Source organism: Arthrospira sp. PCC 9901, from assembly GCF_059013425.1.
In genome coordinates this window covers 576,714-807,399 of sequence record NZ_CP102296.1, presented here as the reverse complement: position 1 = coordinate 807,399, position 230,686 = coordinate 576,714, and the positions used below count along the sequence as shown (strand labels likewise).

General features: G+C 45.5%; 185 protein-coding genes, 2 tRNA genes, 1 rRNA gene, 6 pseudogenes and 2 CRISPR repeat arrays. Of the genes and pseudogenes, 108 read left to right on the top strand and 86 right to left on the bottom strand.

Annotation, left to right across the window (positions count from 1 at the left end):
- Nucleotides 1–179: 179 nt before the first annotated feature.
- Together NLZ44_RS03645 and NLZ44_RS03640 are read right to left on the bottom strand one after the other, a co-directional pair.
- Nucleotides 180–353, bottom strand: coding sequence for a hypothetical protein (locus tag NLZ44_RS03645; RefSeq protein ID WP_493751878.1), 174 nt, complete (start codon nt 351–353; stop codon nt 180–182).
- A gap of 433 nt (nt 354–786) precedes the next feature.
- Nucleotides 787–860 (bottom strand) — tRNA-Pro (locus NLZ44_RS03640).
- A gap of 334 nt (nt 861–1,194) precedes the next feature.
- Here NLZ44_RS03640 and NLZ44_RS03635 point away from each other — a divergent pair.
- Both NLZ44_RS03635 and NLZ44_RS03630 read left to right on the top strand, forming a co-directional pair.
- A pseudogene (locus NLZ44_RS03635) lies at nt 1,195–2,060 on the top strand (IS630 family transposase).
- A 42-nt stretch (nt 2,061–2,102) separates the two neighbouring features.
- Nucleotides 2,103–3,173, top strand: a complete 1,071-nt coding sequence (locus NLZ44_RS03630) for an IS4 family transposase (protein WP_493751877.1) — start codon at nt 2,103–2,105, stop codon at nt 3,171–3,173.
- Between the two features lie 303 nt (nt 3,174–3,476).
- Here the strand turns inward: NLZ44_RS03630 and NLZ44_RS03625 are convergent, their stop codons facing one another.
- The gene (locus tag NLZ44_RS03625) at nt 3,477–4,025 is read right to left on the bottom strand and encodes a GNAT family N-acetyltransferase (protein WP_493751876.1); all 549 of its coding nucleotides are present in this window, start codon (nt 4,023–4,025) and stop codon (nt 3,477–3,479) included.
- A gap of 69 nt (nt 4,026–4,094) precedes the next feature.
- On the opposite strand from NLZ44_RS03625, the gene NLZ44_RS03620 reads away from it, so the two are divergent.
- A complete protein-coding gene (locus NLZ44_RS03620; protein ID WP_006616009.1) occupies nt 4,095–4,820 on the top strand; it encodes a hypothetical protein in 726 nt (241 codons plus the stop codon).
- A gap of 1,272 nt (nt 4,821–6,092) precedes the next feature.
- On the opposite strand, the gene NLZ44_RS03615 is transcribed toward NLZ44_RS03620, so the two are convergent.
- The gene (locus NLZ44_RS03615; RefSeq protein WP_006623292.1) at nt 6,093–6,491 is read right to left on the bottom strand and encodes a hypothetical protein; all 399 of its coding nucleotides are present in this window, start codon (nt 6,489–6,491) and stop codon (nt 6,093–6,095) included.
- Nucleotides 6,492–7,071: 580 nt separating this feature from the next.
- Here NLZ44_RS03615 and NLZ44_RS03610 point away from each other — a divergent pair.
- Nucleotides 7,072–8,085: an RNA-guided endonuclease InsQ/TnpB family protein gene (locus tag NLZ44_RS03610; RefSeq protein WP_493751875.1), complete on the top strand. Its 1,014-nt coding sequence runs from the start codon at nt 7,072–7,074 to the stop codon at nt 8,083–8,085.
- Nucleotides 8,086–11,975: 3,890 nt separating this feature from the next.
- On the opposite strand, the pseudogene NLZ44_RS03605 reads toward NLZ44_RS03610, so the two are convergent.
- Nucleotides 11,976–12,157: pseudogene (locus NLZ44_RS03605) on the bottom strand (hypothetical protein).
- Nucleotides 12,158–12,684: 527 nt separating this feature from the next.
- On the opposite strand from NLZ44_RS03605, the pseudogene iscB (NLZ44_RS03600) reads away from it, so the two are divergent.
- A pseudogene (iscB, locus tag NLZ44_RS03600) lies at nt 12,685–13,960 on the top strand (RNA-guided endonuclease IscB).
- A 76-nt stretch (nt 13,961–14,036) separates the two neighbouring features.
- Complete coding sequence (locus tag NLZ44_RS03595; RefSeq protein ID WP_493751874.1) at nt 14,037–14,924, top strand: alpha/beta fold hydrolase; 888 nt, start codon at nt 14,037–14,039, stop codon at nt 14,922–14,924.
- Here the strand turns inward: NLZ44_RS03595 and NLZ44_RS03590 are convergent.
- From NLZ44_RS03590 to glmM, 4 genes are all read right to left on the bottom strand, one after another.
- Nucleotides 14,895–15,398: a GNAT family N-acetyltransferase gene (locus NLZ44_RS03590; protein ID WP_111892815.1), complete on the bottom strand. Its 504-nt coding sequence runs from the start codon at nt 15,396–15,398 to the stop codon at nt 14,895–14,897. The two genes, NLZ44_RS03595 and NLZ44_RS03590, sit on opposite strands and share 30 nt — an antisense overlap.
- A 312-nt stretch (nt 15,399–15,710) precedes the next feature.
- Complete coding sequence (gene hpsO, locus NLZ44_RS03585) at nt 15,711–16,874, bottom strand: hormogonium polysaccharide biosynthesis glycosyltransferase HpsO (protein WP_493751873.1); 1,164 nt, start codon at nt 16,872–16,874, stop codon at nt 15,711–15,713.
- 284 nt (nt 16,875–17,158) lie between these two features.
- Nucleotides 17,159–18,787 (bottom strand): hormogonium polysaccharide biosynthesis protein HpsL, encoded by a 1,629-nt coding sequence (gene hpsL, locus NLZ44_RS03580; RefSeq protein ID WP_493751872.1) that lies wholly within the window; start codon nt 18,785–18,787, stop codon nt 17,159–17,161.
- 156 nt (nt 18,788–18,943) lie between these two features.
- On the bottom strand, nt 18,944–20,407 hold the full coding sequence (gene glmM, locus NLZ44_RS03575) for a phosphoglucosamine mutase (RefSeq protein ID WP_493751871.1): 1,464 nt from the start codon (nt 20,405–20,407) through the stop codon (nt 18,944–18,946).
- A 332-nt stretch (nt 20,408–20,739) separates the two neighbouring features.
- Here glmM and NLZ44_RS03570 point away from each other — a divergent pair, with 332 nt between their 5' ends.
- Complete coding sequence (locus NLZ44_RS03570; RefSeq protein ID WP_493751870.1) at nt 20,740–22,425, top strand: glycosyltransferase family protein; 1,686 nt, start codon at nt 20,740–20,742, stop codon at nt 22,423–22,425.
- Between the two features lie 136 nt (nt 22,426–22,561).
- On the opposite strand, the gene ilvB is transcribed toward NLZ44_RS03570, so the two are convergent.
- Entirely contained in the window at nt 22,562–24,400 is a 1,839-nt protein-coding gene (gene ilvB / locus NLZ44_RS03565; protein WP_008053882.1) for a biosynthetic-type acetolactate synthase large subunit, read from the bottom strand.
- Between the two features lie 425 nt (nt 24,401–24,825).
- On the opposite strand from ilvB, the gene NLZ44_RS03560 reads away from it, so the two are divergent.
- Nucleotides 24,826–25,164 carry a P-II family nitrogen regulator gene (locus tag NLZ44_RS03560; RefSeq protein WP_006616905.1) on the top strand — a complete coding sequence of 113 codons (339 nt, stop codon included), beginning with the start codon at nt 24,826–24,828 and terminating at the stop codon, nt 25,162–25,164.
- A gap of 114 nt (nt 25,165–25,278) precedes the next feature.
- Here the strand turns inward: NLZ44_RS03560 and rdgB are convergent, their stop codons facing one another.
- A complete protein-coding gene (gene rdgB, locus NLZ44_RS03555) occupies nt 25,279–25,860 on the bottom strand; it encodes an RdgB/HAM1 family non-canonical purine NTP pyrophosphatase (RefSeq protein ID WP_006668525.1) in 582 nt (193 codons plus the stop codon).
- A 97-nt stretch (nt 25,861–25,957) separates the two neighbouring features.
- Here rdgB and NLZ44_RS03550 point away from each other — a divergent pair, with 97 nt between their 5' ends.
- A complete protein-coding gene (locus NLZ44_RS03550; protein WP_493751869.1) occupies nt 25,958–26,545 on the top strand; it encodes a hypothetical protein in 588 nt (195 codons plus the stop codon).
- Nucleotides 26,546–26,552: 7 nt separating this feature from the next.
- Nucleotides 26,553–27,425 (top strand): alpha/beta fold hydrolase, encoded by an 873-nt coding sequence (locus tag NLZ44_RS03545; protein WP_493751868.1) that lies wholly within the window; start codon nt 26,553–26,555, stop codon nt 27,423–27,425.
- 89 nt (nt 27,426–27,514) lie between these two features.
- Here the strand turns inward: NLZ44_RS03545 and NLZ44_RS03540 are convergent, their stop codons facing one another.
- The 4 genes from NLZ44_RS03540 to sbcD all read right to left on the bottom strand — a co-directional run bounded on the left by NLZ44_RS03540 (nt 27,515) and on the right by sbcD (nt 33,681).
- The gene (locus tag NLZ44_RS03540; protein ID WP_493751867.1) at nt 27,515–27,733 is read right to left on the bottom strand and encodes a hypothetical protein; all 219 of its coding nucleotides are present in this window, start codon (nt 27,731–27,733) and stop codon (nt 27,515–27,517) included.
- A 207-nt stretch (nt 27,734–27,940) separates the two neighbouring features.
- On the bottom strand, nt 27,941–29,860 hold the full coding sequence (locus NLZ44_RS03535) for a GTPase family protein (protein ID WP_493751866.1): 1,920 nt from the start codon (nt 29,858–29,860) through the stop codon (nt 27,941–27,943).
- Between the two features lie 463 nt (nt 29,861–30,323).
- A complete protein-coding gene (locus NLZ44_RS03530) occupies nt 30,324–32,384 on the bottom strand; it encodes a thioredoxin domain-containing protein (protein WP_493751865.1) in 2,061 nt (686 codons plus the stop codon).
- A 67-nt stretch (nt 32,385–32,451) separates the two neighbouring features.
- Nucleotides 32,452–33,681 (bottom strand): exonuclease subunit SbcD, encoded by a 1,230-nt coding sequence (gene sbcD / locus NLZ44_RS03525; protein ID WP_493751864.1) that lies wholly within the window; start codon nt 33,679–33,681, stop codon nt 32,452–32,454.
- Between the two features lie 148 nt (nt 33,682–33,829).
- On the opposite strand from sbcD, the gene moeB reads away from it, so the two are divergent.
- On the top strand, nt 33,830–35,002 hold the full coding sequence (moeB, locus tag NLZ44_RS03520) for a molybdopterin-synthase adenylyltransferase MoeB (protein ID WP_315686350.1): 1,173 nt from the start codon (nt 33,830–33,832) through the stop codon (nt 35,000–35,002).
- A gap of 74 nt (nt 35,003–35,076) precedes the next feature.
- Here the strand turns inward: moeB and NLZ44_RS03515 are convergent, their stop codons facing one another.
- From NLZ44_RS03515 to NLZ44_RS03485, 7 genes are all read right to left on the bottom strand, one after another.
- Nucleotides 35,077–37,734, bottom strand: a complete 2,658-nt coding sequence (locus tag NLZ44_RS03515; RefSeq protein ID WP_111890837.1) for a PAS domain S-box protein — start codon at nt 37,732–37,734, stop codon at nt 35,077–35,079.
- Complete coding sequence (locus tag NLZ44_RS03510) at nt 37,673–38,860, bottom strand: sensor histidine kinase (RefSeq protein ID WP_493751863.1); 1,188 nt, start codon at nt 38,858–38,860, stop codon at nt 37,673–37,675. Before NLZ44_RS03510 ends, NLZ44_RS03515 begins: the two co-directional genes overlap by 62 nt.
- Nucleotides 38,861–39,023: 163 nt before the next feature.
- Nucleotides 39,024–39,875, bottom strand: a complete 852-nt coding sequence (locus NLZ44_RS03505) for a M48 family metallopeptidase (protein ID WP_008053895.1) — start codon at nt 39,873–39,875, stop codon at nt 39,024–39,026.
- A 195-nt stretch (nt 39,876–40,070) separates the two neighbouring features.
- The gene (locus tag NLZ44_RS03500; RefSeq protein WP_315686341.1) at nt 40,071–40,196 is read right to left on the bottom strand and encodes a hypothetical protein; all 126 of its coding nucleotides are present in this window, start codon (nt 40,194–40,196) and stop codon (nt 40,071–40,073) included.
- 9 nt (nt 40,197–40,205) lie between these two features.
- Nucleotides 40,206–41,051 (bottom strand): EAL domain-containing protein, encoded by an 846-nt coding sequence (locus NLZ44_RS03495; protein ID WP_315686339.1) that lies wholly within the window; start codon nt 41,049–41,051, stop codon nt 40,206–40,208.
- 179 nt (nt 41,052–41,230) lie between these two features.
- Nucleotides 41,231–41,389, bottom strand: coding sequence for a QAALIT motif small membrane protein (locus tag NLZ44_RS03490; protein ID WP_008051997.1), 159 nt, complete (start codon nt 41,387–41,389; stop codon nt 41,231–41,233).
- Between the two features lie 306 nt (nt 41,390–41,695).
- Nucleotides 41,696–41,857, bottom strand: coding sequence for a hypothetical protein (locus NLZ44_RS03485; protein WP_493751862.1), 162 nt, complete (start codon nt 41,855–41,857; stop codon nt 41,696–41,698).
- 72 nt (nt 41,858–41,929) lie between these two features.
- On the opposite strand from NLZ44_RS03485, the gene NLZ44_RS03480 reads away from it, so the two are divergent.
- The 5 genes from NLZ44_RS03480 (at nt 41,930) to NLZ44_RS03460 (ending at nt 45,212) form a co-directional block, all read left to right on the top strand.
- Nucleotides 41,930–43,564, top strand: coding sequence for a Ycf66 family protein (locus tag NLZ44_RS03480; RefSeq protein WP_493751861.1), 1,635 nt, complete (start codon nt 41,930–41,932; stop codon nt 43,562–43,564).
- Nucleotides 43,565–43,606: 42 nt separating this feature from the next.
- Nucleotides 43,607–43,963, top strand: a complete 357-nt coding sequence (locus tag NLZ44_RS03475; protein ID WP_315686332.1) for a YkgJ family cysteine cluster protein — start codon at nt 43,607–43,609, stop codon at nt 43,961–43,963.
- Nucleotides 43,964–44,023: 60 nt separating this feature from the next.
- Nucleotides 44,024–44,473, top strand: a complete 450-nt coding sequence (locus NLZ44_RS03470; RefSeq protein ID WP_315686329.1) for a TMEM165/GDT1 family protein — start codon at nt 44,024–44,026, stop codon at nt 44,471–44,473.
- A gap of 34 nt (nt 44,474–44,507) precedes the next feature.
- Nucleotides 44,508–44,795 (top strand): TMEM165/GDT1 family protein, encoded by a 288-nt coding sequence (locus NLZ44_RS03465; protein ID WP_006623729.1) that lies wholly within the window; start codon nt 44,508–44,510, stop codon nt 44,793–44,795.
- 111 nt (nt 44,796–44,906) lie between these two features.
- The gene (locus tag NLZ44_RS03460; protein ID WP_006668540.1) at nt 44,907–45,212 is read left to right on the top strand and encodes a type II toxin-antitoxin system Phd/YefM family antitoxin; all 306 of its coding nucleotides are present in this window, start codon (nt 44,907–44,909) and stop codon (nt 45,210–45,212) included.
- Nucleotides 45,213–45,304: 92 nt separating this feature from the next.
- Here NLZ44_RS03460 and NLZ44_RS03455 read toward each other — a convergent pair whose 3' ends face one another.
- From NLZ44_RS03455 to NLZ44_RS03425, 7 genes are all read right to left on the bottom strand, one after another.
- Entirely contained in the window at nt 45,305–46,711 is a 1,407-nt protein-coding gene (locus NLZ44_RS03455; RefSeq protein ID WP_493751860.1) for a hypothetical protein, read from the bottom strand.
- A gap of 193 nt (nt 46,712–46,904) precedes the next feature.
- Entirely contained in the window at nt 46,905–47,276 is a 372-nt protein-coding gene (locus tag NLZ44_RS03450) for a hypothetical protein (protein ID WP_228116394.1), read from the bottom strand.
- Nucleotides 47,277–47,290: 14 nt separating this feature from the next.
- Nucleotides 47,291–47,635, bottom strand: coding sequence for a hypothetical protein (locus NLZ44_RS03445; protein WP_493751859.1), 345 nt, complete (start codon nt 47,633–47,635; stop codon nt 47,291–47,293).
- Between the two features lie 33 nt (nt 47,636–47,668).
- A complete protein-coding gene (locus tag NLZ44_RS03440) occupies nt 47,669–53,122 on the bottom strand; it encodes a CHAT domain-containing protein (protein WP_493752942.1) in 5,454 nt (1,817 codons plus the stop codon).
- Nucleotides 53,123–53,269: 147 nt separating this feature from the next.
- A complete protein-coding gene (locus NLZ44_RS03435; protein ID WP_006623716.1) occupies nt 53,270–53,461 on the bottom strand; it encodes a hypothetical protein in 192 nt (63 codons plus the stop codon).
- Nucleotides 53,462–53,474: 13 nt separating this feature from the next.
- A complete protein-coding gene (locus tag NLZ44_RS03430; RefSeq protein ID WP_493751858.1) occupies nt 53,475–53,927 on the bottom strand; it encodes a PIN domain-containing protein in 453 nt (150 codons plus the stop codon).
- A complete protein-coding gene (locus NLZ44_RS03425; RefSeq protein ID WP_493751857.1) occupies nt 53,927–54,118 on the bottom strand; it encodes a hypothetical protein in 192 nt (63 codons plus the stop codon). Before NLZ44_RS03425 ends, NLZ44_RS03430 begins: the two co-directional genes overlap by 1 nt.
- A 177-nt stretch (nt 54,119–54,295) precedes the next feature.
- On the opposite strand from NLZ44_RS03425, the gene NLZ44_RS03420 reads away from it, so the two are divergent.
- From NLZ44_RS03420 to NLZ44_RS03390, 7 genes are all read left to right on the top strand, one after another.
- Nucleotides 54,296–54,508, top strand: a complete 213-nt coding sequence (locus NLZ44_RS03420) for a hypothetical protein (protein ID WP_111891423.1) — start codon at nt 54,296–54,298, stop codon at nt 54,506–54,508.
- Nucleotides 54,509–54,523: 15 nt separating this feature from the next.
- Entirely contained in the window at nt 54,524–54,970 is a 447-nt protein-coding gene (locus tag NLZ44_RS03415; protein WP_111891421.1) for a type II toxin-antitoxin system VapC family toxin, read from the top strand.
- Between the two features lie 375 nt (nt 54,971–55,345).
- Complete coding sequence (locus NLZ44_RS03410) at nt 55,346–55,591, top strand: hypothetical protein (protein WP_006668555.1); 246 nt, start codon at nt 55,346–55,348, stop codon at nt 55,589–55,591.
- A complete protein-coding gene (locus NLZ44_RS03405) occupies nt 55,584–55,718 on the top strand; it encodes a hypothetical protein (RefSeq protein ID WP_321201129.1) in 135 nt (44 codons plus the stop codon). The genes NLZ44_RS03410 and NLZ44_RS03405 overlap by 8 nt, the downstream gene beginning before the upstream one ends.
- Nucleotides 55,719–55,739: 21 nt before the next feature.
- On the top strand, nt 55,740–56,006 hold the full coding sequence (locus tag NLZ44_RS03400) for a type II toxin-antitoxin system VapC family toxin (protein WP_233497596.1): 267 nt from the start codon (nt 55,740–55,742) through the stop codon (nt 56,004–56,006).
- Nucleotides 56,007–56,234: 228 nt separating this feature from the next.
- Complete coding sequence (locus tag NLZ44_RS03395; RefSeq protein WP_493751856.1) at nt 56,235–56,492, top strand: AbrB/MazE/SpoVT family DNA-binding domain-containing protein; 258 nt, start codon at nt 56,235–56,237, stop codon at nt 56,490–56,492.
- The gene (locus NLZ44_RS03390) at nt 56,489–56,890 is read left to right on the top strand and encodes a type II toxin-antitoxin system VapC family toxin (RefSeq protein ID WP_006668559.1); all 402 of its coding nucleotides are present in this window, start codon (nt 56,489–56,491) and stop codon (nt 56,888–56,890) included. The genes NLZ44_RS03395 and NLZ44_RS03390 overlap by 4 nt, the downstream gene beginning before the upstream one ends.
- A gap of 97 nt (nt 56,891–56,987) precedes the next feature.
- On the opposite strand, the gene NLZ44_RS03385 is transcribed toward NLZ44_RS03390, so the two are convergent.
- Nucleotides 56,988–57,182 carry a hypothetical protein gene (locus NLZ44_RS03385; protein ID WP_006623700.1) on the bottom strand — a complete coding sequence of 65 codons (195 nt, stop codon included), beginning with the start codon at nt 57,180–57,182 and terminating at the stop codon, nt 56,988–56,990.
- A 146-nt stretch (nt 57,183–57,328) separates the two neighbouring features.
- The gene (locus NLZ44_RS03380; protein ID WP_231296320.1) at nt 57,329–57,487 is read right to left on the bottom strand and encodes a hypothetical protein; all 159 of its coding nucleotides are present in this window, start codon (nt 57,485–57,487) and stop codon (nt 57,329–57,331) included.
- 181 nt (nt 57,488–57,668) lie between these two features.
- Between NLZ44_RS03380 and NLZ44_RS03375 the strand changes: the two genes are divergently transcribed.
- The 3 genes from NLZ44_RS03375 to NLZ44_RS03365 all read left to right on the top strand — a co-directional run bounded on the left by NLZ44_RS03375 (nt 57,669) and on the right by NLZ44_RS03365 (nt 60,254).
- Nucleotides 57,669–57,914, top strand: coding sequence for a hypothetical protein (locus NLZ44_RS03375; RefSeq protein WP_315640369.1), 246 nt, complete (start codon nt 57,669–57,671; stop codon nt 57,912–57,914).
- Nucleotides 57,915–57,917: 3 nt separating this feature from the next.
- On the top strand, nt 57,918–58,133 hold the full coding sequence (locus tag NLZ44_RS03370; RefSeq protein WP_233497593.1) for a PIN domain-containing protein: 216 nt from the start codon (nt 57,918–57,920) through the stop codon (nt 58,131–58,133).
- A 411-nt stretch (nt 58,134–58,544) separates the two neighbouring features.
- Nucleotides 58,545–60,254, top strand: coding sequence for an FAD-dependent oxidoreductase (locus tag NLZ44_RS03365; protein WP_493751855.1), 1,710 nt, complete (start codon nt 58,545–58,547; stop codon nt 60,252–60,254).
- Here NLZ44_RS03365 and NLZ44_RS03360 read toward each other — a convergent pair.
- The 5 genes and pseudogenes from NLZ44_RS03360 to NLZ44_RS03340 form a co-directional block, all read right to left on the bottom strand.
- On the bottom strand, nt 60,212–60,649 hold the full coding sequence (locus tag NLZ44_RS03360) for a DUF6691 family protein (RefSeq protein ID WP_493751854.1): 438 nt from the start codon (nt 60,647–60,649) through the stop codon (nt 60,212–60,214). The two genes, NLZ44_RS03365 and NLZ44_RS03360, sit on opposite strands and share 43 nt — an antisense overlap.
- A 4-nt stretch (nt 60,650–60,653) precedes the next feature.
- A complete protein-coding gene (locus NLZ44_RS03355) occupies nt 60,654–61,076 on the bottom strand; it encodes a YeeE/YedE family protein (protein WP_493752941.1) in 423 nt (140 codons plus the stop codon).
- Nucleotides 61,077–61,126: 50 nt separating this feature from the next.
- Complete coding sequence (gene prmA, locus NLZ44_RS03350; RefSeq protein WP_493751853.1) at nt 61,127–62,020, bottom strand: 50S ribosomal protein L11 methyltransferase; 894 nt, start codon at nt 62,018–62,020, stop codon at nt 61,127–61,129.
- Between the two features lie 163 nt (nt 62,021–62,183).
- A complete protein-coding gene (gene serA, locus NLZ44_RS03345; protein WP_006668563.1) occupies nt 62,184–63,767 on the bottom strand; it encodes a phosphoglycerate dehydrogenase in 1,584 nt (527 codons plus the stop codon).
- Between the two features lie 478 nt (nt 63,768–64,245).
- Nucleotides 64,246–64,430: pseudogene (locus NLZ44_RS03340) on the bottom strand (hypothetical protein).
- A gap of 56 nt (nt 64,431–64,486) precedes the next feature.
- Between NLZ44_RS03340 and NLZ44_RS03335 the strand changes: the two are divergent.
- Nucleotides 64,487–64,990, top strand: coding sequence for a hypothetical protein (locus tag NLZ44_RS03335; protein WP_006623687.1), 504 nt, complete (start codon nt 64,487–64,489; stop codon nt 64,988–64,990).
- A 77-nt stretch (nt 64,991–65,067) separates the two neighbouring features.
- Here the strand turns inward: NLZ44_RS03335 and NLZ44_RS03330 are convergent, their stop codons facing one another.
- On the bottom strand, nt 65,068–66,534 hold the full coding sequence (locus tag NLZ44_RS03330) for a haloacid dehalogenase-like hydrolase (RefSeq protein WP_493751852.1): 1,467 nt from the start codon (nt 66,532–66,534) through the stop codon (nt 65,068–65,070).
- Nucleotides 66,535–66,820: 286 nt separating this feature from the next.
- The gene (locus tag NLZ44_RS03325) at nt 66,821–67,489 is read right to left on the bottom strand and encodes a DUF2301 domain-containing membrane protein (protein WP_493751851.1); all 669 of its coding nucleotides are present in this window, start codon (nt 67,487–67,489) and stop codon (nt 66,821–66,823) included.
- 79 nt (nt 67,490–67,568) lie between these two features.
- Between NLZ44_RS03325 and NLZ44_RS03320 the strand changes: the two genes are divergently transcribed.
- Nucleotides 67,569–68,231: a calcium-binding protein gene (locus NLZ44_RS03320; RefSeq protein ID WP_493751850.1), complete on the top strand. Its 663-nt coding sequence runs from the start codon at nt 67,569–67,571 to the stop codon at nt 68,229–68,231.
- 85 nt (nt 68,232–68,316) lie between these two features.
- Here NLZ44_RS03320 and NLZ44_RS03315 read toward each other — a convergent pair whose 3' ends face one another.
- Nucleotides 68,317–69,072, bottom strand: coding sequence for a DUF561 domain-containing protein (locus NLZ44_RS03315; protein WP_046319167.1), 756 nt, complete (start codon nt 69,070–69,072; stop codon nt 68,317–68,319).
- A 27-nt stretch (nt 69,073–69,099) separates the two neighbouring features.
- Nucleotides 69,100–69,918 carry a creatininase family protein gene (locus NLZ44_RS03310; RefSeq protein WP_493751849.1) on the bottom strand — a complete coding sequence of 273 codons (819 nt, stop codon included), beginning with the start codon at nt 69,916–69,918 and terminating at the stop codon, nt 69,100–69,102.
- A gap of 423 nt (nt 69,919–70,341) precedes the next feature.
- Here NLZ44_RS03310 and NLZ44_RS03305 point away from each other — a divergent pair, with 423 nt between their 5' ends.
- From NLZ44_RS03305 to NLZ44_RS03295, 3 genes are all read left to right on the top strand, one after another.
- A complete protein-coding gene (locus NLZ44_RS03305; RefSeq protein ID WP_493751848.1) occupies nt 70,342–72,606 on the top strand; it encodes a tetratricopeptide repeat protein in 2,265 nt (754 codons plus the stop codon).
- Nucleotides 72,607–72,696: 90 nt separating this feature from the next.
- A complete protein-coding gene (locus NLZ44_RS03300) occupies nt 72,697–73,527 on the top strand; it encodes a hypothetical protein (protein WP_493751847.1) in 831 nt (276 codons plus the stop codon).
- Between the two features lie 233 nt (nt 73,528–73,760).
- Entirely contained in the window at nt 73,761–74,594 is an 834-nt protein-coding gene (locus NLZ44_RS03295; RefSeq protein ID WP_493751846.1) for a hypothetical protein, read from the top strand.
- Here the strand turns inward: NLZ44_RS03295 and NLZ44_RS03290 are convergent.
- Entirely contained in the window at nt 74,591–75,019 is a 429-nt protein-coding gene (locus tag NLZ44_RS03290) for a hypothetical protein (protein WP_008053968.1), read from the bottom strand. The two genes, NLZ44_RS03295 and NLZ44_RS03290, sit on opposite strands and share 4 nt — an antisense overlap.
- A 67-nt stretch (nt 75,020–75,086) precedes the next feature.
- Here NLZ44_RS03290 and NLZ44_RS03285 point away from each other — a divergent pair, with 67 nt between their 5' ends.
- The 8 genes from NLZ44_RS03285 to NLZ44_RS03250 all read left to right on the top strand — a co-directional run bounded on the left by NLZ44_RS03285 (nt 75,087) and on the right by NLZ44_RS03250 (nt 85,274).
- On the top strand, nt 75,087–75,407 hold the full coding sequence (locus tag NLZ44_RS03285) for a hypothetical protein (protein WP_006623674.1): 321 nt from the start codon (nt 75,087–75,089) through the stop codon (nt 75,405–75,407).
- 51 nt (nt 75,408–75,458) lie between these two features.
- Nucleotides 75,459–77,591, top strand: coding sequence for a pentapeptide repeat-containing protein (locus NLZ44_RS03280; RefSeq protein ID WP_493751845.1), 2,133 nt, complete (start codon nt 75,459–75,461; stop codon nt 77,589–77,591).
- Nucleotides 77,592–77,741: 150 nt separating this feature from the next.
- Nucleotides 77,742–78,893: a DegT/DnrJ/EryC1/StrS family aminotransferase gene (locus tag NLZ44_RS03275; RefSeq protein WP_493751844.1), complete on the top strand. Its 1,152-nt coding sequence runs from the start codon at nt 77,742–77,744 to the stop codon at nt 78,891–78,893.
- A 76-nt stretch (nt 78,894–78,969) separates the two neighbouring features.
- Complete coding sequence (gene crtB, locus NLZ44_RS03270) at nt 78,970–79,875, top strand: cyanoexosortase B (RefSeq protein ID WP_493751843.1); 906 nt, start codon at nt 78,970–78,972, stop codon at nt 79,873–79,875.
- The gene (locus tag NLZ44_RS03265; RefSeq protein ID WP_493751842.1) at nt 79,850–80,569 is read left to right on the top strand and encodes a cyanoexosortase B system-associated protein; all 720 of its coding nucleotides are present in this window, start codon (nt 79,850–79,852) and stop codon (nt 80,567–80,569) included. The genes crtB and NLZ44_RS03265 overlap by 26 nt, the downstream gene beginning before the upstream one ends.
- A 21-nt stretch (nt 80,570–80,590) precedes the next feature.
- Complete coding sequence (locus NLZ44_RS03260; RefSeq protein WP_493751841.1) at nt 80,591–82,198, top strand: polysaccharide biosynthesis/export family protein; 1,608 nt, start codon at nt 80,591–80,593, stop codon at nt 82,196–82,198.
- A 151-nt stretch (nt 82,199–82,349) separates the two neighbouring features.
- Nucleotides 82,350–84,575 (top strand): GumC family protein, encoded by a 2,226-nt coding sequence (locus NLZ44_RS03255; protein WP_493751840.1) that lies wholly within the window; start codon nt 82,350–82,352, stop codon nt 84,573–84,575.
- Nucleotides 84,576–85,274, top strand: coding sequence for a 4'-phosphopantetheinyl transferase family protein (locus NLZ44_RS03250; RefSeq protein ID WP_493751839.1), 699 nt, complete (start codon nt 84,576–84,578; stop codon nt 85,272–85,274).
- Nucleotides 85,275–85,307: 33 nt separating this feature from the next.
- On the opposite strand, the gene fcmC is transcribed toward NLZ44_RS03250, so the two are convergent.
- Complete coding sequence (fcmC, locus tag NLZ44_RS03245) at nt 85,308–85,901, bottom strand: filament morphology membrane protein FcmC (RefSeq protein WP_493751838.1); 594 nt, start codon at nt 85,899–85,901, stop codon at nt 85,308–85,310.
- Nucleotides 85,902–86,031: 130 nt separating this feature from the next.
- Nucleotides 86,032–87,156: a filament morphology actin-like protein FcmB gene (fcmB, locus tag NLZ44_RS03240; RefSeq protein ID WP_493751837.1), complete on the bottom strand. Its 1,125-nt coding sequence runs from the start codon at nt 87,154–87,156 to the stop codon at nt 86,032–86,034.
- A gap of 126 nt (nt 87,157–87,282) precedes the next feature.
- Here fcmB and NLZ44_RS03235 point away from each other — a divergent pair.
- From NLZ44_RS03235 to NLZ44_RS03220, 4 genes and pseudogenes are all read left to right on the top strand, one after another.
- Nucleotides 87,283–87,464 (top strand): annotated as a pseudogene (locus NLZ44_RS03235) (hypothetical protein).
- Between the two features lie 606 nt (nt 87,465–88,070).
- Entirely contained in the window at nt 88,071–89,960 is a 1,890-nt protein-coding gene (gene ftsH2, locus NLZ44_RS03230) for an ATP-dependent zinc metalloprotease FtsH2 (protein WP_006668579.1), read from the top strand.
- A 275-nt stretch (nt 89,961–90,235) separates the two neighbouring features.
- Nucleotides 90,236–91,546: an aminopeptidase P N-terminal domain-containing protein gene (locus NLZ44_RS03225; protein WP_493751836.1), complete on the top strand. Its 1,311-nt coding sequence runs from the start codon at nt 90,236–90,238 to the stop codon at nt 91,544–91,546.
- A gap of 153 nt (nt 91,547–91,699) precedes the next feature.
- Nucleotides 91,700–92,044: an SH3 domain-containing protein gene (locus tag NLZ44_RS03220; RefSeq protein WP_006623662.1), complete on the top strand. Its 345-nt coding sequence runs from the start codon at nt 91,700–91,702 to the stop codon at nt 92,042–92,044.
- 51 nt (nt 92,045–92,095) lie between these two features.
- Here the strand turns inward: NLZ44_RS03220 and NLZ44_RS03215 are convergent, their stop codons facing one another.
- From NLZ44_RS03215 to rcbX, 4 genes are all read right to left on the bottom strand, one after another.
- The gene (locus NLZ44_RS03215; protein ID WP_493751835.1) at nt 92,096–93,649 is read right to left on the bottom strand and encodes a hypothetical protein; all 1,554 of its coding nucleotides are present in this window, start codon (nt 93,647–93,649) and stop codon (nt 92,096–92,098) included.
- A gap of 210 nt (nt 93,650–93,859) precedes the next feature.
- Nucleotides 93,860–95,458 (bottom strand): glycosyltransferase family 39 protein, encoded by a 1,599-nt coding sequence (locus NLZ44_RS03210; RefSeq protein WP_493751834.1) that lies wholly within the window; start codon nt 95,456–95,458, stop codon nt 93,860–93,862.
- A 120-nt stretch (nt 95,459–95,578) separates the two neighbouring features.
- On the bottom strand, nt 95,579–95,914 hold the full coding sequence (locus tag NLZ44_RS03205; RefSeq protein WP_006623659.1) for a ribulose bisphosphate carboxylase small subunit: 336 nt from the start codon (nt 95,912–95,914) through the stop codon (nt 95,579–95,581).
- 48 nt (nt 95,915–95,962) lie between these two features.
- The gene (gene rcbX, locus NLZ44_RS03200) at nt 95,963–96,328 is read right to left on the bottom strand and encodes a RuBisCO chaperone RbcX (protein ID WP_006623658.1); all 366 of its coding nucleotides are present in this window, start codon (nt 96,326–96,328) and stop codon (nt 95,963–95,965) included.
- A gap of 73 nt (nt 96,329–96,401) precedes the next feature.
- Between rcbX and NLZ44_RS03195 the strand changes: the two genes are divergently transcribed.
- Nucleotides 96,402–96,593 (top strand): hypothetical protein, encoded by a 192-nt coding sequence (locus NLZ44_RS03195; protein ID WP_493752940.1) that lies wholly within the window; start codon nt 96,402–96,404, stop codon nt 96,591–96,593.
- Between the two features lie 237 nt (nt 96,594–96,830).
- Here the strand turns inward: NLZ44_RS03195 and NLZ44_RS03190 are convergent, their stop codons facing one another.
- Nucleotides 96,831–98,261 carry a form I ribulose bisphosphate carboxylase large subunit gene (locus NLZ44_RS03190; protein ID WP_493751833.1) on the bottom strand — a complete coding sequence of 477 codons (1,431 nt, stop codon included), beginning with the start codon at nt 98,259–98,261 and terminating at the stop codon, nt 96,831–96,833.
- A gap of 512 nt (nt 98,262–98,773) precedes the next feature.
- Here NLZ44_RS03190 and NLZ44_RS03185 point away from each other — a divergent pair.
- From NLZ44_RS03185 to NLZ44_RS03175, 3 genes are read left to right on the top strand one after another with little or no spacing between them, the layout of a single operon-like run.
- A complete protein-coding gene (locus tag NLZ44_RS03185) occupies nt 98,774–99,670 on the top strand; it encodes a LysR family transcriptional regulator (protein WP_369299793.1) in 897 nt (298 codons plus the stop codon).
- Between the two features lie 24 nt (nt 99,671–99,694).
- The gene (locus NLZ44_RS03180; protein ID WP_493751832.1) at nt 99,695–101,923 is read left to right on the top strand and encodes an APC family permease; all 2,229 of its coding nucleotides are present in this window, start codon (nt 99,695–99,697) and stop codon (nt 101,921–101,923) included.
- A 35-nt stretch (nt 101,924–101,958) separates the two neighbouring features.
- Nucleotides 101,959–103,602, top strand: coding sequence for an alpha/beta hydrolase (locus NLZ44_RS03175; RefSeq protein WP_493751831.1), 1,644 nt, complete (start codon nt 101,959–101,961; stop codon nt 103,600–103,602).
- A gap of 60 nt (nt 103,603–103,662) precedes the next feature.
- Here the strand turns inward: NLZ44_RS03175 and NLZ44_RS03170 are convergent, their stop codons facing one another.
- Complete coding sequence (locus NLZ44_RS03170) at nt 103,663–104,013, bottom strand: hypothetical protein (RefSeq protein WP_493751830.1); 351 nt, start codon at nt 104,011–104,013, stop codon at nt 103,663–103,665.
- Between the two features lie 225 nt (nt 104,014–104,238).
- On the opposite strand from NLZ44_RS03170, the gene NLZ44_RS03165 reads away from it, so the two are divergent.
- The gene (locus NLZ44_RS03165; protein WP_006623317.1) at nt 104,239–104,472 is read left to right on the top strand and encodes a hypothetical protein; all 234 of its coding nucleotides are present in this window, start codon (nt 104,239–104,241) and stop codon (nt 104,470–104,472) included.
- A gap of 52 nt (nt 104,473–104,524) precedes the next feature.
- Here the strand turns inward: NLZ44_RS03165 and ilvC are convergent, their stop codons facing one another.
- Nucleotides 104,525–105,523, bottom strand: coding sequence for a ketol-acid reductoisomerase (gene ilvC / locus NLZ44_RS03160; RefSeq protein WP_006623318.1), 999 nt, complete (start codon nt 105,521–105,523; stop codon nt 104,525–104,527).
- Between the two features lie 1,591 nt (nt 105,524–107,114).
- Here ilvC and NLZ44_RS03155 point away from each other — a divergent pair.
- Nucleotides 107,115–107,399: a hypothetical protein gene (locus NLZ44_RS03155; RefSeq protein ID WP_006623321.1), complete on the top strand. Its 285-nt coding sequence runs from the start codon at nt 107,115–107,117 to the stop codon at nt 107,397–107,399.
- Nucleotides 107,400–107,665: 266 nt separating this feature from the next.
- Here the strand turns inward: NLZ44_RS03155 and NLZ44_RS03150 are convergent, their stop codons facing one another.
- The 3 genes from NLZ44_RS03150 to NLZ44_RS03140 form a co-directional block, all read right to left on the bottom strand.
- Nucleotides 107,666–109,561 (bottom strand): tetratricopeptide repeat protein, encoded by a 1,896-nt coding sequence (locus NLZ44_RS03150; protein ID WP_008054622.1) that lies wholly within the window; start codon nt 109,559–109,561, stop codon nt 107,666–107,668.
- 355 nt (nt 109,562–109,916) lie between these two features.
- On the bottom strand, nt 109,917–110,789 hold the full coding sequence (locus NLZ44_RS03145) for a 6-carboxytetrahydropterin synthase (protein WP_006623327.1): 873 nt from the start codon (nt 110,787–110,789) through the stop codon (nt 109,917–109,919).
- Between the two features lie 136 nt (nt 110,790–110,925).
- Nucleotides 110,926–111,576, bottom strand: a complete 651-nt coding sequence (locus tag NLZ44_RS03140; RefSeq protein ID WP_493752939.1) for a DnaJ domain-containing protein — start codon at nt 111,574–111,576, stop codon at nt 110,926–110,928.
- Between the two features lie 531 nt (nt 111,577–112,107).
- Between NLZ44_RS03140 and NLZ44_RS03135 the strand changes: the two genes are divergently transcribed.
- On the top strand, nt 112,108–112,629 hold the full coding sequence (locus NLZ44_RS03135; protein WP_006623329.1) for a hypothetical protein: 522 nt from the start codon (nt 112,108–112,110) through the stop codon (nt 112,627–112,629).
- A gap of 1 nt (nt 112,630) precedes the next feature.
- Here the strand turns inward: NLZ44_RS03135 and NLZ44_RS03130 are convergent, their stop codons facing one another.
- Nucleotides 112,631–113,101: a type IV pilin-like G/H family protein gene (locus tag NLZ44_RS03130; RefSeq protein WP_493751829.1), complete on the bottom strand. Its 471-nt coding sequence runs from the start codon at nt 113,099–113,101 to the stop codon at nt 112,631–112,633.
- Between the two features lie 159 nt (nt 113,102–113,260).
- On the bottom strand, nt 113,261–113,386 hold the full coding sequence (locus NLZ44_RS03125; protein ID WP_369299833.1) for a hypothetical protein: 126 nt from the start codon (nt 113,384–113,386) through the stop codon (nt 113,261–113,263).
- Nucleotides 113,387–113,936: 550 nt separating this feature from the next.
- Between NLZ44_RS03125 and NLZ44_RS03120 the strand changes: the two genes are divergently transcribed.
- The 3 genes from NLZ44_RS03120 (at nt 113,937) to NLZ44_RS03110 (ending at nt 116,898) form a co-directional block, all read left to right on the top strand.
- Complete coding sequence (locus NLZ44_RS03120) at nt 113,937–115,535, top strand: hypothetical protein (RefSeq protein ID WP_493751828.1); 1,599 nt, start codon at nt 113,937–113,939, stop codon at nt 115,533–115,535.
- Nucleotides 115,536–115,586: 51 nt separating this feature from the next.
- Nucleotides 115,587–116,582 carry a pentapeptide repeat-containing protein gene (locus tag NLZ44_RS03115; RefSeq protein WP_493751827.1) on the top strand — a complete coding sequence of 332 codons (996 nt, stop codon included), beginning with the start codon at nt 115,587–115,589 and terminating at the stop codon, nt 116,580–116,582.
- A gap of 139 nt (nt 116,583–116,721) precedes the next feature.
- Nucleotides 116,722–116,898: a hypothetical protein gene (locus NLZ44_RS03110; RefSeq protein WP_493751826.1), complete on the top strand. Its 177-nt coding sequence runs from the start codon at nt 116,722–116,724 to the stop codon at nt 116,896–116,898.
- A gap of 150 nt (nt 116,899–117,048) precedes the next feature.
- Here the strand turns inward: NLZ44_RS03110 and psbA are convergent, their stop codons facing one another.
- The gene (psbA, locus tag NLZ44_RS03105) at nt 117,049–118,128 is read right to left on the bottom strand and encodes a photosystem II q(b) protein (RefSeq protein WP_048894885.1); all 1,080 of its coding nucleotides are present in this window, start codon (nt 118,126–118,128) and stop codon (nt 117,049–117,051) included.
- A gap of 143 nt (nt 118,129–118,271) precedes the next feature.
- Between psbA and cofG the strand changes: the two genes are divergently transcribed.
- Both cofG and NLZ44_RS03095 read left to right on the top strand, forming a co-directional pair.
- Entirely contained in the window at nt 118,272–119,252 is a 981-nt protein-coding gene (gene cofG / locus NLZ44_RS03100; RefSeq protein WP_493751825.1) for a 7,8-didemethyl-8-hydroxy-5-deazariboflavin synthase subunit CofG, read from the top strand.
- Between the two features lie 22 nt (nt 119,253–119,274).
- Nucleotides 119,275–119,345 (top strand) — tRNA-Cys (locus NLZ44_RS03095).
- A 2,612-nt stretch (nt 119,346–121,957) separates the two neighbouring features.
- On the opposite strand, the gene NLZ44_RS03090 is transcribed toward NLZ44_RS03095, so the two are convergent.
- Entirely contained in the window at nt 121,958–123,361 is a 1,404-nt protein-coding gene (locus NLZ44_RS03090; protein WP_493751824.1) for a site-specific integrase, read from the bottom strand.
- Nucleotides 123,362–123,594: 233 nt separating this feature from the next.
- The gene (locus tag NLZ44_RS03085) at nt 123,595–125,409 is read right to left on the bottom strand and encodes a peptidoglycan DD-metalloendopeptidase family protein (protein WP_493751823.1); all 1,815 of its coding nucleotides are present in this window, start codon (nt 125,407–125,409) and stop codon (nt 123,595–123,597) included.
- A gap of 237 nt (nt 125,410–125,646) precedes the next feature.
- Between NLZ44_RS03085 and NLZ44_RS03080 the strand changes: the two genes are divergently transcribed.
- The 8 genes from NLZ44_RS03080 to NLZ44_RS03045 all read left to right on the top strand — a co-directional run bounded on the left by NLZ44_RS03080 (nt 125,647) and on the right by NLZ44_RS03045 (nt 137,866).
- Nucleotides 125,647–129,867: an NACHT and WD40 repeat domain-containing protein gene (locus NLZ44_RS03080; protein ID WP_493751822.1), complete on the top strand. Its 4,221-nt coding sequence runs from the start codon at nt 125,647–125,649 to the stop codon at nt 129,865–129,867.
- A 252-nt stretch (nt 129,868–130,119) separates the two neighbouring features.
- Nucleotides 130,120–131,139: a (S)-8-amino-7-oxononanoate synthase BioU gene (gene bioU, locus NLZ44_RS03075; protein WP_111892088.1), complete on the top strand. Its 1,020-nt coding sequence runs from the start codon at nt 130,120–130,122 to the stop codon at nt 131,137–131,139.
- 768 nt (nt 131,140–131,907) lie between these two features.
- A complete protein-coding gene (locus NLZ44_RS03070; protein WP_006623339.1) occupies nt 131,908–133,416 on the top strand; it encodes a reverse transcriptase N-terminal domain-containing protein in 1,509 nt (502 codons plus the stop codon).
- Between the two features lie 239 nt (nt 133,417–133,655).
- Nucleotides 133,656–133,931 (top strand): single-stranded DNA-binding protein, encoded by a 276-nt coding sequence (ssb, locus tag NLZ44_RS03065; RefSeq protein WP_108614684.1) that lies wholly within the window; start codon nt 133,656–133,658, stop codon nt 133,929–133,931.
- A gap of 97 nt (nt 133,932–134,028) precedes the next feature.
- The gene (locus NLZ44_RS03060; RefSeq protein WP_315766065.1) at nt 134,029–134,565 is read left to right on the top strand and encodes a hypothetical protein; all 537 of its coding nucleotides are present in this window, start codon (nt 134,029–134,031) and stop codon (nt 134,563–134,565) included.
- 295 nt (nt 134,566–134,860) lie between these two features.
- Nucleotides 134,861–135,808 carry a response regulator gene (locus tag NLZ44_RS03055; protein WP_493751821.1) on the top strand — a complete coding sequence of 316 codons (948 nt, stop codon included), beginning with the start codon at nt 134,861–134,863 and terminating at the stop codon, nt 135,806–135,808.
- 3 nt (nt 135,809–135,811) lie between these two features.
- Entirely contained in the window at nt 135,812–136,522 is a 711-nt protein-coding gene (gene ubiE / locus NLZ44_RS03050; protein WP_493751820.1) for a bifunctional demethylmenaquinone methyltransferase/2-methoxy-6-polyprenyl-1,4-benzoquinol methylase UbiE, read from the top strand.
- Nucleotides 136,523–136,633: 111 nt separating this feature from the next.
- Entirely contained in the window at nt 136,634–137,866 is a 1,233-nt protein-coding gene (locus NLZ44_RS03045) for a DUF445 domain-containing protein (protein WP_493751819.1), read from the top strand.
- Here NLZ44_RS03045 and NLZ44_RS03040 read toward each other — a convergent pair.
- Entirely contained in the window at nt 137,863–139,095 is a 1,233-nt protein-coding gene (locus tag NLZ44_RS03040) for a NupC/NupG family nucleoside CNT transporter (RefSeq protein WP_493751818.1), read from the bottom strand. The genes NLZ44_RS03045 and NLZ44_RS03040 overlap by 4 nt on opposite strands.
- A gap of 136 nt (nt 139,096–139,231) precedes the next feature.
- On the opposite strand from NLZ44_RS03040, the gene der reads away from it, so the two are divergent.
- From der to proC, 6 genes are all read left to right on the top strand, one after another.
- Nucleotides 139,232–140,593 carry a ribosome biogenesis GTPase Der gene (gene der, locus NLZ44_RS03035; RefSeq protein ID WP_008054740.1) on the top strand — a complete coding sequence of 454 codons (1,362 nt, stop codon included), beginning with the start codon at nt 139,232–139,234 and terminating at the stop codon, nt 140,591–140,593.
- Between the two features lie 61 nt (nt 140,594–140,654).
- Nucleotides 140,655–141,617, top strand: a complete 963-nt coding sequence (locus NLZ44_RS03030) for an energy-coupling factor transporter transmembrane component T family protein (RefSeq protein ID WP_008054738.1) — start codon at nt 140,655–140,657, stop codon at nt 141,615–141,617.
- Between the two features lie 188 nt (nt 141,618–141,805).
- A complete protein-coding gene (gene pipX / locus NLZ44_RS03025) occupies nt 141,806–142,075 on the top strand; it encodes a transcriptional coactivator PipX (protein WP_493751817.1) in 270 nt (89 codons plus the stop codon).
- A 15-nt stretch (nt 142,076–142,090) separates the two neighbouring features.
- Entirely contained in the window at nt 142,091–142,762 is a 672-nt protein-coding gene (locus tag NLZ44_RS03020; protein ID WP_493751816.1) for a YggS family pyridoxal phosphate-dependent enzyme, read from the top strand.
- Nucleotides 142,763–143,114: 352 nt separating this feature from the next.
- Complete coding sequence (locus NLZ44_RS03015) at nt 143,115–143,729, top strand: cell division protein SepF (protein WP_493751815.1); 615 nt, start codon at nt 143,115–143,117, stop codon at nt 143,727–143,729.
- Between the two features lie 101 nt (nt 143,730–143,830).
- Entirely contained in the window at nt 143,831–144,637 is an 807-nt protein-coding gene (gene proC, locus NLZ44_RS03010; protein WP_493751814.1) for a pyrroline-5-carboxylate reductase, read from the top strand.
- On the opposite strand, the gene plsY is transcribed toward proC, so the two are convergent.
- From plsY to hpsJ-B, 6 genes are all read right to left on the bottom strand, one after another.
- Nucleotides 144,634–145,314, bottom strand: a complete 681-nt coding sequence (gene plsY, locus NLZ44_RS03005) for a glycerol-3-phosphate 1-O-acyltransferase PlsY (protein ID WP_493751813.1) — start codon at nt 145,312–145,314, stop codon at nt 144,634–144,636. The genes proC and plsY overlap by 4 nt on opposite strands.
- A gap of 69 nt (nt 145,315–145,383) precedes the next feature.
- The gene (locus NLZ44_RS03000; RefSeq protein WP_493751812.1) at nt 145,384–146,433 is read right to left on the bottom strand and encodes a DUF3086 domain-containing protein; all 1,050 of its coding nucleotides are present in this window, start codon (nt 146,431–146,433) and stop codon (nt 145,384–145,386) included.
- Nucleotides 146,434–146,493: 60 nt separating this feature from the next.
- On the bottom strand, nt 146,494–147,564 hold the full coding sequence (locus NLZ44_RS02995) for an RNA-guided endonuclease InsQ/TnpB family protein (RefSeq protein WP_493751811.1): 1,071 nt from the start codon (nt 147,562–147,564) through the stop codon (nt 146,494–146,496).
- A 1,511-nt stretch (nt 147,565–149,075) separates the two neighbouring features.
- Nucleotides 149,076–150,992, bottom strand: coding sequence for a 1-deoxy-D-xylulose-5-phosphate synthase (gene dxs, locus NLZ44_RS02990; protein ID WP_493751810.1), 1,917 nt, complete (start codon nt 150,990–150,992; stop codon nt 149,076–149,078).
- A 127-nt stretch (nt 150,993–151,119) separates the two neighbouring features.
- Nucleotides 151,120–152,016 carry a glycosyltransferase family 2 protein gene (locus tag NLZ44_RS02985; RefSeq protein WP_493751809.1) on the bottom strand — a complete coding sequence of 299 codons (897 nt, stop codon included), beginning with the start codon at nt 152,014–152,016 and terminating at the stop codon, nt 151,120–151,122.
- 164 nt (nt 152,017–152,180) lie between these two features.
- On the bottom strand, nt 152,181–153,017 hold the full coding sequence (gene hpsJ-B / locus NLZ44_RS02980) for a hormogonium polysaccharide biosynthesis protein HpsJ (RefSeq protein ID WP_493751808.1): 837 nt from the start codon (nt 153,015–153,017) through the stop codon (nt 152,181–152,183).
- 154 nt (nt 153,018–153,171) lie between these two features.
- Here hpsJ-B and NLZ44_RS02975 point away from each other — a divergent pair, with 154 nt between their 5' ends.
- The 13 genes from NLZ44_RS02975 to NLZ44_RS02915 all read left to right on the top strand — a co-directional run bounded on the left by NLZ44_RS02975 (nt 153,172) and on the right by NLZ44_RS02915 (nt 171,273).
- Nucleotides 153,172–153,672 (top strand): adenylyltransferase/cytidyltransferase family protein, encoded by a 501-nt coding sequence (locus NLZ44_RS02975; RefSeq protein ID WP_006623364.1) that lies wholly within the window; start codon nt 153,172–153,174, stop codon nt 153,670–153,672.
- 120 nt (nt 153,673–153,792) lie between these two features.
- Nucleotides 153,793–155,610: direct repeats of the CRISPR family, unit length 37 nt; unit sequence GTTTCCGTCCCCTGACGGGGAATTGGTAGGGTTGGAC.
- A gap of 926 nt (nt 155,611–156,536) precedes the next feature.
- Complete coding sequence (locus NLZ44_RS02970; protein WP_008054798.1) at nt 156,537–157,259, top strand: GUN4 domain-containing protein; 723 nt, start codon at nt 156,537–156,539, stop codon at nt 157,257–157,259.
- A 167-nt stretch (nt 157,260–157,426) separates the two neighbouring features.
- Nucleotides 157,427–158,521 (top strand): type IV pilus assembly protein PilM, encoded by a 1,095-nt coding sequence (pilM, locus tag NLZ44_RS02965; protein ID WP_111892225.1) that lies wholly within the window; start codon nt 157,427–157,429, stop codon nt 158,519–158,521.
- Between the two features lie 69 nt (nt 158,522–158,590).
- Complete coding sequence (locus NLZ44_RS02960) at nt 158,591–159,394, top strand: PilN domain-containing protein (RefSeq protein ID WP_111892223.1); 804 nt, start codon at nt 158,591–158,593, stop codon at nt 159,392–159,394.
- 50 nt (nt 159,395–159,444) lie between these two features.
- Nucleotides 159,445–160,224 carry a pilus assembly protein PilO gene (locus NLZ44_RS02955; protein ID WP_493751807.1) on the top strand — a complete coding sequence of 260 codons (780 nt, stop codon included), beginning with the start codon at nt 159,445–159,447 and terminating at the stop codon, nt 160,222–160,224.
- 248 nt (nt 160,225–160,472) lie between these two features.
- Nucleotides 160,473–162,824, top strand: coding sequence for a secretin GspD/PilQ domain-containing protein (locus NLZ44_RS02950; RefSeq protein WP_493751806.1), 2,352 nt, complete (start codon nt 160,473–160,475; stop codon nt 162,822–162,824).
- Between the two features lie 218 nt (nt 162,825–163,042).
- On the top strand, nt 163,043–163,321 hold the full coding sequence (locus NLZ44_RS02945; protein ID WP_006623382.1) for an HU family DNA-binding protein: 279 nt from the start codon (nt 163,043–163,045) through the stop codon (nt 163,319–163,321).
- 63 nt (nt 163,322–163,384) lie between these two features.
- Nucleotides 163,385–164,455: a threonine-phosphate decarboxylase CobD gene (gene cobD, locus NLZ44_RS02940; protein WP_006623383.1), complete on the top strand. Its 1,071-nt coding sequence runs from the start codon at nt 163,385–163,387 to the stop codon at nt 164,453–164,455.
- A gap of 254 nt (nt 164,456–164,709) precedes the next feature.
- Nucleotides 164,710–166,584 (top strand): excinuclease ABC subunit UvrC, encoded by a 1,875-nt coding sequence (gene uvrC / locus NLZ44_RS02935; RefSeq protein WP_493751805.1) that lies wholly within the window; start codon nt 164,710–164,712, stop codon nt 166,582–166,584.
- Between the two features lie 97 nt (nt 166,585–166,681).
- On the top strand, nt 166,682–168,082 hold the full coding sequence (locus tag NLZ44_RS02930) for a cytochrome P450 (protein ID WP_493751804.1): 1,401 nt from the start codon (nt 166,682–166,684) through the stop codon (nt 168,080–168,082).
- A gap of 163 nt (nt 168,083–168,245) precedes the next feature.
- Entirely contained in the window at nt 168,246–168,803 is a 558-nt protein-coding gene (locus tag NLZ44_RS02925; RefSeq protein WP_315639456.1) for a hypothetical protein, read from the top strand.
- Between the two features lie 285 nt (nt 168,804–169,088).
- Entirely contained in the window at nt 169,089–169,799 is a 711-nt protein-coding gene (locus tag NLZ44_RS02920; RefSeq protein ID WP_111892454.1) for an FkbM family methyltransferase, read from the top strand.
- Between the two features lie 121 nt (nt 169,800–169,920).
- Nucleotides 169,921–171,273, top strand: coding sequence for a glycosyltransferase (locus NLZ44_RS02915; RefSeq protein ID WP_493751803.1), 1,353 nt, complete (start codon nt 169,921–169,923; stop codon nt 171,271–171,273).
- On the opposite strand, the gene NLZ44_RS02910 is transcribed toward NLZ44_RS02915, so the two are convergent.
- The 6 genes from NLZ44_RS02910 to lhgO all read right to left on the bottom strand — a co-directional run bounded on the left by NLZ44_RS02910 (nt 171,252) and on the right by lhgO (nt 179,489).
- Nucleotides 171,252–172,319 carry a hypothetical protein gene (locus NLZ44_RS02910; protein ID WP_493751802.1) on the bottom strand — a complete coding sequence of 356 codons (1,068 nt, stop codon included), beginning with the start codon at nt 172,317–172,319 and terminating at the stop codon, nt 171,252–171,254. The genes NLZ44_RS02915 and NLZ44_RS02910 overlap by 22 nt on opposite strands.
- Before the next feature lie 40 nt (nt 172,320–172,359).
- Complete coding sequence (locus tag NLZ44_RS02905) at nt 172,360–173,892, bottom strand: hypothetical protein (protein ID WP_493751801.1); 1,533 nt, start codon at nt 173,890–173,892, stop codon at nt 172,360–172,362.
- 120 nt (nt 173,893–174,012) lie between these two features.
- Nucleotides 174,013–175,524 carry a polyprenyl synthetase family protein gene (locus NLZ44_RS02900; protein WP_493751800.1) on the bottom strand — a complete coding sequence of 504 codons (1,512 nt, stop codon included), beginning with the start codon at nt 175,522–175,524 and terminating at the stop codon, nt 174,013–174,015.
- Between the two features lie 433 nt (nt 175,525–175,957).
- On the bottom strand, nt 175,958–177,100 hold the full coding sequence (locus NLZ44_RS02895) for a pentapeptide repeat-containing protein (RefSeq protein WP_006623395.1): 1,143 nt from the start codon (nt 177,098–177,100) through the stop codon (nt 175,958–175,960).
- Nucleotides 177,101–177,378: 278 nt separating this feature from the next.
- Nucleotides 177,379–177,507, bottom strand: a complete 129-nt coding sequence (locus NLZ44_RS02890) for a hypothetical protein (protein WP_493751799.1) — start codon at nt 177,505–177,507, stop codon at nt 177,379–177,381.
- 791 nt (nt 177,508–178,298) lie between these two features.
- A complete protein-coding gene (gene lhgO / locus NLZ44_RS02885) occupies nt 178,299–179,489 on the bottom strand; it encodes an L-2-hydroxyglutarate oxidase (RefSeq protein WP_111891665.1) in 1,191 nt (396 codons plus the stop codon).
- 78 nt (nt 179,490–179,567) lie between these two features.
- On the opposite strand from lhgO, the gene amt reads away from it, so the two are divergent.
- The 4 genes from amt to NLZ44_RS02865 all read left to right on the top strand — a co-directional run bounded on the left by amt (nt 179,568) and on the right by NLZ44_RS02865 (nt 184,406).
- Nucleotides 179,568–182,063: an ammonium transporter gene (amt, locus tag NLZ44_RS02880; protein ID WP_493751798.1), complete on the top strand. Its 2,496-nt coding sequence runs from the start codon at nt 179,568–179,570 to the stop codon at nt 182,061–182,063.
- A gap of 206 nt (nt 182,064–182,269) precedes the next feature.
- Entirely contained in the window at nt 182,270–182,830 is a 561-nt protein-coding gene (locus tag NLZ44_RS02875) for a Tll0287-like domain-containing protein (protein WP_493751797.1), read from the top strand.
- The gene (locus tag NLZ44_RS02870) at nt 182,830–183,336 is read left to right on the top strand and encodes a DUF3122 domain-containing protein (RefSeq protein ID WP_493751796.1); all 507 of its coding nucleotides are present in this window, start codon (nt 182,830–182,832) and stop codon (nt 183,334–183,336) included. Before NLZ44_RS02875 ends, NLZ44_RS02870 begins: the two co-directional genes overlap by 1 nt.
- Before the next feature lie 191 nt (nt 183,337–183,527).
- A complete protein-coding gene (locus NLZ44_RS02865; protein WP_493751795.1) occupies nt 183,528–184,406 on the top strand; it encodes an alpha/beta hydrolase family protein in 879 nt (292 codons plus the stop codon).
- A gap of 317 nt (nt 184,407–184,723) precedes the next feature.
- Here NLZ44_RS02865 and NLZ44_RS02860 read toward each other — a convergent pair whose 3' ends face one another.
- Complete coding sequence (locus tag NLZ44_RS02860) at nt 184,724–186,658, bottom strand: M48 family metallopeptidase (protein ID WP_493751794.1); 1,935 nt, start codon at nt 186,656–186,658, stop codon at nt 184,724–184,726.
- Between the two features lie 2 nt (nt 186,659–186,660).
- Entirely contained in the window at nt 186,661–187,272 is a 612-nt protein-coding gene (locus NLZ44_RS02855; RefSeq protein ID WP_493751793.1) for a LemA family protein, read from the bottom strand.
- A 291-nt stretch (nt 187,273–187,563) separates the two neighbouring features.
- On the opposite strand from NLZ44_RS02855, the gene NLZ44_RS02850 reads away from it, so the two are divergent.
- From NLZ44_RS02850 to NLZ44_RS02840, 3 genes and pseudogenes are all read left to right on the top strand, one after another.
- Nucleotides 187,564–188,847 (top strand): valine--pyruvate transaminase, encoded by a 1,284-nt coding sequence (locus NLZ44_RS02850; protein WP_493751792.1) that lies wholly within the window; start codon nt 187,564–187,566, stop codon nt 188,845–188,847.
- 46 nt (nt 188,848–188,893) lie between these two features.
- Nucleotides 188,894–189,025, top strand: a complete 132-nt coding sequence (locus NLZ44_RS02845) for a hypothetical protein (protein ID WP_493751791.1) — start codon at nt 188,894–188,896, stop codon at nt 189,023–189,025.
- A 53-nt stretch (nt 189,026–189,078) separates the two neighbouring features.
- Nucleotides 189,079–189,505 (top strand): annotated as a pseudogene (locus NLZ44_RS02840) (hypothetical protein).
- Here the strand turns inward: NLZ44_RS02840 and NLZ44_RS02835 are convergent.
- The 3 genes from NLZ44_RS02835 to radA all read right to left on the bottom strand — a co-directional run bounded on the left by NLZ44_RS02835 (nt 189,450) and on the right by radA (nt 192,297).
- Complete coding sequence (locus NLZ44_RS02835; RefSeq protein WP_006623407.1) at nt 189,450–190,196, bottom strand: SH3 domain-containing protein; 747 nt, start codon at nt 190,194–190,196, stop codon at nt 189,450–189,452. The pseudogene NLZ44_RS02840 and the gene NLZ44_RS02835 sit on opposite strands and share 56 nt — an antisense overlap.
- Nucleotides 190,197–190,282: 86 nt before the next feature.
- Entirely contained in the window at nt 190,283–190,510 is a 228-nt protein-coding gene (locus NLZ44_RS02830; protein WP_006623408.1) for a ferredoxin family protein, read from the bottom strand.
- A 65-nt stretch (nt 190,511–190,575) separates the two neighbouring features.
- Complete coding sequence (gene radA / locus NLZ44_RS02825; protein ID WP_315639469.1) at nt 190,576–192,297, bottom strand: DNA repair protein RadA; 1,722 nt, start codon at nt 192,295–192,297, stop codon at nt 190,576–190,578.
- A gap of 151 nt (nt 192,298–192,448) precedes the next feature.
- On the opposite strand from radA, the gene rpaB reads away from it, so the two are divergent.
- Genes rpaB through NLZ44_RS02800 form a run of 5 tightly spaced genes read left to right on the top strand, consistent with a single transcriptional unit; the run spans nt 192,449 to nt 195,180 of the window.
- On the top strand, nt 192,449–193,180 hold the full coding sequence (rpaB, locus tag NLZ44_RS02820) for a response regulator transcription factor RpaB (protein ID WP_006623410.1): 732 nt from the start codon (nt 192,449–192,451) through the stop codon (nt 193,178–193,180).
- A gap of 34 nt (nt 193,181–193,214) precedes the next feature.
- Complete coding sequence (locus tag NLZ44_RS02815) at nt 193,215–193,886, top strand: cofactor assembly of complex C subunit B (protein WP_493751790.1); 672 nt, start codon at nt 193,215–193,217, stop codon at nt 193,884–193,886.
- A gap of 13 nt (nt 193,887–193,899) precedes the next feature.
- Nucleotides 193,900–194,421, top strand: a complete 522-nt coding sequence (locus tag NLZ44_RS02810) for a DUF456 domain-containing protein (protein ID WP_006623412.1) — start codon at nt 193,900–193,902, stop codon at nt 194,419–194,421.
- Between the two features lie 52 nt (nt 194,422–194,473).
- Entirely contained in the window at nt 194,474–194,845 is a 372-nt protein-coding gene (locus NLZ44_RS02805; RefSeq protein ID WP_493751789.1) for a hypothetical protein, read from the top strand.
- Nucleotides 194,845–195,180 carry a hypothetical protein gene (locus NLZ44_RS02800; protein WP_493751788.1) on the top strand — a complete coding sequence of 112 codons (336 nt, stop codon included), beginning with the start codon at nt 194,845–194,847 and terminating at the stop codon, nt 195,178–195,180. Before NLZ44_RS02805 ends, NLZ44_RS02800 begins: the two co-directional genes overlap by 1 nt.
- Nucleotides 195,181–195,241: 61 nt before the next feature.
- On the opposite strand, the gene NLZ44_RS02795 is transcribed toward NLZ44_RS02800, so the two are convergent.
- Entirely contained in the window at nt 195,242–195,841 is a 600-nt protein-coding gene (locus NLZ44_RS02795; RefSeq protein WP_493751787.1) for a gamma-glutamylcyclotransferase family protein, read from the bottom strand.
- 159 nt (nt 195,842–196,000) lie between these two features.
- Between NLZ44_RS02795 and mgtE the strand changes: the two genes are divergently transcribed.
- Nucleotides 196,001–197,380, top strand: a complete 1,380-nt coding sequence (gene mgtE, locus NLZ44_RS02790; RefSeq protein WP_493751786.1) for a magnesium transporter — start codon at nt 196,001–196,003, stop codon at nt 197,378–197,380.
- Here mgtE and obgE read toward each other — a convergent pair.
- The 3 genes from obgE to NLZ44_RS02775 all read right to left on the bottom strand — a co-directional run bounded on the left by obgE (nt 197,363) and on the right by NLZ44_RS02775 (nt 200,653).
- Nucleotides 197,363–198,373 (bottom strand): GTPase ObgE, encoded by a 1,011-nt coding sequence (gene obgE, locus NLZ44_RS02785; protein WP_493751785.1) that lies wholly within the window; start codon nt 198,371–198,373, stop codon nt 197,363–197,365. The two genes, mgtE and obgE, sit on opposite strands and share 18 nt — an antisense overlap.
- Before the next feature lie 20 nt (nt 198,374–198,393).
- Nucleotides 198,394–199,101, bottom strand: a complete 708-nt coding sequence (psb32, locus tag NLZ44_RS02780) for a photosystem II repair protein Psb32 (protein ID WP_111891361.1) — start codon at nt 199,099–199,101, stop codon at nt 198,394–198,396.
- 142 nt (nt 199,102–199,243) lie between these two features.
- Nucleotides 199,244–200,653, bottom strand: coding sequence for a helix-turn-helix domain-containing protein (locus NLZ44_RS02775; protein ID WP_493751784.1), 1,410 nt, complete (start codon nt 200,651–200,653; stop codon nt 199,244–199,246).
- A 235-nt stretch (nt 200,654–200,888) separates the two neighbouring features.
- Here NLZ44_RS02775 and NLZ44_RS02770 point away from each other — a divergent pair, with 235 nt between their 5' ends.
- The 3 genes from NLZ44_RS02770 to NLZ44_RS02760 all read left to right on the top strand — a co-directional run bounded on the left by NLZ44_RS02770 (nt 200,889) and on the right by NLZ44_RS02760 (nt 202,872).
- Nucleotides 200,889–201,332, top strand: coding sequence for a hypothetical protein (locus tag NLZ44_RS02770; protein WP_315664055.1), 444 nt, complete (start codon nt 200,889–200,891; stop codon nt 201,330–201,332).
- A gap of 395 nt (nt 201,333–201,727) precedes the next feature.
- A complete protein-coding gene (locus NLZ44_RS02765) occupies nt 201,728–202,336 on the top strand; it encodes a MiaE family protein (protein WP_111891357.1) in 609 nt (202 codons plus the stop codon).
- A 53-nt stretch (nt 202,337–202,389) separates the two neighbouring features.
- Nucleotides 202,390–202,872 (top strand): GNAT family N-acetyltransferase, encoded by a 483-nt coding sequence (locus NLZ44_RS02760; protein WP_493751783.1) that lies wholly within the window; start codon nt 202,390–202,392, stop codon nt 202,870–202,872.
- A gap of 102 nt (nt 202,873–202,974) precedes the next feature.
- On the opposite strand, the gene NLZ44_RS02755 is transcribed toward NLZ44_RS02760, so the two are convergent.
- Nucleotides 202,975–203,967: a ribose-phosphate pyrophosphokinase gene (locus NLZ44_RS02755; RefSeq protein ID WP_493751782.1), complete on the bottom strand. Its 993-nt coding sequence runs from the start codon at nt 203,965–203,967 to the stop codon at nt 202,975–202,977.
- Between the two features lie 336 nt (nt 203,968–204,303).
- On the opposite strand from NLZ44_RS02755, the gene NLZ44_RS02750 reads away from it, so the two are divergent.
- The 4 genes from NLZ44_RS02750 (at nt 204,304) to rrf (ending at nt 208,874) form a co-directional block, all read left to right on the top strand.
- Entirely contained in the window at nt 204,304–206,295 is a 1,992-nt protein-coding gene (locus NLZ44_RS02750) for a protein kinase domain-containing protein (RefSeq protein ID WP_493751781.1), read from the top strand.
- Between the two features lie 257 nt (nt 206,296–206,552).
- On the top strand, nt 206,553–207,824 hold the full coding sequence (gene iscB / locus NLZ44_RS02745; protein ID WP_493751780.1) for an RNA-guided endonuclease IscB: 1,272 nt from the start codon (nt 206,553–206,555) through the stop codon (nt 207,822–207,824).
- An 84-nt stretch (nt 207,825–207,908) separates the two neighbouring features.
- The gene (bioD, locus tag NLZ44_RS02740; RefSeq protein ID WP_493751779.1) at nt 207,909–208,625 is read left to right on the top strand and encodes a dethiobiotin synthase; all 717 of its coding nucleotides are present in this window, start codon (nt 207,909–207,911) and stop codon (nt 208,623–208,625) included.
- 132 nt (nt 208,626–208,757) lie between these two features.
- Nucleotides 208,758–208,874, top strand: a 5S ribosomal RNA gene (rrf, locus tag NLZ44_RS02735).
- A gap of 135 nt (nt 208,875–209,009) precedes the next feature.
- Here rrf and argZ read toward each other — a convergent pair.
- Nucleotides 209,010–211,124, bottom strand: coding sequence for a bifunctional arginine dihydrolase/ornithine cyclodeaminase (argZ, locus tag NLZ44_RS02730; RefSeq protein WP_493751778.1), 2,115 nt, complete (start codon nt 211,122–211,124; stop codon nt 209,010–209,012).
- A gap of 366 nt (nt 211,125–211,490) precedes the next feature.
- Between argZ and NLZ44_RS02725 the strand changes: the two genes are divergently transcribed.
- Nucleotides 211,491–214,646, top strand: a complete 3,156-nt coding sequence (locus tag NLZ44_RS02725) for an efflux RND transporter permease subunit (protein WP_493751777.1) — start codon at nt 211,491–211,493, stop codon at nt 214,644–214,646.
- Nucleotides 214,647–214,829: 183 nt separating this feature from the next.
- Here the strand turns inward: NLZ44_RS02725 and NLZ44_RS02720 are convergent, their stop codons facing one another.
- On the bottom strand, nt 214,830–217,019 hold the full coding sequence (locus NLZ44_RS02720) for a WD40 repeat domain-containing protein (RefSeq protein ID WP_493751776.1): 2,190 nt from the start codon (nt 217,017–217,019) through the stop codon (nt 214,830–214,832).
- A complete protein-coding gene (locus tag NLZ44_RS02715) occupies nt 217,016–218,938 on the bottom strand; it encodes an ATP-binding protein (RefSeq protein WP_493751775.1) in 1,923 nt (640 codons plus the stop codon). Before NLZ44_RS02715 ends, NLZ44_RS02720 begins: the two co-directional genes overlap by 4 nt.
- Nucleotides 218,939–219,445: 507 nt before the next feature.
- Between NLZ44_RS02715 and speA the strand changes: the two genes are divergently transcribed.
- Both speA and NLZ44_RS02705 read left to right on the top strand, forming a co-directional pair.
- Nucleotides 219,446–221,407 (top strand): biosynthetic arginine decarboxylase, encoded by a 1,962-nt coding sequence (gene speA / locus NLZ44_RS02710; protein WP_493752938.1) that lies wholly within the window; start codon nt 219,446–219,448, stop codon nt 221,405–221,407.
- Nucleotides 221,408–221,492: 85 nt separating this feature from the next.
- Entirely contained in the window at nt 221,493–222,404 is a 912-nt protein-coding gene (locus NLZ44_RS02705) for a sugar phosphate nucleotidyltransferase (RefSeq protein ID WP_493751774.1), read from the top strand.
- Between the two features lie 77 nt (nt 222,405–222,481).
- Here the strand turns inward: NLZ44_RS02705 and malQ are convergent, their stop codons facing one another.
- Nucleotides 222,482–223,993 carry a 4-alpha-glucanotransferase gene (gene malQ / locus NLZ44_RS02700; protein ID WP_493751773.1) on the bottom strand — a complete coding sequence of 504 codons (1,512 nt, stop codon included), beginning with the start codon at nt 223,991–223,993 and terminating at the stop codon, nt 222,482–222,484.
- Between the two features lie 302 nt (nt 223,994–224,295).
- Here malQ and NLZ44_RS02695 point away from each other — a divergent pair, with 302 nt between their 5' ends.
- The 3 genes from NLZ44_RS02695 to NLZ44_RS02685 all read left to right on the top strand — a co-directional run bounded on the left by NLZ44_RS02695 (nt 224,296) and on the right by NLZ44_RS02685 (nt 229,258).
- Nucleotides 224,296–224,484, top strand: coding sequence for a hypothetical protein (locus NLZ44_RS02695; protein ID WP_046318462.1), 189 nt, complete (start codon nt 224,296–224,298; stop codon nt 224,482–224,484).
- A gap of 17 nt (nt 224,485–224,501) precedes the next feature.
- Nucleotides 224,502–225,248: a sirohydrochlorin chelatase gene (locus NLZ44_RS02690; protein ID WP_111893490.1), complete on the top strand. Its 747-nt coding sequence runs from the start codon at nt 224,502–224,504 to the stop codon at nt 225,246–225,248.
- A 375-nt stretch (nt 225,249–225,623) separates the two neighbouring features.
- Nucleotides 225,624–228,366: a CRISPR direct-repeat array (repeat unit 37 nt; unit sequence GTCCAACCCTACCAATTCCCCGTCAGGGGACGGAAAC).
- Between the two features lie 145 nt (nt 228,367–228,511).
- Nucleotides 228,512–229,258 (top strand): WecB/TagA/CpsF family glycosyltransferase, encoded by a 747-nt coding sequence (locus NLZ44_RS02685; RefSeq protein ID WP_008054881.1) that lies wholly within the window; start codon nt 228,512–228,514, stop codon nt 229,256–229,258.
- Here NLZ44_RS02685 and NLZ44_RS02680 read toward each other — a convergent pair whose 3' ends face one another.
- On the bottom strand, nt 229,259–230,629 hold the full coding sequence (locus NLZ44_RS02680) for a protein kinase domain-containing protein (RefSeq protein ID WP_368663951.1): 1,371 nt from the start codon (nt 230,627–230,629) through the stop codon (nt 229,259–229,261).
- Nucleotides 230,630–230,686 lie beyond the last annotated feature (57 nt).

Below are 230,686 nucleotides of genomic sequence, written 5' to 3'. Positions count from 1 at the left end.
TACCCTATCCCGTATCAGGCCTGATAGAAGTTTATATGAATGCCTACCCTATCATGTCCACATAATACCCATAACTAAATTACCTACAACAGACGGCTAAGATTTTTGGGTAAGGTGATTATGTGGGTATCGGTTACGCACCTGATGATTGCCAACATAGAATGGAGACTTACTGAGGATTATGCTGGTATCGGTTCAACATCTCGATAGTCTCCGCCAGTAGTAAAGATGTTTAGGGATATCGGGTTGGTTCCGGTAGGAGATGATTTAGATTTTGCGATCGCACTCCCAAGAATCTCCCCAGTAACAATCATGGCTTGACCCCATAGACAATCACTACGGCGATCGCTCATAGGTTTACCTATTGTAATGAATGGACTTAGCCAGATCGAATCAATTCGGAGACCTGGAGGAAATTTTGGCTACGGTTATCGTCTTGATTTTGAGAGCCATACCCTCCCCCCTAACCGGAACAGACATCTTGGGGAAACGACCGATACGATAGCAGTCAAGGGTGAGGTACGAACCGATAGGGATACCCTTGACGGGTATCGTAAGGGAGTTAACCTATCGCTTGTTTGGTTAGGGGGGTGATATAGATATTTGACAGATTGGTTAAGTTGTGCTTATTGATTAACCCGTCAATAATTAAGTTTTGTTGCTAAAGGATATGCACTAATTGTCCCGTATGCTAAGACTGAATGGAGTGCATTAAGAGTGCAGTGATATGATTATCGGGTTAAGTACATTCCCATAATCGCCGTTAGGGTAGGGGTTTAGATAAAATCGGGATGACAGGATTTGAACCTGCGACATCCTGCTCCCAAAGCAGGCGCGCTACCAAGCTGCGCTACATCCCGTTGTACTCAAACCTCTCCATTATAGATCAGCTGACACCTATATGTCAATAGGCATTGGATGATATTGGCTTGATAGTCCCCTGGCTGAAGGCGACGGGATTCAATTGGGGAGGTTTGGTGTATAGGGGAAACCTCAGTACAGGACAAAAAAGCTGAAAGTCTTAGCCAAAAGGGAATCTAGCCGAAAATCATGAAGGGAGCGCTCCGGGCTGAGGTGAAAGTCGAGGGGTGGGGGCGTAGCGCCAAGTTGGGGTGAGAGGGTTAGATCGGAATTATAGCACAAGACAGGCAAGTTAGGACGTATAATGGAAAGGATATCTACAGAAGACCCAAAATGCCAGCCCCCTATAGTTACGACCTCAGACAAAAAGTTATTGATGCAATTGAACTAGACGGTATGCCCAAAACCTAAGCCAGTCAAGTTTTCCATGTCAGCCGGAACACCATCAATCTCTGGCTGCAAAGAAAAGAACACACCGGCGACTTCCTCCCTAAACCTAATCGCCCACCTGGTCATAGCCACAAAATTACCGACTGGAAAAAATTCAAGGCTTTTGCCCAAGAGCATGGCCACAAAACCTCCGCTCAAATGGCTCAACTTTGGGATGACGACATCTCTCCTCGCACCATATCCAGAGCCTTGAAGAAAATTGGCTTCACCAGAAAAAAAACTTACGGCTACCAAGAACGTGATGAGCAACAGCGAGAGGAGTTTATTGCTCAGATTGAACAGATGGAGCCGGAAGGGTTGGTTTACCTCGATGAAGCTGGCATGAATAGTCAAGACTCGGATTATCCTTATGGTTACTGCGAGGAAGGACAACGCTTCCATGCCCTCCAATCAGGGAAGAGGCAGGGCCGGGTGAGCATGATGGCCCCATGGTGTTATCAACAACTCTTAGCTCCGAGGGTTGTTGTAATCGGACAGTGTTTGAGTTGTGGTTGGAGTTCATCTTAATTCCAGCACTGAAGCCAGGTCAGACTCTAGTATTGGACAATGCAACGTTTCATAAAGGGGGGCGGATTGCTGAACTGGTGGAGGCAGCTCAATGCCGTTTACTCTATCTTCCACCTTATTCGCCAGACCTCAACAAGATAGAGAAATGTTGGTCGTGGTTGAAAGCCCGCATTCGCCATTGTATTGAGCAGTTTGATTCTCTCCATGATGCCATGGATTCCGTTCTAAAGCCTGCGTCCTAACCGTATTGACTAGTGCTATACCACAAACCAAACTTCCCTCTCATGAACGAGCTTAACCGATTACGAGACACTTTGCGCCCTCACTTGCCCTGGCACGGGGCGAGATTAAACTTTGTCTGCCTGTTCCTGATGGCGCTATTCCAAACAAAGACGGTTAATCTGACGGAATTGGCGACGGTCTTCGCAACTCCTGTGCAAATTTCCTCAAATTACAAGCGATTACAACGTTTTTTCCGGCAATTCAAATTTGACCGGGCAGAGATGGCCCGTTTCGTCGTTAGCCTCATTGACATTCCCCAACCTTGGACTCTTAGTGTCGACCGCACCTGTTGGTCTTTCGGTCAAACCCATTTCAACATCTTGATGTTGGCAGTCGTCCACGAGGGGATTGCCTTTCCCCTGCTGTGGACGATGCTTGACAAAAAGGGCAATAGCAACAGTGGCGAACGCATGGACTTATTCGACCGCTTCGAGGCACTATTTCCTGACGTGGAGGTGGCTTGTCTGACCGCTGACCGGGAATTTGTGGGGCGAGATTGGCTCTCGTATCTTCTGATGGACCCCGAGGTTCCTTTCCGCTTACGCATCCGCCACAGCGAGCTGATTAGTCCTAAGTTGGGAGGAACTCGGCGTAGCGGCGAACGAATGTTTGATTCTCTGCGACCCGGAGAATTTCGCCAGCTTTCGGGTCGCCGTTGGGTTTGGGGACGGCAGGTTTACGTCATTGGCTCCCGTTTGGCTGATTCGGGGGAGTTGTTGATTCTCATCACTAACGCTTGCCCTGAAACGGCCCTGAGCGATTATGCTCGGCGTTGGGGTATTGAAAACCTCTTCGGAGCCTTGAAGACTCGGGGCTTTTGTCTCGAATCGACTCACTTTAACGACCCTGAGCGCTTGAGCCGTTTATTGGCTTTGCTCAGTTTGGCTTTTACTTGGGCTATGAAGGTGGGTTTGTGGATTCACCAAGGTTCACCCATTCCTTTGAAGGCTCACGGACGACGCTCGAAGAGTCTTTTCCGCACTGGCTTCGATTTTCTACGCCGCATTTTCTCTAATCTGCCTTTGTTTTCAGGGCGGTTTCACCAGGCTCTACAACTTTTGTCCTGTACTTAGAGGGGAAACAAAGCTTCCCATAAGGGTTGCATCAGCAGTCAATCGAGCAATTGATCTAGCTTGTCTGACCTACCCTTTTGAATGGGGTTCAGATTCATGGTAAAATTTCCCATACCCGACGGGATTTTACCCACCAAAGGGGGGAAAACTTTCCGCCCCTCCTGATTCTCTTAAGGCGCTTATCTCCTCAAGGACAAAATCTGGGGTTAGGTTCCGTCTGACCATGGGAGTCGGTGTAGGATTCTCTCAATACTCGCCCTAAAAGGGCGAGGCTTGAAGCCCATTTTGGGGGTCAAAAATGGGCTAGTCTGGATACCAGAACATCCCCTTGATCCCTTCGGGATCTGAGATAAACCCTAGGTTTCGATAAAATTCAACCACATGGGGGTCTGCAAACAACGTGATATTGCTAATATCATCGCTGCGAAGCTTTTTGATGATAAAACGCATCAAAGCCTTGCCTAAACCTTTGTTTTGGAAGTCTGGGTGAACCACGACATCCCAAAGGGTAGCATTAAAGGCATGATCGGAAGTAGCGCGAGCAAAACCGATTAGCCGTCGTTGGTTGCCCCGCATTTGCCACATGGAAACGACCAAAAAGCTATGCTGAATAGCCTTTTTGACCTTCCTGAGAGGGCGACGGGACCAACCGACAGCATTACAGAGTTCTTCTAGCTCATATAGATCAATGTCCCGATCCGTGCTGAAAAAAATCCGAGAATTCCGAGAGTTTGGTTGCCGAGTTACCTGGGACCAAGAGGATTGGCCCTCGATAGAGCATTCCTCTTGTTCCGCCGTTTTGGACATTGAGGTAGAATCAGAACCGCTAAAGAAATTTTTCCAAAAACCCATGCAGGCGTGGTTAAGGTAATAGATGATGTCTTTACTAGATAGTATATCTCCCGTACCTTATCCTCAATTATGGCTCCGGGTTTAAAATCATCAACGTTAGAACTTCTAAAGCGCTTCAATCGGGCGTTTCCGCAGTTTTATGAGCAATTTGTTAGCAGTGAGATTCAATTGCAAAATCTCAAATTGGCCTACAATGTTTATAAAACTACACAAGCGGTGATTGAGATTAAGCCAGAAGGGAGCAGAAGCGCCCTACACTTCGCCTATCGCAATCAATCATTTTTGTTGAGCGATATTTTTGGAGTTCTGGCTGCCTATGGGTTAACCATCCATAATCTTAGTTTGTATGGACAAATCTACCCGCCGATGCTGGTATTCATTAAGCTGGTGGTATCGAGGGGTGGTAAGGCTCTCACAGAAAAAACGTCAGATAACGTTTGTCGTGCGATTAGAGAAGCATTGGCGGGGCATTTTGAGGTAGAAGAAATGCTGGCCGTCGAGTTTAACCTGGATGCGGGTTTAGAGGATGTAGCTACGGAGTTTTATGTTGACCCGGTGTTCCACCTACCAGCTTTGTTAATTGAAGCAGATAACCAGCCAGGATTATTCTATAAGGTGATGTATGCCATCTGGCAGGAAGACCTGTTGGTGGTCAATGCTAACTTGCTGGTCTGGCGGGGTCGCACTCGTCTGATTCTGTATCTTCTTGGCCCCAATGAGAGCTTGATCCCAGAATATTTGGGTCAGAAAATTGCTGAGGGTATCCGACAAAGGTTGATGGGTCAGCGTTTTTGAACAAAAAGAGCGACGCACTCGGTTCACGTCGCCACAGGCAGGTGGGGGTCAAGGAGCGGTGGGGTCTTAGTGATCCTTTTGGCTCGACAGGACACAGCGTCACGATGTTACAATAACCCCTTCCGTGTCAAGAAGCCCACCTCCATCATCAGAACGGATAAGTGGAGACTGAAGCCAACCGCCGAAAGCGCGCGTTCTGTTTGGTGAAACGGTGAAGGTCTACCGTCGGCTATGTTGATACTTGGTGGGCATCGTCTTCACCCATTGGTCAGAATTGGGGAGCAAGAATTTAATCCAAGATTTGCTTTACATCTTAGGACAATAAGGTACAATACCCCAAAAGATTCGCAACTCAATAATGAATATACGGTCAAACCCCAGACCATGCCAAATTTCCCTGACGACATACTCATCAAGTCGGATTCATGGTAAAATCAAATCATGGTGCGAGACGTTTAGGAGTCAAATAAGGCTGCAATGCCTGAAATAACCTCCTAGTGGGACTTTCACCCCTTGGTGAAATATAAGGGACTCGTACCCTGACCATCCCATAACTGTTTATATGTCCCAACGTTTGGTATAGAAATATACAAAACAAGGCAGGGAACTCAAGGTCAAAACGCCCAACTGGAAATATTAATGATTCCTTAACAATTGCGTTGAGAGTAACGGCGATAGCCACCCCCAGTTTTGGGAATCATAACCCCAGGATTGAAGCGGGGAACGGAAGGCGTGAAGTAGAACCTACTACCAAATGCGACCACTGCCAACCATCCATGATTAGGGAAACCGAATGTCCGGCTTGAACCATCGTAATGATTTAGCAGCGAAACAGGTTGATACGCTGCGTTCAAAAGAGCAAGGGGAAAAGTAGGGTAATCATGACATCACCTACACAGACTTTTAAAAGTACCCCGGTGGAGAGGACAAATCTAAAGATGGAATGCCCGTATAAACGGAACGTTTAAACCCCTTTTAGGCTCTCAAGTGGCAGGATGTACCTGCGGAGTAGTGAAAGTGTAAGCGTATACCTTTAAGGGGAAAGGATGTGACTGAAAGCCAATGCCTAACTGTAATGGTTAGGATATGCCCACTAGTCACGGTGTGGATATAGAGACTGCGACAATTAGGAGTGTTTACGACGAAAGCGAGTTTAAACACTACGATGTTGTATTTAGCTCCAAAAGTTGAAATCACAAAAGCAGGGAGTCGTTACCCTGTTCCCGATGTCAAAAGGGGTATCCACATCAGGAGCCGTGTGATGTGAAAGTATCAAGCACGGTTTTGAATTGGAGTTGGGGAAGGCGACTTCCCTTTCGACCATAACCGTGCGAGACGTTTAGGAGTGAAATAGGGATGCAATGCCCGAAATAGCCTCCTAGTGGGACTTCCACCCCTTGGTGGAATATAAGGGACTCGTATCCTGACCATCCCATAACTGTTTATATGTCCCGACGCTTGGAGAAATCTGAGCAAGGCAGGGGACTCAAGGTCATAAACAAACTGAGAAATCAGGGAGTAGAGAGTAAAGGCGATAGCCACCCCCAATTTCAGGATACACGATTCTGGGATTGAAGCGGGGAACGGAAGGCGTGAGGTAGAACCTACTACCAAATGCGACCACTGCCAACCATCCATGACTAGGGAAACCGAATGTCTGGCTTGAACCATCGTAATGATTTAGCAGCGTAATAGGTTGCCACGCTGCGCTCAAAAGAGCAAGGGGAAAAGTAGGGTTTTGCATAAAACACCTACACAGACCTTTTTAAGTACCCCGGTGGAGAGGACAAGTCTAAAGATGGAATGCCCATATAAACGGAACGTTTAAACTCCTCATTGGTTCTCCTTATAAAAAAGTGAACAATATTACTCACAAGGAGTAGTGAAAAGTGTAAGCGTATACCATTGAGGGGAAAGGACGTGACTGAAAGCCAATGCCTAATTGTAATGATTAGGATATGCCCACTAGTCACGGTGTAGATATAGAGACTGCGACAAGTAGGAGTAATATGACGAGAGCGAGTTTAAAGACTACGAGTTGTATGCCAAGCTCCCAAAGTTGGAATCATAAAGCGGGGGTTCGTAACCCTGTTCCTAGTGACAAAAAGGGTATCTACATTAGGAGCCGTATGAGGTGAAAGTCTCAAGTACGGTTTTGAAGTGGAGTTGGGGAAGGTGACTTCCCTTTCGATCATAACCTTACAAAGCTTTCCGGACAAAACTAAAACTCAATGACCGTCATCGCACCTTGATGGCCAAACACGCGGGTTATGCTCGGTTCGTGTTTAATTGGGGATTACACTTATGGAGGTCAGCTTATGAAGAGGGACTCAAGCCTAATATCAACTCCATTAAAAAGGTTTTTACGAATTATGTGAAACCTCAATATCCTTGGATGTCTGAATTGTCTTCTAAAGTTTATCAATATGCCTTCATTAATCTAGGGGATGCCTTTAAGCGCTTCTTCAAGGGAATAAGCAGTTATCCTAAATTTAAGAAGAAAGGCCACCATGATAGTTTTACGCTGGACAATTCCGGAAAGCCATTCAAGTTGTCAGGAACTCGCCATAAGCTGCCTTTTGTGGGCTGGGTTTCTACATTTGAGGCTCTACCCGAAAGTTGGGTTAAGAAAGTCACTATAACGCGCCAAGCAGGTGACTGGTATATGAGCTTTTTCGTAGAAATCACACCAGAAATTACACCGAAATTCCGAGAGAGAATCGGGGTTGACCTAGGAATTAACAATTTGGCGACTTGCTCCGATGGGACCCAATTCTCTAATCCCAAGGCTTATAAAGCAGCGACCAAAAAACTAGCTCGATTACAACGTCATTTAAGTCGCAAAGTCAAAGGCTCGAAAAATCGGGCCAAATGTCTCTTAAAAGTTCAAAAGCTACATCAAAGAGTAGCAAACATTCGGCGGGACACCATTCATAAAATAACTACTTTCTTGGCTAAGAACCACAGCCAAGTAGTCATTGAAGATTTGAATGTGTCAGGTATGCTGAAAAATCATGGTTTGGCGGGTTCTATCGCTGATGCTTCATTTTATGAGTTCCGTCGGCAACTAGGTTACAAGGCAGAACGCTATGGTTCAAAGTTAATGATTGCGGATAGATTTTATCCATCCAGTCAACTTTGTTCTAACTGTGGCCATCGTCAACAAATGCCCCTAGTCCGTCGGACTTTTGAATGTCAGAACTGTGGGCTGAAGATTGATAGAGATTTGAACGCCAGTATAAATTTAGAAGTGCGAGACGTTTAGGAGTCAAATAAGGCTGCAATGCCTGAAATAACCTCCTAGTGGGACTTTCACCCCTTGGTGAAATATAAGGGACTCGTACCCTGACCATCCCATAACTGTTTATATGTCCCAACGTTTGGTATAGAAATATACAAAACAAGGCAGGGAACTCAAGGTCAAAACGCCCAACTGGAAATATTAATGATTCCTTAACAATTGCGTTGAGAGTAACGGCGATAGCCACCCCCAGTTTTGGGAATCATAACCCCAGGATTGAAGCGGGGAACGGAAGGCGTGATGTAGAACCTACTACTAGATGCGACCACTGCCAACCATCCATGATTAGGGAAACCGAATGTCTGGCCTGAACCATCGTCATTATAAAGTAGCGAAATAGGTTGACACGCTGCGCTCAAAAGAGTAAGGGGAAAAGTAGGAGTCTTTCTATACTACCTACACAGACCTTTAAATATACCCCGGTGGATAGGACAAATCTAAAGATGGAATGCCCATATATACGGAACGTTTAAACCCCTATTGGGCTCTCTGCGAGTACATCTCGTAGAGTAGTGAAAAGTGTAAGCGCATGGTGCGAGACGTTCGGGTATGAAATAGGGCTGAAATGCCCGAAATAACTACCCGGTGAGGATTCCAGCTCCGAATCTGGATATAAGGAGACCTCTCCTGACCATCCTCATAACTGGTTATATGTCCCGACGCTTAGGGCACTAAGCAAGGCAGGGAACTCAAGGTCATAAACGAACTGAGAAATCAGGGAGTAGAGAGTAACGGCGATAGCCACCCCCAGTTTTGGAAATCATAACTCCAGGATTGAAGCGGGGAACGGAAGGCGTGAGGTAGAACCTACTACCAAGACGCGACCACTGCCAACCATCTATGATTAGGAAGACCGAATGTCCGACTTGAACCATCGTAATACACTAGCAGCGAAATAGGTTGACACGCTGCGCTCAAAAGGGCAAGGGGAAAAGTAGGGGGTTCGTGCGACTACCTACACAGACCTTTAAAAGTACCCCGGCGGAGAGGACAAATCTAACGATGGAATGCCCATATAATCGGAACGTTGTAACCCCTCTAATGCTCTGCCTATAAACAAGTGAGTAATGCTATTCACAAGGCAGTAGTGAAAAATGTAAGCGCATGGTGCGAGACGTTCGGGTATGAAATAGGGCTGAAATGCCCGAAATAACTACCCGGTGAGGATTCCAGCTCCGAATCTGGATATAAGGAGACCTCTCCTGACCATCCTCATAACTGGTTATATGTCCCGACGCTTAGGGCACTAAGCAAGGCAGGGAACTCAAGGTCATAAACGAACTGAGAAATCAGGGAGTAGAGAGTAACGGCGATAGCCACCCCCAGTTTTGGAAATCATAACTCCAGGATTGAAGCGGGGAACGGAAGGCGTGAGGTAGAACCTACTACCAAGACGCGACCACTGCCAACCATCTATGATTAGGAAGACCGAATGTCCGACTTGAACCATCGTAATACACTAGCAGCGAAATAGGTTGACACGCTGCGCTCAAAAGGGCAAGGGGAAAAGTAGGGGGTTCGTGCGACTACCTACACAGACCTTTAAAAGTACCCCGGCGGAGAGGACAAATCTAACGATGGAATGCCCATATAATCGGAACGTTGTAACCCCTCTAATGCTCTGCCTATAAACAAGTGAGTAATGCTATTCACAAGGCAGTAGTGAAAAATGTAAGCGCATGGTGCGAGACGTTCGGGTATGAAATAGGGCTGAAATGCCCGAAATAACTACCCGGTGAGGATTCCAGCTCCGAATCTGGATATAAGGAGACCTCTCCTGACCATCCTCATAACTGGTTATATGTCCCGACGCTTAGGGCACTAAGCAAGGCAGGGAACTCAAGGTCATAAACGAACTGAGAAATCAGGGAGTAGAGAGTAACGGCGATAGCCACCCCCAGTTTTGGAAATCATAACTCCAGGATTGAAGCGGGGAACGGAAGGCGTGAGGTAGAACCTACTACCAAGACGCGACCACTGCCAACCATCTATGATTAGGAAGACCGAATGTCCGACTTGAACCATCGTAATACACTAGCAGCGAAATAGGTTGACACGCTGCGCTCAAAAGGGCAAGGGGAAAAGTAGGGGGTTCGTGCGACTACCTACACAGACCTTTAAAAGTACCCCGGCGGAGAGGACAAATCTAACGATGGAATGCCCATATAATCGGAACGTTGTAACCCCTCTAATGCTCTGCCTATAAACAAGTGAGTAATGCTATTCACAAGGCAGTAGTGAAAAATGTAAGCGCATGCTTAGAGGGTGAAGGATGTGACCAGAAGCTAAAGCCCAATTGTAATGGTTGGGATATGCCCACAGGTCACGGTGGGGATATAGATACTGCGGTCAGTAAGAGTATAATGGCGAGGACGAGTTTAAAGACTACGTGGTGCATATAGCTCTGAACATCGAAGTAGAAAGCAGGTCTCTTGATTCTGCTCCTTTGACAAATAGGGTATCCACACCAGGAGCCGTGTGATGGGAAACTATCAAGCACGGTTCTGAATGGTCGAGGGTGAAGGTGACTTCACTCTCGACCCCTAACCTTAGAGGGTGAAGGATGTGACCAGAAGCTAAAGCCCAATTGTAATGGTTGGGATATGCCCACAGGTCACGGTGGGGATATAGATACTGCGGTCAGTAAGAGTATAATGGCGAGGACGAGTTTAAAGACTACGTGGTGCATATAGCTCTGAACATCGAAGTAGAAAGCAGGTCTCTTGATTCTGCTCCTTTGACAAATAGGGTATCCACACCAGGAGCCGTGTGATGGGAAACTATCAAGCACGGTTCTGAATGGTCGAGGGTGAAGGTGACTTCACTCTCGACCCCTAACCTTAGAGGGTGAAGGATGTGACCAGAAGCTAAAGCCCAATTGTAATGGTTGGGATATGCCCACAGGTCACGGTGGGGATATAGATACTGCGGTCAGTAAGAGTATAATGGCGAGGACGAGTTTAAAGACTACGTGGTGCATATAGCTCTGAACATCGAAGTAGAAAGCAGGTCTCTTGATTCTGCTCCTTTGACAAATAGGGTATCCACACCAGGAGCCGTGTGATGGGAAACTATCAAGCACGGTTCTGAATGGGAGAGGGTGAAGGTGACTTCACTCTCGACCCCTAACCCCATAAGGGGAAAGGATGTGACTGAAAGCCAATGCCTAACTGTAATGGTTGGGATATGCCCACTAGTCACGGTGTGGATATAGAGACTGCGACAAGTAAGAGTGCTTATGACGTGAGCGAGTTTAAAGACTACGTGGTGTATATAGCTCCCAAAGTTGAGGTCATAAAGCAGGGGGTAGTAACCCTGTTCCTACTGATAATAGGGTGTTCACATCAGGAGCCGTGTGCTGGGAAACTCGCATGCACGGTTTTGAATTGGAGTTGGAGGGGGCGACCTCTCTTTCGACCATACCAAATCGCCTGGTTCCGACGATTACACTTGTGGACGGGGTGCTGCCGACAGTCCCGGATGAAGCAAGAAATAAACATCAATATCGGGCTATGTCCGGTTTTGTTTAAGTTTTATAGAGCAATTTATCCTCAGAGCAACAAATCCCTGCCCTAGAGCGTTTAATCCACGCAACCGCTAAACGTCCTGTTGTCAGCACCCCCGGCTGAAGCACGGGGGCTTCGTGCCCCCCTTTCAGGTAGCTGACCAGCCTAAGCCTTAACTGGCTCCGTTCAGAGCAAGAGTTAAAGTTCCTACCCTGGAATGCGTGCTAGTTCCAGGCTCATGAACCGAATCGTTAAACATCTCTAAGGGGTTAAGGACGTGCGATTTGGATAGTACCGACTCTGAACATTGGCGTTCGCGCAGCGTGCGCGTTAGCGCAAGCGCAAACATTACCCCGCAAGGGAGTCGGAGCCAACCATAGCTCCATGGAGGGGCAACCATACCCCTCCACCCCGCAAAGGGGTGCTGGCGGCTAAAGCCGCTTGAGTCGGTTTTCCTCTCCGTGATAAATCACGGAGCTTCCAACCCTCCCAGGAGTTTTACGTGAAATACCCGTCCATTGATAGGGTATTTTACAAATTTCCCAGCGACTATCGCCGAGCGGCCATCAGCTTTGCTATTGGGCAGGTCAGGAGCTTCATCTTACCAAAAAATGCGAAAAGAAGGCTTCCGCCAGACCGCAGTTGGCGGCGAGATGAATTTTCGCCAAGAAACAACTTATCGGAGCTTGTCCGTGGTAAGATGATGCCATGAAAATCGTAGAAGCCAAGCTCAAAGACGGTTCGCCGTCTCAATATCGAGGGCTGGATGAGGCAATCCGCACGGGTCAATTCATCCGCAATAAGGGGCTCTTGCATAAAATCCGGTAATTTCTGGCTCCTGCCGGAAATTACTCCTCACAGAGTCTGCAAGATGCAGGTCCAGGATTAGACCTACGTTAAGGGGGTGATGACACCATCGGGTGAACGCCAGCCTGTTGCTCTGTCGTCTATCTTTAAGAAACGAGATGAGTGGATTTGTAAGCTCCAGTGAGCTAGACGTAAAAAGCCCCTTTAACATGACCGAAGCCAACATTACCCCATCTGGGAGATGGCTTAAATGCCAAATTACCAAAATTACGTTTTTGTGGTTGACACATTGGGGCAACCGTTAAGTCCCACTCATCGGGCCAGAGCCAGAAAGCTGTTGAAGCAGGGTTTAGCCGCAGTGTTTAGGACTTATCCATTTACAATTATACTCAAGAAAACTGTTGAGAACCCGGGCAATGAACCATTACGGCTCAAGTTAGACCCAGGGGCATCAGTGACGGGTATTGCCTTAGTTAATCAGAGTCGGGACACAGTTATCTGGGCGGCTGAATTGACTCATAGAGGAGATAGAATCCGAGCCAAGTTAACTGCACGTCGCGTGGTTCGTAGCCACCGTCGTTGCCGAAAAACTCGTTACCGTCAAGCCCGATTCAATAACAGAAAGCGCGCAGATGGATGGTTGGCTCCCAGCCTCAAACATCGAGTTGAAACCACCTTGACCTCGGTCAATCGACTGATTTATTCTAGCCCGATAACCGACATATCAATGGAGTTAGTACGATTTGACACCCAAAAACTGCTAAACCCGGAAATATCTGGAGTTGAATACCAGCAAGGGGTTTTGTTCGGATACGAGTTGAGAGAATATCTCTTGACGAAATGGCAACACCAGTGTGCCTACTGTGGTGGCCAAAATATCCCTTTAGAAATCGAACACATTCAGCCAAAAAGCCAGGGTGGTTCCGACCGAGTTAGCAATCTGGCTATTGCTTGCCATAAATGCCATCAGAAAAAAGGTTCTCAGCCGGCCCGTGAGTTTCTTTTCCAGAAACCGGAAATCTTGAAGCGGTGTAGCGTGCAGGCCAAAGCCCCCCTGAAAAATGCGGCAGCCGTCAACTCTACACGATGGGCATTGTTTAGCCGTCTAAAGGAAACAGGATTACCTATTGAAATGGGCGACCGGAGGTTTAACAAAATATAATCGGACGGTTCAAGGATTACGGAAAACCCATTGGCTAGATGCGGCTTGTGTGGGGAAAAGCACCCCGACCCGGTTGAAAATTAAAACTCACCAGCCACTACTAATTACTTGTTTTGGGCGCGGTGGTCGTCAAAAAGCGGCTCCTAACAAGAGGCTTCCGATTCGCCATAACCCATTAAAACCAATTAAGGGATGGCTTACCGGGGATATAGCCAAGCATAAGACACATGGAATTGGTAGAATAACCCCTAGGAGTGGCGGCAGTTTGGTTTTAACCAAACCTGACCAAACTCAGTTTTCAGTCAAACCAATAGATTTGAAACCGGTTTTGAGAAGAGATGGCTATTTGTATAAATTTTCCTGAGTTTTCCGGTCATTACCAGGTTATAGATATACTGCTTAGGAAGCAAGTTTTTAGCTGGTGACGGATTCAGAGTAGGATGTTATTTATGGCAACTATTAAAATCCACAGCGTTGGACACGCCTATGATCTGACGGCTCCAATAGATGGGTCCGATGTTGTTGTATTTATTCATGGCTGGCTGCTGAGTCGTCGGTATTGGCAACCTGTAATCGATCGCCTAAAACCTCAGTATCAGTGCTTATGCTATGACTTGCGAGGGTTTGGCGATTCTCAGTTAGCCAGTCGCCATCCATATTCTTGTGACTATGCTCCGGCTTCTTATGCTCAGGATTTAGGGATATTACTCGAGGAGTTAAATATCTCTAAGGCTTGGCTGGTGGGACATTCTTTAGGGGGGACGATCGCACTATTAGCGGCACAGCAATTGAGCGATCGCATTGCGGGGGTGGTTTGCGTGAATGCTGGTGGTGGTATTTACCTAAAAGAGGAATTTGAGCGTTTCCGAGTCGCAGGGGAACAAATTGTCAAGTTTCGTCCGCGATGGCTTTGTTACCTACCTCTAATTGATTTGCTGTTTACCAGGGCGCAAGTCGCTAGTCCGGTTTCTAGGGAATGGGGCCGCCAGCGATTAATTGATTTTGTGATGGCGGACCCAGAGGCGGCTTTAGGTGCTTTATTGGATTCGACTACGGAGACAGAAGTGCATCGCCTCCCCCAAGTAGTGGCTCAATTACAGCAGCCTGTGTATTTTTTGGCAGGAATGTGCGATCAGATCATGGAACCTCAATATGTTCGGCACCTGGCTAGTTTTCATCATCTGTTTCGCAGTGGCTATCAAAATGTGATTGAACTTGCTAATTGTGGACATTTAGCCATGATCGAACAGCCTGAGCAAGTGGTTGGTCACTTACGGGATATTCTGGCTCAACATGGCTCAACACAAGTGCAGCCCCATAATCACTAAATCCCGTTTGACTCCATCAATCACAGCTATCTGTGGGAGATAACCCCATTGCTCAAATCCAAAACTGTCAAAGAGTTTCAGGCTGGGTTGGTTATGGGCAAAAATTAGAGCCAGTAGAGTTTCACAGCCAAACTTTGGCCCTTGTTCTATGGCTTGATAGAGCAGTTTTTTGCCAATTCCCTGTCCCTGATAGTCGGTGTGGATGTAGATACTCAGTTCGGCACTGGCATCATAGGCGGCTCGCTTCTTGAAAGCTTGAAAGCTCAACCATCCAATTATGCGATCGCCAATTTCCACGACCCATAGGGGGCGTTGGGCTGACTGACATTCCCGATACCAGCCTAACCGACTCTCAACGGAAATTGGCTCTAGGTCAGCCGTAGCGATTTTTTGGGGAACGGCTAAATTGTAAATTTCGATAATTTGGGGTAAATCGTTTTCGAGTGCATCACGAATTTTCAAGTTATTCTCCATAAACTCCCGTACACAGTTTATTGGCAGTTGCTCACTCAGGCTTTGACCACATATTCTGAGTGTGAATATTTGATTCACAGCCTAAATATAAACTTGAAACAATCATCAGATATGCCTTTGGCTAGTTTATGGTGTGGTTAGTGCTTTGGTCAGTAATCTTGAGAGCGCGGAAAGGATTTGGGGCTGCCAGTGGTGGTTTGATAATGCGATCGCTTTCTAATATTAGGGGTAACTGTAGAGAAATCGGTATTTTAGACTACCAATTTCTATGGCGGAACCTGTTTCCTTGGGAAATACTGCATTTTCCTGGAGTTAAAGTTGTTTATAGAATTCTAGCTGTTGCTTGGCTAGGGCGTGGTTAGTGTAGCAGGACTGGGCGCGCTCATATCCCCGTTGACCTAGCTCTTGGGTAAGGTCTGGGTTACTGATTAACTTTTCGAGGCAGTCAGCTAGGGCTTCGGGGTTCCCTTCGGGGAAGACTAACCCAGCTTGGTCAATTACATAGGGAATTTCCCCAGAGTCTGAACCAATTAGGGGAACTTGGCAAGCCATAGCTTCGATGAGAACGTGGCCAAATTGTTCTTTCCAACCCACGGAAGTTAGGGTTTTAAATTTGTAGGTAGTTTCTGAGGGTAAAACTAGGGTATTCATGACGTTTATATATTGCCAAACCCGTTCATGGGCAACACTTTCAACGATAATTAGCCTATCTTGAATGCCTAATTCTTGGGCTAGGTCTAAAAGTGGCGATCGCAACTCTCCCCGCCCTAGTAGTAACCATTTCCAAGGGTGATGTTTAACCTGAGCTAATGCTTTAGCTAGGGTGATTAGTCCTTTTTCTTCCACAAACCGACCAACAAACCCTACCACAAACGTATCGGGTTCGATGCCTAGTTCCGCCCTTAATTCCGGTTGTGGTTCCGGTTTAAATAGGGTTTCATCGACTCCTAATTGGGGCATCACCTCCATCGGTCCTTGATATCCATGGTCGCGCAAAATTTCCGCCCCATCCTGGTTTCCTACAATAATACCATCAGTGTTACCTAGGTTATATTGTTCCAGTAGCGATACAGGAAATTTGAGAGTATATGGTAAATTCCACCAGGTAAAAAACACATTTTTTGCGCCTATTCCTAGCAGTTTATTCAGGGTAATAAATTCAGCAAATGTTAAGGCTTTTGCCCCTTGTTCTACTTGGATAATATCAGGCTTAAACGATTGTAACAGAGGAATTAGATCCAGACCAAAAGTGAGCAAACCTTGGTTATTTTGACTGAGGTTAGATATAGGAACCACCTTAAAATTCCCCTCATCCACAGGTTCAGATTTAACCCGCTCACTTTGGACACCGCCAGGGTTCCAAAGACGAGGTACAACCACGATCACCTCAATACCAGGTTCAAGGTTAGCTAAAACCCGCAGTTTCTCCCGGTTGAGGTCAACAATATAAGTGTGACTAGCGACAATAATTTTCATGGCTATCAATTGCCTGTTGTTTGCTAATTAGGTCGAGGGTAAAGGTTAATGATTGATATTGCATATTCCCACGGCTTAAATAAGCCGTAGTTAATCAACAGCTCACCCGTGCTATACCATAAATATAGTTTATCCTAACTGTAGCAAAAAAGCTAATTGAGAGACCAGGAGACACCCAACTAGACCACCAGGTGTTTGGGGAATAATTGTGGCTGTGTTCCCAGGCATTTATTAATCATGCTTGCCAGTTTTTGATAAGTTTTTCATAAAAAGATTGTTATATATTAGATTTCATCTTCATCTAATTCTCCTTCTTCTATGAGTCGTTTAATTTCTTGCTTATCAATTTCTGGTAATTTATAGATAACCCCAGCAAAGTACCAATAATAAACCGCTACCGGGTCAACATCGAGGGGATAATAATAGGTGTTGTAACTAATCACCAAAACAAACACCCAGAAAGAAGCCCCAAAACTGCGGATACTTTTGTCTTTAACGGAACGGTAAGTTTTAAAAGCTGTGAAAGTAATCACAGTTACAAAAAATAGAAAGGCGATAGTCCCTAGAGGTCCAATTTCATAAATCAGCTTAGGATAGTAAGTTTCAATCAATCGAGTTCTGCCAAAAACACGAGTGGAGTTAGTCGCCCGTCCCAGACCATTACCAAAGATTCCCCGTTGTGCACCACTGCTTTGATCAAACTGCTCAGAAATAAAGTCAGTGGGAGGGGAAGCATTCCACCGACTGACAAAACTATCAACTCGTTCCTGAACCATTTCTGGGTTAGCAATCATGACTATACCCAAAAGTAATCCGAGACCCCCAGCAATAGGAATAAAGCGCTTGAGATTAGCAATTTGTCCAGTGAGAACCAGTAGAATAATTGTCACTACTGGCACTAATGCTAAGGCAATACGCTGTCCAGAAATCACAGCATTAATAAATACTAATGCCATGCCAATTAATCCGGCTATACGCCATTTTCCTGAAGGGTCACTAAAGGCGGTAGCAAAGGTAAAAAAAGCGTTAGCAATTAAAAACCAAGCCCACTGCCAAGGAGCGACAAAGGTTCCCGGAAGTCGGATCATATTTTGGGAGGGGCTAAAAACTAAAGAACCGCCTACGAAACACTTATACTCAATGGTTGCTTGAAACAGATCGTCCCCTGTCAGATGGTCAGTTCCTTGACAGCGACCACTGGCGAGAAATTGATATTGTACCATCCCCAAAAGGCAACAGATAATTGCCAGTATTAGGGTCATGCGAGTTAGAAACAGCAAATCTTTTTTGTCTCTAATGTGGTAGTAGGCACAGGTAATTAGGGGAACATAGCCCATAAATACCTTTAAACCCAAAATTCCCATAGCTAAGGGTTTCTCGCCGGGCCGGGGGTCAAGTTGTTGCAAGCCATTCACGCAAATGATGGTGAGAAGACAAAAACCCAAAAGAATTAGCAGAGGTTGTTTAATTGCTTTGGGAATAATGATGGGGAGTCCTTTGCTTTTCCAGTCTTTATACATAGAAGCTAAGGCTGGAAAATAAAAGCCATCTTTGGCAAGCTGAAATATGACATTTCCGCCCCCAATCCAGTAAGTAATAGTTCCCGAAAATGGCATATAGGCTAGGAAACCCCAGAGACCATAACGTGGGTATTTATAACACAGAACCAAGACTAATATGCCGCCACCACCAGCAATGGCGAGTTTTTCATCTTTGACGAAAAACAGAGCCACCCCGACGATCGCCCCAACAATTAGAGTAGGAATTGCCGTCCCCATTAGTGTTTTAACGTCTTTAGCAAACTGGCGCTGTTTGGCTTTAAGTTGGGCTTTAGTTAGGGTCGGCTTTTTCTGCTGTTGTTTGGAGTTTTTTTTCCGGGACTTCTTTTTTTTAGATTTAGTCTTAGATGCCATTTTGGGTTCAATTCTAAGTTGGGCAGTAACTAGGCATTTGTAACTTGCTCCCCGACTAAAAACCGCCTTGGTTGGTCACGCTAATCCAAATTATATACCAACAACTAGGGGACTGCCCAATCTGATCCGCCCTGTTATCCCCATCATGAGGAGAGATTAGGCAATTAAGTATTGTTGCACCACTCCCACTAAGCGATCGCACCAATATTGCACCAGGTTAGGGTTAGCCGCTTCTACCATAACTCTGATCAGCGGTTCAGTACCAGAAGCGCGCACCAGTATGCGACCTTGATCCCCCATATCAGCTTCAGCATTAGCGATCGCATTTTGTAGAGGTTCGCAGTTTTTCCAATTACGGCGGCTGTCCGGGTTTTCCACTCTGACATTTCGTAACAGTTGAGGATAGGTGAGGAAACTATCATCCACCAGTTGGTTGAGCGATTTTGGCGATCGCCTCACTAAAGCTGCTAGGTGTAATGCTGTCAGTAGACCATCTCCTGTGATGCTGTAGTGATGACAAAGGATATGGCCCGACTGTTCACCCCCCAACATAGATCCCGTGCGCTTCATTTCGCTGTGGACGTGCTGATCTCCCACCGGGGTGCGGATCATTTTTCCTCCCAGTTTTTCCCAGGCTCTCTCAAATCCCAAGTTTGCCATAACCGTAGAAATAATCAAATCCTGGGGCAGTTGCTCCGCGTTTCTGAGGGTCTGACCCCAGAAGTATAGGATATAGTCCCCGTCAACGGTACGACCCTGGCTATCGACCGCTAACACCCGATCTGCGTCCCCATCAAAAGCAAATCCTAAATCCGCTTGATGTTCTACAACCGCTTGGCGGAGTAGGTCCAGGTGCGTAGACCCACAGTTAACATTAATTTTGTGACCGTCGGGAGACTCATGTAAACAAATTACTTCCGCCCCCATTTCTCTAAATACTTGGGGGGCAATATTTACCGCCGCACCCCAAGCCAGATCCAACACAACCCGCATTCCCTGTAGGTTAGTAGTTGGTAGCAGGGGACCATATAGCGAATCAGCATAATTCTGGATTAATTCCGGTCTGTAGTAATGTTGTCCACACGACTCAGAATAAACCGGGAACGCTTCCGCCCCGCGTAGGGCTGCTTCTATTTGCTTCTGGAGGTCGCTGGAGAGTTTTGTGCCGTCTGCGCCAAAAAATTTGATTCCGTTATCTTCTGGGGGGTTGTGGCTGGCGGATATCATCACCCCGCCCATAGCTTTACAGGTTTGGGTGAGGTAGGCTACTCCCGGAGTAGGACAAACTCCTAAATTCCATACTTCTAGTCCGGCTGCCGTTAACCCCGATGATAAGGCCATCGCTAACATATTACCCGAAATCCGGGTATCTTGTGCCAGGATGACTGGCCCTAGATTTTCCTGTTGCTGGCGGAGAATTTGTCCGGCCCAAAAGCCTACCTGTAGCGCCAGTGGCGCGTTGAGAAGTTCTCCGACTCGCCCGCGAATGCCGTCTGTACCAAATAGGGGACTGCTAGGAAGTTCCCCCCCAAATGCGGGACGGGTTTTGGCGGGGTTGACTGCATTTGCTACTGGGCGGGATAGTTTGATGTTCTGGGAAGGGACTGGTGTTGATACCATGTTATTCACTCCTCTCGATGTTCACACACTCACAGAGGAGGATAGCACGTCCGGAACTGAGGAACCTTGATCTACAATTCAAGTCTTGAGTTGATGTCTGGGAGGGTATGAGGGTATTTTAAGTTTTGCGATCGCCTTTCATTAGCACTCAGCTAATCATTATGGCCATGACCTAGCTAGACGTAGTTAGGGGTTATTTGGTTCCTAGATTTAAGGGTCAACTGATAGGATTGATAGGATTTTATGTTATTCTCAATCCCTTGACAGCCTCTGGGGTCGAGACTGATACTGAGAGCATATTCAATTCATCATTCGGGGAAAAGTTAAGTTTAATGTTCAAAATTAATCAAGGGCGATCGCTGATTATTTATCCGGCTATATTAGTTGTGATTATCGCTCTAGCCGGAATAGTTTGTTATTATCCTATTATTAACTCATTTTTTCTGTCAGATGATTTAGTTTTAATTGCCATCTTTCAACAGGTCGGACCTTGGGGATTGTGGGTCAATCAACAACATGGTCAATCCTTGTTTTTTCGTCCGGTTCTGAGTTTAATCAGTTTCCTAGATTATCAAATTTGGGGGAATTCTCCCCTCGGTTATCATTTAACTAATTTGGGATTCCATCTCAGCAATGCTTTAGCAGTAGGTTGGATTGCTAGTTTATTAGTTCGGAATTTTCCCATTCGTCGCCACTATAAAATAGTTTTACCCTATATTTCCGGGTTTGTATTTTTACTACTTCCTAGTCACACCGAAGCAGTTTCCTGGATTTCCGCGCGCACAGATGTCATCTCTAGCTTTTTTGGGTTTGTCGCTTTTATCGCTTATTTAATCGGCAGAAATTCCCGATATAAATATCCTTATATATTATCCCTGCTGCTATTTTTTATGGCAGTGTTATCCAAGGAATCTCTCGTCACCTTTCCTGGGTTGATTATTTTGTTTGAAATTTACCATTATTTTACCCATAAACAAGATGGTAAATTGTGGAAAAAAAGACTAGGCTTAATTATTCCATATTTGGCAGTTTTGGCGGTTTATTTTATCTGGAGAGTTATCAAAATTGGTACACTGGTAGGGGGATACGGCGAGGATATTCATTTAAGGTTTGATTTCGGTCATATTGCCCAAAATTTGATTATCTACCCAACGAGAACTTTTCTTCCCCCTATTTTTAACTCTAGTTTTAGTCTGTGGTTATCGATTTTTTGGCTAATTGTTCTCCTGTCCTTGGCTTGTACTTCTTTACTGTTTAAAAGCCGCACTCCCGACCCAAGTATCCCGCCTTTACTGCTGTTTTTAGCAGGTAGTTTTTTTGTCGCGGTTTTACCTGCTATTAATGTGTTTGTGTCAATTACAGATACCCAAGGGGAAAGATACCTCTATTTCGGTTCTGGGTTTGCGTCAATTTATCTAGCCGTAGTCCTAGCGTGTTTGTGTATGAATATCCGGCTGATTTTGGTGGTTTCCTCAATTTTACTGTTGATTTTTGGGTTAACTGTTCAATCTTTGAACCAAAATTGGCGGGTGGCTGGTTCCATTTCTCAAAATATTCTTTTGGGAATGTTACAAGATCACCCTAATCTCCCCGCTATTATTACTGCTATTCCTGATAATTATCGGGGTGCTTATATTTATCGGACCGGTTTAATACAGGGTTTGTATCTATTTGGGGGAGGTGAAAAATATGCGATCGCATTTAATCGTGAACTTGGTGACGGACCCTTTGAAAGGGTACAATTTACCACCAATAGCATTCAGACAGTCATGCACCATAATTTACGGGAATTGGACGATACAATTTTAATTAGACAAGATACCCCAGAGATTTATCAATTCAACTTGTCTAACCCGGAAACTTCCTTTTTACCCTGGCCGAAAAATTCCTTAAAAACTCTTGATTACGAAGTGATTAAGTTTGCACCCACCCAATATCAGCTACTCTTAAAAAATCCAGATTTGGCTGACCATCTAATTTTCTATTCCGACGGGAGGTTAACCGCTTCTCCCTATTAACTTGACTGCTAGGTGTCAGCACAACCCCTCATCGAGAATTGACACAGTAGAGACAAGACCAACCCTGTCTCTACTTATCGACTAATCAAAGCACCACCGAATCATTGCTGATGTCTGACAGGTGATAGAGGAGTGTTTATAGTTTAGTGCCACACTCAGGACAGAAATTGTTACTCGCGACATTTTTCGCGCCACAATTACTGCAATAGATTAACTCAACCGCTTTTTCTAACTGGCGGCGTTCCGGTAATCCTATCATCTGAGCATTACTCCTTCCTGGTGCTACCATAGGATAACAATTTTCATCCTTGGTAACATGAACATCCATCAGCACAGGACCCTCATAAGCCAACATTTCCGCTAGTGCTTGGTGTAATTCGTCACGACTCTTAACGACCATGCCTTTTACGCCATAAGAACGTGCTAACATTTCAAAATCTGGCATTCCGATTTCCATGTTAGAAGCCGAATAACGCTCACCATAAAAGGCTTGTTGCCACTGGCGGACCATACCCTGCCAACCGTTATTAATAATTACGGTCTTGACATTTATGCCATATTGTGCTACTGTTCCGAGTTCTTGGATGTTCATTTGCACACTGGCATCCCCAGCAATACAAATCACCTCGCGATCACTCAAAGCCACTTTAGCTCCCATAGCCGACGGGATACCATAGCCCATAGTTCCTAACCCAGCGCTAGATATCCACTGACGGGGGCCATTTTTCAAAAATTGAGCCGCCCACATTTGGTGCTGACCCACATCCGTGGTATAGTAGGCATCCGGTGCCATTTTTCCTAATTCTGCGATCACCTCTTGGGGAGAGAGGCTATCAGAATAAGAGGGAACCACCAGAGGATAATCTTCCCGCCAACGGTTAATCCTCTCTAACCACGATTGAGTTTGATTATCGTTCCCGACATCTCCAATTTCCCGGCAGCGGCGCAACAGGTCTATCAACACCTGGCGAACATCTCCGACAATTGGCACTTCCGGGGTCCGGTTTTTACCAACTTCCGCCGGGTCAATGTCAATATGAATCACCTTCGCCCTAGATGCAAATTCATCAAGTTTCCCGGTAACGCGATCGTCAAACCTAGCCCCGACAGCTATGAGCAAATCACATTCACTAACAGCAAAGTTAGCATAGGCTGTTCCGTGCATCCCCAACATTCCCACAGATAGGGGATGCTTTTCATCAAAAGATCCTTTCCCCATTAATGTGGTAGTTACCGGAATCTGAAAAAGCTCTGCCAATTCCGCAATTTCTGCATGGGCTCCGGCCGAAATCGCCCCACCACCGACATACATCAGGGGACGTTCTGCTTCTTCTATAAGTTTAATGGCTTGGTTGATTTGGCGAACATTGCCTTTAACCGTGGGACGATAGCCAGGTAGAGAAACCTCTCCTGGATTAACGGGAATATAGTCAAATTCTTCCAAACCTACGTCTTTGGGAACGTCTATGAGTACCGGACCGGGACGGCCTGTGCTGGCAATATGGAAGGCTTCTGCGACAATGCGAGCCATGTCACCCGGTTCACGAACCACATAGGAATGTTTGACTATCGGTAGGGTAATGCCGAAAATATCTGTTTCCTGGAAGGCATCCGTACCAATGGCGGGGCGCGCTACCTGTCCGGTAATGATTACCATTGGTATAGAGTCCATGTGGGCGGTGGCAATGCCAGTCACTAGGTTAGTGGCTCCTGGTCCTGATGTACCAAAGCACACTCCCACTCGTCCGGTAGCTCTGGCATACCCATCCGCCGCGTGGGATGCCCCCTGTTCATGGCGAACTAGGATATGCTGTATATCGCCCTCGGCTTCGGCTCGATACAGTTCATCATAAATGGGGAGAATGGCTCCACCAGGATAGCCAAAAATGTGCTGTACGCCATGACGTTTAAGACTATCAATGAGCGCAAACGCACCTGTTGCACGCTTGGCAGCAATTTTAGTTTGAAGTTGCACGATCGCTCCTCTAATTTAACTATATTGTTGAGTTAAAACCTCTATTTTAGATAAGGATTTTGTTTAAGGGGACTGGACGGTTAGGGTTTTAACAAGATTTTACATTGTTCAGCCACCACTATTAAGCCTAACGGTTGGCTCCGATAGGGTTAGGGGGTCGAGGCTTTCCTGCAATTGTATCACGATTTACCAATTGCGGGGCTTTGATAGTGATATCAAATGGTTTGGGCTATGTATGGCTGAATAAATCGGGGTCGAATGTCTACTCCCTGGGGAGATTTGCATCGAACTGGTAGTATCTTAGATAGCTGGTGAGCTGATCTCAAACAAAGTTCGACCGATTGCCTGGAAGACCTGATCAGCAGGCAGTAAACCCAACTGCCAAGTGTAGGATTGTCAAACAGTAAGCGTTAGGAGTGAAAGCCTTGAAAAAGATAGAAGCCATTATTCGGCCATTTAAACTTGATGAAGTCAAGATTGCCCTGGTCAATGCTGGCATTGTTGGAATGACGGTTTCGGAAGTTCGCGGGTTTGGCCGCCAGAAGGGTCAGACTGAGCGTTATCGGGGTTCGGAATATACAGTTGAGTTCCTACAAAAACTCAAGGTGGAAATTGTGGTCGAAGATGAGCACGTTGATATGGTTGTAGAGAAAATTGTCTCGGCCTCTCGTACTGGTGAAATTGGAGACGGTAAAATATTTGTCTCTCCAGTTGAGCAAATTATTCGTATCCGCACAGGAGAAAAGAACCTAGAAGCAATTTAAACGCTTTCCGCGATTATTCCCCGCCATGAAGCCTCTCCCACCTGGGGAAGTAGTGGTGGGAGTTTCTTATCCACGCCTTGAGACGATCGCTATGTCGATCAGTGGCTGGGTTGACTATCCCTTGAGAAGGGCACTCAGTTGGGGAAGTAATAGGTCAAAGGCTTTTCCTCGGTGGGAGATTTTTCGCTTGAGTTCTGGAGACATTTCGGCAAAGGTCATTTGCTGCTCAGGAACATAAAAAATGGGGTCGTAGCCAAAGCCTCCTTGACCTTGGGGGGTTTGGGCAATCACTCCTGGACATATTCCTTGGACTTGTTGGACAATAGAACCATCAGGACGAGATATGGCGATCGCACAAATAAATTGAGCGCTACGGTCGGCCGCGGTTTCCAGTTCTTTGAGTAATTTACTAATGCGATCGCTATCGGTGGACGCATACCGGGCTGAATATACTCCTGGCATTCCCCCTAGGGCATCTACGGCTAGTCCTGAATCATCTGCGATCGCCCATTCTCCCGTCGCCTTTGCCACTTCACTGGCTTTTAGGCAGGCATTCTCCAAAAATGTCTTTCCGGTCTCTTCAACCTCCAAATTATCCGGCTTAAGCTGCAATTTGACATCGATACCACCTAGATAAGCCTGCATTTCATTTAACTTACCAGGGTTTCCGGTTGCCACTACTAATAGTTTGGTCATATCATGTACCTGAAATCTGCTTGATTAGCATAAATCACCCCAGACGGTTAATATATATTGATAATTAATTTCCGAGGTGCTGAGGGGTTTAATTGTTTTGTCTACGGAAATTGACAATTCAACAACTATAACTACTGTTATCTGTCCAGGATTTCACCCGCCCCATTTTACGGCTCAGTTTTTGGATAGACTGGGAGTAGACTGGGGGGATAATGGGCTGTTGGTGTTTCCGGCTGCTCTATCTTCCCCTCTCTCACTGCCAGCCCTGGGGGAGTTTTTACAGGCTAATCTTGGCGATCGCCATAGCACACCATTGATATTTATTGGTTTTAGTGCGGGTGTGGTGGCTGCTATGGTAGGCGCTTACAGATGGCAACAATCAGGGGGTCAGGTGAGGGGATTAATTGCGATCGATGGTTGGGGTGTTGGTCGGGTCGGGAATTTTCCCTTTTACCGTATCAGTCACGATCGCTTTACTCACTGGAGTTCTGGGCTATTAGGTGCGGGTGATGGTGGTTTCTATGCTGACCCGCCTGTAGAACATTTGGACTTGTGGCGATTTCCTCACCAGACCTGGGGCTGGTGGCTGGAAACTGGGTTAGTTGGCTTAAAAACAGCTTCTCCTATGATGGCATCTGAGGCAATATTTGCTATATTAAAAAAACTTGGCAAATTACCAAATTGATAGCTTGATGATTAATTTAACTCAGCAGACCGAGAGTTCTTATATTACTATTAATGGCGTAGAACACTATTATCAATGGGTGGGAACTCCCTACCATGGGGAAACTTATAAGCCGGTTATGGTGTTTATTCATGGTTGGGGTGGGTCGGGTCGCTATTGGGAAAGTACCGCTATGGCTTTGGGCGATCGCTTTCATTGTTTACTTTATGATATGCGCGGTTTTGGTCGGTCTAATCGCCCGGCTGTAAATGATAGCGATCGAGGTTATGAATTAACCGAATATGCTCAGGATTTAGCCGCGCTTTTACAGGCTTTAAATATTCCCAAAGTCTATATTAACGCTCACTCTATGGGGGCTTCCGTCGCTGCCATTTTTATGAATCTTTATCCGTCCATGGTAGTTCGGGCTATCTTAACCTGTAGTGGTATTTTTGAATATGATGAAAAATCTTTTACTACTTTCCATAAATTCAGTCGCTATGTAGTCATGTTTCGCCCTAAATGGATGGCACAACTACCTGTAATTCATCAAATATTTATGGCGAGATTTCTGCATCGTCCCCTACCTAGTCAGGTCAGCCGAGAATTTTTAGAGGATTTCTTATTAGCAGATTTTGCCGCCGCCTATGGTACTGTTTTAACATCCGTGAGCAAAGAAGCTACCCAATGGTTTCCCGAAGAATTTAAAAAGTTAACAGTTCCTACCCTCTTGGTAGCTGGGGAATATGACCAAATTATCCCTATGGAAATGGCTAAACAAGCGGCTACTCTCAATCCTAACGTTCAGCTTAATATTTTGCCAAATACTGCTCATTTCCCCATGTTAGAAGACTCTATAAATTACATGAAAATAATTCAAGAATTTTTAATTGATAATTAACAATTGTAGGGGCGGGTTCTGCTGTCAATTACATTTCCCCACCAGAATATCAATAAACCCGCCCCCACCCGGTCATTAATTATTAATTATTAATTATTAATTACATTTGAGGAGAGGTTGGCACGATATGCACATAATGGCGTTTTTGTCAATAGGCGGAAAAAAGACGATCGCTTTTCGGGGCAAAACTCGTGCATCGCCAGCTTAAACTTTTGGTGAGAGAATAATTGTAATCGCGATAGCATGGGGGTTGTAGCCTCTATTTTTGCGGATAGACATAGTAACCCCTTGAGAGCGATTGATTTCATGGTATCACAACCCCCATTGTCTCGTCAACTTTTTGCGAGCAATTTTCAATAAATTTGTAACAATTATTAACAATATTTTGGATGTCAAATTTATTCCCCCGTATAAATTAGCAAAACTTATGTAATTTGGTAAATTTGCTGGTGGGTTAGGTGGAAGGGGGGAGAGGGTAGGGTAGGGTAGGGTAGGGTAGGGTAGGCTGGTGTGTCTTAGGTTTTTTCGGATTGGAAATAGTAATCAAATCGCTTTTCGAGTTGTTGAACGGTGAGATTTTGGGTCCAGTATTCAACTAAAGCGTGTCCGAAAGCCCAAGCATTATGGTCAGGTGGATCGGGGTTATTTAAAAGTAGCGGCCAGAGGGCGAGAAGGTCAAAATTAGGGGATTTAGTGCGATCGCTAGTGAGGAGACAAAACAGATCATAACCCATCTGCAATTTACCGATCGCCACCGGAAGCTGCTCTATGGGTATTTGTTCAGCCAACAGATAGGCGAGGGTAGGGTTTCCGGTGGTGAGGGTAGAGATAAATTTGAGGACAGGACTTTTTAATAAGGCTGTTAACCCTTGGGTAGTTGCCATTTGGCGGGTATAGCGGTCAATAATTTTAGCGGCGGCGAGAGTGCGGGATTTTTGATCTCGTAAAAATCGGGCTAATCTTAATTGTTTGGTCGGTCCGACTGCTTCCACTAAATGGTTGGATAAAACCTCAGCATTCCAAGGATTTCTCTGAGTTGGGGAATCACTGGTAACTAGGGGTAAAACCAGATCGCAAAATTCTCCTAACTGTTGGTGACGATATTCTGTCGCCTCCCGAATAGCTTTTTCTTTCGGTCTATTTCCGGTTTCCCAATTATAGGGAGGTTCCCATTCTCTGACCGGACGCAGACGGTCAACTTGGGTGACAATAGCGATCGCTTTCAGGTCAGGAACTTCCACACGCATATCCTGCAAAAAATCCCGATCCATTTGTAAGGCTGGATCAAGGGCGGGTGTGACTAATAATAGCAAATCTGCTGTTTGGGCTTCACTAACCACCAACTCCCGCAGGTCTTCTCGGTTGACTTGTTCATAACCGGGAGTATCCCACAAATTTAGGGATTCTCCTGTCGGTGTACTCCAGTGATAATTTTTAATGCGATCGGTGCTGGGAAGAACATCAACTTCCGCGAGGTTAGCTTGAAACAGGGTATTAATTAAGCTGCTTTTTCCTGACCCAGTGCGTCCTACTAACAGAATGCTAACCGGTTTTTGTTCCACCTTTTCGGGAGGGTCAGCCTGGGAGATAATCTCCTGTAAAGTTTGGGTTTGCGCCTGGGGTAAATTTTCCTCGGTAACAGTTAACGCCGTCAGGGGAATTTGTTCGCCGCCATAAAGGGCGATCGCTTGTCGGGAGAGGTTTTGTAGGGCTACCTCTCGCATCATTTGACCTAAATTAACTAATAGTTCTTGAGTCGCTTTATTGCTCGGTTTCTGACTCGCTAACCTCGCCGCCGCCGATACCGGATTAAGTATCCATGAAGCCCAACTCCAGACCTGCCATAATTTCCGGGCTGAGGGTTCTAATTTCTGGTAAACTTCATAGGCTTGATAGGCTTGTCCTACCGTTACTTTATTTAGCACTGGGGATAGTTCTTGCATCCACCGATCTAAATCATCTACTGTTCCCCGAATTAATCCATAAGCCTGGGGTACATAAATATCAAGTAGGGGATATTTTACCTCGGGATGATATATATTAGCAATCACAATTACTAGCTGTTTACAGCGTTCCCAAAATTGCCCCCAGTCTAACCAAAATGGCGGATCATTTCGCGATTGTATCAGGATGTCTTGTACCGCTTTTTCTACCTGGGCGATCGCTTCACTCCCTCCCGTGGCTGCTGCCATTTCTTCCGTTAATTCAAACTTGGCAGCCGCTTCGTCTATAGCCGCTTCTACCTGGGCAAGATCTGGCTTTGTCCACCTTACTAATAACCATCGCCACCCCAATAATAGCAGCGGGAAAATTCCCCAGATCCAGTTAATACCCCAGCTATGAATTTGCCACCCCGCTGAGATTAATAAAAATCCAACTATGATCGCGATCGGACTGACTATAATTGCCCATTGCCAAGGCTTTAAGTTTACCATTTCTCCATTTTCCTAGTCTTGATCAGCTCATATTTCTGCCTATTGTCTGGAACTGGTGGGCGATGGTATTCACAAAATGTCTCTTTTGTCAAGATGCCTATTGGGGGCTGTCCATTTTTTCGGGAAAATTCGTGCATCGCCAGAGGCAAGTTTGAGACGGCGAATTATGCTAAATCCTTATATGACAAGGGTTATAGACCCTGTTTTTGGCATTGAGGCACAATAAACCCTTGGGTAACATTAATTACAGTCTACCAGAACCCCTATAAACTCGTCAATAATTTGAGAATAATTGGCAATAAATTCTTATTAATTCTTAATGTCGTTGAAAATAACAAAACTCTCTAGCCGTATGTATTAGCAAAACTTAACTATTTGGGGACGATAGCGCCAACTGTTGGGTGAGGGTATGGGTGAGGGTGTATGTAGGCTTGGGAATTAATCCCAAGCCTATTTTGAGGTATTATGTACGGGTAAGACTTTCGTGCAATTGAGTTAGCATTTCCGCCTCATCTTGGGCGGGTTTTTTGCATTTGAGACCCTGACAAACGAGGGCGATCGCACCGGGAGGCAAATTTTGATCAAGTTTAAAAACAGCAGTAGGTAGATACTGCTTGTTTAACTTAGCGATTTGCTCATAATTAGTGCGAACCAAAGTATTATTACAATACCAATCAAAAGCCACAAACAGACTCGGACAGGCTTGTGGAGACTGGCGCATAACACTAGCAAAGGCTTCCAAAGCCTGGAGGGCGCGATCCAAGTAGTTGAGGTCTTCTGTTAACAGAAATAGGCGCACCAAATTAGCGATCGCCACCCCATTCGCCGCCGGAGTAGCATTATCCATATAACTACGTTCACGAATTAGCAAAGTTTCAGCATCATCAAGGGCTGTATTAAAGTAGCCCCCCAATTCCACACTCCAGAGATACTGGTCAAACTCATTCTGAACTTGGACAGCATTTGTCAGCCAAAAATCTGCCAATTCCGGCTGTTGCAAACTAGCTTGATGTAGATCAATTAGCGCTTTGATCAATAAAGCATAATCTTCCGACTGCGATAATACCGCCACCTTGCCGTCATAATTAACCCGGTGAAAACGGTCATCAACCCACTGATGTTCTAGGACAAATTTTGCCGCCTTAGTCGCCAATTCCAAATATTCGGAATTATCCAAAACCCGCGCCGCTTTCGCCAACCCCGAAATCATCAGAGCATTCCATGCTACAATCATCTTAGTATCAGTAACCGCCGGAATACGACCCGGCCAGTCCCTTTCTTTAGCCGCCTGATTATTCTCAGCCACCGGGAAAGTTGTAACCTCCGCTGGTGGCGCACCATAACGGACTGCGAATAGTTTAGCCAAAGCAGTTTCTATCAAAGGATCTAACTCATCACAATTCCAGCGCTGCAATACCGTTTTACCTTCAAAATTACCAGATTTTGTCACCGTAAATTGTGCTTGTAACTCGCCAAATTCTGCCGGACTCAGGAAAGTTTCTAACTCTTGGTTAGTCCATACATAAAACGCACCTTCTTCCGGTTCTTTATCCTGGGAGGTGACAAAACTATCAGCATCTTGTGCCGCGTAGAAATAGCCCTCCGGTGCAGTCATTTCCCGTTTCAGCCATTCCACTGTACCATTAATCGCCCTTTGATAAGCAGGTTGTTTCTCGCCATCAGACCATAGGTCTGCCAAAAACTCAAGAATTTGACCGTTATCATAAAGCATTTTCTCGAAGTGAGGAACTGTCCAGGTCGGGTCAACCGTGTAACGATGAAAGCCTCCCGCCACATGGTCATAAATTCCTCCAGTCACTAAGTCTTTTCCCCGTTGCAAACAGGCTGCTTTACCATCTACTTTAGGTGAAGAAATTAAGCGAGTTCCCCGCCAAGCCATATCCGCATAAGGAATCATCGGAAACCGAGGACCGCCGTAGTTATTACGACCAACTACTCCCGTGTTAGTTTCTAGTCCTTGTTTCAGTAAATCTTCGGTTAATTCCGAGGGTGGTAAAATCATAGACTGTCGCAGTTGGGTCAGAATTTCCTCGGTGACAGTTTCGAGTTTATTTTTGTCAGTCTGGTAAAAGTTGTGAATGGCTTTCAATAAATCCAAAAACCCCGGCCTTCCGTAGCGAGGTTCAATGGGAAAATAAGTCCCACCATAAAAGGGGATCCGATCGCCTGGGGTGAGAAATACATTTAACGGCCAGCCTCCTTGACCAGTCATCATTTGTAGGGCTTGCATATAAATGCTATCGATTTCTGGACGTTCTTCGCGATCGACTTTGATGGGGATAAAATTAGCGTTCATATATTCAGCGATCGCCGCATCAGAAAACGCTTCCCCCTCCATAACTGTACACCAGTGACAACTTGAGTAGCCAATAGACAGAAATATGGGCTTATCTTCAGTTCGAGATTTTTCTAAGGCTTCATCGCACCAAGGCCACCAGTCAATGGGATTATCTGCGTGTTTGCGGAGATAAAGGCTTGATGATTGGGCTAGACGATTGCTCATAATATTAGATAAGTTCTAGTGCTATTGACTATGTTGGGATAATTAGTTTTCAGTATAGCGTTTAAATTTACTCGGCGGTATTCTCAGCTAATAAAGTCCTAGCCGCCTCGATCATATCCTGCTGTAAACCCTTTAAATGGTCGTGGTTATCCAAATAGGTTTTTAGGGCTTCTAGGGGGTCGATCGCACTTCCCGCCGCCAATTGAGGGACACGAGGGCGGGCTAGTTGACTAATTAATTCCGGTTGGATAGTATAACTATGGGCTGCACTGAGGGCGGCGTGCAGTTTGGGCATATCGATCGCATCTAATTGATCTGGTCGCAACTGATACAGTAGTCGCACCACAGCCTGATCAATGTTTTTCTTAGCGATCGCCCCCAGCAATGCGGTTAGGGGGTCATCTTGCTGGGAAATATCCACCCTAATTGTACAAAATGAGCGCACTGGTAAAGGGCAAAATTCCCAAGTTGTTTGATTCTTCGCCAAATTCACCAACACAAACCCCTTGTCTTCTTTTTCCTCCGAAAAATCCACCCTTTCAATACTCCCCGGATACACCACCGGAGGGTTATTAGTAGGATTAAGATTTTGGTGTTTGTGAACGTGACCCAAAGCCACATAATCAAACTGAGGACGAGTCAACAACCCCAAAGGAAGATTAAAACCTTTCCCCACCGCCAGAAACCTCTCAGCCCCGAAACTAGCGCGATCGACCATTAAATGTCCTAACAATACCGTGGGAATATCCGGATCAAGCCGTCGAATTTCTCCCTCTAGGGCTACCGTTAGGCGATCGATGAGTAATTTATTAACCGCCTCCAAAGACAGCCCCTCAGTGTCCGGTCGAGTCAGTAGGGTTGAACGGGTCAACCAGGGGATAGTAATCACCTGAACTAAACCGTGGCGAGTTGGAATGGGATGGGTTTCTAAGCGATCGCCCACCACAAACCCCGGCACTCCCAGAGTCCGATAAATCCCCAAACTCGCCCCCCCCTGTCCTTGGGAATGTTGGTCATGATTCCCCACCAGTAACACCGTGGGAATTTCCGCATCTACCAGGCGGCGAAATTCCTGAGCGAAAGCCTGCTTAACAAATGGTGGCGGCGTAGAATCAGGGAAAGCATCCCCCCCAAACAAAACCAAATCCACAGGTTCTGCGATCGCCCGATCTATACATCGCCCCAAAGTTCTGGTAAAATCTTCCAGACGAGTATTTAAGCCAGTTTCCGGGTTGATCCGTCCTTGGGAAAAACCACTACCCAAATGGATATCCGAAAGATGCAGGACTTTAATCATCAAATTCTCGCCCAATGTATCAATGGCAGGTTACTGTTAGCTAAGTAGTTTACCAAAGATTGGGGTTGAAAGCATTGTCGTTTTCCAGACACTTTGTGGTATTGTAGGTTTTTGAGAACGGTTGCATATTCCCTTGCCAGACCTTGCCATGTTAAATCCGAATTTGGATGAAATCCAGTTACAGCCAGACGAATACGAACGCTACTCCCGTCACCTGATTTTACCAGAAGTCGGGTTAGACGGTCAAAAGCGTCTGAAAGCGGCCAGCGTCCTCTGTATTGGCACAGGTGGACTCGGTTCACCTCTGCTATTATACCTAACTGCAGCAGGGATTGGTCGCATTGGGATTGTCGATTTTGATATTGTAGACAATTCCAATCTCCAACGCCAAATCATTCACGGGACCTCCTGGGTGGGAAAACCTAAAATAGAATCTGCCAAAAATCGGATTCTCGAAATTAATCCTAACTGCCAGGTAGAGTTATACAATATCCGCCTCAGTTCCGAAAATGCCCTGGATATTATTAGATCCTATGATGTCGTCGTAGATGGCACCGATAACTTCCCCACCCGTTATCTGGTCAATGATGCTTGTGTTTTGTTAAATAAACCCAACGTCTACGGGTCTATTTTCCGATTTGAGGGTCAGGCTACCGTTTTCAATTATGAAGGCGGACCCAACTATCGCGACCTATATCCCGAACCCCCACCCCCTGGGATGGTTCCTTCCTGCGCTGAAGGTGGAGTTTTAGGGATTCTACCAGGCATGATTGGCGTTATTCAAGCCACTGAAACCATTAAAATTATTTTGGGACAGGGACGGACTCTTAGCGGTCGCTTACTGCTTTACAATTCCCTAGATATGAGTTTCCGGGAATTGAGATTACGGCCTAATCCTGAACGTCCGGTGATTGAAAAACTCATCGACTACGAACAATTCTGCGGCATTCCCCAAGCTAAACAGCAGGAAGCAGAAGCAGCCGGATCTCTCGCGGAAATGACGGTGACGGAATTAAAATCTCTGATTGACAGTGGTGCGGATGATTTTGTGTTGATTGATGTTCGCAACCCTAATGAGTACGAAATCGCCAAAATCCCCGGTTCTGTTTTAATTCCTCTACCCGACATTGAACAGGGTAAAGGGGTTGAACAGGTTAAAGAAATTGTCAATGGTAATCGTCTAATTGCACATTGTAAAATGGGAGGGCGATCGGCTAAGGCTTTAGGAATTCTCAAGGAAGCTGGTATTGAGGGGATTAATGTTAAAGGCGGAATTACTGCCTGGAGTCAAGAGGTTGATCCTTCGGTTCCACAATACTAACAGGGTGTGAAATGGTGCGTCAGTCAGTGGGATGATTCTCTATTATTCATGATGATTAATCCGTCGGACGCACCCTACTTTGGCTTGGTTAAATCAATTAAAATATCATAGCGGAAATCATTAGCTAATTTGCTAAGATAATCAGCTAGGGGTTTATATTGACCAGGAATTTTCGCAATAGTATCAGCAATTAAGCGACCGTTTAGTTTAGTGGCAGCTTGATGTAATTCTTTTAGCCACGGTTCCGGCATTACGGAAAGATTGATTTCCGTTGTATCAACAGATGTGTTATAATTGGAATTGGCTGAGTTTTGGGATTCAGAAATAGCCAGATTTTCTGCTAATTGGGATTGATTTTGTTCATAGATAAAACGGACTCCGAGATGTTTAACGATAGTTTGTAATAGCTGGTCTACCCGGAAAGGTTTGCGGACAAAATCATCACACCCAGCCGATAAAACAATAGATTTTTCTTGTTGGAGGGCGCTGGCGGTTAGGGCAATAATTACAGTAGCTTGACCCTTGAGGTGGCGTTTAATTAGCTGAGTGGCTTCATAGCCATCCATAACTGGCATTCGCATATCCATAAAAATGAGATGGGGCTTCCATTCCTCCCAAATAGCGATCGCCTCCTGACCATTTTCCGCCTCTCGGACATGGAAACCCAAGGGGTTCAATAATTTGACCACTAATTTGCGGTTAGTCCAGTTATCATCAACCACCAAAATCCGATATTCCGGCTGATTTTCTGCTAAAGCGATCGCCCTCCCTGGAGATTTTTCGGAGTTTCTAGTCGCCGCCTCAGCCATAGTCACTTGAATATCAAACCGAAAAATTGTGCCTTTTCCTCTCTCGCTGCTAACTTGAATTTCCCCACCCATTAAACCAATAAACTTTTGAGTTATCGAGAGTCCCAAACCCGTCCCCTGTTGAGAATTACGACCAGTTTCTGTTTGCGAAAACGGTTCAAAGAGTAAATCCATTTCCGAGGGGTCAATACCGGGTCCGGTATCCTCAACTTCAAACCATAGTTGCCCAAAATCATGGTTAAATTTACCCAATTTTACCCGCAAAATTACCCCACCTTTCACAGTAAATTTAATGGCATTTCCCAGCAAATTAATTAAGCATTGACGCAGTTTTTGTTCATCGGCATAAATATAAGTCGGGATATGATCATCAATGGCAAAATCCAGAGTTAATTTTTTCGATGAGGCTGGCAATTCTAGCATTTCTCGCAGGGAATTAAGTAAGGAGATTAAATTAAAATTTGTGGGATTCAGAGAAACTCTACCCGCCTCAATTTTCGACATCTCCAAAACATCATTAATCAACTCTAAGAGATGTTCACCACTGCGACCGATAATTTCTAAATGTTCTTTATGGTCAAATAGAGGAATATTAGGATTATGATATAATTCCCTTTCCATTAATTGAGTAAATCCCAGAATAGCATTAAGTGGTGTGCGTAATTCATGACTCATGCGGGCGAGAAATTCACTTTTAGCCCGACTAGCGGTTTCGGCGGCTTCCTTGGCTTGTTGAAGGGCTATTTCAGTTTGTTTGCGATCGCGAATATCTCGGACTACAGCGCAGCCATATTCCCGGTGATTATATTCTAAATGACTCAGGGTAATTTCCACAGCGATCGCCTGACCAGTTTTAGTATAATGAGTTGATTCAAAAGTAAATGAACCTTGGTCTCGCAAATCATCCCAAGAAATTGACCAACCACCAGGGGAAGCGAGGGGATCTATATCTCCCACTTCCATGGTCAGTAATTCCCCCTGAGAATATCCCAGAATTTGACAAGCCGCTTCATTCACATAAAAAAACCTGCCATTAATATCACTAAATAAGACATAATCCCTAGATTTATCAATCGAAAATTGAGTTAAACGCAGCTTTTCGTCGATTTCCTTACTTTCGGTAATATCTTCTAAAACCCCCAAAATTCCCAACACATTACCCTGGGAATCTAACATAGGAATTCTGCTAACATCTAGCCAAATTCGCCGCCCTCCCGGTCCCAGCTTTTGTTTAGGGGCTACCACATTCATTTCCGGGGTGCGAGACTCCAAAACCTGTGTATCTTTTTCCCGGTAAAACTCGGCAATATTAGCATCTGCAAATAAATCAAAATCTGTCTTTCCGACTACTGATTCTGAACTATCGAGTCCGGCGGCGATCGCCCAATTTCGGTTACAACCTCGAAATACTAAATTAGTATCTTTCCAAAATACTTGTTGGGGGATATTATCCAGAAGTAGACGTAAATACTCCTCTTTTTCGCGAATTTCTTGTTCGGAACGTTTGCGTTGGGTAATATCAATAATTTGAGCGATCGCACAGAGAGGATTTCCCTTGACATCCAAACGCAGATAACAAGTAACAATCCCATAAACCCAATGTCCGTCTCGATGACGGTAGCGTTTTTCCAGGGTATATTCATCAATTTCTCTGGCTATTAATTTCCTAAATTTTTGCCCGCAAATATCCCGGTCTTCTGGGTGTGTAATTCCATTAAAATCTAAGTTAATTAAATCCGCTTGGGAGTAGCCCACCAACCGACAAAAAGCCGTATTTACCTCTAAAAAATAGCCCTCCGTTGAGATTTCCGCAATCCCAATGGGGGCTAAATGAAATAAATCTCGCAGGCGATTTTGACTCTCAGCTAGGGCGGTTTCTAGCTGTTGTAATTTCTGGTGTAATTGACGGTGATTGTGATTCATATATCGGTAAAGTAAAGTAGAAACTGGTGGCTAAACCCAGATCAGACTCTACCCAAATATCCCCTCGATGGCGATCAATAATTTTCCGACAAATCGCTAAACCGATACCATTTCCTGGGTATTCCTGCTGGGTATGTAGTCGTTGGAAAATCTGAAAAATTCTCTGGGTTTTATCCGCCGGAATACCAATCCCATTATCATGGATACCAAATTGCCAATTTTGATTTTTCGGCATCACAGAAACCGTGATTTTGGGGGGTATACCAGGACGGTGATATTTAACTGCATTAGCAATCAAATTTTGAAATAGCTGTCCTAACTGAAGGCGATCGCCAAATACCATTGGGAGTTTCTCTGAGGTAATAATCGCCCCACTTTCCTGAATCGCTAAACTTAGGTTACTCAGAGTTTCCTCTAATATAATATTACAGTCGATCGCCTCAAAAGCAGCTTGTTTCGTTCCCACCCGGCTATAGTGTAGCAGATTTTTAATTAATTGCTGTAGTCGCATTCCCTCATCTAAAATCGGCAGCACATATTCTTCTGCTTCCTCCTCCAGGTTAATTTGCGATTTCAGGGTCAGCATCAATTCCGCAAACCCGGTAATGGTCTGTAGTGGTTGTTGTAGGTCGTGGGAAACAATATAAGCAAATTGTTCAAGTTCTTGGTTAGAACGTTTCAGATCTTCGTTCAACTGCTGTAAACGAAAGTTTTGATTTTGTAATTGTTTCTGTAGTCTTCTAATGGTCAGTTGATGTTCAACCCGCGCCAACACTTCCTCAACTTGAAAAGGTTTGGTGATATAGTCCACTCCCCCCACCGCAAAGGCTTTCACCTTATCGATAACATCATCCAAAGCACTCAGAAAAATTACAGGTATATCAGCCGTTTTCTGTTGAGATTTTAAGGCTTCACAGACCTGATAACCGTCCATTTCCGGCATTTTAATATCTAGCAACACGAGATCCGGCGGTTGGTTGGCAACTGCCATTAGTGCTAATTTGCCGTTAATCGCACATTGTACATCATAATCGCGATCGCCAAGAGTTGCCGACAATACCCGCAAATTATCAGGTGTATCGTCAACTATTAAAATGCTACCTTTTTCCGGCTCTAAGCTGTTCACAAAATCTAATTAAAACAATAGGGAATTTTCCAGAAATCATCTGGTAACTGTTGCTGGTCAGTTGGGGACTACCGCCCATAATCATACCACATATAATAATAAACCCTCCCCTCACCAAAGGGAAGAGTTTAACCGGGAGCCAAATTCTCCCACCGCCTCTCAACTAAGATAGCAGTTGTGTGACTATTTGTCTGTATCTTTGATCATTCATCCCTCCGCTTTGTCCTGCTAGTTGTGGATCAATATGCCGTCTCATGGCTTCAATGCGATCGCGGGTGGCGGGGTGAGTGCTTAAAAACGTGGGAGGAGAACTGCTATTTAGAAGTTTTGCCATAAAGTCTATAGCTGCTTCTTGAGAATATCCAGCCCTACCCAAATTAATGATTCCCAGTTGATCTGCTTCATATTCAGCACTGCGACTATTCGGCCGTCTTAGGGCTAATTCTACCCCAATTTGTACCGCCCTATTAGTATCAACTCCAGCCGCCGAAGCCACACCTTGAGCGATCGCCATTTCTCGCATTTGTTGAATAGAATGACGACCGACAATATGCCCAATTTCATGAGCAATTACACTAGCCAGTTGTGCTTCATTATCGGCGGCGTTAATTAAACCTGTATGGATATAAACAAATCCCCCCATAGTAGCAAAAGCATTAATCCGAGAATCATCAACTACTTGGAAAGTATAGGGAATATTAGGGCGATCGCTAGTTTGTGCCAGTCGCTGACCAATTTGGTTAACATACATAGTTAAATCGCGGTTACGATGCAAACGAAACTCGCGACCTACCATCTGATCATTGATCTGTTTACCAATATTGACTTCTTGGCGATCGGAAATAGTAGAAAGCTGGATAACTTGAATTCCTCTAAAAATCAACTCCGGGATAGAAATCGCTTGGGTAGCGGGTATAGAACTTAATAAAATCCCACAGACCACCGTTACTGATAGCAGTGGATACAGCAAGCGACGGGTATTTTTTCGGAGTTGTGGCAGGTAATTTTTAAACATAATTAAACATTTGTTAGGGTGGAAAAAGCCAGGCTAGAACATTACGAGGAATCCCAAAGGCTGAAAGGGTATGGTTGCACTATTTAATAGTTCGGGTGAACGTCTACAATTCAGGAAAAAAATGTTTGTTCCTCCTTAATGTTACTGTCCGCATTTTTAATCCTGGGCTTTCTCCCTGGTTTGGTGGTCAATCATCTAATTGACGCGCTTAGGTGCAGAGATGCTGTGGAAAACAGCGATCGCCCCTACTACACAGGGTGTGATACCATAACTATATTCTACCCGTATTTGAGACTCACAATCACTTAAAAAAGTTGCCATTCCCAAAGTTCACCCCAAAAATTTGGCGGCTAGGGGGTGAGGTTGAGTCAGATAATATCCCTGAGCATAATCTATTTCCAGGTCTCGGAGGGTTTCAAAGGCTTGGGAAGTTTCTACCCCGTTGGCTATGGTCTGAATAGCTAAAGACTGCGCCACCAACTGAATTATTTGGACAATAGAGCGATCGCCTAAGTCCTGCGCGATATCTTTCACCAAATCATCGGCTATTTTCAGATAGTCAACGCAGACATAGTTAAGATAGTCCAATGAGGAATGCCGACTACCGACCTGATCTACTGTAACATAATAGCCCTGAATTTGCAGGTTAGCGATCGCATCCGCCGCCTTTTGAGGGTTAGCCAGAATAATTGATTCCGCAATTTCCCAGCAGAATAGATCCGGTGTCAGGTCTCGTTTAAGTATTTCTCGCTCTAATTTTCGCCACTGTCGGTAATTATATAGAGTCCGACTCGATAGGTTAATAGCGAAACGATATTTTTCTCGATTTTCGGGGGTAGTTTCCGACAACAAATCTAATACTGTTTCAATTACCCAGCGGTCGATTTTTTCAGCCAATCCATAGCGTTCGGCTATCGGTAAAAACCAGGAAGCTGGAAGCACTTTATCTGACTCATCAATGAAGCGGATTAAAATTTCACAGTATCGCTTCGACCCCCCACTGTTTAGGGGGATTGCTTCTTGAGTATACAGACCCAATTGCTGTTCTGACAAAGCCTTTTTGAGGCGGTTAATCTGGTGAAGGCGATCGCCACAGCCGTCCGGATCGCCACCAGGTAAACAAATAACTTTAGACCGATTACTTAAATCAGTTTTTAATGCCGCAGACCTTCTCATAAAACTTGACCCCCAACTTAGCTCAAACAGGTGAGCAGATATTATTGCCTACTTGTACGATAACTAGCCTAGGTAAAATAACCATGAAGATTTGATGAGACTTTTCTTAGGTTAGTTATGGCGAGCCAAGTCTGATGGTCTTTGGAGACCATGAAACCTTACCGGAAAATCCACAGTTGTCAATCTAAATTTACGAACTGAGACGTGAAAAGTTGCACTGTCTCTGTATTAGGGGTGATACTCAATAACCCGAATCGGTTATCAAAAGTCCATTTCCACCCCAAATGCAGGTGTAGTGATAAAGTGATAAGTGCAGCCAGGATTAATTTTTCCAGCATAGCCGATCGCTCCTTTTCAGATAAACATTAACCGCACCCTTTGTGAACTTAGGATCGATTATAAACAATTAGTTAGATAACGACCATGATTTGATGCAGTTATCATCATGATCTTCTACACTCAATTGTTGTGATTTCCGTCACATTAGCAAAATCCCTAGAGAGCTTCTGTATTTTTAATTACGCTTATCATTTCGCAATATATTCCCCTAGCCTCAGAACCAGCTACCCCATTCATCACCCGAAAATCGAATGGTAGAATGGTAAGGTGCGTCACAACCAGCCACCCCATTAATTACCGGAAAATCAAATGGTAGAATGGTAGGGTGGGTCAGAAGCAGCTACCCCATTCATCACCGGAAAATCGAAAACTGACCCACCAGAGCCGCGAATATGGTAGGGTGGGTCAGAAGCAGCCACCCCATTCATCACCGGAAAATCGAAAACTGACCCACCAGGATAGGTCATTATTAATTATCGATTACTTTTAGGTCGCGCTGAGATGTACAATGTCGGCAGTAGAGATTTGTGGAGCTAAAGATGCTGGCATACATCCTAGCGATCGCAGTTGGCTTAGGGAGCTTTACCCTATACATGGCTGCCTTCTTCTTTCCAGAGGTTCATCGCAAAAGTGACTTTATCTGGAGTGGTGTGGGTTTCTTCTACGCCCTAATTCTATGGGTGTGTGCAGCACGCTTCACCGGGGCAATTCTTTTGGGTCAAACTGCTAGTGTCGCCTTGTTGGGTTGGTTAGGTTGGCAGACCCTGTTATTGCGCCGGGAAGTCACGCCACCTCATTTACAAACCCCCCTCCCAGACCCCGTAAAACAGAAGGTCTCAGGCTTATTTAGCAGCCGTAGCGTTAAAAAATCTACCACCCCTAAACCATCATCTAAAAAGGCTAAAAAGGCTTCTCAACCCCCAACCCCCGCCGCCACTCCGGTGACACCAGAAGAAGTAAAACCTGTGGCGGAACCTGTAGCGGAACCTGTAGCGGAACCTGTGGCGGAACCTGTAGCGGAACCTGTGGCGGAACCTGTAGCTACTACAGAAGAAGCAGAAGCGCCAGCAGAACCATCCCCTGTGGTGGCGGACAGTGAAGCCGTTGCGCCAGTAGTTGAACCAGAAACTATCACCGAGGAACCAGAATTAGCGGTTTCTCAGCCAGAAGTTGTGGAAGTTGTACCCGAAGCCGCGACAACAGCGCCAGCGGAAACCCCCACGACTGAGGAAGTATCGGAGACAGCATCCGAGACAGTATCCGAGACAGTATCCGAGACAGTATCCGAGGAAGTATCGAAGGCGGAGGAAACCCCCACGGAGGAGGTGAAAGAAACTCCAGAGGTAAGCAAACCTGATCGGGTAGAATCTGCTAAAGTGCCAGAAGATAAACCTAGTGAAGCGAAGAAATCCAAAGGATTAGGTAGCTTGTTGGGTCGTTTAAAAGGTATATTTGGCGATCGCAAAAAGAAAGAACCCGCCAAAACTGAAGCGCCGGATACTTCTCTGGACAACCCGAAAGCTCCAGAAACACAAGCGGATGCTTCTGATTGGGATGATAATGATGATAGTTGGGAAACCGAGGCTGATAATGCTTCCCCCTCTGAGGCGGAAAAAACTAACTCCCCCGATACAGCAGAAGCTGGTCAAGTTTCAACCCCAGATATAGACTCTGAGCATAGTGGTGCTGCTGCTGACCCAGTTTCAACGGGAGAACCGGGAGATGAGGAGGCTACAGATAGTAATATCAAAGCTGATGCTACTGATGTGGAGACTGTCCCCACCCCAGAACCTACAGATGAGGAGCATCAAGATAATAATATCAAAGCTGAGGCGGAACCTAGCGCTATAGAGACATCAGAAACGGGGGAACAGAAAGACACCAAAGAAGCTGAAACGGCTGTTTCTGAAGTAGCGGACTCTGAGGAGGTAAAAACAGATTCTGCGGAAAAGGCGGACTCCGAGACAATCATGGCGACTCCAGAACCTGAAACCTCAGATAAGATAGAATCTGAGAAGTCGTCAACAGAGACAGAGGAGGAGAAGGGAAGTTCATCTGAATCTCAATCTGATTCTGGTGTTGCGGAAGAGGAGGACGAGGAGGAGGACGAGGAGGAGGACGACAAAACCCCCCGCGCCTTGAAACGTCCCAGAAAGCCTAAACGCAAGAGATAATTAAGGTTACATATCGATCCGATTCATTATTTGGGGGAAAAAGTGGCAACCTGGCTTTGTGTTAAACAGTGTGGCGCTTGCTGTCATCTTGACCCGACAGAACGCCCGGAATTAGACCAATATCTGGGAACGGAGGAACTCAAACTTTATCTCAGCTTGGTGGGTTCTGATGGTTGGTGCATCCATTTTAATCATGATACCCGTGAATGTAATATCTACAGCGATCGCCCTCGGTTTTGTCGAGTCCAGGCTGATGTATTTCAAGACCTCTATGGTATTGAACCAGACCAGTTAAATGATTTTGCGATCGATTGCTGTCAGCAACAGATTATCGGGGTTTATGGGGAGGACTCCCCAGAAATGGAGCGGTTTAACCAGGCTGTTGGTTGGGATGAATAACCTTGCATCTTCCGGCAGATTAGGTTAAATTGGATTTCATAATTGCTTCATAAAATATCCGTGACACTAATTTCCGAGCCTGTGGATTCTTCCCCAAATCAGTCTAATAGCCTTCCTGTGAGTCCTAACTTTCAGGAACAACCGTTAAATGAAACTACCATAATTGACCCCGATAGCCTCCAAGTTGACTCTTCCACACAGCCAGATATGGTTTCGGGTGCGGCTGAATCTATCAAAGTTTGGGCGATTTTTACTTCGACATTTTTCACCATATTTCTGGCGGAAATGGGGGATAAAACCCAGATTACTACCTTATTAATTACGGCGGAATCTCATAATCCTTTAGTGGTGTTTTTGGGCGCGGGAAGCGCTTTAATTACCACCAGTTTATTGGGGGTTTTGCTAGGTCAATGGTTGGCGCGTCATATTCAACCCCAAACTTTAGAACGGGCGGCGGGATTGACTTTGTTAGTGATTTCTGCTATCATATTCTGGGAGGTTTTCCACTAAGTGATTGGCTGGTAAAATTAAATACTGAATATCAATGGATTTACAACTGTTAGGACTGAGTTTTATTACGGTATTTTTATCGGAGTTGGGAGATAAAAGCCAAGTAGCAGCGATCGCCCTAAGTGGTACGACCAAATCCCCTAAAGCCATCTTTTTTGGGACAGCATCAGCCCTAGTCCTGGCTAGTCTGATCGGCGTGTTGGTAGGTCAGGGTGTGGCGGAAATTTTACCGACTCAATGGGTGAAAATGGCGGCGGCGATCGGCTTTGCAATTATGGGAACTCGCCTATTATGGAATAGTAGCAAACCCACGGAAGATTAACCTACTTTAACCCTCTACCTTGGCTTTCATGGACTCGTCAAAGTGCCATCAGATTCCGATGACCTGTGTTAAGATGAAATTCCATGCCAATTATTTACTGTTTGTCTAGCTATGATTAACCTAAGTGGTGATATTCATTCCCTTTCCGACTTCCAGCGCCATACATCTGAATTTATAGCACAGATGAAAGAAACTGGGAAACCTATTGTCTTGACTGTAAACGGGAAAGCTGAATTAGTCGTCCAAGATGCTGTATCCTACCAAAAATTGTTAGACATGATGGAATATTTGGAAACACTTGCGGCGATTAAACAAGGATTAGCTGATGTCAACGCCGATCGCACTTCTTCTCTAGCAGAATTTCAACAGAAAATGCAGGAAAAATTAAGTTACTTCCAAACAAGCTGTAACTGCTGAAGATGGCGATAACCAAGTATAATCTCTCCCCAAGCCACCAATTAAGGCGGTTAAATTGTATTCCTCATCACAACCTCATGGGGGGTTACATTTCATTTCACCCTTTTAATCAATTTCTCCGCGACCCACCACGCACCCCATGAACACAATATGCTCCCCAACAATGCTATAATAAACGGGTGGATATACGGTAGCCAAAAGCGATCGCTATCAGGACGCTCCCAAGGTTCAGTGATTAACCCGGAAGTTGAAGCGACGATCGCACCCGCCGCAATTCCCACACCCACCGCTTGGATATGGTTTTGTAAGTCCCCGTTAGCCTTTTGTTGTTTTCTGTAGTAGTCCGCTTCGGCTTGTTGGGTTTGGCGATCGCATTGTGCTTGGTCAATTTCCACAATGGCGCGAATAGAGGCGATCGCCTGGGAAATTAACCCCGTCCCCTGTTCAAAATAACTTAAATCCGCCGCAATTTGACCCCGGAATTGGGGCGCTGTTTGTTCCCCGAAGTGTCGCCAAAACGATAGTTCTTCCTTATCGGTTCCTAGTGTAGCACAAATCCGCTCGATTGTCTCATTATAATTGTTAAGATTTATGTTAATTGTATTCAATAAATCCTTAATTTTGCGGAGGAGGCGATCGTAAATCAAAGAATCAGCGGCTAGTTGTTTTAACTGAGTTTTAAAATGTTGGAGATAGGCATTATTTTCCGGGTCAGGTGTTGCCGCATCAATTTGGGATTGAATTGCGTATAAAGTCGGGTCTAGGCTGAGATAATATTGTTTAAGTTGTTGATAAATTTCCCGGCTATCTTGAAAGGCTTTGCTGATTTTATGGCGATAGAAAAACAAATCAAAAGTTGGCTGAAAGCATTTCCCTAGAGTTTTATCGGCTATTTTATCTCGGAATAGCCAGATGAGAATATGGGGGGATTTATCGGGTTCGCGGGGGTTGCCATATTCAAAAATAGGACTCCCAAATAATTCCCCCAGACGGGATGGGGAAGTCTTTTGATGGAATAAAGCCTGATAGGATTGATTGGCTAATTCCGTCAATTCCGAACCTTGCAAATCTTGATTTTCCGGGGTCAAATGGAGGGTTAACAGGAGAGTTTGTCCGAGAAAATAAGGAGTTTGGGGAAAGGGTAAAATCTGGTGAGGGTTGAACTGTTCCACCGCCGGAATTTCCACAATGTTGGTGGTGTCGCTATCATCATAGCCAATATTCAGAAAAACCCCATAACTGTCTTGAATTTGGACGGGTTGGATAAAGCCTTCGATATCGGGAGAGTCGGTGAAGGTGAAGGAAATCTGCTTTTTAGGTGGGGTGAGAAGGATACGATTTGGGGTGATGTGAAGATGGGGGTTTAGCCGGGTGTCGGTGAGGTGAGACAAAAGGCGATCGCAATTTGACCATAGAGGATGAGTCTCTCCCTCTGTGTCATCTTCCCGGAGATGATAAGCGCATAAATAGAGATTAGGGGCGAAAATGCGATCGGTCATTATTTTTCCTCAAGGCGTGTAGGTTGGGTGGAATGCAATGTAACCCAACATTTTACCCAGATTTGTTGGGTTGCGCTGTCGCTTCACCCAACCTACGATTTTAAGGGCTTTGTAGGTTGGGTGGAATGGAATATAACCCAACATTTTACCCGGATTTGTTGGGTTGCGCTGTCGCTTCACCCAACCTACGATTTTAAGATGGAACTTTAATAAATTCCGAGTTCAGGTCAACTTGCCAATTTTCATCAACAAATTCTAGGTTTTCATCATAGACTAACATCAGTTCCGCGATAGAAATGGGAGGGTTAGTGGTTTCGAGATTGAGGGTAAATTTCAGTTGAATGCGGCGTTTATCTCCGTTGAAAATCACGCCGCTGCTGATTAATTCGGGGGATAGAGGACGAGGGAGGATGATGTTTTCATAAAAGCGATCGCATTCATCCCAATAGCCGGATATTTGATAATCACATAATGCCAAATGCTCCCAAACCAGAGCATTAGCATCAATACCCTTAACAACCTCTGATAAATTTTCCCAAACCGGATGTTTATTGAAAGTTGCCATAAAAACCATCAAGATTAACCCTCTTTTTTGCCCATTTTCGGGGCGCGGGTTAGCAGAATTTCCGTAATTTTCGGATAGAGATTTATATAAGCCGTGTCCTCTGTATTGGGGGAATCGTTATCAGAACCTTTTAGCTTCCTTTCCCCCAACTTATCCATCACTTTTTGAGTCAACTTAGGATAAGGGCGACACCAATTTTTAATTTCCGCCGCCACTTCAGCATCCGACTTATCTTGAAAAGCCACTAAAATCCCTTGGAGGGTCGGTAATCCTTGAATGGCTCCTGATGTTTCCCAAATATTATCCGGGTTAGTTTCCCAAATTTCCCAGAAAGCAGCAATGCGTTGTTCGGGGGTCATGGCTCATCACTCCTGTTATAAACTTCTTAGATGTTACTCTCCAATGGCACAAAATGCCGCCCAATAGTAGGGAGATTCAAAGGGCTTATAGTCGAGAGGAAAGGCATCTATCATATCTTCCATTTCCTCCCGTCGTTCTGGGCTAATCACGGCACAGCTATCTACCCAGTCTAACAAATCTTGCACCGTCGCTTCCCGCAACCAAGTCTGAGTCTGCCGCAACGCCAGAACTACCGACAGTTCAGGTTGCTGCTGGAGAGTTTGATAAAACTGAATCATTAAAATCGCCGTCGAGATATCCGCCACCGCCCAGAGGGTACTCACCACATTGGGAGAACCCGCCAAAATGAAGCCACTGGGTAAACCGATATATTCATCACTGGTGGAGGTGAAGTCGGTGATACCGGTTTCGCAGGCGGAGAGGGTGACGAGGCGGCAGTTGCTCAGGTCAAGGCGTAAGATATCCTCTAAGGTCAGACATTTTTGCAGGTCCAGCAGTTTGTTGTCTTTCAGGGGCAGATAGCGGCTAGGGTCATCCGTTGGGGGAGGGGGCGTAAATTCACTTTTAGCCAGGATGAGGGCGGATTTGAGGGCATCTTCAAAGTTGAAGTAGCCGTGACAGGAGAAGTGGGTACAGTGGGCATTTTTCAGGGTTTCCCCATCAATGGCGGCTTTTTGGGCTTGGTCATGTTTGAGGACTTGGTGGGGGTTAAACAGGGATTGGATAGCTTCCACTTCCATATCCGTGAATTGGAGGTCTTGGGTGGGGTTTTGGATGGCGAAGAGGCGGTTAAAGTGGGGGCGTTGGTCGATGCGTTTTTTGGATTGTTGGAGGACTTGGCAGTTGGGGGCGTAGGCGACACCTTTGGGAAACAGGTCTTGTAGGTAGGCTTCACCGTCTTCTGTGGTAACGGGTAAGGCGTGGAGGGGGAACAGGTGCAGGAACCCGTGAGGGATGAGGATGAGTTTCTGGCAGTTGGGGAATTGTTGCCGCAGGTTATGCAGGATTTCGTCCAGATGCAGGATTTTGTGGAGTTGTTCGAGGTGTTGGGGGAGAATGTCTCGCCATTGACTGCTGTTGTCCATATAGTCGTCAATATAGGCAACTGTCCAGTCGATGAGTTTGTCTAGGTCTTCCTCCGAAGATGTCCAGAGGTTAAGAGTTTGGTTGGTGAGGGTGAAGGTGAGGAACTTGTCATCCAGGACATACCATTCTAGGATGACGGTTTCATCATCCAGGAGAGATTGAATATCCGAGAATTTCAAGGGTTTATAGGGATAGTTTGTCTGGAATTCTTCCCGCAGTTGACTGATATGGGTATAGTCGGGATTGGGGTCTTGTTTGAGGCGGCGGTCTTCTTCAGAAATCTTTTGACGGAGTTCTTGCAACCGTTGGCGGCGTTCGGCGGGAATTTCTCCGCTTGGGTACATATCACGGGTGGCGATGAGTTCCGTCAGGTTGCGGGCTTTACTGCGGTCTACATATTCAATGGCTTCGGTGTATCTGCCCAACTCTAGGCACACTTCCACCATGCCGAGATAGAGTCTAGCCCATTCTTCGTTCAATTTCCGTTTGGCTTCATCCCCAGAGATAATCTCCCCTCGCAGGTATTCAACGGTGTCAAGTGCTTGTTCAAAAACCGTGTAGGCATTTTGGAGAGCGGTTTGTTTCTTCCCGGTGTCGTGAGTGTAGTGTTGAGATTGGGCTTGGTAGGCAAGTCCTAAGTTACTTAAAGTTTGAGTATAGTTTCTGGGAAAAGAAGCACGAGTATGTACCTGCAAAGTAAGCTTAAAACATTCTATTGCACGTTCAAGACAATCGGATTTTTGCTCATCACTATATTGCTGATATTGCTGACAAGCCACGCTTAATTGACCATAAGCAATACCCAGATTATTTTTAATATTAGCCCATTCATCCGGAAAGGCTTCGCGAGTATAAATTCTTAATGCTTCATCAAAGTAATCGATAGCTTGTTCAATATTCTGAACCCTGTCGCCTATCACTCGATCTGAATATGCGTTACCTAGAGCCATGCAAGCCAAAGCATAATCTGGGGGAGAACTTTCTAAAGTAATAAAGGTCAAGCCTGCTTTGATTAAACTTATGGAGTATTCGATATTTTGACTTTCTTCGCCTCTAATTTTCTTACGGTAAACTTCCCCTAGGTTACATTGAATTTTTGCCCATTCATAGGGAAAATTATCCCGCTTAAACACTTGTAATGCTAGTTCAAGAAAAGTAATTGCTTGTTCAAGATTTTCTGTTTTATGCCCTAAGATACGGTTTGCATAAGCACTTCCTAAGCTCATGTGAGCCATTCCCCACTCATAGGGAAAACTTTCTAGATTAATGACTTGCAATCCTCTGTGGCAAGAGACTATAGCCTGTTCAAGATTCTCAGAATGGTCTCCTCGAATACGATGGCAATAAACATCTCCTAAATTAATCTGAATTATTGCCCAGCCATAAGAAAAATTAGTCGGACTAAGAACTTGTAAAGCATTTTCATAAAAGGCGATCGCGTTTTCTTCATTTTCTGCCTTATCATTTTGAATACGGTGTTGAAAACTAAACCCTAGAGAAGTTTGTGCCATAGCCCATTCGTAGGGGAAGTTGGTAGAGTCATAAACTGTCAAGGCTGATTTTAAATAAGTAATAGCTTTTTCTACATTATCTGCTTTATTTCCTTGGATTTGGACAGAATAAACTGCTCCTAAACTCATTTGGATTTCAGCCCATTGGTATGGAAAATCAGCCAAATTATAAAATTTTAATGCAGAGGTTAAATGAGCAATAGCTTTTTCTATATTTTCTGTTTTCTTTCCTTTAATTCGCTCGGCGTAGGTCATGCCTAGTATTGATTGTATTTCAGACCACTCATTGATGTAATCTTTGTGGGTATAGACTTGCAAAGCCCTTTCGCAGCAAATAATAGATTTTTCTATATTTTCTGCCTTATTTCCTTTAGTACGTTGTCTATAGATATTTCCCAGAAGCGCTTGAATTGAGATCCACTCATAAAGAAACTCTTTACGGGTATAGACTTGTAATGCGGCTTCGCATGAGGTTAAAGCTTTTTCCAGATTTTCTGCCCTATTTCCTTGAATACGACGAGAGTAGGCAGTTCCCAAACTCACTTGTGTTGCTGCCCATTGATAGGGATAAGTCTCCCGAGTATAAACTTGTAATGCAAGGTCACAAAAATTAATAGCCTTTTCTAGATTCTCTGCTTTATTTCCTCGAATACGAATCGAGTAGGCATTTCCTAGAATCGTTTGAATTACTGACCAATCGTTAAGAAATTCTTCACGAGTATGGACTTGTAATGCCGCTTCGCAGAAAGCAATAGCCTTTTCCAGATTATCTTCCTTATTTCCTCGAATCCGATGCACATAAACAGTTCCCAGCCCCCTTTGTGCATCTGCCCACTCATCATAAAAGTTTGGTTGCACATAAACTTGTAATGCAGCTTCAAAATAAGCAATAGCTTGCTCCAGATTTTCTGCTAAATCACCTCGAATGAGCGCAGAGTAAACCCACCCCAAGCTCATCTGTGTATCAGCCCATTCTTCAGGAAAATTTTCATAGGTATAGACTTGTAATGCGGAGTTATAATAACTGATTGCCCTTTCTTGATTTGCCGATGTATCTCCTTGTATTCGATTACTATAGGCATTGCCCAAATTTTTCTGAAGCATTCCCCAATCATAGGGAAAATTTTTCAAAGTATTTACTGTTAAAGATTCTTCATAACAAGCAATAGCTTGTTCTAAGTTTTCAGATTTATTTCCTCGAATACACTGAGAGTGAGAGTAAGCAGACCCTAAAGCCGCTTGTACTTTAGCCCATTTTTCTGGGAATTGCGTAACAGTGTAAACTGTTAGCGCTGCTTTAAAGTAATTAATCGCTATTTCTAAGTTTGCAGATTTGTCTCCTTGTAAACGACTAGCATAAACCAACCCCAAACGCATTTGTGTTTCAGCCCATTCTTCAGGAAAAAGTTCATAGGTATAAACTTGCAAGGCTGCTTGATAGCCAACAATAGCTTTTTCTACATTTGTGCCAGCTTCTCCTTGAACTCGATTAGAATATGCGTGAGCTAAATCTTGATGAATCAATGCCCATTCTTTCGGGAAACGCTCATAGTTGTAAACTTGCAAAGCTGCTTCGTAATAAATTATTCTTTGCTCTGTGTTTTCTGCTTTATTTCCTCGGATACGTTGCCCATAAACAAGAGCTAACATCATTAAAGTCCTTGCCCATTCTTCAGGGTATTTATCACGAGTGTTAATTTCTAAAGCTGCTTTCAAATGAGTGATAGCATATTCAATATTTTCCTCCCGATCTCCTATCGTAGTACGACTAAGGTATGCCACCCCTAACTTCATTTTTGTCTGCGCCAACTCTTCAGGTAAAGTTTGGCGATTCAGGACTGTCAATGCTACTTTATACGCAGCAATAACAATTTCTAAGTTATCTGCTCGATTGCCTAACGGAAAATTTTGAATCAAATCGGCCAATTCGCTAATCACTAATGCGATTACAGATGCTTTATTGGACTCAACTTCATTGAAAATTTGAACTGCCCATTTTTGCAGTGTCTCAGCAAAGTTCAAATCTAGTTTGTCTAGGTTTTGTTGTAGTAAAGGATAAATCACCGAGGGATTACTGTCACTCTCTACGATCGTCCCTAACACCTGCATCAAAAAATTGAGATATTCTTGCTCTGTCTCGTTACTGTTAGCTTGACCCTCACCCATCGATCCCCCCGATGTCTGACGGTTGAGATATTCCCCTATACCCTGCGCCACATTATGCAAAAACTGTGCCTGATTCTCTCGCCCCTCTTTCTGTAGTCGTGCCGCTTCCTCCGCGCACACCTGCACAAACCCCTCATCGACCAAATACTGACGACGAGTTAGGACATCATTCTCCTCACCCTTTGGACAGGCGAGAAGTTCTTGAATCAGCCATAAATAAGCTTGCACTCGTTGTTCATCTCTTTGCTGATTCTCCTCGGTTCCCTCTCGACGCAAAAACGTCTCCACCTCCTGCACCTGTGCTTGACTTTGTAACCACATTGAATGCAAAATATCCACCAACTCCGCTTGTTTCTCCGGTGTAGCGGTTTTTATCCACTCATACCACTCCTGTTTTTCCATCTCAGAAAGCCCTTCACTCAGCCGCACAGCCTCTTGGGGATTCTTCGGAAAGCCATCGGAATAGGTTTCACCGTAGAGTTGAGTTTTGCTTTCTTTGTTTTTCAAAAACGCCGTCACCTGCTGCGCCACATTCCGCACAAACTCTGCATTATTCTCCCGTCCTTCCCCCTGCAACTGCGCCGCCACCAACTCGCACACCTGCATAAACCCCTCATCCACCAACTCCAGATGAGCTTCGAGGATTTGCAGTTCCTCCCCACTGGGACATTCCAGGAGTTCTTGAATCAGGGATAAATAAGCCTGCACTCGTTGTTCATCCATAGCCGCGCACCGGGTAGGGGATAGCACCCCGATTTTACCCCATTCCCAGACCTCAGAAACCGGGTTTCTTTGTTAAATCTTTGTGAAGCAACAGAGAGACTGCCCGAAACCCGGTTTCTTTTGCCCGACTACCCAGAAACTGGATAGCTAAAGATTTCTGATTTTGCGTAACTCCTCCAAAAACTCCTCCCGCGTCACCGACCCTAAAACCTCGCGCCTTTCCTGGGTATAATCTCCTTCCAACCTAATTTGTTGCAAAAAGCGAATGGCATCAGACTGTCCCAAATGATTGACTAAAATCTGATAGCCCTTTTCTCTTAACTCTAGTGCGTTCATCATCAACGACTCCTGTTTACTGCTCCTGTAAAACCTCAATCAGCCACACCACCGGATTACGAATAGCTACCTTTAATTGTAGTTCATGTCTGCGAGCCGTCTTGAGCAAGCGATCATCCGTAGAAAGAAAAATATCCGCCCCAGACGCTTCTGCACAAGCCAGATGAAAAGAATCAAAAAGCCCAAACCCCAGACCTTCTAGTTGTCGTGAACGTTCCTCAACTGCCTGATTGATTTCCTGCATTCGTGTTGCTAATGCCAAGAGATTAAAGATGCTGGCTTTTTTCTCCAGATTCCGCATTTTTTCCAGTTCTACGAGAATGGCTTCACTGGAAATCAGTTGCCATTCTCCCGTGCGAACCCGTTCCAAAATACTTAAAACTGAGTCTCCCTCTAGCCGAACCCGCTCCTGCACCCAGTCATCAAAGGGGCGATTGAGACAACACACATCTAAATATACCGCAACCATCACACCCCCTGCAACTGCGCCGCCACCAACTCGCACACCGGCACAAACCCCTCATCCACCAACTCCAGATGACCGTTGATGATTTGCAGTGCTTCCCCCGGACAGTTGAGGAGTTCTGGAATCAGGGATAAATAAGCCTGCGATCGTTGTTCATCCATAGCGGCGCACCGGGTAGGGAATAGCACTCCCATTTTACCCCATTCCAGAGACTCGGAAACGGGGTTAATTTATTAAATTTTGGTGAAGGAATCGAGATGCTGCCAGAAACCCGATTTCTTTTCCGGTGGCTAAAAGCCCGGTTTCTTCCCTGAAAAGATGAGTTATAATCATCAAACAGACTCTAATCACCTGAAAACTCAACCCTGACTATGACGCGGCAACCTACTCAAAACCAACCCCAACCCATCGAAACACGAGTTACCAACCTGGAACTTGAACTCACTCAAATTAAACAAGTCTTAGCCACCGTCACCTCCCCACAACAACCCTGGTGGGAACGCATTGCTGGGAGTCACGCCAACGATCCGACCTTTGAAACGGTGATTCAACTCGGACAAGAATGGCGCAAAACGGCTCAATAAAGTGAGGCAAATCGGATGTATATTTTGGATACGGATCATCTGAGTCTGATTCAACGCAATGGCGAACCCGGTAAACGGATATTGGCAAAAATAGCAACCGTTGAGAATATTCAAATTGCCGTCACCGTCATCACCTATGAAGAACAAATCAGAGGAAGACTCAATTTTCTGTCCCAAGCGAAAACAGTTCAGCAACAAATCATCGCTTATGAAGGACTGCAAAAAACGGCAAAGGACTATTGTCTTATCCCCATTTTACCCTTCGATTATCCTGCCGCAGTCGAGCATCAACGCCTCCGCAAAACCTACCCCCGTTTAGGCAATATGGACTTGAAAATTGCTGCCATTTCTCTGGTTCAAAATGCCACCCTCCTAACGTGCAACCAGTCTGATTTTGGCATTATCCAAGAACTCTCCATCGAAAACTGGTCAATCAACGGTTCTGGAATCAGGGATAAATAAGCCTGCGATCGCTCTTCATCCATAGCCGCGCACCGGGTAAGGAATAGCACTCCCATTTTACCCCATTCCAGACACTCAGAAACGGGGTTTATTTCTTAAATCTTGGTGAAGGAATCGAGATGCGGCTAGAAATCAGGTTTCTTTTCCAGCGGCTCAAAACTCAGTTTTCTCTGACAAGATGGGTTATAATCATCCTGATGCTCCAATTATTTGAAAACTCAACCCTGACCATGACTCGGCAACCTACTGTAAATCAACCCCTGGCGATCGCCGCACGAGTCACCAGCTTGAAAAATGAATCGCACTGTTGGTTTAATTGTATCAGCAATTTAAGTTAAGATCAAGCCCTTAATTACTCATATCATCCTGATTAAAATGACTCGAAAAATCAATCTTGAACTTCCCGACGATCTGAGCCAACGTTTAGAATCCAAAGCTCAAATCATCAACCTCTCTTTAGAAGCAATGATCTTAAAATCATTAGAGGACTTAGCTACCCAACCTGATGATCCAATTGCCGCACTGATTGGCACATTAAGCGCTGAAAATAACGATATTGCATCTCGCCACGACGACTATATTGGCGAAGCCATTTATTCACGGGAGTTGCCCAGTGAATAATAGTGTATTTGTTGATACTTCTGGCTGGGCCAACTTATTTATCAAAACTGAACCGGATCATCAGTATGCAGTAGAATGGTTTACTCAAGCTAGACAACAAAAATACTTAATGGTGACAAGTAACTAGATTGTCCTTGAACTTGTAGCATTGCTCAATAGTCCACTTAGAGTTCCTCGCCCCCAAATTTTTCAATATATTGATGCGATTCAATCTGCTCCTTATTTGCAACTCGTTCGCGTCAATCAGCAGATTGAAAATGCCGCATGGGAGCTTTTAAAAAAGCGGTTAGATAAAAATTGGTCACTGGTTGATGCCACATCATTTATAATCATGCAACAATTAGAAATTACCAACGCTCTAACTAGCGATCATCATTTCGATCAAGCGGGTTTTGTTCGTCTTCTTAAATCGTAGATCGCTCTTCATCCATAGCCGCGCACCGGGTAGGGTATAGCACTCCCATTTTACCCCATTCCAGACACTCAGAAACGGGGTTTATTTCTTAAATCTTGGTGAAGGAACACCAGATGCTGCCAGAAACCCGATTTCTTTTGCCCAAACCCGCTATTTTAGAGATTTGATGCACAAGTCGGCTACAGTCGGTTAAAATAGATGGCATCCAACCCATTAAATCAGCCCCTTATGGCACTGACCCGAATCACCCCAGAGGGAACCGCAACGATTCCCCCAGAAATTATCGACTGGCTGCAATTAAAACCGGGAGACCCCATTAATATCGCCATTTCCCCTGATGGCAAAGTCTATTTAGAACCCGTCCCCAAAGCCGCTAAAATTGATGTCCGTACCTTATCGGGTTGTCTCTACGATCCAGACAGAAAACCCGTTTCTCTAGCGGAAATGGAACAAGCCATTGCTGAAGGGGCAGGAGAATCGATGTGAAAGGTTTGGATACCAATGTCATCGTCCGCTTTCTAGTCCGAGACGATGAATCACAATGGCAGCAAGCGGATCGATACATCAATCAAGCCCTAGAAAATCATCAAACCTGCTTGATTAATAATATTGTCCTTTGTGAAGTTGCTTGGGTATTACGCAGTCGGTATAAAATTAAGCGAGACCAACTCATTACTATCCTAGAAACTCTCTTAAATACCAATATTTTTGTATTTGAAAATTCCGATGATATCGCTTGGGCAATTAATCAAATGAAGTCGGGAAATGCTGATTTTTCTGATTATTTGATTGTTCGCATCAATCAACAGGCTGGCTGTGATGAAACCGCATCGTTTGATGTCAAGCTAGGGCAATTATCCCAGGTTTACCGGCTGGGTTCATAAACTCTCAGAAACCGGGTTTCCTTCTTGATTTTTTGTGAATAAACACCAGATGCTGCTAGAAACCGGGTTTCTTTTGCCCAACCCCCCAAAAACCCGACTACTCAAGATTTCTGATTTTGCGTAACTCCTCCAAAAACTCCTCCCGCGTCACCGACCCTAAAACCTCGCGCCTTTCCTGGGTATAATCTCCTTCCAACCCCATTTGTTGCAAAAAGCGAATCGCATCAGACTGTCCCAAATGACTGACTAAAATCTGATAGCCCTTTTCTCTTAACTCTAATGCGTTCATCATGAAAAATTCCTGTTTACTGCTCCTGTAAAACCTCAATCAGCCACACCACCGGATTACGAATAGCTACCTTTAATTGGTGTTCATGTCTGCGAGCCGTCTTGAGCAGGGGCGATTGAGACAACACACATCTAAATATACCGCAACCATCACACCCCCTGCAACTGCGCCGCCACCCACTCGCACACCTGCACAAACCCCTCATCCACCAACTCCAGATGACTGTTGAGGATTTGCAGTGCTTCCCCCGGACAGTTGAGGAGTTCTTGAATCAGGGAGAGATAAGCCTGCACTCTTTGTTCATCCATAGCCGCGCACCGGGTAGGGAATAGCACTCCCATTTTACCCCATTCCAGAGACTCAGAAACCGGGTTAATTTCTTAAATCTTGGTGATGCGATCGCTATCCTACCAGAAACCGGGTTTCTTGTCTTTCAAGAATCTATGTGCTAAACTGAAATAGCGCTGAAGAAAAATGAGAGCCAGATTTATGCAAATACGAGGCATTAAACGCGGTAAAACTATTGAGCTAACCGAAAATATTGCGGTCCCTGACGGCTCTGAAATGATCCTGGAAATTAGCCCACCCATCCCCCCGACAGCAGAAGAACATTGGCAGCAATTATGTCAACTATTTGGTGCTTGGTCAAACCAACCCGATTTAGATGCTACCTTGACAGCGATCGCTCAACAACGCCATCAAAACCACGGTCGAGAATTATTGAATCTTGATTGATTTATGTATTTGCTAGATACTAACGTATGTATCGCTTTACTTAAAAATCATCCCAATGCTGTAGCCAAATTAGCCCAGCATTTTCAATCGTCTTGTCTGAGTTCTATTGTGGTTTCTGAACTCTACAAAGGGGTTTATTGCTCACAAAAAATAGAACAAAACTTGGCTAAATTACAACAGTTACAGTTTATGAGTTTATTTTATCACAAAAAGAGATAGCACCCCTATTGTCCCCCGAAACCGGGTTAATTTCTTAAATCTTGGTGATGCGATCGCTATCCTACCAGAAACCCGCTTTCTTTGAGAAACCCGGTTTCTTGACACCCCACCGAGAAACCCGCTTTCTTTGAGAAATGTTGGCTAATTTAGGATGAGTCACAATCAATTACCTCGGATATTTGGGATAGGGTGAATCGGCTGTAAAAAGGTTTCTGGAAGCCTCCCTAATTATTCAACAGAGAAGGGGTGAGGAAATAGATAAACTTATAGCAAACCCCCTTGGTTAACTTGCGCCTAACAGCAGAGTCCCTGGGTGGCGTGAGAGGCTGGGGTTGAACTAAGCTACTGGAAGGCAAAAATGGCGGGAATTTGTTAACATCAGAAAAATGTTAGTTGAGCAACCCGAGTCCCATGGCGTTAAAGAGCGATCGCATTGTCATTGTGGGCGCTGGATTTGGTGGTTTAACAGCAACCCGCCTCCTAGCTAAGGCGGGCGCGAATGTGTTGCTAATCGATCGCAACTGCTACCATACTTTTATACCCCTACTGTATCAAGTCGCCACCGGGTTACTATATCCCCACCAAATCGTTTATCCCCTCCAGTCAGCATTCAAAAAATATCCCAATGTCGAATTTATCCAGACTAACGTTGACCGGATTAATTATGAATATCAATGGGTAGATACAGATCACGGACAAATCAGATATGATATTCTCGTCATCGCTACCGGAAGCCGTCCCCAATTAGATCACATCCCTGGGGCTGCTAAATATAGCTTAACTTTAAATACCCTAGAAGATGCGGCGGTTGTGCGCCATCATATCGTCGATCGCATTCGCCGGGCTATTTTAGAACCTGAACCCATTGATCGCGCGCGGTTATTGACATTTGTGATTGTTGGTGGCGGTCCGACCGGGGTAGAATTGGCGGGAGGTTTAATCGACCAACTCCGCGCTTTGTTAGGTTGGCGGCGGTTATTCCCCCTGGCGAAGGTGATTTTAGTACATTCCGGCGATCGCCTACTTCCCAACTTTTCCCAGGGGTTTAGCGCCTATTGTGAACGTCATTTACGCCAATTGGGGGTATCTGTCTGGTTAAATCGTCGGGTTTTGCGGGTCAACTCCCAGGGGGTAGAATTAGACACCGGAGAAGCGATCGCCGCCCCAACTATTATCTGGACAGCAGGGGTACAAGCCGATCATCCCAGCCAGCTTGACCAAATCTCTACCGCCGCCAAGGGTAAAATCATTGTGGAACCCATTTTACAAGTTCCCGATCATCCTAAAGTATATGCGATCGGAGATGTGGCTTTTCTCTGGCCTGATCATGGTCTTAGCGGTATCGCCCCGGAAGCTATCCAACAGGGGGAAGCGGTGGCGACCAATATTTTGCATCAGTTACGGGGAACATCTCCGCAACCTTTTCGTTATATTGATAAAGGCAAGGCTGCTATTATTAGTCGCTATGCTGGGATTTTGTCATGCGATCGCCTCAATAACACCGGATTTTTGGGTTGGCTAACTTGGTTAGTGATTCATCTGTGTTATCTACCGGGATGGCGCAATCGCTTAACAGTGGGCTATAACTGGTTCTGGGATTGTGTTTTAGGACTGAGACTGCTAAAACCGATTATCCGCCCTTACCGGGAAATTGCCTTTTTAAATAGTCCTGATCCGGCTATCGAGTTTTTTAAGGATAAATCCCAAAGAAAGCGATCGCATTTGTTGTCTTACGATAATTGGATTATGAATTATATTCCCCTAATTGGACGAGCATTTTTAGCCACCATTTTTATCAATTCATCCGTTAGCAAAATCTTGGATTTCGCCGCCACCGAGGAAATGATAGCATTGCGGGGATTGCCACATCCCAATTTAATGCTATTAGGAAATATTGTGTTTCAATTAGTGGGGGCTTTTTCTTTAATTCTAGGTTATAAAACCCGTTGGGGGGCGATTATTTTGATATTATTTTTAATCCCCACCACCCTAGTTTTCCACAATTTCCTAGATGATCCTGGTCAGAAAACGGCATTTTTAAAGAACTTAGCCCTAATTGGTTCTTTAATGATGGTTTCCTACTTTGGCCCAGGACCTGTGAGCTTAGATGAGAGGGTATAAGCCAAGGACCCAGCAATCATCGCGATTATAAACAATACCGGGTTAAGAATACCTAAAACTAGGGCGGTAATGGCGGGACCAGGACAGTAGCCAGCAATACCCCAGCCAATGCCAAAAATAGCGGCTCCCATGATTAAAGTGGGGTCGATATCTTGGCGAGTAGGTAGATAAAATTTGTTTGAAAATAGGGGGTGAGGAAGACGGAGGACAAACCGAAAAGCGATCGCTGTCACCCCCACAGCGCCGCCGAGGACAAAGATTAAAGTAGGGTCCCAAACTCCCACAACATCTAAAAATCCCAAGACGCGATCGCGATCCATCATTTGGGATAAACCCAGCCCGAAACCAAATAAAATCCCAGAAACCAAGACAATTAAATTTTCTTTGAGGTTCATAAAATTACACCCCTAAAACATGACGCATGATAAATACAGTAATAAAAGCAGTGGTCATAAATGAGAGAACTGCTATCAGCGATCGCATGGAAAAGCGACCCAAGCCACAAACCCCATGACCGCTGGTGCAACCGTTACCCATACGAGTACCAAACCCCACCAGAAAACCACCAATAATCATTAATAAAGGTACGGAATTTGACAGGGGAGTTGGTGGGGATGGAAATCCATATTCATAAATAGCAGCCCCAGCTATTAAACCCAGAAGAAATAGCCATCGCCAAGCCTCCTGGGATTTAAAAGTAATCGCCCCATTAACCATGCCGCTAATGCCAGCAATCCGACCATTAAAAGCCAATAATATGGTAGCACTCAGACCAATTAAAATCCCGCCCATTAAGGCAGTTACCCAGTTAAAATCAGCCATATTACCTCTAAAATCATCAGTATAGTGAGAGTTGGTCAGATGTTGAACCATCAAGAACGTCTAATATTGAAACAGCACCAGTCCTGTCGCTTCCAGAGAGTGGCGACGATCCAGCCATGTTGTTCTAACAAATCAGCGATCGGTTTAGCCTGTTCTAGCAAAATACCACTGAGAACCCCCCAACTATTAGGTTTAGTCAGACAGTCCAACTGAGGAATTATATCCATAATCACCTCAGCCAAAATATTGCATAAAATCCCATCAACAGGTCCTTTAGCACGCTTAATCAACTCCTCAACACTTCCCACCTCACTAATCATTTGTTCTGGGGATATATGGTTAAGGTCGCGGTTTTCATTAGCCGATCGCACCGCTAAGGGGTCAGTATCGACACCATAAACCTGAGTCGCCCCCAATAGGATCGCACCAATACCCAAAATTCCCGAGCCACAACCGATATCAACAATAGTGATCGGATTTTCCCCTAATATTCCCAAACGCATTTCTAGGGACTCCAAGCAAAGCTGAGTAGTAGCATGGGCTCCGGTACCAAAAGCCACCCCAGGGTCAAGACGTAAAATAAGGCGATCGCTATTTTCGGGGGGAGTTAGCCAAGCCGGATAAATCAAAAAGCGATCGCCAATTTCCGTTGGTTCCCAATGCTGCTTCCAACTACTAGACCAGTCCTCCTCATCAATGAGATCCCATTGCATAATAGGGATAGACATTTCCATACACAAAGCATCCTGGCGCAGCAAAATAGATAAAGCCGCCAGGTCCAAAAGATGAGCTTGTTCTTCTGGTAAATAGGCACAAATCAAACAAGACTGATGTTTAGTTTGACTGGCTGTTCCCCGAAAGCCAAAATTGTCGAGTCGCCAGAAGACAGTTTCTTCTAGGTTCAAATCACAGACTACTCGAATTTCCCACCAGCTATGTGCCATATCAGTTACTTTTGGGGCCAGACAATATGCGAGCATTTAGCTCACTAGAAGTATGGGGAGAATTTATCCCACTAGAGGTAGTGTGAGCATCTGATTCTCTACTTCCTACTCCCAGTCTAGTCTGCCAGGAGCCATTAAGTCCAGCACCCCAATTTCCTTGAGTTTAGAGAGTGACCGTATAGGCATCCCGGATACCTGCTACTTTCATGATCTCACTCAACAGTCCGTCCGGCAATGGGTCATCTAAACTTAAAACCATCACCGCCTCTCCCCGTACAATTTTACGACCGACCTGCATACTAGCAATATTGACATTAAAGCTACCCAGCAGCGACCCGATTTTACCGATAATTCCCGGCATATCTCGGTGGAGAGTAAATAACATATAACGAGTCGGCGGTACGTTAATGGGGAAATCATCAATATTTGTCACCCGAATTTCGCGATCGCCCAATAGAGCCCCCGTCACCGAATGAGTACCTAAAGAGCCCTTAGCTTCCAAATGCAGAGAGCCGGTATAGTCACAGACCGAAGCATCCCTAGTTTCAATGACCCGAATACCGCGTTCTTTGGCTTCAATGGTAGCATTAACATAATTAACCCGCTCCCGCAGAGCCTGAGATAACAAACCTTTCAGAGCCGCTACCACCACCGGTTTACTATCGCGATTGGCTAAATCCCCTTGTAAACGGATATCCAAGAAATCTACCCTACCTCCTACCAATTGGCTGACCAAATTTCCCAAGGTTTCCGCCAGTTGTAGATAGGGCTTGAGTTGTTCGAGAGCATCGGGATACAACCCAGGAATATTGACCGCTGAACGAGCTGGTAAGCCCAACAATACATCTCTAATTTGTTCAGCTACATCAATGGCTACATTAACTTGAGCTTCTTCTGTGGATGCTCCTAAGTGGGGAGTGAGGATCACCTTTTGACCCAACTCCCGCAGGGGGGAATTTTCCTCTAGGGGTTCGTTTTCATAAACATCTACCGCCGCCCCAGCAATTTGATCATTTTTCAGAGCTTCTGCTAAAGCTACTTCATCCACAATACCCCCACGAGCGCAGTTAATGATACGAGCTGTGGGTTTCATTTGAGCCAGAGCCTGTGCATTAATTAAATGATAGGTCTCCTCAGTTTTCGGCATATGTAGACTGATATAGTCTGACTCGCGGATCAGTAAATCTAAATCTACTAACCGACAGCCTAACTGTTCGGCGCGATCTTGGGAAATAAATGGATCATAGGCTAGTAATTTCATCCCCATGGCTTTGGCCGCGGAGGCTACATGGGAACCGATTTTACCCAGTCCCACAATCCCCAGGGTTTTTTTGTAAACTTCTACCCCAATAAACTGTTTGCGATTCCACTGGCCGCTTTTTACGGATACATTGGCTTCGGGAATATGGCGCGATAGGGCTAACATCATGGCTATAGCGTGTTCGGCAGCGGCGATCGTGTTACCTTGGGGGGAGTTAACTACGACAATTCCTTGGCGGGTGGCCGCGGGAACATCCACGTTGTCCACCCCCACACCAGCCCGACCAATAATTTTAAGCTGAGTACCCGCTTCTATTATTTCTTTGGTGACACGAGTACCAGAACGGATCATCAGGGCATCATATTCGGGAATAATCTTTACCAGTTCCTCAGCAGGTAGTCCGGTTTTGACATCCACCTGAGCCACCTGAGAGATAATGTCAAGTCCAACTTGATCAATCGGATCAGATACAAGAACCTTAGGCATGGTTGGGCCAATAAATTGCAACTGTAGGGGATTAACCACAACTTCCTTGATTTGAGGATTCGTGGTAAATTGAGAGAGTCTGTTGATGCAGATCTCGATCGCGGTAAAAATACCGCAGTGAACTATTCTAGCGTTAAGGGGGACGACCTACCACAAATTGTTCACAAAAATTTAGTAAATTTAGTTTTGATTGTCCCCCACATCAGGCCCATTGATAATTAACCACAGAATTATGGTCAGCACCCCCGGCTGAAGCACAGGGGCTTCGTGCCCCCCTTTCAGGTAGCTGACCAGCCTAAGCCTTAACTGGCTACGTTCAGAGCAAGAGTTAAAGTTCCTACCCTGGAATGCGTGCTAGTTCCAGGCTCATGAACCGAATCGTTAAACATCTCTAAGGGGTTAAGGACGTGCGATTTGGATAGTACCGACTCTGAACATTGGCGTTCGCGCAGCGTGCGCGTTAGCGCAAGCGCAAACATTACCCCGCAAGGGAGTCGGAGCCAACCATAGCTCCATGGAGGGGCAACCATACCCCTCCACCCCGCAAGGGGGTGCTGGCGGCTAAAGCTGCTTGAGTCGGTTTTCCTCTCCGCGATCAATCACGGAGCTTCCAACCCTCCCAGGAGTTTTACGTGAATTTCCCAACCTTAACAGGGGGATCATGAAACCTAGTGACTAACAGAATTGCAGCCGTATATCCAATAATCTAATCATCATATATGAACTACCTAATTGCTGTTTTACCCGATCGCATTCAAGCTGAGGCTGCCTATTTGGCTTTAGAAAAAGACGAAATCCCAATCACTCAAGTGAGTATTTTAGGCAGAGGATACAAAAGCGCTGATGAGTTTGGCTTGATTGACCCCTATGATCCGGCCCGCAAACAGGTTAAACTTATGGCTAGTTGGTTGATTCCTTTTGGCTTTGTGGCTGGCTACACCTTTAGCTTAATCACGGGACTTAATACCTTTGCTTGGGCGGGGGAAATTGGCGATCATTTCATCGGTGGCATTCTGGGGGGCATTTCTGGGGGACTCGGTAGCATTCTCGCTGGCGGCGGGGTAGGCTTGATTATTGGCGGGGGAGATGCTGTACCCTATCGAAATCGCCTCAATGCTGGTAAATATCTAGTTGTGGTTCAAGGTTCGGAAACTTTAGTCCGTCAAGCTACCCGCACCCTCAAACAATTTAACCCGGAAAATATCCAGGGTTATAGTATCTGAAAAAGGCAGCAGGATCCGATAGCTTACCTAGCAGCTTGCACAATTACGGTTAGCTGTGCAAGCTGTTGGCTTGGCAATTAGACCAGAGTTTTATCCTTATATATTGGGTATGCTTGACGGCAAATATTGACAAATTGCCTACGTCCTCGGTAAGCACACCAGGCAAAAATCACGAGAGTTTGCCAACTCAGTAAAATGGATAATTCCCCGGTTCCTAGTGCGACAGAAATAATCAGAAATGTAAACAAAAAGCACCGGAAAAACTCTCCCGGAAATTCCATCCATTCGGTGTGTTTACCGACTCGATACACAATATAGGCGATCCAGCGAGCTAAAACTTGAGAAGCAAATAACATAATACCTATGCTATTTGTGGTAGTTACTATCAAAAACCCAAAACATTTACTTGCTTGTAAGCAGAAATATAGCCAAATTCGAGTTTGTTTGTCAAGGCGGTTATAACTCCAAAAATACCCAAATACAACGCTCAAAAAAGTGAGCCACAGGACACCATCTAAACCCATAGAACTGAGTAGGGATAAATTGATAGTTTTTGGGGTTAATTGAAGTTTTATCACCTCTAACAAGAAAAGTCCGGGTATTGCCAAAATTATCGCCCATAACCAAACCTGCCAGAGTTTGACACGATTTTTGTAGTTTTGATAGGTGGCGGTGAGAGTAGGTTTTTGCTCAAAAGTTTCGGCGATGATATCATTATCTACACAGCCATACTCGTAGATACACCAAAAAGATAAAAGCAAAAACAGCATCATGATTGATTGTAAAGCTGGATAAGGACTTATCCAAGCGATCGCCAAAATCAAGACTAACCAATCATCTGCGATAATGTTCTTGATGAAATATTTTTGGCCGGGGCGCTTACCGCGTTCCAGATACAAAAATGGAATATAAGCATCAGCCATAGCCGGGACATATTGAGCATCAGGCCACTGCACGAGATAGGGTGATGCTACAGCATCCAATAATACCTGATCATCTGTGGAATCTGTAATCACGGCGGCATTGGCGATTTCTTCGTCAGTTAATACTGCTTTAACTAACTCATACTTTCCCCGTTGACGATCAACCCCTCCCTGCCAAAACCGACAACTAATCACAGCATCAGGACAAAATTGTAAATTCTTAATAATGGGATTGATAATTAGATCAAAGCCGAGGGTAGCAATAACTATTTTTGAGGGGAATTGTTCAAGGAATTTTAGTATCAGTTCCTGGTTGATATAATTATGGGCAAGTTTCTTGGCTTGCTGTTGCCAAAAAATTAAAGTCCAGGGAAAAATTAGGGTGGAGATAATTACACGACACCAATCCCTTGATTGGTCTCCTTTGAGGGGTTGGGGTAACCAGTTCCAAGGCTTGAGAATATCTAGGGCAATTAATAAAACAGCCCCCAAGGTTTTAGGCTGTAAAGAATTTAGATATTCTTCTGTGGAGTTTCGCAGAAAAAGCGTTTCGTCCAAATCTACAATTACAAGTTTTCCTTGTAGTTCCATGGACATTGATTCGGGCTCTATTGTTGCCATAGGTTTTGAGAATTGATCAAGAAAATTTGATTTAGGGTGGAGTAAGCATTTAACGTATTCGGATTGTCTTGAGTGAAATTACGGATGTTACCATAATCAAATATATGCGATCATGGACTTAGTGGCTATAGCAGTCAAGAATAATCTGCGATCGCCTTGATATGGAGATATCCTGCCCCTGGCTAAGGAAAAGGGCAGAAGTTGCTAATATTGACCGGTTATCTTTGACAACAGCTTCTAGGGGCTGCTAGTCAGATTGATGACTGGGTAGTGGGGTCAATTATACTTAATTGTGCGATTGGGCCGATCGCTGTTGGTGAAGGTAATCAAATACACTTTTATCACCAATATCAGAAGGAATGGCTTGGAAACACTTGCGGAGGGCAAAAATCCCGAATTGAATAGCCCAGAAAAACAACAAAAATTTCTGATTGATGACTGTCCACACTCCCGCCATATATCCCAACAGTAAGAGGGGGACTAGGGGAGTTAGCAGTTTGGTTTCCATGCGATTAAAACAAAAAGCCTCCTTAAAATAAATGCCTGTTAGAGCCACAAATGTAAAGCCGACACCGAATAAGCTATATGGCTGATTATAAACGGTGACGGCTAAGGGTTCAGGATCTGCGATCGCCACCACCAGGGTAGCAATACCCCCAATGAGCCAACAAAACTGAAGGAATCTGTGTAAAATAATTAGATAGATATGAATTGTGAACAGGCTAACTCCCAAAGCTAACCAGAACACAAGATAAATAGGGGTCAGCAGTTGCCGGAATATGGGGTTGTGTGAGTCCCATAAGACTAAAGCGGTCCCTAAACCAAAGCAGACGGCGGCGATCGCCAAACTAACTCTATATACTAGGACTCCCTGGCGATCGTCATCAGTGATGGTATACTCGCCAAACTGTCCTTGGTAGATCTGTGGCTGAGAGGTTGGTACTGTTTGGGTCACAATTTTGGTCTCCTGTTGATTATTCGGATCTATCCAGAACAAATTAAAGTAACTTCTGTTGTTCACTAACCTAAATATTATGACAAAATTTCAGAAAAACTTAAAATCCGCCTCGACTCATCCCGAACCGTCTGACCTCAAGGGGATTCAAATTGATGAGACGATTACTTTTAATATCCGTAGTGGTAACAGTATAGACCGATTAGACCTCCCAGAAGATCCTCGTTTGTTGATGTTGGATGTCATCAAAAACTTGACTATAAGTGATATCGAAAATATCCCAGGTATTGATGACTTATACCTTGATTATTTGACCGATGCTGACCTGGAAATGGCGGTAGCTAAGACTGAAAAAAACTTGGGTTTTAAGCCTTCTTATAGTTTCCGAAAAAAACTTAAACTCTATCTGCAATATCTGAAAAAACAAATCAAGTTACCTTGTTATGTAACCGCAAGTGATGAATTTGCTTGGGAAGAAGAATATCTATTGTCTTCCGGTCGCAAAAAGGAATACGAGAAACAAAAAATCAACAATCCTTCCTATCAAGATACTTTTGAAATTCTGGGCTTTGCTGATAAATTTGATGAAGAATATGGCTTACAAGTGCAAGTCCGACGGGTTAGCGATGAGAAATTATTTACCCTAGACCTAGCGGATTTAGAATGCACAGATGAGGAGTCTGATAATTATCAATTAATTGAAGATTATTCGATCTGGTTTTTAACTTGCGCGGGACATTGAGATGAGAATACAGCCCCAAGTGTCATGTAATCGGCGGATAATTAATAACTGCCAAAGAGATGAACGCTGGGGCTGTAGAGATTTTCTAAGACTGATAAATCCGGGCAGTATTGACGGTGGCTAATGCTTCCACGAGACTACGAACCGCTGCAATCATTGCTAATTCATTATCGAGGCGGTTGATAGCTGAACCGACACCGACACCGGCGGCACCGGCAGCGATCGCCAAAGGTGCTGTTACACTAGAAATTCCAGAAGCGCATAATACTGGAACCGATACGGCGCGGGAAATTTCCCGGGCGGCGGCTAGGGTAGGCGCAGCCTTTTCAATCAATCCTAAAGTTCCGGGATGCACAGGGTTAGCGCTAGTTCCCCCTTCTGTTTGGATAATATCCGCCCCAGCTTCCACTAAGTCTATGGCTAATTGGACTTGTTGATCCAGTTCCAAAATATGGGGAACTGTTACGGATAGGGTAATCTCAGGAAGTAGCGATCGAGTTTGACGGGTCAACTGCAACACTTCGGGGGCTTCAAAGCGCCGTCCTTGGGCGTAGAAAGCATCAAAATTCCCAATTTCAATCAGATCAGCGCCAGCTTCCACACAGGGAAGGAACTTTTCTGGTTCTACGGCTGACACACAGATAGGTAGATGGGTCAAATCCCGCGCGATCGCCACTAATTCCGGGTCGGCGGCAATATCTACAAAGGTCGCGCCGCCTTGAGTTGCTGCTTTCACCACCGCCACCACATTGGGGCGATTGAAATTCATTAAACCGCTAATTACTTTCAGCCCTTGGCCTCGGTTAAAGGCTTGCTGTAGAGTAGAGTTGATCATTGTCATTACTTAGGCTCTATTTCCGATATGGATTTATTTTGACACAGAGCGGAAACACTGGGGCTGCTGAAATTTATAAATATCTGCGATCGCTTTTACCCAACTGTCTACCACCGACTCCAGTAGGCGACTCCCCTTCTCTTCTGTAGCCGCCGTTGCGTCTCCCAAAACACCACTAGCGCTTAGATCCCGCGTTACCCAAGCAAAGGGCAATTTTCCTTCCATACTCAGTAAACTGTCGGAGGGTAAGCCGTGGGGAAACTCTCGCACCGCCTTATCCCGGCGTACCACATCAGGCAAAATTGATAACATCACACTGGTTTCTATGTCTCCGGCGTGAATCCCTAATTCCAATTCTTCCGGGGAAAATAGTTCTTTGGCTATGTGGGGAACCCGCCACACAAACAGGGGAAATACCATGAAATCTTCATGCTGTTGATGCAAGTCTCGCGCTACCATGTCTAAAATCTGGGGTTGTCCACCGTGAGCGTTCAGAAATACTAATTTGCGGAACCCCGCCCTATATATACTTTCCCCTACTTCCATTAATACTGATATTAAGGTTTCAGAGGTTAAGGTGATGGTTCCCGGAAAGTGCCAATGTTCGTTAGATTTGCCGTAATATAAGGTAGACAGGGCATAGGCGGGAATAGTGCGATCGAGTTTTTCTAGGGCTTTCCCCGTCACGGCGGTAGCAATGGCAGCATCCACAATTAACGGTAAATGGGGGCCGTGTTGTTCTATAGCCCCAATGGGTTGGATAATTACGGTATTTTCTTGATCGGGCATTTCCGCAATTTCTGTCCAAGTTAGGTAAGGGAAAAATCGATGAGGGGGGATAAAATTGTGCATGGTTTTCCAGGTAATTTTCACCAAAAATTTAGAATATTTTGTAATCTCAGGAAACTAGATCTTGATCATGGTCTGCATACCTACCTCAAGACTAAGGGCATGGTACAATCAGACCGGGTTCACTTGCCAATATGGTAGGGGCGGGTTCTGTCATCATCTCTATGGAAGTCCAGACTATTTAGAACCCGCTCCGTATAAGACGATCGCTCGTCAGCAGCTTAGGCGGAATGAGAGCCGCCGTCTTTTTAGATCGGGGTGCTGACACTTGTTATGGTTGATATAGACTATACCCAAAATTTTATGCCAAAATTGACATAAGAAACTCAATGGTGAGTTCTCAATCCTGATGAAAATCAGTTAATCGATAGGAAAACCGATTCCATTTGCTCTCTCCAGCCATTTTATATCAAACTGTAACATATTATGAACTTAGGCGATCGTTCCAAACCCCATTCCTCGAACTCCCATAGAAGTTTCAAACCTCAACGCCAGATGGAAATCATTGGTCAACTCTTAGATGGAAGGTATCGAATTGTACAAATTTTGAGTTCAGGAGCATTTGGCCAGACCTATCTAGCCGCAGATACCCGCCGTCCTGGTCATCCTCAATGTGTGGTTAAACAACTGCGTCCCCCTAGTAATAATTCCAAAATCCTGAAAACAGCCTTACGCCTATTTCGACAGGAAGCAGAAATCTTAGAAAAGCTAGGACGCAACGATCGCATTCCCCTATTATTAGCCTATTTTGAGGACAATAATCACTTCTATCTAGTCGAAGAATTTATCGAAGGACATCCCCTTCATAAAGAACTAATTCCCGGTCATCCTTGGAAAGAAGATCTAGTTATCGAACTCTTAGAAGAAATCCTCAATATTTTAGTATTTGTTCACCAAAATGGCGTAATTCATCGAGATGTTAACCCCTCTAATTTAATTCGCCGTAAATCAGACCAAGCCCTAGTCTTAATCGATTTCGGTTCAGTCAAAGCCGTGACTAGCCAACTGGCTGAGGAAAATAATCAACCCATGCGAACGATCGCCACGGGTACACCCTCCTATATGCCGATCGAACAATTCCAGGGAAACCCCCAATTTAATAGCGATCTCTATGCTGTGGGAATGATTGCTATTCAGGCTTTAACGGGTTTAGAAGCCTCAGATTTGCCCAAACTACAAGATCCTAGCCTATCTACATCTGGAGAAATTGCCTGGCGACAGCGGGCGCGAGTTAGTAACCAATTAGCCAGTATTATAGATAAAATGGTGCATCATTACTATGGGAAACGATATAAATCCGCTATTGATGCGATCGCTGAATTAAATCAACTCACCGGAAAAACCGGGTTAGTTAACCCAACTTCCCCAAATCATCCCCCCTATAAAACACACAAACCGCGACGGGAAATCTCCTTAAATAGCCTCTGGACTGTAGTGGGAATAGCGGCAACCGGATTAGTCGGTTTAATCGTGATATTTGGCTTATTTCAAGTGTTAAGCCGCCCCGATCCTGTCAAATCAGAAGCCGCCCTAAAAAGAGGGGTAGAACGTCTGGAAGCGGGAGACCCAGAGGCGGCAATTAAGGCTTTTACTCGGTCAATCCAGCTATTTCCTGATAATAGTGAAGCCTTCCGTAAACGGGCTAATGCTTACTATGATCTCCAGAAATATGAGCAGGCGATCGCTGACTATACCCAAGCCATTCAACTTGATCCTACTAATCCTGACATCTATTTTAACCGCAGTTTAGCATACCATCAAATGGGAGATTTTGGTAATGCTATTAATGACCTAAATCAAGTAATCCGTCTGAACCCAGAAGATACAGACGCTTTTTATCAAAGGGGACTCGCCCATTATAGCCAAGAAAACTACCAAGCCGCCATATTAGATTATACCGAAGTAATTAGACGACAACCCAACAATAGCGAAGCCTTTCGCGCTAGGGGAAGCGCTCACGTTAAATCTGGCAACTTACAAGCAGGAATGGCTGATTATACAGAAGCAATTAGACTCAATCCTGAGTCGGCTGCTGCTTATTATAATCGGGGTCGCGCTCGGTTTCATTTAGGAGATTATCAAGGGGCTTTAGCAGACTATAATCAAGTGATTAGTTTGGAACCAGATAATGCCGAAGCCTACGGGAATCGTTGCAGTACCTACATCAATTTAGGGAATTATGAGGCGGCGATTGAAAGTTGTAGTAGAGCCATTCAATTAAACCCCACAGCTACGGATTATAATAATCGCTGTATTGCTCATATGAATGTGCAAAATTATGATGCAGCTATTGGAGATTGTACTAAGGCGATTGAGTTAGAACCTAATAATTCTAAGGCTCACAGTAATCGGGGATTAGTTCACTCTTCGGCTGAGAATTATGAGGCGGCGATCGCTGACTATAGCCAAGCTATTAGTCTGAATCCTAATGATGCTGAATCATACAGTAACCGGGCTCAGGCTCATGCTCAACTTGGTAATTACTCTGAGGCGATCGCAGACTACGCCCAAGCTATTCGCATCAGACCTAATTTAGCTGGTGCTTTTTATGGTCGCGGAATGGTCCGAGCATCTTTAGGCGATCGCCGAGGTGCCATCAGTGATTTTGAACAGGCTGGAAAACTGTTTTTAGAGCAAGGTTTGACCGGGGGATTTCGGGATTCTCAATATCAAATTCAGCGATTACAGTAACCTGGTTTTTATCTAAAATTTATCCCAGATATTGGTTGGTAATTTTGTGGGACATTAGCCAAATCCTCTAACTCTATCTATAACCTAGTCATGACTAATCAATACCCTCAAAACTCTCTAAGTATCAGTGATGTGATCATTGCCGGGTTTCGGATATATCGAGACCATTTTAAACAATACTTTACTATGGCTTTGGTCGGCTGTTTATGGCTGATTGTTCCCGTTTATGGTTGGGCTAAATGTCTCGCCACTTTAGGAGCGATCGCTCGTTTAGCTTTTTTTGAAGTTAGCGAACGCCCCGAACCTCCATCAGACGCTAAACGCTACACTAACAAACGCCAATGGAGTTTTTTAGGACAATTACTGCTCGTCGGATTAATTCTCCTAGGCATTTTAATAGGTTTTAGTATGGTTCTTGGTACGGCAATCTTCATATTTATGAAACTGAATATTGAGACTTTTTGGTTATCATGGTTGATATTTTTATTGGCAGTATTTGGATTTATCATCTTATACCTGGGGTTTGTGTGGATATCAGCCCGTCTGTATATATGTGACGTGATTCTCGCATTAGAAGACCAGACCAACGCCAAAAAGTCGATCAAGAATAGTTGGGAAATCACCGAAGAATCAGAGTTTCAAATTATGGGTATTTTTATAGTCGCAGTTTTAGCAACCTTACCCTTCCCCATAGCTACTAGGTTCATTTTATTACTCAGCCGATTACTTATCAATTCCCTAGTTACGGCTGAGGTAGCAGTTTGGCTGAATTTATTAGTTTTATCAACTGTTTTAATTGCTATGGGGGCGCTGACTATCCCCTTCTTCAAATCCATTAAAGCCGTGATTTACTACGACCTCATCAACCATCAGGATGAACAGGATTTAGTCACAGATAACCCCAAAATCTTGGAAATCTGAAGGTATTTATAAAATTTTGTTTAAGAAAATCGCCCTAATTGGTCGATTCCTGTATAATCCCCACCATAGGAATTGTCTGGCTGGTGAATTAAAAGCAGATTCCTGGATCCCCCCCTAAACCCCCCCTAGGTGAAGACGATCAGCATTTCTGGCTTTGGTGAAATCAAGGATACCAAGAATCTGTAATTTTGGAGACAGTCAAAAATCCTATAGCTGCATCTATAAATTTAGTCATGACTAATAAATATGCTCATAAATCCCTCAACTTGGGTGATGTGATTAGTGCCGGATTTCGTATCTATCGAGACCATTTTAAACAATACTTTACTATGGCGTTTTTCGGCTTTTTATGGCTGATTGTTCCCATTTATGGTTGGGCGAAATTTGCGGCGATTTCAGGAGCGATCGCTCGTTTAGCTTTTTTTGAGGTGAGCGAACGCCCCGAACCAGGAGCAGACGCTAAACGCTATACAGACAAGCGCAAATGGAGTTTTTTAGGGCAATCACTTCTGCTACTATTGATTATGATTGGGGCTTTTATAGGTTTAGCCATAGCTGTGGGAATAGCCGGATTCTTGGTATCTATCCTACTGAGTCCCGAAAGTTTTGTATCATTATTACTAGGATTTTTATTAGGAGTAGTCGCATTTGTCATGTTTTATGTGGGGTTGATGTGGATATCAGCCCGCCTGTATATATGTGACGTGATTCTAGCCGTAGAAAACCCGATGACTGCCACCGGAGCAATTAGCAAGAGTTGGCAAATAACCAAAGAATCAGCCTTTAAAATTATCTTGATTACGATAGTTGCAGGTCTAGCCACGTTCCCCGTCAGCATTGGGGGTCAGTTGATTATGACAATCAGCCGATTAGTTATCAGTGTAATTTTGCCGTATGACTTAGCAGCTTTGGTGAATTTCTTAATTATCTTGGCTGTGTTAATTGCAATGATTCTGCTGACTTGGCCGTTTTTCCAATCCATTACAGCAGTGATTTACTATGACATAATCAGCCGTAATGGGAAACAGAATCGAGTCACCGATCGCCCCAAAAAGCCAGAAATCTAGGGCTTACGGTCAGAAATAGAAAGGCTATAAGGATGTTGAGACTGTTGGCGATCGCCAATAAAAATCCGATAAGTCCCGCGAGTACCATAACCGGAAAACTGTAAAATAGACCCAGAGGGACTCTCCGGGAGTACACAATAGCGACCAGCCGGACCATCAATCAGTAAAGTGGGAGCCCCAGCCGTCTGTACAGTAATACTCCAATATGGTAGATCCTGAGTCACATCCAGAATATGATTAGGACTCTCAGCGATCCAACCACAGTCTCGGCTATTAGAACTTCCCCCCGAAGTTCCCGATAAAGTGATAGCCACCCCAGGAGAAACCGATCGCCTGTCAGCCAAAGCCGACTCCGCCGCAGCCAGAAACAGGGAAACCCCCAGCAGTCCAGCCGTGAAAACTTGACCCAAGTTAATATTAGTCATAACCCACCCTCTTAATCTCCTTGTACAATGGTAAAGCGTTGTTTTAGATCCCCGGAGGAGAAATCCCTTGAACTACCAAGACGACCCGAAAATCAATCGTCGCCTCGAGGAACTCGAAGCCGAAGTCAACCCCAATGCGCCCATAAATCCCACCCCCTCCAACTTAAACAGCAGCCTAAAAACCCTATATGGTCAGTTGATGGCGCGGTTCAAGAGATTACCCAAAGCCGGACAGATAGCCGTAGCCAGTGTGGGAGTCATCGCCGGGTTAGCCCTATTAAAAACCCTTGTCGAATTAATTTCCTTAGCCATAAGTCTTGCGGTAGTCGGGGTGATAGTGTACATAGGTTATCAAGTATTCAAATCATCCCAAAAACCCAAGATTTAAAGAAATTCTGTAACCCATCATCAAAGATTCAGACAAAGGCAATTATTAATTATGGCTAGTCCGACTGCAAACCGACCCAGCATCGACCAACCAACCCCTACCTGGCAAAAACAAGCCAAACAACTCCCCTTTTGGGTGCGTCGCTGCAGTGCTTGGGCGGTCGAGATCTCCCTAGTAATCGTGGGGGGATTAGCCCCATTGACCATCGGTGCAATTTCCAATCGTGGTCCCGTGTCAGTCCCCCTCAACCCAGTAGTAAGAGGAACAGCCGAAACTGTGGCCGCTACCTTGGGACTACCAATGCGCGATCGCCAGCCCAGTGTATCTCCATTGACGAATTTATTTTGGTCTGGTGCCTTAATTTTGCCAATAGCGATCGCCTCCTGGCAACTTTATCTATTGTCCACCACCGGACAAACCCTTCCCAAACGCTGGTTTGGGGTTCGTGTAGTCAACTCCAGACAACTCCCCCCCGGATTTTCACGGATTATCGCCAGGGAAACCATCGGGCGTTGGGGCATTCCCGTCGGTATCGCCTATCTAGTTTGGCAAGCCACAGGCGCATTCCCCAATCTCCTGGTATTTATGGGGTTATCGGGAATTATGATCGTCGCTGACGGACTAATGGGGCGGCGCTTCCACAGTCGCACCGGACACGATTTGCTGGCTGGTACTTATGTACAACCCGCGGCGACTTCCTTCTTTACCAATCCATTTACCTCCTACGACTGGGAAGAAGAAAACCAATCGGTCAAAGCGATCGTCTTGACCTCTAAGCCAAAACTCCCAGAGTGGAATTTATGGCAATGGATGCGACAATATCCTGGCTTAACCCTAATTATCGTCGGTAGCGCCAGCATGGCAGCGGTTTTGGGAACCTTTATTGGTACTCAAGTTTATATTCAAAATCAAGCCAACCTTCGCGCCTCCCAAAATCAAGATAACGAAATATTCCTGGCGCTGGTGGGTCGCCTTTCTCCCACCGCTAACACCGACCCCGCACAACGGCGGGGAGCAATTTTAGCTTTAGGAACCCTACAAGACCCCCGCGCTGTTCCCCTATTGGTGGATTTACTCGGTCAAGAAGATGACCCCATATTGCTAGAGGTGATTCAACAGGCTTTGGTGAGTACAGGTCCGGTGGCTTTACCTAACATCCGCAAACTGAATCAAGCCTTGAGAAATGACCTCGATTCCATGAGGTTTGGGGCGGACCCACGGCAAAAACGTATTGTTTCCCAACGACAGCAGGCTACTCAAAGGGCGATCGCCAAAATTCTCAAAGTCTATGGCGGTTTTATCCAACAAGCCGATCTCAGTCGTGTTCATCTCGGTCAAACTACCACCCCTCCCGCTCAGTTTACCCTCGTACTAGACCAAACCGACCTATCTGGGATCAGTTTCCGCAGTGCGATCATGACCCATGCAAATTTCCGCAATAGTCGCTTTGCTTCACCAGGACCTGACGGACGTTTTAACACCTTTGACGACTTGATATCAGACCTCAGCGGCGCTGATTTGACCTCTGTTGACCTCACAGGCGCTTTTATGAGTCCCGCCATTATGCGGCGCACTAACCTGTTAAATGGGACGCTAGACCGCGCTAATTTATCAAATGCTGATTTGAATGGCAGTAATTTTAGCAGTGCTAGTCTGATTGGCACTAACCTAGAAAATGCTAATCTAAAAGAAGCTAGTTTGACCGGAGCAGATATCACTAACGCTAATCTGTCACGCTCAGACCTCAAATTAGCCCGTATGAGTCAGATTAACGCCCAAGGAACCCAATTTATGTTTGCTGACCTCCGGGAAGCAGATCTACAAAGGGGTTCCTTGTCCGGCGCTGACTTCCAAGGTGCTAATCTTCAGAATGCTAACCTCAGTCAAGCTCAACTCACTGGCGCTAATTTTAGAAACGCTAGGTTACAAAATGCTAACCTGAGTAATGCTGACCTGAGTTTAGTTAACCTACAGGGTGCTAGACTACATGGCGCAAATTTTGAGGGGGTGACCTTTGTGGTTAATCGGGAAACTCGCACTGATGAGTTTATCGAAGAAACCCATCAAGGTGAAACCTCAAACCGAATGCAGGGGGCTGATTTTTCCAGAGTGCAAAACTTGAGTGATGCTCAAATTACCTATATCTGCAATCAAGGCGGAATTCATCCTAATTGTGGGTCCTGAAACCGCTAAATAATTGTAGCAGTGGGTTCAGTGGTCTGGTCGTCATGGATTAACTACTGAACCCCCCCAGACTCCAGCTTTATTGTGGTTAATTCGGCTAATTTCACCGTAAAAAATCGACACCCAAATTGTTCCATATTGGCTAAAATCATGACCGATTCTATGGCACCTATTCCCTTTGTTGATTTATCCTTTCAATATCAGGAACTTACCGATGAAATTGAAAAGGCAATTCATGCAGTAATTGGACGCGGAGATTTTATTCTGGGACGCGCCCTGCAAGAATTTGAGGCGGATTTTGCTACAGCCTGTGGTGCAGAACATGGGGTGGGTGTCGCCTGCGGAACTGATGCGATCGCCATCGGTTTACAAGCCTGTGGGGTGAAACCAGGAGACGAAGTTTTAGTCCCAGCCAATACCTTTATTGCTACCATTATTGGCATTTTGCAAGCCAGAGCCAAACCCGTTTTGGTAGACTGTGAATTAAACACCGCTTTAATTGATATAGCTGCAGCCGAAAGGGCGGTAACCGAAAAAACTAAGGCGATTTTACCAGTGCATCTATATGGTCAAATTGTCACCCCTAGCCAACTGCTGGATCTAGCCCTAACTCATAACTTAATTGTATTTGAAGATGCGGCACAAGCTCATCTGGCTACCTGCGAAAACTATCGCGCCGGTTCTATCGGTCGCGCCGCCGCCTTTAGTTTCTACCCTAGCAAAAATCTAGGCGCTTTTGGTAGTGGGGGTATGGTGGTGACTTCCGATGAAACCGTAGCTAAACAGGCGCGAATTCTGAGGAATTATGGCGCACCGGAAAAATATGTGCATACGGAATTGGGAACTAACAGCCGCTTAGATACTATACAAGCAGCCGTTCTTAACGTCAAATTGCGTCACTTACCAGGGTGGAACCGCGATCGCAATTTAGCCGCCGAACAGTATGATGTTCAATTGATGGTACTCAAAGAATATGGCATTATCCCCATTTACAACTACAGTGAAGGCGGTCATGTTTATCATCTGTATGTAATTCGTGTGACCGAGGAATGTTCCCTCACTCGCGATCAGCTACAAGCTAAACTGAATGAATTAGGGGTGCAAACAGGTATTCACTATCCCATCCCCTGTCACCTGCAACCCGGTTATACTGATCTGGGATACAAAGCTGGAGACTTTCCCAAAACTGAAACCCTCAGCCAGCAGATTCTATCTTTACCCATGTATCCTGGAATTACCAGTGATCAGATTAATCGGGTAGTCGCAGCTATTCGCACAGCCTTGGGAATTAAAAATGAGTAGGTGCGAGATGTTCGCGACCAAATAGGGACATCGAATCAGGTGGGAATGTGGCTCGATTACACAATTATTAAGGCTTATGGAAACTCAACCGAAAATTCCTGTGGCGATAGAGCGAAATCTATTTATCGGATTGGCTTGCGCCTTGTTGGTGTTATTATACGGCCCTTTACTCGTGCATTGGTACGATGGCTGGCTGAACAAAAGCATTAGCATCGAACATGAATATTTTAGCCACGGCGTAATTGGTCTACCCTTCGCGGCTTATATTGCATGGAATAACCGCCACCAGTGGAACAAACTACCCAATCAACTGCACCCCTTGGGGGGAGTATTATTAGGACTCGGTGGCGTTTTCTACCTCAGTAGTATCTCCGATTTAGTCAATCTGTCCTTTCCGATGATTCTAGCCGGACTCTGCCTCTGGCTAAAAGGAATACCTGGGTTAAAATTGCAGGGGATAGCCTTATTATTTGTGCTACTGGCAACCCCTAACTATATCCCCTATCTGATAGAGCCTTTAGCCCTGCCTCTACAAACCTTTATCGCCAATATGGCGGGATTTGTTCTGATCCAGTTTAACGTCCCGGTGACAGTAGATCAAATCTATCTCTATGTAAATGGACAAATTGTTGAGGTAGCGCCGCACTGTGCTGGCCTGAAAATGTTATTTACCAGTCTGTATGTCGGTTTAATGTTATTGTACTGGACGGGTGCGATCGCTTCGAGAACCAAAACCATCCTCTTCTTAGTGGCAGCCGCTTTGACCAGTATTGTCGCGAATATTATCCGCAATACCCTATTAACTCTGTTTTTCGGAACAGGTAATCAAGAACTTTTTGATTGGCTTCATGAAGGGTGGGGAGGAGACCTATACTCTGCTTCTATGTTGGGTCTATTGGTTATTCTGATGAAATTAATGCAGTATTATTTCCCCGAGCAAGAGGAATCCGAAGATAATGGACAAATCAGCCCCGAATCTTGAACCCACCAGCCATGAAACCCCCAAACTACAGCTAAAACCCTCTCAATGGGTACTATTGGGATTTCTGCTACTCCTATTTTTGGTAGGGACCCTTCCCGGTTTCTTTCGGGGTGGCTGGTCTTGGTCAGATATGCCTGATATTCAAGCTCTCCCTCAACTGCAAACCATTCGCAGTGAGGGTTTAACCGTACCAGGCTGGGAAACTACCAGTCACGATACCATTCAAGTGGGGGCGAGGAGATGGTCTTTGCAGAGCCTCAAACAAAATGATAGCGAAGTCCTGCTATTGCTGTTTCCCCAAAACTATTATAAAGACCAGCCCCAAGTCGAATGGATGGATCTGCAAGGGTTACAGAGCCTCAGAACTGACTCCTATCGTACCCTGCAATTGACCCTAGACTCCCCCCAACCCGTGACAATTAACGCCAGATTTTTTCGGGCTTGGAACCCCCGCCAAACCTATGCCTTTGTACAATGGTACGCTTGGCATAATGGCGGTTCTCCCGCGCCAAGTCACTGGTTTTTTGCCGATCGCCAAGCTCAACTAAGAGGCGATCGCGCTCCCTGGGTAGCTGTCAGTATTATGATTCCTATGGAGCCTTTGGGTGACATAGAAACAGTGGCAACTATAGCTCAATCCCTCGGTCAGGATATCCAAAAAGAATTGATGACCACGATTTTCCAGCCAGAATAAACAGTTATCCACAGTGTTGATATGGGCGCTAACCTCAACCCGATTAAATCCCTATTCCTCACCAGTCTCTACTCAGTGGCGAGTATTATTCCTTTAGCCATCATCACCAGTGGCGGAAAGTCTATGGCTCAAAGGATACCTGATCGGTGCATCTTACCTCGCTCCTTTGTGAATCAACCCCTACCGAGAGGCGGCGGACAACCCGCACCAGTACAACCGGACTGGCCTACACTATTAGAGCTTTTCCGCAATGTGGATGCTCCCATTCAGACCAGACCCTCTGGTATTCCGGTGGAACCTTCTGTGTTTGAAGGCCCTATTGGCGATCGCATGAAAAGTTATCAGCTAGGACCCGGAGATCAGATTTTTATTGATGTGTTTGTCAATGGTCAGCGTTCCCAAGAATTAACTATTCCCAATGCTACCATTGGTCCTCAAGGTTCCCTAGCTATGCCTTTAATTGGTCTAGTGGAATTGGAAGGATTAACCTTAGAACAGGTGCGCCAGAATATTCAACCCCGCCTAGCTCAATTTGTCAGAAACCCTGAAGTTGTCGTCTCTCTGGTCAATCAGCGACCGGTACAAGTCACCGTGACCGGAAAAATTGCCAGACCAGGTTTTTATCCCCTGTCATCACCACAGCTAATTGTCGCCTTGACTACGGCGGGGGGAACTAGACCAGGGGCAGATTTACGACGGATTACTGTGCGCCGGACTTTACCCACCGGACAAACCCTCGAAACCCAAATCGACCTATTTACCCCCCTATTATTGGGTATGGAACCGCCTAATATTCGCCTAAGCGATCGCGATGTGATTACAGTTCCCACTATGGAGGTTAGCCCCTCAGAAGGGGTAGAGCGAGATCTGTTAGAAAATTATAGTCTGGCTGCTGCACCCGTTCCCGCCCAAGTAACCGTCGTTGGGGAAGTTGTGCAACCAGGCTTCTATACCCTCCCGGCTGGGGGTTCTCGCGTCTCTACGGCTCTGTTAGCGGCCGGAGGTGCGACATTAACTGCTGATTTGCGTACCGTCCTAGTTTGTCGCACTACCGTTGATGGTCGAGTTTTAGAAGATATCATAGATCTATATACACCCTTAGCAGAAGCTACGGCTCTCCCGGATGTTTCTCTATCTAATGGTGATTCGGTGATTGTACTACCACTAGCTCCTGATGTGGATGAGAGAGACTACGATCGCAAATTAGTGGCTAGTTCAACTTTAGTTAACCAGCAAATTACCGTCAGAATTCTTAGTTATGCCGGAAATGCGATCGGTGCTGTAGCCTTACCCAATGGTAGCACCTTTATTGATATCCTCGCTAATGTACCTTTACAAACTGGAGACCTCGATAAAATTGCCCTGATTCGATATGACCGACAATCTCGACAAACAACTACTCAGATTCTGAATGGTAAAAATGTACTTAGAGGAGACCAAACCGACAATATTCTACTACAAGATGAAGATGTGATTGTGATTAATCGTAATCTGATTACCCAGGTCACTGTGTTTCTCAATAACTTTACCCAACCCTTTCGCGATGTCCTCGGCTTTACTCTCTTCTTTCAACAACTCATTAACTCGGCTGAAAGATTATTTGGACCCGACCAACAACAGAATAATTAAAGGTATACAGCTTGTTCATAAATTGTGCTAAACATTACCCTCACCCTAAATCTGGATCCCAGGGGGGGAGAGGGACTTTGACAGCCTATGGCATGATTACTGAAAAGGCTGTAAATACCAAATTGCTATTACCCAAAATCCTGAGATTGCCATGACTTTACCAATTGTTAAACGCTATTTAATCGCCTTTGAGAATTATAAATTAGCTGGATTAGCCGCCTTTGTAGTAGCGTTGGGAATTTCTGGGGGGGTGGGTATGATTTTGGAAGCGCCGCCAAGACCTCCCTACGAAGCCAGAGGAATTTTAACCTATAAAAATCCCCCCGTTTTGTTCTCCCAAACAGGTCAGAATATTCGACAGCAAGGACAACAACTCACGGACCGGATGTTACTACAACCCCGTGTGATTGAGACGGTGTTAAATGAAACGATGATTACCCCTAGAGATTTTCGTGCTAACGCTAGGATTCAGATCAGACCGGGAGAGAGTGGTCAACCGGGGACAATTCAAGTCACCTTTAAAGATTATAATCGCGATCGCTCTGTGGAAGTGGTCAATGTATTAATGCGGGAGATGATCGAACAGAGCCGTTTAATTAATACCGAACAACTCCGCAATATTATGGACACAATTCAAGATCGCATGGGACCAGCGAGAGCGGACTTGAGAGAAGCTCAAAATACCCTGGAAGAGTATGATAGGCGAGAAGGCGCTACTTTATTGGCGATCGAAAGTGGTTCCTTACCTCAGTCGATTATTTCCAATAGAAATCATGTAGAACAGCTTGAATTGAGACTGGATTCTATTAATGCTCAAATCGCTAGTTTGGAAGGTAGACTAGGATTGAATGTCGATCAGGCTTATGTTTCCCAAGCCCTGACCGCTGATCCAATTATTGCTCAATTGCGAGTACAACTGTATCAAATTGAGTCTCAGTTAGAGTTTCTCCGTAAGGATTTTACTGATGCTCATCCCCAGGTAGCAGATTTAATTAAACAACAACAGGCAAGCGAACAGCAATTACAAGCGAGAGCTTCTGAGGTTCTCGGAGGTCATGGAGTGGCGGCTCCCCTGCGACAGGTTGACCAAATTCGGGTTGATTCTTCCTTAGACCCCTCCCGACAGCAAATTGCTCAAAATTTAATTAACCTGCAAACTCAGCAAGAAACTCTACTCCAAGAAATTGCTACTAGCCGTGAGGTGGGACAAAGACTAGAACGGGAATATGCCACTATTCCTAATAAGCAAATGGAGAAAATGCGACTAGAGCAGCAGGTGGGTTATAGACAGGCTCTCTACGATAAAATGCAGGCGCAATTGGCTGACGCTCAGGCGGCGGAAGCGGAAACGGTGAGCAGTTTACAGGTGGCTCAGGAGGCGGCGGCTCCTGATGTGGAAGATCCACCACCACCACCTAGTTTAATCCTGGTCATGGCTGCGGGTGGCTTTGGTGGGGTGATAGTTGGTGCGGTGCTGATTTTTGCGTTGGGTATACTTAGCGGTAAATTCTACACCTGGGAGGAGATTCAGGGCGCTTTGAAAGAACGAGAAATTCCGATTCTGGGGGTGGTTCCCAATGTTTTGGATGACCATGCGGATTGGGATATGCCTTTACTACTACATCATAATTCTCGGTATTTGGAACCTTATGAGCAGGTGCGTAGTAATTTGTTCAGTAACGGCCAAAAACCTCCGAAGGTGGTGTTGATGACTAGCACTAAGGGACCGGAAGGTAAGACTCTGACAGCCTATAATTTGGCGATCGCCTCCGCGAGAGCCGGAAAACGGACTTTGATAATTGAGGCAGATTTGCGATCGCCAAGCCAAGCTGAGAGAATGCGATTGGCTATTGATTCTCAAGACCGTTGGGAACCTTTGCGCTATTACGGAGATTTGAATAATTGTATCCGCATGGTTCCAGATGTGGAAAATCTCTATGTGATTCCCTCCCCGGGTCCGTTAAAACAAGTGACGGCGGTGCTAGAGTCTAGTGAGATGCGACGTTTACTTAAAGAGGTGCGCTATCGCTTTGATGTGGTGATTGTCGATGTACCTGCTTGGAATGATCATAATGATGCTTTGACTCTGGAACCGTTAACTGATGGTATGGTTTTGGTGGCTAGAGCTAATTGTACTATGTCGGCTCAGATGAATCAATTGGCTGATCAGTTGACGGAAACTGATGAGGAGGAAACTGGACCGAAAAAATATCGGCCGAAGTTACTTGGTGCTATTATTAATGGGGCTGAACTTGGTCTTCTGCCTGAAGATGATGGCGAATTGATTGATATTCAGGGTATTGATTCTTTGGATCGTCCGGCTTTACCTCGGGATTCACAGCCGATTCCTCAATTGCCTTCTGGCGCTAGGCGTTAAATGTTTCAACGGGTTCATTTTACCCCGTTTGGGGATGATGCGATCGCTCCGACTGTGGAGGTTTGGCAGGCTGATTTGGATTTGAATTTAAGTCAAATTGCTGGTCTGGAAGGACTCCTAAGTGCTGAGGAAAGACAAAGGGCGGCGCGGTTTCGTCGGGAGAGCGATCGCCTCCATTTTACCGCCGCTCGTGCCATTCTCCGCCAGATTTTAGCCTCTTATGTGGGGGTGGCTCCCCAGGGGTTGGAATTTGCCTATACTCACCGAGGAAAACCGGGTTTAATTACGGGGAATTCTCAGGGTGAAATTCAGTTTAATCTTTCCCACTCCTACGGTAAGGCTTTATATGCGATCGCCTTGAACCGCAGAGTTGGTATTGACTTGGAAAAAATCCGCCCCCTGGATGGATTAACCTTAGCCAAACGCTTTTTTTGTGAGGCGGAATATTCACAACTTTATAACTATCCAAAATCCGCACAAAACCGGGCTTTTTTTCAGCTTTGGACTGCGAAAGAAGCCTTACTAAAAGCCACTGGTACGGGATTAATGGGCTTAAAAGATGTGGAGATTTTACCCCAAAATTATGGTCAAATTTTCCTGTCTAAAATAGTTGGAGATTGCCCACATAATTGGTATTTAAAAACCTGGGAAATTGACAATTGGGCGGCAGCTATAGCAGTAGAGACCCTGAATAAATAAGCCAATAGCAACCCTCCCACCAGTAACTTGATGTTAAAAATCATCCACCAGGGAACTCAGACGCTGAAGCAGTGGGTCGGCTTCTTGGGGGTTGGGGGTAGGTGCAGCAGGTGGGGGAGGTGGCGCAGTTGACCGAGGGGGTTCTGGTGGTGCCGCAGGTGATGTAATTTGGGGTAATTGACTAGGTATTTGAGCGATCGCCTCATTGGTAGCATCTAGTTTAGATGCGATCGTCGACTGAAATTGAGCAAGCTGCTGGGTTAACTGATTAACCTGACTCTCAAGTTGTTGGGTTTTATTTTCCGGTTTTTGGGCTTGTAGCTGTCGCTCCAAAACCCCTAATTGCCTCTGGAGACTCAATAAACCCTCTTCAATAGGTTTTAGATTAGGAGGGGTGTTTACAGGTCTTTCCGAGGTAATTTCCGGGCGGTAATCATTGTTAACCACAGGGGTCTGTGTGGTGGGAGAACTCAACAGAAACTGCCACAAAGCCTGTTTACAGAGATTGCTAAAAGTTTGATATTTGGTGAGAGATAGCTCCTTTTCGATCGCCTCTAACAGAGTTTGATCAGCAGCATCCTCAGTAAAAGTAACCGACTGCGTAAGTTTTTTATTAGCCCAGAGCATAGTTAGGTAGGACGTATCGGCAGACCTGCCAATGAGGACTAACCCAGTTTAGCAGCAATTAGATCTAATTTCACCCCCAAACAGGCTATCCCGTTGAGAAACCACCCAACGGGATGAAAAAACCAATTAATTAGCGTTTGGCTAGTTGAGCTTCCCCATAGACATATTGTCCTAGGGCGTTGGCTTTACGAGCTGGTTGAGCCAGATGAGCCCTTAACTGAGCGTCTTTGAGCAGGGGTTGTAGATCTTGCCAGAAAAACTCACCGCCGCCGCCAGTAATCACTACATCTGTGACCCTTTCTGGGAGCCATTTTACCACGCGATCGCAAAGATCCCGTGCAAAAACCTTACGCAACTCAGGTACAATTTCATCTAGGTTAGCAGGTTTAGTCGCGCCTCTGGGACGATAAAAACGCTGTCCTTGAGGTTTATGTACTGCCTCTAGGAGGAATAGGGATTGAGCATCGGCTCCCTCAATCTTAGCGGCGACTTCCTCATAAAACTTACTCATCGCAAAGACTTCACTCTGAGAAACCCCACGAGCAAAGCGGAAGCGATCGACAGTCAAGAAATCCGTAGTTTGATGTCCCACATCAACAACAGCTACAGAAAGATCCGCAAAGTTAGGCATATCCTTGCTGCCCTGGGCTTCACACCAAATCAGGCTACCATAGCCTTCTGGCATTACCCGAACACTCTTGATATCAACCACTACTTGCTCACCCCTAAAGACCAACGTATTGGGTCCACTGAGGAGACTAATAATTTGTTCTTTCTCCCGCTCAAACTGTTCTTGAGAGTAAAATGGTAGGCCCAGCACCACATCAAGATCACCTTTAAGGTTGAAATATCCCACACAAGCAAAGATCTTAATTAGGGCATCGTTCACCTTAGAGGGGTTAGCGGCGGGATCTACGCCAAACAGACTGGCCCCAAAATCAGCAGCCAGTTGACCTACTGCAAAACCATATCCCTGATATTCCAGCCATAGATCTAACAGTGGATCGGTGTTTTTCGACTCAAAGCCACCGCCACGGGCTTTTTCTACACTAAGTTGGGCAACATTAGAGGGAATAAAAACCACATCTGCGGGGTTGCGACTCATACAGGATTTAGTTGCGGTTCTCCCCAAGTCAACGCTGAGAATCGTTGAGCGGCCGACTACACCAGTAGTCGCCGCTTTGGTTGTGGTAGTGGTAGCTTTAGCTAACGGTGACTGTGACTGTGACTGTCCGGGCTGTTTGTTACTCTGCATCTGAAAAATCCGTTACTTCACGAAGACTCAAAAATTGTGACACTCAGAGGGACTAAGTCCGTGAGATTCTTCTTTTTGCCATCAGACTTGCGATCGGGAACTAAAGTTCTCAACAGCCAAGCTGAGATCAAAAGAAACGTTTGGGTTGCCTCACGTAAAACTCCTGGGAGGGTTGGAAGCTCCGTGATTTATCACGGAGAGGAAAACCGACTCAAGCGGCTTTAGCCGCCAGCACCCCTTTGCGGGGTGGAGGGGTATGGTTGCCCCTCCATGGAGCTATGGTTGGCTCCGACTCCCTTGCGGGGTAATGTTTGCTTCGCCAATGTTCAGAGTCGGTACTATCCAAATCGCACGTCCTTAACCCCTTAGAGATGTTTAACGATTCGGTTCTAGTGCCTGGAACTAGCACGCATTCCAGGGTAGGAACTTTAACTCTTGCTCTGAACGGAGCCAGTTAAGGCTTAGGCTGGTCAGCTACCTGAAAGGGGGGCACGAAGCCCCTGTGCTTCAGCCGGGGGTGCTGACAACTTGAATTCAGAAATATGAGTTTGAGTGTCTAGCAACCTTCTGACAATTCTCCCATAGTTATAACTTTCCTGAGATTTAGATATAGGCAATCCAACAACGGTAACTTTACCCTACTTCGCGCGCGAAATAATCATCTCTAACTACAATTCCTAGGATTATAGCCTGCTGTCCCCCATTGTCAGATTATATCCCACTGATATTTTTCCGTATCAGGACTTTTCCCCCTCATCAACTGTAGCGGGCCATTAAACTCCCCGGCCTGGTTGCCTGATCACAGACTCTTACGTTAAATTTAGTTAAGATTATGAATATCTTTAATCTTGGCCGTTAACTGGGCTGAGTTTTAAGAAACTTCTGATGTATAGGACATAGAGGCAACTGAATTTATGAAAACATCTTGGAGAACCATTCTGCTATGGACGATCCCGGCTCTGGTGATCGGGTTCTTCCTATGGCAGGGTGCTTTTGCTGCTTCCCCGACAGATATAGCCCAAAATAATACAGCCAGCACTCGCATGACTTATGGCCGATTCTTAGATTATCTCGATGCTGGGCGCGTTACCAGTGTCGATCTATATGAGGGGGGACGGACGGCGATCGTCGAGGCAATTGATCCTCAATTAGACAATGGAGTGCAGCGCCTACGGGTCGATTTGCCTAATAACGCCCCGGAACTAATTTCTCGCCTGCGTGCTGCTAATATTAGCTTTGACTCTCACCCTCCCCGTAATGATGGCGCGATTTGGGGACTTTTAGGAAATTTGGTTTTCCCGATTTTGTTGATTGTGGGACTGTTTTTCCTGTTCCGCCGTTCTAATAATGTGCCGGGTGGCCCTGGTCAAGCCATGAACTTCGGTAAGTCTAAGGCTCGTTTCTCTATGGAAGCCAAAACTGGGGTTTTATTTGATGATGTGGCTGGGGTTGAGGAAGCTAAAGAAGAACTTCAAGAGGTGGTTACCTTCCTGAAAAAGCCGGAACGCTTTACGGCTGTTGGGGCGAGAATTCCTAAAGGTGTTTTGTTGGTTGGACCTCCGGGAACTGGTAAAACTCTCCTGGCTAAGGCGATCGCTGGTGAGGCTGGGGTTCCCTTCTTTAGCATCTCTGGTTCCGAATTTGTGGAGATGTTTGTTGGGGTTGGGGCTTCCAGGGTCCGCGATTTGTTTAAGAAGGCTAAGGAAACTGCCCCCTGTATCGTCTTTATTGATGAAATTGATGCGGTCGGTCGCCAGCGTGGTGCTGGTATTGGCGGCGGTAATGATGAACGAGAACAGACCCTTAACCAGTTATTAACTGAAATGGATGGTTTTGAGGGTAACACGGGCATTATTATTATTGCTGCTACTAACCGCCCAGACGTTCTTGATTCGGCTTTGTTGCGACCAGGAAGGTTCGATCGCCAAGTTATAGTCGATGCTCCTGATATTAAGGGCCGTCTGTCAGTTTTGGAAGTTCACGCCCGCAATAAAAAACTTGCCGATCAGGTGTCTCTGGAAGCGATCGCTCGTCGGACTCCCGGATTTACTGGGGCTGACCTGGCGAACCTACTTAATGAAGCTGCTATCCTCACCGCCCGCCGCCGCAAGGAGGCTATTACCATGGCGGAAATTGATGATGCCGTTGATCGGGTAGTGGCGGGTATGGAAGGAACCCCCCTCCTTGATGGTAAAACTAAGCGTCTGATTGCTTATCATGAGATCGGACACGCGATCGTTGGTACTCTGATTAAAGATCATGATCCCGTTCAAAAAGTTACCCTAGTTCCTCGTGGACAGGCTCGCGGTTTGACCTGGTTTATGCCTGATGAGGATCAGGGTTTGATTTCTCGCTCTCAAATTCTCGCTCGTATTACCGGCGCTTTGGGCGGTCGCGCCGCTGAAGATGTGATCTTTGGTGATGCCGAAGTTACCACCGGCGCGGGTGGAGACCTGCAACAGGTGGCGGGAATGGCTCGTCAAATGGTGACTCGTTATGGTATGTCTGACCTCGGCCCGCTGTCTCTGGAATCTTCCCAGGGTGAGGTTTTCCTGGGTCGGGATTTTGCTACCCGCACTGAGTATTCTAATCAAATTGCTTCCCGCATTGATTCTCAAATTAAAGCGATCGCCGAACATTGTTATCAAGATGCTTGTCAAATCATTCGCGATCACCGCGAAGTTATCGATCGCCTAGTTGATTTACTCATCGAAAAAGAAACCATTGATGGAGACGAATTTCGGCAAATTGTAGCCGAATACACTGAAGTTCCCGAAAAAGAACGGTTTGCTCCAGTATTATAATTTCTCTACCTGAGAAATCGCTCTGAAAATTTCCGCCCAGTTTCTTATTCAAGAGACTGGGTTTTTTCATGTACCCCCCATACCCTACAATTTTGCTCATACTTGCTCCCCCTTCGACTCCGGGAAAGGGAAACCATATCCAGCCACGGGAGGCGACGCGCTCTATTAATCACCCCCCACTCACCCATCATTATCAATTACCAATCCCGCTTGACAGAATGAAATCTGCTATATTATCAAACACCACAAGAATCTTTATCAGGAACAGTTAACCAATGACCACACCAGTAGAATATAAACAGCGTCGCGAACAGTTAATGGCTAAAATTGGTGGGGGTACTGCCATTTTTAGAAGTGCGCCCACAGCAGTTATGCACAACGACGTTGAATATTCTTACCGCCAAGATAGCGATTTTTTCTACCTAACTGGCTTTAATGAACCCAACGCCGTCGCCGTCTTAGCACCCCACCACGAAAAACATAAATTTATTCTATTTGTACAACCCAAAGACCCCGAAAAAGAAACCTGGACAGGATATCGAGTTGGGGTTGATAATGCTAAAACTATTTATGGTGCTGACGAGGCTTATCCCATTCATGAATTAGACGAAAAATTATCCCAATACCTACAAAAAGCCGATCGCATTTATTACCGACTAGGACCTGATCAACAATTTAACCAGATAATTCTCAACCATTGGCAAAATTTAATCCGGGTTTATCCTAAACATGGCACAGGTCCCATTGCTATCCAAGATGCTGGCACAATTCTCCATCCTCAAAGGCTAATTAAAAGCCCCAAAGAATTGGAATTGATGCGAAAAGCGGCGGAAATTTCTGTAGATGCTCACCAGAGAGCGCGAGAATTTGCTCAACCCGGGAAGTATGAATATCAGGTACAAGCTGAAATTGAATATTTCTTTAGTCAACATGGTGCGACTCCCGCCTATCCTTCCATTGTCGCCTCTGGTGAAAATGCTTGTATTTTGCATTACATTGAGAATAATCGCCAAATGCAAGACCAGGATTTATTGTTGATTGATGCGGGTTGCGCTTATCAATATTATAATGCTGATATTACTCGCACTTTTCCCGTTAATGGTAAGTTTACACCAGAGCAAAAAACTATTTATGAGTTGGTTTTGCGCGCACAAATCGCCGCCATTGAACAAGTGAAACCAGGAAATCCCTATAACCAGTTACATGATACGGCGGTGCGGGTTTTGGTAGAAGGTTTGCTAGATTTAGGATTACTCAAAGGCGATATTGAGCAGATTATTAAGGAACAAAAATATAAGCATTTTTATATGCACAGAACCGGACATTGGTTGGGTTTAGATGTTCATGATGTCGGGGTTTATCAGTGGGGTGAAGAACCGCAATTATTGCAGCCAGGACAGGTGTTAACTGTGGAACCGGGGATTTATATTAAACCGGATATTAAACCCGTGGAAGGACAACCAGAGGTCCATGAGCGATGGCTGGGAATAGGGGTGAGAATTGAAGATGATGTCTTGGTGACAGCAGATGGTTATGAGGTTCTTACGGCTGGGGTTCCTAAGTCGGTGTCAGCTATGGAAAGTTAGGCTTAATTTGGGGGTGGAATTTATGGTAATTTCTACCCCGGTTTAAACTTACCCATGAGTGATAAATATTAAGTTTGGTTAAAAAATGGCTGCTTACGGTCGATTAACAACTATAATGGAGTTAGGCAAATCATCACCAACAAACACCGATAAATGAATAATTGGTCTGGTTCTGTAATGATTTCAATAATCCTAGTCACCGCTACGGGTTGGGGAACAGCAGCGATCGCATTTACTGATTTTGACTCTGTTAAACCGTCTCAGGAATTACAACTCGCTCAAACCCCTGTAGGCGCTTGTATTGTCAATGACCCTACCGGAACTCCCTTAAATGTGCGAGCAACTCCTGCTGGTAAAATTGTTGGTAGTTTACCCAATGGAACTCGCGTAATTTTAGGAATAACAGACGGTAGAGAAGGACCGAACTGGACTCGCATTATCGGACCCATAGAAGGTTTTGTTTGGAGTCTATATTTAAGTAATTGTGTTTATCGATAAATAACTACCATCAAACACTACATAAACCGGGTGGGAGGACTATTTGACGCGCTAATAACCCGGTAAATTCGGGTCTCGACCTAATAATTCCATAGCTTTTTGGTGGCTTTCCCAAAGATATATAAGCAAGACAATAGCACAGGATATTATTGTGAGCATGAGACTCTGATAATAAACACGCAATAAGTTTTGTTTTGATTGCTTAATTTCCGACATTAACTGTTTAAAGGTATCATCCCCAAATACACTGACTGATAAATCATCCACTGCGATCGCCCAAATTTCACCATATTCTGGTACTGTTAACAATACCTGATTTTCTGCGATCGTCATGTTAGAAATATCAGTAGTTTCTGGTAGCGGAACTCTCTGGGGTATCAACCAGTTAGGATCGAACCTAATCAGGTTATAACGGGAAAAGGAACTTTCAGAAACTAACACCCACCAAAAGCCCTGGTTATCCTGTTCCAAAAATATCGGAAATGTTTTTCCACTGTCTGCGACAGTTAAAGCGATCCTCCTTCCTTCGATGTAGTAATTTGTATGATCTCTTAATAGTTTTTCCCAGGAGCGAATTATCCAATTTTTAGGTCGAGTTGTGTGGTCAGGAAGACACTCCGTAATAGGTCGTGGTGGTCGAACTGTATCAATTTGTTGATCTGGGGTAATTTCCAAGCCTTCGCTATTGGTTAACCAAGTAATCAGCCGAAAATTGTTACTATCAGCAACAGCCAATTTTCCGTTATTGTCAATGGTGATACCGTTGGGATAACACAGTAACATTTCTTCCCCTCTGGTACTTTCGACAATTTCCCCATTCATGGTTAAGGCGACGAGGCGATGTCTGGCTGTGTCCGTAGCATAGATTAACTGTTTTTCGTGATCAACAACAAATTTAAAGGTACTGCGAAACTCCCAATTTATTCCTGTATCTTTCTGAAAACCTGGTAATTCTTGACAAGTATTTTGGTCTAGTTGACAAGATTCGATTCTTCCAGTTTCCCAATTTCCGAGAAATAATTGAGAGCGATCGCTTACCTGTAGGTCTGTTATTCCTTCTCGAATACCTAAATCTTTTAAAGCATATTTATTGTGCAGATTTCCTTGAGAGTCTAAGTTATATAAATAACGATGATCCGTCGTCAAAATCTCACCATTGGGACTGGCGCTAATAAAGCCTAATTGTTGAGGATACGCCGCATTGAAGCCACTATAAATCGCCGTCAACAGTCCAATAAACATCACCACTGTTAGGGACTGAACAAATATTTTTAACTCTCGTGTTGGTTGACCATAGGAGATGATTACACCCGGAAAATTAGCTGATAGTTGATTAAACACTTCTCGAGTTTTCCGGCGGTCTATATTACCCCATATATCAGTAACCACAAAGTAATAACTTCTATTTTCTGAGGGATTAATAATCCGAATCAACGGAGGTATTTTCGACGATATTAAAACTTTGGGATTCATCAAAACCACTTCTGCATCTTGGTCAAATTCTTTCGTAATCACGCTAGAATCGCATTCAGAAGGCATTAAATAAATGATTTTCTGCTTTCCATATTGTAAAAATCCTGGGGTAGTTTCCAGATTGCTTTTCATCGTGATTTCCTCGATTCTATGTTGAGGAATAAAACCGACTATACACTGGTTAGGTTGGCGGTAATTGTAATTATGCTTAATACGTTTTAGGGTTCTATAACGCAATATTGGTTTATAAATTATTCCCAATATACTGACAATTACTGTAATTATAAAAGCAGTTAGATAAACCATAAATATATAGTTCATAGGACTACAACTCCTCTGCAATTATTGAACTTTCCACAGGTCTGGGGTCTCCAGGACTTGCTCAAGGTCGCCATAATTTTGCTGTAACAACTCTTGTAATTCCTGAGAAGGTCTAAATACAAAAATGGTGGACTGTTCAGGAATTAATTGTAATGATGGTTGATTACTCATCAGGATAAGTTTCACATCATTATTTAATAGATAACTGATGGAGATTAAATCTCCTGTATTAGTACCATTTCCCGCATCAGAAATTAGCACAGATGAGTTGGCTTGATTAATTTCTGTAGCCACTTGATGATTAAAATAGCTTAAACCTTTATCCCACCAAGTTGATGAAACTGTACTCACACTCAAGGAAATAATACTAGAACTTAGTAATATGGCTAATACCCACAGCCACAACTTTTCACCATCTAATAATGATTGACGACCGCTATTAAGGTGGGTTCCTAATAAAAAAGCGATCGCTATTTGAATAGCCGGAAAACAAGCGATCAGATACCGAGTGACAGAGGAACGTTGTCCTCCCCATAATAAATCTGGTAAAACCAGCAGGATAAACGGTATCCAAATGGCAGTTAAAATAAACAATCCGGTTTGACTATCATTGGTTTCACTTACATAATACAGAGCATAAATAATGAGCAGTAAAAACGGCAGCCTAAATAAATACGTCCAGAAGCTGTTAAAGCCAAAGTCAATATCAACTAAAACCGACGTAAAACTTAGCAGCCAAAACTTGGATAAATCCAGTAAACTCATCGATTGATGAGTCCAACTGGTTAAGGATTGAGCCTGTTCCCAATTATGGATAATAACAGTTATCCAGGGGAGATAAAGAACCAAAGTTAAACATATAGATATCCCCAACTGCATGAAAAACAAAGACGGACGTGGTTTATAATTCCGTCTCGGTTCTGACCCAAAAATCAAGATTCCCCAACCGATATGACTAGCTATAACTAATCCAAAAAATAAATGGGTATATAGTCCCAAAGTGCAGGTAATTACATAACCCAACCACCACAGCCAATTGTTAGTCCGACTCCCCTTGAGTAACATGAGACTAGAGGCGATAATTAAAGCGGTCATTAAGCTGTATTGACGAGCGGTTTGCGCTAATAATACATCCACCGGAGAAACAGCTAGTAAAGCGGTAGCCATGAGGGAAATTAGCGGAGATTGAAATAATTCCCAAGCTAAGGCATAAATAAGCGGTAAGGATATTAAACTAATGATGGCGGGTAAAAGACGGGAAGCTAAAATCGAACTGCCAAAGCCTCGCATCCAACCCCTAGCTATGAGATAATATAGGGGGGGATGATGGGGGTTTCTATGCAGAGATGCGAGAGTATCGGCGGCGGTGCTATCGGGTTTGAGGTGTTGATATTCTAGGACTTCTGAGGGGGTAAAAATGCGATCGCTGAACAATTGCTGATCTACCTGTTCCCGGGTAAAACCAGCCGATCGCAAATTGGTAAAAACTTCATCATGGGAATATAATTTGCGATCGAGACTCGCAAAACGAAACAACACCCCCAGGACAATCACGATCATTAACAGAATAACCAGGCGACGGGGTAGACCACCTGTAAACACCTTTGGTTGGTAGAGCATTCCTGTGGTTAAGGGTTTTTATCCATTCTACCCATATCATAAAGGCAGGGAGTCACCCCTGCCTCAAAATTTTAGAAATTGGCGGTTAGCCTAATCCTAGATTAAATTTTAGCGGGTGATTTAGTACAGTGAGCCAGTGGGACGGTGAACGATAAAGCTGAGAACTTGGCACTGCTTCACGTTATCAAAACCCATAACGCGGATAAAGCACTTAGGATATTCCCGACGGCATTCGTCGATTTCCGCCATAACTTCGCGAACGGAAGTTGCATTAAACAGAGGCAACTTCCACAGAGTCCAGTAGTGTTGCTCAGGCGCAGAGGATTCGCTGAATTCTACCCCAGCAATAAAGCCTTGCTCAAGAATATACTGAAGCTGTTTCTGGGTCTGAGCATCAGTCAGAGGGGGTAAATAGGACAGAGTTTCGTAACGGCGCTCTTTTGGTAGTGTTTGCATTGTGATTTTCCAGGGTAGTTGTTGAAATTAATTATTTAGGCTCCGACCTTAGTCGGGAGGGTTAGTCTCTGAAGTAGTGAGTTGCGTCATTCGTTCCAGGTACTGGCGGCGATGTGCCATATTTCCCTGCTGAATCCCCTGCCGAACCATCTCCGGTAGATAACCCGCCACCTCTTCAGCGAGATGATCTCGGACGGTCATGACTCGGAAAGCCAGTTCTTGATTTTCCTGTAACAGTTCCTCAAGATAAGCCTCACCATCCTGGATTTTCCCCTGAGAGGAAAAATCACTTAGCCAGATAGCTAAACCAGGGTTAGTCTCTGTCAATTGGTTGGTGATGATGATTACAGCTTGGTAGGTTAGGTAACTTGTCAGTACCTTGGTCGTGTCCTTGGCAACTTTTTTGATATCCATGTTCCGACACCAACCCTCTGTTAAGACTTCAAGTTTGAGATATTGGATTGAGTTGTATCCGTAGCTCTCCAAAATTGTCAAGTTAGAGGAGTTGCCCAATCCAAAATCACGTAAAACTCCTGGGAGGGTTGGAAGCTCCGTGATTTATCACAGAGAGGAAAACCGACTCAAGCGGCTGACCGCCGCCAGCACCCCCTTGCGGGGTGGAGGGGTATGGTTGCCCCTCCATGGAGCTATGGTTGGCTCCGACTCCCTTGCGGGGTAATGTTTGCTTCGCCAATGTTCAGAGTCGGTACTATCCAAATCGCACGTCCTTAACCCCTTAGAGATGTTTAACGATTCGGTTCTAGTGCCTGGAACTAGCACGCATTCCAGGGTAGGAACTTTAACTCTTGCTCTGAACGGAGCCAGTTAAGGCTTAGGCTGGTCAGCTACCTGAAAGGGGGGCACGAAGCCCCCGTGCTTCAGCCGGGGGTGCTGACTTCTCGAAATCTGAGGAAACCTACAGGGTGTCCATGGCCTCGAACTCGAACTTGATTTCTTTCCAAAGTTCGCAAGCCACAGCCAGCTCAGGACTCCACTTGCAAGCCTCACGAATCACGTCGCCGCCTTCACGGAACAGGTTGCGGCCTTCGTTACGAGCTTGGATACAGGCTTCGAGAGCCACACGGTTAGCAGTTGCACCAGGAGCATTACCCCAGGGGTGTCCCAAAGTACCACCACCGAACTGCAAGCAGGAATCATCACCGAAGATTTCCACCAGAGCTGGCATATGCCAAACGTGAATACCACCGGAAGCAACCGGCATTACACCAGGCATAGAAGCCCAATCTTGAGTAAAGAAGATACCACGAGAACGATCTTCTTCGATGTGGTCTTCCCGCATCAGGTCTACAAAACCCATGGTGATACCTTTTTCACCTTCGAGTTTACCTACAACTGTACCGGAGTGCAGGTGGTCACCACCGGACATCCGCAGACACTTGGCGAGAACCCGGAAGTGGATACCGTGGTTACGTTGACGGTCAACCACAGCGTGCATAGCGCGGTGAATGTGCAGCAACATACCATTATCACGGCACCAACGAGCCAGGGTGGTGTTGGCGGTAAAACCAGCGGTGAAGAAGTCGTGCATGATGATGGGGGTGCCGAGTTCTTTGGCAAATTCCGCCCGTTTCATCATTTCTTCGCAGGTGGGGGCTGTTACGTTTAGGTAGTGACCCTTAATTTCGTTGGTTTCAGCCTGGGCTTTTTCGATCGCCTCTTGTACAAATAGGAAGCGATCGCGCCAGCGCATGAACGGCTGAGAGTTGATGTTTTCGTCGTCTTTGGTGAAGTCCAGACCGCCACGCAGACACTCATAAACCGCACGACCGTAGTTTTTCGCCGACAGACCCAGTTTAGGTTTGATGGTACAACCCAACAGAGGACGACCGTATTTATTCAATTTGTCCCGCTCAACGGTGATACCGTGGGGAGGGCCTTGGAAGGTTTTCAGGTAAGCAATTGGAATCCGCATATCTTCCAACCGCAAGCCCCGCAGAGCCTTAAATCCAAATACGTTACCCACGATGGAGGTTAACATATTGGTAACGGAACCTTCTTCAAACAGATCCAGCGGATAGGCAACAAAGCAGAAATATTGATTGTCTTCGCCGGGTACTGGTTCGATGTGGTAGCAACGACCTTTGTAGCGATCGAGGTCTGTTAACAGGTCAGTCCATACAGTTGTCCAAGTTCCGGTGGAAGATTCTGCTGCTACTGCTGCTCCCGCTTCTTCCGGGGGAACTCCCGGTTGAGGAGAAACACGGAACGCGGCCAGAATGTCTGTATCTTTGGGCGTGTAATCCGGCGTGTAATACGTCAGCTTATAGTCTTTTACACCAGCCTGATATCCGGCTTTCGATTTGGTTTGAGTTTGAGAGTAAGACATAACTCCTTTATATCTCCCTTCTGAGGAATCGCTCTTTAAATTTCCGGCTATTTGCCGATTGATTAAAATACTATCAATAAATGGCTTCAGTCAACCTTTAATATTGTTAATATTTCCATTACATTTGTTTATATTTCTTTGCAAAACCACACATTCGGTCCCCGGAAAAAATATCCATATCACTAAATGGCTAAAAAAAATATTAAGTATTGTAAATATTATCTATATGACAGTTTTAGGGTTGGGATATCAGCGATCGCGATCAAAAATCTCGATCGCCCCTCCATACCAACCGGGCGCAACTGAAAGCCAACAGATAACCCATGGGTTATACAGGGGCGGGAATTAGTCCCAGCCGGAAAAAGGCTTTCCGCTTCCTTCGGATCTAGGAACTGCTATAACCGAAATAGGTAATTATATTATATCAGTGTCAATCTATTGTATATTCTCTATATTTTGATAGACTTAAATCAATAGTACAATCATCACCCATTACTTGGAGGACAAAGCTGGTGATTCAGGCCACACTGCATCAGTTAAAGGTTTTTGAAGCCGTAGCGCGTCACGGTAGCTTCACTCGCGCAGCAGAAGAGTTATTGATCACCCAACCCACTGTCTCAAGTCAAGTCAAACATCTATCGCAAGCGGTGGGACTACCACTATTTGAGCAAATTGGCAAACAACTTTATCTTACTGATGCAGGTCAGGAGTTACAAGCGACCTGTCACGATATTTTCCAGCGCCTGGAACATTTCGATATGACCATTGCTGACCTGAAAGGCGCTAAACAGGGACGATTAAGTTTATCAGTAGTCACCACAGCTAAATACGTGATTCCCAGACTGTTAGGGTCTTTTTGTCAAAACTACCCAGCCATTGATATTGCCCTACAGGTGATCAATCACCAACAGATTACCCAACGGATGCTGGAAAATCAAGATGATCTATATATACTAAGTCTACCGCCCGAAGATATAGACCTTTGTACGAAACCCTTTTTAGATAATCCCCTAGTGGTGGTAGCCCCCTGTAACCATCCCCTAGTCGGTCAAACCCAAATTCCCATTGAAGCGCTGAACAATGAACCATTTATCATGCGAGAATCTGGGTCAGGGACTCGTAGGGCAGTGCAGAAATTATTTGACAAGAGTAAGGTATCAGTGCGGGTACGCCTAGAGTTAGGTAGCAACGAAGCGATCAAACAAGCGATCGCCGGAGGTCTGGGGATTTCCGTTTTATCCAAACATACATTAAACTCGTATGGCGATCGAGGAGAGCTAACCACTTTAGATGTGGTAGGATTTCCCATCCAACGCTGTTGGTATGCAGCCTATCTCAACGGGAAACAATTATCAGTTGTCGCCCAGACCTTCTTAGAGTATCTTCTCGAGTCCGGTAAGTCTAATTGACTTGGGTTGAAACATAGTGTGATCATGAAACTACCCTTTTGGCCATCTCAACCACCATCAGAACCCCCGCCAACTTCCCAAACCGGAGCCGGTTTAGGGACTTTTGGTGGTGTCTTCACTCCCTCAATTTTAACCATCCTGGGGGTGATTATGTATCTGCGATTTGGATGGGTAGTGGGTCAGGTGGGACTGTGGGGAACCTTAGCTATTGTCACCCTATCAACATCTATCACCTTTCTGACCTCCCTTTCCATTTGTGCGATCGCCACTGATCAAGTAGTCAGAGCCGGCGGAGCCTATTATATGATTAGTCGCTCCCTCGGTATTGAATCCGGCGGAGCCATTGGGATACCCTTATATTTTGCCCAAGCCATCTCCGTTGCTCTGTATACCATTGGTTTTGCCGAAAGTCTAGTCATCACCTTTCCCCAACTCAATATTAAAGTTGTAGCCATCATCACCACCATCATGGTGGCGATAATTGCCATTAAGTCCGCCAAATTAGCGATTAAAGCCCAATACTTCATCATGGCAGCGATCGCCCTATCCCTAATCTCCCTATTATTCGGTAGTCCAGTCGAAGCCAGCACACAAGACATAGCAATTGCCACCAACCTCCCCAAAGTAGGATTTTGGCAAGTGTTCGCCGTCTTTTTCCCCGCCGTTACCGGAATTATGGCAGGGGTCAATATGTCAGGAGACCTGCAAAACCCCACCAAAGCCATCCCCACAGGAACCCTCGCCGCCGTCGGCACAGGTTATGTAATATATATGTTGCTACCCGTCCTATTATGGATGCAAGGGGATACAGAAAGCCTCCTAGCCGATGCGCTAATCATGAAACGGATAGCTTTCTGGGGACCATCTATCTTGCTGGGAGTCTGGGGAGCCACCCTATCGAGCGCCCTAGGTAGTATATTAGGAGCGCCAAGAGTCCTGCAAGCCTTAGCCAAAGATGGCATTTTACCCAACTGGTTAAAATTCCTAGGAACCGGATCGGGACCCGATAATGAACCCCGTATCGCCACAGTTGTTACCCTAGGATTTGTATTAATCGCCGTTGCTGTCGGCGACCTCAACCTGATCGCCCCAGTGTTGAGTATGTTCTTTCTGACCACCTATTTGGTACTCAACCTAGCAGCAGGTATCGAGACCTTTTTAGAAAGTCCCTCCTTTCGTCCCACCTTCAAAGTTCACTGGCTATTGTCTCTGTTGGGAGTCGTCGGCTGTTTAGGCGTAATGTTCCTCATTGATGCGATCGCCACCATTATCGCGGCTATCATTGTCTTTAGTATCTATATTTGGTTAGAGCGACGAGAACTAGAAAGCGCCTGGGGAGATATCCGTCAGGGAATTTGGATGGCGCTAGTGCGTCGGGGTTTATTTCAACTGAGTTACACCCCAGACACCAAAAACTGGCGACCCCATATCCTCACCTTTTCCGGTGCGCCCAATAAACGTTGGTCTTTAGTGGAATTAGCCTCCAGCCTCAGTCATAACCGTAGTTTATTTACTGTTAGTACAGTTTTACCCACAGGCTCCCGTAGTCCGACCCAAAGAAATGAAATAGAAGCGATTTTGCGCGATTATTTAGAAAAACGAGCCATAGCAGGCTTAGTCCGGGTGATTATGGCAGATGATCCTTTCACTGGCTCCCGTCAACTCGTAGAATCCTACGGAATTGGTCCTTTAGTACCCAATACAATTTTATTAGGAGATTCCCAATCCCCTGAACGTCGAAAATCATATTGTGAAACCCTAGTACATTTTCACAAAACCGCTCGTAGTGTACTCATACTAAGAGATGAATCAGATCGGGGATTTGGCGATCGACAGAAGATTGATATCTGGTGGGGGGGTCTTAATTCAAATGGAGGCTTGATGCTAATTCTGGCTTATTTGCTGCGGACGAGTCTGGAATGGCGCGGAGCCGAAATTAATTTAAACTTAGTTGTACCCGACGAAACAGCAGCACTAGCAGCTCAGACTAATTTGGCTAAAGTTGTTACACAGTTACGCATTGGGGCTAAACCCAAGGTGATTGTGTCTCAAGGACAACCTTTCCCGGAAATTCTACGGTCTTCCTCTCAGGATGCAGATTTGGTATTTTTGGGTATGGCTACCCCCAAAGAGGATTTGCAGTACAGTAAATATTACGAGGGACTCCAGAAAATGGCTACGGGATTACCCGCTACAATTTTTGTGTTAGCTGCTCCTGATTTTGCCTTCTCTGAGGTGTTACAAAAAGATTAGGTTCACTTTTTTTTCAACCAGTAGTCTGAGGTGTTATGGGGCTGAACTTTCAATGGTCTAGGTTCAAGTTAGCTGTACTTTCGGCGATCGCATTGGGGACTCATATTGCGATCGCTACCCCAGTGAAGGCAGCAGAAACAATTATAGTTCGCCAAGGGATTATGTCTCTCTCTCTGGCGATCGAAGATTTAGAAACATTAGCCAACACCGGAAAAGTTCCCCCCGGACTCCGAGGTTATGAACTGTTTTTGTCCCCTCAACAAAAACAACAAGTCCTGGGAGTCTTCAATGCTCAAGTAGGTATCCCACCCACCGCCGTCCGCAATTTACTCACAACCCAAATTGGCGAAAACATCCTTGACGAAATTGCCACCATTACCCGCACTCAGGACCCCCAAACCCGAGGCGCAGACATTAAAACCGCCCTATTAGAAGCAGCCGAAAGCGAGTCTGGGTTATCAATACTAGGGTTTTTACAAAGCTACCCTAACCCAGAATTGAGAATTGATATCGATGTCGCCTTTGATGTATTTAGTCGCCTCAACCGTTCTTTTTGGCAGACTCAGCAGTTTATGGTGGAAATAGTCCAACAATTAGGACCCACAGATGCTAATTTAACCCTCCCCCTAGACCCCACCCAACCGGGTCCTCACCAAGTGATCACCACTACCCATACTTTTGAGGATACAGCCAGAAACCGCACCATTGATGTAGATATTTACTGGTCAGAAGCCGTAACTAGCGATCGCCCTGTGGTACTGTTTACCCATGGTCGCGGTTCCGTTCGCAATGAATTACAATATGTAGCCCGCCACCTAGCATCTCACGGCTATGCTTTCGTCACCTTAGAACATCCCGGGAGTAACCAGACCTATATTAACCAAAATCTGGCAATGCAACCACAGGAGTTGTTAGAACGTCCCCAGGATATTAGTTTTGTTCTCGATCAGTTAACTCAACTAACGCAAACTGGTGGAGTTATAGAACGTAGCCTTAATCCTAACCGCGTTTTAGTGATTGGTTATTCCCTCGGTGGTGGTACAGCTTTAACTATAGCTGGGGGAGAGTTTCAACTCGACTCCCTACGCCGACGCTGTCAGCAGGACGCAATCACTTTAAGTTCAGGACAAATTACCCAATGTATCGCCACTGAACTACCAGGCGATCGCTATCGGCTATATGATCCCCGCATTAAAGCAGCGATCGCCCTTAATCCTACCGCATCGTTGCTTTTTGGTGAAACCGGACTAACTCAAATCCGAGTTCCCACCCTCATTTTCTCCACCTCCGCCGATAAACTCACCCCCGCCTTATCCGACCAAATCGCCATATTTCCCCAAATTCCCGCCCCCAAATGGTTAGTTGGGGTTTTGGGAGGAACCCACCTCAGCGCCAAAGACCCCGATTTTGTCTTAGATCAATCCCGCGTTCCCAGGACACCCCTATCTGGTGATGAGGTAGCAGGTATCGCCGCCGCCGATATCCAAAACTATGTAAAAGCCTTTACCCTAGCTATGGCTGCACAACTGACACCAGAAGCCGAAAAATATCAAGTTTTTCTTACCCCAGAATACTTTGAGTTTATTTCTACCGATGCCTTTCCAGTGCGGCTACTCACGGAAATTCCCGAACCCATGCAGGTCCTGGTTGATTCATTTCTGGAAAACCAGTTACCGTGAGATATTCCCGACCCTGACTCTACCCCCACCAAGGGGAGGAGGGGGCTTTCCGGCTAACAGCTAAACCTTACCAAAATGGTAGCTAGTGTGAGCCCCATTAGGGTAGAGAAAAGTGCAAACCACAGAGACATCAGGGTTATAAGCAATTAGCATCTCTTGCAATTTCATCTGTTTCCAATCGGATAGCATGGAATCAAGACTACTCATGGGACGATATTGGAATTGCCATTCTTCCAACTCTGTCGAGTTATTCTCCAACTGGCGCAACAGCACCACTGTTCCTTTTTCCCCACTGTTTTTATAGCCGCGATCGCCGATTTCCGATATTTTATCGGCATTGGCTTCAATCACTGCAATTTGTTGTTCGGGAGTTTCTAAAACATCAGCCATAGTCATTCGCGATCGCCTCATCAGATCATCGAAGCCTTGCCCCTGGTAGGACTTAGGCTCGTAAACCCAGCCAGCACTGACCGTGCGGGGTGCTGAAAGGTTAACATAGAACTATCATCAGGAAACCCGAAACCGGAAACAGGGAAGAGGCATTCCTGGCATCTACCGTGAGATATAGTACATTGGCTATATCTATATTCCACCAATGTCAGTAACCCCAGTAAATCTTAGCCCCAATCAGTTAATATGACTCCTAAAAAAATTCTCGGGCTGATAGTGTTCGCCCTAATTGTTACCTTTATCACCTCTGCTGATGGTTTTACCTTCCTACCCGACCCAGTGCGGGGCGCTAGTAAAACCAGCCGCGAATTTTTAATTGGGCTGGTTCCCGACTGGCTAACCCCCCGTAATTTCAACGAAGAACGGGAAAGGGATGTCGAACAGTTACAGAATACCACGCCAGCCAATAGCGGTAATTAAGGCAAAAAGTCAGCCGAGCAATAACTGAGGGACTCTCTCCCCCAGAGTATCATTAGGCTTTCTTTTTCAGCCAGCTAAACATCGCCCGCAGGTCATGACCAACTTCTTCGATAGGATGTTCGGCTTCCTGGCGGCGCATGGCGGTAAACCCGGCTTTACCAGATTGATTTTCTAACACAAACTCCCGCGCAAACTGACCTGTTTGGATCTCTTTGAGGATCTGACGCATTTCTGCGCGGGTCGCATCTGTAATTACACGGGGGCCGCGAGTATAATCTCCATATTCAGCCGTATTGGAGATACTATCGCGCATTTGAGCCAAACCACCCTCAACCACTAAATCTACAATCAGTTTCACTTCGTGGAGGCATTCAAAATAGGCTAATTCCGGCTGATATCCAGCCTCTACAAGGGTCTCAAATCCAGCTTTGATCAGCGCACTTAAACCACCACAGAGAACCGCCTGCTCGCCAAATAGGTCGGTTTCTGTTTCTTCCCGGAATGTGGTTTCTAAGATGCCACCACGAGTGCCACCAATACCTTTAGCATAAGCCATAGCGCGATCGCGGGCTTGTCCTGACGCATCTTGATAAACCGCAAACAGACAAGGAACCCCCTGTCCTTCTTCATATGTACGGCGCACCAGATGTCCGGGACCTTTGGGCGCTACCATGATCACGTCTACATTCTCTGGGGGGACAACTTGACCAAAATGGATATTAAACCCGTGGGCAAATGCTAGGGTTTTGCCTTCGCTGAGATTGGGTTCGATTTCGTTTTTGTAGACGGTTTTCTGCACTTCATCCGGCAGCAGGATCATAATTAGGTCGGCAATTTTAGCCGCTTCATCTACCGGATAAACTGTTAAACCAGCATCTTTGGCTTTAATGGCTGACTTACTCCCCGGATATAGCCCGACGATGACGTTCATGCCACTATCTTTAAGGTTAAGGGCATGGGCATGGCCTTGGGAGCCATAACCGACAATTGCAATGGTTTTACCTGCCAATAGATCTAGGTTGGCATCGGCATCGTAGTACATACGGGCCATAATCCGGGTTCTCCTTTTCAAGTCGTGTGTAAGGGGTACTTGCAAAACTTAAATCATATCATGGTTGCAGACCTAGTGGCATATATAATCCTGGCTACTATTTTCGTGGCTACTCAAAGCCGTCACCTGATAGCTTGGACAGATTTATCATAGATTTCGGGCAGAATACCCCATCCTTCTTGCCAGGTGGGGATGAATGCCCGACCAATATGCTCAATCCGATAGCACAATATACAAAACTGAACTTAACTTTTTGAATCCAATTCGATTGGCTCTAGGGTTCAAAGATTTCGTGATTACGTCTAAGCCGCAAAAATTCCCTAATCCTCGTTATTTTCAAGGTTCATTAAGACGCTGAACCATTCTACAAAGGAGGGTCAGTCGAAAATTCAAAGACTCTCATCACCCCGATAATATAGGGTTAGACTGGCTAAAACTTACGCAAAAATGGCTAATCAACGATTAGATATGCCATAATAATTAGTCGCTAATTAAGGTTCGATAACCAAGCCATTGGTTACGAATACTTAAACATTAAAGCCATGGTGCATCGGGATTTTGCTGAATATATTGTAACGTTTTTAGAATACCAATGGGAGTTATAAGGGTGCGAAATTTACCGAGCATATAGATTTTCAATTACCCCAAAATATTCGATTCCTGGGTATATCAAAGAATATTTAACTCTATTAACTAGAGAAGGGACTTGTCCGTAATGCCATACATCTCATGATAGAGAGATTAATGCTTGTCTAAACCTTTGGCAATTTGCCGAGTTGAAAAGAGGGCAGGAAGTGTGCGAATCTACGCCTAACCAGACAGTTAAAAGGCGATCGTATCAAGAACGCTAGTTCTTGAGGGTAGGAAGCCCGACCCTGAACGTGGTAGGGTGGGGTACTTCATGTAAACATCTTTTACAAATTGTTAAATATCCGGGATCAATCTTGTTACATCATCTTAAATAGGCGATCGCTCAAAACTCTTGCCAACAGTAACTTAGGGTTTTTTTTGCTCAAATTTTGGCCGGGATTTGTTATTAAGTCTTGTATCAGGGTCTTGCTGTGAAGGGCAAATCTGAGTTTCAATTAGAAGTATAACCAACCATTTGCGGGATGGGAGTTGTTAAAGCCTCCAACCCAGAGTCAGCACCCCCGGCTGAAGCACGGGGGCTTCGTGCCCCCCTTTCAGGTAGCTGACCAGCTATAGCCTTAACTGGCTCCGTTCAGAGCAAGAGTTAAAGTTCCTACCCGGGAATGCGTGCTAGTTCCAGGCCCTAGAACCGAATCGTTAAACATCTCTAAGGGGTTAAGGACGTGCGATTTGGATAGTACCGACTCTGAACATTGGCGTTCGCGCAGCGTGCGCGTTAGCGCAAGCGCAAACATTACCCCGCAAGGGAGTCGGAGCCAACCATAGCTCCATGGAGGGGCAACCATACCCCTCCACCCCGCAAGGGTTCAACCTTTACCAACCCCGCAGGATCTACGCTTATGGCTATCGAATGGGCAATTTCGGGGGTATTTAACCCGGCTCAATTGCTGCTCCTATCCCAACCCACCCACAAGGGGATGGTGTTTCTCGGAGGAAGATCATGAAAAAACCTTCACAGTTGACACGGCTGATTTGGGATTTCTATCGAGAAAACGAAGCCGAATTGCAACAGCTTAGACCCTTGGGACAGTGTAAAGTCTATAGGCGGTGGGGTGTTTTGCATATTCAGTGCGTGAACAAGGACATCGCAGAGGCTGTGAAATCTTCCCGATCGCTAATTCAGGAACCTGTTGTTCTGATGCGACTGGCTCATAAAATTAAAATATCCGTTAAGAATACAACGGTGGCTGTGTTTGATGTTAATTGGGACACTATCATTGCCTAGAACCTTTTGGCAACCCATAATCTAGTCCCTACGGTCATCGGATTGTAGGGACTTTGTTTTTTTCACAATTTTTTCTCAAATTTCCCGGAGTGCTTCATCTGTGACGGGAATAGGAAAAAGTAGATGCACCCTGATGGTTTTCCCCTGGCTTCGGCTGGGGGATTTTTTTTCCAAATAGTGGACGGTTGCCAATTTTAAGGCGATCGCCACCTTAACCGAGCGATCGCCTTCATCAACATCTCAAATGATCAGCAGCTTTCCATCTATTAGGTGGGAACAGGTGAGAAACCATTATTATCACCTATCGATTGAGAAGCATTAGCCGATTTTTTGCCGTTGCGTAAATCCTTTTGAATGGAGATAGCTTTTCCCAAAGAAGCGATCGCCTCCTGATATTTTTTCAGTCGGGACAATAAAGCGCCCCTGTGTCGCCAACTTTCCGCATGATCTGGCTTCAAAGCAATCGCCGTATCAAAACAAGCGATCGCATCATCATGTTGTTCCATTTTCTCTAAACAGATTCCCCGTTGACACCAAGCCTGATAAGCATCTGGCTGTAAAGCAATCACCCTATCCCAATTAGCCAGCGCCTGTTCATACTGTTTTAAAGCCGTTAAAATCTCTCCTCGCCCCATCCAAGCCTCATAGCTATCCGATTTAAAGCTAATAGCCCGATCATAACAAATTAAAGCCTCTTCATAACGTGCTAATTTTACTAAAACTCCCCCCTGAGAAATCCAAAGTTCTGGATCCTTAGAATTCAGAGATATCGCCTGTTCATAGCAAGAAAGCGCCTCCGAATATTGATGAATGTGACATAAAGCCATCCCTCGATTTGCCCAAATATCAAACTGACCTGGATTAATTTGAATCGCCCGATCATAAGATGATATGGCTTCCTGATAGCGTTTTAATTGACTTAAAACATTCCCGCGATTATGCCAAGTTTCATAATGATTTGCTTCCAGCATAATCGCCCGATCATAAGACTCTAAAGCCTGCTCATACTTCTGAAATTTACGCAGTAAAGCCCCCCGATTGTGCCAAACCGCATAATCATTAGGCTCAATCTTTAACGCCCGATTATAGGCTTCCAGAGCCGGGGAATAGCGTTTTAACCGCACCAAAACATTACCCCGATTATACCAAGCATCTGAGCGCTGAGGCTGAATTTTTAAAGCCCGATCATAACACTCCAAAGCCTGCGAATATTGTTGTAGGCGCACCAAAGCATTACCCTTTTGATACCAAGCCTCATCTAAATCAGGGTTAATTTCCAAAGCGCGATCGCAAGCTGCGATCGCTTGTTTATATTGACGTTCATTAATTAACGCTTCCCCCTTTTTGAGGAAATCATCCGCAATTAAAGGCTGAGAAGTGGGGGGATGCTTAGGAGGTAATGGATGATTAGATGTAGATTTCGAGGGTAGTTGAGACATAGGCGGCGCAGGAACTGGTACCCCTGGCGGCTCCACCTGTTCCATTGTCTGATTTCTATAATTTTGCAGCTCCATCATCATCTCTTGTACCTGTCTCAGATACTGTAGCTTCAGATGTTCTAGTTCTTGAATAGAAGCCTTAGAAGCCTCAACCTCTTTTCTTAAAAACTGAATAGACTTTTGTGCTACTCTCACCTGAATTTCTAAATCTTTAACCAATTTTTTAGATTGATAATTAGAAGATTTTAGTTGTGATTCTAAACCATCAAACTTATCTAATCTTTTGTTAGTTTCCGTCACCAACTCTCGAATCACCAAGCGCCGCACTAACCAGAAAAACATCAAAGTTAAAGTGGGCGACAAAGTAGAAATTAACAGCAAAGTATTAAGTAATATAACCGTGTAGCCAAATTCAGAAGTACCCACAGAAGGACTCACCTTCGCCACTGACAAAGCTGGGGAAGCTGAAGCTATAAATACCACCTCATCTGTTGTTAATGATGAATCCTCGGCTAATTCTGGCTGACTCCAAGTTTCCGGGGCGCTAACAGTCGCAGTAAGTTCAGCTTGGCTAATTTCGATATCAATTTCATCAACCAAATTTTCCGTATCAGAAACCGGATTATAACTAGATGTTACATTAGGGGCAGCAGTTGCCTGATTTACCGATTCGTTAGCTGCAAGCGCAGTCAGAGTCAACAGTGTTAGGGTCGATAGCCTCATGGATATAACTCACTCTTGCTTGATGATTAGGGGGATGGATAACGGATAGCTAAATAGTGACTCCCCCCCCCGGTTTAATATCCTTTAAACTCAGGGAGAGTGTCTTAGCTAGTTCATAATTACAACCCAATTTTTACAGGTCAGGAAATTGACAGTTATAATCTAGGGAGTTCAGGATGGGTGAAGACGAGATCCTGTTCCTAACCCATCATCAAAGTTCCAGGTAGCAATGGCAGCCCCGACCCTCCGGGAAAAACTATGGGTTCGGATTTTATATAAACATCAAAAAAAGCAGGCAAAATACCTGCTTTGTCTCTGGAAAAATTCAGCTAATTGATATCCGTTGGGATATCCCTTATACACCTACTGCTACCGGTTCTCGATTGGCGGCGAGATGGGGTTGGTGTTCCGATGTTGTGCAGTATACCTCACAGGAATTGTTAGGGCTTTCAATCAACTTGATTTTATGGAGATGCGCTCCTAATTCATCAATGGGATTTTGCAGCAAGTCACGGATATAAACCGCAATATTTTCAGCCGTTGGTACTACCTTAGCAAAGTAGGGGATATCTTTGTTGAGGAAAGTATGATCGAAGGGTTCAACCACATAATCATCGATCGCCTTCTGCACAGCCCCTAAATCCGCAATCATACCCGTCCGGGGGTCAATTTGACCACGAATAGTCACTTCTAGGTGATAATTGTGTCCGTGACCGTGAGGGCGGGCGCATTTGCCATAAATTTTGGAGTTATCCTCATCACTCAGGAGAGGGTGAGCTAGTCGATGAGCCGCGCTAAAGTGGGTGCTGATGGTTAGATATGCTTCCATGGAGTTTCCTTGATAATCTGCCCAAAGTTGGGGGTGTTCAAATAGTTGAATGTTGGTTAGGGGTAAATGGGGGGCTAGACGATGCCAGATTAAATAAGCCAGAAATTCAGTGGTGGGTAGGGTGTCCTGAAATTCCAGCCATGCTTCATTCAGAAATGAAAAATCTAGGGGTTCGGTAACTTCACTTCTGATGGTATGTTTGACGTTCGACAGGTTAAGTACCATGCCATATTCGTCTAGTTCCCCCACCATTGAAACATACAGGACATAATTATGACCGTGACCGGGGGCGCGGGCTGTTTGTCCAAATTTGGCAAAATTTTCGGCTTCGCTCAGTTCTGGCAACCAGTAACGGTGACTGGCTGAAAACTGGGCGCGACGGGTGATCAGGCATTGCATAAATGCAGGTTAATTTTTGCTTGTTAAGTTCTGTTAACTAATGTAGTCGGTTTCGGAATTTTTTTCAACCTCGATCCCGATGGTATGATGATCTGCTCAAGAAATTATGGCGATCGCTCTCTGGTTAAAGGACTGGTTAAAGGAATTTATGGATTTGGTCTTGGGCTTCTTGACGTAAGCGATCGGCAATGCGGAAAAATTCCTGGCCCGCGTGTAGATAGGATTCGTCATAGTTTAGGGTAAACATATTTAATTCTTCAATACCATCACCAATATGATTCAGACAGTAATAAAGATGCGCCGCCACTCCCGCAATATTCGCCGGGTTGGGAGCCGAACGAAATCGAGTTTGGCTTTCAGCTAGGATATCTCTACAGGTTTCAATATATGCTTGGAAATCTGCCATTAATTCATCATCAAAGGGGTCGCCGGATAAGTTATCTATTTCTTGTTTAAAGGGTTGAAAAATTCGGTCAATATTTTGATTCACAGGTCTATAGACTTCCTGCAACCATTGGTCTAGATCAAAATCTTTAGACCGCCCTTGTGGCTTAGGTTTACCTGGTCGGGTGGGGCGGCTTAGGCTGCGGTCATAATTCTGACGTTTCTGGGGATCACTCAGCACTTCATAGGCTTGATTAATCCGAATAATTGTATCGTGATTGGCTGTTTCTTCCTGACTGTCTGGATGGAATTTTTTGGCTAATCTCCGATAGGATTTTTTGATGTCTGTTTGACTCGAAGTGGGTGCAACCTCTAAGATTCTATAGTAATCATCAATTGGCATCATCTTTGAATGGTGAGAATGAGAGTTTAAAAGTTGCTAAAATTACCTGGTATTTAGCTATTATATCAATTGATGCAGCCCCGACAATCTCTGGTGGCAATCATCATAATTAACCACATTGCCATATTTAAACACCCAGAAATTATTAGATGTCTGAAATATTTTATACATAATAGCTGAATTTTATCATCAATATCTAGCCATCTTTTCGGGCCTTCCTTCACGTCGCTGGCCCTGGAGGACTGAGGGCCGACTACAGCCATCTGGTTTCTGGGTTAGGGGACTCAGTAATGGTCTCCTATCACCTATATTTATGCTGATGCTCCAAGTTATCTGGGTTAATCAAATATTAATTTATCCTTGAATCCATCTCCCGGATATCATTTGATGTTTTTTGTCAACCCCCCAAGAGCAGGAATATTATCATCTTTTTGCAGATTTTGCTATTAACAACAATCTGTTAAAATTGTAACGGAGAGTGGAATATATCCCCAAGACTAAAACTCCCCAATTCGTCAATGAGGAAAATATATGAGTAGACTGCGTAAAATTCTCGCTGGGGCTGGAATTGCTACCGTCGGTGCTATTGGTACTAAGATGGCGGTAGATTATTTCCGCAATCGCAATAAAGAAGAAGTGGTTGACGAAACTGAAGATGATGTCGAGGAAGAAGAACTTCCGGCTGAACAAGTTAGCTATGCTGTGGTTCAGGATGATTCACTTCAGGAATTCCTTGATGCGGCTTTTGGTGCCCCCGGTCGCTATGTTCCTACCCGCCCTTCTAAGGTTTTCTCCTATCACGGGGAAGAGTATATGGTGGTTTGGACTTATGATAATGATAAGTCTAAAAATCAAATGTTGGCGTTTAAATACACTGATGCCGGACGGAAGATGATCGCTAGTGTTGGATACACCAGCGAGAAGACTGATTATAACTTGACTGGTTTGGATCAAACTGAATTTGCGATCGAGGTTAATGGCGAAAAAATCACTTCTGGTCAAGGAGAAACAGACGGCACAGATGATGTGGATTTTGTTCCGGTAACTGCCTAGATTAGCGTACTGGACTAGATCCGGGAGGACATTTTAATCCTTGACTAGGTACAGGGGTTGAGGATAATAAGGGGGGTACTTTAGATGGTGTGTCCGTTTGGCACAGGTTCGCCATCAAGACCACCCCTCCGTCGTTTTTTCCTACTGTCATGACACCACTATAACTACGCAGGTCATCGGTTTTGGCTGTGGCTGTTATGAAGACGGTTTGAGCGGTTTCGCCTTCGGTTCTAATGGCGTATTGATAACTATCGGTTTCCAGATTTAAATTACCAGATAGACCGTGAAGGGAACTGGCAAAATAACCTTGATTTTGATAATATGTCTGCTGTCCCAAGGCGATCGCTTTCATCATTAAAGGAGCGCGATCGCTGCTTCGCCACCCTGGTATATCTTCCAGGAAAGATGAAAAATCCACCTGACAACCCGTTAAAACGATAGGAGCCAAAAATATCAAATATTTCCACATCATCTGAGTTTCCTTGACTTAACGCGATGCTAGACCTCACTACAAGGCGATCTGGCTTGATTCCTGAAATTCATCAGAAATCACAATTGGCTCGGAGATGGTTTCATGGGTGGCTAACCGCAACCTTTGGACAGTCCCGGAGAGGACTATATGAGTATTTACTCATGGGGGCTTGACAGCGATCGCACCTCTGAAGCGATCGCCACAGCCATAAATAGGTAAACTACCTTCAGGGAAGTGGTAGTGTCCTGGGGGATAATATGCGATCGGAGCTAGGGATTGTCCCAAAAGTGCTAAAACTTGGCGATCTTAGTTGAGGCTTTGGGTAGGATCGGCACCTATCGTTGGTAACCAGCTAACAGGCTACCATGGGCTGTGTCAACCGAAAACTATCCGATTATGATTGATATAGCCGGGGTCTGACGCAGCCTACGCCACCAATATCGCACGCTTAGTGCGATCGCATCAAAGTCCGCCATCAGTTCTGGGGGGGGTAATCTAAATGGCTGAATGAGAATGATTAACCATTATACAATAAATGACCTACAATGTACCTGTTAACAGGTACAACATTGTAGATAGAGGCGAGTTTTAAATGCTCTATTATGATGATTATTGGGTGTTTATATATTCCGTAAAATGAACTTAAATAATTCCGGTTGGCTTGGTTAACTTTGGCGAAATTATTGATTAATAATCCTACTTTGCCAGGCTGAAATAAAGGCAATATTTACCTAAATATAGATTGTCTTTATATGAATGATTAATTTGGTGAATTTGTTGGCTCGCACTATCACAAAATAACTGTTTATTTATCAATGATTTGTAGGAGGCAAAAATGCCAGCCAAATCGACCCTTGATGATGTTGTGCAAAACTTGGATACCAGCGATGAGGCGTTTCGGATCAAAAAAATCATGATTTGTGCTACCCATGGTAAATGGGAGAGTGATTCAGCAGTCATAGAAAATACTCCTATGCGGGATTTAGTGCAATCTTTGTACTGGAGTACCCAAAGCCTTGAACGGCTTAATAGTATTTTGAATAAAATTTTATCTAAAATTAACAAAAAAACAGAATATACAGTTATTGTTAATCTAGTATTGAGTCAAGTTGGGAGATTGTACCTTGAGGGAGATCAGGAACCTTCTACTGAGATGGTTATGACTTCCTATCAGCCGTCAGACCGTCCTCACTCTCAACTTGATTTGTCGGTTAATCCCGACAGCTTAAACCACCAAAATTCCCAGGGAAAAAAACTAGATAATATCTTTGATATTCGTTTCAAAATTATGCAAACTGCCAACCCATTAAGGGTTAAGATATTGATATTTTCCGTCTTAGAAAATGAGTTTACATTTAGCGATCGCGACTGGCTACAACTCAAATCAATCGAGTTAGATAACCTGATTGAACAACTATTTCAAATGTTTCCTAAGTTTGAAGATTTGAAAGTTTATCTAAAAAAAATGGTCGCTTACCTAGAGGATTCTGATGAAGATGCTCAAGTGGCAACAGTTTTAATTGAATCCATGCGTCTTTGTTATAATCACCAAACAGTTAATCACAACTATTTTCAGGAATTACCAGACTCCAATTATAGTCAGGCTCAAAAATTATCAGATCTGGCGAAAACTCAGGGAATTGATCTGAACGAAAGCCAGACTATTCAAGTATCAACCCCCGCCAATGTAACCCAATCAAACATCCCCGAAATATCAGGATTACAAACTGTACCAATTCCTACAGATTCCGGTCAACCCCTATCAAATAGTCAATTAGTGCCAGAGTCATCCGGTAACCGTTCCAAGTCCAATATTATTCAGGAACGTTTGGGGCTAAAAGATGATATTCACAAGCGAGTTAGCCAAGGAGTTACCGAAGCCATAACATCGATCGCTAATACCTTACAGACCTTAGAAGACCAACTAGATGGCAGAATGATTAGCTATGATATTGAGCAGCAATTAAAATTCAAGTATGAGGTTCTTAAAGACTTCATTGCTCAAGTACAAGAACAAATCCTACAACTAGAAGAAATAGTTGATCAATCCGAAACGACAGAACGACAACAAACCGAACCCCAATCAGAAATTACTGACCCGTTACCAACACCTACTCAGATATCAGATTCCGGGGGTACTAATCAGGTTCTCGAACTAGCTAAACAGGGTAATCCTAAAGCGATCGCATCCTTCCTCAATCACTTAGTCAAATCCAAAGGTATCCACGTCCTAGCGCAATCTAAAAATCAGTGTTTGCATCTAATTCTCGAATCCCAGCACAGTTTTTCGCCCGAATCAACCACCCAGTTTATCCACAAAAAGTTACTATCCCTACAACTACAATCTATTAACATTGTCAAAATTTACTTCCGCAAGCCAGGTGATCAGTCTTTTATTTGGACTCAAAAAATCAACTATGGAAACCATAGTTAATACTTGATAATTCAGAATAAATTAACAGCCAAAGTACAAGGATGAATAGGGATGGATGAGCGGACTTTCTTAAATAAATATCGAAGTGGAGAAAAATTGTTTCGAGGTGTTAACCTCCGCAATGCTGAACTAAGTAATGCTGACCTAATTGGAGCCAATTTAAGTGGCGGTGATTTTCAAGGAGCCAATTTTGTGTTAGCCTATCTTAATGGAGTTAACCTAACTAGGGCAAATTTAGAAAAAGCCAGATTAGCAGGAGCTAACCTATCACGAGCTAATTTAAGTGGCGCTCAACTAACCGACGCTGATTTTCATGGTACTATCCTGCAAGCAGCCGACCTGAGAAAAGCTAATTTAACCCTAGCCACATTAGTTGATGCTAACCTAATTCAAGCAGATTTACGCGGTGCTAATTTGCAAGGTGCAGATTTAAGGGGTGCTTGTCTACGGGGTGCAAATATGCGTTATGAAAGGCGTATTTATGAGAGTGTAAATTTACGAGGCGCAGATTTAAGAGGTACCGATTTACAGGGGGTTAATCTCACCGGGGCTGATTTAACCCGCGCTAACCTAACGGGGGCTAATTTAACTGAATGTGTACTGCGTGGCGCGATTCTCAACCAGACTAACCTTTCCGAAACCAATTTACAAGGGGCGATTTTAACAGAAGTTAATTTAAGTGGTGCTAATTTAATTGGTTCCCGCATGGTTAAGGTAAAACTAGAGCGAGCCATCTTGACTAACGCCCAAATGCCTAGGGTGGAATTGTGCGACTCAATTTTACCAGATGCTAATCTCAGTAATGCTAATCTCAGTCATGCTAACCTAAGCCGGGCGAATTTGGTACGGGCGGAACTAAGTCGGACTAATTTAAGTTCGGCTAATTTGACTCAGGCTGATTTAACCGATGCTTCTCTTGGTCGGACAAATTTGCGAAATGCTAACCTTAGCTATGCCTACTTAACTCGTGCTGAGTTTAGTAGTGCTAATACCATTGGGGTAAACCTACATGGCGCGATCATGCCTAATGGCGAGATTCATGATTGATAGGGCTTTGATGTACTACTTTAGATAGATTTTGCCCGGAGTTTGGGCGCTTTTGGCAATACTTATGCTATGCTTTATATATGAAAATTAATTTCATTCAGTCACTAAACAGAATAAGGCTGAGAACAGCACTTTAATTATGACCACAAGTGAAAGCACTAACTCATATTTAGAGGCTCCTCAGCCTAGCAATTGTTCAGTTCACAATTCTTCTGAAACATTTTCCAACATTATGCAAAAACTAATGAACTACGCGGATCGTAGCATTACGGTTTTATTTTCTATTCTGAGACAAGTTGAGGAGAACCTAGGTTAGAACTATAAACCCAAAAAACTGAAAAATCACCCGGTTTCTGTATCTTAACCTTCGAGTCAGAAACCGGGTGGTTTTTTTGGCTAGGTGAAGTTTAAACAAACAAAAAGCGCCCCCCGGCTGGGAGGCGCTCTATTTAATCCAAGCTATAAATTAGCCGATTTGAGGTGCAACCAAAGCTACAGGCTCAGACTCAGCAGAAGCTAAATCTAAGGGGAAGTTGTGAGCGTTGCGCTCGTGCATTACTTCCATACCCAGGTTAGCGCGGTTGATGACATCAGCCCAGGTGTTAACTACCCGACCGCTGGAGTCCATTACGGATTGGTTGAAGTTGAAACCGTTGAGGTTAAAGGCCATGGTGGATACACCTAAAGCGGTGAACCAGATGCCGATTACCGGCCAAGCACCCAAGAAGAAGTGCAGGGAACGGCTGTTGTTGAAAGAAGCATATTGGAAGATCAGGCGACCGAAGTAACCGTGAGCTGCCACAATGTTGTAAGTTTCTTCTTCTTGACCGAATTTGTAACCGTAGTTTTGAGATTCGATTTCGGTGGTTTCACGCACCAAGGAAGAAGTTACCAAAGAACCGTGCATCGCGGAGAACAAAGCACCACCGAATACACCAGCAACTCCCAACATATGGAAGGGGTGCATCAGGATGTTGTGTTCTGCTTGGAACACCAACATGAAGTTGAAGGTTCCAGAGATACCCAGAGGCATACCGTCGGAGAAAGAACCTTGTCCGATGGGGTAGATCAAGAATACTGCACTAGCAGCGGCAACAGGTGCGCTGTAAGCTACGCAGATCCAAGGACGCATTCCCAAGCGGTAGGACAGTTCCCACTCACGACCCATGTAGCAAAATACACCGACCAGGAAGTGGAAAATTACCAACTGGTAAGGGCCACCGTTGTAGAGCCACTCATCCAAGCTGGCTGCTTCCCAAATGGGATAGAAGTGCAGACCGATCGCATTGGAGGAAGGAACAACCGCACCAGAGATGATGTTGTTGCCGTACAACAGAGAACCAGCTACGGGTTCGCGGATACCGTCAATGTCCACGGGGGGAGCAGCGATAAAGGCGATGATGTAGCAGATGGTAGCAGTTAGTAGGGTAGGGATCATCAGAACACCGAACCAGCCTACATAGAGGCGGTTGTTGGTGGATGTTACCCAGCTACAGAACCGTTCCCAGGCGTTGGCGCTCTCGCGCTGCTGAATGGTAGTAGTCATGTTGGATATGATTGCTGTATTGAATTTTCGAGGTACTTATCCGGCAGTTGTTTTTCTACCGTGTCTATAATATGACACACTCCGTTAAGGTTTGTAAAGGGGTTTAACAAAGTATTTAGTTATATGTTAGATAAGCAAAACTAATGTTTATTCAGATGTCTACCTTGGTTTCCTATTCTCCGGCTTATACGATAGTTCCGACCTATGAGTGTTTTAACCGCTGTAGTTACTGTAATTTCCGCAAGGAACCGGGAGATAGTCCTTGGTTAACTATGGCGGAGATGAAACAGGAACTGGCGGGACTATGTGAACAGGGAGTAGTGGAGATTTTGATTCTGAGTGGGGAAGTACACCCGAACAGTCCCCGGCGAGAGGCTTGGTGCGATCGCATTTATGAGTTGTGCGATGAAGCCCTAAATTGGGGATTTTTGCCACACACTAATGCGGGTCCGCTGAAATTTGAGGAAATGGCTAGATTAAAACAGGTTAATGTGTCGATGGGGTTAATGCTGGAACAAATGACTCCGGAGCTTTTACAAACGGTTCATCGCCACGCGCCTAGTAAAGTTCCTAGTATTAGGTTACAGCAGCTTGATTGGGCTGGGGAACTCAAAATTCCGTTTACGACTGGGTTACTTTTGGGAATTGGGGAAAGTCCCTCAGACTGGGGATGGACATTAGAAGCGATCGCCAAAAGTCATGATCGCTCTGGTCACATTCAAGAGGTGATTGTGCAACCCTACAGCGAAGGAAGCCGACAAGCGCAGCCAGGGTACGGATTTAATCTTAGCCAATTACCCGAAGTAGTGGCGATCGCCCGCCGTATTCTCCCCGAAGAAATCACCGTGCAAATTCCCCCCAACCTAGTCATGGAACCAGAGATATTATTAAAATGTCTGGAAGCGGGAGCCAGAGACCTAGGGGGAATCGGTCCCCAAGATGTAGTCAACCCGGACTATCCCCACATTAACCCGGAAACCCTCAGCCAAATTATCAACCCGAAAGGTTGGCAATTGCAGCGACGACTACCGATATATCCCCAATACGATAGCTGGTTATCGCCTCGATTACAGAGGAGTGTAAATTCTTGGCGAAAAAAGTTGCAGTTTCCCCAGCGGTTGTGATATATTAGTAAATCGCAGTGGTGGCGGCATAGCCAAGTGGTAAGGCAGAGGTCTGCAAAATCTCCATCCCCGGTTCAAATCCGGGTGCCGCCTTTTTTCTGGAACCCCTACCGGAAAAGGTTACCGGGAATTCACCTAACCCGATAGTCGTACCGTTACACTCTTAATGCACTCCATTCAGTCTTAGCATACGGGACAATTAGTGCATATCCCTTAGCAACAAAGCTTAATTATTGACGGGTTAATCAATAAACACAACTTAACCAATCTGTCAAATAGCCACATCACTCCCCCCAACCAGACACGCGATAGGTTAACTCCCTTGTGATACCCGTCAATGGCAAGCCTATCGGTTCCTAACGTCACCATTGACTGCTATCACGTCAGTCACTTCCCTCAAGATGTCTGTTCCGGTTGGGGGGAGGTATGGCTCAAAATCAAGACGATACCCGTAGTAGATAATTCCCCAACCTATCAATGTACAGCGATAGTTAGGTTATTTTTCGTGGACTAGACTTATAGACAATCACTACAGCGATCGCTTACGGGGTTATCTATGGGCTCAAACTATGATTACTACGGGAGGGATTCTCAGGAGAGCGATCGCTAAATCTGGGTTGACATCTCCTACCGGATCCAACCCGATACCCCTAAACAAATCTCTGATTAATAACGATTGCCACGATGTGAGCCGATACCCACATAATCACCTTACCCAAAAATCTTAGCCGTCTATTGGGGGTAATTTAGTTATGGGTATTATGTGGACATGATAGGGTAGGTGTTCATATATTCTCGTTTTCATAATGAATTATCATAATGATACGGGATAGGCTAAATGATTTTTTTAACTTTTTTCTGGGTTTTATCATAGTGAATTATCATAATGAAAACCCAAAAATATGCAGATACCCCTACAGTCAGAAACCATAGGGGGCTATTTTAGGATATTGGATTATGGGTTAGGTGCTAGGTGCTAGGTGGACTACTAGGGCTTGCCTTGCTACCGGGATTGCACCGATAAAACATAGCCATTGCAGCCTGTTGGATTTTTTCGGTTGTCACTTGGTCAGATTTTCGGTGTAATGTTGGTACTGGTAACGTGCTGTTATGTTTAACTTAAAAGCTGCTACATATATGTAGCTCCTGTTGAGTAAATCGAAACCACCATAATCGGCGAATATACTGCTTAGATAGCTTAGGTGAATTAACCGCTGGCAAGAGTGAAGCTGAAAGTCAAGAAACAGGCGAAATTCCGGCAAGCGCGCCAGCGGGCAATCCCGGGGCTAAACAGAGCACGAAAAGCTAAATCGCCAAAAAGTAAACACAGTAAACTAACCACTATTTTTTTAGATAGTGGTTTTTTGTTTGATTTGTCTGTGGCGATAATTTAAATATTACACAATTATCGTATAAAGTCAATAATTGTTTTATCATTTTTGCTTATATATTTATTACTTATTTATAAGTATTTATTAATTCTAAAGCAATAATCATAAATAACAAAAAATATAAATAACAGTGAATTGTTGCGTATTTTACTTGATTTTATTAGAGGCTCTTTTGATAAAATCATCTGTAAATCAAACAGCAATCATCAAAGCCCTAACTGTAAAGATACCCCCAATGCTGATGATTGGCGCAAGCCCTAGTAGTCCACCTAGCACCTAGCACCTAACCCATAATCCAATATCCTAAAATAGCCCCCTATGGTTTCTGACTGTAGGGGTATCTGCATATTTTTGGGTTTTCATTATGATAATTCACTATGATAAAACCCAGAAAAAAGTTAAAAAAATCATTTAGCCTATCCCGTATCATTATGATAATTCATTATGAAAACGAGAATATATGAACACCTACCCTATCATGTCCACATAATACCCATAACTAAATTACCCCCAATAGACGGCTAAGATTTTTGGGTAAGGTGATTATGTGGGTATCGGCTCACATCGTGGCAATCGTTATTAATCAGAGATTTGTTTAGGGGTATCGGGTTGGATCCGGTAGGAGATGTCAACCCAGATTTAGCGATCGCTCTCCTGAGAATCCCTCCCGTAGTAATCATAGTTTGAGCCCATAGATAACCCCGTAAGCGATCGCTGTAGTGATTGTCTATAAGTCTAGTCCACGAAAAATAACCTAACTATCGCTGTACATTGATAGGTTGGGGAATTATCTACTACGGGTATCGTCTTGATTTTGAGCCATACCTCCCCCCAACCGGAACAGACATCTTGAGGGAAGTGACTGACGTGATAGCAGTCAATGGTGACGTTAGGAACCGATAGGCTTGCCATTGACGGGTATCACAAGGGAGTTAACCTATCGCGTGTCTGGTTGGGGGGAGTGATGTGGCTATTTGACAGATTGGTTAAGTTGTGTTTATTGATTAACCCGTCAATAATTAAGCTTTGTTGCTAAGGGATATGCACTAATTGTCCCGTATGCTAAGACTGAATGGAGTGCATTAAGAGTGTAACGGTACGACTATCGGGTTAGGTGAATTCCCGGTAACCTTTTCCGGTAGGGGTTCCAGAAAAAAGGCGGCACCCGGATTTGAACCCGGTTTAAAGGCTACAACCCCTATTCTATCGTCACTCTAATACACTCAACGCCGATCGTACACTTAGGAGTGAGTGCAAAATGAAACCCCCTAAGTATTTAGCCTAGGGGGTGTTGTATTGTAGGTTTATTGGGGATTAATCATCGAGTTGATATATTGCCCTAAGAATTGCCTTAACCTCTGGTAAATCTGGATTGATGCCGATATTGGTTAAGACTTGCTTTGCCATTTCTAGTGGTAATGGTTGCCTTTGGTGTTGTGTCAGGATGCCTAACTCTGTGGCAAGGTTCCGGCGTTTTTTGTACTTGCTATCATTGACTGCAACACTGTGACCAAACGAACGTGCTCTGATTTCCTGTGGAATCCCGTTCATCTCTCCCAGTTGGTTGGCTAGATGTCGGAAAGCATAGGTTTGGGTAATTCCCCAATTGTGACGTTTCATCCATGCGCGATGATTATTGTTAAATACATTAGGGATTTTAGATTCTGTGATAGGTAAGCAGACGTTATGAATCCCTAGGCGGTTAATTAAAGTCTTGTCTTTTGACATAGGGACTGCTAACCGTTGACCCGTTTTGGTGCTACTACCAAAGTAAGTAAACTCACCAATAACTAGCACTAACTCAAGGTTATTAGGGCTAGATATGGCTGGAAAGGTGATGTCGTCAATCTTAACTGCTTTGTTTAGGTTTTGGACCGCTGCTATCTCTGATGGTCTCAACCCGTATAAGGCACACATTGCTGACACCCAACACCAACCATCACGAATATTATTATCCACATCAGAGCGATAATCAGTGTTACGTTCCCTGTCTAGTAGGTCTAGTAAGGTTTCTAGGTCTATGCTTTGGGATTCAGTAAACACCGTCTGGGTGGGGTTAATCCTTTCTAATTTATCTAGTGCTTTTTTGCAGTCAGCGCGTTCCGCTACTTGTTTTAACCGATAGTATCTGTCTTTAAAGGTTTTACTACCTACCGGACTATCACCATTCTGTAACGGGCTATATAGCGCTTCTTTTATTCCCTCCCAACTAATGTAAGCATCCCAATCTGTGATTTTGTTAAATACATCTAAAAAACAACTGTTAAACGATTTAACATCATTAGCTATATCACGGGAGCGCTTCCGTTTGGTGTTACGATGTACCCCATTAAAGTAATCATCCTCCATTTCTTTAAACACTTGACGATAAGTGATTAAGTCGTTTTCTAGGGGGGTTTTGGATTCATCAAGGATAGCAGTCTTATACCAATCCAGCCATTCAGATACTGACTGAAATTGTCCATCAAGGGATTTATGAACTAACCAGGCTTTGTCAACAGCCTTACGGATACCCTCAGAAGTGAACTGACAATTACAACCCCTTTGTTTACGTCCCCCGGTTTCTGGGTCAGTGGTGATGTCTAACTGAATTGTCCCCCGGTTGCGCTTAATCCTCACACCTTTGGGACATTGTTTGCGGGATAGGTTAAAAAACTCAAGAATGTCTTGAAAGCCTTGATATGTACCACTGTGTGTACTGTTTGCGCTTGCACTCATTTTGCACTCACTCCTAATAATACGATCGGCGTTGAGTGTATTAGAGCGACGATAGAATAGGGGTTGTAGCCTTTAAACCGGGTTCAAATCCGGGTGCCGCCTTTTTTCTGGAAGGATTGCTCTAAGTGCGATCGGGGTTAACTACCTTAGCCAGGCATCCTACCTGATGACTCAAAAATCACTCAGATCGAGTCCCTAGTCAGGGTAGATAACTCTATGGCTTGACGTAGGTTTTAGTAAGTGGGATTACCAGTGATAAAAGCAGCGGAAACCCACTGATTGGTATTTTGAAGACGGAACCAGCGGTTCTCGTTTTTCCTTTCCCTTGTATCCCAATGGGTTGTGCCTACAGTCGTAGCATCAAAAGTGCGACGACTGCCATTGCTTAGAGAGCCGACGACAGAGAAGTTTGTCCCTGGTCCGCTGCGGATATTGAGAGTGGTATCTGCTGCGCCAGTGAACAGTGGATTGCCAGTGATGAAAGAAGCGGAAACCCACTGATTGGTGTTTTGAATACGGAACCAGCGGTTATCATTTCGCTGTTCGCGAGCGTCCCAATGGGTTGTGCCTCGTGCCACAGCGTCAAAAGTACGACTGTGACCAGGGCTCAGAGATCCAACTATCGAGTTGTTCGTCCCCGGTCCGCTGCGGATATTGAGCGCCCCATCTACAGTACCTCGGAATGCACCCGTTGAAGGCTGAGTAGGAAGTGGAGACGGAGTGCTAGGTCGCGACAGTGAAAATGCTTGAAGAGGGCTCATGGTTGCGCTTAAGATGAAATTCCGGTTTGAATTGCCGCCATTAGTGCCTCGGAAAGGAGGAGTCCGAACCTCAAGGTGCAAGTGGTTTGCCCCTGACTGGTTGCCAACTTGACCAATAGTCTGGCCTGCTGTTATACGACTTCCTGGAGTAAAGCTGCCGGAACTTTGCAAATGTCCGTAAACCCACTGTCGCCCATCGCTACTGTTCACACCAATGAATGCACCGGCAGTTGGGGAAGACCACGTCCAGGCAACAGTGCCGCCGAGTACCGATCTGACTGGAGTTCTAGCCGGAGCCCCTATATCAATTCCAGCGTGCCACGTTCCTAGCCCCTGAAAGTAACTTTGATCATATGCGTAGCCAGCAGTCATTCGGAATCGCCGACCAAGCACTGCTGTTGAAAGATCTGTATATAGCTGTAATAGTTGAGGTGAGGTTCGCCAGCGCTCATCCACTTCGCCACGCCATAAAGGAGGGTCAAATCGGGTGTTGTCACCACTAGCTATAGCCCACGCATTATTATCATTAGATCGGGGTAATGACTGCTCTATTAGAGTAGCTTCGCCATTGATCATCACAGTGGCGGTATCATCTACTGCTCTTAATGCCTCAAGTTCCCCGGCATCAAATTCCCGGCCTTGGACGACACCGGAAAAAATCGCACCCTCATCTCCAGGTGTATCCGAGATGTTAATCTGCGAGTCGATATAATGCCCTATTTCCTCCAGCAGCACTGAGACGATCGCTTCTGGGTTATCAGCATTCTCAGCCACAAACTCACTGGCCAGATAAATATTGTTAGTTGCTGCCGCAAAAGCTCCGTTAGATCCGTTGATATCAGCAGCAGAAACAACCGTAGTCGGTGGCATCTCAAAAGTACCATTAGTCAAACTATCTGCCAAATCCTGAGCCGCCTCAACATCAAAATCATCTCCAAAAGCAATGCTCATCTGAGAGAGAAACTCTGGGCTATTGGCAAATTGCTGTAATTGTTCGTAAGTATTGGCTAAGGCCATTCCCGTTAACGAATCTACCGACGGCGCAGTGTGAGAATCCGTTTCCGCCGGATTTATTTCTTGGTCAACGGATATATCCAGAGCCATCACAAGACGATCGCCCTCAACTGGTACCAAGGTTGGGAGAAGCACTGGCTCGACAGCCCCCGTTACTGGTAGTCCATGGGCATTGAAAGACTCTAAAATATCCCCATCACTGCGAGCGATCGCATTGGGATTTGTTCCCAGCAATCCGCTGATTTCTTTGGTATCTGTGTCCACAGAAAACATGGCTAGTTCCTCCGATCGCATTAACAATCCAATTATCGCGGTGGCAGTTGAGGCTCTGGGTTAGAAAATGATCGGGAAAAAAGTTAGTTTTTGTTAGGTAGTTTAGCCGCTTTGTGAGATGAAATCTCAATAAATGGGCAAAACAATGGGATTTTGGTCAAATTTTCTGGCTTGGGAGCCAGGAAACCGTCTATAATAAGTTAGTTTTTACCATGTCAAACTTGGGGAGTATCAGCCATGACTCCAGAAGAGGCCTTTGAGTTTGTTAATCAGAAATATTCATGCGATCGCCAAGGCAAACGTATTAGCGACTTGCAAAAACAAATTTTTTGTTGGTCTTGGCAGGGCAAAAAATATGACGACATCGAAATCCTGCTTAATTTTAATAAAGTTTATATCAGACAAGAAGCCGCCAAATTATGGAAAATACTAACCGATTTATTTGCTAAACCAGTAACCCGCACTAATTTTCGGTTAGTCGTGGAACAGGCCATCAAAGCCGATCGCGATCGCTGCCAATTTGCCTTTCCCCAACAGATGCGAGAATGGTTTGAAATTCTGGATTATGAATTTGATTCGCGCTACAATATTCAAGAAGTAATCGAGGGAAATCGATTTTTTGAGTGGATCATCAAAATTAAGGCCCGCCGAGGATACGATCGCATTCTCGTCCGGGGAGTAGAAGGGGAAGCAGAAATTTCCGATTTTAATGCTTTGCGTCAGTCTGTGGAAAACCAACGCACCAACGAGGGATGGTTAGTCGCTGTCCGTCGAGTCAGTAAAGCCGCCAGAAATGCAGCCCAAAAAAGCCCAAATAAAAACTTATTTTGCTACACATTCGACGAACTTATCGACCAAGAAGCAGACTTTAGTGGCTATTGTCAATGGCTAGAGCAGGAAATTCAACGGCGAGGGATCCATGATAAATATGTACCTCTCGCCTGCATAAAAGAGGAAGTTGACCCCTCTACCAAGCATAAATTAGGAGTCAGCCACTACGACGAAGACGATGGCTGGATTGATGGTTATGTTAATAGGTGGATTGACGATACCGCCAAAAAACATCTATCGATTTTGGGTGAGTTTGGCACAGGCAAAACCTGGTTTATTTTTCATTATGCCGGGCAACAATTAAACCGCTACTTAAAAGCCAAAAATAAAGGAGTGGAACGCCCGCGATTGCCCATAGTTATTCTCTTGCGAGATTATGCCAGTGCCATTAATATGGAATCGCTGTTTTCTGAGTTCTTTTTCCGGCAACATGAAATCCCCTTGCGAGGGGGTTATTCTGCCTTTGAATGGCTCAACCGCCAGGGTAAATTGTTGGTCATGTTTGATGGCTTTGACGAGATGGCTGCCAAAATTGACCGACAGCGGATGATTAATAACTTTTGGGAATTGGCTCAAACTGTAGTCTCTGGTTCTAAAGTTATTTTGACTTGTCGGACGGAGCATTTTCCTGAAGCCAAAGAAGGACGTGCTTTGCTGAATGCAGAACTACAGGCTTCCGTGGCAGCATTAACCGGAGAACCGCCACAGTTTGAAGTTCTGGAATTAAAAAAATTTAGTAACCAGCAAATTCGTCAGGCTCTCTCCTTTGAAGCCTCACCCGCCACGGTGCAAAAAGTCATGAATAATCCCCAACTTGTGGATTTGGCTCGCCGTCCGGTCATGAGTCAGTTAATACTGAAAGCCTTGCCGGATATCGAAGCGGGAAAAGCGATCGATTTAGCCAGAATTTATCTCTATGCAGTTACCCGCAAAATGCAGCATGATATACAGAAAAAGCGCACATTTACTTCTCTGGCAGATAAACTTTATTTTCTGTGCGAACTCTCCTGGGAGATGCTATCTAAGAATCGAATGAGTTTGAATTATCGGGAGTTTCCCGATCGCATTCGTCGCTTGTTTGAGTCGCAAGTGCAACAACAAAAGGATTTAGATCACTGGCATTATGATATGATGGGTCAGACTATGTTAATTCGCAATGATGATGGGGATTATAGTCCGGCTCACCGTTCCTTATTAGAGTTTTTTGTCGCTTATAAGTTTGCTGCTGAATTGGGGATATTGGCTCCCGATTTCGTCGAGGTGGCACAGCCACAGTCCCATGTAAATCCACAGAAAACGGCTCAAAACTACACTTGGTCTAATTATTTCCGCCGCGAAGTTGATGTTAACGGAAAAGTGATTTTGATTTCGCCTCTCAATATGTTTTCTACTGAGTCTTTGGCACATTTGCGAACTACCTTTGGGGAAATGCCTCTGGCGAAAGCAGTGCTAGATTTATTATTGCCGATGCTGCGTCCGGTGACCAACACTGATGAGGAAAACTTACAGGATATTTGCGATCGCTTGCGGGAAGTAGTGAAGGCGACACGGCGAAAAACCCTAGAAAAAGTCGGTTATGTTGGCGGGAATGCAATCACCCTGCTTTTGAAAACTGACAAGGCTGCTTTGGAGGGTTGCGATCTCAGTCATGCCGTGATTTTGGGCGCTGATTTTAGGGGTGCTAGTTTGCAGGATGTAAGTTTAGTAAAAGCCACTTTAACTAACTGTCTTTTTATGGAATCTATGAATATAGTTAGAGCATTAGCTTTTACTCCTGATGGTAAACTTTTAGCCACAGGTGATGAATCTGGTAAAATTCATATTTGGCGAGTTGCCGATGGCTCAAAAATCGGCACATTGACAGGGCATCGCCTCAGCATAAATACCATAAAATTTAATGAAAATGGGCAAATTCTTGTCAGTGCTAGTTATGATAAAATCGTCAAGTTTTGGGATATGGCAAACCATGAATGTTTTAAAAGCGTACTGATAGAGCCTAATTTGTTGTTTGATTCTAACCTGAGTCCAAATATGAAAATATTGGCGAGTGGGAGTGTAGATGGTACAGTACAGTTGTGGGATATTAATAATGGTAAATGTTTGGCGTATCTTCCCGGACACACCAGTTGGATTAATCGAATGGTTTTCAGTCCAGATAGTCAAATTTTGGCAACCACAAGCAAAGACACAAATATCAAAATTTGGGATGTCGCTAATGCTAAATGCCTGAAAACTTTACCAGACCATGAAGAAGAAGTATGGGGTGTGGCTTTCAGTTATGATGGTCAAGTCTTAGCTAGTGGGAGTGCTGACGGAACCATTAAACTTTGGCAAATTGCTGATATAAATAATATTTCTCTGGCTGCTAGTATCTCCGCACACGATAGCGATCTCAGAGGATTAGCTTTTAGTCCCAATGGCAAAATACTGGCTAGTGGAAGTGGCGATCTCACCGCGAAACTGTGGGACGTGAGCGATATTCATCATCCCCAACTTTTCAATACTTTACAAGAACATACTTCTTGGATAGAGGAACTGGCTTTTACACCAGATGGTAAAATATTAGCTATGTGTGCTGCTGATAAAAAGGTGAGTTTGTGGAATGTGGAAAACATTAATAATATCAAGCTCAACAGCATTTTAGGAGGCTGGTGTAATTGGATACGTTCAGTCGTTTTTAGTCCAGATGGTAAGACATTAGCCAGTGGTAGCGATGATTACTATGTCAGGATTTGGGATATAGAAACAGGGGAGATTTTAGCCAATTTACCGGGACATAAAGAACGAGTACAGGCAGTGGTTTTTAGTCCAGATGGTCAAACGATCGCTAGTGCTAGTCGAGATTTTACCGTCAGGTGTTGGAGTGTTGAGCATCATAAATGTTTAAGTACATTAATCACACACACAAACCAGTTATATGCAGTTGCTTTTAGTTACGATCATCAATTGTTAGTCAGTGCCGGGGATGACCGAACTATTAAGTTATGGGATGTGAATCCGACCCCCAAGTTAATCAAGGAAATTAACCCTTATCCTTGGAAAATATTTACAGTTGCCTTTAGTCCTGATAGTCAAAAAATCGCGGTGGGTGGGAGTGATAATATTCTGCAAGTGTGGGACATTGATTTCCAAAAACCTCCCCTAAAATTTGTCGGACATCAGGGAGAGATAATCTCAGTTAATTTCAGCCCTAATGGTCAAATATTGGCTACCAGTAGTAATGATAATACGGTGCGTTTATGGGATGTGACGACCCAAGAATGTCTGGCAATTTTTCCAGGTCAACAAGTTTGGACTTACCTGATTTCATTTAGTCCAGACGGTCAACTATTGGCGAGTGGAGGAGAAAACAATACGGTGCGTTTGTGGGATGTGACGACCCATGAATGTTATGCTACTTTTAACGGACATCAAAGTTGGGTGCTGGCAGTAGCTTTTAGCCCCGATGGTCAAACCTTGGCCAGTAGCAGTGCGGACGAGACAATTAAACTTTGGAATGTCCCAACGCGAGAATGTCTCAAAACTTTGAGAGTACCCAGACTTTACGAAAGGGCGAATATCTGCGGGGTAAAAGGTTTGAGCAATGCCCAAAAAGCAAGTATGAAAGTATTGGGGGCGATCGATTAACTGACGTTAATTGTTGTCTATTGGGTTGGGTTCCCACGGTGAGGGGTCAGAGTTTGATGGGGCGGTGTTGTCCAGGATACTAGGACTTTGTGCGCTTCTAGCTAGGACGAGGTGGAGCATGGTATAGCACACCTGGGTAAGGATTAAGGTATGTTAACTCAAATTACCCTAAAATTAATGATTGCCGGAACAGCATTAAGATCAACATTTCCGGCTTGACCATTATAAATTGTCGAATTGACAGCATATTTTATGACGAATCATCAGCCAAATACTGACTTAACCAATAACCCCATACCTGTGGGAGTCCTAGGGTTTGGTGGTTTAGGACAAGCGGCGGCTAGGGTATTAACCCCTAAACAAGAAATGTGCTGGGTAGCAGCAGCAGATCAAAAGGGCTATATCTATTCCCCGGAAGGACTAGATCCAGACCTGTGCATCAGGACATATCGCGATCGCGGTTCTGTGGCAGACATAGAACCCGGCGGAACCCACAGCACCCAGAGTATTATTGACTTAATTAACCATGCTCCCCTAGTAAAGGGTTACTTTTTGGCGCTGCCTAATTTACCAAATACCTTTATGGCTTCCGTAGCCCAAGCCTTTATTAACTCGGGTTGGCAGGGAGTTCTAGTAGATGCCCTCAAGCGTACCAGCGCGGTGGAACAACTCCTAGAACTTCAGGACCAGTTAAAAGCGGCTGGCATCACCTATATGACCGGTTGTGGGGCGACTCCGGGTTTACTCACGGCGGCGGCGGCGATCGCTGCCCAAAGTTATGCAGAAATTCACAGCGTTAACATCACCTTTGGGGTAGGTATAGCGAACTGGGAAGCCTACAGAGCTACTATCAGGGAAGATATTGCCCACCTTCCTGGTTATAACGTAGAAACAGCTAGGGCGATGACAGATGCGGAAGTAGAAGCCCTATTAGATAAAACTAATGGTTTGCTGAAACTGGAAAACATGGAACACGCCGACGATATTATGTTGGAATTGGCGGGTATTTGTTCTCGCGATCGCGTTACTGTTGGTGGAATTGTCGATACCCGTAACCCCAAAAAACCCCTGAGTACCAATGTACAAGTCACTGGTCGCACCTTCGAGGGGAAAATCTCCACCCACACCTTTACTCTGGGTGATGAAACTAGCATGGCTGCCAATGTCTGCGGTCCAGCTTTTGGCTATTTAAAAGCCGGGGTCAAATTGCACGAAAGGGGCATTTATGGACTGTTCACCGCCGCCGAAGTTATGCCGCAGTTTGTCCGTTAGGCTTGCACAGCCACAGCCGAGCAAATGCCTACAACTTGCTGCTTCACGGTTTGATAGAATGGGAGCGAGGCTGCTGCCTATAAATCACTAACCGGAGATATTGAATGAGTCTAAATGTTGTTACCCTGGTGGGAAGGGCCGGAATTGATCCGGATGTCAAATATTTTGGTGCGACCCGTTAGATGGAAAAGTTGCCCAGTTGGGTAGCGTGCCATCTGCGTAGACTAGGACAAGCGGTCACAGGTCTATGATAACTGGGTGTTTGGGTAGGTGAGGGTTTCACCAATTCCTACCGTCGTGATGCAGACGAAGCGACACCCCCACTGGGGAGACTGACTATCAATCTGGTGAAGCGGGGTGTAACGGAGGTAATCGCCAACCCATGGCGAAATCCCTTCTAGCTGAGATGAGTATGAGTAAGGTTAACTGAATCCACGTCTGAACCGTCGTTATTGATGACAGCCTACATGGGTTATGGGCTGCGCCAAAAGGCAAGGATAAGGGCTGGGCAACTCGAAATTTGACCCGGAGCATCCCCTAAGAAACCCGGCGGATAGTGGAACTCTAACCTCATCGCAAAGCAGACACTCGGAACGGGGTAATCCGGCGTGCATCTCTCGGACAGGTCGATAACCGAGTAGGCAGTCAAGCCGCATGATGGCGCTGGAAAAGATTGACTCAGAAGCAAAGGCCTTTAGGAAACTAGAGGATAAGCCCACGGAGTCACGGTTACTTGGAGATGGATAATCAAGTCAGAGTTAATAAGCTATGAACACGGTAAAACCGATGTATGGATGGGAGACAATCAACTGGAAAAAAGTTGAATACCATGTCTTCAAGCTCCAAAAGAGAATCTATCGAGCCTCGGAACGTGGCGATGTCAAGGCGGTTCGTCGGTTGCAAAGGTTGTTGACAAATGCCATGGATGCCAAAATCCTGGCGGTGCGAGAACTTATCCAGGACAATGGTACGGAAAAGAGGGCGGGAGTTGATGGGGTAAACAGACTCAGGAATCAGGAGAAGCTAGATTTGGCTAACTGCCTGAAACTGGGAAAGAAAACTCAAACCAGCCGCCAGGTCTCGATACCTGAACCAGGAAAGGAGGAAAAGCCCGCCTTTGGTATCCTAATGATGATGGAAAAAGCCAAACAAGGGCTGGTTAAGCTGGCACTTGAACCGGAATGGGAGGCAAAGTTTGACCGGAATTCCTACGGGTTCCGCCCTGGAAGGTCTGCTCAAGATGCGATCGCAGCAATTTTCAATGGCATTAAGGAAGATCATAAATATGTCCTAGATGCACATATTGAGAAATGCTGTGAGGGAATTTACCATCAGAAACTACTAGCCAAACTAAATACCTACCCTAGACTCAGGCGACCAATTAAAGCCTGGTTGAAATCTGGGGTAATGGACGGAAAGGAATTGTTCCCGACGGAGACTGATACACCCCAAGGGGGATTGATGCCACTATTGGCAAATATCGCCCTTGACGGCTTGGAAAGTCTCCTAGAGGATACATTCAAGGGTGGAGTAGCAAACTGTCAGAACGGGAAAGCCACAGTGGTCAGATATGCCGATGATTTGGTGGTATTGGACGAAGAACTTGCGGTGATTCTGACAGCACAAGAAACTATAGAAGCCTGGTTGGGAGAAATGGGGTTAAAACTCAAAGACAGTAACACCCGCATTACTCACACTTTCACAGAACATAATGGGAATCTAGGCTGGGACTTTCTGGGGTACAATATCCGACAATATCCCACAAGCAAAAAGCGATCGCTCGCGACGGGAAACACGGAGCAGAAAATAGGCTGTCAAACTATCATCAAACCCAGTAAAGAGGCAATAAAACGCCACCTACAGAAAATAGATGAGATCATCGGAAGTCACAAAAACTCAAGTCAAGAACAACTGATCAATGCACTAAACCCAATCATTAGAGGGTGGTCGTCATATTACTCGACTGTGAGTAGTAAGGAAACCTTTGGTAAGATTGACAGTATTTTGTTCCACAAACTGAGAGGATGGGCTTTCTTTAGAAGGAATCGAAATCAGAATAACACGGATGTAATATCGAGTTACTGGGGAGTCAACCAAGGCATCGGATGGAAATTTATCACACCAGATCACAAATACTGTCTGGAAAAACATAGCCAAACCCTGCTCAAACAGCACGTCAAAGTCAAAGGGGAAAAAAGCCCGTTTGATGGAGATTACGTTTATTGGAGTGAGCGGCTATTGAACTATCCGGGTGCGACCAATGCTATCGAAGTTTGACAGTAGATAATGTGATGGCAACTGATCACATTGATGGTAATTGAGCCAATAACACACTGTCGAACTGAGAAGGATAATATACGGACACTGCCATGATATCACAGACGCTAGAGGTATCTATTGATGACTGAGTAACTGAGGAGCCGTGTGAAGGGAAACTTTCACGCACGGTTCTGGAGCAGAGGTAGGAAAGGTGACTTTCTTATCGACTGTAATAGTCAGGATCAGTAAAATGTCGATTGACCTTAGCTGTCAGGCGCAGAAGTCGCAACAGCGATGAGCCGGATTGGTTTACTTTAGAGATATGGGGAAAAACGGCTGAAATTGCCTCCAATTACGTCCGCAAGGGAAGTCAGATCGGGGTGAAGGGAGCATTAAAGATTGATACATGGACTGACCGCAATACGGGTGTACCACGTTCGAGTCCGGTGATTGTGGTTGATCAACTTGATCTACTAGGATCTCGTCAGGATAATCAGGCATCTGGTGTTCCTGAGAATTATGATGAGTTCTAGGGGTATGCTCTGGTAGTCGGGTCGATAACATATTGAAAATCCGACTGCTAGGGGATACCACCCTTGATGTGTTGCACTATGAAAGTTCATTTTTGTTGTGAGTTCACCAGAATTAGATCGGATTTTACACGAGTACAGATCTGGACAAATAGCCTTTGAACAGGGTCGATACCGCCAATCGGTGGTACATTTGGAAACAGCGAGAGATGCAGTGGAGGCTAACTCTGGCTTGGGTGGCGAGGTCCAGATTTGGCTGGTAACAGCCTATGAAGCCCTAGGGGAAAGACAAAAGGCGATCGCTCTTTGCCAAACCCTCAAATTTCATCCAAGCCTACAAACCAGGAAACAGTCGCGGCGGTTGCTAGAAATTTTGGAAGCACCCAAACTCTATAAGGGTTCGGAAGGGTTAATCGAAATTCCCGATCTGAGTAACTTAGGAGAAAACGCAGATAAATTTCCTGTAGCATCATCAAGCCGAGAAACTTCTGCCAAAGCAGCCCCAGTCAAATCTAAATCACCAGACCCAGACATTGACCTAACTCAGGTGAATACGAAGGATAATCAATTTTTGTGGGTGGCTCTGATTTTCCTGGGGTTGATAATAACTAGCTTACTCTTGCATAAAATCGGGTAATTTCCGGCTCCTGCTGGAAATTACTCCTCAAAGGAGATGATCAATGCAGGTACAGGATTAGACCTACGTTAAGGGGGTGATGACACCTAACAGGTGAACGCCAGCCGGTTGCTCTGTCGTCTATCTTTAAGGACATGACCGAGGCTAACATTACCCCATCTGGGAGATGGCTTAAATGCCAGATTACCAAAATTACGTTTTTGTGGTTGACACCAAGGGGCAACCGTTAAAGCAGCTAAAGCGATAATAGTCTAAATCCCCTAATGCACGGAATCACTCGTAGTGTAACAATAGTATGGAAACGGAAACTCCAGACCTAGAAAGCATTAAGCGCCAGTTAATGAGTATTAGACGACCTAAAAAACCAAAGATGCTGGTGGTAGACGATGAACCAGATAATTTGGATCTGCTATATCGTACCTTTCGGAGAGACTTTAGCGTTTTTAAAGCGGAAAGCGGGCTCCGCGCCCTAGAAATTCTCTCTCAGGAAGGGGAGGTAGCAGTGATCATATCTGATCAACGGATGCCAGAAATGAAAGGGACTGAATTTCTCAGTAAAACTGTACCCCAGTTCCCTAACACGGTGCGGATTATTCTCACGGGTTTTACGGATATTGAAGACTTGGTGGACGCGATTAATTCCGGCCAAGTTTATAAATACATTACTAAACCTTGGGACCCGAATGAGTTAAAAACGGTGGTTCAACGAGCGGCGGAAACCTATGAACTGCTGAAACTGCGGACAGAGCAACTATGCCGAGCCAACAGCCAAATCCAACTCTTGAGTGATATTATGGGAATGGCACTCAAGGCGACGGAGATAGAGGAAACTCTACAGGCGATCGCTAAGGCTATTGGAGAACAGATAGAAGCTGATGGGGTGATTCTGCAAGTGGTTTCCTCAGATAGTTTGGCTCCCACAGTCGGGGTCTATGGTATCGTGGAGGATGCGAAGGGTTGGCTGGCTGATGATCCGATTGTCAGTGAAGCGATCGCTACTAAAATCGCCCAGGGAGAAATAAATATCCCCAATAACTCAGATCTAGCGGAAAGCGATCGCTATAAAAGCGCCAATATCCAAGCTCACCTGTGTACCCCCATTATCGATCGCAATCAAGTGGTCGCAGTGTTCTCCCTGCAATGGCAAAAACCCTGTCAACTTTCCCCAGATGACCTGTATACGGTTAAGTTGGTGGCTCAGGAAATGGCTCTAGTTTTATCTCGCTTACACCAATCAACTTAAAATATGAAGCTAGATAGAACCGAAGAACATATCCAAGACCTGTTTAACCGTATTGCTCCGGTCTATGACCAGATGAACGACTGGCTGAGTTTTGGGAGTCATCGCATTTGGAAACAAATGGCGGTTAACTGGAGTGGCGCTCGTCCCGGTCATATAGGGTTAGATCTATGTTGCGGGACTGGTGACTTAACCAGACTTTTGGCTATCAAAGTCGGTAGCTCAGGAAAAGTTGTTGGGGTGGATTTTTCCCGTCAACTGCTGGCCATTGCTGGCGATCGCCAACCACCCTTTACCCTATCCTCGGCTCCCATTACCTGGGTAGAAGCAGATGTACTGGATCTTCCCTTCCCGGATCATCACTTTGACTGTGCTACCATGGGTTATGGTTTGCGTAATGTGGTAGACATTCCCCGCAGCCTAAAAGAACTCCATCGCGTCCTGAAACCCGGTGGGACGGCGGCGATTTTAGATTTTCACCGCCCCGAAAATGCCTTTAAAACCTTTCAACAATGGTATCTCGATCGCATTGTTGTTCCGGTAGCTAATACTTTCGGACTAGAGGCTGAGTACGCCTACCTTAACCCTAGCCTAGAAAAATTCCCCACGGGTCCCCAACAGGTCGCCCTAGCAGAGGCAGCGAATTTTAGTCGGGCTACTCACTATGCGATCGCAGGAGGTATGATGGGAGTATTAGTTATAGAATCAGGGGGTTGATGAGCTGAAACATCCAGATCCCAACAACCACCCTAATTCAGAAAGGCGAATATACAAGGCAATTCGTCAGTTGTCCTAGTTACCTAGGATTTGCAGAAATGTTGTGGCATAATGGTCAATTTATCTCAAGTATCGATTTTTATCGTTCCCCCAATTTTGGGGGGAATTATCGGCTACTTTACCAATGACCTAGCCATCAAAATGCTATTCCGTCCCTATACAGCCAAAAAGGTCGGAAAAATTAAACTTCCCTTTACTCCCGGTTTAATTCCCCGCAACCAAGAAAGGCTGGCGAAAAGGGTTTCTGATACTATTATGCAGTCCCTGCTGACACCAGAGGAACTCCAGAAAATTGCGCGCCGCCTATTAAAAACCGAACGCATTGAAGCGACGATTTTATGGTTATTACAACTGGCGCTGGCTCAGGTAAAAGCTGATACAGAACAGAAAACCGCGAAAATTTTGGCAGGTATTCTGAGGGACTTTTTAGGGGAATCTTTACCTAGGATATTGCGGGTTATGGCGCGACGGGAAGATTTTTTAGAGCCGCAGCTAAATCAGATTTTTGATCAAGTGATGTTGGAGTTTCAACTAAGTGACCAACAGGCTCAACAACTTTCGGAATGGCTATTAGACCGAGTAATTCCCCCAGAAATTATCCGACTGACTTTAATTGATTTTCTGACCGATCGCAATATTTCGATTATTGACGAAGGCTTCCGGGAACAAAGCACGGGAACCTATTGGGTAGTGGCTAATATTTTCGGTCTCCGCACGACTTTAACCCGGTTAAGAACTTTTTGTCTGGATGAAAAAGAAGAAACTAATCACCGACTGGAAAAACTGTTAACTTCTCTGGGTGTTAGGGAGCGACTAAAGGAGTGGTTGCAGAATCTTTCGATGCAAAATTTGCCGCTGTCTACGGTGCGACAATTACGCAAAACTTTCCGGGATACTGTGCGAGAATATGTCCAAGAACAGGGTATAGATTTAATTCAGGAGTTGACTAAATCTATTGATTGGGAAAGGGTTTCCGCCTTAATTTTAAAGCGGCTGCAAACTTCCCCAGTGGTTAATAATTCCCTAGGATTAGTTAGTCAAGAGTTGGCGCTGGTTTTGGAACGCTACCTAGAAGAAGACTTAGAGAAATTGGTGGCTAAGGCGATTCCGATTTTGAATCTTGATGGAGTGATTATAGAACGGGTAATGGCTACTTCTCCACAACAGTTAGAAGTAGCAGTTAATGGAATTGTGAAAAGTGAATTACAAGGAATAGTTAATCTGGGGGGTATTTTGGGGGTAATAGTTGGCTCACTACAAACGGTGATTTTGCTATTGCGTTAAAGTAACATACCCGCCACACAAGCGGTCATAAAACAAGCGAGAGAACCAGCAATCATGGCTCGGACTCCTAATTGGGCTAGGTCTGCTTGTCTTTCTGGTGCGATCGCGGAAATGCCGCCAATTTGAACGGCGATCGAGCCAATATTAGCAAATCCACAAAGGGCGTATGTAGCAATTAAAATCCCCCGGGGAGTAATGGTGGGTTCAGTAGTACCTACAACATTGGCATTTTCCATGAGTTGTTTCAGGTCTAAATAAGCGATAAATTCATTAAGAATAATCTTCTTACCCAGTAACACGCCGACGGTGGCGCAGTCTGACCAAGGTACACCCATTAACCAAGCGACGGGAGCAAAGATAAAAGAAAATAGCCATTCCAAGGAAAGTTGAGGTAATCCTATCCCGGCTCCTAACCATCCTAACACGCCGTTAACTAGGGCTAATAATCCTAAAAAAGCAATCAGCATGGCGGCGACATTTAGGGCTAATTTCATGCCTTCAGTGGCTCCGGTGGCGGCGGCATCAATGGCATTAGCAGAAGTGGGTTTTACTTCGATTTTTACCTTTCCGGCGGTGGGGGAAGGCTCGGTTTCAGGATAGAATATTTTAGAAATAGCTAAACTAGCCGGGGCGGACATTACGGAAGCGGCAATTAAATGTTCTGCGGGAACACCAAAGGAAATATAAGCGGCTAACACTCCCCCGGCGACGGTGGCAAATCCCCCGGTCATCATGGCATGGATTTCCGATCGCGTCATGGTGGCAATATAGGGTTTAATTAATAAGGGAGCCTCGGTTTGTCCGACGAAAATATTGGCGGAACAGGAGAGGGTTTCTGAACCGGAAGTCTTGAGGGTTTTCATCATTAACCATGCTACCCATTCGACTACTTTCTGTAAGATGCCATAGTGATATAAGATGGTGATGAATGAGGAAAAAAAGACAATGGTCGGCAAGACCTTAAAGGCGATGAAATGCTGCTCAAAATCGTCTCCAAATACAAATTGGGCTCCCGCATCGGAAAAGTTGAGAAACTGGGTGACAGCAGCGCCTAGGGCTTGGAAAATGGCGAATCCTATGGCGGTTTTCAGAATCACAATGGCAAATAAAATTTGCAGGGCAATGCCCCAGAAAACGGTAGGCCAGCGAATCTGCTGACGATCGCGCGAAAATAAATAGGCGAGGACTACAAATACTACAAGTCCTAATGCGGAAATTGCCCGTTCCATTTGCTGTTGTTAAGTTAGGGTGAGGTTGAGTTGAGCGATCGCTGGTCACAGGTCGCTGGTCACAGGTAGCGACGGTGACGGAGTATGTAACAATAGAGGGTTAGCACTATCAACGCCTGGATAAGGCGAAAGTTCCATGTCTCGACCCATAGTTGCCATTATCGGCCGCCCTAATGTCGGTAAGTCTACACTGGTAAACCGTCTTACACAAACCCAAGATGCGATCGTTCATGATCAACCGGGGATGACCCGCGATCGCACCTATCGTTCCGCCTATTGGCAGGATCGAGAGTTTACCGTAGTCGATACGGGAGGGTTAGTCTTTGATGATGATACCGAGTTTTTGCCACTAATTAGAGAACAGGCCTTGATGGCTTTGGCGGAAGCGACAGCGGCTATTTTGGTGGTGGATGGACAAACAGGACCGACGGGAGGGGATGAGGCGATCGCTAGTTGGCTACGACAACAAAAGGTTCCGATCCTCTTAGCAGTTAATAAATGTGAATCTCCTACCCAGGGACTGACTCAGGCGGCGCAATTCTGGGAATTGGGTTTGGGAAACCCTTTTCCGATTTCTAGCATTCATGGTAGCGGTACGGGGGAACTGCTGGATGCTTTGATTGAAAATTTACCAGCTTCCACAGACAATGAGGACAGCGAAGAATTGCGAGTGGCAATTGTGGGCCGTCCGAATGTGGGTAAGTCTAGCCTATTAAATACTTTTCTGGGTCAGGAAAGGGCGATCGTCAGTCCAATTTCCGGCACTACCCGTGATGCGATCGATACCATCGTAGAACATAATGGCAATACCTATCGGCTAGTAGATACGGCGGGGATACGCCGGAAAAAGCACGTTGAGTATGGGGCGGAGTTTTTTGGGATTAACCGGGCTTTTAAGGCGATCCGACGGGCTGATGTGGTGTTGTTTGTCATTGATGCTGTGGAAGGAGTCACAGACCAAGATCAAAAATTGGCGGGTCGTATTTCTGATGACGGGCGCGCCTGTGTGATTGTGGTAAATAAATGGGATGCGGTGGAAAAGGATAGTTACACGATCCTAGAGTATGAAAAAGTAATGCGATCGCGATTGTATTTTCTCGATTGGGCAGATATGATTTTTGTCAGCGCTATGACCGGACAGCGGGTTGAGAAAATTTTTAAATTGGTGGACAAAGCCGCCGAAGAAAATCGCCGCCGAGTCTCTACATCGGTAATTAATGAAGTCATCGAAGAAGCAGTCCGTTGGCATTCTCCCCCCACCAGTCGCCAAGGACGACAGGGTAAAATCTACTATGGAACTCAAGTTACCTCCAGTCCGCCCACAATTGTCTTGTTTGTGAATGACCCAAAACGGTTTGGGGATAATTATCGGCGCTACATGGAAAGCCAGTTCCGTCAACAATTGGGATTTGCTGGGACTCCCATTAGACTATTATGGCGGGGTAAAGCTATGCGGGAAGTAGAGAGAAATTCCGCTAACCGGGCGACTAAGGTTTGATTGCTGACCAGTTGCGCCCAGTTGGCATTGATCCCCCCAACTATAGTTAATTGTTGAGAAAATGGACCTACTGCGATCGCTACCTATCGGTTTATACTTAGAACAACCGATTACTTGGCTTCATCGCCTTGATTCCCGGATTAAGCTAGTCTGGTTGATGAGCTTTCTCATTGCACCGATCCTCTCTAATGCCCTTTGGCGGTTGGGGTTGGTGGTGCTGTTGATGGTGATTACCCTAGTGGCAGCAATTCCGTTCCGGGTGTGGAAGCGACAAATGGGCTGGCTATTAACTTTCTGTAGCTTATTGTTGATAGTAAGTGCTATCCTACCTGATGGGTTGAGTGTTAGCCATCAACCTCGCCTCCCCAGAGATGAGATAGCCTTGGAAATGCAAAGTCTTGGGAGAGTGGGAGGACTGGGAGAAAATGCCACAACGACCGCTGATTCGGTGACTGAGACTGAGGGTTTACCTCAACCAACAGCCTATAGTTATATTCTGCTGGCAGCGGGTCCGTTAACTATTACCCGCTATTCCCTGGATCTGGGTGTTCGGATTAGTACCTTGCTGTTTACCCTGGTTTACAGCACTAATCTATATCTACTGACTACGGCTTCTGAGGAAATTGCTGTGGGGATCGAAAGCCTGATGAAACCATTGCGACGGCTGAAAATTCCGGTAACAGAAATAGCCCTCACCCTCACTCTGTCCCTGCGTTTCTTTCCTCTGGTACTTGAGGAAATTCAGAACCTATATAGATCTGTGCGTACTAGGGCGATCGACTGGAAAAAACTGGGCTGGCGAAGGGCGACTCAAATTTGGTTGTTGGTGGCAGAACGACTCCTAGAAAATTTATTATTGAGAGCAGAACAAATTGCTAATGCCATGAAAGTCCGAGGCTTTACCAGTCCTAACCAACATCGAGTTGAGTGGCATCAACTTCAAATTAATTGGTGGGATTGGGTCGCCCTATTAGCCTTAACTATATTTTGGGGTATGCGTTTGGTTTGGGGCTGGGAATCTTAAGATCAACACTCTTTCCCCGCTTCCCGGCGCGAGGCGCTATGACTTGAAAAGTGCGCCCGAGAGTGTCAAGATAAATCGGCTGATTATTTGATTCTGGGATATATCTCTGATAGGCGGGCTCGAATACCAGAGTAACACCAGGTAATTGCCTTTTTTCTAAGTTAGTGCTTGCTGATGCGTGAGGCGGAATGACAACAGAAACTTACATGAACCATCCCAACTTTGGCTTACTTTTTAAAGTTTGTCCAGTTGAAGATAATCAGGAATTATTTACTACCCTTTACGCCCAACGCCTATTTTTCTTGGTGACTCAATCACCGGCTGGCTTGAAATTTGAACCGATAAGCCGCTCCGATGCCAAGATGTTAGTGGAAATTCGTTTGCGAATGTTGCGACGCACTGGCCAAATCGAGCCTTATCAAAAACTGCAAATAATTCATCAGCAGACCTTTCAATAGCTTGAATAAACGACTATGACTGATTCGATCGCTGAAAGAATTGCCCAAATTCGGGCTGCTATTCCCCCAGAGGTGCGACTGGTGGCTGTGACCAAAACGGTTTCGGTGGAGGCTATACGCTTGGCTTATGAAGCCGGAGTGAGGGATTTTGGCGAAAATCGTGTTCAGGAAGCAGAGGCGAAACAACTTCAATTGCAAGATCTCAGGGATATTACTTGGCACTTGATTGGTCATCTACAAAGCAATAAGGCGGCGACGGCGATCGCTAATTTTGATTGGCTGCACTCGGTTGATAGTTGGAAATTAGCCCAAAGACTCGATCGCCTGGCTAGAGAACAGTCTCGCTGTCCCCGGATCTGCCTACAGGTGAAAATCCTCCCAGACCCTAACAAATATGGTTGGACAGTCCCGGAGTTGCTGGCTGATTTACCTCAGCTTAATGCCTGTGAGTCCCTAAATATTCAAGGTCTAATGACAATTCCCCCCCAAGGCTTGACCGACACTGAAACGCGATCGGTTTTTGAAAAAACCCGTCAGTTAGCGGCTGAAATTGGGGCGCAAAACTGGTCTAATATCAAAATGGCAGAATTATCTATGGGTATGTCAGGGGACTATTTACTAGCCGTAGAAGCAGGGGCTACTATGATTAGACCGGGACAAATTATATTCGGCCCAAGGAATATCTAAAGCGATCGGGTCGGAGTCCACCTGATGAACTATCAATAGGGGGGATGAGGAACTTTCGGGTTAAACTTTAATCATCTGCCTCTGTGTTAGGGGAGGAAATGTCTAAAAAAATGATGACAATCAGCCCCCACCAGGTCAGCTAGAGCGGTATCTTTAGAGCAGTTAGTCAACAGATGAGATCTTTAAGGGTTGTTTCCTCAATTGGGGATCTCGTTTAAATTTAGTTGACCCTGTGCTTTAGGGTACAAGGCCTGTCTATCCGGGGACTGGTTACAGTCTGGGTAATGCAGGCAGTAAATATCAAAATGTCAATGGTGACGTTTTGTGGCAGTTTTATGGAGCAGAGTGAGCCGTGAATACACTGTTTAGCAAACTTAGAGATTTCGTAGGACTCAATGAGTCAGTTGAGTACGATTACGAATACGATGAAATGGAAGGGGAACAATACCAGAATATGTATCAAGCCCCTCAACCACAGGCTGCTCCTCTCATGTCAGAGGAAGAACGTCGTGGGTCTCGTCGCCCCCGTGAACGTGCTGTGGCGGCGGTCGGAGCTGGTAATATGACATCTGAATCAGTAACAATGGGTTCAACAGGAATGAATAATGTAATTGGAATGCCAGGAGCGCTCAACGGAATTTCGGAAGTGATGGTTATGGAACCTCGCACTTTTGAAGAAATGCCGGCTGCTATCCGCGCCCTGAAGGAACGCAAGTCTGTAGTTCTGAATTTGACGATGATGGACCCAGACCAAGCTCAGAGAGCGGTAGATTTCGTGGCTGGTGGCACTTATGCCCTCGATGGTCATCAAGAACGCATTGGAGAAAGTATCTTTCTGTTTACTCCTAGTTGTGTTCAGGTTAGAACTCAAGGTGGGGTGGCTAATGAGGTTCCCGGTGTCCGTCCCCGCGTGAGTTCTAGCCCTTCCTCGGTTTGGCAACCAGAAAAGGTCCAGGCGATGCAGTAGTTGCGGGTGATGCAGATACGATGGGACAAGGGGAGATGTTTGGCAGGTGATAGTTATGCTTCTCCCCTAATCCTTAGCCCAAATTTTGAGATAATGGACGGATGAGTGAGTTTAAATTGGGATTGATTGGTGGCGGGGTCATGGGAGAGGCTTTGCTGTCGGGTCTGTTGGCGAAGCAGATTTATGCCCCGGGAATGGTGATGGTTAGTGACCCTTCTGGCGATCGCCGTGAGTTTCTGTCTTATAAGTATGGGGTTGGGGTAACATCTGATAATCGGGAAGTGGCGGAAGCTACTGAGGTGCTGTTGCTGGCTGTGAAGCCTCAGATTTTTGACCGGGTGGCTGACGATTTAAAAGGACTGCTAAAGCCGGGTACTATCATCATCTCTATTTTGGCAGGTGTTACCCTGTTTAAGTTGGAGAGGGTTTTTTCAGACTCTCCAGTGATTAGGGTGATGCCAAATACTCCCGCTACCGTAGGAGCCGGAGTTAGCGCTTTGGCTGCTGGTAGTTCCGTGGAACCTGCACAGATTAAACGCGCTACGGAGATTTTAGCAGCAGTTGGGGATGTGGTGGAAGTTCCAGAATATTTGATGGATGCGGTAACGGGTTTATCGGGTTCTGGTCCTGGATATGTGGCGATTATGATTGAGGCTTTGACTGATGGAGGAGTGGCGGCTGGACTTCCTAGAGCGATCGCCTCCAAGTTGGCTCTGGATACCGTTTGGGGAACCGCTCAACTCTTGCGGGAATCTCAATTACACCCAGCCGAATTAAAGGATCGCGTCACCAGTCCAGGGGGTACAACTATTGCGGGAATTGCGGAACTAGAGGCGACGGGTTTTCGATCAGCTTTAATTAAGGCGGTGAAAGCGGCTGGCGATCGCTCCCGGGAATTAGGGAATTAGGGGGTAGGGTCTGCTGAGAGTTTTTGACCCAGACGAGGTTCTGTACCCTGTAAAATCCGATCAATATTGCTACGATGTCGCCAAATCACATAAGTTCCGGCAGCGATCGCAAAAATTTGGTAGGGGAGGGGTTGTCCGGTGATAATCATCAAAGCAGCGATGGTAATAGCCCCGGTAATAGAACTTAAAGATACAATCCGGGAAACAGCTAAAACCACCCCAAATACAATCAATGTAGCCAAAGCCAGCAGCCAATTGAGAGCAAATAAGATCCCCAAACTGGTAGCCACAGATTTACCGCCCTTAAAGCCTATCCATATAGACATTGTATGCCCAAATACGGCGATTAAGCCAGATAATGTGGCAATCCAGTAAGCCAAAACTTGAGGGGAGTCAATCCCAGCCATAGTAGCAATTTGGCGGGTTTCATTGAGGGAATACACCCAGAAAACCATAGAAATAGCAGCGACACCCTTCAAAATATCGACTACTAAAACCATGATCGCTGGCAGTTTACCACAGGTTCTTAATACATTAGTTGCGCCAGTTGAACCAGAACCCGCCGCCCGGATATCAATACCATAGAACCAAAGGGCGATCGCATATCCAGTAGGAATTGAGCCCAGCAGATAAGCCACCACCAAGACCACCCCATTGAGAATGAACCAATTAACCATATTTAATCAAATTTCCTGCATCCATCGACAATTTGCAAACCGAATCCGACTAACCTATATCAACCGCTCTCAAAACCTATCCAAGGATGACTGAGCCGCCGCCTGTGGGTCAGGAGCAAAAGCCAACCAGAGGGGAAACTGGAGCAACGAGAGGCTAATTTTGTCCTCTGTATCATCAATAATAATAAACGGAAGCCGACCATCATTAACCAACCTGTCCGCTTTTTGAGCCAATAACTCTGGGTCTTCAAATAATCCCAACCCTCGCTCAGGTCCAAAATCACGGCGGTCAATTCCTAAGCAGTCTTGAAGTCCCCGCCGCCACTCTCCCAGGCGTTCTGGACTATTCGCCAAAACCAAAGTCCCCAAACGTCTGTCATAGAGACTTCTGAGAATAGATATAGTCGCCGAAGCCACCAGAATATTTTGCAGACGGCTTCCCATAGTCCGCAACGCACCGCGTCCACCTTGGTTAAAGAACCAATTAGAAACCTGTTTAGCGTGGATAGGCTCAAAAGTGCGCCGGAACTGCCAAGGGGGGCCATAATAGTCAGGATTAGTGCGGTATTGGTCAATAATCCGACGAATTTGTTTGGTTTGTTCAGCAAAAGCCGACTTCGTAAATTGAGTATTAGGGTCAGGTTCAGCCACGGACTCCGCCGACTGACCTGCGGGAGTGGAACTAGCAGCAGGGGGAGTGATGGGTTCTTCTGGGATTAACTCAAGCTGTTCTGCGGTAGCCGCCAGGTCTTGAAGACTACCAACCAAATAATCTTTAAAACCTTGGACTCGGATAGCCAAATCCTGAGAAACCCCTGCAAAAGTAGTTCGCATTTCTTGCTCAATGCGTTCTCGGCGACGTTCGAGTTTTTCTACTTCCACCTGTAGAGTCTGTCGCCTCGCCTCCAACTGGCTGAGGGCTTCAGAAACCAGGTTTCCCATAGATTGAGTGAGGGCGGTTTGTTCCTGCTGTAATTTTGCCTTAGTTATCTGAAGTTGGGCAATTTCCTGCCTCAAATCTTCAGCCTGACGCTTGAGGTAATCTATAGGCTCGTCGGGGGACTGAGAGCCTGTGGTTAAATTAGGTTCAAGTGGTGATGATTCAGGTTGAGAATTCAATGGTTGTGCTCGCTGCTCTATAAAACTTAAACAAAACCGGACATAGCCGGATCTTGATGTTTATTTCTTGCTTCGTCCGGGACTGTCGGCAGCACCCCGTCCACAAGTGTAATCGTCGGAACCAGGCGATTTTTCTAAATTTCTACTGGCGTTCAAATCTCTATCAATCTTCAAGCCACAGTTTGGACATTCAAAAGTCCGACGGACTAGGGGCATTTTTTGACGATAACCGCAATTAGAACACAGTTGACTGGATGGATAAAATCTATCGGCAATAATCAACTTTGAACCATAACGTTCTGCCTTGTAACCTAGTTGACGACGGAACTCATAAAATGAAGCATCAGCGATAGAACCCGCCAAACCATGATTTTTCAGCATACCTGACACATTCAAATCTTCAATGACGACTTGGCTGTGGTTTTTAGCCAAAAAAGTAGTTATTTTATGAATCGTGTCCCGCCGAATGTTTGCTACTCTTTGATGTAGCTTTTGAACTTTTAAGAGACATTTGGCCCAATTTTTCGAGCCTTTGACTTTGCGACTTAAATGACGTTGTAATTGAGCTAGTTTTTGGGTGGCTGCTTTATAAGCCTTGGGACTAGAGAATTGGGTCCCATCGGAGCAAGTCGCCCAATTGTTAATTCCTAGGTCTACCCCGATTCTCTCTCGATATTTCGGTGTAATTTCTGGCGTGATTTCTACGAAAAAGCTCATATACCAGTCACCTGCTTGGCGCGTTATAGTGACTTTCTTAACCCAACTTTCGGGTAGAGCCTCAAATGTAGAAACCCAGCCCACAAAAGGCAGCTTATGGCGAGTTCCTGACAACTTGAATGGTTGGCCGCCATTGTCAAGCGTAAAACTATCATGGTGGCCTTTCTTCTTAAATTTAGGATAACTGCTTATTCCTTTGAAGAATCGCTTAAAGGCATCCCCTAGATTAATGAAGGCATATTGATAAACTTTAGAAGACAATTCGGACATCCAAGGATATTGAGGTTTCACATAATGAGTAAAAACCTTTTTAATAGAGTTGATATTAGGCTTGAGTCCCTCTTCATAAGCTGACCTCCATAAGTGTAATCCCCAATTAAACACGAACCGAGCATAACCCGCGTGTTTGGCCATCAAGGTGCGATGACGGTCATTGAGTTTTAGTTTGGTTCGGAAAGCTTTGTAAGGGTTATGGTCGAAAGGGAAGTCGCCTTCCCCAACTCCAATTCAAAACCGTGCTTGATACTTTCACATCACACGGCTCCTGATGTGGATACCCCTTTTGACATCGGGAACAGGGTAACGACTCCCTGCTTTTGTGATTTCAACTTTTGGAGCTAAATACAACATCGTAGTGTTTAAACTCGCTTTCGTCGTAAACACTCCTAATTGTCGCAGTCTCTATATCCACACCGTGACTAGTGGGCATATCCTAACCATTACAGTTAGGCATTGGCTTTCAGTCACATCCTTTCCCCTTAAAGGTATACGCTTACACTTTCACTACTCCGCAGGTACATCCTGCCACTTGAGAGCCTAAAAGGGGTTTAAACGTTCCGTTTATACGGGCATTCCATCTTTAGATTTGTCCTCTCCACCGGGGTACTTTTAAAAGTCTGTGTAGGTGATGTCATGATTACCCTACTTTTCCCCTTGCTCTTTTGAACGCAGCGTATCAACCTGTTTCGCTGCTAAATCATTACGATGGTTCAAGCCGGACATTCGGTTTCCCTAATCATGGATGGTTGGCAGTGGTCGCATTTGGTAGTAGGTTCTACTTCACGCCTTCCGTTCCCCGCTTCAATCCTGGGGTTATGATTCCCAAAACTGGGGGTGGCTATCGCCGTTACTCTCAACGCAATTGTTAAGGAATCATTAATATTTCCAGTTGGGCGTTTTGACCTTGAGTTCCCTGCCTTGTTTTGTATATTTCTATACCAAACGTTGGGACATATAAACAGTTATGGGATGGTCAGGGTACGAGTCCCTTATATTTCACCAAGGGGTGAAAGTCCCACTAGGAGGTTATTTCAGGCATTGCAGCCTTATTTGACTCCTAAACGTCTCGCACCATGGTTTGATTTTACCATGAAGAATCCGACTTGATGAGTATGTCGTCAAGGAAATTTGGCATGGTCTGGGGTTTGACCGTATACTCATTATTGAGTTGCGAATCTTTTGGGGTATTGTACCTTATTGTCCTAAGATGTAAAGCAAATCTTGGATTAAATTCTGGCTCTGGGTTCAAACTAGGGTAAGGTAGGGTGCGTCAAACCTACTCAATATCGATCATAATTATGCGATCGCACCATACCCCTGCTATTTCAATCCCAATCAAATAATTTTCGCCAAAGAGTGCGATCGCCTCCCGTAGCCTCCGGTAGGGTGCGTCATCATCAGGCTATATAAATGCCTGGGGATAATTCCCTGCTGACGCACCATAGATATATAAATCCCAGCGGATAATTCCGTGCTACCCGTTCAATTATCGGCTATGGTGCGTCATAAATTAATGCTCCGGTGTTGATTTTAATTCTCGGAGTTTGACGCACCCTACTGATCGCCTCCGGTAGGGTGCGTCATAATCAGGCTATATAAATGCCTGGGGATAATTCCCTGCTGACGCACCATAGAGGCTATATTTGTTATTTGGGAATGTTGACTGTTGAGGGTTCTTTGGTCAAGAACAATTCCCGGATTTTTTCAGCAATTTGGGAACTTGTCAGACCCAGATCAACTTTGGATTGATCCGGTGTAGCATGATCCACCAATTGGTCAGGAATGCCGAACCGCTTAACAGGTACTAAGACATCGTGATCCAGTAATGCTTCTGCTACTGCGGAACCAAATCCACCCATTATGCAGCCTTCTTCCAGGGTGACGACTTTACCGATTTTTTGGGCTAAGGGTACAATCAGCTCTGTGTCTAGGGGTTTGACAAATCTGGCATTAACCACAGTGGCATCAATGCCGTGTTCACCGAGAATCTCAGCCACCTGCATAGCCGTGTTAACCATTGTACCATAGCCGAGTAATAGGAGATCATCGCCCTGGCGGAGAATTTCACCTTTACCGATCGCAATAGGTTCCCAGCCTTCTTCCATAAGTGGAACCCCATTACCGGAACCACGGGGGTAGCGCATAGCGATCGGTCCAGAAGTATGATTAATACCAGTCACCAGCATTTGCTGCAATTCGGCTTCATCTTTAGGAGCCATAATGGTCATATTGGGGAGACAGCGCAGATAGGCGATATCATACATTCCCTGGTGAGTGGGACCATCTACCCCTACAATTCCGGCGCGGTCCAAACAGAAGAAAACGGGCAAGTTTTGGATACAGACATCATGGATAATCTGATCATAGGCTCGTTGTAGGAAGGTCGAGTAAATCGCCACTACCGGACGCATTCCCTCACAGGCTAAACCCGCCGCCAGAGTAACCGCGTGTTGTTCAGCGATACCGACATCGATATACTGTTCGGGGAGTTTAGCTTGTAGTTTATCCAACCCTGTACCTGTTGCCATAGCGGCGGTGATACCCAAAATTTTAGGATTATCTTCAGCCAGCTTAATCAAGGTATCTGCAAACACTTTGGAATAGCTGGGAGGCTTGGGTTTGTTGGAGGGAATAGCCTTCCCGGTAGCCAGGTTAAAGGGTGATTGAGCGTGATAGCCTACTTGGTCTTTTTCTGCGATCGCATAACCCTTACCTTTGACCGTCGAGACATGAACCATAACCGGGCCTTTAATTTCATGAGCTTGTTGGAAGGTTTCAATCAAATCTTCCAAGTTGTGACCATCCACCGGTCCGATATAGGTGAAGCCCAGCTCCTCAATAATAGCACCCAATTTAGGTACAGCCAACCGTTTCATCCCTTCTTTGAGGCGTTCCATCTCCGGGGTAAAATTCTCACCCACAAAGGGAATTTGTTTAAACTGTTCCCGCAGATTATCTTTCAAAAATTGCACGGGGGGGCTCAGACGCATTTTATTCAAATAACGAGGAATCGCGCCGACATTGGGGGAAATCGACATTTCGTTATCATTGAGAACCACCATCAAGTTAGTGTTAGGTAGATGACCCGCATGGTTAATAGCTTCCAAAGCCATCCCCCCAGTCATCGCGCCATCGCCAATAATTGCCACTACTTTATAATTGTCCCCCTGCATATCCCTAGCCAAAGCCATCCCCAGGGCGGCTGATATGCTTGTCGAGGCGTGTCCGGCTCCAAAATGGTCAAAACGACTCTCGCACCGTTTCAGGTAGCCTGCTACCCCATCTTTCTGGCGCAGAGTATTAAAATTGTTATAGCGTCCAGTAATCATTTTGTGGGGATAGGCTTGGTGTCCGACATCCCAAATGACTTTATCTCGGTCTAGGTCTAGGGTTTGGTAAAGTCCTAGGGTTAACTCGACTACTCCCAAACCCGGCCCTAAATGACCGCCAGTAGCTGCTACTGTTTCTAGGTGCTTTTCACGGATTTGTTGAGCCACTTCTTCCAGTTCATGGATAGACAAACCGTGGAGTTGATTGGGGTGGGTCAGTTCACTTAGATGCATAGTTGAAAATACTGATGCTAAAAATAAATTAACAATCGGGCTTGTCTGAATATGATAGCCCAGTCTTGACGCTGACGCTGAACTTTGTGGGGAAGGGTTATCGGGAGTCCGCTAAAGATAGACTCCCTCACCCCAAACCTTTCCCAGAAACTGAGGTGGTTTCATTGTCCATGGTCAATTGTTGTGGGTGAGGTTGTGGGTCGCCAATAGGCATATTTTCGATTTCCCAGACTTTCAGGAGAATCAGATATTCATAAAAGGCTTGTAGAGTACACCAGGCGAGTCCAGGTTGACCGTCGAGGAAGCCTCCCAGGATAAAATACATATAGACGAAGCGGATTAGGGGTCGAAATGGTAGACGCAGAGATAAATCCTTTAAGGCGTGTCGCCTTTCCACCTCTGTTTTGCCGAAAAATAGGTGATTCCAGTTTACCGTACCCGATCGCAATTGTTTGACTGTTTCGTGGGCTTCATCTGTAGAATAACGGTTGTGCTTTTCTATCCATCGCGCCATGCCTTTACTGTTGGTATAGTGGGGATAGGTTTCTTTGAGGAAACTGGTAGGACCGTCACAGACTTCTCTCTCGGTGTGACCATAATCGGTAAACCAGACCCGCTGCTTATCAAATAGACGCATCTGATAACGGGGGTATTGGGTACTGCGGCGAATCCAGCGACCCATAAACATCACCCTTTCCGCTGCATAATAACCGATATAGCCGTCAGTGTTTTGGGTTTGTTTTTGACACTCGGCGAATAGTTCCGGGGTCATGCGTTCATCAGATTCGAGAATATACACCCACTGATATTTAGTGGTTACTTCTCGCAGCATCCAAGTCCGTTGGCGACCGTGGCTTTCAAACTTATGTTGGAGTACACGGACGGGGTACTGTTGAGCAATTTCTACGGTGCGATCGCTACTAAAGGAATCGACCACAATTATATCATCACATTGACTGGCTGACTCAATGCAGGCGGCTATATCAACTTCATCATTACAAGTCAGGATATAAATTGAGAACATTATCGTGAGGTGGTGAATAATACAGGTGGGGGAAAGTTTGTCATATTTGATGCACCATAAAACCAGAAAATTGAGAGGGCAAAAAATAGGCTCCATTGTGGTGCAATATCACCCGGTTTGGGGGTTTAATTTACAGGGGTGGAGCCAGTAATTTTCGTCAGGTTTTATCCGGGGTTAGAAGAGGGTTTCCGACGACCTTTATTCATGAGACCTAAGCCTTTTAAACCCGTCCAACCCAAGACGATATAACCGATCGCCAATAGCAAACTACTTATCCCAGTTTGGAGACTAGATTTGAGCGATCGCGTTTTAGTTTCATCTTCTAGTTGTTGTTGGCGTTCGCGAATTTGGGTAAGTAATTGAATGGGGAGGGAGTCGGCTTGCTGTTCCAAGAACTCATCAAGGACGGCTGGATTAGTTCTAGATTCTTCCAGGACTTGTTGAATTTGCGGGGGAAGGTTTCCTTCCGCAATCACCTGATTTAATTGTTCCTCGTTTTGTATTAAGCCAGTCAACTGCGCTCGGAGTTCAACTTTTCGCTGTTCAATCTCCTGTTGAAATTGGGGACTTCCTAACTGGCTTTCCAGTTGAGTTTCCGCTTGCGCGGCTTGCTGACCAATCTCGGATAAAGCATCTCGGCGCGCTAACCGGGTATTATTTAGGTGCATGGGAAAAATCAGCAGGTACAGCAACCCCAATAAGCTGGCGAGGATACCAACCCACAATCTTAGGTCGGAGATATTTTTACCAGACTTAGGAGTATTTCCGAGGACGCTATCCATCCAATACCCCATTAAAACCAGAGCCATTCCTACCAGGGGAACTACGCCTCGGTCAACTAAGCTACTAGCGGTTTGAATTAACCAACCCCTATCGGTTAAATTGGGGGGAAATAATAGAACCAAATAATCGACCAAGGCTGACAGAATCAGGATTAGCCCAACTAATTTGATGCTAGAAGAGGCTTGAAAGGAAAATTGACGGTTTGCTGTTGATGTCATAGGACGGTTAAGGATACTCTAGGTTGGTCTACAGCCAAGATAACAGTTTTGGCTAGTATATAACTACTGTCAGATTTGCCAAGATGTGGGAATTGTTTAATAATTAGCCGCGGCTGAGTAGTGGTCAATGATATCAAAGAAAGGAGAGATAATCATGATTGAGGGCCTTTATTCTGTGGAACAACTACGGGAGGCGATCGCCTATAACCCTGAACAATGGCGACCTCTAGTTTTTAGCAATGGCTGTTTTGACTTGATTCATGTTGGGCATATTCGCTACCTGACCCAAGCCAAAAGTTTGGGGCGCGCGCTGGTAGTGGGTCTCAATAGCGATCGCTCTGTTCGCCTGATTAAACCCCACTCGGCCGGATATCCTCCCCGTCCTATTATACCAGAATTACAGCGAGCCGAAGTTCTCAGCCAGTTAAAACCCGTAGATGCAGTGGTCATTTTTCCAGAAAGCACTGCTACGGCGATTATTGAACAGCTACAACCTGATATATATGTTAAGGGTGGTGATTACACGATTGACACCCTACCGGAGGCCCCCACGGTTCAAGCCTATAACGGTAAAATCGTCCTCATTGCGGTGGAAATGCCTACTTCTACCAGTGGCATTATTAATCGGATTTTGCACGCCTCAACCCAACCCTAACCCTTCTACACCCCCAACAAGTTTTATCCCCCAGACTCGTCTTTTTCCCCCCTCCCCAACTGCGAAATTACCCCGCCATGACACGACCTCAACCCTCACAACATCCACACACCACCCGGCGTTTCCCTCCCCTCATGGGGAATTTGTAGGGTTGCACACGGCTGCAGTCATTCATCACTAATGTCGGGGCTATTAGTCGGTTTCCCTCCCCTGACCGGGAATTGGTAGGGTTGGACGCTGTAAATATTACGAAGTCAAAGCAAACGCCACTCTCTGGTCGTTTCCGTCCCCTGACGGGGAATTGGTAGGGTTGGACACCCCCGAAACCTGCAGTAATGCTACCGCAAAGAAATGCGCGTTTCCGTCCCCTGACGGGGAATTGGTAGGGTTGGACCGAGCGAGAAAAGGTTAATTTCTTGGCTAGAAAATTTAGCCCGGTTTCCGTCCCCTGACGGGGAATTGGTAGGGTTGGACCACATATGGTGGGAAAACCAGCGTTCGCGATGGGATTCTTTAAGGTTTCCGTCCCCTGACGGGGAATTGGTAGGGTTGGACCTCGAAGAGCGTTTATCATTTCCATTAGGGGGTATTTTCCCCATTCTTCTGTTTCCGTCCCCTGACGGGGAATTGGTAGGGTTGGACGAGTGTGAAGACTGGGATTTAGTCTCCCAGATCGAAGCCTACAAGGCGGAGAAGTTTCCGTCCCCTGACGGGGAATTGGTAGGGTTGGACAGGATGTATTATGAAGGTTCCCGAACGGTTACTCTTGTTCGGGTTTCCGTCCCCTGACGGGGAATTGGTAGGGTTGGACGGGGAGAGATGGGGACTGGCTTGTTGCGAGCCAGGAAATAATGTTTCCGTCCCCTGACGGGGAATTGGTAGGGTTGGACTGCTAGAAATTTTGAAGGCAATAGACTCCAGTCACTGTTTCCGTCCCCTGACGGGGAATTGGTAGGGTTGGACTTGAATTGGCTCAAGCCAAACTAGGGTTAAACGAAAATGCCCTAGAGTTTCCGTCCCCTGACGGGGAATTGGTAGGGTTGGACCATGCCGCTAGTATTGCAATATCTGGATTTTAACGCCCTTCTGTTTCCGTCCCCTGACGGGGAATTGGTAGGGTTGGACCTGACAATCCGCAGGTAAGAATCTTTCCTACTATTTATAAGTTTCCGTCCCCTGACGGGGAATTGGTAGGGTTGGACATTACCGAACTCTGCGAGTCGGTAATCAATATATAAAATTTAACACTTCAGGTTTCCGTCCCCTGACGGGGAATTGGTAGGGTTGGACTCCACGGCGATCTTCGACGCCATGATAGGCGGCGAGCTCGAAAGGGGGTTTCCGTCCCCTGACGGGGAATTGGTAGGGTTGGACACCCGTGATTTTCTCATGATGTTCACATTTCCATTGTTTCCGTCCCCTGACGGGGAATTGGTAGGGTTGGACGGTATATTTACGATGATTAGAAAGGAAAGTACAGACGAAGATGGGTTTCCGTCCCCTGACGGGGAATTGGTAGGGTTGGACTCAAGCAATGGGACACAACAGAAACCACATTGACAGCTAAGTTTCCGTCCCCTGACGGGGAATTGGTAGGGTTGGACCCCGATTATTGCTGGGTGGACGACAGGTTCGTCCACGTAACGTTTCCGTCCCCTGACGGGGAATTGGTAGGGTTGGACATGAGAGATTGGCTTGATTCTTGGCGATCTGATTCTCCCCCAGACGTTCCCGGTGTTTCCGTCCCCTGACGGGGAATTGGTAGGGTTGGACAGAGAAGTCTTGGAGGGGTTCTCTGCCGGACTCATCACTGTAGTCCAAGTTTCCGTCCCCTGACGGGGAATTGGTAGGGTTGGACAGGGTGTCAAGTCCGGATTGAGTTACTCGACCGAGACTTACTAGTTTCCGTCCCCTGACGGGGAATTGGTAGGGTTGGACCTTAAAGCAGGTGCAGCCGAAGGGGTTACACCAAAGGGATTCCTAAAAGGGTTTCCGTCCCCTGACGGGGGAATTGGTAGGGTTGGACAAGGTTGGAGCGTGAGGAAAGCGCATACGACGAATTTTAGACAATGTTTCCGTCCCCTGACGGGGGAATTGGTAGGGTTGGACCTATGGGATCGCATCCCTAGCCAAAGCCGTAGACTTTCTGTTGTAGTTTCCGTCCCCTGACGGGGGAATTGGTAGGGTTGGACGCTCTCCTCCCGCTATTGAGCCCGGAAGAAAAAATAGAGTTTGAGCTGAGTTTCCGTCCCCTGACGGGGGAATTGGTAGGGTTGGACCCTATACCTTTGGAAACCTTACGGTATGCGGTTTTCAAGGTGCGATCGCGCGAGAGCACGTAGAAGGTGCTTAACAAAACTTTACAGCCCTTTTTTCGGGGAGCAAATTCGTTTGTTTTCGCTGGATTTATATTATCAGCCATAGTGCCAGACTGTCAACCCCCCGAAACAAAAACTTTTCTTCGCGTGGCTAAAGTTTGCTTTAACTAGGGCAGGATTAGAAGTCGCGCGAGGTTATGAGAATCTGTAATATAACTTTACACAAGCCGAAACCATTACCCTGCAACGAATCCATCGATTAAGTAGGCACGATCGCCCCAAAAAACCGAAATAATTATGAGAATGACCTCGCCAACCATATCCGGGGGACAGGGGCGAGGCCACAATTAAGCAAAACCGTAGCAGCCAGAGTCAAGTCCGAGGGGTAATTAAATATCCCGATTGTCCGTAGCGCGTTTAACTGAATCCAATGCACCTGTACAATGGTGGATTAATCACCTTTTTATATTATTGGGCCAAACCAGCCCAGTTACTTTTCCGCCGCCAGTTAACCCTAGGCGGTTTCCAAGCTACCGGAGAAATTCAATGACTGATTTGATCGCCTCCTCCGACCAAGACCTATCAATAGAGTTAAACCAACTGCGCTCACAACTAAACAGCGACAGCCAGACCCAGCAGTTAAAGGCGATCGCCTCATTAGCGACCCAGGGGGAACTTGGTTTAGATGTACTGATAGAATTTTTAATGTCCCAGCAGACCGAAACTCCCACCCCTGTCAGTGGTGAAGCCTATAGAGTCCTGTATCTAGCCAACCTCCCCAAAACCCAAGAGTTTTTGGAAACCCATTTTCCGACCGGAGTAGTTCCCCTAAACTCAGAGGTAGGGGCTGATTATTTTCCCCTCCAACAGGAATTGCTACAGCAAAACTTCCAAGCCGCCGACCTGCTGACCCTGAGAAACCTGTGTGAGTTAGCCAGCGACGCAGCAGTTAAACGAAACTGGCTATATTTTTCGGAAGTCGATCGCTTTCCCGTCGCCGACTTACAAACCATTGACACCCTGTGGCGAGTCCATTCCCAAGGCAAATTTGGCTATACCGTCCAGCGGGAAGTTTGGTTAGGTGTCGGCAAAAATTGGGATAAATTGTGGCAGAAAATTGGCTGGAGAAGCGATCGCACTTGGACCCGCTATCCCCAAGGCTTCACTTGGGAACTAAGCGCCCCCAGGGGACACCTACCCCTTTCCAATCAATTACGCGGTAGAAGAGTCATTGAGGCTCTGTTCAATCATCCCGCCTTCAGTAACTAGGAAAACAGTCCCCCTTGGTAACAGTTTCCTAGCCCCTAAAAGTCCTCGTCCCTAGAGGGCGGGGTATGCCTTTAATTAACCCGGATTACCCTTGCCATTATAACACATTCTGGGCGGAAAAATGCTATAATTAAGCTAAGTCCTCCCTTAACTCACCCAAAAAATCTATGGTTGGTTTCCTCAAAGGTATTTTTTCAAGCCGTAAGCCGGGAATGGGTATTGAACTAGCCACCGAGCGAATTAATATTGTCGAAGTGCGGAAAAAGGGCGATAAGTTCAAGTTGTTAACCTTAGCCACAGCCGAGGTTCCCGAAAATGTCGTCCAGGATGGTCAAATAGTTGATACTCCTACCATGTCCGAGTTAATCGAATCGACATTAGAGGACAATAATATCAAAACCAAAAACATCGCCACCGCCATTCCCGGAAGGGAAGCCGTCACTCGTTTAATCCCGGTTCCCGCCGAGTTAAATGAGGAGGAACTTAAAGATTATATGAACGCCGAAGCGGGTTTATATCTGCCTTTTCCTAGGGAAGAAGCCGACGTAGACTATCAGAAACTGGGAACATTTGTTGATGAAGACGGCATCGAAAAAGTACAGGTTTTGTTAGTCGCTACCCGCAAAGAAGTAACTGATACTTACCTAAGCACCTTTGAACAAGCCGGGTTAAAAGTCGATGTTTTAGAAATCAGTAACTTTGCCCTAATTCGGACTATGAAAAGTCAGTTAGAACACTTTTCTTCTAACGAGGCTGCCATTTTGGCGGACATGGAATTTGAGAGTACAGAATTAGTAATTGTGGTCAATGGAGTTCCCCAATTTACCCGCACCATTCCCATTGGTTTATTTCAGGTGCAAAGCGCCCTCAGTAGCGCCATGAACCTACCACCCTCTCGGGACGTTAAGGAATTGCAGGCTATGACCCTTCCGGTAACTGATACAATGGGAGCATTGAACGAGCCAAATCCGGGAGTTAATGCCATCATTAAAGTATTAGCAGAGTTAGCCGATGAACTCCGACGCTCTATTGATTTCTACATCAACCAAAATGATGGTTTGGAAATCGCCCAGTTACTTCTGGCTGGTCCGGGAGCGGCGATCGGACAACTGGATGAGTTCTTTATGCAGCGCCTAGCTATGCCAGCTACCCAGGTTGACCCCATAGAAGCGCTGAACCTGTCAACAGAGGGTCTGGAAATTTCTCCAGAGCAACGCGCCAGTCTAGCGGTGGCATTAGGTTTAGGGCTGCGTGTTACCTAGTTCCGGGAACTCTCACTGTTTCTGATTTGCTACCATGTCCATAGAAATACTACCAGAGGGTTTGCTAATATGTACAGCCTTGATATTAATTTTCTTAACGATCGCCCAGAGTATAAAACCCGAGAGATCAGTCGCTCCCCCAAAGGCGCTGCGGGGAAACCCGTTGACCAAACACCCATTTTAATCGGACTGGGGGCTGCTTTGGGACTCAATGCTTTAATGGGAGGGGGTTGGTTTGTCTTAAATAGGCAAAATGCCAGCCTTTCCAGAGAAGTCGATGCTTTAGAGTTGCAACTAGGCGAGAAAAATGTCCAAGTCCAAGCCCTCGATCGCATTTATGCAGAAGCCAAACATACCAATGAGGAAGCCGATGCTTTGGCTTTGGTATTCAATGAGATTAAGCCCTGGTCAGCTTTAAGTCAAGAAATGGCTGAGATCATGCAAATTGCTGGGGTGAGAATTACCAACGTCCGACAAACCGAACCCACCAACGAAGCAACTGCCGCCCCTGGGGAAGAGGGACAGGCGGCGGCTAGAGAAACCGCACAAGTTACCATTGAAGGAAATGCTGGTTCTTTTGGACAGCTTAATGATTTCATGTTGTTGGTCAACCAGTCCCCTTTCTTTAATGGCAGCACAACCCGGCTAGTTTCTGCTAGATTGCAAGATAACCCCACCCGTTTAGTGGTGGCTGACAGTTCCTCAGTGCCTGGGGGTCTGCCAGATTTACAGCCCATCGTGCAGTTTAGCATAGAAACCCGTCTGAGTTCTGCCACGGCTTCGGAACTGTTACCCCTATTAAAAGCTAATGATGCGCTGGGTTTGGTCAACCGAATTGAAACCCTCACAGAACAAGGTGTAATTCGACCCTAGGCTTTTGGTCTCAGGGTTTTGATGTCAACAAAAAACGGAGGTTTTTTCCTATGGTAGCAGCAAATGAGTATCTTCTTGATGGTGAGGAACCGGAGGAGGAGGAAGGTTCTGGCCCAGTGATATTGGGTTTGGCTATCACTTCTAAGGTCGTCGGTATTGCTATTGGAGCCCTAGGCGTGATTTTGTGTGGGGTGGGTGTGTTTTACCTGGCTTTGCCGGCTTGGGAAGAACAGCAAATACTCAATTCCAACATTCAAATTAAGCAAAGGGAAATTGAACAGCAAAACGAAAAGTTGCAGCAGCAAGAGGAGGCGGAACGTCAACGAGAGGAAGCTAAACAGCGACTGGCTAGTGTAACGGCTTTGTTTGCTGATGAAGCAAATCTGGAAATGTTGATGTTTGATGTTAATGAACAATTAAATCAAATTAATGCGGGTATTTTGGATGAAGATCTAAAAGTACGTTTGATTAGGTTTCAACCCCAAAGTGATGGACCTATACTGGTGGCTGATGGTTCTCTGGGTTCCCAAGTTAACAATAAACTGAGACGAAAAGAGTACGAGGTGGAGGTGGAAGGGAGTTTTGAACAAATCCGCAAATTTCTGATTTCTCTGGAGAGAATGCAGCCTATGCTAGTGGTTAGAGACTTTAGTTCTCAGTTGCTGGATAGATCGCCAGAATTGAAGGGGGAAATTCGCCAGGGTCGCTTTGTTCCCATAGATAACCAGCCTCAACGCCGCCTCAGAAGTACGTTTAAGTTACACGCCTTAATGCCTTTGAGTGACGAGCAGCGTGAGCAACAACAGCAACCAGAAGCTGAAAAAAAATAATGTTCTGGTTCACAGATAATCGAGCGATCGCCTTATCAACCCTAAATTATGGCGATCGCTCATTTTTTGGCAGAATGGGGGTTGACAAAATCGCTAAAATGTGATAGGTTGCCCAGATAAAATGCCCGTGGGTATAGATAATTTCCTATTGTCCTGTTGCCCCGGATGAATTATCATTTTTCCAGGCCTAAGCAAACAGAATATATAAACCAATAGCAACGGTTGCTTTCCAACTTTTAGGAGGAAATGTGAGAGATATTTTAGGATTTGGTGGAGGAGTAGCGGGGGGAGTTGCAGCAGCCATGGTTGTGGCTGTCGCTCCCGCCCTGGCGTTTACAGTTGTCCGCGATATTCAATTATTCCAAGCTGACAACGGGGAAATTAACCTGGTGCTGGTCACTGACGGCGGCGAACGTCCAGCGGTGTTTGTGATTCGGCGGGGTAATGATTTTGTGGCGGATATTACTAACGCTCAATTGAGTTCTCCCAATGGCTCATTTCAGCAAAATAACCCGGCTCCTGGTATTGCTTCCATTGTGGTGAACCAGCTAGACCCGACCAGTATTCGGGTGATTGTGACGGGAACTACTGGCTCTCCTGAAGCGCGGATAATTCAGGGTGCGGGAGATGCTATTGCGATCGCGATCGCTCCAGAAGGGGCGATCGTAGATGCTCCGGCTTTTGCACCCCAACAACCTGGGAACGGTGCTTCTCAGGTAATGGTTCCCGACCCACCAGTTACCATCACCGGTGATCCGACCGCCCAAAACGGCAATAATGAGATTATCATGCCCGACCCAGCTTTAACTCCCCAAATGGGTCAAGCGCCATTACAGCCAAGGCGTTCCTTAGACACAACGCCACCCTTCCAACCCCGTGCCGTTGCGCCACCTTTAGGAGACATTGCCGTTTCTAATATCAATCCGGGTGCTTCCAATGTCAACCTAAACACCAACGAAATCATCCCCCGCCTAGTCTTGCGAGACGCATCAGTGCGGGAGGTATTATCATTGTTGGCGCGGGTTGCTGGTCTGAATGTTGCCTTCAGTAATTTAGAGAAAGACCCCAACACCGGACGTTTTCGACCGGGAAATGAAGAACAGGAATTTAAAATTTCCTTGGATATTGAAAATGAACCAGTCCAGGAAGTCTTTAACTATGTCCTGCGATTAACAGGATTACAAGCTAACCGGGTGGGAAATACTGTATTTGTAGGGTTTCAACTGCCTGAGTCTGCGCAAAATCTTGTCATGCGGACTCTGAGAATGAATCAGACCACAGCAGAAGGCGCAGCTAATTATCTCAGTAGCCAGGGTGCAGAAACCCAGATTCCCTTTGAGCAAGTTGAAATCCAGGTCGTAGGGCAGGGCATTAATCAGCGAATTGTAGAAACCAGAACCCCAAGTATTATAGCTGTGGGCGCAGCGGAAGGACAGGGACCTCTGTTGTTAAGGGGGCTGTCAGTAACTGCTGATTCTCGCTTAAATTCTGTGACTCTGGTTGGAACTCCTGAACAAGTAGAGATCGCAACTGCTATGTTAATGCAGATTGATCTCCGTCAACGTCAGGTGGCGGTTAATGTGAAAATCATTGACGTGAACCTGACCGGGGAAGCCACCCAGAGCAGTAGTTTCTCCTTTGGGATTAATGATACCTTTTTTGTGAATGATGGCGGTGCCGCTTCTATCAACTTCGGCGGCATCAATCCCCCAACCCGTGGTCAGGCTACAGGTGGTGTCACCTCTCGCCCAATTGTTCCTAACCCCCTAAGCCCTCAACAACCATTTTTTGATCGCGATAGCACTATTAGGACTCCGTTAACGGCTCCTGGGGGTGGTATTGGCTTGAGACCGATTCCACCTGTCACCGAGAGACCGGGAGGGGTTGGGCTTTCTGACTACGAACCTTTCACGAGAGACTTAACTGATGGAAGTCTGACTGGCCTTGGTAGCACAACTGCTTCCGTGTTTCCCTTCTTCCAATATCCTCGGCGGTTCCTGTCTACTTTGCAAGCTCAAATCGTCAGCGGTAGAGCCAAAATCCTCACCGACCCCACCTTGGTGGTACAAGAGGGAGAAACCGCTTCAGTGGAACTGATACAAGAGGTATTGCAATCAAGCACAACAATTTTTACAGATACTATTTCTGGTACTAGGCAAACTATCCAGGGTGAAGTTGTAGATGTGGGCTTGACTTTATCGGTCAATGTTGAGCGAATTGATGATAATGGCTTTGTCACCATGAGGATTAACCCAGAAGTCAGTTCCCCAGGAACTCAGGTACCAGTCGGTAACAATAGTTCTTTCTTACGAGTCTTTCGGCGCAGTTTAGATTCAGGAAGGATTCGTCTGCGGGACGGTCAAACTCTGATTGTCTCTGGTATTATTCAAGATCAGGAACGGACTGACGTTAGCAAGATTCCCCTGTTGGGTGATTTGCCTATCGTGGGTTCTCTGTTCCGTAGAAGCAACACCAGCAGCGAGCGGGCTGAGGTAATTGTGTTGGTAACGCCCAATATCCTGGATGATTCCGATCGCTCTGGGTTTGGCTACCAGAACAATTTTAGCCCCGATGTCCGCCAGATGATGCAAGGGCGTTAAGATCTAGCGTTAAAAACCCCTTCAGCCAAAATCCCCCACCCCTGGGGGATATTTTGATCGGCTAATATCTTAAAAAAAGTGGAAAATTCCCCTAAATATATGACAATTTGGGGTTAAACCCTATCTATGTGGCGACATAAACCTTAGAATAAGGCAGAAAAATCGTGCAAACCATTGGGGGTCATTGATTGGCCCCCAGTTCTCAAAAGGAGTAATTGATGAATAAGGGTGAATTAATAGATGCGGTAGCCGAAAAAGCAGGTGTCACCAAAAAACAGGCTGATGCGGTGTTGAGTGCGGCTCTCGAAAGTGTTATCGATGCTGTTGCTACACAGGAAAAAGTCACCCTGGTGGGATTTGGTTCTTTTGAAGCGAGGAAACGTAAGGCCCGCGAAGGCCGTAACCCCCAGACGGGCGAAAAAATGGATATTCCTGAAACTTGGGTTCCGGCTTTCTCGGCAGGAAAACTGTTTAAGGAGAAGGTCGCTGATAAATAGTCGTCCATAACCCACCACTAATCAGGATACCGATTTAGTGGGGGTCTGCACGGAGGGAGATTGATGAACAGACCCAGCCACGGGGGAAATTTGATGTGGGCGGCTTCGATCGCTGATTGTCCGCCATCGGAAATTGTCGATTTCTCGGCTAGTATTAATCCCCTCGGCCCTCCATTAACGGCGATCGCCGCTTTGAATACTCATCAGGGGCAGATTAAAACCTATCCTCAGCCCGATTATATGGACCTGCGACAGGCTGTAAGTCGCTTTCATGAAGATTTACCGGTTGAATGGATTTTGCCGGGAAATGGGGCGGCTGAATTGCTGACTTGGGCGGGCCGGGAGTTGGCACAAATGGGGGCTACATATCTGCTGACTCCGGCTTTTGGGGACTATCGGCGATCGCTCAATGCTTTTAATGCTAGGGTGATTGAATGCCCTATTAGTCTTGAGGGTGGCGATAAGGTCCAATTTGATGGGTTGGGGGAATTAGAGGAAAGGGCGGGACTATTGCTGAATACTCCCCACAATCCTACGGGTATATTACTACGGCCAGAGTTGATTTTGCCCCTGTTGGAAAGGTTTGCTTTGGTGGTGGTTGACGAGGCTTTTATGGATTTTCTGCCACGGTCGGCACAAACTAGCTTAATCGAGAGGGTGGCAGATTTTCCTAATTTGGTGATTTTGCGATCGCTCACTAAGTTTTACAGTCTGCCTGGTTTAAGATTAGGATATGCGATCGCTCACCCAGACCGCCTAAATTTGTGGCGACAGTGGCGAGACCCTTGGTCTGTGAATAATTTAGCCGTGGCGGCGGGTATTGCAGTTTTAGGCGATCGGGCTTTTGAGGAAAAAACCCACCATTGGTTATCTATTAACCGCCCCCAACTCTATCAGGAATTAGGGAAAATTACCGGACTTTATCCTTATCCAGGGGTAGCCAATTTTTTGCTAGTCCGGTGTCAGTCGTCGGTGAGTGAGTTACAAACTCAACTACTTAAAGATTATCGGATTTTGATTCGCGACTGTTTAAGTTTTCCCGAATTAGGAGATAATTATTTTCGCGTAGCTATCCGCACCGAAGCTGACAATCAATATCTGATTAACGCCCTCAAAAATGTATTAATTACTTAGAAACCCGGCTATAATTAACAATTGTAGGGTGCGTCAGCCGACGCACCACAGAGTCTTGTTGGGTGGGTGGGAAATCAATGCCCCCGTGTTCATTTGTAGGGTGCGTCAGCCGACGCACCACAGAGTCTTGTCGGGTGGGTGGGAAATCAATGCCCCCGTGTTCATTATAATTATAGGTTATGGTGCGTCAGAAATCAATGCCCCCGTGTTCATTATAATTCTCGGTGTCTGACGCACCCTACTATTAAACTACTATGACAATTATACCACTAATTGAAGATAGCGATCGCCTAGAAATGAGATTAAAAGAAATTCCCCCGGTTCCGGGTGTGTATTTCATGAAAGATGGTAATGAGAATATTCTGTATATTGGGAAATCGAAAAAATTGCGATCGCGGGTGCGTTCCTATTTTCGCGATCGCCATAACCATAGTCACCGGATTAACTTAATGATTCAACAGGTGACAGATATTGAATTTATCGTTACTGATACCGAAGCCGAAGCCTTGGCTTTAGAAGCTAATTTGATTAAAAACCATCAACCTCATTTTAATGTCTTACTCAAGGATGATAAAAAATATCCCTATCTGTGTATTACTTGGTCGGAACCATACCCGCGCATTTTTATTACCAGAAAACGTAATTTAAGCAATCCCAAAGATAGATATTATGGCCCTTATGTAGATACGGGACTATTGCGAAGTAATCTACAATTGGTTAAGCGTCTATTTCCCCTGCGTCAACGTCCTAAACCTTTGTTTAAAGACCGTCCCTGTTTAAATTATGATATAGGTCGCTGTCCGGGAGTTTGTCAGCAGATGATCTCCCCAGAAGATTATCATCAAATTGTCCAAAAAGTGGCGATGGTGTTTCAAGGACGCACAGAAGAACTTATCAAAAATTTAACCGCGCAAATGCAACAAGCCGCCGCTGAGTTAAACTTTGAAACCGCTGCCAAATTCCGCGATCGCATTCAAGGTTTACAGTCTCTCAACCAAGATCAAAAAGTTTCCCTTCCTGATGAAACGGTGTCTCTTGATGCGATCGCTTTGGCTACTGACGGACAACAAGCCTCCGTGCAACTTTTCCAAATACGCGCCGGACATTTGGTAGGTAGATTAGGCTTTTTGGCGAAAGTTTACCCTAGTGAAACAGCCTTGACTTCCCTAGAGTTGGGGGGAATTATTCAGCGGGTTTTACAGGAACATTATCAAACCGTTGACGCTGTGGAAATTCCCAGCGAAATTGTGCTACAATATAGTTTGCCAGATGGGGAGTTAGTAGCAGATTGGTTAAGCGATCGCAAAGGTCGGAAAGTTACCTTAATTACTCCCCAAAGACAAGCCAAACTCGATTTAATCGAAATGGTGGAACGCAACGCTAACTATGAGTTAATGCGACTGCAAAAATTAAGCGATCGTCATCATCAATCTCTCCAAGACTTAACCGAAATTCTCGACCTTCCCGACCTTCCCCACCGCATAGAAGGTTATGATATCTCCCATATTCAGGGTTCTGATGCAGTCGCTTCGCGGGTGGTATTTATTGATGGTTTACCCGCCAAACAACACTACCGACAGTATAAAATTAAAAATCCTGATGTGCATTCGGGAAGGTCTGATGATTTCGCGAGTTTAGCAGAAGTAATTGGTCGCCGTTTTCGAGATTATCAGAATTTAGAACCCCAGGATAAGCCAGATTTGATTATGATTGATGGTGGGAAAGGTCAACTCTCAGCCGTCGTCAAAGTTTTGCAAGGTCTGGATATTTTAGAAGAGTTGAAGGTGATTAGTTTAGCCAAACGCCGAGAGGAAATTTTTGTCCCTGGTGAGTCTCAACCATTAACTACCCATCCTGAACAACCTGGGGTACAATTATTGCGACGACTACGAGATGAAGCCCATCGATTTGCGGTTAGTTTCCATCGTAACCAACGCAGTAAACGCATGAAGCGATCGCATTTAGATGACATTCCCGGACTCGGAAACCACCGCCAAAAATTGCTATTAGGTCACTTTCGGTCTATTGATTATATTCGCATGGCAACCCCCACACAACTGGCGGAAGTTCCCGGAATTGGCGAAAAACTAGCCCGACAAATTTATGATTATTTCCATCCTTCTACCTGATGCAGATTAAGCTATGATATATGGTAGCTTCCGGGAAGATGTGCTATAAATAGGACTAGATTGGTCTGACTCAAAATCCTAGAATCTCAATCCCACCATGAAATTAATTGACGGTCCGCAAAATCATCCGACTATCCAAAAAATACAGTGGATAACTAACCCCCTTGGTTATATGGAGAATTGTCACCGTAAATATGGAGATGTCTTTGCAGCTAAAATCGGCGTTGCGGGTCGCCCAGTGGTGTTTGTTTCTCACCCCCAAGCTATCCAAGAAATCCTCACCCGCGATACTAAAGAATTTACCGCCCCTGGTTCATCTAATCGTATTCTAGAACCTGTGGTGGGGGATAAATCCGTGATTTTACTTGATGATAAAGACCACCTAAGACAGCGGAAACTCTTAATGCCGCCTTTTCATGGGGAAAGGATGTTTAATTATGGGAAATTAATCTGTGATTTGACCACAAAAATAGGCGACACTTTACCAATTGGCAAGACTTTTCTGGCGCGAGATTATGTGCAGAAAATCTCCCTGGCTATCATTCTTCAGGCTGTGTTTGGAGTCTACGAGGGACCCCGTTACGATCGCCTGAAAAAATTAACCACCGAACTGGTCGCTGTTACCGATTCTCCTATTAGGGCGAGTATCTTATTTTTCCCGATTTTACAACAAGATTTAGGGCGTTGGAGTCCCTGGGGGCGCTTCCAAGGTTTGCGGCGCGATATCGATAAATTACTGTTAGAAGAAATCGAAGAACGTCGCCAAAATCCCGATCCAAATCGCACCGATATTCTCAATTTGATGATGTCCGCTAGGGACGAAAATGGGGAACAGATGACCTATGAAGAACTACGGGATGAACTGTTAACTTTATTATTCGCCGGACACGAAACCACCGCCACCGCCATGGCTTGGTCTTTGTATTGGGTGCATAAACTTCCTACCGTGCGCGATCGCCTTTTATCAGAGTTAGCAACCCTCCCCCCAAATCCCGACCCGATGACTATTTATAGATTACCTTATTTAACAGCAATTTGTCAAGAAACTCTGCGAATTTATCCAGTCGCAATGGTGACATTTCCCCGGGTGACTACTCAATCGGTGGAACTGATGGGATATCACATAGAACCCAATATAGAAGTGATTGGCGCTATCTATTTAACCCATAATGACCCGACAATTTATCCTGACCCCAAACAGTTTAAACCAGAGAGATTTTTAGATAAAAAATACTCCCCTTATCAATATTTACCTTTTGGTGGCGGTGCGCGTCAATGTATTGGTATGGCTTTGGCTCAATATGAGCTAAAATTAGTCCTAGCAACAGTCATGTTAAACTATCAACTAACCCTGGCTAATTCCCAGCCCGCCAAAGCCGCTCGCCGAGGGGTAACTTTATCAGCGACGGGAGGCATTCCTATGGTGTTAACAGGGCGGCGATCGCTATCTTCCAACCCTGTGGGAGTTGCACCGAAAGAAACCCCGCTTCTGGGTTAACTCTTCTGGTTAAGCCCAACTGTCCCCGAAGTTACCAGGTTGATGGGGAATTTCTCCCCTATTTAATCCTTTTTGGTCTTGATTTCCCTCACATCAGCAGTATAATATTGACAATGGCTTAATTTTTCATGGAGATGAGGTTCTGAAATCTCAAAAATTACCAATGATTGATACCTTGAATTGTTCCCCCCAACAGTTAGCGATTTGGCTGAGTCGTTTGGTGGAAATTTTGCGGAGTCAAGGTGGTTTAACTTGGCATAGCTTTGTTCAAACCGTTGCTGGTAAAACCGCGATCATAGAAATTGATGGCATTCAGTTGAGATTAAATGCCAATCACAGCGAACCTATCCAGGTAGATATTACTGATAATTCCGATAATTTAGAGTCAGTGGAAGCCTTGAATTTTGGCAGCCAAGCCGAAACCTTACGAGATTTAATTGGTGGTCGGTTGACGTTAGATCAAGGGGTGGCGATCGGTAAAATTCATTTGCGGGGAAGTTTATCGGAGTTGTTAGGTATTCATAAACTCACCATGGATATTGTCGCCGAAAGTGCCATTAATCCTCAACTACAGCGACTGTGGAAAGAATTTGACGATCTGTGGTTCCGTCCCAGTTTTCCTCCCCCAGTTTTGTCTCTGGAAGAACAAATAACCCCCCAGGGCGAATTGATTATGAATGTCCCAAATGACGTGCTAAATATTGAGGTGGAACTGAAATAGAAAGGCTGAAAAACTAACTCTGGAGGGGGTAATTATTTTTATTCTTTGTGCCGTGGCATCTCGACTTTTCCCCGCTCCCAAATTTATCCAGACTCGAAGGCGAAAAAATAGGGTCAACCATCGGATCATCTGAGCCACTTAGAACGGTGCTAAGATGTGTCATACAGACTAATATGGGGGTAGATAAAGCCCCATCATAATGGTTTTGTTTTTTGTCTGATGCCCCGAAATCGGGTCGGATTCCCTCGATTTTGTCAACCTTTATTTTCATAGGTTTACTCTGATATGCTATCTGAATTATTCCATAAATTTGGTGTGCCGTTTTTTTTGTCAGTAGTCCACGATCCAAATCTTTGTATTTCTTGGTCACAATTTGGTGAAGATACTCTAATTTTAGAGTTGATTTCCAGAAATAAATCCAACCTATTTAGCAATTACTATGTTGACATCGGTGCTTATCATCCCAGTCGATTTTCTAACACTAAGCTTTTGAGTATGATGGGATGGAAAGGTATGAATGTAGATCCCAATCCTCAATCTGTGAAACTATTTGAACAGGAACGTCCCCAGGATATCAATCTAAATCTAGGTGTTGCTTCTTATGAAGGGGAGTCAGAAATCTATTGTTTCCGCGAAGGTGCTATCAACACTTTTAATGGGGATATGGCCGAATATTTCATTAGACACGGATGGGAGTTTATGGGCAAGCAAAAAGTGAAGGTACTCCCCCTTAACCAGCTACTTGACACTTATCTTCCCGACGAAATTAAAGATTCAGAAATTGGTTTCCTAGACATTGATTGCGAAGGTTTAGACAAGGATATTATTCTGAATTTAGATATCGATCGCTATCGGCCTTATATCATTGCAGTTGAGGCACATGATTTCAATCTTATGCATCCTCTCGCTCACGAAATTGTTCAGTTTCTGATCGCTGCCGATTACCAGTTGGCTGCTTACACCGGACCTACCCTTCTGTTTAGACGGTCAACATGATGGTATTGACTTTGGGAAGTTTAATGAGAAAATATATGAATATTTAAGCCGGGATGGTTGGTTCGAGTTTTTCATCGGTTAAAGTTATAATAAAATTCCAGCCGGATTTTCAGAATTAAACATGGTCGATCGCATCGTATTAGCAACATCAGGTTCTTTGGGTGATTTGTATCCTTATTTGGCGATCGCCCGAGGATTAAAAGCCAGGGGGTATCAGCCGATCGTCGCCGCTGCCGAAAAATACCGCAGTTATGTGGCGGCGGAGGAAATCGAATTTCACCCTTTGAGGGAAAGGATATGGGAACAGGATAACAAATTCATGCAAATGCTAATGGACTCCCAACGGGAGGTCGAATACATTATTTGTTATCAATTGATGCCCCACTTGCGGGCGACTTACACCGACTTGATGGCAGCGGTACGGGGGGCGGATTTGTTAATAACTCATCCGCTGATTTTGCCCGGTCGAATTGTCGCCGAACAAACCCAAATTCCTTGGATTTCAACGGTTCTATCAGCCTTTATGTCAGTTTACGATTCGCCTGGGGGCGATAGCTTCGCTTCACGCACCGAGGCGATCGCTTCCCCAGTCTCGGAGTATGAACGGTGTTTGCAATGGGTCGCCAAAGATGCCGAACAACGCCAACTCCGCAGTCGGCTTCGCCATTGGAGTGCCCCCCTGCGTCAACTGCGGAGTTCGTTGGGACTGCCACCAGGCCCCGATCCCCTGTTTGAAGGGCAGCATTCCCCCGATTTAGTGCTGGCTTTGTTTTCCCAGGTTTTTGCCAGACCCCAACCGGACTGGCCCAGGCAAACTGTCGTCACCGGGTTTCCGTTTTACGATCGCCCGTCCAATCAGGGGTTATCTGAGGAACTGAGAGAGTTTTTAGACAGCGGGCCGCCACCGATAGTGTTTACTTTGGGTTCAACGGTGGTATGGACTGCCGGTAATTTTTACTGGTCTAGCGCGATCGCCGCCCACCAGTTGGGCTATCGGTCAGTGCTAATGATGGGCCCTGGCGCGGATGTTGTCGAGCCCAACCAATTGCCTGAAGGCGCGATCGCCGTCAATTATGCCCCCCACGGGCAAATTTTCCCCAGGGCGGCGGCGATTGTCCATCATGGCGGCATGGGAACCACAGGAGAAGCATTGCGATCGGGGCGGAGAATGCTGGTGGTTCCCCACAAGTACGACCAGCCAGAAAATGCAGCCCGCGTCGTCCGCCTGGGGGTCGCCCGAATGCTCCCACCCCAACAATATACTGCGGAGTTGGTAGCCAACGAACTTCGACAACTGTTGTTTGAAAAACAATATGCCCAAAAAGCCTCTGCCATTGGAAAAGCGATCGGGGCGGAAAATGGCGTAGAAACGGCTTGTGATGCGATCGCCAACCTTATCGGCCAGTACCCGAGTCGGAAACCCGCCAAATATTCCGACTCCCCCAATGATTCTCAGATCACATATTCCCCATAAACTAAGCCGGTGGCCAGCCATGTTTTTTCTCCGAGTTTAAGGGTAACGGCGGCGCTGCCGGTGAGTTCTTCAATAAAAGTATATTGCCGTTGTTGATTGTCGGGGACGATTAATTCTACTACCGACTCAAAATCAATTTCAATTAGCAATTGGTCTTGTTCATCAGCGGCGATAATTTGCAAGGCGCTGGGGGTTTGCAATAAGCGATCGCTAAATAATAGCGCCATAATTCCCGGCAACCTGGGGGGAATAACCGGCAGCTCCGACCAGTCCCAATTAATCTGTAAAGTTGCACCCAAAAACACTTTTCGCAATTGATGATTCACATAAATAAAAATATAGGGAAAGCCCCCTTGCGAATGGTCTTTGTTGGTGCGTCTGTCCAATACCAAAGTGATGGCGGTGCCATCAATGCAGGTGCCAAAAGCGACGAACCACTCCCAACCGATATCTTCCCCCCAGCGGAAGCGGCCAAAATTGCGATCGTGGTAGCAAAACCAGTTTGGGTGAATGGGAAACGATCGCCCACCAACGGATAAGTTTCCTCTCACCTGTAAGCCCGGTACTAATCCCCAGCCGATGAATCCACTGCCAAACGGTGAATTTTCCGTGACTAATAGGGGAGTGGCTGTAGCTGTCGCCGCCAATTCAATGAATAGCTGCGATCGCCGATCTTGTACTTCTAACTGCGTCTGGGTTCCGTTTACTTGCAATTCCATCCCTTGACCTTGCCAATGTACGGGTTCCGGGCTGATTTGACTGGGGTTCCACTCTTGGGAAAAAGTCGTTCCGAAACTGGCAAAAGGGGCGGCAGGGCGACAGTCTGAATCGAGAAAATCAGTCGGAATTGTCACCATCAAACTGGTTTGAATTTCTCCAGTTCCCGGTCTGGCGATCGCCGTCAGATTCACGAGGACTCTAATCTGAGTATCAGGATCTAATAATACATAATGATACCAATCTTTCCAATCTAGGGGTGCGCTGGGATCGTCGAGAGGGATTCGCAGTTGTTCCACCCGGGCAAGTTTTTGTTCGTCAATGGTCATTTTTTCTGAGAAAATTAACTAAAATTGGGCGGTGGATAACTTATCGTTGTAGGGAACCTGGCTCGCTGAGAACGTCTTTAATTGGCGGGATGGGGGTTGGGGCGGTTGGGGACACAGACGGTGCGGTAGATGCGATCGCCTGCAATATCGTAGCTATCCTGGGGGAAACACAACTGAGTCCCAAAACAATCTTGAGAAACCAAGCCTCCCCATCTATTCCTAATTGGTTCACCAAGTCCGCCGCCGAAGTCTGGGAATTAGGGATTGGGGAACCAGCAATATCCCACAACCACTGTTCCCAAAACTTGAGCAAACCCCCCCTAGAAGCCGGAGTCCCGACGGAATTGTGAAAAGCGGTAGCCGTCGCTTGACTGACCGCGATCCAACGGGGGACGGAGGCGGCGGCTAAACTCAAAACCCCATTTTTACAGAACCGGGTGAGTCGCAATTGATCCAGTAGCATTCGACCTGGGGGGGTTTTGGCATAGTCGTCCCCTTTTTGGGCGAAAATTAGCAATAATTCTAACACCAACCAACGAGCCGGAAGTAAGTCTAATTCTGGCAATCGCGTCCCTAAATGATACAAGCAACCCGCTATGGTTTGGGGGGGAGGGGTGGCTGGGTTTAATGGCTTAATTTTCTGGGTGGCGATCGCCTCTATATGGGAGGCAATTCGAGGCGACAATGACATCAATCCTAGGAGAAAATAACCCAACCAGCGATCGCTATCTGTTCCCAGTTTAGCCACAAATTCTGTAGCTAAAAATAATGGGGCGACGATGGGTTTAGCCGTTTCTGGGGCTTCTACGTCGCTTTCTACCAAACTCAACAGCCACCGTTCCCAAATATAAAGCAGACGTTGTTCCCGGCGATCGCCCTTGAGGACTTGACCGGACATCGATAAAGTTTCCGAAATCCAATCGGGTACTTTTGCCGTAGCCAGCACTGTCGATACAGTGGAGAAAAAAGCAGTTTTTCGCAGTTGCGAGAGCAGTTTTAAACCCTTTGGGGTGCAGGTGTATTCTTCTCCTTTTTGGCTGATGGCTACTAATAATTCTGCCACCAGCCAGCGCGAAGGAATGCGATCGAGGTCGTTCAATGCCGAAATCAATCCCCAGGCATTTTGGGTGGTTATGTCATAATAAATTGACGATTTATTATCCGCTAATTCTCTCGATGGAAAGCTGATATTAACCAGATATTCTCTAGGCTTTTTCTCCGCAATTTCAGCTTTAACATTTAGGATGATTAACAGAGGTTCCTCCAGTAATCCGGGAAATCTTAGCCAACTTTTAATAACCTGTCCTGGTTGCAGTTCTAAAGGTAGTTTTACCCTCACAGTTTGAGTGGCTTTTCCCGCACCAGAACCTAGATAAATATAGTCAGGTTCCACCGGATTAATGGTGGCGAAAATATCCCCGTTATCGGCGAGCCAATTATCTAAAACTGGTCGCACCAGTAGAGTTTCACCGCTACCATTATGCAGGGACAGTCTCAGCACCAGTTCACCGCCTGGGTGAATTTCAGCTTGGACTGGGGGGGGCATTGCGATCGGGTTTTTATCTTCGATCATCTTGACAATCTCTCTATTTTATGGTAAAATAACTTCCTCAATACAACTTGATTTTATGGTTGGTCAATCCTCCTTAAAATGAGCAAGGGGCTATGGCTCGTATCATAACCCCCAAAAATGCTACAAATTTCGATAAATCACATAGTTAATTAATTCTTTCAGAAAGCGGCGATCGTGAACCGGGGTCTGCCATTTTTCACCGGGTCTGAGCGGAGTTTCCGGCTCCATAAAATCCAGACCGTCCAAAATATCGGCAGCTTTTTGAGCTAAAGATCGGGCAACAGCCCAGCCATGTTCGATGCTACCATACTGGCGCATTTGTTCCATAACAAATTCTACCTGTTCCGGGGTCTTTTCCGGTCGGGGGGTGGCGAGAATTTCCAACATTCGGCGGGATTCGACCGGACTACTGTGGGCGATCGCATGATTGAGCATCAAAGTGCGTTTTCCCTCATAAATGTCTCCGCCAATTTCCTTCCCATAAGCCTTCATATCTCCCACCAAGTTTAATAAATCATCTTGGATCTGAAAAGCAATGCCCAAAATCATGCCAAACCGAGTAACTCCCGCCAAAGGTTCCACCAAATCTTGAGGATTAGCCGAGGAATTCCCCACAATCAAACCGATGCGACAGGGTGTCATAAAAGAATACCAACAGGTTTTTTTGACGCACATTTTAAAATAATCGCGATCGCTTAAATTGTCCGTATTTTCTGCCACCCAATCCAATTCCATCGCCTGTCCTTCCACCGATTGACGCGCCATAAACTCAATTTCGTGGAGTACATTCAGAGTTTTGGTTACCCCGATCGCCGATAAATTTTCCAGCAACAAACCCACAGCCAGTACATTGGTTGCATCCCCAACATTAATCGCCCGGGGAATCCCAATATTGTGGTGTAACGTCCCTTTTCCCCGGCGCGACTCTGACCCGTCCTCAATATCATCGTGAATCAGAAACGCATTGTGATACAGTTCCAAAGCCGCGGCCGTCGATAGCGCCACCTGTCCCATGCCACCCACCGCCCGCGCCGCACTAATACACATGGTGGGGCGCAGCATTTTACCTCCCCGAAACGGGTAATCGAGCAACAAATCATATAACGGTTCGTAGGAACCGATAACTTCTCGTCGCCTGCCAATAAATTCCTGAATTTTTGCCCCGATCGCTATCCGGGAGTCTTCTAGTGCTTGGTTAATAATGGTTTTATCAAACTGAGCCGGGTAGGGTGTCGGGAGGGTCGCCTCCGACACCGTATTTAAGTCCGCTTCCAGGTTCGCATCCTCCGGCAGAATCGAACCTCGGTTATTTTTACCGTCGGGAATGCGTTCCGGAAGCGTTGCGGATGCCACATCGCTGACTGCAATGGTGGCGGTTTGGGGAGTGCTGGCCATGCTGATTGGCTGATTTGATGAGGGAGTGCGTTCCGGAAGCGTTGCGGATGCCACATCGCCATTAGCCTCAGAAACCGCGATCGTTTGGGGAACACAGGACTGTAATTCACCAGCCGAGTCCGTTTCCTCAGTCCTCAGAAATGGCACAACAGACTTACCATTCCCACAGCCATTTTCCCCCAATTGAGCGTTCCGGAAGCGTTGCGGATGCCACATCGAGGAAGTAGATTTTTCCAACTGATCCGATACCGAGTCACTCTTGATCCCTAAAAACATCAAATTGAGCAGGATTCCCCAAACCGTAAAATATAACAGGATTCCCCAAAAGACTAAATTGGATGGAGGGCTAAGACCGAGCCAATTGAACAGCAATTCAAACATTGATCAAGTACAGCTAGAAGGGCAGATCGAAGGGCAGATCACCACCGTTAAAATCGGATACATCTTGGCATTATTCATCATTGCCTAGTGCTAGACAGGCAAAGAAAGCCAATTGACAATCTTTACAGAGGCTATCCCTAGGGATAGCCACTTATTTCCATCAATCAATGACAAAAAGCTCACCCCACCCGGTCACACCAGACAATGTAACCGGGTTTGAGGATGGATTTCAACCATGGGAAATTGATACCATCAACGGTAGAATAATTTGTCGTTGGGATTACCTTTATTAGGCAATTCCTAACAGTTGCTTCTGGGCATCATCAAGTTTAGCCCCCGTGAGGTTCGCATTACTGAAGTTAGCCCCAGTGATGTTGGCTCCCCGCAGGTCCGCATTTGTCAGGTTGGCATTGGTGAAGTTAGCCCCAGTCATGTCGGTTCCTTGCAAGTCCGCATTTGTCAGGTCAGCACCACAGAAGTTAGCATAGCCAAGATAGGAATAGCTGAGATTGGCATAGCCCAGATAAGCGTAACAGAAATTCGCGTAAGCCAAGCTAGCCTGGTTTAATTGGGCTCCAATTAGCTTCGCCTGACACAAGTTAGCAAAACTCAGATCCGCTTGGCTGAGAACCGCGTAGCTTAAATCGGCACAGCACAAATTAGCATAGCCCAGATAGGCATAGTTGAGATTGGCATAGCCGAGATAGGCGTGACAGAGATAGGCGTAACCCAAATTAGCCGCGACCAGGTTAGTGGCTCCTAAGTTAGTCGCACACAAGTAGGAAAAGCTCAGATCGATACCGCTCAGATTCATTTTGCTCAAGTCTACTTGCGGCAAGTAACTATTCGGAAAATCTCGCTTGCCGATGTCATACGGAATCTTTATCTTTATGTGGCCTGGGGGTGTGGGGGCGCAGCCACCCTGTGGTGGTATGAAACTAGACCAGTCAACATTCGGCGGGGTCGGTTGTGGCTCCTCTGAACCCCCACTGGGCTGGGTCGGTTTCTCGCCTTCGCTGGAACTGCCATCTGGTTTCCCTTCCCACCAGGAGGGGGCTGCATCGCCAATCGAAGGCCATTCTAGCCAGATACCAGCTTTATTGGTCAAACCTAGTTGGCCGGGACGGCAAGACTGGGAGCCTTCTTTGGCTGTGGTTTGCAAGTTCCCAACCGGGTCGGCCATTTCAATGTTAAATACACTCCGGGCTGGGACGGCATTGGCAGGGTTCCCACCAATCACAAAGTGCAGTGTTCCTCTCGCGCCTTTACTCAGATCGATTTGCGTGTCCGGGTCGGTGTAGACAAACTCCCTCAAATCGGTGTGGTAGACTATCTCTTGGTCGTTCGCAGTTTGGGAATTTCCGTAGACAAAGTACCCTTTGCCATAGGTTTGGTTATTGTTAGTGACTGTCCTGAAGTACACTTTCACCATGATTGAAGTCCTTAATTTTGAAAGGCAATAAAATATCGAAATCGTAGTCTCTACAGAACTAGAGTCGGTGACGTAACACCGCCATCGAAAGTCATCAAAAACTAGCCCCCTCTTCCACTGGTAGAGCGGATTTTTGGGTATTACTAATCAGCCGAGTTTAAATTCAACCACATCGGCTCCCCAACAACATCAAACCATGACATGACCGCACGATCATGATGCTGGATAGATCACATTGGCTAATTTTTGAGACTAAGACCATCATCCTGGGTTGATTTTCAAGCCCAGTTGACGCTATATACTTGATGCACCATATCCCCACTTAGATTAAGTTCTTTTAGACCACCACAGATGGCGTTCAAGCCAGAAACTAGACGCGCACTACTGGCGATATGCTCCGCTGTCACGTAAAACTCCTGGGAGGGTTGGAAGCTCCGTGATTGATCACGGAGAGGAAAACCGACTCAAGCGGCTTTAGCCGCCAGCACCCCCTTGCGGGGTGGAGGGGTATGGTTGCCCCTCCATGGAGCTATGGTTGGCTCCGACTCCCTTGCGGGGTAATGTTTGCTTCGCCAATGTTCAGAGTCGGTACTATCCAAATCGCACGTCCTTAACCCCTTAGAGATGTTTAACGATTCGGTTCTCGTGCCTGGAACTAGCACGCATTCCAGGGTAGGAACTTTAACTCTTGCTCTGAACGTAGCCAGTTAAGGCTTAAGCTGGTCAGCTACCTGAAAGCGGGGGGCACGAAGCCCCCGTGCTTCAGCCGGGGGTGCTGACTGCCCAATCGAAAATCAGTTCAGCGCTTAACCTAAGTTGGCAACCAACATAACAAATTTGCGGTTTTTTTGTCAACCAAAATACAATTTTTTATTGTAAATATTTATGAACAGGCAACGAACACTATTTAGAGAGCCTAAATGGGCCATATATATAATATATATAATGGTGTCCTCGCCTGGGTCATCACTCCCTAGATCCGTTTATGGTGGCCATGGGACTTTTTCAGCGACGGGAGGCATTCATTAGCTGTTAACAGGGCGGCGATCGCTATCTTCCAACCCTGTGGGAGTTGCACCGAAAGAAACCCCGCTTCTGGGTTAACTCTTTAAAAGCAATTCCCTCCCCCAAAAAGCGATCGCCTCCTAATTTCCTCAAAATCTGCTCATGATCCGCCCAAGACTGCGAGGAAATCAATTTATGAATAATTGGGGACTTTTTGAGCGATCGCTTTCCCAATTTCTAAAGAAGCCGTCGCCGCTGGTGATGGCGCATTACAAACATGAAGCGCACGGGGCTTTTCTACAATTAGAAAATCATCCACTAATCCCCCATTAGGCATTAACGCCTGTGCGCGGACTCCCGCATGGGTGGGGATGATATCCTCCCCTGTTATTTCCGGGATTAATCGTTGTAAACTCCGTACAAATGCCGCTTTACTAAAAGACCTGATAATTTCTTCCACACCATCACTCCAGTATTTAGCAGCCAGTTTCCATAGTCCTGGATAAGTCAGAATTTCCATTAATTCACCCAAATCAACATCAGTTTTTTTATAACCCTCCCGCTTCAGACTTAAAACCGCATTCGGTCCCGCGTGTACCGAACCATCAATCATCCGCGTAAAATGCACCCCTAAAAATGGGAAATTGGGGTTAGGAACTGGATAAATTAAATTCTTAACTAAATATCTTTTTTCCGGGATTAACTCATAGTATTCTCCCCGAAATGGGATGATTTTAGCCGGGGGTTTTACCTGGGTTAATTCCGTAATGCGATCGCTATAAAGACCAGCGCAATTAATCACAAAATCCGTGACAAACTCTCCCTGATTAGTGGTTAATACTAAACCCTGGGAAGTTTCCGTGATTTTATGCACCTTAGTATTTAACCGTAAATCTCCCCCTTTTTCCGCCACCAAATCCGCATATTTGGCGCTCACTTCACTATAGCTAACAATCCCCGTAGATCCAACTTTAATCGCCGCCAAACAACGCACATGAGGCTCAATTTCTGCTACCTCTTCCGGCGTGATTTTAGCCACAGGAATTTGATTATCTAAGCCTCGTTGATACAGATTATCTAACAATGGCAATTCTTCCGGTTCGGTAGCCACAATTATTTTACCACAGACATCATATTTAATCCCATGCTGTTCACAAAAGTTAACCATTGATAAATTTCCCTGACTGCAGAGAGTCGCCTTGAGGCTACCTGGTTTATAATAAATACCCGAATGGATAACCCCACTATTATTGCCAGTTTGGTGAAAAGCCCAAGATTTTTCTTTTTCCAAGATGATAATTTTAGCCCTAGGATGGGTTAAACTTAATGAATAAGCAGTAGATAGTCCGACAATGCCACCACCAATAATTGCTAAATTGTACATAATTTCGATTCTTTCCTGAATTGATTGCTTAATCCTATAAATATTGAACAGCCACCTTTTCCAACCACCTTAAAATTCATGAATGATCTGATATGGCTGCTAATTTGCTCAAGTTTAGTATTCCTGATGCAGCCCGGGTTTATGTGTTTGGAGTCGGGGTTAACCCGTTCCAAGAATAGCATTAATGTTGCCATCAAAAACCTAGCTGACTTCGGAATTTCTGTCTGGCTATTTTGGGCGATCGGCTATGGGCTAATGTTTGGTACCTCCCAATTAGGACTATTTGGTTCTAGTTACTTTGTTTTAGATGTTAGTAACACCCCCAGTGTAGCTGCTTTTTTTCTATTTCAGGCTATGTTCTGTAGCACCGCCACCACCATTGTTTCTGGGGCGGTTGCAGAAAGAATGCGATTTCAAGCCTATTTAATTGTCGCTGGCTTTACCTCTGGGTTAATTTATCCGATTTTTGGACATTGGGCTTGGAATGGTTTAAATAATGGTGTCGCTAATGGTTGGCTAGATCAATTAGGGTTTATCGACTTTGCTGGCTCCACTGTTGTTCATAGTATCGGGGGATGGGTAGCCCTCGCTGCTTTATTAGTAATTGGACCCCGCACGGGCCGATTTCCTCAAGGTAAAAGTCCCCGTAAAATTCATGGGTCTAATTTACCTTTGTCCGTGTTAGGAGTGATGCTACTTTGGATAGGTTGGCTAGGGTTTAATGGTGGTAGCGCTTTGGTTGTCAGCGATAAAATTCCCGTGATTATTGTGAATACTATTTTAGGCGGAGTCGCGGGAATGTTAGTCAATTTATTTGTGTCTTTATGGCGCACTGGTTGGGTAGAAATAGAATGTTTAATTAATGGCTCTCTGGCTGGATTGGTAGCAATTACTGCCTCCTGTAATGCCGTGGGAACTTTGCCAGCCATAATCATTGGAGCCTTGGGAGCTATCATTGCTATGCAGATATCTAAACAATTAGTTAAGTGGCGCATTGATGATGCTGTAGATGCGGTGGCGGTTCATGTGGGGGCAGGAGTTTGGGGGACTTTGGCAGTGGGTTTATTTGCCCGATTAGATGTGCTAAATACAGGCTTAAATCGCTTTAGTCAAATAGCTGTACAAGTTTTGGGAATAGTCAGTGGTGCTATTTGGGGATTTTTACTAAGTTTTATTTTGCTGTTAATTGTTGATAAATTCTACCCTTTGCGAGTTTCTGAAAATGGGGAAAATATGGGACTAAATATTTATGAACATCGCGCAAAAACCGATATTTATGAACTGTTTAAAGTTATGGACTCTCAAGCCCAAACTAAGGATTTGAGTTTGCGGGTTCCGGTGGAACCATTTACGGAAGTTGGACAAATTGCCAGCCGCTATAATTATGTAATGGATGCTTTGGAAGCAGCGGTGCGAAAAACTGAGGCGATCGTGGAGACTGCTACTGATGCTATTCTTACTTTTACGGTATCTTCTCTGGTGGTTTTGACTGCTAATCCTAGCGCTGAAGCGGTTTTTGGCTATGGGAAACAACAGTTAATTGGCATGGAAATTAATACATTAGTGACGGATGATTATAATTATCATGATTGGGATAATTTGCTGATTGAAAAATGGTTAAAATCCCCTTGTCAGTTGGCGATCGGATGGCGGGCTGATGGTTCTAATTTTCCGGTAGAAGTCACGTTAAATCAAGCTCAATTGGGAACCCGATCATTTATGATTGGCACTTTTCGAGATATTAGTGAACGACAACAAGCGCAAGAGTCACTGGCTTTAGCATATCAAGAAATTCAAATGCTTAACCATCAACTCCATGATGAAAATAAATATCTAAATATGGAGTTGGAAATTACCCGCCGCCTACAACGTTTGCTGTTACCCAGTGAAGCGGAACTTCAGGACATTAAAAACCTTGATATTGCGGGTTATATGGAACCTGCTACAGACATAGGAGGAGATTATTATGATGTTCTCGCTTTTGGCGGCGGGGTGACTATCTGCATGGGAGATGTCACCGGACACGGTTTAGAAAGTGGTATGGTGATGTTAATGGCTCAAACTGCTGTCCGAACTTTACTGGAAGCGGGAGAAACTGATCGGGTCAGATTTTTGGATGTTCTTAATCGAACTATTTACCTCAATGTGGTAAGAATGAACTGTGATAAAAATATGACTCTGGTATTGCTTGATTATGAAGATGAACAAATCAGAATCTGTGGTCAACATGAGGAAGCAATTTTAGTTCGTGCTGATGGAAATGTGCAACGTATCGAAACTATTGATCTGGGTTTCCCGATTGGATTGGTTGATGATATATCGGAGTTTATTAGCCATTATACTACCTATTTAAATGCTGGGGATGTGGTGGTTTTATATACTGATGGTATTACTGAGGCAGAAAATGCTGATCAGCTTCACTATGGAGTAGTTCGACTCTGTGAAGTGGTAGCGGAAAATCGTCATCTGACTGCTGCTGAAATTCGACAGTCTATTATTAATGATGTTATGGAACACATCGGCGATCATCAGGTTCATGATGATATGACTATCTTAGTGTGTAAACAGCGCTAATTTGTGATAATTAATCATCACCATAAGCAAATATACTCCCTATCTGGGAAACCAGAAGACCCCAAGACCCCCCCTACAAAGCTGCCTCTTCCTTTGGGGGGAAGTTACTGGCAAAAATATATTTTTTATGATATTATAACTAAATAGTTAAATAAAAAAAATGAACTATGTTCAAAAGGTTGTCAAAATTCGTTTTAGCGTTACTGGTGGCAGTTTCGCTCCTGATTAGTCTGCGGACGACTCCAGTATATGCTGGGGTTGCTCCTGAAGAATTGGCCAAAGCCGTTGAGGCGATCGAAAACCTGGATGGGTTGCGTAGGGGTTTAGCTTCTACGCTAGAAGGACAAACTACAGAACCGACCGGACAAACTTTTAAAGAAGTTTGTAAACCGGTGGGAATGCAAGCGAAAAAACTTAGCGAAGAGAATGGATGGCAGGTTAAACAAATTGCTAATAAATATCGCAACCCGGCTCACGCTCCTGATAATTTACACGCTAAAATGGCGTTAGCACAATTTGAACAAAACCCGGAATTGATGGGATTTTGGGAACCGGAAACGATTGATAACAACTCTGGTTTCCGTTACTATCGCCGGATTAATGTTGAGGCTTCTTGTCTGGCTTGTCATGGGTTAAAAAATAGCCGCCCTCAGTTTGTTAAAGATAAATACCCTCAAGATTTAGCTTTTGATTTTAAGGAAGGCGACTTGCGGGGAATGTATGCAGTGTTTATCCCAGAAATTCAATCGGCTTTAGAGGAAAAATAATGTTGATTAATGTCAGAAAATTGGTGTCGATTTTGTTGCTAATTATCCTGCCTTTGCTGTTGGTTATGGTTCAGCCTCAACCAGCGATCGCTGCAGTTGAACAACAACTCGAAGCCCCGGGACAGATGCTGTATAAATCTCGCCATAGCTTGAGGGATAATCAGGGAAATTCCTGGCAGGTAGTTTTGTTTAAGCGCATTAAAAATGGGGAAGTTAAAGATGTTAATTTACGCTTAGTTGGGTTCCCTGGTTCAGTAACATTTAACCATCCTGAACCTTTACAAATTATTACCAGCAATGGTAACATGATAGAGGCAATAGATGAGTTTGCCAAAAAATCCCCTGGCCCTAATATTGGGCAATACAATTTAACTGATGTTTTGCCGAAAATTTCCCAAGCTGAGGAAATACAGCTTAATTTATCCATTGCTGAACAACTAGAATGTGTGATTACTATTCCCATGGCGGTTGTTTTAGAATGGAAAGCGATCGACAATCCTGGTTAATACAGCTTGTTCGGAAATGGTACTAAACATTACCCTCACCCTAAATCCCTCTCCCAGGGAGGGAGAGGGACTTTGAAGGCTTATTGCATGATTACTGAAAAGGCTGTTTGCAGAAGTGGAGAAATATAATTTTCTCCATTTTATTCTAATTCTAGTTTGTTAATATTCCAGTTGCTGTTACTGCTGACCCTATGTTTGATACTGTAAATCATTTCGAGGTAGTTATTCCCACCCCTCAAAGTTCTGGGGATGTTACAGATATTTACTATCCAGTGGTCTCAGACTCAGAGGAGGTTTGTCTACCCTTGGCGCTGTTGCTACAGGGTGCAATGGTGGATAAAGGGGACTATGCCAATTTTGCTAGTATGGTGGCTAGTTATGGCTTTGTGGTGGTGGTTCCTAATAGATTTCGGACTGTATTTAACCCTATTTTTGGCAAAGAATTTTCAGGGCTAATTGCTGAGGTAGAACAGATTAGCCGGGTACTTGCTTATATGGAAACCGACCAGTTTAATAATGATTCACCTATTCAGGGTAAGGTAGATTTGTCCTTGGTAGGTTTGCTAGGACATTCCTGGGGGGGAGCAGTGGGAATATCAGCTATTCAAAATATTTGCCTTCCTTTATTTTGTAGTGGGTCTTTTGCCAGACCAAAGGCATTAAAAGCCGGAATTTTTTATGGTGCTACTTTCCGGGACCAAAGCCAAGCAGAGGTTGTGCTTTTACCCATTAATAATCAGGAAATTCCAATAGGTTTAATTGTAGGCGATCGCGATGGTGTAATTCAGAATAACATGGAGGCAGTTTTAGGGACTTATAACAATATTAAAGACCCTCCCAAAGCATTAATCACAGTTTTAGGAGCCAATCACTATGGCATCACCAATGAAGATAGCAATCGTGATCCGGTGCGTCCTACCCTAGACCAAAAATCAGCTACAGAGGCGATCGCTCGCTGTAGTGCCTTATTCCTGCGCGCCCACTTAATCAAGGATTCTGAGGCATTTAACCAGATTTATCATGGAAGTAATAATATAGATCCTAATGTTATTATAAAAAGCGACATTTAATAATAACTAATTACCAGTCAATCAACCATTTTTATCAATTTATGTGCTTTGATATACTGACTTTCCTTAGCATCCCTTTCTTCTCTATTCACTTCCTCTATTCTTCTACCGTTACTTGACTAATCAGATTTAGTATCATTTACCTTTTGCCTTTTCCAGTGGGTAGAGGAACTTTAATCTAACTCAATTATCAATTACAGCTTGTTCGGAAATCGTACTAAACATTACCCTCACCCTAAATCTGGTTCCCAGGGGGGGAGAGGGACTTGGAATGCCTATTCCATGATTGCTGAAAGGGCTGTATCAATTATCAATTATCAATTACTAGGTGCGTCTAAAAATGGTGGAATAGGACAGTTAAGAGAAATCACGATCGCCCTGAGTAACTCGGCTTGGTCTAAGGTGACATGGTGATCAGCCAGGACAGTATAGGCGCAAGCATCAACCACCGCCTGTTTAAGTTTGGGTGCGGCGAGTTCCAGACGTTTGAGACTTTCACCAACTTGAGTCAAACTATATTCACCGGGTTGAGTGGGTAAAGTTTCCCCGGAATTTCTAGGTAGGCGCAACAGTCCGGCTTGAAAAGCGATATCAACCGCCCCGGGAGAATCTTGGCCGACGCGAGCCAAAGCTGACAACACAATAACACAATCCGACCAAATCTGTTTAATCTCAGTAAACTTAACTTTAGGTTCCTGCTGTGTGGTGGGAAAGTAGTTAGTCAACCGTTGACGCAACACGACAAAAATTGCATACTCAGACAGACTCAGATGATTGTCAGCTTTAATCAAAACCCTGGCTTGTTTCAGCAGTTGGGTACATTGGCTAACACTTCCACCACGTAAAGCAGGTATGGCTAAATCAATCAACGGTAGACGAGTCCGCGCGTTCAAACTCTCCAGGTAAGGACTGAGGTTTTGGATCATTTCTAACACTGGCGGCGGGGAGGACTCTCGCAAGGAAGACATTTGGCGATCGCGCACTTCTGGGTCTGTATGCAACAATAAACTATAAATAATGGCGATCGCCCCATTTACATCACGGGTAGCCATGCGTACAGGTTCGGGGATATCCGCCAAAAACCCCCGCACATTATCAAGGTGTTTAGGGTTGGTAGTTCCCACTCCGGCGACTACCCGATCCGGTGAAACCGACAAGGACTCCGGTTGCGGCTGTGGTTGAGGCGATGAACCCGCAAACCCCGCCACCATTTCATTACCGGAAGCTATAGACGACATAGAAGCATTATTTCCGGTTTCTTCCACCGACCAAGTGCGACCCGCGAAACCTTCCAAACGCTTAACCCTTTCTTTCACAGGGGGATGAGTTGCAAAGATTTGTCCGAAACTCTCAAAAATCCCTGTAAACGCCTCCCCAAAAAACAGGTGACTAGCTTCTTCAGCCCTAGGATTTGTTACCTTAGAACCAGATTTATAGCCCGCAATCTTTTGTAGTGCGCCACTAATACCGTCAGGGTTGCGGGTAAACTGAACTGCGGAAGCATCCGCTAAAAACTCCCGTTGTCGAGAAACGGCACTTTTGATTAACCTACCGCAAAAAAAGCCGATCCCACCAATAACTACCATTCCTAAACCAATAATCAAGCCCGAATCTTTGCCTTTTGACGAGGAGTTGCCACTACCCCCCCACCAACTACCTCTTAACATTACCCGACCCATAATATATATCAGGATTAAACCCTGAATAACTCCGATGAGTCGGAGATTTAGGCGCATATCTCCATTGAGAATATGGCTAAATTCATGGGCGATTACCCCTTGTAACTCATCGCGATCGAGTTGTTCTAAACAACCTCGCGTTACCCCAATTACTGCATCATTGGGAGTAAATCCCGCCGCAAAAGCATTGATTCCCTTTTCTTCCCCTAAAACATACACATCGGGAACGGAAATTCCCGAGGCGATCGCCATTTCCTCTACAATATTAAGTAGTCGTTTTTCCAGTTCATCTCCGGTCATGCGATCGACTAATGTTCCCCCCAAATCCTCAGCGACTACCTTACCTCCCCCCCGTAATTGAATGGATTTATAGACACTTCCCCCACCCACAGTAGCCACCACTCCCAAGGCTACTAACAACAACAGTTCTGGTCGCCATATCAACTGCTCAAACAGTGCATATACCACCACCCCATATAATAGGGCTATCATCACAATCACAGACACGACAAACAGACCCAGCAAATAAACGGTGTTTTGTCTGGCTTGGTCTTGATGCTCAAAGAAATTCATAATTAGAAGGAAACGTTAGGAACTTCTTTCACCTCGGGGGATGATTCTTCTAGTAATTGAGCTTCTTGGAAGTTGAAACTACTAGCGACTAAATTGCTCGGAAATACGTCTCTTTTGGTATTGTAAACAGTTACGGCATCGTTAAAAGCCTGTCGCGCAAAAGCAATCTTATTTTCAGTCGATCGCAACTCTTCCATGAGTTGATCCATGGACTTATCAGCCTTTAAATCTGGGTAGGCTTCTGATAGAGCAAATAACCTTCCTAATGTACCCGTTAAAGCAGCTTCCGCCTGTCCTAACTGTTGCATGGCTTGGGGATCGCCAGGGTTGCCTGCTGCTTGATTCGTGGCGGTAACAGCAGCATTACGAGCCGCAATAACAGCTTCTAAGGTTCCCTTTTCATGAGCCATATAACCCTTAACTGTTTCGACCAAATTAGGGATTAAATCATGGCGGCGTTTGAGTTGAACATCAATCTGAGCATAGGCATTTTGATAGCGTCTGCGTAGACGTGCTAGGCTATTATAAGCCTGGACACCCACAATAGCCACCAGAATGACGACAACAATACCGATGACAAGCAAAACGGCGAAAATTCCAGCGAGTATCTCCACAGTCTAGGTTCTCCTTGGCGTGTGTCTGCATGGTTCGCGGATTGGACGCGGGTTCTACTCGGTCTATCAAGCTAGGCTAGATGAGTTTAATTATGTTTTCCCAACCTAATCAAGTAACCCGGCTCTGTGCGGCATTATAACACAATCAAATGTGGCTAACCCCAAATTGTTACACTTTTTAACTTGACCCGCACTGGCAACCCGGACAAAATACAAACTGGCTACTTGGCTTCCTCACTGTCTCCAGGTCTGGTTAAAATCTATTCTAGTTAATTATAGGTCAAGTTTACTATGAATCCTGCTTTGACGAACTTTGGCGATCGGATGTCTCGTTTAACGGGAGTCCGAGCTATTATGAAAGATATTATCGAAACGTTGCGCTCTGGTAAAGGTCAAGAATTTATTAATTTAAGCGCCGGAAACCCGGTCATCTTACCAGAAGTCGAACAACTCTGGCGCGAATGTACTCAGCAACTGCTATCTAGTCCCGAATATGGCGAAGTGGTCTGTCGCTACGGTTCTAGCCAAGGGTACCAACCTTTTATTGATGTCATTGTGGAAGATTTTAACTCTCGCTATGGGTTAAATTTAAGCGATCGCAATATCCTAGTCACTCCCGGAAGTCAATCAATTTACTTTTACGCCGCCAACGCCTTCGGAGGTTATAACAGCCAGGGAAACCTCAAAAAAATTGTCCTTCCCCTCAGTCCAGACTATACAGGTTACGGCGGCGTTAGTCTTATTCCCGAGGCGGTTTGTGCTTATCAACCCACCCTCGACATAGACGAAAATTCCCATCGGTTTAAATATCGTCCCGACTTTAATCAACTCTCAATTAATGAGGATACAGGCTGCGTTATTTTTTCCCGTCCCTGTAATCCCAGCGGCAATATTCTCACCTCGGAAGAAGTGCAAAAAATCGCAGATTTAGCCTCCCCTTACGATGTCCCAGTCTTCGTGGATTCCGCATATTCTCCCCCTTTCCCGGCTTTGAATTTTACGGACATGGATCCGGTTTTTGCTGATAATATTATCCACTGTATCAGCTTGTCTAAAGCCGGATTACCCGGAGAGCGTTTAGGTGTGGCCATTGGTAATGAAGATGTGATTAGGGTTTTGGAAGCCTTCCAAACTAACGCCTGTATTCACTCCCCCCGCTACGGACAAGCTATAGCAGCTAGAGCGATTGGATCAGGTGCTTTATCGGATATTTCGGTTGAGGTAATTCGTCCCTACTACCGCCAGAAATTTACGATATTAGAAGCGACGTTAAATGATGCGATGTCGAAGGATTTACCCTGGTTCTTGCATCGGGGAGAAGGTGCTATTTTTGCATGGATTTGGTTTAAGGATTTGCCAATCACAGACTTGGAACTATATCAGGAGCTTAAAAAAGTGGGTGTTATCGTAGTTCCTGGCAATTCATTTTTCCCAGGATTACAACAAGAATGGTCGCACAAAAATCAATGTATTCGCATTAGCCTGACTGCTACTGATGAGGAGATAGTGGAAGGAATGAAGCGTCTGGCTGAGGTGGTGGAAATGGTTTATAGAAAGGCTATGTTAGCGGTTTAATTGATGATTAATTCTGTCTAATGACTACAGTTTATCGGGGTTCAAAATGTCTGGAATTATGAACCCCCTTAAATGCTCGATCGCAGTTATTCCCACCTGGACGGGAAGGCGATCGCCTTTGAGTAAATTACGGGAGATGAAAATCGATCGCCACGGGATGAGCATTAATGTAGAATGAATCAGGGACAATCTCAAATCTCACTCAGAGCCAATATGGGGTCGGAGGGACAAATGGATGAATTGAAGTATCTAGCTACTTGGGTTCGCGAACAACACGCACGGGAGTATATTTTCACTTGGTTACTGAATCAACCGGGGATCTGGTGGTCAAATGGTGATGTTTACCAAGCGGCTATACAAAAATCTGGTTCTCGTCTGAAAGAATATGTAAAAAATAGTAAACAAGAGGGTTTGTTTCAGGGGATTGCCGATAAAATCAGGAGCGATGAGGCTTGGGATGCGATCGCCTCTAAGTTTAGCTCGCCTCATTGCTACCTATCAGGAAGAATTAGTCAAACTCCAAGAACAAAATCGGTTAGATATAAACAAAGTCTCGGAAATATCGCCAAAGTTCAACCCGGAAATAGATGATATTTGGTCTTCTAGTCTTCAGGAACCCCTACCGGACCCGAACTCTGACGCTCTGACGGGTCTGTAATGGGTCCATTATCGATTAATTGGGGTTGAATAATCAAATGAGTGGGAGCATGGGTGCGGATAAAATCGGTCATCAGATCCCGTTCTTCAATAGTAGGAGTAGCCAAACAGCCAGCGGTTCCGGTTTCTTCATTATCCTTAAAAACGGAAGGATCATAATGAACCCCAAACCCGCCGCGATCGGTTTCAAAGGTGGGAGTTACTGCTGACCAAACCCCGCCAAATTCGCCGCCAGCATATTCTACGGAACCTGGTATATCAAAAGTATAAACCCCAAAAGGAATGGGTGTTTGAGATCCAGGCTGGTCTGATGGTGTTTGCTGACCGATACGACCAGAGATACAGCGGACTGTATTAACTAACCATCCCCCAGCATCAAATAACTCTGTGTGATAGACCTTTAGACCACCAGCGATGGTCTCTTGTGTTTGAGTAGCGACAATTTTCGGTCCGCCAATAGTATTAGCGAGATGATCATCAGTTTCAGTGGTGGGGTTATGAACAGTTAAAAACTCTCGCGATACCCAGCGATCGCCACCAATAGGGACCCAAGTCAACCCTCCTTGACGAACAGGAGTTCCGATCACTTCGACCACAGTTCCGGGTTCAACAGTATCAATAACGGGACCATAGGGACTAGAACGCACATTGAGGACATCACCACTGGTAGTCACGATCGCTTGCTGTATCATAATTCGAGTTGTAATGGTGTAGATTAGTGTTCATTGTTAGGGCGATCGCCAAGATCATAAACACACAAAGCGATCGTCACCTCAAGTTATTCTGGAGTTTGTTGCAACTCTGGTCTCTCTTCCGCTACAATAGCGCCTTCTACCGGACAGACCTGTAAACAAATCCCGCAATCAATACAAGTATCGAAATCAATCCAATACCAATCAGTTCCCTTAGTGTTCTTACCGGGACCGGGATGGATACAAGCCACGGGACAAGCGCCAACACAATCAGCGACCCCTTCGCAGACATCAGTAACAATAGTATGAGCCATAATAAATTCCCCCCCCTTGACAACGGACTGAAAAACTAGCAGTTTATACCTACTTTGAGCTTAACTCAAAAACCGATATCATCATCATCGAAATCATCATCAAAACTCTGAGACACATTGGGAGGTTGAGTAGGGATAGAAGCAAGAATCGCATCAATTACTCGACCCACGGGTAAAATTTGCATTCCCAAATCTTCTGGTTTTTGTCCCTTGGGTACAATAGCGCGTTTAAAACCCAACTTAGCCGCCTCCCGCAATCTTAACTCTAATTGTGACACGGGGCGCACCTGTCCGCCTAATCCGACTTCGCCGATTAAAATGGTGCGAGGATCAACAAGGCGATCGCGGAAACTAGCGACAATGGCGATCGCCACTCCCAAATCCGCCGCCGGTTCATCCACCTTTAACCCTCCCACAGAAGCGACAATCGCATCTAACTTAGAAAGAGGGATACCAACGCGCTTTTCCAAAACCGCCAAAATCTGCATCAAACGGCTACTATCAACCCCCGTAGTCGTCCGTCGCGCCGACCCATAACTAGCAGGACTCACCAAAGCCTGGATCTCGACCACAATAGGTCTAGTTCCCTCCATAGAGACAATAGTGGCAGTTCCCGGCGAGGAATCATCGCGATTTCCCAAAAACAATTCCGACGGGTTAGAAACCTCCTGTAACCCGTGGGAAACCATCTCAAACACGCCAATTTCATGGGTAGCGCCAAATCGATTTTTCATCGATCGCAATAGACGGTGAGACGCAAAGCGATCGCCCTCAAAATACAATACCGTATCAACCAAATGTTCCAAAACCCTGGGACCCGCCAGGCTGCCATCCTTAGTCACATGACCCACAATCAACAAAGTAATATTTTCCCGTTTCGCCACCTGCATCAAAGCCGAGGTACATTCCCGCACCTGAGCGACAGAACCGGGAGCCGATGTTAGACTAGCGAAATAAATAGTTTGAATACTATCGATGATCGCCAAAGTGGGTTTAAGGGATTCCAACTCCCGCAGGATGACCTCTAAATCCGTCTCTGGGAGCAAAAATAAATCCGCCTCCTCCCGAGAGTCATGGCTATTTTTACCATTTTCCGACTCTGGGGATAATTCCGGTGGCGACTGAGCAGAAGATAAATGACCATTTCCTGTAGCGAGGGATGTCTGTTGAGGGTGTTGGTTGCGTAACTGTTGGGTAAACGGGTCAACATTAGTAACTTCCACAGCATCTGAACTATGGTGGTTATTTACTTGTGCATCATTGTCAGTCTGTAAGTCATGAGCATCATCATCAGCTACACTAGCCACTGATGGAGCATTCCATAAACGCTGCGATCGCAATTTTACCTGTTGACCAGATTCTTCCGCCGACACATATAGCACCCGGGCATGATGGGATAAACTATTAGCCACCTGTAGCAGTAAAGTAGATTTACCAATACCAGGTTCACCGCCAATCAACACCAACGACCCCGGAACAATGCCACCTCCCAACACCCGATCTAACTCTCCATATCCAGAAGGGATGCGCGATTGAGTCTGATCAGAAATCTGAGACAGCTTAAATGATAACCTCGGTTGTCCTTGATTGGGCTTATTGACAGTATCCTCCGTTAACCCAGACCCCAACTCACTCCAACTAAACCGCTGTAGAGACGGCGTGGGGGATGGTTCAACCACCTGTTCTACAAGAGAATTCCAGGCTTGACAATTGGAACAGCGACCAAAGTATTGGGAGAACTCGGCCCCGCATTCACGACAAACATATAATGTTCGAGGCTTGGGCATTGTTTAAAATAGTGGCTGTACAATGCTTATTGTATATGCAAACAATGGGATCAACACGCGCTATATGCCACCCGCACAATAGAGGCGATCGCACCTACAGTTAAACTATATGAAAGTAAGTCTAGTGTTATAGAGGGAGTATTGAGGTCAATTGGAAAACCATAAGGAAAGAATTTTAGTTGTCGATGACGAAGCCAGCATCCGCCGGATTTTGGAAACTCGCCTTTCTATGATCGGTTACGATGTAGTAACTGCGGCCGACGGGGAAGAGGCTTTAGAAATCTTCCGCCAGACAGAACCTGACCTCGTGGTTTTGGATGTGATGATGCCTAAACTAGATGGCTACGGAGTTTGTCAGGAATTACGGAAGGAGTCTGACATTCCCATTATTATGCTCACCGCCTTGGGGGATGTCGCCGATCGCATCACCGGGTTAGAATTAGGCGCAGATGATTATGTCGTCAAACCCTTTTCACCCAAGGAACTAGAGGCCCGTATCCGTTCCGTCCTGCGCCGCATTGATAAAAATGGCGCTTCTGGAATTCCCAGTTCTGGAGTTATCCAAATTGCCAGTATTAGGATTGACACCAACAAGCGACAGGTCTACAAAGGTGATGAACGCATCCGCTTAACCGGGATGGAGTTTAGCCTATTGGAACTCTTGGTGAGTCGGTCAGGAGAACCCTTTTCCCGATCCGAAATTCTCCAGGAGGTCTGGGGGTATACTCCCGAACGCCATGTTGATACTCGCGTCGTGGATGTGCATATTTCCCGCCTCAGAGCTAAGTTAGAAGATGATCCTAGCAACCCAGAACTGATTTTGACCGCTCGCGGTACTGGCTATTTATTCCAGCGGATTATTGATCCTTCAGAAGTGGGTTGATCGGATCTCAGTTGTCCTTTAGAGCTTCTCGTGAATGGCTCAAATAAATTCTAACCGAGTTCTGCGACTTTTGCCCCTCGTGGTGGGGGGTTTAGGGGGGGTGCTATTGCTCGTCAATCGTTTAGAAACCCCCCAGATTTTGGACTCTCAAGCCCGCTCGGATGCCTTGGGAGTCATATTAAGCGCTTTGTTGATTTTGACTGGCTTACTGTGGCAGCAAATTCAACCTGTCCCACCGGACGCTGTGGAGTTGGAGGGTCCCCAAGGTTTTGAACTCCAGCCGGATTTGCCTGATGTGGTCAAAACTGAACTGGCTTGGGCTTCTCTGATGTTGTTAACTAATACCGTCACCCGATCGCTTTTGGTGGTTTGGGATGCTCAGGTGTTACTCCGACGCGGCGTTTTAGGGGTTAATTCTCAAGTCGAACCCGGACCTATTGTTAAACGGGTTCAGAAGACCCGCAAACCTGTTTACTTGGTCAATTTGGCCTTGTATCCCGGAAGGGTTGAGTTTGACTATTTGCCTCCTAATACTCAGGGTGTCATCTGCCAACCTATGGGCGATCGCGGTGTCTTGATTTTGGGGGCGAATACTCCCCGCAGCTATACCAAACAAGATGAAGTTTGGATCGAGGGAATTGCTGATAAATTGGCTGATACTTTGGATCGCTCTGGTTGGTCCAATGCCACGAAAATTACAACTTAAAATGGGGTAGACAATGCTATTTTTATACTGGGTATTGGTGCTGGTAATGCTCCTGGGAGTCATCGGAGCCGTCGTTCCGGGGCTGCCTGGATCAGGTCTGATTGTTACCGCTATTTTGATTTGGGCTATCTTTGCTGGTTTTTCTGGTATGGGCTGGCCTATTGGTGTGGCGATCGCTGTCCTGCTTTTAAGTGTCGGTGTTGAGTTCCTCAGTGCTTATCTGGGTGCTAAAAAAGCTGGCGCTAGTAAATGGGGACAAATTGGCGCGATCATTGGCTTATTATTGGGCTTTTTTGGTCTCTTACCAGCTTTACCTTTTGGCGGACCTTTATTAGGACTGTTAATAGGTCCTTTGGTGGGCGCTTTTGTCGGAGAATTTCTCTATCGTCAGGATTTGGTCTTGGGTCTGCGGGTGCGCTCCGCTGTTAAGGCGGCGATCGGGATTTTTGTCGGGACCGTCCTCGGTAATTTACTCCAAGGGGTTTTAGCTTTCGCTTCCGTAATAGTTTTCCTGACCAGCACCTGGCCCTATTGAAACAGAAGACCTAGTTAGCGATCGCTTAATCACGGTGAGGGGTGAATCTATTATGGATCTTGTGTTTGAATCCACTGATGAGTTTAATCAGGACTTAGCTAAATTTAGTCAGGAAGAACAATCAATTATCCTCAAGGAAGTTGAACATTGGCTTCCCTTATTATTAACTAACTCTAGTCTGCGGAGTAGACGACTTCATCAGTTTTGTCAATTTCATCTCAAAGATAACTACGGTTCTTCCCTATACTCATTTATTGTTAACTACTACCTGCGCGTAATTCTCACCATTGACGAAGACCCCCTATTTAATCGCCTGTCAATTACCCTATTTAAAGCCATAGAAAGCCGTCATGCTGCTACAGCTTATCGACAGGTCGGTAACTCCATATATCAAAAAATAATTGACCACAAGGATAGTTATTGATGTCATCACCATTTCCCCCATTAATTGACGATCGCGGTATTATTCGCCAAGCTATGGCAGTTTTTTCCGAACCTCAACAACTGAAATTTTTGGCGGCGATCGCGGAGTTACAAAATCCCCAATCCTATCAAAATCAATACTTTCCGATTAGTCGCCTCAAGCGATTAAAGGGGACTCAAGCTAATATTTACACCGTAGATATTGACCCGACATCAAAATGGATGTTTTACATTGAATATCAAAATGGTAATATCTATTTACGGGAACTTTATAAGCCTACCAATAATCAGGCAAAAACCAGCTTGGATATTATTGCAGAAGTCAATGATTTCTGAGGTCTAATCACCAGCCGAGACCAGGCTAGGCTGGTCTCTACAGTAACCCATTGATAATTAATTAATAATTCTGATAACTAACTTGTTGGCGTTGCAGATTATACATATGGTTAAATAGTTGCCAACAATATTCCTGAGTTAAACCACAGGTAACTGCACCCCGTAAAACTACATTAAAATACCAATCATTGGGGGCTAATTCTTGGGGGAGTTTATTAATGACCATATAAGTCCGCACGTTTTGATAATCCTTACCCTGAGAATGTACCTCAATCATTTCTGGGCGATATCCGCCAATATGAACCTGTTTATCCGGGTCAATTTTCACCTCTTCCCGTTCATCAAGGCGATCGCTTAAACGCCAAGGAAGTCGATACAAAACCCCTTCCACAGAAGAATTAGCATCTTTAACTATATCCAAAGCGCCACAATTGCGCCGCCGGGAATGGCGATAAAACCCCAACCGATAACCCCGTAGAGTAGCAGGTCCGATCACATAGGAATGAGTAGGTTCACCTAGAGTCCGTTGCAAATCTACCGGACACATACAGGAACCGTAGGCGAAATAGTAAAAACTCGGTTCAGCATGAGAAGTTGAGATCAATTTTTCGTCCCACTGAATGGGTTCTATAGATTGAATCGTATCTGTGTCAGAGTTCAATGTTACTTCCTCCCGTCCTAGGTGACACCCCCTTATTTTAGCAAAATACACTCATGTTCATGTATAACAAATCACTATTTTTTAGCGGGAATATACTAGATCATAGTGATTTTGCTATATCCTTAATACTGTAGTTAATTATTCCCAGGAGCTAAAACTATGCAGGAGATTGAGGAAAAGAGTTCCCGGAGTGAATTGCGAGCCATTGTTAGGGAACAATTGCGACTGTTATTAGAAGATCGCAACTGGGAAGGTGCTAAAACTCTATTATTGCCAGTGCAGCCTGTGGATATTGCTGAGGCAATCGATGGGTTGCCTAAAGCTATGCAATTAACCGCTTTTCGTTTACTCTCCAAACAAGAAGCTGTAGAAGTTTATGAACACCTTTCTACAGATATTCAACAGTCTTTAATTGAGGAGTTTCGAGATTCTGAATTATTAGAGATTGTCAATAGTATGGCTCCCGACGATCGCGCGGGTTTATTTGATGAATTACCCCCTCGGTTAGTGCGGCGGGTTCTCGCCCAACTCTCACCCGAAGAACGTCAAGCCACCTCTCAGTTATTAGGTTATCAGGCGGGAACAGCCGGCCGTCTCATGACCCCTGAATATATCGCTTTGAGGTACAATTTAACCATTAAAGAGGCATCCGATCGCATTAGACAATTAGCACGCGATCGCGAAGTGAGTTATTATGTCTATGTAGTTGATGAACAGCGGCGGTTAATGGGAGTCGCTTCTCTGCGGGATTTATTATTAGCTGACCTTGATCAATTCCTAGGTGATATCATTAATCCTGATGTGGTTTTTGCCAAAACAGATACAGACCAGGAAGAAGTCGCCCGTTCCATTCAACGTTATGATTTAGTGGCTTTACCTGTGGTCGATCGCGATCATACCTTAGTCGGAGTCGTAACCGTAGATGATGCGATCGATATTTTGCAAAAGGAGGCCACCGAAGATATTTATATTATGGGTGCTGTCAGGTCTGAGGGGGAAAGCTATTTTCAATCCAATTTAGCCACCATTACCCGTAAACGTATCCCCTGGCTATTCATTTTGTTAATCACCAACACCTTAACTATTTTTGTGATGAGCAATTTTGAAGCCGTCCTTGATGAGGTCGTCGCTTTAGCCTTTTTTACCCCTCTGTTAATTGATGCGGGTGGGAATGTCGGAGCCCAGTCTTCTACCGTCGTCATTCGCGGGTTAAGTACCGAAGAATTGAAATATAAAAAACCCCTTTGGGTGATTATACGCGAGTCTATGACTGGCGGACTTTTGGGGATTTTATTAGGGGTGGTAGTAATTGGGATGGTGTTTGTCTTTTTAGGACAAATTAAAATCGGTTTAACCGTGGGGATTAGTTTACTTTGTATTACTATTATTGCCGCCACCGCCGGGGCGGGATTACCCTTTCTGTTTCATTCCTTTGGGTTAGATCCCGCCTTGATGTCCTCTCCTTTTATTACCACCATTGTCGATATTTTGGGGATCTGGATTTATTTAAGTACCGCCAAATTACTCCTCGGTCTTTAAGTCATCCAAAAATCGCCAAACTTCCTGTAAAAGTGCCTCCAAACCAATGCGCGCTACCGCCGAAATTAGGAACACTCGAACCCCGGCGATCGCCTCAAGTTGAGAAGCGATCGCCTTACTTCTTTCCTCCGAGTCCCCCACCGCATCAATTTTGTTAATCGCCAGAATTTGCCGCCGCCTTTCCAAACCTCGCCCATAGGCGATTAACTCCTGTTGAATAATTTGATAATTAGCGATCGGGTCTGTGTCGGTAATATCAATCATGTGTAGGAGAATGCGGGTTCTTTCGATATGGCGCAAAAACTCATGACCTAGTCCAGTCCCTCGGTGTGCGCCTTCAATCAATCCCGGAATATCCGCAAATACCGTCCCATCTCCCGTCGGTTTACGGACTACTCCCAGATTAGGAATTAGGGTAGTAAAAGGATAATCTGCCACCTTGGGACGGGCGGAAGATACTGCCGAAATCAGAGTTGATTTTCCCGCATTCGGTAAACCAATAATCCCCACTTCTGCCAACAATTTTAACTCTAGTCGTAGTCGCCGACTTTCTCCTGGTAGTCCCGGTAAAGCATAATCAGGGGCGCGGTTTTGGTTACTGAGAAAATGACTATTTCCCAAACCGCCTTTACCCCCAGCCGCCACGCAAAATTCCTGATTAGGGGTGACTAAATCCACCATCAGCTCTGAGGTATTGGCATCATAGACCACTGTACCACAGGGGACCTCGATAATGCGATCGCTTCCCGATGCCCCCGTTTTATTTTTCGGGCCGCCTCGTTTGCCATCATCAGCTTTAAAGCGACGGTTATACTGGAAGTCCAGGAGAGTTTGCAAGTCTTCCACCGCTTTCAGGATCACAGACCCCCCTCGGCCCCCATTGCCTCCCGCCGGACCTCCAGCCGGGACGTATTTTTCCCGGCGAAAGGCAACTATGCCATCTCCCCCTTTTCCGGCTTCTACTTCAATTTCAGTGCGATCAATAAACTGCATCGATTTAAATCAGCCCATTTTTAAGGCCGTTGAAGGTAATAATAAGTCGCCATAGGTGCGACTGTGGCAATTACTAGGACTACCACAACTAAGATCGTCGCACTTTTGTCGTCGGTTTCTTCAGCCGATTTAAATGTACTCGCCACTTGCAGATTTTCCAGGAGTTTAGGTGCGCCCGGATCTCCTTGTCCTGAGAGGACTTTGACTATACGATCCGTGGCCGCCAGGAAGGCTTCATTATACTTCTCACCTTCTCGCAGGGGGACTTGTAGGGTTTCGTTGGCTACACTCTCGGCGATCTCAGGAGTTAGCCACTGTTTTACTTTGTCTCCGGTATGGATGGCGCTATTATTGGTTTGGGTATCGACCATCAACAGAGTTTGATTAGCGGCCTCTTCTGCGGTGGGAAACCATTTCTCAAACAACTGATCTGTAAAACTTTGGGCTGTTTCTCCGTAGTCCAGGCGGCGGATCGTCACTAACCGGACCTCATACTCCGTCTGATCCGCTAGTTTCTCCAGGTTTTGGTTAATTCTGCCTTCGGTAGCGCGACTGAGAATATCCTCATCATCAATAATCCAAGTGCGATCGCCAGTTTTCAAGTCTGGCATTTGATAAACTCCTGTAGCCATAGCTGGCGCAGTGGACAATAGCAATACCATCACTATTGCTATCATTCCCGCCAACAAATGCCACCATTTTGACATGACGTTAAGCTGTTGATTCATAGGGCGATAGTAATTTCTGTATTATTAGACCCCACTTTATCGCAAATTTCGCATTAGCGATCGCTATACTTTCACATTAGTTAATCCTACCTATAACCCCTCACCCTCACCAGATGATCACCCGGAAACCACCCTCCAACTCTCAGATTTCAGGTAGACCCCTCATTGAACCCTTCCATATATATTGTTTAAAGACCGGAGATAAACGGAACATCATTGTACCATTTTCCATGGTTTTTAGCAAGCATCGTCTCTGCAAAGATTGTAAACCTTTGATGATCTCCGTCGAGGATAGGGATAATTTTTCGGTTAACTGCGATCGCGACAGGGGACGGTCAACTTGGCTTAACTGTAAGGCGATCGCTTTTTCCATGGAAGATAATCGCTCGAAAACTTCTCCTAATTGACTACTCATTAATTCCGTGATTACCGGGGTGTCTTCTGCCAAAAACTCCGAGACTTTACCGCAAAACATATTCCTAATTAAATAGGAAACATCTTCCAAATAGACTGGATGACCTTCGTATATTTCGATTAAATTTGACCAGCTTTCTCGGTCTGATAATTCCAGACTCTCTAAAATGTCTACACTATTCAAGCCGGATAAAGTTAAGGATTTGATAGGATATAGGTCATTATTGAGGGATAATAACATTTCTTGGGATTGTTCTTGGCTGATGACAATAATGCTGCTTTTATGTTCAATTTGTGCGATCGTCCTCAAAAATTGGCTATAGTTTTTATATGGTTTTTGGTATTGTCCCGCCAACTTGCCGCTGATAAATAGTTCTTGTAAATCATCAAGTATTAGCAAGCATTTTTGTTGTATTAACAGATTAATCAGGTCATGGATTTGATAATCTTTGGGGCTGGATTCCTTATTAAATTTAGTTAAAATATCATTAGCAATAGGCGTTAAATGTGGTGATAGTTTTAGATTTTTCCAACTCACCACCTCAAAATTATCTTTATGGCGATCGACTAATTTTTTGACTAGGGTAGTTTTGCCAATTCCCGCTATTCCCACCACTGATATTAAGGGGATACTTTCATCAATTAACCAACGGGATAGGGTATCTATTTCATCAGTGCGATCGCCAAATTTCCAGATTTTAGGTGCCATGGTTAAATCGTGGCATATTTTTTGGGGTGGCGGTGGTTGGGGAGTAGCGATCGCTTGTTCTTCCTGTTCAGAATTGCCATTCGGATAATAAGGACACAAAGTCACATTATTGTTATTAACAAAGATTTGCGAATTTATTGCCCTTTCCAGAGTCCAACAAAAATTGGATTTTTTAATATCCTCATTAAGCTGTTGAGATAAAATCTTAAATAATTTACGGCTAACATCTCCGATATAGTTTTCATTGTAGCCATCATTCCCGATATCTTCCGCGATATCCTTGTAAGTCTTCCCTGTCAACAGTCCTTGAATGATCGACTTTTGTAGGTCGTCTAGGTGTTCTCCCGTCTGTTGTGACACCAACCTATCCACAAATTGTAACAATTCCGTTATATCCATAAACTTAGGCTTGGTAAGGGTTTCAGCCATTATAACTCAGTTCTGAATCAGAAAATCAGGTTTTTTCTGGCATTCGTTTGACATTTTGTCACAAAATTGACCAGAAAATCTGTTTTTTTCTGGTTGCAGGGGTCAGGCGATCGGATATACACTGGGGAAAGAATGATAGCAGTACACTACTGAGACGAGACAGGCTCAACCAGTCACAGCCTTAGCAGCGAAAAGTTTTACTGAATCAAAAAATGGCAATTCAGGAGATGGATCTATGGCTATTAATAAAGATCTTTTTTCAGTCAACAATTTTCAGTCAACAATTAGAGGATATTGTAACCGAATTGGCTGGGGCATTGCAGAACTTAATTCCAACAAAGCTGTCCTGAGATTTAATATGGATTCAGGAACCACTCAAACGGTTTTTATTATCAGATATGAAACAACTTTAGAGTTTTCTTGCCCCACTGGCTTGAAGTTTTCTGGCTTTGATGCAATTCCTCATCAGCTTTCTTCCTATATGCTTAAAGAAAATAGCAAATATAAGATTGGATTTTGGTGCATTGAAGAATTAAGCAATCGTCAAGTGTTTTCAATTATGCATAATGCTGAAATGAGTTTAATAGACATTAACTACTTTATCAGTATTGTTAAAACTTTAGTGCAAAAATGTGAGGATTTAGAACAGGCAGCAGAGCAAAGTTTAAGAGGTATATGAATACCAACCTAACCCTACTACTGTGGTGCGTCAGTATGTTAATCATCCGGTTATGATGAAGGTTGACCGCTTCTGATACTCCCTGTGGTGCGTCAGTATCAATCATCGGGTTATCGGCTAGGTTGACGGCTTCTGACGCACCCTACTACTGTGGTGCGTCAGTATCAATCATCCGGTTATCAGTCAGGTTGACGGCTTCTGACGTACCCTACTATTGATCACCTCTCAAAGTCCCTCTCCCTCTGTGGGAGAGGGATTTAGGGTGAGGGCAATGTATTAAGCGACTGGTGAACAAGCTGTATCAATCATCGGGTTATCAGCGAGGTTGACGGCTTCTGACGTACCCTACTGGGTCAGATCTGCTATGATTAGGGTGGCTTTTCGGTGGTCTTGATATGGGATCTGTGGTTTCTGGTTCACGAGCAACTATTAAATACTTGAAAGAACCTACGTCAATGGCTTGGGTTCAACAGGCGATCGCTAATTTGGATATCATCCTACTTGACCACTCCCACTGTGAACGTAAGGCGGCGGGAGTAGCCTTGAATTTGATGTTTCGTTATCCCTCTAGTACCCAATTGGTGCGAATGTTAACAGCGATCGCTCAAGAAGAATTACAGCATTTTGAACAGGTAAATCAGTGGCTCGAAAAACTACACATTCCCATGCGATCGCTTCCCTCTCCCCCCTATGGCGCGGGTTTGAATCGCCATGTCCGCCGAGAAGAACCACACAGAATGCTTGATTTATTATTGGTTTCTGGATTGATAGAAGCCCGCAGCCATGAACGTTTGGGCTTATTATCTGAATATTGTCCCGATCCAGAATTGGCTAAGTTTTATCGCGGTTTGATGGCTTCCGAAGCGCGTCACTATGGCATTTATTGGGTGTTAGCAACTACTTATTTTGAACAGGAAACCGTTAGCCAAAGACTAGAGGAATTGGCTACTATTGAAAGCGAACTCCTTTCCACACTACACCCGGAACCCCGGATTCATAGTTAGTCTCTGCCAAATTCTCCGACTTCTTAACTGATTATATCACCGAATTAACGGTTATGAGAAAAGTATATAAAGATTTTATAATTCGTTCCTGGGAATCAGGCGATCGCCAAGTTGTTCAAGACTTAATCGCCTCAGTATTAGCTGAATATCGCTTAACTTGTGAACCGGAAGGCGCTGATATCGATGTCTGGGAAGTCGAAAAGTATTATCTTAATAATGATGGGGAATTTTGGGTAGTCGAACAACATCAAAACCTAGTGGGAACTGCTGCTTATTATCCGATTAATCGTGGTACAAATGCCGTGGAAATTCGGAAAATGTATTTACAGCCACAGGTCCGAGGTCTAGGGTTAGGCAAATATTTATTAACTCAATTAGAACAAGAAATTCACAGACGAGGATTTCAGGAGATTTGGATTGAAACTGCGACGGTTTTAAGGGAAGCCGTGAAACTCTATGAACACCATGGTTATGAACCGACAACGGGAGTAGAAACTCGACGATGCGATCGCATTTACAAAAAAACTTTGCCTTAGTATAGAGACCTATACCAACCCGGCGGCGGTTGGTAAACCGGACACTCAGCCTTTCCGGTAGAGTCGGGAGTTTTCCCGCCGCCAAAGCTAAAAATTGGTCAATTAGCGGAACATACTACTAACGGAACTATCTTCGTGAATGCGCCAGATAGTTTCACCAAGTAAATTAGCAACCGATAACACAGTCAGCTGATCAAAAGTTTTATCCGGGGAAGCTGGGATAGTGTTAGTCACAATCACTTCCTCCAAAACCCCCGTAGACAGACGTTGAATAGCTGGGTGAGAAAACACCGCATGGGTAGCACAGGCATAAACCTGCCTAGCACCCTCTTCCCGGAGGAGGCGAGCGCCTTCGCTAATAGTCCCGGCTGTGTCAATCATATCATCGACCAAAACGGCTGTTTTGCCTCTAACATCACCAATGACATTGAGAACTTCTGCCACATTATGAGCCTGACGGCGCTTATCAATAATCGCCAGGGGTGCGTCATTGAGTTTTTTAGCAAAAGCTCTGGCACGAGCCACACCTCCGACATCTGGAGATACTACGACAATATCAGATAGTTGTTTACTAGCTAGGTAGTTTAAAATAACAGGTGAACCATAAACATGGTCGAAGGGAATATCAAAATATCCTTGAATTTGTGCCGAATGCAAGTCCATGGCTAAAATCCGACTCGCACCAGCTTGGGTGATTAAATTAGCGGTCAGTTTGGCTGTAATCGATTCGCGGCCAGCGGTTTTGCGGTCTGCCCTAGCATAGCCATAATAGGGTATTACGGCGGTAATTTGCCTAGCAGAGGCTCGACGACAAGCATCAATCATAATTAGGAGTTCCATCAAGTTGTCGTTGACTGGATGACAACAGGGTTGAATTAGGTAGACATCACAGCCTCGAATGGACTCCTGAATTTGGATGTAAAGTTCTCCGTCCGCAAACTGCTTGCGAACCATTGGCCCCAAATCAATGCCCAGATAGCGACTCACTTCGGTGGCTAAAGCTGTATTGGCAGAACCTGAAAACAATCGTAGTCGATTGTGGTCGGTCATTAGTGCCTCAGAATGAGGAAGGGGTAGAGTGGCAGAACGGATCACGGCATTTCCTCGCAGTTCATTCCTAGTTATTTTACCATTATTCAGTAGCCCAGGAAACAGTTAAATTGGCTATCATTCAGGAGTAGCTCCCCTTATCAAAGGATCGGAACAGGTGGCGACGGTTGTTGATGATATGCTCAACCAAGTTGGGGCGAGCTTGGCTCAACATATAGGTTATGGGTAAATTGATTCAGACCAGACTAGACGAAATAATACAGCGACGGAAAGGGAAGGTTCACGGAAACATGGTTAAAAATGTTGTTAAACACAAATGAGGGGGTCACAATCAAGACTTTTTGACGGCTTCGCCTTGATTTATCTGTTAATTTGTAACCTATGACAAGTATCAATTCTATGCAATCGGCTATTCCACTAGGGACTGTTTTACAAAATCGCTACCGCTTGCTCAGGGTTTTGGGTCAAGGTGGGTTTGGCTTAACTTATCTGGCTGAAGATCTTGGTCGCTTTAATGAGTATTGCGCGTTAAAGGAATTTACCCCGGTGCAAATGGGGACCTATGCTTGGGAAAAGTCTAAAGAACTATTTAGGCGGGAAGCTCAGGTGCTTTACCAAATCCAACACCCGCAAATTCCCAAATTTGGGGCGGTTTTTGAGGAAAATCAGCGGTTGTTTTTGGTTCAAGACTATGTGGAGGGTCAAACCTATTATGCGCTGCTCAAAGACCGGAAAAATGCCCCGGTGGGTCAACCTCGCACTTTTGCTGAGGCTGAGGTGATAACTTTCCTTCAGCAAATGCTACCGGTTTTGGAACATCTCCATGGTCTCAATATTATTCATCGCGACATTTCCCCGGATAATATTATCCGCCGCGATCGCGATCAGCTCCCGGTTTTGATTGATTTTGGGGTAGTTATTGAACAGGCGACTTATATTCAGTCTCCGGGTCTAACTCAGCCGGTGGGTCAAACTAGGGTGGGAAAATTGGGTTATGCTCCTGCTGAACAAATGCAAACGGGGAAGGTTTCCCCCAGCAGCGATTTGTACGCTTTGGCGGTAACGGCGATTTTTCTGCTGACTGGACGAGAACCGCAAGATTTAATTAACCAACAAAATCTAACCTGGATGTGGGAACCTTGGGCGACTGTGACTCCTCAACTGGCCACGGTTCTCAATAAAATGTTGAGCCGTAATCCCGGCGATCGCTATCAGTCGGCTAGGGAAGTAGAACAGGCTCTCAATAATCTCTCTGGAATTGTACCTAACCCCCCCACTACTGACCCGAATTTATCAGGACTCAAAACTCTGGCGGTGGGGTCTCCTGTCTCTATGCGATCGGGGTCTAATCATCAAACTACTCCGGTGATATCTACCCCTTCCCTTCAGTCTTTTTGGGATAATCCCATTGCTGTTATGGCGGCGGGAATTGCTGTGGCTATCCTCGCGGGTTATGGGTCTTTGAGTTTGGTCAGCTATTTACTAAATTCTACCGGGTCAGATTCAGACCCAGACCCGATTACTACTGTTGAACCCAGACCTAGACCTAGACCTAGACCGGAACGGGAACCGCAACCGCAACCGCAACCGCAACCGCAACCGGAAGCAGAAACGGAAACTACACCCACACCTACACCACCAGAACCAGAACCGGAACCTACGCCGGAAGTCTCAACTAGACGCTTAGATCTCACGCCGGGAGATACTACTGTTGTTGAAGGGGCGATCGCTGGGAACCAAATATCTGAATATCTCCTCTCGGCTACGGAAGGACAACAGCTTTATCTGTCTGTTACTGGGGATGGTGTGTTACTGACATTGCTGGGACCTGACAACAACCCGGTTAATTCCCGCGCGACTGGGGTATCAATTTGGCAGGGTCCTTTATTTGCTGATGGTGACTATACCATTATCCTGGAAACTCTCCCAGGATTGTCTGAGACTGCATACACCCTAGAGTTGGAATTGATTAACTCTTTACCTCCTATCATTCCTACAGAACCGCAACCACAACCACAACCACAACCACAACCACAACCGCAACCGCAACCACAACCACAACCCAAGCCGGAACCAGAACCGGAACCCATAGCGGAACCAGAACCGGAACCAGAACCGGAACCAAAACCGGAACCAAAACCGGAACCCATAGCGGAACCCAAGCCGGAACCAAAACCGGAACCAGAACCGGAACCGATAGCGGAACCAGAACCGGAACCTATACCAGAAAACCAAGAGAGGAATCTTGATCTGAGTGGGAACCCTAAACCATCGGAAAAACCGCCAACTTTTTTTCCGGAACCAGAGGCGGAGGTAGATGATATCGGGAATAATGAGGTTAAGAATCTCGAGAAACTAATCGCGCCATACTAACTAAACTAACTGTCAGCACCCCCGGCTGAAGCACGGGGGCTTCGTGCCCCCCGCTTTCAGGTAGCTGACCAGCTTAAGCCTTAACTGGCTACGTTCAGAGCAAGAGTTAAAGTTCCTACCCTGGAATGCGTGCTAGTTCCAGGCCCTAGAACCAAATCGTTAAACAGTCCTAAGGGGTTAAGACAGTGCGATTTGGAAAGTACCGACTCTGAACATTAGCGAAGCAAACGTTACGAGCAATCAGAACAGACGCAACAATGTCTAACCATATTTTCGTTTTAGATACCAACCGCAAGCCCCTGACACCGTGCAAGCCAGGGATGGCACGATCACTGCTCAAAGCCGGGAAAGCATCGGTATTTCGACGCTACCCATTCACCATTATTCTAAACAAGGAGGTTGACGCTAATCCTGAACCGCTCGAACTCAAATTAGACCCAGGCTCTAAAGTCACTGGAATTGCCTTGAAGCAAGGGAATCATATTATCTTTGCTGCCGAGTTGCAGCACCGAGGACAGCAGATTAAAGAAGCATTGCTCTCTCGTCGTCAACTCCGACGTTCTCGACGAAACCGCAAGACCCGATATCGACCAGCTCGGTTCTTGAATCGGACTCGTCCCGAAGGTTGGTTAGCTCCCAGCTGGCAGCATCGAGTAGATACTCTAATGACCTGGGTTCACCGATTTCGTAGACTTGCCCCAGTTGGCCGCATTGCTCAAGAGCTAGTACGGTTCGACCTGCAATTGATGGAAAACCCTGAGATATCAGGTGTTGAGTATCAGCAGGGAGCATTACAAGGCTACGAAGTCAGGGAATACCTGTTGGAGAAGTGGGGCAGAACCTGTGCTTACTGTGGGGCTCAAAATGTACCACTTGAAGTTGAGCATATCCAGCCTCGGTCTAAGGGTGGCTCTGACCGGGTTTCTAACCTGACGATGGCTTGCCACTCATGCAATCAAGCCAAAGGCAATGGGGACATTCTGGATTTTTTATCGGGCCAGCCTGATGTCCTGAGTCGTCTTCTCAGGCAGGCCAAATCACCCCTTAAAGATGCGGCTGCCGTTAACTCGACCCGATGGGCCTTGTTCAAGGCTCTCAAAGCAACAGGACTCCCAGTTACCACAGGAACGGGCGGACAAACGAAGTTCAATCGACTGAGGCTCAACCTACCTAAAGCTCACTGGCTTGATGCTGCCTGTGTTGGACCAGTCGAATCACTCGAAGTTCTGACTTCAAAACCGTTGCTGATTTTAGCAAAGGGGCATGGAACCCGTCAGATGTGCGGGACGAATAAGTACGGATTCCCTACTCGTCACCGCTCCAGGAGGCAAATTCATAAAGGCTTTCAGACTGGCGACATGGTGACGGCTACGGTCACAGCGGGGAAGAAAATTGGCTCATATCTAGGACGGGTTCTCTGCCGTGCGTCTGGTAGTTTTGATATTACCACCGCTTCTGTACGGGTGGCAGGCATCAGCCACAAATACTGCCAACCCATTCACAGGAAGGATGGTTACGCCTATGCTTGAAAGATTGACGGGGACTAAAGTCCCCCTGTCGCGTTTCCTCCCCGGTCTAAAGACACGGGGCTTCCACTCTCCCAAGAGGTTTACGTGAAAAATACCCTGCTGATTACTGCAACTGATACGGAAGCCGGAAAAACGGTTTTAACTAGCGCGTTAATTGCCTATTTTGACAGTTACCAAAAGTCCCTGAGTTGGGGTGTACTCAAACCAATTCAATCGGGAATAGGCGATCGCGAATTGTATCAACGCCTATTTTTACGCGAAGAGTCCCTAGAGGCGATCGCACCTATTTATTTTGATGCACCCCTCGCCCCCCCTTTGGCGGCGGAAAAGGAAAATCGCCAGGTGGAACTCAGTCAGGCTTGGTCAGCTTTGGTCAACCTTCAGCAACAGCGAGATTTTGTCCTGGTGGAAGCCTTGGGCGGTTTGGGTTCCCCTGTGACTAGGGAATTGACTGTGGCTGATTTGGCGCGGGATTGGGCTTTACCGACGGTTTTGGTGGTTCCTGTGCGACTAGGGGCGATCGCTCAGGCTGTAGCTAATGTGGCCCTCGCTAGACAGGCTAAAGTAAATTTGCGCGGCATTGTCCTTAACTGTCTTCAACCCACACAACCCCAGGATGTTGAGAATTGGACTCCGGCGGATCTGATTACCTCCCTCACTCAAATTCCGGTTTTGGGTGTGATTCCCTATTTGGACAATCCCACAGACCTACAACAATTAGCCCAAGTCGCCGCCCAATTGGATTTAGAGGCGATTTTGCCGATCCGATGGGCGGCAAATCCTTGTATATCAGGGGTTTGAGGAAATCTCAAAAAAAGTTTGATTTGGGGGTTGACATTTCCTGAACTATCCCCTACTATTAATAACTGTGCGAGAGAGAGAAGCGGAGAAAACGCTAAAGCGATCGCAACCAGAGAGAGATTTTAGAGCTTTCCTGGTGTCTATGGCTCAGTGGAACCACACCGATCCATCCCGAACTCGGATGTGAAACGCTGAAACGGCGAAGATACTTGGCGGGTAGCTGCCTGGGAAAATAGCAAGATGCCAGGATAATTATGAACTAGGACTTCCCGCCAGTGGTAAACGGTAGGAGGTCTTAGTTGGTTTTGATGGGGTATAGGGAGATGCTAATCTCCCCGATGATTAGATCGGGGGAGACTTGCGGCATGGTGTAATTATGGATGGTTAGACGGCAGTTTTGGCATCATAGCGACTGGTCAACCGGTCAAGTTGTTTGACTAACAAGCTGAGGAACAGCCCCACATCAGTGACGACACCCACAGACTCAACGGAACCGCGATCGCTTAACTTGGTAACCACAGCCGGGTTAATATCCACACAAACCATTTTAACCCCAGATGGAGTCATATTGCCGACACCGATAGAATGGAGCATGGTAGAGAGCATCAGAATCATGTCGGTATCTTGTAGCAACTGGTTATAGTGCTGCTGTGCTTGAATTAAATCCATCTGGGTATCAGGTAGAGGGCCATCATCGCGGATGGAACCCGCCAGGGAGAAGGGAACATCATTGCGGACACACTCATACATAATACCACTGGTGATTACTCCCTGTCGGACAGCACTAGCAATGCTACCGCAGCGCCGAATAGTATTAATCACTTTGAGATGATGGCGGTGTCCTCCTTTGACGGCGACTCCCTGTTTCATATCGACACCGAGAGAAGTTCCCATCATGGACTGTTCAATATCATGAACAGCGATCGCATTTCCGCCCAATAAAGCCTGGACATAACCCTGGCGAATGAGACGAGACAAATGCTGAGATCCGCCAGTGTGAATAACCACAGGACCAGCAGTGACGACGACTTTACCACCGCGATCGCGAATTTGGCGCATTTCCCAGGCTACCTGTTCGACGATCAATTCTACGCGCCGTTCACTAGAAACCCCCGCCGACATAAAGCCAAATTCCTGATTATTGCGCTGTTCGCGAGATTCAGCTTTGCGGATAGTGCGGATACCCATAACATCGACAACTACTTTTTCGCCAACTTCGAGATCTCGCAACAATTTACAACGGGCGATCGGTCCTGAGGGTCCTTCGGTAACAGCGATCGCCCCATCCATGCGCTGATTTTGAACTCGGACCCACTGACCGGCGATGCGTACTTCTGTGGGATAAATGGTAGTCACATAGAAATCATCGGGACTGACACCATGCTGATGGACAGTTTCCAGTTTCGCATCTTGAACATCGTCTTGTGGAGAAAACGCGCCGATATCAATAAGTTGACTCATAATCTCTTCCATGACCTCATGAGAGGGGGCTGAGATTTTAATTTGTGCGCTAGAGGTACTTTGGCGCTGTTCTCCTAGATTAAAATTCTGGACTTGGAAGCTACCGCCGCCTTCGACGACTAGATCTAAGGCGCGGTTAATTAAACCTGCATCTAACAAGTGACCCTGTAAACAGACTGTGCGGCTTTCGAGTTGAGTCGCAGCATGGCGATCCTCAATAATGGGTTCAGTTACCCGCAGAGTTAAACATTTCGCCGCCCCTCCAGCTTTCAGAAATTCGGTCAGGGGAGTTTCAATGACATTAAATCCGGCTTCAGATAGCCTTGATTTCAGGTTATCGCTGATTTTGTTCATAATCACCGTCTGGTTAATATTGACGGCGTTACAGGCGAAATTCACCGCGTCTGGTTCATCAATAGCAATGCGCTTTTCTGGGGGAACTCGCAGTTCAATGAGACGATTTGAATAGGAATCAAAAGCTGGGGGATAGTACAGCAAATAACCCCCGCTTAGAGGACAAAAGCAGGTGTCGAGGTGATAGAAGCGATCGTCCATTAATCGCAGGGATAGGACTTCTATATTCAACCATTCCGCCAACAGGGAGTGAGAGTCGAGTTCAGACCGGAAACCATATCCCGCCCATAAATAGCGCCCTTCACGGTCTAATAAAGCATCTCCTGCGCCTTCAAAAGGGAGATCTTTGGGGAGTTCGTGGACGGTAAATCCTTGGCTTTCAAACCACGCTTTAAAATAAGGTTCCTCTCCTTGGCGTTCTTTATGGTAGAACCGACTGAGAACAACAGTTTTATCTAAGACAAGTCCGGCGTTAGCTGTGAACACCATATCTGGCCAACCTTTCTCGGGTTGCACTAGATCGACGATCGCATGATCTTTAATGGTATGGTGAAGTTTCTGCCATTGTTCTACAGCGCGATCGTAGGATGATTTATGAATATTACCCTCCATCCACGGGTTGATCACATAATCTACATCATAGTGATCTGGGGGACACATAAGAAAGCGAATCGCATCAGTCATAATTAAGCTAATTGGTAGATATACACATCACAGCCACTAAACCACAAAAACCACTCCCACACCTGACAAGTGTTTTAGAAGTGGTCAAGTTTAGTCATAGTCAAGCCAACTTATCATTCTAACATGGCCGGACACTTTCCCCATTGTCATCTGCAAATGCTAGACTAGGTGCTGGGGACGATCGCATTTCTATCTCCAGTCAATGCACACACATTCTGTGGTGGATACATTGGCTGGCGTACAATAGTCTACTCTCCCCTAGACCTATACCTTTAACATCCACGGGAGAAATAAAGCTATTAAAGCCTTTCCCTCTTGGCAACCAAAACTGATTATATAAGATAACCGGGAATTAATTAATAAATTATGGCTAAAAATAGTTTTAATCTTTCCGAATGGTCGATTCGACAACCTGTTCCCACTTTGGTGCTGTTTTTGATTCTGACGCTGGTGGGGTTGATGTCTTTTTTTCAACTGGGAATTGATGATACTCCTAATATAGATATTCCGGCTGTTACGGTGACAGTTACACAACCGGGAGCGGGTCCTAATGAATTGGAAAATCAGGTAACTAAACCGGTGGAAGATGCGATCGCCGGATTAGGAAATATTGACCAACTTACCTCTACCGTCAGAGACGGAGTATCTACCACTACGGTGAGTTTTGTTTTGGGAACCGATAGCGATCGCGCTACTAATGATGTCCGTAATGCGATCGCCCAAATTCGCCAAAGCCTACCCCAAGATATTAACGATCCTATTGTACAGCGTCTCCGATTTGCGGGCGGGTCGATTATGACATTAGCAGTAACATCACCCACTCGCTCAGTAGAAGAACTTAGCGATCTTGTCGATCGCAACATTAGCCGCGCTTTACTTAACGTTCCTGGTGTCGCCCAAATTCAACGACTCGGAGGAGTTGACCGAGAAATTCGCATCGAACTTCACCCCGATCGCATTCAGAGTTTAGGCATTACCACCACCCAAGTTAACGACCAAATTCGTGCCTTTAATATTAACCTTCCCGGAGGGCGATCGCAAGTAGGCGGTAGCGAAAAAAGTATCCGCACCCTCGGAAGCGCCCAAACCGTCGAAGCATTAAGAGACTATCCAATTATACTCCCCAATGGTAACTCAGTTCCCCTGTCCAGTATTGGCACGGTTACCGATGGTTTAGCAGAAGTCCGCCAAATCGCCAAATTTGCAGACTTTCCCCTAGAGTCTAACAGTCAAATTGGTACTCCTGTCGTCGCCTTTTCCGTCCTCCGCAGTACCGGAAGCACCCTAGTATCTGTAGAACAAGGTATTCGCGAGCGGGTGGTAGACCTAGAAAAAACACTCCCAGAAGACATTAACCTAGAACTAATTGTTACCAGGGCTGACTCGATTCGCGAGTCCTATCAAGCCTCAGTAGATGCTTTAGTTATCGGTTCCATTTTAACCGTTGTGGTGGTCGGTGTATTTTTGCGAAACTGGCGACCCACTTTAATTACCGCGATCGCCTTACCTTTATCGATTTTACCCACCTTCCTGGTGATGCGGATGTTCGATTATACCCTCAATGGGATGACTCTATTAGCCCTAGCTTTAGCCATGGGAAACCTAGTAGATGATGCTATCTGTATGATGGAAAATATAGATCAGCACGTTGAGATGGGTAAACCTCCTTTTAAAGCTGCTATTGATGCTTCCCGCGAAATTGGATTAGCCGTAGTCGCTACCACCGCCACCATTGTCGCTGTCTTCCTTCCGGTCGCTTTTATGGGAGGAGTTCCCGGTCAGTTTTTCCAACCCTTTGGGGTCACAGTCGCCACCTCTACCATGTTTTCTACCCTGGTCGCCTGTACCATGACTCCCCTATTGGGCGCTAGGTTACTTCAACAAAAATCAACACCTCCCAAAACTGACACTAATCACACCCGGCGGCGCTTCTCTCCCTATCGCAGCCTTTTGGGTTGGTCTTTGCGACACCGCATCACTACCCTATTATTAGCGATCGCCTTTTTTGTCGCGAGTTTACAATTAGTTCCCCTCATCCCCAAAGGCTTATTTAGTAGTGGAGATACTGGATTAAGTACCATTTCTCTCGAATTACCACCCGGTTCTACTTTAGCCGAATTGGAAACTACCACCCAGGAAGCGATCGCCCTCTTAGCCGAAAATCCCGCCGTTGACAACGTTTTAGCAGTCTTGGGAAATCGTGGGGAAGGTGTCGTAGAAGTTAACCGAGCTACCCTGTCTGTAAATTTAGTCCCCTCCGATGAACGGGACCTATCCCAGGCGGAATTTGAAGCACAAATGCGAACCCGTTTTACTCAAATTCCTGGGGCGAGAATTAGCTTTCAGTCCCAAGGTGCAGGTGGCGGCGGGAAAGATTTATCTATTGTTCTTAGTGGTGATAACCCCGATGCTTTGTTAGAAACTGCTAATGCTTTGGAAACCCAAATGCGGTCAATTCCCGGACTCGTAGAAGTTACCTCTAGCGCTAGTTTGGTCAGACCGGAAATCTTGATTCGTCCTGACCCTAGAAGGGCTGGAGATTTGGGCGTTTCTGTACAGGCGATCGCTCGTACCGCTTTATTAGCTACCTTGGGTGATAATCAGTCCAATTTGGCTAAGTTTGACTTACCCGATCGCCAAATTCCTATCCGAGTACAATTGGCTGAGGAGTTTCGCAACAATTTTGATGCGATCGAAAATTTACGCATACCTACCCAGGATGGTCGATTAGTTCCCCTTTCTGCGGTCGCTGATATTACTATCGGTAGCGGTCCCGCTACTATTGACCGCTATTTCCGTTCCAGACAAGTACAATTGGAGGCTAATTTAGAAGGTCTTTCCTTGGGTGATGCTCTCGCACAGGTACAGGCTTTACCAGCTATGAACCCTCTACCGCCTGATGTACAACAGCAGTCCGAAGGTGATGCTAGAATTATGATTGATGTCTTCACCCGCTTTCTCTCCGCTTTGGGTTTAGCTGTCTTGGGGATTTATGCCATCCTCGTATTGCTTTACAACAACTTTATGATCCCCGTTACCATTTTGATGGCTTTACCTCTATCCCTCGGCGGCGCATTACTAGCCTTGATGGTTACTCAAAAAGAGTTGGGCTTATTTGCTCTCATTGGTATTGTCTTGTTGATGGGTTTGGTAACTAAAAATGCCATCCTTTTGGTCGATTGTTCTATGGCTAATCAACAGATGGGAATGTCTCGATTTAATGCAGTCCTAGAAGCTGGCTGTTCCCGACTGCGACCTATTTTGATGACCACTTTTTCTACCATCGCTGGTATGTTACCTATTGCTTTGGAATGGGGCGCAGGTTCTCAGGTACGCAGTCCTATGGCGATCGCTGTTATTGGTGGAATGACTACATCTACCCTCTTAACTTTGGTCGTCGTTCCCGTCTGGTTTACCTATGTTGATGGTTTCCAAAACTGGCTGAAAAATCCTTTTAAACCCAAACGGCGGCGCGTATCACCTGCTAAAAAAATCCCCCAAAATATGGCTTCTATTAAATGATTTTGGGCTAGATGATTTTTTGTTCAACACCTAAAAAAATCGCCCGATTTTTCAGTAAAAGGTTGACAAATCATCAGCCCGCAGCTATAATTGTATAGTGGGGGGCTGATGTGGCTATACGCTTGATTTTTTGTTCAACACAGAGAAACCTAAAGGGGTGGTAGTGTAGGGGGGGTGGAGGTTTCAGCCCTTAATGGTTAAAAAATAGATTTGTCCGCCGCCATCACCAGCGACCACTGTACGGCCATCAGAAGCGATCGCACAGGATCGGACAGCAGAAGAAGTGATGAACTTAGCGAGGACGGTTCCGGCGTTCAAATCCCATAACAGGAGGGTATCGTCAAAAGAACCGGACACAGCGCGGTTAGCGTCTGGGGTAATCGCCACAGCATTAACCGATCGCCGATGACCGACAAGCGATCGCACTTCTCGCCCGGTGAGCAAATCCCATAACTTGAGAGTATCATCAAAGGAACCAGACAGAGCCTGTTTACCGTCTGGGGTAATCGCCAACGCATCAACCCAGCGGCGATGACCAACAAGCGATCGCACTTCCAGTCCAGTTTGTAAATCCCAGAGTTTAAGGGTGTTATCCTCCGACCCGGAAAGCGCCCACCGACCATCAGGAGTAATCGCCACCGCCGAAACCGAATCATCATGACCGCTAAAAGACCGAATTTCCTTGAGAGTCGTTAAATCCCAAAGTTTAAGGGTGTTATCCTCCGACCCGGAAAGCGCCCACCGACCATCACAGCTAATCGCCACCGCCCTAACCGGGTCAGTATGACCATTCAAAGAATATAATTCTTGTCCCGACTCCAAATCCCACAGCTTGAGAGTAGTATCTTCCGACCCAGATAAAGCCCGTTTACCGTCCGGGGTAATGGCTACCGTCCTGACCCAATCACTGTGACCCACCAAGCAGCGCAACTCCTGTCCTGTCTGCAAATCCCACAACTTGAGAGTTTCATCATAGGAACCCGACAGAGCAAACCTATCATCAGGGGTAATTGCTACCGCAGAGATAGCATCACTATGACCGTGGAAACAATCTAACTCCTCTTCCGTACCCAAATCCCAGAGTTTGAGGGTCTGATCAAAAGAACCCGATAGTGCTTGCGTACCGTCTGGAGTGATCGCCACATCCCACACCCAACGACAATGACCCATAAAAGATCGCAACTCTTCCCCGGTTTGTAAATCCCAGAGTTTGAGAGTCTTATCAAAAGACCCCGACAAAGCCCTTTCTCCGTTGGGAGTAATCGCCACCGCATTCACCGAGTCTTCATGACCGACAAACGATCGCAACTCTTTCCCGGTTTGTAGATCCCAGAGTTTTAGAGTTTGGTCAAAGGACCCCGACAGAGCGCGTTTCCCATTAGGAGTAATCGCCACCGCCCAAACTGAACCTTCATGACCGACAAGCGATCGCAACTCTTCCCCGGTTTGTAAATCCCAGAGTTTGAGAGTCTTATCAAAAGAAGCCGACAGAGCGCGTTTACCGTCCGGAGTAATCGCCACCGCCGCCACCAAATCCCCGTGACCCGTAAAAGTTCGTATTTCCTCCCCCGTCACCAAATCCCACAGCCTGATAGTAGTATCTTTTGAGCCTGACAGAGCGCGTTTACCGTCCGGAGTAATCGCCACCGCCGTCACCCAATCCCCATGACCGACAAGCGATCGCAACTCTTCACCCGTCCGTAAATCCCACATTTTGATAGTGTTATCATAGGAGCCGGAAATCGCCCGCTTACCGCTAGGGCTAATCGCCAAAGCCAAGACCCTACAAGTATGACCTTGAAGCGATCGCACTACCCGTCCCGTCTTCAAATTCCACAACTTTAGAGTAGTATCTCCCGAAGCCGACACACCAGCCCTACCATCAGGAGTAATCGCCACCGCATTCACCGAGTCTTCATGACCCACCAAAGTCCGAATCAGCACCCCATCAGGGGAATCAAAACAGGGAAACAGCGGACAAAACCAAGACCGCTGCTGGTATTGTTTGACCTGTTCAATAAAACCCTTAATCCCCTCTTCCGAGAAATACAGTAGCCGTCCCAGCAACTGTTCCGCCAACTGGTCGTTATTTTCCTCCAGGATATGAGAAGACATCAACAAAGACTTTTGAATCAATTGGAAAACCCGTTGCTGACCTGGGGACACTAAAGGTAAGGCTAAATCATAATCATCAATTATCGCCGCGATCCCCACATTGGCTAACTTTTGTTCCAAAAAGCCAAAATCCATTAACCAATCAACCAAGCGTTTGATATCCTTAATTTCCGCCAGATAAATAGGTTGGTGTCGTAAAACATGGAGACGGTCTTCTGGTAACTGTTCAGTCAGCCAATTTGCCAGATTTTGGGTCATAAAGGCGCTCCCTTCGCTAAATTCTCCACAATACCACGTTTAAGTTCTTCAAGATTCACACCAGAATCAGCCGATTGCTTTTCCAGGAAATCATGAAAAGACCCGTGGTAAATACTATATCGAGTTTCGTTGTCAATAATTTGCACCTGCAAAAATTGATCCCATTGTTCCAGGACTGTAGATAGCACCGATTCTTCCACTCCTGTCAACTTAGCCAGCAAACGACAAGAAACAGGTTCGCGCACTTTTGATAATACATAAATAGCGCGAATTTGCGCCATAGGTAAGGATTTGTGGTTAATCCTCAGCATCTGCCAGTGGTGCTTATAATACCCCCACAAGCCAATCGGTAAACTTTCCAAAGTTTTACCATTATACACCCCATTATGTATATCATTCAACACATAGCGCAAATACATAAAGTTATTTTCGCTTTTGGCGACCAGTTGAGTACAAAACTGTTCGGCGGTTAACTTTTGTGATGCCATCCACTGTTGAATAAAGCGACTTTGCGACAGCCGTTTATTAGTGTATTGACCAGCATCCCAAGCACTTTCTGACCGATACTGCATTAAATTACAGATGGTTTGATGGTCGCTTACTGGTAAGGGCAGTTGTTTATAACGTTTCGATATGATAAAATAGACATTTTCCGGGAGTTTGTCGGGTAAGTAAAGCACATTACTTCCCGGTGTTTGACTCGACAAATCCACCTCATTTAAAGCATCCACTACTACCACCAACTTTTTGCCCCGTGGTAGGGTCTGGCTGGCTTCTTTTAACAACCGTGATAAAACTTTACCGTTTCGCAGGGCATTTTCTGGTAAACTGGTATAGTCCAGTTGATAGCCTTTAATGAGTGCAGTGCAGATATTTTCTAAGAATTGTCGAGCGGTCACTTTCCCTAAAGATTGGCTGTTAAAATAGCTCAGACAGTGACCTTCAAATAACTGCACACAACGCGCCAGGATAGCGGTTTTTCCATAGCCGGGGTCTGCTTCCAAGACAAAATAACCTTGGGGCTCTTTTTCCAGAAACTCCTTAATGGCTTCAAAAACATGAGTCCGCCCCACAAAATACTTAGTTGTATCAGCTATGATACTTTCGCATTGTGGCGAAATCGTAAAAGGTGTTTTGCTCTGGTCAAAACAAGGCTCTAAGGCTTCCTGAATTGACTCTAGTTCATCCTGTAGTCCAGTGTTCAACTGTTTTAAAATAGTCAAGATGTCTTGTTGGGTAATAGCAATTTTATGGGCTGAGGTTTGACTATCTCGCAGCAAGTCTAATACCATAGCATGAAAAACTTGCCCCCCTTTAGCAGCATCTTGTTTCCAGATTTCTGTGAGATTATGGGCGAACCGTTTATGCAAATGTTGGCTAATAGCTTTAATGGCATCTTGGTAATAGTGAATACCGTGGGATAAATGGGATTTATGTTGTTCCATTAACCAGGTGATTAAGTGTTCCCAACTTTGCAGATCCAGAGTTTTCAGGAAAATATCTGACCCATTAGCTGCTAATGTATAACGCAAATGGTGTTCACCGATCGCCTCATAGTCTGCTATACCTTCGCTACTGTGTTCGATTTGTAGCCAGTATTGTTGAGTATGTTTAGCTAAATGCTTTAATTCTCTGGCGATATGTTGATAGGTTTTTTTTTGGGCTATTTGCAATAACCCTAAAGCGATCGCTCCTCCCACAGATTTGGCTAATTTTTCCTTACTCAAGCCTGGGGATTGTTCCCCCAATTTTTTGGCAAAATCCAGCAGTTTACTAGCGGTGATACTATTAACAGTAGGTCCCGAAAAATGTGTGTAAAACGGGGTTGCCGCTTTGGTATAACCTGTAACGACGGAACCCACAGACAGTAAGGCTGTCACCTCTAGGAAGAATTTGTGTTGCTTAACGGTGTTGATCATAATTCGATTTCTGCCAGTGATGTTAACCGAGCAAACCTCTAGGCAATTTTCCGAGGATAACTGGGATAGGGTCTATAGTAAGCTTAATTTTAGAGATAGCAGCAATACATAAACTTATTTTCACTTTTGACCCTGCTCCTAGGTAACTCTCCTAGGATAGATTTCTCGACCCATACTCTGTGATGTATTTTCAGCCGATATATCTTCAAGAATATCTTGATAGTTATATTCTTGAGCCGTCTATCATCGTCGCATAAATTTTGGGCTCGAATTGTATCAGATTATGCGCTTCCGTGGTGATCTGGATCAACTAACCTGTGAGGTACAATTTCAGGCGATCGCTACACCAACACCGATCCTAAAGTTAATCAAAGTTGATCAAAGTTTAGCTAACGATGCCATGTCGCTCCGAAAACATTATTGACCCCAACTATAGTTTTCATGAAGATCCCCGACTTGTCAAGCTACACTGTCTCATAGACGCTAACAGTAAGGAACTTCGCGATGATGAAATTACAACCCCTGACCCCTTCTGCTTCGGACTCGGTTTCTGATCATGGGGTATCTGACCAGGTGGGAACTTGGACCATTGAAGATAGCGAGAAACTCTACCGCATTCAGGGGTGGGGTGAACCCTACTTTTCTATTAATGCTGCGGGTCATATCACGGTTTCCCCTCAAGGCGATCGCGGTGGGTCTATTGATTTATATGAGTTGGTCGAGTCTCTGAAAAAACGAAATCTGGGGCTACCTTTACTGATCCGCTTTCCTGATATCCTGGAAGACCGCATTGAACGCCTAAACGCTTGTTTTTCTAAGGCGATCGCCCGCTATAATTATCCGGGAGTTTATCGGGGAGTTTATCCGGTTAAGTGTAACCAAGAACGTCATCTGATTGAGGATTTGGTGCGCTTTGGGGAGCCTTATCAATTGGGATTAGAGGCGGGTTCTAAACCGGAATTGTTGATTGCTTTGGCTTGTCTGACTACTCCCGGTGCTTTACTGATTTGTAATGGCTATAAAGACCGACAATATATCGAAACCGCCATGTTAGCCCAACGGTTGGGACGTAAAACTATTGTGGTGATGGAACAGTTAGAAGAAGTGGAATTAGCCATAGCCGCTAGTCAAAATCTGGGGATACAACCGATTTTAGGAGTGCGGGCGAAATTGGGAAGCCGAGGTGTAGGACGTTGGGGAGGTTCCACCGGCGATCGCGCTAAGTTTGGTTTAACTATTCCCGAAATTATCCAAGTATGCGATCGCCTCCAGGGTTTGGGAATGTTGGATTGTTTGCAGCTTCTACACTTCCATATTGGCTCACAAATCTCCTCTATTAGTGCTATTAAAGATGCCATCCGAGAAGCTAGTCAAATTTATGTGGAACTCGCTAAATTAGGCGCTAATATGCAATATCTGGATGTCGGCGGCGGTTTGGGGGTAGATTATGATGGTTCTAAAACTAACGCCCCCGCTTCCAAAAACTACAATATGCAAAACTATGCTAATGATATTGTGGCGGAAGTTAAGGAAGCCTGCGAACAGGGAAAAATTGATGCGCCTGTTTTAATTAGTGAAAGTGGAAGGGCGATCGCTTCTCATCAGTCCATCTTGGTTTTTGATATCCTGGGAAGTAGTGAACCCAGCACCGCTAACCCTCCGAATATTCATGATGATGACCATCTCCTACTCAGGAATTTAGCCGAAACCTATCAATCTATTACTCCCGATAATTACCAAGAAGCCTATCACGACGCGATCCAGTTTAAAGGGGAGGCGATTAGTGTCTTTAATTTCGGTTACTTGAATTTACGCGATCGCGCTAAAGCTGAACAATTATATTGGGCTTGTTGTCATAAAATCCGCGAGATTATTCGAGACTTGGAAACTATCCCCGATGATTTAAAGTCTATTGAGCAGATTATGGCTTCTATCTACTATGTAAATCTCTCCGTTTTTAAGTCTGCGCCAGACTCCTGGGCGATTGACCAACTCTTCCCGATTTTGCCAATTCATCGCCTTAATGAAGAACCAACTCAAAGGGCGACCTTGGCAGATTTAACCTGTGATAGTGATGGTAAAATAGACCGCTTTATCAATTGGGGGGATTCTAAACCTATCTTAGAAATGCACCCCCTGACACCATCAGAACCCTACTATTTGGGGATGTTTTTGGCGGGCGCATATCAGGAAATTATGGGGAATTTACATAACCTATTTGGCGATACCCATGTGGTTCATATTAAACTCAATCCTCAAGGTTATCAGGTAGAATATGTCATCAAAGGCGACACTATGAATGAGGTTTTGGGTTATGTACAATATGATAGTGAGGATTTGGTGGAAAGTATCCGCCGCCAAACTGAACAAGCCCTTCAGTCCCAGAAAATTACCATCGAAGAATCTCAGCTTCTCCTACAAAACTATGAACGCAGTTTGACCCAATATACCTATTTGACCTCTCACTGATGCTCAAATTTTACGGAATTACCCCAATTTCAGCAGAAAATAAGTTAAAATATACAGGTTTCCCTAAAGGGGATAATTTGAGACTATGAAAGCACAAGAAAATCGTCGGGTTCGCAAAGCTGTCATCACAGCCGCAGGATTTGGTACTCGGATGTTCCCAGCCTCCAAAATGATTAAAAAAGAGTTTTTCCCTATAGTTGATGCTGAGGGAATCGCTAAACCTGTGATTCAGGTGGTCGTGGAAGAGGCTATTAATGCTGGAATTGAAGAGGTCGGAATTATTGTTCAATCGGGCGATCGCTCCTTATTTGAAGACTATTTCCAAGGGTCTCCTAAACCGGAATTTTGGCGGAAATTGTCCCCCAATAGTCGAGACTATAGCCACTATTTACAAACCTTGGGGGAACGGATTACTATTTTAACCCAGGAACAACAAGAAGGATTCGGTCATGCGGTCTTTTGTGGCGCTCAGTGGGTTAATGATGAGCCTTTTATGCTACTATTGGGAGACCATGTTTATGCTTCGGATTTGGAGGTAAACTGCGCCCGTCAATTGTTGGAGGTTTATGAGGAGGTTCAACAGAGTGTTATCGGTGTGCGAATTACTCCCGGCGATCGCATTCACCACTATGGTTGTGTAGCCGGAACTCCCGTTAAAGATTCTGATTATTTATTTGACCTGACGGAAATCTATGAGAAGCCAACCCTCAATTATGCGCGCACAAATCTCCGAGTTCCCGGACTGGAATGGGATCGGTTTTTGACTGTGTTTGGGCTGTATATCATTGAACCGAAAATCTTTGACTTCTTAGCAGATAATATCCGCCATGATGTCCGGGAAAAGGGAGAATATCAACTGACTTCCTGTTTGCAAACTCTCCGAGAAAAAGAACAAATTACTGGGTATCTTGTCCAAGGTCGCTGTTTTGATACGGGTCTACCAGAAACCTATTTTAAGACTCTGGTAGAATTCCGCAATATCAAGACTAAATCCTAGGGAGTACAGCCGATTGAATCAGGGGGGGTGGAGGGGGGGGTTATCATCCCCAACCTTCCCTCAAAAAAAAGGGGAATTTAGCGGCTATACATTTGGGTTAAATAGCGCAGGCGATCGCACAAAGGATGCGTTAACAATGTCGAACTTTCGTAGCGCCAACGCCAGTTTCCCGCATTGGTGCTAGGGTCATTCATCCTCCCTCGATTATCTAATCCTAACAGGTCTTGAAGGGGGAAAATCGCCAGGTCAGCAATGGAACTTAGGGCTAACCGAATTAACGCCCAATTAATGTCCTCAATGGCTTCTGGGAAAGCATACCCTAAATAGCCAGCCACGTGCTGACGAATTTCGGGACTCATGGTTTGCCACCAACCCACTGTAGTATCATTGTCATGGGTTCCCGTGTAAACAATGGAATTTCTGGTATAATTATGGGGTAGATAGGGGTGGCGAGAATCTTCCCCAAATGCGAACATGAGGATTTTCATTCCCGGAAACTCAAAGCGATCGCGTAACTCTTCCACCTCTGGGGTAATGATTCCTAAATCTTCCGCTAAAACTGGTAAACTTCCTAACTGTTGACCGAGACTTTCAAAAAATTCCGCACCCGGCGCGGTCACCCACTCCCCATTCAAAGCCGAAGTTTCCCCAAAGGGAACCCGCCAATAGGCTTCAAAGCCTCGGAAATGGTCAACCCGAACCCAATCTACATATTCCAACGTGGCGCGGAATCTTTCAATCCACCAAGCAAAATTAGTCCGTTTTAGTTCATCCCAATCATAAACCGGATTCCCCCAAAGTTGTCCGGTAGCACTAAAATAGTCCGGCGGTACTCCCGCAATATAGGCAGGGTTCAGGGTTTCTGGGTGCAGTTGAAAGTTGTTAGGCGCAAACCAGACATCAGCACTATTATAGCACACATAAATCGAGATGTCACCAATAATTTTAATGCCCTTATTGTTGGTGTAGCGTCGCAGTTGACTCCACTGTTCAAAAAACTTGAATTGCAGAAACTTATGGTATATAATCCGAGTGTGGAGTTCTTCGGTTTTCGCTTGCAAGGCTTGGGGTTCTCGGCGAGCGATCGCAGGTTCCCACTGATTCCAGTCTTTACCGTCGTTCTGCTCTAGGAGTGCCATAAATAGGGCGTAATCATTGAGCCAGGAGGCTTTTTGTTGACAAAACTCCTCGAAAGGATGGTTAGGTTGTGATTGTAGGGACTCCCAGAAGCAATCAAAGGCTTGTTTGAGGTATTGTCCTTTATGAGCAATGACCCTGGGAAAGTCAACCCGCTGGGGGTTATGGTTATCTGGTAGGGGTAGCAATTCCCGGCTATTTAGCAGCCCTTCTTCCGCTAGGCGATCGAGAGAAATCAACAGAGGATTTCCCGCGAAGGTGCTAAAGTTCATAATGTAGGGGGAATGCTCATAACCGGTCGGACCGAGAGGCAGAATTTGCCAAACTTTCTGGCCACTGCGTTCGAGAAAATCGATAAACTCATAAGCGGCACGTCCCAAGTCACCAATACCAAAGCGACTGGGGAAGCTGGTGGGGTGTAGCAAGATACCGCTGGCTCGTTCAAGGTGCATAATTAAGATATATTCCCGTAGAAACCGCTTTTATTTATATCACAAAGCCGATCGCCTTTTTGGGGGGATTATTACCTCGGTTAAACTTAAATTATTTTCAGATGGTTAATTGTGGGGTATAATAGAGGGTATCCCCCAGGAAGGTTGATGCAAATCACAACTAACGGCGATGGGGATCACCTGGTAAGGTGATTAAACTCATCTGTAGTCGTCTGTATAATCACCGAAAAAATCAGCCACTTGAGGGAAGATATATACAGTGGAGCATTGAGGTTCGGGAGATGAGCAGCTACTATAACAGTATGACCAATTCTAGCGGTTCCCTTGAGGAAATGTTTGGTCAAGTGATGTTTTCCAGTGTGGTGACGACTGAAGACCGCCAACAGTTGAAAGCTACCCTCCTCAAAGAAACCATCACGGAGGATGAACAGGCGATTATTAACCGCTTGCTGTACAATGTACGCCGGGGATGGGTTAGACTGATTGACTGAAGTTTCATTAGTAACCCGTGTTATCCACTGTTTTGCTTGTGTCCCACGGTAGTCGCGATCGCCGCCCTCAATTAGCTGTAGATAAGTTAGCACAACAGTTGAGCGATCGCCTCAAGGTGACTCAGGGTGGGGATAGTTTAACTGATTCTTTGGTGGGAAGTGCGGTTTTGGAGTTGGGACCGACTCCGCTATCTGCACAAATTCACCAATTCGCTGAGTATAGCCTGAGTTTAGGGATTTATCGAGTCCAAATTCTGCCGTTGTTTCTGTTACCTGGGGTCCATGTGGGAGAAGATATCCCCACCGAGGTGGAGTTAGCCCAAAAATCCCTGGGAACCGAGATAGAAATTCACCTACAACCTTATCTGGGAAGCCAACGCCAGCAGTTGTCTGTACTGCTGGAAAATGTTATGATTGGTGGTTACGATGTTGATGCTTGGATTCTACTTTCCCATGGGAGTCGCCGCGCGGGTGGAAATGAAGCGATCGCTCACCTAGCCCATAAAATCAAGGCTTCTGTGGCTTATTGGTCTGTGGCTCCGGGGATGGAGTCACGGGTTCAGGAGTTGCTACAAGCAGGATATCACCGGATTGGGATTTTGCCTTATTTCCTGTTCTCCGGTCGCACTACTGATGCGATCGTTGATTTGGTGGCTAATCTTGGTGACAGGTTTCCCGACAGCCAACTACACCTCACGCCACCCCTAGACCATAGCCCACACCTGGGCGATTTGATTTGTACTTGGGCGGAATCTTGCCTCTAGGATACCACCTGCCTGCTGCAGTGGGTGGTGATTCTCATAATTCTTTCGGTTTTGAGAGGCGATCGACACTCCCTAATGGCTCTGTTGCTTTGGGGGTAATAGTTTCGGGGTTTGTAAAGTTATATTACAGATTCTCATAACCTCGCGCGAGTTTGAATAGGGCGATCGTTCAAGTAAACTGGAGCCAACAACAGAAAAGTTTTTGTTTTTGGGGGTTGACAGTCTGGCGCTGTCTCTGATAGTATTAATTTACGTGAAAACAAAGGAATTTGCTTCGACAAAAACAGCCTGTAAAGTTTTGTTAAGCACCTTCTAGGTAGTCTCGCGCGATCGCACCTTGAAAACCCCATACTGCAACGTTTCCAAAGGTATAGGGTCCAACCCTACCAATTCCCCGTCAGGGGACGGAAACCACTCTACCCCGAGGGCTTTTAATATTTCACTCTTTCTTGTCCAACCCTACCAATTCCCCGTCAGGGGACGGAAACATACCGATGCAGGCTACATATCCGTTTATGTCATCCTCCCAATCTGTCCAACCCTACCAATTCCCCGTCAGGGGACGGAAACCTAAATGAGGTTTGCTTTTTTTCGCTTGGATGTAGGCGATTGCCGCCGTGTCCAACCCTACCAATTCCCCGTCAGGGGACGGAAACTCATTTGACTTAAATCTGTACAAAACAGGAATCTCCCCATCGGGTCCAACCCTACCAATTCCCCGTCAGGGGACGGAAACTTAAAAGTGATGATCGTCGCTGCGATTGCAGCAGTGATTGCTGTGTCCAACCCTACCAATTCCCCGTCAGGGGACGGAAACCAATGTTTAATAGGAACGCAAGAAAAGCTCCTACTAAAAATGTCCAACCCTACCAATTCCCCGTCAGGGGACGGAAACCTTCCGGGATTTCGAGCCATTTATTTTGCCCCTGGCGAGGCAATGTCCAACCCTACCAATTCCCCGTCAGGGGACGGAAACACATTCTCCCAGGCGCGGTACTGATACTCCAAAGCTCTATTGTCCAACCCTACCAATTCCCCGTCAGGGGACGGAAACATAGGCAGCCGAAGCCCAAGTGCCAGACCCGGCACCACAGAAACGTCCAACCCTACCAATTCCCCGTCAGGGGACGGAAACTGAGCGATCGCTTTAGCGGAAAGCAAGCGATCGCTCAACTGTCCAACCCTACCAATTCCCCGTCAGGGGACGGAAACGATCGCCTCTTTGAAATTCTTTTCGGGCTCGTTTACAGCATTCGTCCAACCCTACCAATTCCCCGTCAGGGGACGGAAACCAGCCATCAGGGTTGTCCTGATGGCTCTTGGTTACGGTCCAACCCTACCAATTCCCCGTCAGGGGACGGAAACTACATTTTCCATGAAGGCGGACAGCTTTTCATGATTAGGTCCAACCCTACCAATTCCCCGTCAGGGGACGGAAACACAAAGCAGAAGGAGGTCGACTCGTCAGACAGTCAAGTCCAACCCTACCAATTCCCCGTCAGGGGACGGAAACCCCCTCAACTTGAGATACACCCTCTATTACCAACCCTTGCGGTCCAACCCTACCAATTCCCCGTCAGGGGACGGAAACCAAGGATTGCATTGCTCTCTCCGTTTCTCACTATAACTAATATATGTCCAACCCTACCAATTCCCCGTCAGGGGACGGAAACTTTGGTTCACCTCCGTCGTATGAGTTTCCGAGATATCGGTCTTGTCCAACCCTACCAATTCCCCGTCAGGGGACGGAAACTTCTCTCTTATCAGCCTTTCGACTGATAGAGATCAGGATCTCTGCGGTCCAACCCTACCAATTCCCCGTCAGGGGACGGAAACAGTTCATATATTTTTACTCCTAAGTCTTCTAGCTTTGGAGTCCAACCCTACCAATTCCCCGTCAGGGGACGGAAACACGCAAAATAAGAGACACTGCAAACAAACCAACACCAACAGAGGGTCCAACCCTACCAATTCCCCGTCAGGGGACGGAAACAAATAATCCAGACAAGTCAATATCAGTAAAGTTGCTGTTGTGTCCAACCCTACCAATTCCCCGTCAGGGGACGGAAACAAATTTGCTTTATGCAGCAGGAGCATTAGCCCTATTTGTGTCCAACCCTACCAATTCCCCGTCAGGGGACGGAAACTTTAGTCCCTTGTCTGGAAGTGTACTCACCTACAGGTGTCCAACCCTACCAATTCCCCGTCAGGGGACGGAAACGTATAGCTACCATCGTCGTGGTGGACTATAGCTACCCTCTCTCCGGTCCAACCCTACCAATTCCCCGTCAGGGGACGGAAACTGTAAATTAGATAAACTAATTGTTTCAACATCTTTCTTTCTTGTTGTCCAACCCTACCAATTCCCCGTCAGGGGACGGAAACTTCAAAAATAGGCGAGCAGGGGGTGTCCACCCCGTCAGCCCTAGGTCCAACCCTACCAATTCCCCGTCAGGGGACGGAAACCCCGACAATTTTGTGGAACCGAGCCACAAAATCGTTTGCTCGTCCGTCCAACCCTACCAATTCCCCGTCAGGGGACGGAAACCTTTTTGCCTTTATGGGTTTGGACGAAGACCAAGTTTTTATATTCCCCATAGTCCAACCCTACCAATTCCCCGTCAGGGGACGGAAACGAAGGATCTGTGTTAGATACGGATTCACCCACTCGGTGGGTATTGTCCAACCCTACCAATTCCCCGTCAGGGGACGGAAACACGACGACTATGAGAGCCAACTATCGCTTGGCTGGTGACGTCCAACCCTACCAATTCCCCGTCAGGGGACGGAAACAAGAACTCCTTTACCTCCCCGGGGAGCCTGTCCCAGTTAATCGGTCCAACCCTACCAATTCCCCGTCAGGGGACGGAAACTATTTTTCTTTGTCGGTAATCTGAAAAATATCTTTCCCTTTTAGGGTCCAACCCTACCAATTCCCCGTCAGGGGACGGAAACAATCCGGTGAGCATCATATCTTCGTAGATATGCTCCCATGCTCTGTCCAACCCTACCAATTCCCCGTCAGGGGACGGAAACACTTTTAGACGGAAGTTTTCCTCCTCGTCCGTCTGGAACTGGACGGTCCAACCCTACCAATTCCCCGTCAGGGGACGGAAACCGTTTCCGCTATTTTTGAGCCAACCAGACCATTGAGCCAACCGGACGATCGCATTTCCCAGACCAGGAAAGCGAAACCGCAGAAATTAGTTAATTTGGAGAGCGATCGCCAGGTATAATTTTCTGTGAGGGAATTAACTCAATCCATGGCACCAAGTTCATTGACACCAGAAACACACCTACCAACTTTCCCCGTTTTGGGATTACCAGTACATCTGGCTGATAATTATAGCCAGTGGCTGTCATCGCGGCTGAGTCAGGGTTTGGGAACTAATGTCATCACCCTCAATGCTGAAATGGCGATCGCCGCCGAATCTAATCAACCCCTAGCCGAATTAATCCGAAACGCCGACCTAGTAATTCCTGACGGTGCGGGGGTCGTGCTTTATTTAAAATTCAAAGGACACCCTATCCAGCGTTGTCCGGGAATTGAATTAGCCGAAACCCTCCTCCATGAGTTTAACCAGCTAATACCCTCTGGATTGGTGTTTTTTTATGGTGGAAAACCTGGCATTGCTCAAAAAGCCGCAGAGCATTTTCAGCACCGGATTAAAGGTTTGGCGATCGCCTCTTATCACGGCTATCTGTCCGACTCCGAAGAACAGGAAATGCTTGCCAGTCTCCAGGAATTACAACCTCAATTAATTCTAGTGGGTTTAGGGGTTCCCCGTCAAGAGTTTTGGATTGCTAAAAATCGCCATTTATGTCCTGATGCTGTGTGGATTGGAGTTGGTGGCAGTTTTGATATTTGGGGGGGAGAAAAACAACGCGCCCCCGCTTGGTTTTGTGAACATCATTTAGAATGGCTTTATCGTTTGTATCAGGAACCTTGGCGGTGGCGGAGAATGTTGGCTTTACCCTATTTTGCTTGGAAGGCTTGGATTAGGTCTTGATTAGCGGATGCCACACTCCTCTAATTTTGCCATAATTACCAGAACTCTCGTCAATCCAAACCCTCCTAATTTCCCCATTAATCTACTGGCGATCGCAATATCCCCCACCCTCCCCGACGGGAGATGACCGGGGGGTGCTTTGTCTATTTCAAACACTAAGTTATTGTACCATAACCAGTCATTCGGTCGCCGCCATCCCACCTTTTCCCCAAACAGCTTATAAGTCTCTATATCCGCACTGGTAGAACCCCCGATTTCTTGCCAAATTCGATACTGGACACTAAATCCGAATCGACCATTACTATATTGACACCAAAGCTGATCAATGGTGCGGAATATATCACAGGGTAACTTCCCCAAACTCTCTATATCCAAATAACCTTGACTTTCCCTATGGGCTACTGCTAAAATTAAGGTGGTGGTTTCTCGGTCGGCATCCTTCCATCTGCCACTTTTCAGCAGCTTTTCTAGGAAACTATAGTCCGTAGATGGTGATAACAATGCTTTCAGGTCGTCTCGGACTTCCGACGCACTTGAAGCCCGTTTATTGCTGCTGGTCATCACCATTTTATCTAGTATATCTGCGAGGGGAGAATTTAGGCGATCGCCTAAATATTTGCGCCAATTCCATTCCCCATCATGAACATTGTATAATTGCCAGGGGGGTACTTGGGTTAATAAATAAATACAGGTCACACCCAAGCTGTAGATATCACTGCTAAAGTTAGCCTGTCCCAACGTTTGTTCCGGTGCCGCATATCCCGAGGAACCTATGCTAGTCCCCGGACTGGTTAAAGCCTTCGCTGTCGCAAATTTTGCCGCCCCAAAATCCACTAAAATCAGTTGCTGGTCCGGGTGTCTTCTGATGATATTATCCGGTTTAATATCCCGGTGAATTACCTGCTTATTATGGATAAAATCCAACAGCGGTAATAAACTCCCCAGCAGATTAATCACCTGTTGCTGGCTGAATTTTCCCTGGGTTTCCAACTCCTTTAGCAGCGTTTTACCCGGGATATATTCCTGCACTAAATATTGGCGATTATCCTGGGTAAAATAGGCATAAAGTGCCGGGATTTGGGGATGATGTCCTAACTCATCTAAACGCACCGCTTCCAGTTCAAACAGTTGTTTAGCTTTCTCAATTCCCTGAGTCCCCACCCCTTGGGGAAAAAACTGTTTAATCACACAAAGAGGCTTGGAGGGTTTGTCCTCATCAACCGCTTTAAAAGTGCGACCAAAGCCACCTTGACCGATAATGGCGATCGCCCTATAGCGTTCTTTTAATAACAGTTTAGCACCACATCGCTGACAAAACCTGCTATCAGGTGGGTTATTAGCCAAACAGTCAGGATTGAGACATTGACTCATTGACCCTCCCTCCTAGACAACCCCCTAACCTTATCTTACCTCATCCCAGTGCGATCG

Excerpts from the sequence above, each read along its gene's own strand:
- NLZ44_RS03645 (WP_493751878.1), bottom strand. The coding sequence starts at position 353 with ATGAGCGATCGCCGTAGTGATTGTCTATGGGGTCAAGCCATGATTGTT.
- NLZ44_RS03630 (WP_493751877.1), top strand. The coding sequence starts at position 2,103 with ATGAACGAGCTTAACCGATTACGAGACACTTTGCGCCCTCACTTGCCC.
- NLZ44_RS03625 (WP_493751876.1), bottom strand. The coding sequence starts at position 4,025 with ATGGGTTTTTGGAAAAATTTCTTTAGCGGTTCTGATTCTACCTCAATG.
- NLZ44_RS03620 (WP_006616009.1), top strand. The coding sequence starts at position 4,095 with ATGGCTCCGGGTTTAAAATCATCAACGTTAGAACTTCTAAAGCGCTTC.
- NLZ44_RS03615 (WP_006623292.1), bottom strand. The coding sequence starts at position 6,491 with ATGGTTCAAGCCAGACATTCGGTTTCCCTAGTCATGGATGGTTGGCAG.
- NLZ44_RS03610 (WP_493751875.1), top strand. The coding sequence starts at position 7,072 with ATGGCCAAACACGCGGGTTATGCTCGGTTCGTGTTTAATTGGGGATTA.
- NLZ44_RS03595 (WP_493751874.1), top strand. The coding sequence starts at position 14,037 with ATGTTATTTATGGCAACTATTAAAATCCACAGCGTTGGACACGCCTAT.
- NLZ44_RS03590 (WP_111892815.1), bottom strand. The coding sequence starts at position 15,398 with ATGGAGAATAACTTGAAAATTCGTGATGCACTCGAAAACGATTTACCC.
- hpsO (WP_493751873.1), bottom strand. The coding sequence starts at position 16,874 with ATGAAAATTATTGTCGCTAGTCACACTTATATTGTTGACCTCAACCGG.
- hpsL (WP_493751872.1), bottom strand. The coding sequence starts at position 18,787 with ATGGCATCTAAGACTAAATCTAAAAAAAAGAAGTCCCGGAAAAAAAAC.
- glmM (WP_493751871.1), bottom strand. The coding sequence starts at position 20,407 with ATGGTATCAACACCAGTCCCTTCCCAGAACATCAAACTATCCCGCCCA.
- NLZ44_RS03570 (WP_493751870.1), top strand. The coding sequence starts at position 20,740 with ATGTTCAAAATTAATCAAGGGCGATCGCTGATTATTTATCCGGCTATA.
- rdgB (WP_006668525.1), bottom strand. The coding sequence starts at position 25,860 with ATGACCAAACTATTAGTAGTGGCAACCGGAAACCCTGGTAAGTTAAAT.
- NLZ44_RS03545 (WP_493751868.1), top strand. The coding sequence starts at position 26,553 with ATGATTAATTTAACTCAGCAGACCGAGAGTTCTTATATTACTATTAAT.
- NLZ44_RS03540 (WP_493751867.1), bottom strand. The coding sequence starts at position 27,733 with ATGAAATCAATCGCTCTCAAGGGGTTACTATGTCTATCCGCAAAAATA.
- NLZ44_RS03535 (WP_493751866.1), bottom strand. The coding sequence starts at position 29,860 with ATGGTAAACTTAAAGCCTTGGCAATGGGCAATTATAGTCAGTCCGATC.
- NLZ44_RS03530 (WP_493751865.1), bottom strand. The coding sequence starts at position 32,384 with ATGAGCAATCGTCTAGCCCAATCATCAAGCCTTTATCTCCGCAAACAC.
- sbcD (WP_493751864.1), bottom strand. The coding sequence starts at position 33,681 with ATGATTAAAGTCCTGCATCTTTCGGATATCCATTTGGGTAGTGGTTTT.
- moeB (WP_315686350.1), top strand. The coding sequence starts at position 33,830 with ATGTTAAATCCGAATTTGGATGAAATCCAGTTACAGCCAGACGAATAC.
- NLZ44_RS03515 (WP_111890837.1), bottom strand. The coding sequence starts at position 37,734 with ATGAATCACAATCACCGTCAATTACACCAGAAATTACAACAGCTAGAA.
- NLZ44_RS03505 (WP_008053895.1), bottom strand. The coding sequence starts at position 39,875 with ATGTTTAAAAATTACCTGCCACAACTCCGAAAAAATACCCGTCGCTTG.
- NLZ44_RS03500 (WP_315686341.1), bottom strand. The coding sequence starts at position 40,196 with ATGGCAACTTTTTTAAGTGATTGTGAGTCTCAAATACGGGTAGAATAT.
- NLZ44_RS03495 (WP_315686339.1), bottom strand. The coding sequence starts at position 41,051 with ATGAGAAGGTCTGCGGCATTAAAAACTGATTTAAGTAATCGGTCTAAA.
- NLZ44_RS03490 (WP_008051997.1), bottom strand. The coding sequence starts at position 41,389 with ATGCTGGAAAAATTAATCCTGGCTGCACTTATCACTTTATCACTACAC.
- NLZ44_RS03485 (WP_493751862.1), bottom strand. The coding sequence starts at position 41,857 with ATGACCTATCCTGGTGGGTCAGTTTTCGATTTTCCGGTGATGAATGGG.
- NLZ44_RS03480 (WP_493751861.1), top strand. The coding sequence starts at position 41,930 with ATGCTGGCATACATCCTAGCGATCGCAGTTGGCTTAGGGAGCTTTACC.
- NLZ44_RS03465 (WP_006623729.1), top strand. The coding sequence starts at position 44,508 with ATGGATTTACAACTGTTAGGACTGAGTTTTATTACGGTATTTTTATCG.
- NLZ44_RS03460 (WP_006668540.1), top strand. The coding sequence starts at position 44,907 with ATGATTAACCTAAGTGGTGATATTCATTCCCTTTCCGACTTCCAGCGC.
- NLZ44_RS03455 (WP_493751860.1), bottom strand. The coding sequence starts at position 46,711 with ATGACCGATCGCATTTTCGCCCCTAATCTCTATTTATGCGCTTATCAT.
- NLZ44_RS03450 (WP_228116394.1), bottom strand. The coding sequence starts at position 47,276 with ATGGCAACTTTCAATAAACATCCGGTTTGGGAAAATTTATCAGAGGTT.
- NLZ44_RS03445 (WP_493751859.1), bottom strand. The coding sequence starts at position 47,635 with ATGACCCCCGAACAACGCATTGCTGCTTTCTGGGAAATTTGGGAAACT.
- NLZ44_RS03440 (WP_493752942.1), bottom strand. The coding sequence starts at position 53,122 with ATGGATGAACAACGAGTGCAGGCTTATTTATCCCTGATTCAAGAACTC.
- NLZ44_RS03435 (WP_006623716.1), bottom strand. The coding sequence starts at position 53,461 with ATGATGAACGCACTAGAGTTAAGAGAAAAGGGCTATCAGATTTTAGTC.
- NLZ44_RS03430 (WP_493751858.1), bottom strand. The coding sequence starts at position 53,927 with ATGGTTGCGGTATATTTAGATGTGTGTTGTCTCAATCGCCCCTTTGAT.
- NLZ44_RS03425 (WP_493751857.1), bottom strand. The coding sequence starts at position 54,118 with ATGGGAGTGCTATTCCCTACCCGGTGCGCCGCTATGGATGAACAACGA.
- NLZ44_RS03420 (WP_111891423.1), top strand. The coding sequence starts at position 54,296 with ATGACGCGGCAACCTACTCAAAACCAACCCCAACCCATCGAAACACGA.
- NLZ44_RS03415 (WP_111891421.1), top strand. The coding sequence starts at position 54,524 with ATGTATATTTTGGATACGGATCATCTGAGTCTGATTCAACGCAATGGC.
- NLZ44_RS03410 (WP_006668555.1), top strand. The coding sequence starts at position 55,346 with ATGACTCGAAAAATCAATCTTGAACTTCCCGACGATCTGAGCCAACGT.
- NLZ44_RS03395 (WP_493751856.1), top strand. The coding sequence starts at position 56,235 with ATGGCACTGACCCGAATCACCCCAGAGGGAACCGCAACGATTCCCCCA.
- NLZ44_RS03385 (WP_006623700.1), bottom strand. The coding sequence starts at position 57,182 with ATGATGAACGCATTAGAGTTAAGAGAAAAGGGCTATCAGATTTTAGTC.
- NLZ44_RS03380 (WP_231296320.1), bottom strand. The coding sequence starts at position 57,487 with ATGGATGAACAAAGAGTGCAGGCTTATCTCTCCCTGATTCAAGAACTC.
- NLZ44_RS03375 (WP_315640369.1), top strand. The coding sequence starts at position 57,669 with ATGCAAATACGAGGCATTAAACGCGGTAAAACTATTGAGCTAACCGAA.
- NLZ44_RS03370 (WP_233497593.1), top strand. The coding sequence starts at position 57,918 with ATGTATTTGCTAGATACTAACGTATGTATCGCTTTACTTAAAAATCAT.
- NLZ44_RS03365 (WP_493751855.1), top strand. The coding sequence starts at position 58,545 with ATGGCGTTAAAGAGCGATCGCATTGTCATTGTGGGCGCTGGATTTGGT.
- NLZ44_RS03360 (WP_493751854.1), bottom strand. The coding sequence starts at position 60,649 with ATGAACCTCAAAGAAAATTTAATTGTCTTGGTTTCTGGGATTTTATTT.
- NLZ44_RS03355 (WP_493752941.1), bottom strand. The coding sequence starts at position 61,076 with ATGGCTGATTTTAACTGGGTAACTGCCTTAATGGGCGGGATTTTAATT.
- prmA (WP_493751853.1), bottom strand. The coding sequence starts at position 62,020 with ATGGCACATAGCTGGTGGGAAATTCGAGTAGTCTGTGATTTGAACCTA.
- serA (WP_006668563.1), bottom strand. The coding sequence starts at position 63,767 with ATGCCTAAGGTTCTTGTATCTGATCCGATTGATCAAGTTGGACTTGAC.
- NLZ44_RS03335 (WP_006623687.1), top strand. The coding sequence starts at position 64,487 with ATGAACTACCTAATTGCTGTTTTACCCGATCGCATTCAAGCTGAGGCT.
- NLZ44_RS03330 (WP_493751852.1), bottom strand. The coding sequence starts at position 66,534 with ATGGCAACAATAGAGCCCGAATCAATGTCCATGGAACTACAAGGAAAA.
- NLZ44_RS03320 (WP_493751850.1), top strand. The coding sequence starts at position 67,569 with ATGACAAAATTTCAGAAAAACTTAAAATCCGCCTCGACTCATCCCGAA.
- NLZ44_RS03315 (WP_046319167.1), bottom strand. The coding sequence starts at position 69,072 with ATGACAATGATCAACTCTACTCTACAGCAAGCCTTTAACCGAGGCCAA.
- NLZ44_RS03310 (WP_493751849.1), bottom strand. The coding sequence starts at position 69,918 with ATGCACAATTTTATCCCCCCTCATCGATTTTTCCCTTACCTAACTTGG.
- NLZ44_RS03305 (WP_493751848.1), top strand. The coding sequence starts at position 70,342 with ATGAACTTAGGCGATCGTTCCAAACCCCATTCCTCGAACTCCCATAGA.
- NLZ44_RS03300 (WP_493751847.1), top strand. The coding sequence starts at position 72,697 with ATGACTAATCAATACCCTCAAAACTCTCTAAGTATCAGTGATGTGATC.
- NLZ44_RS03295 (WP_493751846.1), top strand. The coding sequence starts at position 73,761 with ATGACTAATAAATATGCTCATAAATCCCTCAACTTGGGTGATGTGATT.
- NLZ44_RS03290 (WP_008053968.1), bottom strand. The coding sequence starts at position 75,019 with ATGACTAATATTAACTTGGGTCAAGTTTTCACGGCTGGACTGCTGGGG.
- NLZ44_RS03280 (WP_493751845.1), top strand. The coding sequence starts at position 75,459 with ATGGCTAGTCCGACTGCAAACCGACCCAGCATCGACCAACCAACCCCT.
- NLZ44_RS03275 (WP_493751844.1), top strand. The coding sequence starts at position 77,742 with ATGACCGATTCTATGGCACCTATTCCCTTTGTTGATTTATCCTTTCAA.
- crtB (WP_493751843.1), top strand. The coding sequence starts at position 78,970 with ATGGAAACTCAACCGAAAATTCCTGTGGCGATAGAGCGAAATCTATTT.
- NLZ44_RS03265 (WP_493751842.1), top strand. The coding sequence starts at position 79,850 with ATGGACAAATCAGCCCCGAATCTTGAACCCACCAGCCATGAAACCCCC.
- NLZ44_RS03260 (WP_493751841.1), top strand. The coding sequence starts at position 80,591 with ATGGGCGCTAACCTCAACCCGATTAAATCCCTATTCCTCACCAGTCTC.
- NLZ44_RS03255 (WP_493751840.1), top strand. The coding sequence starts at position 82,350 with ATGACTTTACCAATTGTTAAACGCTATTTAATCGCCTTTGAGAATTAT.
- NLZ44_RS03250 (WP_493751839.1), top strand. The coding sequence starts at position 84,576 with ATGTTTCAACGGGTTCATTTTACCCCGTTTGGGGATGATGCGATCGCT.
- fcmC (WP_493751838.1), bottom strand. The coding sequence starts at position 85,901 with ATGCTCTGGGCTAATAAAAAACTTACGCAGTCGGTTACTTTTACTGAG.
- fcmB (WP_493751837.1), bottom strand. The coding sequence starts at position 87,156 with ATGCAGAGTAACAAACAGCCCGGACAGTCACAGTCACAGTCACCGTTA.
- ftsH2 (WP_006668579.1), top strand. The coding sequence starts at position 88,071 with ATGAAAACATCTTGGAGAACCATTCTGCTATGGACGATCCCGGCTCTG.
- NLZ44_RS03225 (WP_493751836.1), top strand. The coding sequence starts at position 90,236 with ATGACCACACCAGTAGAATATAAACAGCGTCGCGAACAGTTAATGGCT.
- NLZ44_RS03220 (WP_006623662.1), top strand. The coding sequence starts at position 91,700 with ATGAATAATTGGTCTGGTTCTGTAATGATTTCAATAATCCTAGTCACC.
- NLZ44_RS03215 (WP_493751835.1), bottom strand. The coding sequence starts at position 93,649 with ATGAAAAGCAATCTGGAAACTACCCCAGGATTTTTACAATATGGAAAG.
- NLZ44_RS03210 (WP_493751834.1), bottom strand. The coding sequence starts at position 95,458 with ATGCTCTACCAACCAAAGGTGTTTACAGGTGGTCTACCCCGTCGCCTG.
- NLZ44_RS03205 (WP_006623659.1), bottom strand. The coding sequence starts at position 95,914 with ATGCAAACACTACCAAAAGAGCGCCGTTACGAAACTCTGTCCTATTTA.
- rcbX (WP_006623658.1), bottom strand. The coding sequence starts at position 96,328 with ATGGATATCAAAAAAGTTGCCAAGGACACGACCAAGGTACTGACAAGT.
- NLZ44_RS03190 (WP_493751833.1), bottom strand. The coding sequence starts at position 98,261 with ATGTCTTACTCTCAAACTCAAACCAAATCGAAAGCCGGATATCAGGCT.
- NLZ44_RS03180 (WP_493751832.1), top strand. The coding sequence starts at position 99,695 with ATGAAACTACCCTTTTGGCCATCTCAACCACCATCAGAACCCCCGCCA.
- NLZ44_RS03175 (WP_493751831.1), top strand. The coding sequence starts at position 101,959 with ATGGGGCTGAACTTTCAATGGTCTAGGTTCAAGTTAGCTGTACTTTCG.
- NLZ44_RS03170 (WP_493751830.1), bottom strand. The coding sequence starts at position 104,013 with ATGAGGCGATCGCGAATGACTATGGCTGATGTTTTAGAAACTCCCGAA.
- NLZ44_RS03165 (WP_006623317.1), top strand. The coding sequence starts at position 104,239 with ATGACTCCTAAAAAAATTCTCGGGCTGATAGTGTTCGCCCTAATTGTT.
- ilvC (WP_006623318.1), bottom strand. The coding sequence starts at position 105,523 with ATGGCCCGTATGTACTACGATGCCGATGCCAACCTAGATCTATTGGCA.
- NLZ44_RS03155 (WP_006623321.1), top strand. The coding sequence starts at position 107,115 with ATGAAAAAACCTTCACAGTTGACACGGCTGATTTGGGATTTCTATCGA.
- NLZ44_RS03150 (WP_008054622.1), bottom strand. The coding sequence starts at position 109,561 with ATGAGGCTATCGACCCTAACACTGTTGACTCTGACTGCGCTTGCAGCT.
- NLZ44_RS03145 (WP_006623327.1), bottom strand. The coding sequence starts at position 110,789 with ATGCAATGCCTGATCACCCGTCGCGCCCAGTTTTCAGCCAGTCACCGT.
- NLZ44_RS03140 (WP_493752939.1), bottom strand. The coding sequence starts at position 111,576 with ATGCCAATTGATGATTACTATAGAATCTTAGAGGTTGCACCCACTTCG.
- NLZ44_RS03135 (WP_006623329.1), top strand. The coding sequence starts at position 112,108 with ATGAGTAGACTGCGTAAAATTCTCGCTGGGGCTGGAATTGCTACCGTC.
- NLZ44_RS03130 (WP_493751829.1), bottom strand. The coding sequence starts at position 113,101 with ATGATGTGGAAATATTTGATATTTTTGGCTCCTATCGTTTTAACGGGT.
- NLZ44_RS03120 (WP_493751828.1), top strand. The coding sequence starts at position 113,937 with ATGCCAGCCAAATCGACCCTTGATGATGTTGTGCAAAACTTGGATACC.
- NLZ44_RS03115 (WP_493751827.1), top strand. The coding sequence starts at position 115,587 with ATGGATGAGCGGACTTTCTTAAATAAATATCGAAGTGGAGAAAAATTG.
- NLZ44_RS03110 (WP_493751826.1), top strand. The coding sequence starts at position 116,722 with ATGACCACAAGTGAAAGCACTAACTCATATTTAGAGGCTCCTCAGCCT.
- psbA (WP_048894885.1), bottom strand. The coding sequence starts at position 118,128 with ATGACTACTACCATTCAGCAGCGCGAGAGCGCCAACGCCTGGGAACGG.
- cofG (WP_493751825.1), top strand. The coding sequence starts at position 118,272 with ATGTTTATTCAGATGTCTACCTTGGTTTCCTATTCTCCGGCTTATACG.
- NLZ44_RS03090 (WP_493751824.1), bottom strand. The coding sequence starts at position 123,361 with ATGAGTGCAAGCGCAAACAGTACACACAGTGGTACATATCAAGGCTTT.
- NLZ44_RS03085 (WP_493751823.1), bottom strand. The coding sequence starts at position 125,409 with ATGTTTTCTGTGGACACAGATACCAAAGAAATCAGCGGATTGCTGGGA.
- NLZ44_RS03080 (WP_493751822.1), top strand. The coding sequence starts at position 125,647 with ATGACTCCAGAAGAGGCCTTTGAGTTTGTTAATCAGAAATATTCATGC.
- bioU (WP_111892088.1), top strand. The coding sequence starts at position 130,120 with ATGACGAATCATCAGCCAAATACTGACTTAACCAATAACCCCATACCT.
- NLZ44_RS03070 (WP_006623339.1), top strand. The coding sequence starts at position 131,908 with ATGAACACGGTAAAACCGATGTATGGATGGGAGACAATCAACTGGAAA.
- NLZ44_RS03055 (WP_493751821.1), top strand. The coding sequence starts at position 134,861 with ATGGAAACGGAAACTCCAGACCTAGAAAGCATTAAGCGCCAGTTAATG.
- ubiE (WP_493751820.1), top strand. The coding sequence starts at position 135,812 with ATGAAGCTAGATAGAACCGAAGAACATATCCAAGACCTGTTTAACCGT.
- NLZ44_RS03045 (WP_493751819.1), top strand. The coding sequence starts at position 136,634 with ATGGTCAATTTATCTCAAGTATCGATTTTTATCGTTCCCCCAATTTTG.
- NLZ44_RS03040 (WP_493751818.1), bottom strand. The coding sequence starts at position 139,095 with ATGGAACGGGCAATTTCCGCATTAGGACTTGTAGTATTTGTAGTCCTC.
- der (WP_008054740.1), top strand. The coding sequence starts at position 139,232 with ATGTCTCGACCCATAGTTGCCATTATCGGCCGCCCTAATGTCGGTAAG.
- NLZ44_RS03030 (WP_008054738.1), top strand. The coding sequence starts at position 140,655 with ATGGACCTACTGCGATCGCTACCTATCGGTTTATACTTAGAACAACCG.
- pipX (WP_493751817.1), top strand. The coding sequence starts at position 141,806 with ATGACAACAGAAACTTACATGAACCATCCCAACTTTGGCTTACTTTTT.
- NLZ44_RS03020 (WP_493751816.1), top strand. The coding sequence starts at position 142,091 with ATGACTGATTCGATCGCTGAAAGAATTGCCCAAATTCGGGCTGCTATT.
- proC (WP_493751814.1), top strand. The coding sequence starts at position 143,831 with ATGAGTGAGTTTAAATTGGGATTGATTGGTGGCGGGGTCATGGGAGAG.
- plsY (WP_493751813.1), bottom strand. The coding sequence starts at position 145,314 with ATGGTTAATTGGTTCATTCTCAATGGGGTGGTCTTGGTGGTGGCTTAT.
- NLZ44_RS02995 (WP_493751811.1), bottom strand. The coding sequence starts at position 147,564 with ATGGCCAAACACGCGGGTTATGCTCGGTTCGTGTTTAATTGGGGATTA.
- dxs (WP_493751810.1), bottom strand. The coding sequence starts at position 150,992 with ATGCATCTAAGTGAACTGACCCACCCCAATCAACTCCACGGTTTGTCT.
- NLZ44_RS02985 (WP_493751809.1), bottom strand. The coding sequence starts at position 152,016 with ATGTTCTCAATTTATATCCTGACTTGTAATGATGAAGTTGATATAGCC.
- hpsJ-B (WP_493751808.1), bottom strand. The coding sequence starts at position 153,017 with ATGACATCAACAGCAAACCGTCAATTTTCCTTTCAAGCCTCTTCTAGC.
- NLZ44_RS02975 (WP_006623364.1), top strand. The coding sequence starts at position 153,172 with ATGATTGAGGGCCTTTATTCTGTGGAACAACTACGGGAGGCGATCGCC.
- NLZ44_RS02970 (WP_008054798.1), top strand. The coding sequence starts at position 156,537 with ATGACTGATTTGATCGCCTCCTCCGACCAAGACCTATCAATAGAGTTA.
- pilM (WP_111892225.1), top strand. The coding sequence starts at position 157,427 with ATGGTTGGTTTCCTCAAAGGTATTTTTTCAAGCCGTAAGCCGGGAATG.
- NLZ44_RS02960 (WP_111892223.1), top strand. The coding sequence starts at position 158,591 with ATGTACAGCCTTGATATTAATTTTCTTAACGATCGCCCAGAGTATAAA.
- NLZ44_RS02955 (WP_493751807.1), top strand. The coding sequence starts at position 159,445 with ATGGTAGCAGCAAATGAGTATCTTCTTGATGGTGAGGAACCGGAGGAG.
- NLZ44_RS02945 (WP_006623382.1), top strand. The coding sequence starts at position 163,043 with ATGAATAAGGGTGAATTAATAGATGCGGTAGCCGAAAAAGCAGGTGTC.
- cobD (WP_006623383.1), top strand. The coding sequence starts at position 163,385 with ATGAACAGACCCAGCCACGGGGGAAATTTGATGTGGGCGGCTTCGATC.
- uvrC (WP_493751805.1), top strand. The coding sequence starts at position 164,710 with ATGACAATTATACCACTAATTGAAGATAGCGATCGCCTAGAAATGAGA.
- NLZ44_RS02930 (WP_493751804.1), top strand. The coding sequence starts at position 166,682 with ATGAAATTAATTGACGGTCCGCAAAATCATCCGACTATCCAAAAAATA.
- NLZ44_RS02925 (WP_315639456.1), top strand. The coding sequence starts at position 168,246 with ATGATTGATACCTTGAATTGTTCCCCCCAACAGTTAGCGATTTGGCTG.
- NLZ44_RS02920 (WP_111892454.1), top strand. The coding sequence starts at position 169,089 with ATGCTATCTGAATTATTCCATAAATTTGGTGTGCCGTTTTTTTTGTCA.
- NLZ44_RS02915 (WP_493751803.1), top strand. The coding sequence starts at position 169,921 with ATGGTCGATCGCATCGTATTAGCAACATCAGGTTCTTTGGGTGATTTG.
- NLZ44_RS02910 (WP_493751802.1), bottom strand. The coding sequence starts at position 172,319 with ATGACCATTGACGAACAAAAACTTGCCCGGGTGGAACAACTGCGAATC.
- NLZ44_RS02905 (WP_493751801.1), bottom strand. The coding sequence starts at position 173,892 with ATGATCGAAGATAAAAACCCGATCGCAATGCCCCCCCCAGTCCAAGCT.
- NLZ44_RS02895 (WP_006623395.1), bottom strand. The coding sequence starts at position 177,100 with ATGGTGAAAGTGTACTTCAGGACAGTCACTAACAATAACCAAACCTAT.
- lhgO (WP_111891665.1), bottom strand. The coding sequence starts at position 179,489 with ATGTACAATTTAGCAATTATTGGTGGTGGCATTGTCGGACTATCTACT.
- amt (WP_493751798.1), top strand. The coding sequence starts at position 179,568 with ATGAATGATCTGATATGGCTGCTAATTTGCTCAAGTTTAGTATTCCTG.
- NLZ44_RS02870 (WP_493751796.1), top strand. The coding sequence starts at position 182,830 with ATGTTGATTAATGTCAGAAAATTGGTGTCGATTTTGTTGCTAATTATC.
- NLZ44_RS02865 (WP_493751795.1), top strand. The coding sequence starts at position 183,528 with ATGTTTGATACTGTAAATCATTTCGAGGTAGTTATTCCCACCCCTCAA.
- NLZ44_RS02860 (WP_493751794.1), bottom strand. The coding sequence starts at position 186,658 with ATGAATTTCTTTGAGCATCAAGACCAAGCCAGACAAAACACCGTTTAT.
- NLZ44_RS02850 (WP_493751792.1), top strand. The coding sequence starts at position 187,564 with ATGAATCCTGCTTTGACGAACTTTGGCGATCGGATGTCTCGTTTAACG.
- NLZ44_RS02845 (WP_493751791.1), top strand. The coding sequence starts at position 188,894 with ATGTCTGGAATTATGAACCCCCTTAAATGCTCGATCGCAGTTATTCCC.
- NLZ44_RS02835 (WP_006623407.1), bottom strand. The coding sequence starts at position 190,196 with ATGATACAGCAAGCGATCGTGACTACCAGTGGTGATGTCCTCAATGTG.
- NLZ44_RS02830 (WP_006623408.1), bottom strand. The coding sequence starts at position 190,510 with ATGGCTCATACTATTGTTACTGATGTCTGCGAAGGGGTCGCTGATTGT.
- radA (WP_315639469.1), bottom strand. The coding sequence starts at position 192,297 with ATGCCCAAGCCTCGAACATTATATGTTTGTCGTGAATGCGGGGCCGAG.
- NLZ44_RS02815 (WP_493751790.1), top strand. The coding sequence starts at position 193,215 with ATGGCTCAAATAAATTCTAACCGAGTTCTGCGACTTTTGCCCCTCGTG.
- NLZ44_RS02810 (WP_006623412.1), top strand. The coding sequence starts at position 193,900 with ATGCTATTTTTATACTGGGTATTGGTGCTGGTAATGCTCCTGGGAGTC.
- NLZ44_RS02805 (WP_493751789.1), top strand. The coding sequence starts at position 194,474 with ATGGATCTTGTGTTTGAATCCACTGATGAGTTTAATCAGGACTTAGCT.
- NLZ44_RS02800 (WP_493751788.1), top strand. The coding sequence starts at position 194,845 with ATGTCATCACCATTTCCCCCATTAATTGACGATCGCGGTATTATTCGC.
- mgtE (WP_493751786.1), top strand. The coding sequence starts at position 196,001 with ATGCAGGAGATTGAGGAAAAGAGTTCCCGGAGTGAATTGCGAGCCATT.
- obgE (WP_493751785.1), bottom strand. The coding sequence starts at position 198,373 with ATGCAGTTTATTGATCGCACTGAAATTGAAGTAGAAGCCGGAAAAGGG.
- psb32 (WP_111891361.1), bottom strand. The coding sequence starts at position 199,101 with ATGAATCAACAGCTTAACGTCATGTCAAAATGGTGGCATTTGTTGGCG.
- NLZ44_RS02775 (WP_493751784.1), bottom strand. The coding sequence starts at position 200,653 with ATGGCTGAAACCCTTACCAAGCCTAAGTTTATGGATATAACGGAATTG.
- NLZ44_RS02770 (WP_315664055.1), top strand. The coding sequence starts at position 200,889 with ATGGCTATTAATAAAGATCTTTTTTCAGTCAACAATTTTCAGTCAACA.
- NLZ44_RS02765 (WP_111891357.1), top strand. The coding sequence starts at position 201,728 with ATGGGATCTGTGGTTTCTGGTTCACGAGCAACTATTAAATACTTGAAA.
- NLZ44_RS02760 (WP_493751783.1), top strand. The coding sequence starts at position 202,390 with ATGAGAAAAGTATATAAAGATTTTATAATTCGTTCCTGGGAATCAGGC.
- NLZ44_RS02750 (WP_493751781.1), top strand. The coding sequence starts at position 204,304 with ATGACAAGTATCAATTCTATGCAATCGGCTATTCCACTAGGGACTGTT.
- iscB (WP_493751780.1), top strand. The coding sequence starts at position 206,553 with ATGTCTAACCATATTTTCGTTTTAGATACCAACCGCAAGCCCCTGACA.
- argZ (WP_493751778.1), bottom strand. The coding sequence starts at position 211,124 with ATGACTGATGCGATTCGCTTTCTTATGTGTCCCCCAGATCACTATGAT.
- NLZ44_RS02725 (WP_493751777.1), top strand. The coding sequence starts at position 211,491 with ATGGCTAAAAATAGTTTTAATCTTTCCGAATGGTCGATTCGACAACCT.
- NLZ44_RS02720 (WP_493751776.1), bottom strand. The coding sequence starts at position 217,019 with ATGACCCAAAATCTGGCAAATTGGCTGACTGAACAGTTACCAGAAGAC.
- NLZ44_RS02715 (WP_493751775.1), bottom strand. The coding sequence starts at position 218,938 with ATGATCAACACCGTTAAGCAACACAAATTCTTCCTAGAGGTGACAGCC.
- speA (WP_493752938.1), top strand. The coding sequence starts at position 219,446 with ATGAAATTACAACCCCTGACCCCTTCTGCTTCGGACTCGGTTTCTGAT.
- NLZ44_RS02705 (WP_493751774.1), top strand. The coding sequence starts at position 221,493 with ATGAAAGCACAAGAAAATCGTCGGGTTCGCAAAGCTGTCATCACAGCC.
- malQ (WP_493751773.1), bottom strand. The coding sequence starts at position 223,993 with ATGCACCTTGAACGAGCCAGCGGTATCTTGCTACACCCCACCAGCTTC.
- NLZ44_RS02695 (WP_046318462.1), top strand. The coding sequence starts at position 224,296 with ATGACCAATTCTAGCGGTTCCCTTGAGGAAATGTTTGGTCAAGTGATG.
- NLZ44_RS02685 (WP_008054881.1), top strand. The coding sequence starts at position 228,512 with ATGGCACCAAGTTCATTGACACCAGAAACACACCTACCAACTTTCCCC.
- NLZ44_RS02680 (WP_368663951.1), bottom strand. The coding sequence starts at position 230,629 with ATGAGTCAATGTCTCAATCCTGACTGTTTGGCTAATAACCCACCTGAT.